General features: G+C 39.6%; 215 protein-coding genes, 8 tRNA genes and 3 riboswitches (2 of these 226 cut by a window edge). Of the genes, 189 read left to right on the top strand and 34 right to left on the bottom strand.

Annotated features, from left to right (window positions below; all coding sequences use genetic code 11):
• From AC0VYH_RS10725 to AC0VYH_RS10765, 9 genes are all read left to right on the top strand, one after another.
• Positions 1 to 94 carry the 3' portion of a 3-oxoacid CoA-transferase subunit B gene (locus AC0VYH_RS10725; protein ID WP_475367330.1) on the top strand. The gene continues 569 nt to the left of window position 1, outside the view, so only the last 94 of its 663 coding nucleotides appear in the window; its start codon lies off the left edge, out of view; it ends in the stop codon at positions 92 to 94.
• Positions 91 to 1,341, top strand: coding sequence for a peptidase (locus AC0VYH_RS10730; protein WP_430246239.1), 1,251 nt, complete (start codon positions 91 to 93; stop codon positions 1,339 to 1,341). Before AC0VYH_RS10725 ends, AC0VYH_RS10730 begins: the two co-directional genes overlap by 4 nt.
• Before the next feature lie 127 nt (positions 1,342 to 1,468).
• Complete coding sequence (gene ablB / locus AC0VYH_RS10735; protein ID WP_430246242.1) at positions 1,469 to 2,353, top strand: putative beta-lysine N-acetyltransferase; 885 nt, start codon at positions 1,469 to 1,471, stop codon at positions 2,351 to 2,353.
• Positions 2,354 to 2,365: 12 nt separating this feature from the next.
• A complete protein-coding gene (locus tag AC0VYH_RS10740) occupies positions 2,366 to 3,751 on the top strand; it encodes a sigma-54 interaction domain-containing protein (RefSeq protein WP_475367331.1) in 1,386 nt (461 codons plus the stop codon).
• 196 nt (positions 3,752 to 3,947) lie between these two features.
• Positions 3,948 to 5,357, top strand: a complete 1,410-nt coding sequence (gene kamA, locus AC0VYH_RS10745; RefSeq protein ID WP_475367332.1) for a lysine 2,3-aminomutase — start codon at positions 3,948 to 3,950, stop codon at positions 5,355 to 5,357.
• Positions 5,354 to 5,641 carry a YokU family protein gene (locus tag AC0VYH_RS10750; RefSeq protein WP_404682137.1) on the top strand — a complete coding sequence of 96 codons (288 nt, stop codon included), beginning with the start codon at positions 5,354 to 5,356 and terminating at the stop codon, positions 5,639 to 5,641. Before kamA ends, AC0VYH_RS10750 begins: the two co-directional genes overlap by 4 nt.
• A gap of 136 nt (positions 5,642 to 5,777) precedes the next feature.
• The gene (locus tag AC0VYH_RS10755; RefSeq protein ID WP_194221541.1) at positions 5,778 to 6,035 is read left to right on the top strand and encodes an IDEAL domain-containing protein; all 258 of its coding nucleotides are present in this window, start codon (positions 5,778 to 5,780) and stop codon (positions 6,033 to 6,035) included.
• 59 nt (positions 6,036 to 6,094) lie between these two features.
• Complete coding sequence (locus AC0VYH_RS10760) at positions 6,095 to 6,220, top strand: hypothetical protein (RefSeq protein WP_255622402.1); 126 nt, start codon at positions 6,095 to 6,097, stop codon at positions 6,218 to 6,220.
• A 114-nt stretch (positions 6,221 to 6,334) separates the two neighbouring features.
• Positions 6,335 to 7,213: a 5'-3' exonuclease gene (locus AC0VYH_RS10765; protein WP_475367333.1), complete on the top strand. Its 879-nt coding sequence runs from the start codon at positions 6,335 to 6,337 to the stop codon at positions 7,211 to 7,213.
• 99 nt (positions 7,214 to 7,312) lie between these two features.
• Here AC0VYH_RS10765 and AC0VYH_RS10770 read toward each other — a convergent pair whose 3' ends face one another.
• Positions 7,313 to 7,702, bottom strand: coding sequence for a reverse transcriptase-like protein (locus AC0VYH_RS10770; protein ID WP_194221543.1), 390 nt, complete (start codon positions 7,700 to 7,702; stop codon positions 7,313 to 7,315).
• A gap of 127 nt (positions 7,703 to 7,829) precedes the next feature.
• Here AC0VYH_RS10770 and AC0VYH_RS10775 point away from each other — a divergent pair, with 127 nt between their 5' ends.
• Both AC0VYH_RS10775 and AC0VYH_RS10780 read left to right on the top strand, forming a co-directional pair.
• The gene (locus tag AC0VYH_RS10775) at positions 7,830 to 8,006 is read left to right on the top strand and encodes a zinc-finger domain-containing protein (protein WP_430246252.1); all 177 of its coding nucleotides are present in this window, start codon (positions 7,830 to 7,832) and stop codon (positions 8,004 to 8,006) included.
• A gap of 13 nt (positions 8,007 to 8,019) precedes the next feature.
• On the top strand, positions 8,020 to 8,682 hold the full coding sequence (locus AC0VYH_RS10780) for a DUF771 domain-containing protein (protein ID WP_194221545.1): 663 nt from the start codon (positions 8,020 to 8,022) through the stop codon (positions 8,680 to 8,682).
• 25 nt (positions 8,683 to 8,707) lie between these two features.
• On the opposite strand, the gene AC0VYH_RS10785 is transcribed toward AC0VYH_RS10780, so the two are convergent.
• Together AC0VYH_RS10785 and cspD are read right to left on the bottom strand one after the other, a co-directional pair.
• The gene (locus AC0VYH_RS10785; protein ID WP_194221546.1) at positions 8,708 to 8,956 is read right to left on the bottom strand and encodes a DUF2564 family protein; all 249 of its coding nucleotides are present in this window, start codon (positions 8,954 to 8,956) and stop codon (positions 8,708 to 8,710) included.
• Between the two features lie 153 nt (positions 8,957 to 9,109).
• Positions 9,110 to 9,310 carry a cold-shock protein CspD gene (gene cspD / locus AC0VYH_RS10790; RefSeq protein ID WP_194221547.1) on the bottom strand — a complete coding sequence of 67 codons (201 nt, stop codon included), beginning with the start codon at positions 9,308 to 9,310 and terminating at the stop codon, positions 9,110 to 9,112.
• Positions 9,311 to 9,596: 286 nt separating this feature from the next.
• On the opposite strand from cspD, the gene AC0VYH_RS10795 reads away from it, so the two are divergent.
• Both AC0VYH_RS10795 and AC0VYH_RS10800 read left to right on the top strand, forming a co-directional pair.
• The gene (locus AC0VYH_RS10795; protein ID WP_475367334.1) at positions 9,597 to 11,285 is read left to right on the top strand and encodes a formate--tetrahydrofolate ligase; all 1,689 of its coding nucleotides are present in this window, start codon (positions 9,597 to 9,599) and stop codon (positions 11,283 to 11,285) included.
• Positions 11,286 to 11,301: 16 nt separating this feature from the next.
• Positions 11,302 to 11,820, top strand: coding sequence for an acyl-CoA thioesterase (locus AC0VYH_RS10800; RefSeq protein WP_194221549.1), 519 nt, complete (start codon positions 11,302 to 11,304; stop codon positions 11,818 to 11,820).
• Between the two features lie 124 nt (positions 11,821 to 11,944).
• Here AC0VYH_RS10800 and AC0VYH_RS10805 read toward each other — a convergent pair whose 3' ends face one another.
• Positions 11,945 to 12,214 (bottom strand): DUF2524 family protein, encoded by a 270-nt coding sequence (locus AC0VYH_RS10805; RefSeq protein ID WP_404682131.1) that lies wholly within the window; start codon positions 12,212 to 12,214, stop codon positions 11,945 to 11,947.
• A 131-nt stretch (positions 12,215 to 12,345) separates the two neighbouring features.
• On the opposite strand from AC0VYH_RS10805, the gene AC0VYH_RS10810 reads away from it, so the two are divergent.
• The 14 genes from AC0VYH_RS10810 (at position 12,346) to trhO (AC0VYH_RS10875) (ending at position 26,901) form a co-directional block, all read left to right on the top strand.
• Positions 12,346 to 13,206 (top strand): CvfB family protein, encoded by an 861-nt coding sequence (locus tag AC0VYH_RS10810; protein WP_475367335.1) that lies wholly within the window; start codon positions 12,346 to 12,348, stop codon positions 13,204 to 13,206.
• Between the two features lie 77 nt (positions 13,207 to 13,283).
• On the top strand, positions 13,284 to 13,541 hold the full coding sequence (locus AC0VYH_RS10815; RefSeq protein WP_194221551.1) for a YhdB family protein: 258 nt from the start codon (positions 13,284 to 13,286) through the stop codon (positions 13,539 to 13,541).
• 100 nt (positions 13,542 to 13,641) lie between these two features.
• Positions 13,642 to 14,652 carry a glycoside hydrolase family 15 protein gene (locus AC0VYH_RS10820; protein ID WP_430246260.1) on the top strand — a complete coding sequence of 337 codons (1,011 nt, stop codon included), beginning with the start codon at positions 13,642 to 13,644 and terminating at the stop codon, positions 14,650 to 14,652.
• 297 nt (positions 14,653 to 14,949) lie between these two features.
• The gene (gene glgB, locus AC0VYH_RS10825; RefSeq protein ID WP_430246262.1) at positions 14,950 to 16,857 is read left to right on the top strand and encodes a 1,4-alpha-glucan branching protein GlgB; all 1,908 of its coding nucleotides are present in this window, start codon (positions 14,950 to 14,952) and stop codon (positions 16,855 to 16,857) included.
• Positions 16,850 to 17,989 carry a glucose-1-phosphate adenylyltransferase gene (locus tag AC0VYH_RS10830; protein WP_194221554.1) on the top strand — a complete coding sequence of 380 codons (1,140 nt, stop codon included), beginning with the start codon at positions 16,850 to 16,852 and terminating at the stop codon, positions 17,987 to 17,989. The genes glgB and AC0VYH_RS10830 overlap by 8 nt, the downstream gene beginning before the upstream one ends.
• Before the next feature lie 17 nt (positions 17,990 to 18,006).
• The gene (glgD, locus tag AC0VYH_RS10835; protein ID WP_475367336.1) at positions 18,007 to 19,113 is read left to right on the top strand and encodes a glucose-1-phosphate adenylyltransferase subunit GlgD; all 1,107 of its coding nucleotides are present in this window, start codon (positions 18,007 to 18,009) and stop codon (positions 19,111 to 19,113) included.
• A 15-nt stretch (positions 19,114 to 19,128) separates the two neighbouring features.
• Positions 19,129 to 20,559, top strand: coding sequence for a glycogen synthase GlgA (glgA, locus tag AC0VYH_RS10840; RefSeq protein WP_475367337.1), 1,431 nt, complete (start codon positions 19,129 to 19,131; stop codon positions 20,557 to 20,559).
• A gap of 177 nt (positions 20,560 to 20,736) precedes the next feature.
• Positions 20,737 to 21,771, top strand: a complete 1,035-nt coding sequence (locus AC0VYH_RS10845) for an EAL domain-containing protein (RefSeq protein WP_475367338.1) — start codon at positions 20,737 to 20,739, stop codon at positions 21,769 to 21,771.
• A gap of 92 nt (positions 21,772 to 21,863) precedes the next feature.
• The gene (gene ytvI / locus AC0VYH_RS10850; protein WP_194221558.1) at positions 21,864 to 22,967 is read left to right on the top strand and encodes a sporulation integral membrane protein YtvI; all 1,104 of its coding nucleotides are present in this window, start codon (positions 21,864 to 21,866) and stop codon (positions 22,965 to 22,967) included.
• 15 nt (positions 22,968 to 22,982) lie between these two features.
• Positions 22,983 to 23,576, top strand: a complete 594-nt coding sequence (locus AC0VYH_RS10855; protein WP_194221559.1) for a lytic transglycosylase domain-containing protein — start codon at positions 22,983 to 22,985, stop codon at positions 23,574 to 23,576.
• 62 nt (positions 23,577 to 23,638) lie between these two features.
• Entirely contained in the window at positions 23,639 to 24,763 is a 1,125-nt protein-coding gene (locus AC0VYH_RS10860; RefSeq protein WP_475367339.1) for a conserved virulence factor C family protein, read from the top strand.
• A gap of 14 nt (positions 24,764 to 24,777) precedes the next feature.
• Positions 24,778 to 25,206 (top strand): BrxA/BrxB family bacilliredoxin, encoded by a 429-nt coding sequence (locus tag AC0VYH_RS10865; protein WP_475367340.1) that lies wholly within the window; start codon positions 24,778 to 24,780, stop codon positions 25,204 to 25,206.
• A gap of 59 nt (positions 25,207 to 25,265) precedes the next feature.
• A complete protein-coding gene (locus AC0VYH_RS10870) occupies positions 25,266 to 25,706 on the top strand; it encodes an OsmC family protein (RefSeq protein ID WP_475367341.1) in 441 nt (146 codons plus the stop codon).
• A gap of 226 nt (positions 25,707 to 25,932) precedes the next feature.
• Positions 25,933 to 26,901 (top strand): oxygen-dependent tRNA uridine(34) hydroxylase TrhO, encoded by a 969-nt coding sequence (gene trhO, locus AC0VYH_RS10875; protein WP_194221563.1) that lies wholly within the window; start codon positions 25,933 to 25,935, stop codon positions 26,899 to 26,901.
• Between the two features lie 35 nt (positions 26,902 to 26,936).
• Here trhO (AC0VYH_RS10875) and AC0VYH_RS10880 read toward each other — a convergent pair whose 3' ends face one another.
• Both AC0VYH_RS10880 and AC0VYH_RS10885 read right to left on the bottom strand, forming a co-directional pair.
• Entirely contained in the window at positions 26,937 to 27,800 is an 864-nt protein-coding gene (locus tag AC0VYH_RS10880; RefSeq protein ID WP_475367342.1) for a hypothetical protein, read from the bottom strand.
• 17 nt (positions 27,801 to 27,817) lie between these two features.
• Entirely contained in the window at positions 27,818 to 28,888 is a 1,071-nt protein-coding gene (locus AC0VYH_RS10885) for a toxic anion resistance protein (RefSeq protein WP_430246280.1), read from the bottom strand.
• Positions 28,889 to 29,103: 215 nt separating this feature from the next.
• Between AC0VYH_RS10885 and AC0VYH_RS10890 the strand changes: the two genes are divergently transcribed.
• From AC0VYH_RS10890 to AC0VYH_RS10975, 18 genes are all read left to right on the top strand, one after another.
• Positions 29,104 to 29,346, top strand: coding sequence for a glutaredoxin domain-containing protein (locus AC0VYH_RS10890; RefSeq protein ID WP_430246283.1), 243 nt, complete (start codon positions 29,104 to 29,106; stop codon positions 29,344 to 29,346).
• Positions 29,347 to 29,385: 39 nt separating this feature from the next.
• Complete coding sequence (locus tag AC0VYH_RS10895; RefSeq protein ID WP_430246285.1) at positions 29,386 to 30,537, top strand: acyl-CoA dehydrogenase family protein; 1,152 nt, start codon at positions 29,386 to 29,388, stop codon at positions 30,535 to 30,537.
• Positions 30,538 to 30,678: 141 nt separating this feature from the next.
• Positions 30,679 to 31,293: a cell wall hydrolase gene (locus AC0VYH_RS10900; protein ID WP_430246288.1), complete on the top strand. Its 615-nt coding sequence runs from the start codon at positions 30,679 to 30,681 to the stop codon at positions 31,291 to 31,293.
• A 74-nt stretch (positions 31,294 to 31,367) separates the two neighbouring features.
• The gene (gene kapB, locus AC0VYH_RS10905; protein WP_430246290.1) at positions 31,368 to 31,763 is read left to right on the top strand and encodes a kinase-associated lipoprotein KapB; all 396 of its coding nucleotides are present in this window, start codon (positions 31,368 to 31,370) and stop codon (positions 31,761 to 31,763) included.
• Positions 31,764 to 31,862: 99 nt separating this feature from the next.
• A complete protein-coding gene (gene trhO / locus AC0VYH_RS10910) occupies positions 31,863 to 32,765 on the top strand; it encodes an oxygen-dependent tRNA uridine(34) hydroxylase TrhO (RefSeq protein ID WP_475367344.1) in 903 nt (300 codons plus the stop codon).
• Between the two features lie 58 nt (positions 32,766 to 32,823).
• Positions 32,824 to 33,579 (top strand): NRDE family protein, encoded by a 756-nt coding sequence (locus tag AC0VYH_RS10915; protein ID WP_475368969.1) that lies wholly within the window; start codon positions 32,824 to 32,826, stop codon positions 33,577 to 33,579.
• A 128-nt stretch (positions 33,580 to 33,707) separates the two neighbouring features.
• Positions 33,708 to 33,863, top strand: coding sequence for a hypothetical protein (locus AC0VYH_RS10920; RefSeq protein ID WP_194221572.1), 156 nt, complete (start codon positions 33,708 to 33,710; stop codon positions 33,861 to 33,863).
• A gap of 197 nt (positions 33,864 to 34,060) precedes the next feature.
• Positions 34,061 to 34,136 (top strand) — tRNA-Val (locus tag AC0VYH_RS10925).
• A gap of 29 nt (positions 34,137 to 34,165) precedes the next feature.
• A tRNA-Thr gene (locus AC0VYH_RS10930) sits at positions 34,166 to 34,241 on the top strand.
• A 5-nt stretch (positions 34,242 to 34,246) separates the two neighbouring features.
• Positions 34,247 to 34,331, top strand: a tRNA-Leu gene (locus AC0VYH_RS10935).
• Positions 34,332 to 34,339: 8 nt separating this feature from the next.
• Positions 34,340 to 34,416 (top strand) — tRNA-Arg (locus AC0VYH_RS10940).
• A 4-nt stretch (positions 34,417 to 34,420) separates the two neighbouring features.
• A tRNA-Ala gene (locus tag AC0VYH_RS10945) sits at positions 34,421 to 34,496 on the top strand.
• Positions 34,497 to 34,515: 19 nt separating this feature from the next.
• A tRNA-Ser gene (locus AC0VYH_RS10950) sits at positions 34,516 to 34,608 on the top strand.
• A gap of 5 nt (positions 34,609 to 34,613) precedes the next feature.
• A tRNA-Gly gene (locus AC0VYH_RS10955) sits at positions 34,614 to 34,687 on the top strand.
• Positions 34,688 to 34,694: 7 nt separating this feature from the next.
• Positions 34,695 to 34,769 (top strand) — tRNA-Glu (locus AC0VYH_RS10960).
• A 125-nt stretch (positions 34,770 to 34,894) separates the two neighbouring features.
• Entirely contained in the window at positions 34,895 to 35,221 is a 327-nt protein-coding gene (locus AC0VYH_RS10965) for a transporter (RefSeq protein ID WP_194221573.1), read from the top strand.
• Positions 35,222 to 35,547: 326 nt separating this feature from the next.
• Positions 35,548 to 36,189 carry a YpjP family protein gene (locus AC0VYH_RS10970; protein ID WP_475373745.1) on the top strand — a complete coding sequence of 214 codons (642 nt, stop codon included), beginning with the start codon at positions 35,548 to 35,550 and terminating at the stop codon, positions 36,187 to 36,189.
• Between the two features lie 53 nt (positions 36,190 to 36,242).
• Positions 36,243 to 36,470 (top strand): hypothetical protein, encoded by a 228-nt coding sequence (locus tag AC0VYH_RS10975; RefSeq protein WP_430246299.1) that lies wholly within the window; start codon positions 36,243 to 36,245, stop codon positions 36,468 to 36,470.
• A gap of 192 nt (positions 36,471 to 36,662) precedes the next feature.
• On the opposite strand, the gene AC0VYH_RS10980 is transcribed toward AC0VYH_RS10975, so the two are convergent.
• Entirely contained in the window at positions 36,663 to 36,899 is a 237-nt protein-coding gene (locus tag AC0VYH_RS10980; protein WP_226613011.1) for a YuzB family protein, read from the bottom strand.
• A gap of 192 nt (positions 36,900 to 37,091) precedes the next feature.
• Here AC0VYH_RS10980 and trxB point away from each other — a divergent pair, with 192 nt between their 5' ends.
• Positions 37,092 to 38,033 carry a thioredoxin-disulfide reductase gene (gene trxB / locus AC0VYH_RS10985; RefSeq protein WP_430246303.1) on the top strand — a complete coding sequence of 314 codons (942 nt, stop codon included), beginning with the start codon at positions 37,092 to 37,094 and terminating at the stop codon, positions 38,031 to 38,033.
• 34 nt (positions 38,034 to 38,067) lie between these two features.
• Here trxB and AC0VYH_RS10990 read toward each other — a convergent pair whose 3' ends face one another.
• The gene (locus AC0VYH_RS10990) at positions 38,068 to 38,511 is read right to left on the bottom strand and encodes an Hsp20/alpha crystallin family protein (RefSeq protein ID WP_194221578.1); all 444 of its coding nucleotides are present in this window, start codon (positions 38,509 to 38,511) and stop codon (positions 38,068 to 38,070) included.
• A 150-nt stretch (positions 38,512 to 38,661) separates the two neighbouring features.
• Between AC0VYH_RS10990 and AC0VYH_RS10995 the strand changes: the two genes are divergently transcribed.
• Both AC0VYH_RS10995 and AC0VYH_RS11000 read left to right on the top strand, forming a co-directional pair.
• Positions 38,662 to 39,456: a thymidylate synthase gene (locus tag AC0VYH_RS10995; RefSeq protein WP_475367346.1), complete on the top strand. Its 795-nt coding sequence runs from the start codon at positions 38,662 to 38,664 to the stop codon at positions 39,454 to 39,456.
• Positions 39,453 to 39,935, top strand: a complete 483-nt coding sequence (locus AC0VYH_RS11000) for a dihydrofolate reductase (protein WP_475367347.1) — start codon at positions 39,453 to 39,455, stop codon at positions 39,933 to 39,935. Before AC0VYH_RS10995 ends, AC0VYH_RS11000 begins: the two co-directional genes overlap by 4 nt.
• A 45-nt stretch (positions 39,936 to 39,980) precedes the next feature.
• On the opposite strand, the gene AC0VYH_RS11005 is transcribed toward AC0VYH_RS11000, so the two are convergent.
• On the bottom strand, positions 39,981 to 40,814 hold the full coding sequence (locus tag AC0VYH_RS11005; protein WP_194221581.1) for a YitT family protein: 834 nt from the start codon (positions 40,812 to 40,814) through the stop codon (positions 39,981 to 39,983).
• Between the two features lie 154 nt (positions 40,815 to 40,968).
• On the opposite strand from AC0VYH_RS11005, the gene AC0VYH_RS11010 reads away from it, so the two are divergent.
• The gene (locus AC0VYH_RS11010) at positions 40,969 to 41,634 is read left to right on the top strand and encodes a GntR family transcriptional regulator (RefSeq protein WP_475368973.1); all 666 of its coding nucleotides are present in this window, start codon (positions 40,969 to 40,971) and stop codon (positions 41,632 to 41,634) included.
• A gap of 36 nt (positions 41,635 to 41,670) precedes the next feature.
• Here the strand turns inward: AC0VYH_RS11010 and AC0VYH_RS11015 are convergent, their stop codons facing one another.
• A complete protein-coding gene (locus AC0VYH_RS11015) occupies positions 41,671 to 41,991 on the bottom strand; it encodes a 2Fe-2S iron-sulfur cluster-binding protein (RefSeq protein ID WP_475367349.1) in 321 nt (106 codons plus the stop codon).
• A gap of 166 nt (positions 41,992 to 42,157) precedes the next feature.
• Between AC0VYH_RS11015 and AC0VYH_RS11020 the strand changes: the two genes are divergently transcribed.
• The 4 genes from AC0VYH_RS11020 (at position 42,158) to AC0VYH_RS11035 (ending at position 45,944) form a co-directional block, all read left to right on the top strand.
• A complete protein-coding gene (locus AC0VYH_RS11020) occupies positions 42,158 to 42,589 on the top strand; it encodes a DUF2203 family protein (RefSeq protein ID WP_475367350.1) in 432 nt (143 codons plus the stop codon).
• Positions 42,590 to 42,923: 334 nt separating this feature from the next.
• Positions 42,924 to 44,810, top strand: a complete 1,887-nt coding sequence (locus tag AC0VYH_RS11025; RefSeq protein ID WP_475373746.1) for an ABC-F family ATP-binding cassette domain-containing protein — start codon at positions 42,924 to 42,926, stop codon at positions 44,808 to 44,810.
• 436 nt (positions 44,811 to 45,246) lie between these two features.
• Entirely contained in the window at positions 45,247 to 45,456 is a 210-nt protein-coding gene (locus tag AC0VYH_RS11030; RefSeq protein WP_475368974.1) for a hypothetical protein, read from the top strand.
• 170 nt (positions 45,457 to 45,626) lie between these two features.
• Complete coding sequence (locus AC0VYH_RS11035; protein ID WP_475373747.1) at positions 45,627 to 45,944, top strand: hypothetical protein; 318 nt, start codon at positions 45,627 to 45,629, stop codon at positions 45,942 to 45,944.
• A gap of 153 nt (positions 45,945 to 46,097) precedes the next feature.
• Here AC0VYH_RS11035 and arr read toward each other — a convergent pair whose 3' ends face one another.
• The gene (gene arr, locus AC0VYH_RS11040; RefSeq protein WP_475367356.1) at positions 46,098 to 46,514 is read right to left on the bottom strand and encodes an NAD(+)--rifampin ADP-ribosyltransferase; all 417 of its coding nucleotides are present in this window, start codon (positions 46,512 to 46,514) and stop codon (positions 46,098 to 46,100) included.
• A 512-nt stretch (positions 46,515 to 47,026) separates the two neighbouring features.
• On the opposite strand from arr, the gene AC0VYH_RS11045 reads away from it, so the two are divergent.
• The 7 genes from AC0VYH_RS11045 (at position 47,027) to AC0VYH_RS11075 (ending at position 54,400) form a co-directional block, all read left to right on the top strand.
• A complete protein-coding gene (locus tag AC0VYH_RS11045) occupies positions 47,027 to 47,848 on the top strand; it encodes a M55 family metallopeptidase (RefSeq protein ID WP_430246335.1) in 822 nt (273 codons plus the stop codon).
• A gap of 15 nt (positions 47,849 to 47,863) precedes the next feature.
• Positions 47,864 to 48,793 carry an ABC transporter permease gene (locus AC0VYH_RS11050; protein ID WP_430246338.1) on the top strand — a complete coding sequence of 310 codons (930 nt, stop codon included), beginning with the start codon at positions 47,864 to 47,866 and terminating at the stop codon, positions 48,791 to 48,793.
• Between the two features lies 1 nt (position 48,794).
• Positions 48,795 to 49,739 carry an ABC transporter permease gene (locus AC0VYH_RS11055; protein WP_430246340.1) on the top strand — a complete coding sequence of 315 codons (945 nt, stop codon included), beginning with the start codon at positions 48,795 to 48,797 and terminating at the stop codon, positions 49,737 to 49,739.
• Between the two features lie 51 nt (positions 49,740 to 49,790).
• On the top strand, positions 49,791 to 51,422 hold the full coding sequence (locus AC0VYH_RS11060; RefSeq protein WP_475367357.1) for a peptide ABC transporter substrate-binding protein: 1,632 nt from the start codon (positions 49,791 to 49,793) through the stop codon (positions 51,420 to 51,422).
• Positions 51,423 to 51,616: 194 nt separating this feature from the next.
• Positions 51,617 to 52,717: a dipeptide epimerase gene (locus tag AC0VYH_RS11065; protein ID WP_404682100.1), complete on the top strand. Its 1,101-nt coding sequence runs from the start codon at positions 51,617 to 51,619 to the stop codon at positions 52,715 to 52,717.
• Complete coding sequence (locus AC0VYH_RS11070) at positions 52,704 to 53,612, top strand: C40 family peptidase (RefSeq protein WP_475368976.1); 909 nt, start codon at positions 52,704 to 52,706, stop codon at positions 53,610 to 53,612. The genes AC0VYH_RS11065 and AC0VYH_RS11070 overlap by 14 nt, the downstream gene beginning before the upstream one ends.
• The gene (locus tag AC0VYH_RS11075) at positions 53,612 to 54,400 is read left to right on the top strand and encodes a serine hydrolase (RefSeq protein WP_475368977.1); all 789 of its coding nucleotides are present in this window, start codon (positions 53,612 to 53,614) and stop codon (positions 54,398 to 54,400) included. The genes AC0VYH_RS11070 and AC0VYH_RS11075 overlap by 1 nt, the downstream gene beginning before the upstream one ends.
• A 65-nt stretch (positions 54,401 to 54,465) precedes the next feature.
• Here the strand turns inward: AC0VYH_RS11075 and AC0VYH_RS11080 are convergent, their stop codons facing one another.
• Positions 54,466 to 54,960 (bottom strand): L,D-transpeptidase family protein, encoded by a 495-nt coding sequence (locus AC0VYH_RS11080; protein ID WP_475373748.1) that lies wholly within the window; start codon positions 54,958 to 54,960, stop codon positions 54,466 to 54,468.
• A gap of 43 nt (positions 54,961 to 55,003) precedes the next feature.
• Here AC0VYH_RS11080 and AC0VYH_RS11085 point away from each other — a divergent pair, with 43 nt between their 5' ends.
• From AC0VYH_RS11085 to AC0VYH_RS11115, 7 genes are all read left to right on the top strand, one after another.
• Complete coding sequence (locus tag AC0VYH_RS11085; protein ID WP_430246350.1) at positions 55,004 to 55,504, top strand: metallophosphoesterase family protein; 501 nt, start codon at positions 55,004 to 55,006, stop codon at positions 55,502 to 55,504.
• A gap of 118 nt (positions 55,505 to 55,622) precedes the next feature.
• Positions 55,623 to 57,125 (top strand): phytoene desaturase family protein, encoded by a 1,503-nt coding sequence (locus AC0VYH_RS11090; RefSeq protein ID WP_475373749.1) that lies wholly within the window; start codon positions 55,623 to 55,625, stop codon positions 57,123 to 57,125.
• Positions 57,122 to 58,558: a phytoene desaturase family protein gene (locus AC0VYH_RS11095; RefSeq protein ID WP_430246354.1), complete on the top strand. Its 1,437-nt coding sequence runs from the start codon at positions 57,122 to 57,124 to the stop codon at positions 58,556 to 58,558. The genes AC0VYH_RS11090 and AC0VYH_RS11095 overlap by 4 nt, the downstream gene beginning before the upstream one ends.
• 7 nt (positions 58,559 to 58,565) lie before the next feature.
• Positions 58,566 to 59,402: a phytoene/squalene synthase family protein gene (locus tag AC0VYH_RS11100; protein WP_430246356.1), complete on the top strand. Its 837-nt coding sequence runs from the start codon at positions 58,566 to 58,568 to the stop codon at positions 59,400 to 59,402.
• A 247-nt stretch (positions 59,403 to 59,649) separates the two neighbouring features.
• A complete protein-coding gene (locus AC0VYH_RS11105; RefSeq protein ID WP_475368979.1) occupies positions 59,650 to 60,228 on the top strand; it encodes a GNAT family N-acetyltransferase in 579 nt (192 codons plus the stop codon).
• 52 nt (positions 60,229 to 60,280) lie between these two features.
• Positions 60,281 to 61,213 (top strand): alpha/beta hydrolase, encoded by a 933-nt coding sequence (locus AC0VYH_RS11110; RefSeq protein ID WP_430246360.1) that lies wholly within the window; start codon positions 60,281 to 60,283, stop codon positions 61,211 to 61,213.
• A 340-nt stretch (positions 61,214 to 61,553) separates the two neighbouring features.
• On the top strand, positions 61,554 to 62,303 hold the full coding sequence (locus tag AC0VYH_RS11115; protein ID WP_475367364.1) for an AAA family ATPase: 750 nt from the start codon (positions 61,554 to 61,556) through the stop codon (positions 62,301 to 62,303).
• Between the two features lie 145 nt (positions 62,304 to 62,448).
• On the opposite strand, the gene AC0VYH_RS11120 is transcribed toward AC0VYH_RS11115, so the two are convergent.
• The 4 genes from AC0VYH_RS11120 to AC0VYH_RS11135 are packed head-to-tail and all read right to left on the bottom strand — an operon-like array spanning position 62,449 to position 67,365.
• A complete protein-coding gene (locus AC0VYH_RS11120; protein ID WP_475367365.1) occupies positions 62,449 to 63,912 on the bottom strand; it encodes a phytoene desaturase family protein in 1,464 nt (487 codons plus the stop codon).
• Positions 63,909 to 65,030, bottom strand: a complete 1,122-nt coding sequence (locus tag AC0VYH_RS11125; RefSeq protein ID WP_475367366.1) for a glycosyltransferase family 2 protein — start codon at positions 65,028 to 65,030, stop codon at positions 63,909 to 63,911. Before AC0VYH_RS11125 ends, AC0VYH_RS11120 begins: the two co-directional genes overlap by 4 nt.
• Complete coding sequence (locus AC0VYH_RS11130; RefSeq protein WP_430246368.1) at positions 65,030 to 65,842, bottom strand: carotenoid biosynthesis protein; 813 nt, start codon at positions 65,840 to 65,842, stop codon at positions 65,030 to 65,032. The genes AC0VYH_RS11125 and AC0VYH_RS11130 overlap by 1 nt, the downstream gene beginning before the upstream one ends.
• A gap of 17 nt (positions 65,843 to 65,859) precedes the next feature.
• Positions 65,860 to 67,365 (bottom strand): phytoene desaturase family protein, encoded by a 1,506-nt coding sequence (locus AC0VYH_RS11135; protein WP_475367368.1) that lies wholly within the window; start codon positions 67,363 to 67,365, stop codon positions 65,860 to 65,862.
• 179 nt (positions 67,366 to 67,544) lie between these two features.
• Here AC0VYH_RS11135 and AC0VYH_RS11140 point away from each other — a divergent pair, with 179 nt between their 5' ends.
• From AC0VYH_RS11140 to msrA, 4 genes are all read left to right on the top strand, one after another.
• The gene (locus tag AC0VYH_RS11140) at positions 67,545 to 68,063 is read left to right on the top strand and encodes a glycosyl-4,4'-diaponeurosporenoate acyltransferase CrtO family protein (protein ID WP_194221611.1); all 519 of its coding nucleotides are present in this window, start codon (positions 67,545 to 67,547) and stop codon (positions 68,061 to 68,063) included.
• Positions 68,044 to 69,087 carry a type 2 isopentenyl-diphosphate Delta-isomerase gene (gene fni, locus AC0VYH_RS11145; RefSeq protein WP_226613046.1) on the top strand — a complete coding sequence of 348 codons (1,044 nt, stop codon included), beginning with the start codon at positions 68,044 to 68,046 and terminating at the stop codon, positions 69,085 to 69,087. The genes AC0VYH_RS11140 and fni overlap by 20 nt, the downstream gene beginning before the upstream one ends.
• 195 nt (positions 69,088 to 69,282) lie before the next feature.
• Positions 69,283 to 70,686 carry a Na+/H+ antiporter NhaC family protein gene (locus AC0VYH_RS11150; RefSeq protein ID WP_194221612.1) on the top strand — a complete coding sequence of 468 codons (1,404 nt, stop codon included), beginning with the start codon at positions 69,283 to 69,285 and terminating at the stop codon, positions 70,684 to 70,686.
• A gap of 87 nt (positions 70,687 to 70,773) precedes the next feature.
• Positions 70,774 to 70,887, top strand: a riboswitch (SAM riboswitch).
• Between the two features lie 99 nt (positions 70,888 to 70,986).
• Entirely contained in the window at positions 70,987 to 71,637 is a 651-nt protein-coding gene (msrA, locus tag AC0VYH_RS11155; RefSeq protein WP_475367370.1) for a peptide-methionine (S)-S-oxide reductase MsrA, read from the top strand.
• A gap of 47 nt (positions 71,638 to 71,684) precedes the next feature.
• Here msrA and AC0VYH_RS11160 read toward each other — a convergent pair whose 3' ends face one another.
• Positions 71,685 to 73,928, bottom strand: coding sequence for an alpha/beta hydrolase family protein (locus AC0VYH_RS11160; RefSeq protein ID WP_475373750.1), 2,244 nt, complete (start codon positions 73,926 to 73,928; stop codon positions 71,685 to 71,687).
• A 257-nt stretch (positions 73,929 to 74,185) separates the two neighbouring features.
• Between AC0VYH_RS11160 and cydD the strand changes: the two genes are divergently transcribed.
• From cydD to AC0VYH_RS11250, 18 genes are all read left to right on the top strand, one after another.
• The gene (gene cydD, locus AC0VYH_RS11165) at positions 74,186 to 75,919 is read left to right on the top strand and encodes a thiol reductant ABC exporter subunit CydD (protein ID WP_475367372.1); all 1,734 of its coding nucleotides are present in this window, start codon (positions 74,186 to 74,188) and stop codon (positions 75,917 to 75,919) included.
• On the top strand, positions 75,916 to 77,625 hold the full coding sequence (cydC, locus tag AC0VYH_RS11170; protein WP_475373751.1) for a thiol reductant ABC exporter subunit CydC: 1,710 nt from the start codon (positions 75,916 to 75,918) through the stop codon (positions 77,623 to 77,625). The genes cydD and cydC overlap by 4 nt, the downstream gene beginning before the upstream one ends.
• Before the next feature lie 158 nt (positions 77,626 to 77,783).
• Positions 77,784 to 78,086, top strand: a complete 303-nt coding sequence (locus tag AC0VYH_RS11175) for a hypothetical protein (RefSeq protein ID WP_475373752.1) — start codon at positions 77,784 to 77,786, stop codon at positions 78,084 to 78,086.
• An 86-nt stretch (positions 78,087 to 78,172) separates the two neighbouring features.
• Entirely contained in the window at positions 78,173 to 80,317 is a 2,145-nt protein-coding gene (locus AC0VYH_RS11180; RefSeq protein ID WP_475367375.1) for a DNA topoisomerase III, read from the top strand.
• Between the two features lie 187 nt (positions 80,318 to 80,504).
• Positions 80,505 to 81,563, top strand: coding sequence for an N-acetyl-gamma-glutamyl-phosphate reductase (gene argC, locus AC0VYH_RS11185; RefSeq protein ID WP_475367376.1), 1,059 nt, complete (start codon positions 80,505 to 80,507; stop codon positions 81,561 to 81,563).
• Positions 81,564 to 81,590: 27 nt separating this feature from the next.
• On the top strand, positions 81,591 to 82,823 hold the full coding sequence (gene argJ, locus AC0VYH_RS11190; RefSeq protein WP_475367377.1) for a bifunctional glutamate N-acetyltransferase/amino-acid acetyltransferase ArgJ: 1,233 nt from the start codon (positions 81,591 to 81,593) through the stop codon (positions 82,821 to 82,823).
• Positions 82,786 to 83,619 carry an acetylglutamate kinase gene (gene argB / locus AC0VYH_RS11195; RefSeq protein WP_475367378.1) on the top strand — a complete coding sequence of 278 codons (834 nt, stop codon included), beginning with the start codon at positions 82,786 to 82,788 and terminating at the stop codon, positions 83,617 to 83,619. Before argJ ends, argB begins: the two co-directional genes overlap by 38 nt.
• The gene (locus AC0VYH_RS11200; protein ID WP_475373753.1) at positions 83,610 to 84,782 is read left to right on the top strand and encodes an acetylornithine transaminase; all 1,173 of its coding nucleotides are present in this window, start codon (positions 83,610 to 83,612) and stop codon (positions 84,780 to 84,782) included. The genes argB and AC0VYH_RS11200 overlap by 10 nt, the downstream gene beginning before the upstream one ends.
• Complete coding sequence (locus AC0VYH_RS11205) at positions 84,779 to 85,852, top strand: carbamoyl phosphate synthase small subunit (protein WP_475367380.1); 1,074 nt, start codon at positions 84,779 to 84,781, stop codon at positions 85,850 to 85,852. The genes AC0VYH_RS11200 and AC0VYH_RS11205 overlap by 4 nt, the downstream gene beginning before the upstream one ends.
• Positions 85,839 to 89,039: a carbamoyl-phosphate synthase (glutamine-hydrolyzing) large subunit gene (gene carB, locus AC0VYH_RS11210; protein ID WP_475373754.1), complete on the top strand. Its 3,201-nt coding sequence runs from the start codon at positions 85,839 to 85,841 to the stop codon at positions 89,037 to 89,039. Before AC0VYH_RS11205 ends, carB begins: the two co-directional genes overlap by 14 nt.
• A 4-nt stretch (positions 89,040 to 89,043) precedes the next feature.
• On the top strand, positions 89,044 to 90,012 hold the full coding sequence (gene argF / locus AC0VYH_RS11215; RefSeq protein ID WP_475367382.1) for an ornithine carbamoyltransferase: 969 nt from the start codon (positions 89,044 to 89,046) through the stop codon (positions 90,010 to 90,012).
• 70 nt (positions 90,013 to 90,082) lie between these two features.
• Complete coding sequence (locus AC0VYH_RS11220) at positions 90,083 to 91,294, top strand: argininosuccinate synthase (protein WP_475373755.1); 1,212 nt, start codon at positions 90,083 to 90,085, stop codon at positions 91,292 to 91,294.
• 12 nt (positions 91,295 to 91,306) lie between these two features.
• Positions 91,307 to 92,689: an argininosuccinate lyase gene (gene argH / locus AC0VYH_RS11225; protein ID WP_475367384.1), complete on the top strand. Its 1,383-nt coding sequence runs from the start codon at positions 91,307 to 91,309 to the stop codon at positions 92,687 to 92,689.
• Positions 92,690 to 93,010: 321 nt separating this feature from the next.
• Entirely contained in the window at positions 93,011 to 93,148 is a 138-nt protein-coding gene (locus AC0VYH_RS11230; RefSeq protein ID WP_475367385.1) for a hypothetical protein, read from the top strand.
• Positions 93,149 to 93,270: 122 nt separating this feature from the next.
• Positions 93,271 to 94,140 carry a patatin-like phospholipase family protein gene (locus AC0VYH_RS11235; RefSeq protein ID WP_475368990.1) on the top strand — a complete coding sequence of 290 codons (870 nt, stop codon included), beginning with the start codon at positions 93,271 to 93,273 and terminating at the stop codon, positions 94,138 to 94,140.
• A gap of 73 nt (positions 94,141 to 94,213) precedes the next feature.
• Positions 94,214 to 95,662 (top strand): aldehyde dehydrogenase, encoded by a 1,449-nt coding sequence (aldA, locus tag AC0VYH_RS11240; RefSeq protein ID WP_475367387.1) that lies wholly within the window; start codon positions 94,214 to 94,216, stop codon positions 95,660 to 95,662.
• Between the two features lie 104 nt (positions 95,663 to 95,766).
• A complete protein-coding gene (locus AC0VYH_RS11245; protein WP_475367388.1) occupies positions 95,767 to 96,882 on the top strand; it encodes an aminopeptidase in 1,116 nt (371 codons plus the stop codon).
• Positions 96,883 to 96,992: 110 nt separating this feature from the next.
• Positions 96,993 to 97,199 carry a hypothetical protein gene (locus AC0VYH_RS11250; RefSeq protein WP_098443633.1) on the top strand — a complete coding sequence of 69 codons (207 nt, stop codon included), beginning with the start codon at positions 96,993 to 96,995 and terminating at the stop codon, positions 97,197 to 97,199.
• A gap of 75 nt (positions 97,200 to 97,274) precedes the next feature.
• Here AC0VYH_RS11250 and AC0VYH_RS11255 read toward each other — a convergent pair whose 3' ends face one another.
• Positions 97,275 to 97,970 carry a Crp/Fnr family transcriptional regulator gene (locus tag AC0VYH_RS11255; RefSeq protein WP_475367389.1) on the bottom strand — a complete coding sequence of 232 codons (696 nt, stop codon included), beginning with the start codon at positions 97,968 to 97,970 and terminating at the stop codon, positions 97,275 to 97,277.
• A gap of 104 nt (positions 97,971 to 98,074) precedes the next feature.
• Here AC0VYH_RS11255 and AC0VYH_RS11260 point away from each other — a divergent pair, with 104 nt between their 5' ends.
• From AC0VYH_RS11260 to AC0VYH_RS11275, 4 genes are all read left to right on the top strand, one after another.
• Positions 98,075 to 98,281 carry a glutaredoxin family protein gene (locus AC0VYH_RS11260; RefSeq protein WP_475373756.1) on the top strand — a complete coding sequence of 69 codons (207 nt, stop codon included), beginning with the start codon at positions 98,075 to 98,077 and terminating at the stop codon, positions 98,279 to 98,281.
• 270 nt (positions 98,282 to 98,551) lie between these two features.
• On the top strand, positions 98,552 to 99,838 hold the full coding sequence (gene egtB, locus AC0VYH_RS11265; protein WP_475373757.1) for an ergothioneine biosynthesis protein EgtB: 1,287 nt from the start codon (positions 98,552 to 98,554) through the stop codon (positions 99,836 to 99,838).
• The gene (gene egtD, locus AC0VYH_RS11270; protein WP_475373758.1) at positions 99,835 to 100,806 is read left to right on the top strand and encodes an L-histidine N(alpha)-methyltransferase; all 972 of its coding nucleotides are present in this window, start codon (positions 99,835 to 99,837) and stop codon (positions 100,804 to 100,806) included. Before egtB ends, egtD begins: the two co-directional genes overlap by 4 nt.
• Positions 100,807 to 100,883: 77 nt before the next feature.
• Complete coding sequence (locus AC0VYH_RS11275; RefSeq protein ID WP_194221634.1) at positions 100,884 to 101,198, top strand: thioredoxin family protein; 315 nt, start codon at positions 100,884 to 100,886, stop codon at positions 101,196 to 101,198.
• Between the two features lie 32 nt (positions 101,199 to 101,230).
• Here the strand turns inward: AC0VYH_RS11275 and AC0VYH_RS11280 are convergent, their stop codons facing one another.
• Positions 101,231 to 101,461 (bottom strand): hypothetical protein, encoded by a 231-nt coding sequence (locus AC0VYH_RS11280; RefSeq protein WP_475367393.1) that lies wholly within the window; start codon positions 101,459 to 101,461, stop codon positions 101,231 to 101,233.
• A gap of 225 nt (positions 101,462 to 101,686) precedes the next feature.
• Positions 101,687 to 101,775, top strand: a riboswitch (cyclic di-GMP riboswitch).
• 25 nt (positions 101,776 to 101,800) lie between these two features.
• Here AC0VYH_RS11280 and AC0VYH_RS11285 point away from each other — a divergent pair.
• The 4 genes from AC0VYH_RS11285 (at position 101,801) to AC0VYH_RS11300 (ending at position 105,891) form a co-directional block, all read left to right on the top strand.
• Positions 101,801 to 101,938: an anti-repressor SinI family protein gene (locus tag AC0VYH_RS11285; protein WP_475367394.1), complete on the top strand. Its 138-nt coding sequence runs from the start codon at positions 101,801 to 101,803 to the stop codon at positions 101,936 to 101,938.
• A 381-nt stretch (positions 101,939 to 102,319) separates the two neighbouring features.
• A complete protein-coding gene (locus tag AC0VYH_RS11290) occupies positions 102,320 to 103,702 on the top strand; it encodes a glycine--tRNA ligase (RefSeq protein WP_194221635.1) in 1,383 nt (460 codons plus the stop codon).
• A 125-nt stretch (positions 103,703 to 103,827) separates the two neighbouring features.
• Positions 103,828 to 104,397 (top strand): HAD-IA family hydrolase, encoded by a 570-nt coding sequence (locus AC0VYH_RS11295; RefSeq protein WP_226613073.1) that lies wholly within the window; start codon positions 103,828 to 103,830, stop codon positions 104,395 to 104,397.
• A gap of 87 nt (positions 104,398 to 104,484) precedes the next feature.
• Positions 104,485 to 105,891, top strand: a complete 1,407-nt coding sequence (locus AC0VYH_RS11300; protein WP_475367396.1) for an MFS transporter — start codon at positions 104,485 to 104,487, stop codon at positions 105,889 to 105,891.
• A gap of 46 nt (positions 105,892 to 105,937) precedes the next feature.
• On the opposite strand, the gene gltC is transcribed toward AC0VYH_RS11300, so the two are convergent.
• Complete coding sequence (gene gltC, locus AC0VYH_RS11305; protein WP_194221638.1) at positions 105,938 to 106,843, bottom strand: glutamate biosynthesis transcriptional regulator GltC; 906 nt, start codon at positions 106,841 to 106,843, stop codon at positions 105,938 to 105,940.
• Between the two features lie 176 nt (positions 106,844 to 107,019).
• Between gltC and gltB the strand changes: the two genes are divergently transcribed.
• Positions 107,020 to 111,609 (top strand): glutamate synthase large subunit, encoded by a 4,590-nt coding sequence (gene gltB, locus AC0VYH_RS11310; RefSeq protein WP_475368995.1) that lies wholly within the window; start codon positions 107,020 to 107,022, stop codon positions 111,607 to 111,609.
• Between the two features lie 14 nt (positions 111,610 to 111,623).
• Positions 111,624 to 113,108 (top strand): glutamate synthase subunit beta, encoded by a 1,485-nt coding sequence (locus tag AC0VYH_RS11315; protein WP_475367398.1) that lies wholly within the window; start codon positions 111,624 to 111,626, stop codon positions 113,106 to 113,108.
• Positions 113,109 to 113,207: 99 nt separating this feature from the next.
• Here AC0VYH_RS11315 and AC0VYH_RS11320 read toward each other — a convergent pair whose 3' ends face one another.
• Positions 113,208 to 113,297 (bottom strand): putative holin-like toxin, encoded by a 90-nt coding sequence (locus AC0VYH_RS11320; RefSeq protein WP_224880206.1) that lies wholly within the window; start codon positions 113,295 to 113,297, stop codon positions 113,208 to 113,210.
• A 218-nt stretch (positions 113,298 to 113,515) separates the two neighbouring features.
• Here AC0VYH_RS11320 and AC0VYH_RS11325 point away from each other — a divergent pair, with 218 nt between their 5' ends.
• The 3 genes from AC0VYH_RS11325 (at position 113,516) to AC0VYH_RS11335 (ending at position 115,783) form a co-directional block, all read left to right on the top strand.
• Positions 113,516 to 114,460: a ring-cleaving dioxygenase gene (locus AC0VYH_RS11325; protein ID WP_475367399.1), complete on the top strand. Its 945-nt coding sequence runs from the start codon at positions 113,516 to 113,518 to the stop codon at positions 114,458 to 114,460.
• Entirely contained in the window at positions 114,457 to 115,062 is a 606-nt protein-coding gene (locus AC0VYH_RS11330; protein ID WP_475367400.1) for an alpha/beta hydrolase, read from the top strand. Before AC0VYH_RS11325 ends, AC0VYH_RS11330 begins: the two co-directional genes overlap by 4 nt.
• Before the next feature lie 262 nt (positions 115,063 to 115,324).
• Positions 115,325 to 115,783 (top strand): DUF4306 domain-containing protein, encoded by a 459-nt coding sequence (locus AC0VYH_RS11335; protein ID WP_475367401.1) that lies wholly within the window; start codon positions 115,325 to 115,327, stop codon positions 115,781 to 115,783.
• A gap of 72 nt (positions 115,784 to 115,855) precedes the next feature.
• Here the strand turns inward: AC0VYH_RS11335 and AC0VYH_RS11340 are convergent, their stop codons facing one another.
• The gene (locus AC0VYH_RS11340) at positions 115,856 to 117,091 is read right to left on the bottom strand and encodes a dicarboxylate/amino acid:cation symporter (protein WP_475373759.1); all 1,236 of its coding nucleotides are present in this window, start codon (positions 117,089 to 117,091) and stop codon (positions 115,856 to 115,858) included.
• Positions 117,092 to 117,366: 275 nt separating this feature from the next.
• Here AC0VYH_RS11340 and AC0VYH_RS11345 point away from each other — a divergent pair, with 275 nt between their 5' ends.
• The 3 genes from AC0VYH_RS11345 (at position 117,367) to AC0VYH_RS11355 (ending at position 119,793) form a co-directional block, all read left to right on the top strand.
• Positions 117,367 to 118,143, top strand: coding sequence for a class I SAM-dependent methyltransferase (locus AC0VYH_RS11345; protein ID WP_475373760.1), 777 nt, complete (start codon positions 117,367 to 117,369; stop codon positions 118,141 to 118,143).
• A gap of 6 nt (positions 118,144 to 118,149) precedes the next feature.
• Positions 118,150 to 118,650 (top strand): G/U mismatch-specific DNA glycosylase, encoded by a 501-nt coding sequence (gene mug / locus AC0VYH_RS11350; RefSeq protein WP_475368999.1) that lies wholly within the window; start codon positions 118,150 to 118,152, stop codon positions 118,648 to 118,650.
• A 246-nt stretch (positions 118,651 to 118,896) separates the two neighbouring features.
• On the top strand, positions 118,897 to 119,793 hold the full coding sequence (locus AC0VYH_RS11355) for a branched-chain amino acid transaminase (RefSeq protein WP_475367482.1): 897 nt from the start codon (positions 118,897 to 118,899) through the stop codon (positions 119,791 to 119,793).
• A 343-nt stretch (positions 119,794 to 120,136) separates the two neighbouring features.
• On the opposite strand, the gene AC0VYH_RS11360 is transcribed toward AC0VYH_RS11355, so the two are convergent.
• Both AC0VYH_RS11360 and AC0VYH_RS11365 read right to left on the bottom strand, forming a co-directional pair.
• Positions 120,137 to 122,020, bottom strand: a complete 1,884-nt coding sequence (locus AC0VYH_RS11360; protein WP_475373761.1) for a vWA domain-containing protein — start codon at positions 122,018 to 122,020, stop codon at positions 120,137 to 120,139.
• The gene (locus AC0VYH_RS11365; RefSeq protein ID WP_430246428.1) at positions 122,021 to 122,926 is read right to left on the bottom strand and encodes an ATP-binding protein; all 906 of its coding nucleotides are present in this window, start codon (positions 122,924 to 122,926) and stop codon (positions 122,021 to 122,023) included.
• A gap of 175 nt (positions 122,927 to 123,101) precedes the next feature.
• On the opposite strand from AC0VYH_RS11365, the gene AC0VYH_RS11370 reads away from it, so the two are divergent.
• The 3 genes from AC0VYH_RS11370 (at position 123,102) to AC0VYH_RS11380 (ending at position 125,824) form a co-directional block, all read left to right on the top strand.
• On the top strand, positions 123,102 to 123,443 hold the full coding sequence (locus AC0VYH_RS11370; RefSeq protein ID WP_160919492.1) for a YojF family protein: 342 nt from the start codon (positions 123,102 to 123,104) through the stop codon (positions 123,441 to 123,443).
• A gap of 13 nt (positions 123,444 to 123,456) precedes the next feature.
• Entirely contained in the window at positions 123,457 to 124,122 is a 666-nt protein-coding gene (gene bshB2, locus AC0VYH_RS11375; RefSeq protein WP_194221648.1) for a bacillithiol biosynthesis deacetylase BshB2, read from the top strand.
• A gap of 82 nt (positions 124,123 to 124,204) precedes the next feature.
• Positions 124,205 to 125,824, top strand: coding sequence for an ABC-F family ATP-binding cassette domain-containing protein (locus tag AC0VYH_RS11380; RefSeq protein WP_226613088.1), 1,620 nt, complete (start codon positions 124,205 to 124,207; stop codon positions 125,822 to 125,824).
• A gap of 37 nt (positions 125,825 to 125,861) precedes the next feature.
• Here the strand turns inward: AC0VYH_RS11380 and AC0VYH_RS11385 are convergent, their stop codons facing one another.
• Positions 125,862 to 127,211 (bottom strand): MATE family efflux transporter, encoded by a 1,350-nt coding sequence (locus AC0VYH_RS11385; protein ID WP_430246431.1) that lies wholly within the window; start codon positions 127,209 to 127,211, stop codon positions 125,862 to 125,864.
• Between the two features lie 131 nt (positions 127,212 to 127,342).
• Here AC0VYH_RS11385 and AC0VYH_RS11390 point away from each other — a divergent pair, with 131 nt between their 5' ends.
• The 16 genes from AC0VYH_RS11390 (at position 127,343) to AC0VYH_RS11465 (ending at position 147,437) form a co-directional block, all read left to right on the top strand.
• Entirely contained in the window at positions 127,343 to 127,753 is a 411-nt protein-coding gene (locus AC0VYH_RS11390; protein ID WP_475367406.1) for a thiol-disulfide oxidoreductase DCC family protein, read from the top strand.
• A 167-nt stretch (positions 127,754 to 127,920) separates the two neighbouring features.
• Positions 127,921 to 128,023: riboswitch (purine riboswitch) on the top strand.
• 246 nt (positions 128,024 to 128,269) lie between these two features.
• Positions 128,270 to 129,151 (top strand): 5'-methylthioadenosine/S-adenosylhomocysteine nucleosidase, encoded by an 882-nt coding sequence (locus tag AC0VYH_RS11395; RefSeq protein WP_475367407.1) that lies wholly within the window; start codon positions 128,270 to 128,272, stop codon positions 129,149 to 129,151.
• A gap of 261 nt (positions 129,152 to 129,412) precedes the next feature.
• Positions 129,413 to 130,303, top strand: coding sequence for a nitrilase-related carbon-nitrogen hydrolase (locus AC0VYH_RS11400; RefSeq protein ID WP_475367408.1), 891 nt, complete (start codon positions 129,413 to 129,415; stop codon positions 130,301 to 130,303).
• A gap of 99 nt (positions 130,304 to 130,402) precedes the next feature.
• Positions 130,403 to 131,764: an NAD(P)-dependent oxidoreductase gene (locus AC0VYH_RS11405; protein ID WP_475367409.1), complete on the top strand. Its 1,362-nt coding sequence runs from the start codon at positions 130,403 to 130,405 to the stop codon at positions 131,762 to 131,764.
• Between the two features lie 20 nt (positions 131,765 to 131,784).
• Entirely contained in the window at positions 131,785 to 133,065 is a 1,281-nt protein-coding gene (gene preA / locus AC0VYH_RS11410) for an NAD-dependent dihydropyrimidine dehydrogenase subunit PreA (protein ID WP_194221655.1), read from the top strand.
• Between the two features lie 15 nt (positions 133,066 to 133,080).
• Complete coding sequence (hydA, locus tag AC0VYH_RS11415) at positions 133,081 to 134,499, top strand: dihydropyrimidinase (RefSeq protein WP_475373762.1); 1,419 nt, start codon at positions 133,081 to 133,083, stop codon at positions 134,497 to 134,499.
• A gap of 24 nt (positions 134,500 to 134,523) precedes the next feature.
• Positions 134,524 to 136,005, top strand: a complete 1,482-nt coding sequence (locus tag AC0VYH_RS11420) for an NCS1 family transporter (RefSeq protein WP_475373763.1) — start codon at positions 134,524 to 134,526, stop codon at positions 136,003 to 136,005.
• A gap of 4 nt (positions 136,006 to 136,009) precedes the next feature.
• The gene (locus AC0VYH_RS11425; RefSeq protein ID WP_475373764.1) at positions 136,010 to 136,240 is read left to right on the top strand and encodes a hypothetical protein; all 231 of its coding nucleotides are present in this window, start codon (positions 136,010 to 136,012) and stop codon (positions 136,238 to 136,240) included.
• 14 nt (positions 136,241 to 136,254) lie between these two features.
• Positions 136,255 to 136,497: a hypothetical protein gene (locus AC0VYH_RS11430; RefSeq protein WP_194221659.1), complete on the top strand. Its 243-nt coding sequence runs from the start codon at positions 136,255 to 136,257 to the stop codon at positions 136,495 to 136,497.
• A gap of 290 nt (positions 136,498 to 136,787) precedes the next feature.
• Positions 136,788 to 138,377 (top strand): PucR family transcriptional regulator, encoded by a 1,590-nt coding sequence (locus tag AC0VYH_RS11435; RefSeq protein WP_475373765.1) that lies wholly within the window; start codon positions 136,788 to 136,790, stop codon positions 138,375 to 138,377.
• Positions 138,378 to 138,488: 111 nt separating this feature from the next.
• Positions 138,489 to 139,955 carry a CoA-acylating methylmalonate-semialdehyde dehydrogenase gene (locus AC0VYH_RS11440; protein ID WP_475373766.1) on the top strand — a complete coding sequence of 489 codons (1,467 nt, stop codon included), beginning with the start codon at positions 138,489 to 138,491 and terminating at the stop codon, positions 139,953 to 139,955.
• A 15-nt stretch (positions 139,956 to 139,970) separates the two neighbouring features.
• Complete coding sequence (locus AC0VYH_RS11445) at positions 139,971 to 141,308, top strand: aminotransferase (RefSeq protein ID WP_475373767.1); 1,338 nt, start codon at positions 139,971 to 139,973, stop codon at positions 141,306 to 141,308.
• 130 nt (positions 141,309 to 141,438) lie between these two features.
• Positions 141,439 to 142,422: a quinone oxidoreductase family protein gene (locus tag AC0VYH_RS11450; protein ID WP_194221662.1), complete on the top strand. Its 984-nt coding sequence runs from the start codon at positions 141,439 to 141,441 to the stop codon at positions 142,420 to 142,422.
• 498 nt (positions 142,423 to 142,920) lie between these two features.
• Positions 142,921 to 145,779: a 2-oxoglutarate dehydrogenase E1 component gene (locus AC0VYH_RS11455; protein ID WP_475367415.1), complete on the top strand. Its 2,859-nt coding sequence runs from the start codon at positions 142,921 to 142,923 to the stop codon at positions 145,777 to 145,779.
• The gene (odhB, locus tag AC0VYH_RS11460) at positions 145,772 to 147,073 is read left to right on the top strand and encodes a 2-oxoglutarate dehydrogenase complex dihydrolipoyllysine-residue succinyltransferase (protein WP_475369007.1); all 1,302 of its coding nucleotides are present in this window, start codon (positions 145,772 to 145,774) and stop codon (positions 147,071 to 147,073) included. The genes AC0VYH_RS11455 and odhB overlap by 8 nt, the downstream gene beginning before the upstream one ends.
• A gap of 160 nt (positions 147,074 to 147,233) precedes the next feature.
• Positions 147,234 to 147,437, top strand: coding sequence for a DUF6501 family protein (locus tag AC0VYH_RS11465; protein ID WP_194221665.1), 204 nt, complete (start codon positions 147,234 to 147,236; stop codon positions 147,435 to 147,437).
• Between the two features lie 108 nt (positions 147,438 to 147,545).
• Here the strand turns inward: AC0VYH_RS11465 and AC0VYH_RS11470 are convergent, their stop codons facing one another.
• Positions 147,546 to 148,784 carry a YeeE/YedE family protein gene (locus AC0VYH_RS11470; RefSeq protein ID WP_475369056.1) on the bottom strand — a complete coding sequence of 413 codons (1,239 nt, stop codon included), beginning with the start codon at positions 148,782 to 148,784 and terminating at the stop codon, positions 147,546 to 147,548.
• Positions 148,785 to 149,119: 335 nt separating this feature from the next.
• Here AC0VYH_RS11470 and AC0VYH_RS11475 point away from each other — a divergent pair, with 335 nt between their 5' ends.
• From AC0VYH_RS11475 to AC0VYH_RS11530, 12 genes are all read left to right on the top strand, one after another.
• A complete protein-coding gene (locus AC0VYH_RS11475; RefSeq protein ID WP_475367417.1) occupies positions 149,120 to 150,187 on the top strand; it encodes a nitric oxide synthase oxygenase in 1,068 nt (355 codons plus the stop codon).
• Between the two features lie 158 nt (positions 150,188 to 150,345).
• The gene (locus AC0VYH_RS11480; RefSeq protein ID WP_430246458.1) at positions 150,346 to 150,768 is read left to right on the top strand and encodes a DUF4395 domain-containing protein; all 423 of its coding nucleotides are present in this window, start codon (positions 150,346 to 150,348) and stop codon (positions 150,766 to 150,768) included.
• A gap of 147 nt (positions 150,769 to 150,915) precedes the next feature.
• Positions 150,916 to 152,220, top strand: coding sequence for a lysine N(6)-hydroxylase/L-ornithine N(5)-oxygenase family protein (locus AC0VYH_RS11485; RefSeq protein ID WP_475373768.1), 1,305 nt, complete (start codon positions 150,916 to 150,918; stop codon positions 152,218 to 152,220).
• A gap of 80 nt (positions 152,221 to 152,300) precedes the next feature.
• Positions 152,301 to 152,492, top strand: a complete 192-nt coding sequence (locus AC0VYH_RS11490; protein ID WP_430246461.1) for a hypothetical protein — start codon at positions 152,301 to 152,303, stop codon at positions 152,490 to 152,492.
• A 91-nt stretch (positions 152,493 to 152,583) separates the two neighbouring features.
• A complete protein-coding gene (locus AC0VYH_RS11495) occupies positions 152,584 to 152,718 on the top strand; it encodes a hypothetical protein (protein WP_255622435.1) in 135 nt (44 codons plus the stop codon).
• 136 nt (positions 152,719 to 152,854) lie between these two features.
• Positions 152,855 to 153,682: an aldo/keto reductase gene (locus tag AC0VYH_RS11500; protein ID WP_475367421.1), complete on the top strand. Its 828-nt coding sequence runs from the start codon at positions 152,855 to 152,857 to the stop codon at positions 153,680 to 153,682.
• Positions 153,683 to 153,764: 82 nt separating this feature from the next.
• A complete protein-coding gene (locus AC0VYH_RS11505) occupies positions 153,765 to 154,325 on the top strand; it encodes a hypothetical protein (protein ID WP_475367422.1) in 561 nt (186 codons plus the stop codon).
• A 63-nt stretch (positions 154,326 to 154,388) separates the two neighbouring features.
• Entirely contained in the window at positions 154,389 to 155,135 is a 747-nt protein-coding gene (locus AC0VYH_RS11510; protein WP_475367423.1) for a pirin family protein, read from the top strand.
• 95 nt (positions 155,136 to 155,230) lie between these two features.
• Entirely contained in the window at positions 155,231 to 156,409 is a 1,179-nt protein-coding gene (locus AC0VYH_RS11515; protein ID WP_475367424.1) for an acyl-CoA dehydrogenase family protein, read from the top strand.
• A gap of 234 nt (positions 156,410 to 156,643) precedes the next feature.
• Positions 156,644 to 156,793: a hypothetical protein gene (locus AC0VYH_RS11520; protein ID WP_475367425.1), complete on the top strand. Its 150-nt coding sequence runs from the start codon at positions 156,644 to 156,646 to the stop codon at positions 156,791 to 156,793.
• Positions 156,794 to 156,939: 146 nt separating this feature from the next.
• A complete protein-coding gene (dacB, locus tag AC0VYH_RS11525; RefSeq protein ID WP_475367426.1) occupies positions 156,940 to 158,364 on the top strand; it encodes a D-alanyl-D-alanine carboxypeptidase/D-alanyl-D-alanine endopeptidase in 1,425 nt (474 codons plus the stop codon).
• A gap of 252 nt (positions 158,365 to 158,616) precedes the next feature.
• A complete protein-coding gene (locus AC0VYH_RS11530; protein WP_430246475.1) occupies positions 158,617 to 159,237 on the top strand; it encodes a hypothetical protein in 621 nt (206 codons plus the stop codon).
• On the opposite strand, the gene AC0VYH_RS11535 is transcribed toward AC0VYH_RS11530, so the two are convergent.
• Positions 159,234 to 160,262: a YeiH family protein gene (locus AC0VYH_RS11535; RefSeq protein ID WP_475367427.1), complete on the bottom strand. Its 1,029-nt coding sequence runs from the start codon at positions 160,260 to 160,262 to the stop codon at positions 159,234 to 159,236. The genes AC0VYH_RS11530 and AC0VYH_RS11535 overlap by 4 nt on opposite strands.
• A gap of 106 nt (positions 160,263 to 160,368) precedes the next feature.
• On the opposite strand from AC0VYH_RS11535, the gene AC0VYH_RS11540 reads away from it, so the two are divergent.
• From AC0VYH_RS11540 to AC0VYH_RS11555, 4 genes are all read left to right on the top strand, one after another.
• Positions 160,369 to 161,238: a LysR substrate-binding domain-containing protein gene (locus tag AC0VYH_RS11540; RefSeq protein WP_475367428.1), complete on the top strand. Its 870-nt coding sequence runs from the start codon at positions 160,369 to 160,371 to the stop codon at positions 161,236 to 161,238.
• Between the two features lie 79 nt (positions 161,239 to 161,317).
• Positions 161,318 to 163,540, top strand: coding sequence for a DEAD/DEAH box helicase (locus tag AC0VYH_RS11545; RefSeq protein WP_475367429.1), 2,223 nt, complete (start codon positions 161,318 to 161,320; stop codon positions 163,538 to 163,540).
• Between the two features lie 88 nt (positions 163,541 to 163,628).
• Positions 163,629 to 164,015: a VOC family protein gene (locus AC0VYH_RS11550; RefSeq protein WP_475367430.1), complete on the top strand. Its 387-nt coding sequence runs from the start codon at positions 163,629 to 163,631 to the stop codon at positions 164,013 to 164,015.
• Between the two features lie 189 nt (positions 164,016 to 164,204).
• On the top strand, positions 164,205 to 165,401 hold the full coding sequence (locus AC0VYH_RS11555) for an MFS transporter (RefSeq protein ID WP_430246484.1): 1,197 nt from the start codon (positions 164,205 to 164,207) through the stop codon (positions 165,399 to 165,401).
• A gap of 36 nt (positions 165,402 to 165,437) precedes the next feature.
• Here the strand turns inward: AC0VYH_RS11555 and AC0VYH_RS11560 are convergent, their stop codons facing one another.
• Positions 165,438 to 166,607 (bottom strand): lactate 2-monooxygenase, encoded by a 1,170-nt coding sequence (locus AC0VYH_RS11560; RefSeq protein WP_475372548.1) that lies wholly within the window; start codon positions 166,605 to 166,607, stop codon positions 165,438 to 165,440.
• A 177-nt stretch (positions 166,608 to 166,784) separates the two neighbouring features.
• On the opposite strand from AC0VYH_RS11560, the gene AC0VYH_RS11565 reads away from it, so the two are divergent.
• The 6 genes from AC0VYH_RS11565 (at position 166,785) to AC0VYH_RS11590 (ending at position 173,827) form a co-directional block, all read left to right on the top strand.
• Complete coding sequence (locus tag AC0VYH_RS11565) at positions 166,785 to 168,182, top strand: bifunctional metallophosphatase/5'-nucleotidase (protein ID WP_475365205.1); 1,398 nt, start codon at positions 166,785 to 166,787, stop codon at positions 168,180 to 168,182.
• Positions 168,183 to 168,800: 618 nt separating this feature from the next.
• On the top strand, positions 168,801 to 169,937 hold the full coding sequence (locus AC0VYH_RS11570; RefSeq protein ID WP_475372549.1) for an FAD-dependent monooxygenase: 1,137 nt from the start codon (positions 168,801 to 168,803) through the stop codon (positions 169,935 to 169,937).
• Between the two features lie 377 nt (positions 169,938 to 170,314).
• Positions 170,315 to 171,277, top strand: a complete 963-nt coding sequence (locus AC0VYH_RS11575; protein ID WP_475365207.1) for a sugar-binding transcriptional regulator — start codon at positions 170,315 to 170,317, stop codon at positions 171,275 to 171,277.
• A gap of 298 nt (positions 171,278 to 171,575) precedes the next feature.
• Complete coding sequence (locus tag AC0VYH_RS11580; protein ID WP_475365208.1) at positions 171,576 to 172,547, top strand: Gfo/Idh/MocA family protein; 972 nt, start codon at positions 171,576 to 171,578, stop codon at positions 172,545 to 172,547.
• A 90-nt stretch (positions 172,548 to 172,637) separates the two neighbouring features.
• Positions 172,638 to 173,156: a VOC family protein gene (locus AC0VYH_RS11585; RefSeq protein WP_475365209.1), complete on the top strand. Its 519-nt coding sequence runs from the start codon at positions 172,638 to 172,640 to the stop codon at positions 173,154 to 173,156.
• Between the two features lie 281 nt (positions 173,157 to 173,437).
• Positions 173,438 to 173,827, top strand: a complete 390-nt coding sequence (locus AC0VYH_RS11590; protein ID WP_475365210.1) for a VOC family protein — start codon at positions 173,438 to 173,440, stop codon at positions 173,825 to 173,827.
• Between the two features lie 113 nt (positions 173,828 to 173,940).
• Here AC0VYH_RS11590 and AC0VYH_RS11595 read toward each other — a convergent pair whose 3' ends face one another.
• Positions 173,941 to 174,447 carry a peroxiredoxin family protein gene (locus tag AC0VYH_RS11595; protein WP_430246499.1) on the bottom strand — a complete coding sequence of 169 codons (507 nt, stop codon included), beginning with the start codon at positions 174,445 to 174,447 and terminating at the stop codon, positions 173,941 to 173,943.
• Between the two features lie 376 nt (positions 174,448 to 174,823).
• Between AC0VYH_RS11595 and AC0VYH_RS11600 the strand changes: the two genes are divergently transcribed.
• Both AC0VYH_RS11600 and kynA read left to right on the top strand, forming a co-directional pair.
• A complete protein-coding gene (locus AC0VYH_RS11600) occupies positions 174,824 to 175,366 on the top strand; it encodes a site-specific integrase (RefSeq protein ID WP_475365211.1) in 543 nt (180 codons plus the stop codon).
• Positions 175,367 to 175,539: 173 nt separating this feature from the next.
• On the top strand, positions 175,540 to 176,382 hold the full coding sequence (kynA, locus tag AC0VYH_RS11605; RefSeq protein WP_430246501.1) for a tryptophan 2,3-dioxygenase: 843 nt from the start codon (positions 175,540 to 175,542) through the stop codon (positions 176,380 to 176,382).
• A 60-nt stretch (positions 176,383 to 176,442) separates the two neighbouring features.
• Here kynA and AC0VYH_RS11610 read toward each other — a convergent pair whose 3' ends face one another.
• Entirely contained in the window at positions 176,443 to 177,492 is a 1,050-nt protein-coding gene (locus AC0VYH_RS11610; RefSeq protein WP_475365212.1) for an iron-containing alcohol dehydrogenase family protein, read from the bottom strand.
• Positions 177,493 to 177,494: 2 nt separating this feature from the next.
• The gene (locus tag AC0VYH_RS11615; protein ID WP_430246505.1) at positions 177,495 to 178,142 is read right to left on the bottom strand and encodes an MtnX-like HAD-IB family phosphatase; all 648 of its coding nucleotides are present in this window, start codon (positions 178,140 to 178,142) and stop codon (positions 177,495 to 177,497) included.
• Positions 178,143 to 178,309: 167 nt separating this feature from the next.
• On the opposite strand from AC0VYH_RS11615, the gene ilvA reads away from it, so the two are divergent.
• From ilvA to AC0VYH_RS11715, 20 genes are all read left to right on the top strand, one after another.
• Positions 178,310 to 179,566, top strand: a complete 1,257-nt coding sequence (gene ilvA, locus AC0VYH_RS11620; protein ID WP_430246507.1) for a threonine ammonia-lyase IlvA — start codon at positions 178,310 to 178,312, stop codon at positions 179,564 to 179,566.
• A 99-nt stretch (positions 179,567 to 179,665) separates the two neighbouring features.
• Entirely contained in the window at positions 179,666 to 180,628 is a 963-nt protein-coding gene (locus AC0VYH_RS11625; RefSeq protein ID WP_475372550.1) for an LLM class flavin-dependent oxidoreductase, read from the top strand.
• A 149-nt stretch (positions 180,629 to 180,777) separates the two neighbouring features.
• Positions 180,778 to 182,703 (top strand): ATP-dependent DNA helicase, encoded by a 1,926-nt coding sequence (locus AC0VYH_RS11630; RefSeq protein WP_475372551.1) that lies wholly within the window; start codon positions 180,778 to 180,780, stop codon positions 182,701 to 182,703.
• 74 nt (positions 182,704 to 182,777) lie between these two features.
• A complete protein-coding gene (locus AC0VYH_RS11635) occupies positions 182,778 to 183,725 on the top strand; it encodes a phosphotransferase family protein (protein WP_430246513.1) in 948 nt (315 codons plus the stop codon).
• Positions 183,726 to 183,752: 27 nt separating this feature from the next.
• Complete coding sequence (locus AC0VYH_RS11640; RefSeq protein WP_430246515.1) at positions 183,753 to 184,322, top strand: histidine phosphatase family protein; 570 nt, start codon at positions 183,753 to 183,755, stop codon at positions 184,320 to 184,322.
• 108 nt (positions 184,323 to 184,430) lie between these two features.
• Positions 184,431 to 185,381: an MBL fold metallo-hydrolase gene (locus AC0VYH_RS11645; protein ID WP_475372552.1), complete on the top strand. Its 951-nt coding sequence runs from the start codon at positions 184,431 to 184,433 to the stop codon at positions 185,379 to 185,381.
• Between the two features lie 96 nt (positions 185,382 to 185,477).
• Complete coding sequence (locus AC0VYH_RS11650; protein ID WP_430246519.1) at positions 185,478 to 186,791, top strand: TrkH family potassium uptake protein; 1,314 nt, start codon at positions 185,478 to 185,480, stop codon at positions 186,789 to 186,791.
• 13 nt (positions 186,792 to 186,804) lie between these two features.
• Complete coding sequence (locus AC0VYH_RS11655; RefSeq protein WP_165995817.1) at positions 186,805 to 187,464, top strand: potassium channel family protein; 660 nt, start codon at positions 186,805 to 186,807, stop codon at positions 187,462 to 187,464.
• Between the two features lie 260 nt (positions 187,465 to 187,724).
• Positions 187,725 to 190,475, top strand: coding sequence for a phosphoenolpyruvate carboxylase (ppc, locus tag AC0VYH_RS11660; protein ID WP_475372553.1), 2,751 nt, complete (start codon positions 187,725 to 187,727; stop codon positions 190,473 to 190,475).
• Positions 190,476 to 190,614: 139 nt separating this feature from the next.
• The gene (locus tag AC0VYH_RS11665; RefSeq protein WP_303533264.1) at positions 190,615 to 191,418 is read left to right on the top strand and encodes a CAP domain-containing protein; all 804 of its coding nucleotides are present in this window, start codon (positions 190,615 to 190,617) and stop codon (positions 191,416 to 191,418) included.
• A 167-nt stretch (positions 191,419 to 191,585) separates the two neighbouring features.
• Positions 191,586 to 192,761 carry an acyl-CoA dehydrogenase family protein gene (locus AC0VYH_RS11670; RefSeq protein ID WP_283154230.1) on the top strand — a complete coding sequence of 392 codons (1,176 nt, stop codon included), beginning with the start codon at positions 191,586 to 191,588 and terminating at the stop codon, positions 192,759 to 192,761.
• Between the two features lie 10 nt (positions 192,762 to 192,771).
• Positions 192,772 to 193,221 carry a MaoC family dehydratase N-terminal domain-containing protein gene (locus AC0VYH_RS11675; protein WP_194221699.1) on the top strand — a complete coding sequence of 150 codons (450 nt, stop codon included), beginning with the start codon at positions 192,772 to 192,774 and terminating at the stop codon, positions 193,219 to 193,221.
• The gene (locus AC0VYH_RS11680) at positions 193,218 to 193,619 is read left to right on the top strand and encodes a MaoC/PaaZ C-terminal domain-containing protein (RefSeq protein WP_475365220.1); all 402 of its coding nucleotides are present in this window, start codon (positions 193,218 to 193,220) and stop codon (positions 193,617 to 193,619) included. The genes AC0VYH_RS11675 and AC0VYH_RS11680 overlap by 4 nt, the downstream gene beginning before the upstream one ends.
• Before the next feature lie 171 nt (positions 193,620 to 193,790).
• Positions 193,791 to 195,362, top strand: coding sequence for a flotillin family protein (locus AC0VYH_RS11685; RefSeq protein WP_475365221.1), 1,572 nt, complete (start codon positions 193,791 to 193,793; stop codon positions 195,360 to 195,362).
• Between the two features lie 141 nt (positions 195,363 to 195,503).
• Positions 195,504 to 196,883, top strand: a complete 1,380-nt coding sequence (locus AC0VYH_RS11690; RefSeq protein WP_283154228.1) for an FAD-binding oxidoreductase — start codon at positions 195,504 to 195,506, stop codon at positions 196,881 to 196,883.
• A 141-nt stretch (positions 196,884 to 197,024) separates the two neighbouring features.
• Positions 197,025 to 197,867: a 3-hydroxyacyl-CoA dehydrogenase family protein gene (locus AC0VYH_RS11695; RefSeq protein WP_475373788.1), complete on the top strand. Its 843-nt coding sequence runs from the start codon at positions 197,025 to 197,027 to the stop codon at positions 197,865 to 197,867.
• An 18-nt stretch (positions 197,868 to 197,885) separates the two neighbouring features.
• Positions 197,886 to 199,034, top strand: coding sequence for an acyl-CoA dehydrogenase family protein (locus AC0VYH_RS11700; RefSeq protein WP_475367551.1), 1,149 nt, complete (start codon positions 197,886 to 197,888; stop codon positions 199,032 to 199,034).
• A gap of 14 nt (positions 199,035 to 199,048) precedes the next feature.
• A complete protein-coding gene (locus AC0VYH_RS11705) occupies positions 199,049 to 200,236 on the top strand; it encodes a thiolase family protein (RefSeq protein ID WP_475367552.1) in 1,188 nt (395 codons plus the stop codon).
• A 96-nt stretch (positions 200,237 to 200,332) separates the two neighbouring features.
• Positions 200,333 to 200,803 carry a GNAT family N-acetyltransferase gene (locus AC0VYH_RS11710; RefSeq protein WP_194221706.1) on the top strand — a complete coding sequence of 157 codons (471 nt, stop codon included), beginning with the start codon at positions 200,333 to 200,335 and terminating at the stop codon, positions 200,801 to 200,803.
• A 76-nt stretch (positions 200,804 to 200,879) separates the two neighbouring features.
• Entirely contained in the window at positions 200,880 to 202,355 is a 1,476-nt protein-coding gene (locus AC0VYH_RS11715) for a flavin monoamine oxidase family protein (RefSeq protein WP_430246543.1), read from the top strand.
• 28 nt (positions 202,356 to 202,383) lie between these two features.
• Here the strand turns inward: AC0VYH_RS11715 and AC0VYH_RS11720 are convergent, their stop codons facing one another.
• Positions 202,384 to 202,971: a DUF6944 family repetitive protein gene (locus AC0VYH_RS11720; protein WP_430246583.1), complete on the bottom strand. Its 588-nt coding sequence runs from the start codon at positions 202,969 to 202,971 to the stop codon at positions 202,384 to 202,386.
• Positions 202,972 to 203,252: 281 nt separating this feature from the next.
• On the opposite strand from AC0VYH_RS11720, the gene AC0VYH_RS11725 reads away from it, so the two are divergent.
• The 9 genes from AC0VYH_RS11725 (at position 203,253) to AC0VYH_RS11765 (ending at position 213,293) form a co-directional block, all read left to right on the top strand.
• Positions 203,253 to 204,605 carry a diaminobutyrate--2-oxoglutarate transaminase gene (locus tag AC0VYH_RS11725; protein WP_475367553.1) on the top strand — a complete coding sequence of 451 codons (1,353 nt, stop codon included), beginning with the start codon at positions 203,253 to 203,255 and terminating at the stop codon, positions 204,603 to 204,605.
• A complete protein-coding gene (locus tag AC0VYH_RS11730) occupies positions 204,602 to 206,125 on the top strand; it encodes a pyridoxal phosphate-dependent decarboxylase family protein (RefSeq protein ID WP_475367554.1) in 1,524 nt (507 codons plus the stop codon). The genes AC0VYH_RS11725 and AC0VYH_RS11730 overlap by 4 nt, the downstream gene beginning before the upstream one ends.
• Positions 206,122 to 207,900, top strand: a complete 1,779-nt coding sequence (locus AC0VYH_RS11735) for an IucA/IucC family protein (protein WP_475367555.1) — start codon at positions 206,122 to 206,124, stop codon at positions 207,898 to 207,900. Before AC0VYH_RS11730 ends, AC0VYH_RS11735 begins: the two co-directional genes overlap by 4 nt.
• A complete protein-coding gene (locus AC0VYH_RS11740; RefSeq protein ID WP_475367556.1) occupies positions 207,884 to 208,450 on the top strand; it encodes a GNAT family N-acetyltransferase in 567 nt (188 codons plus the stop codon). The genes AC0VYH_RS11735 and AC0VYH_RS11740 overlap by 17 nt, the downstream gene beginning before the upstream one ends.
• Complete coding sequence (locus tag AC0VYH_RS11745) at positions 208,443 to 209,768, top strand: lysine N(6)-hydroxylase/L-ornithine N(5)-oxygenase family protein (protein ID WP_475372554.1); 1,326 nt, start codon at positions 208,443 to 208,445, stop codon at positions 209,766 to 209,768. Before AC0VYH_RS11740 ends, AC0VYH_RS11745 begins: the two co-directional genes overlap by 8 nt.
• Before the next feature lie 18 nt (positions 209,769 to 209,786).
• Positions 209,787 to 211,589, top strand: coding sequence for an IucA/IucC family protein (locus AC0VYH_RS11750; protein WP_475372555.1), 1,803 nt, complete (start codon positions 209,787 to 209,789; stop codon positions 211,587 to 211,589).
• A 234-nt stretch (positions 211,590 to 211,823) separates the two neighbouring features.
• The gene (locus tag AC0VYH_RS11755; protein ID WP_475372556.1) at positions 211,824 to 212,807 is read left to right on the top strand and encodes an aldo/keto reductase; all 984 of its coding nucleotides are present in this window, start codon (positions 211,824 to 211,826) and stop codon (positions 212,805 to 212,807) included.
• Between the two features lie 21 nt (positions 212,808 to 212,828).
• Entirely contained in the window at positions 212,829 to 213,023 is a 195-nt protein-coding gene (locus tag AC0VYH_RS11760) for a hypothetical protein (RefSeq protein WP_303533281.1), read from the top strand.
• 12 nt (positions 213,024 to 213,035) lie between these two features.
• Positions 213,036 to 213,293 (top strand): OsmC family protein, encoded by a 258-nt coding sequence (locus AC0VYH_RS11765; RefSeq protein ID WP_430246555.1) that lies wholly within the window; start codon positions 213,036 to 213,038, stop codon positions 213,291 to 213,293.
• A gap of 93 nt (positions 213,294 to 213,386) precedes the next feature.
• Here the strand turns inward: AC0VYH_RS11765 and AC0VYH_RS11770 are convergent, their stop codons facing one another.
• Complete coding sequence (locus AC0VYH_RS11770) at positions 213,387 to 214,271, bottom strand: LysR family transcriptional regulator (protein WP_475365233.1); 885 nt, start codon at positions 214,269 to 214,271, stop codon at positions 213,387 to 213,389.
• Between the two features lie 279 nt (positions 214,272 to 214,550).
• Between AC0VYH_RS11770 and AC0VYH_RS11775 the strand changes: the two genes are divergently transcribed.
• The 11 genes from AC0VYH_RS11775 to AC0VYH_RS11825 all read left to right on the top strand — a co-directional run bounded on the left by AC0VYH_RS11775 (position 214,551) and on the right by AC0VYH_RS11825 (position 227,702).
• Positions 214,551 to 216,728: a malate synthase G gene (locus AC0VYH_RS11775; protein WP_430246559.1), complete on the top strand. Its 2,178-nt coding sequence runs from the start codon at positions 214,551 to 214,553 to the stop codon at positions 216,726 to 216,728.
• Between the two features lie 112 nt (positions 216,729 to 216,840).
• A complete protein-coding gene (locus AC0VYH_RS11780) occupies positions 216,841 to 217,563 on the top strand; it encodes a FadR/GntR family transcriptional regulator (RefSeq protein WP_430246561.1) in 723 nt (240 codons plus the stop codon).
• Positions 217,564 to 217,737: 174 nt separating this feature from the next.
• Complete coding sequence (locus AC0VYH_RS11785; RefSeq protein WP_430246563.1) at positions 217,738 to 218,469, top strand: GntR family transcriptional regulator; 732 nt, start codon at positions 217,738 to 217,740, stop codon at positions 218,467 to 218,469.
• Positions 218,470 to 218,606: 137 nt separating this feature from the next.
• On the top strand, positions 218,607 to 219,464 hold the full coding sequence (gene fba / locus AC0VYH_RS11790) for a class II fructose-1,6-bisphosphate aldolase (RefSeq protein ID WP_475365237.1): 858 nt from the start codon (positions 218,607 to 218,609) through the stop codon (positions 219,462 to 219,464).
• Positions 219,465 to 219,468: 4 nt separating this feature from the next.
• Positions 219,469 to 220,407, top strand: a complete 939-nt coding sequence (gene pfkB, locus AC0VYH_RS11795; protein ID WP_475365238.1) for a 1-phosphofructokinase — start codon at positions 219,469 to 219,471, stop codon at positions 220,405 to 220,407.
• Positions 220,408 to 220,422: 15 nt separating this feature from the next.
• Positions 220,423 to 221,454, top strand: coding sequence for an SIS domain-containing protein (locus AC0VYH_RS11800; RefSeq protein WP_475365239.1), 1,032 nt, complete (start codon positions 220,423 to 220,425; stop codon positions 221,452 to 221,454).
• A gap of 15 nt (positions 221,455 to 221,469) precedes the next feature.
• Positions 221,470 to 222,411 carry an ROK family protein gene (locus tag AC0VYH_RS11805; protein WP_475365240.1) on the top strand — a complete coding sequence of 314 codons (942 nt, stop codon included), beginning with the start codon at positions 221,470 to 221,472 and terminating at the stop codon, positions 222,409 to 222,411.
• Positions 222,401 to 223,606 carry a glycoside hydrolase family 88 protein gene (locus AC0VYH_RS11810; protein ID WP_430246570.1) on the top strand — a complete coding sequence of 402 codons (1,206 nt, stop codon included), beginning with the start codon at positions 222,401 to 222,403 and terminating at the stop codon, positions 223,604 to 223,606. The genes AC0VYH_RS11805 and AC0VYH_RS11810 overlap by 11 nt, the downstream gene beginning before the upstream one ends.
• Before the next feature lie 19 nt (positions 223,607 to 223,625).
• Positions 223,626 to 223,952 carry a cupin domain-containing protein gene (locus AC0VYH_RS11815; protein WP_048309430.1) on the top strand — a complete coding sequence of 109 codons (327 nt, stop codon included), beginning with the start codon at positions 223,626 to 223,628 and terminating at the stop codon, positions 223,950 to 223,952.
• Positions 223,949 to 226,030, top strand: a complete 2,082-nt coding sequence (locus AC0VYH_RS11820; RefSeq protein WP_475365241.1) for a heparinase II/III domain-containing protein — start codon at positions 223,949 to 223,951, stop codon at positions 226,028 to 226,030. The genes AC0VYH_RS11815 and AC0VYH_RS11820 overlap by 4 nt, the downstream gene beginning before the upstream one ends.
• A 172-nt stretch (positions 226,031 to 226,202) precedes the next feature.
• Positions 226,203 to 227,702 carry a DUF4091 domain-containing protein gene (locus tag AC0VYH_RS11825; RefSeq protein ID WP_475365242.1) on the top strand — a complete coding sequence of 500 codons (1,500 nt, stop codon included), beginning with the start codon at positions 226,203 to 226,205 and terminating at the stop codon, positions 227,700 to 227,702.
• A gap of 26 nt (positions 227,703 to 227,728) precedes the next feature.
• On the opposite strand, the gene AC0VYH_RS11830 is transcribed toward AC0VYH_RS11825, so the two are convergent.
• Positions 227,729 to 228,547 carry a helix-turn-helix domain-containing protein gene (locus AC0VYH_RS11830; protein ID WP_475365243.1) on the bottom strand — a complete coding sequence of 273 codons (819 nt, stop codon included), beginning with the start codon at positions 228,545 to 228,547 and terminating at the stop codon, positions 227,729 to 227,731.
• 155 nt (positions 228,548 to 228,702) lie between these two features.
• On the opposite strand from AC0VYH_RS11830, the gene AC0VYH_RS11835 reads away from it, so the two are divergent.
• Positions 228,703 to 230,686, top strand: partial view of an FAD-dependent oxidoreductase gene (locus tag AC0VYH_RS11835; RefSeq protein ID WP_475365244.1) — the 5' portion only. 251 nt of this gene lie beyond the right edge of the window; the window shows 1,984 of its 2,235 coding nt (coding positions 1–1,984); it begins with the start codon at positions 228,703 to 228,705; its stop codon lies beyond the right edge, outside the window.

Here is a 230,686-nt window from a genome sequence, read left to right on the forward strand (position 1 = left end):
TCTCGAAGTGATGCCTGGTTATTCTGTTGAAGATGTGTTAGGCGCTACTGAAGCGGTTGTAAATGTTGATCATGTGGGGAGGCGGACCTCATGAAAGAAGAAATAAACAAATGGATGATGCTTCATCGGGACTATGGGATAGAAATGCTTCAACGCTTTGTTCGTTGTGATAGCGTGCAAGGAAACGAGGCAAATGTGCAAGACCTTGTTCAGTCAGAACTTCATCAACTCGGAATGAAAATAGATCGGTTTACTCCTGGAGACGAAACCCTTAATCATCGTGCATTTTGTGCGAATCGAACAGATTTTACACAAAGCCCTAATGTTGTAGGTGTGTGGAAAGGTAAGGGAGGTGGTCGTTCACTTATTTTGAACGGTCATATTGACGTTGTCCCCCCTGGAAATAGAAGTGACTGGGAGTTAGAACCTTATAGCGGGGAAGTAAAGAACGGCAGGCTGTACGGTAGAGGGGCAACCGATATGAAAGGCGGAAATACGGCGATGCTTCTTGCCTTAAAATGCCTTAAAGATTTGGAGCTTCCTCTAAATGGCGATCTGATCTTTGAAAGCGTAGTGGAAGAAGAAAGTGGGGGAACAGGTACACTTGCGGCAATTGAACGAGGTTACCGTGCTGATGCCGCTCTTATTCCAGAGCCGACGAAGATGAAAGTGTTCCCTAAGCAGCAGGGATCAATGTGGTTTCGTATCACCGTATCAGGGCGCGGTGCACACGGTGGTACGCGTTATGAAGGAGTATCTGCTCTCGAGAAAAGCCTTTCGGTGATTAAAGCCATCCAATTATTAGAGGAACAGCGCAATAATCGAATTACAGACTCTTTATATGAAAACATTCCGATCCCTGTTCCGATTAATATAGGAAAAATTTCAGGTGGAGATTGGCCATCCTCTGTTCCAGATCAAGTAGTTTTAGAAGGAAGAATGGGGGTGATTCCTGGAGAAGAGCTTGATGACGCAAAGCTTGACATGCGCCGTGCCCTAGAAGCTATTGAAGATGATTGGCTAAAGGATCATCCAGTAGAGATCGAGTGGTTTGGAGCAAGATGGCTGCCTGGAGAAGTTGATGAAGATCATCCGCTAGTGGGCGTAATTCGCCGTCATTACGAAGAAGTCACAGGGAAAGATCTCGTTATCGAAGCTTCTCCTTGGGGGACAGATGGGGGATTGCTACAAGAAGAAGGGAATACGCCATCGATTATTTTCGGTCCAGGAGAGACAGCGGTAGCACATTTTGCAAATGAATACATTGAAATTGATCAAATGATGCTTGCAGCAGAACTTTTTGTGCACATCATTCTAGAATGGTGTGGCCAGCATAAGTAGGAGCGGCTATGCCGTTCTTTTTCATGTGGTTCTTTCACTTTGTTTTTCTAATATAGCTTACCTTTAGGAAGGAGTTTACAAAAGAAAGAAGAACTACTGATTTAAGACATGAATGAGGGGGAGGTTAATGGGAAATAAGCGAATTGAAGCGGTTGAGCATTTTTATAAAGGGAGCGATTATGTCTTTACCTGTACGTTTGATACATTTAATGAACGCATTCGTATTGATGTTTATGATGGAAGCGTCCAAGCAGTTATCGCTCATATTCAAGAAGTGTTTACGAGCGAATATTCAAAGTGCATTGTAAAAGTAAAAAGTGAAGATGTTTCCTCCTTTCTTTCAATTGGCTATACCTACGAAGGGAAGATTCGTTTCTATTTTTCTGGTAGTGATGCTCATCTCATGACGAAGTATCGAGCGAATTGGCGTCGAAATAGTGAGTCTTGGGTAGATGAAGACAAGTTATTAAAGGCTGTACAAAACAAACCTCTTACTTCTCTCAAAGGAAACCCTCCTATGCGGATTGGAATTGAAAGTGATGCTGAAGCGCTAGCCAAATTATATCAAACTGTGTTTTCGGTCTACCCAACCCCAATGGATGATCCTAGTTACATTAAGAAAGCTATGAAGAGTGACACGATTTTTTATGTAATGGAAGATCAGGGAATAATCAAAAGTGCCGCCTCAGCTGAAGTGAATCGTACGTATAGAAATGCCGAGATGACGGATTGCGCAACCCTTCCTGAGTATAGGAAAGGTGGAACGATGCGTCACTTAATTCTTGCTTTAGAAACGGAGTTGTTAAAGCAAGAGGTGTACTACGCTTACTCGATCGCGAGGAGTCTTTCTTTTGGAATGAATGCTGTATTTCATCAGCTTCACTATGAATATGGTGGGCGTCTTGTAAACAATGTAAAGATCTATAAAGATTGGGAAAATATGAATCTATGGAGTAAAAAGCTTCTAGGTAGTGCCGGAAAATCAGCACAGATAGATGAAAATTCGGCATAAAGGAGGACGTCTATGAGAGAAACGATTCCACTTACGGATGGAATGTTTGAAGCGATCCTAGAAAGTATTGATGAAGGGATTCATGTCGTTGATAACAGAGGGATGACGATCTATTATAATGAAATTGCTGCTAAGCACGACGGATTGCAAGTAGGCGATGTGTTAGGAACGCACTATTTAGAAGCTTTTCCATCACTCTCCAAAGAAACGAGCACACTATCTCATGTGTTAACGACAAGAAAGCCAATTTTTAATAAAGATCAAACTTACAGAAATATGAAGGGACACTTGATCTCGACGATTAATACGACACTGCCTATCGTTGTGAATGGGCACTTAGAAGGAGCTGTGGAAATTGCTCGAGATCTTTCGCGTATCAAAATATTGTCTGATAAGGTAATGGAATTACAATCTAAAATAAATCGAAAGACGGTCAAGGAGTTCGACAACGGCACTATCTATACATTTGAGCACATTCTAACGAACGATCCCGTTTTTATAAAGGTAAAGGACCGAGCCCAAAAAGCTGCCGTTCTTCATTCTCCAGTTCTTGTCTATGGTGAGACTGGCACTGGAAAAGAACTCCTTGTTCAAGCAATTCATAATGCTTCTAAGCGGGTGGGGCCATTTATTGCACAAAATTGCGCCGCCTTACCTGCATCGATTCTTGAGTCGATTCTTTTTGGTACGTCAAAAGGAAGCTTTACAGGTGCTGAGGAGCGTGAAGGATTATTCGAACTAGCTAATGGCGGTACTCTTTTTCTTGATGAGATTAATTCGATGCCCATTGATGTACAAGCAAAATTGCTTCGGGTTTTAGAGGATGGTGTCATCCGGCGAGTTGGAGCAGGAAAGACGAGAAAAGTGGATGTCCGAATCATAGCTGCAATGAATGAAGAACCGGAATCTGCTCTTGAGGCAAAGAGGCTTCGTGTTGATTTGTTTTACCGTTTGAATGTTATTTATCTTAGATTACCACCTCTTCGAGAACGAAAAGAGGATATTTCTAATCTCATTGCTCATTTTATTAAGAAATACAACGATAAATTTCATAAAAACATAAGAGGAGTCGATCAGAAGTCGGCAACGCTGCTCTCTTCGCGTCACTGGCATGGAAATGTTCGGGAGCTTGAGCATGTGATTCAATCGGCCATGAATTTCGCAGAAGGACATACATTAACCTTCGACGATTTTGAGGTGCTTCTTCCAGAAAATCAATCTCGTGTAACGGCACCACTCCGCGACGTTTTGTTAAAAACAGAATATGATTTAATAAAACAAGCCATGAATGTCAGCCAGGGTAATGTGAAAAAAGCTGCAGAGCAGTTAGGCATCCCCAGACAAACATTACAATATAAACTTTCTAAACACCCACTAAGCCAGAGTGCCGAATATTGAGCACAGCTGGCTTTTTATTGTGGAAATAAATGAAGGGAGTGGATAAGTAGGGATCTTAGTTGTAACCGTAATAGACTTATCTTATAAGCGTCTTGATCCCACGATAAACCAAAAAGTAGGCTTTTTTGAAGAATTAATGGAGCTGGCACGCTACTTGCATAGTATAGGAGTAGATTATCTGAAGGGGGAATGTATTGTGCTGATGCAACTGTATAAGCCAACTCGGAATTGGAAGGATATTGAACTTTGGAAGGATGTCACGGAAGACCAATGGAATGATTGGATTTGGCAGCTTACTAATACGATTCGAACGCTTGATGACTTGAAGAAAGTAGTGAACTTAACACCTGACGAGGAAGAAGGTGTGAAGATCGCAACGAAAACCATTCCACTTAACATCACGCCATACTATGCTTCCTTAATGAATCCGGATGATCCGCGCTGTCCGGTTCGCATGCAATCAGTCCCTATTTCGCAAGAGATGTATAAAACGAAATATGATCTCGAAGATCCTCTTCATGAAGATGAGGATTCCCCAGTGCCTGGATTAACGCATAGATATCCTGATCGCGTTCTTTTCCTAGTTACAAATCAGTGTTCGATGTACTGCAGGTATTGTACTAGGAGACGCTTTTCAGGGCAAATCGGAATGGGGGTTCCAAAAAAACAGCTTGATGAAGCCATAAGCTATATTTCAAGAACCCCTGAAGTGAGAGATGTCCTTATTTCTGGAGGAGATGGGCTACTTATCAATGATAAGATTCTTGAATATGTGCTCAAGAACTTACGAGCGATTCCACATGTTGAAATTATTCGAATCGGAACGAGAGCCCCGGTTGTGTTTCCTCAGCGAATTACAGAGGATTTATGTAACATTTTAAAGAAATACCATCCTGTCTGGCTGAACACGCACTTTAATACAAGTATTGAAATTACAGAAGAATCGAAGAAGGCATGTGAAATGCTGGCAGATGCCGGCGTTCCTGTTGGAAATCAAGCGGTTATTCTTGCAGGGATCAATGATAGCGTACCGATTATGAAGAAGCTGATGCATGACCTTGTGAAAATTAGGGTGAGGCCATATTACATTTATCAGTGTGATTTATCTGAGGGGATTGGGCATTTTCGTGCACCGGTTTCTAAAGGATTGGAAATCATTGAAGGATTAAGGGGACATACGTCAGGATATGCCGTACCGACTTTTGTAGTTGATGCCCCTGGAGGCGGTGGAAAAATAGCCCTTCAGCCAAATTACATGATTTCCCAAAGTGCAGATAAAGTTATTTTACGAAACTTTGAAGGGGTTATTACTTCTTACCCTGAGCCGGAAAATTATACTCCTGGTACGGCTGATACGTACTTTAACCAGGTTTATGAAATGGAGAAAAAACCTGCTATCGGCATTCATTCCTTAATGACAGATGAGCGGTTTAATCTTGTTCCAGAAGGCATTCAGCGGTTTAGTCGAAGATCTCAATACGAAAAGGACGCAACACATAGCTCGCTAAAAGATAAGCGCGATAAAAGAGATGTTATGAAGGAAAAGAAATTTAACGCAGAGCAGGAGAAATACAAAGGTAATGATAAAGGAGAGGAAACCGTATGATCTGTAAATGGTGTGAACAGGAGGGAGCTTTTGAGACGCTTGATAAAGGTTACTGGGAATTACCTGATGGATCGAGAGCGGTCGAAATTAGTGATTTGCCCTCGGTTCAATGCGGTTATTGCGGGATGTGCTATCAGACAGATGAATTAGTTGGAGACGTGGAGGAGCAATTGATGCTAATCGATACGGCAAAACTACCCTCCTCCTTTTCGTATAAAGAATTAATGAGTCAAGAAAGACTCTTAAAGAAAAATTATTTTGATCTTGATCGTTACCCGCTCTAATCCTTGAGTTAATAGCATTTTCTCTTGAAAAGAAAACAAGTAAAAAAAGTTATATCGGAATATTCTGAAAAATATTGATATTTTGACGATTCCCTCGTATAATAGAAAAAAGAGCTTCAGAGGGGGGAGAGCTAGCATGAACAATCATCATAAGTCGTATAAAGACAATATGAAACAACGTGCTATGAAAAAGAAACAGGAACAGGAAACGTTTGAGTTGGAATTGTACGCCCAATTGATCCTTGATGAAGCCGTGTTTACTTTCCAGGAAAAACGTTACCAACAATCCATTGATCAAGCTCTCGACAGAGGAGACAAAAAAGCATTTCAAGAAGCATCCAAGCAGTATGTAGCGTTTCTTCGTTCTTACAAACAGGAGCTTCATTTCGACTGAATAGAATGAGGCCAATCTGGCACAAACTAGAGAGGAAGTACTTCTAAAGGAGTGTCACGATGGGCAGACAGAAAAAAGGAAACCCCAATGCACAGCGTAATAATAATGCAAAACAACAAAAAGCAAAAGCGATGCCATCCTATGCAGAGATGGAAGCAGAAAAGCTGAAAAATCCGCAAGAATAAAAGAAGGAGCCTTCATTAAAAAGGCTCCTTCTTTTATTGTGATCATTTTGTTATTTCGTTTATGTTACCATAAGAAAAGAAAATGGTTTATAGGGTGAAAGGAAGATCAAATATATGGGCCGATTAGTATTAATTGATGGATTTAATTTATTAAGTAGAGGTTATTTTGCGACAGCCTATGGAAAGTCTGAAGACCAGCTTTCGCAAACGCCTGAAGGGTTATATACGAATGCTTTAAGGGTGAAGCTGCAAAAAATCATTTCTCTTGTAAAGGAGTATGAACCGACGCATTTTGTTGTTACATGGGATGTGAAACGGAATGAAGTAAAGCGTAAAGCGCTCTATGAAGAATATAAAGGAACGAGGGAAGATTTACCAGGTCCTCTTATTCAGCAATATGAAACGGCTGTGAATTTGTTTAAGGCAACAGGAATCCCGCAGATAAGTGTAGAAGGATTTGAAGCAGATGATGTAATGGGAACACTCTCCGACCGGTGGACAAAAGAAGGTCTGGGTGATTGTTACATTTATAGTAATGATCGGGATCTTCTTCAGCTTCTGAATCCTTCTGTTTCACAAATTATTGCGATTCGCAAAGAAGGCGATAGGGTATACACAGAAGAGCATTTCAAAACAGAGTATGGAATTACACCCGATCAGTGGATTGATGTGAAAGCATTACTTGGAGATAAGAGTGATAACATTCCAGGTGTTGCCGGAGTAGGGGACAAGGCTGCTTTACCGCTAATTCAGCAATATGGTTCCGTTCAAGGGGTATATGAGAACATTAGCGAACTAGACAGTAAATTTAATCGGTATCGTAAAAAGCTTATAGATGGCGAGGAGTTCGCGAAATTAAGTCTTGAACTTGTGACAATTGAGCGCGCGATTCCTGATCTTGATGATTATTCGTTTGCTAATTGCAGGTTAGATATGGATTTAGATCGGTTTAAAGATGAGCTGGATCATCTCGGATTGAGAATCCGCATGTAGAAATAATGGTTGGTTAACAAATCCTAAATAAAAAAAGCGCCTTGGATTGAAAAGGCGCTCATTTTAATTAGGATTTGATAGAAGATAAGGACGTTTTTATCATTTGTTTTGCTGAATCGCTTTTCGCGCTAGCTCGTCAGCCATTTTATTTTTTGAGCTTGGGATCCATTTAATGAAACAAAGGTCGAATTGATCAACTAACGCCAAGCATCGAATTAAGTAGGGTTGATAACCTTTGTTTTTGACATATCTGCCGTCGACTGCGCTACTGACTAGCTGTGAATCTGTCCGAACGGAGATTGTGCGGAACTGTTTATCTATACAAAGCGTAAGAGCGTGAATTAACGCTTCAAATTCTGCTTCATGGTTTGTGAGCGTGCCAAGCGGGAGAGAAGATCGAATGACACTTCCTTCTGCTTTAACGAAAACACCTGCTCCAGAGGGACCAGGGTTACCTGCGCTTGCTCCATCTACATACACTTCAATCATGTGCCTTTCCTCCCCTGTGGGCTGGTCTTGTTGTATTTTATCATAATCATGTTCGTAGAGAGAAGACATACATTTAAGGTAAAAGGAGAAAACTGTTAAGAAGGGACTGTGTGTAGGAGTGAAAAGTATGAAAAAGAAAGAAGTTATGATGGAAGTAGGGTTAATCCTAGATACATATTGTCAGGATTGCTTGCTCAAAAGAGTCAATCAACATGATTACGGTAAATGTCATGCCCAAAAGTTTTGTATTACCGAATGTACAGTTGGAGAAGAATTGAAGCAATTAGGTAAACATTTGACATAGGGAGGGCATAGTCATGGATGTTATAGTGAAATGGAAATACAAAACGCCAAGAGGCCTTTCCTCCTGGATGACGTCAGACGAAGTGCCATTTAATGAAGCGCTTCTTTTGGCACGTGATATTGCTAAAACTGGTCGATCCATCGACCTTTACTTTCTTGATAATAGGGGAACGAAATGGTCTGTTAAGGAATTGGAAACATACATGACCAAAAAACAAGAGCGACCAGCTTCAATTGAGGTTATTTTCGACGGTAGTTTTGATAAAGAAACAAAGAAGGCTGGATGCGGAGCGGTTATTTATTATTATGAGGGTAGGCAGAGAAAACGCATACGAATAAATAAAGCGATGGATTATCTTGAAAATAATAATGAGGCCGAATATGCATCGTTATGGTTAGGTCTTCAAGAAATAAAATCAATCGATGTTGAGGATACAGAGATCCTCATCAAAGGTGATTCCCAGGTGGTGATTAACCAGCTTGGAGGAGAATGGGCCGTGTATGAACCACTCTTAACGAGGTGGATGGATCGCATTGAAGATACGCTACGTGATCTTAGACTTCAACCTGTGTACAAGCATATTTCTCGCGAAGAGAATAAAGAGGCGCATCGTTTAGCCAAACAAGCGCTTAAGGGTACAGAAATTAGTAGTTCCATTGAAGTTGATAACGAATAAGAGAAGCAGCGCAATGCTGCTTCTCTTATTCGTTTGCTTCTCTTAACTGCGTTTCACATTTTTCGATTAATTCACTAGAAAATTCATAGAACTGTTCATTCGTTCCCGATTTATGTGAGAGCGCTTGTTGGAACTGTTCTTTCGCTTGATTTATCGCATCCTGTGCCGCTTGTAACTGGTTACCATTCATGCTTTTCGTTGCCTGGCCGACGAGGTGCTGAGCTGATTTAATGGACATTTCAATTTGTTGCAAATCAGAATATGGTTCTGACATACTATCCCACCTTTACGATTCATTCAAGAATAGTATGACCATGAGTCTGCTTTTTAAACCAAAGGGTTTATCGTGATTTAGCGTCTATCTCATCGGAAAATGACATGAAAAAAGGAACTGATGATTTCATCAGTTCCTTTTGAAAATTATATTTTAGAGTTTGTTTACGTTAGCAGCTTGAGGTCCGCGATTTCCTTCAACGATTTCGAAAGAAACGTCTTGGCCTTCTTCAAGTGTTTTGAAACCTTCATCATTGATTGCTGAGAAGTGTACGAATACATCGTCAGCTCCGTCGATTTCGATGAAACCGAATCCTTTTTCTGCATTAAACCATTTTACTTTACCGTTTTGCATGTTTGTTCCTCCTAAAAGCTTAGCACAATCTTTGTGCACTTTAAAATTCAACCATTCACTGGAACATTGAATAAGAGATATTCGATGTGTACGAGATTAGTGCACGAAAAATCGAAATCAAAGTCTCAATCAAATATCCTATGTGATAAATGGTTAACTACAATATAACGTCTCATTAGAAAAATGTCAAGACTATCAACTGATTAAAACATAATCCTTAACGGGAAGAATAAAGTTGGGTAAGATGGAAATTGGAAAGATGCATTCTTACATATGGAGGGGTTCTATGAAGCCGGAAGTAAAATTCAAAAGTGATATTGATATTGCACAGGAATCTAAGATGACTCGCATCTCTACAATTGCCGAGCAGCTAGGATTATATGAGAATGAATGGGAACCTTATGGTCATTATAAAGCAAAGATTTCATTAAATGCGATGAAACGTTTGAATGAAAAGCCCTCTGGAAAAGTCGTCCTTGTAACAGCGATCAATCCTACTCCTGCAGGGGAAGGGAAAAGCACTGTAACAGTTGGTTTAGCGCAGGCATTAAATCGAATCGGTGAAAAAGCCATCGTTGCCATGAGAGAACCTTCACTTGGTCCGAGTATGGGGATTAAAGGAGGTGCAGCTGGAGGTGGTTATTCGCAAGTAATGCCGATGGAAGATATTAACCTCCATTTTACTGGAGATTTACATGCGATAACGTCTGCACATAATGCTTTATCTGCCCTTATCGATAACCATATTCATCAAGGAAATGAAATTGGTTTTGATACGAGGCGTGTCACTTGGAAGCGCGTTGTGGATTTAAATGACCGAGCATTACGTAATGTCATTGTTGGTCTAGGCGGCCCTACACAAGGTGTACCTCGTGAAGATGGGTTTGATATTACAGTAGCCTCTGAAATCATGGCGATTCTATGTCTAGCTTCAGACATAACTGATTTAAAGAAACGTCTTTCATCAATTGTAGTAGGATATAGCATGTCAAAAGAGCCGATTACTGTTGGGGATTTAGGTGTAGAGGGAGCGATTACACTTCTTTTAAAAGATGCGATGAATCCGAATCTTGTTCAAACGTTGGAGAATACTCCAGCCCTAATCCACGGTGGCCCTTTTGCTAATATTGCTCATGGATGTAACAGCGTGGCAGCAACCAAAATGGCGCAAAAGCTTTCTGACTATGTGATTACTGAAGCAGGATTTGGGGCTGATCTCGGAGCTGAAAAGTTTTTCGATATTAAAACTAGAGCTGGCGATATTGATCCTGCAGCAACCGTAATTGTAGCAACCATTCGAGCCCTTAAAATGCATGGCGGAGTACCAAAAGATAACCTAAAAAAAGAAGATGTTGGTGCGCTAAAAGCTGGACTATCAAATCTGGAACAGCATGTCTCTTCAATAAAAAAATTTGGTGTACCATATGTTGTTGCCATTAATCGGTTTCTAACAGACACGGATCTAGAAATGAATACTCTCTTAGAATGGTGTAAAGAAAATGATATCCCTGTAGCGCTAACAGATGTATGGGCACGAGGAGGAGAAGGCGGCGTAGAGCTCGCAGAAACGTTATTAAACGAAATGGAACGAACTGAAAATCAGTTTAAGCCTCTTTATGATCTTGATTGTTCAATGACTGAGAAAATCGAAACGATCGCTAAAGAAATTTACGGTGCTTCGGGGATAGAATTGTCCTCTAAAGCTAAGAAACAAATGAAAGAATTCGAAGAAAATGGTTGGGGGAAACTTCCTGTTTGTATGGCAAAAACACAATATTCTCTTTCGGATGACCCTTCGTTACTCGGAAGACCTTCTGGCTTTACGATAACCATTCGCGAATTCCGTCCTTCCATTGGAGCCGGATTTATCGTAGCATTAACCGGGAACGTAATGACGATGCCTGGATTACCTAAAAAACCAGCGGCCCTTAACATGGATGTTTCTGAAGACGGAACAGCAATTGGGCTTTTCTAGAAAGAGTGGATATACGATGTCGAATACAGCTTTAACAAAAAAATTAATACGTGATTCAAGAACGACCAAATCAAGCTTCGTACTACCTTCTGACACAAATACACATGGAACCTTGTTTGGTGGAAAGCTAATGTCTTACATAGATGACATTGCTGCCATAGCTGCATCTAAGCACGCTAGATCAGCAGTAGTTACTGCATCAGCTGACTCAATTGATTTCCTTAGTCCTATTCGTGAAGGTGAAGTAGTCAGCTTAGAGGCCTATGTAAGTTGGACACACAATACTTCAATGGAAGTGTTTGTGAAAATATTTGCCGAAAATGTGTTAACAGGAAGAAAGAAAGTGTGCGCAACGTCCTTCTTAACTTTCGTTGCTCTAGATGAAGAGAGTATACCTGCAAGAGTGCCTGAAGCAATGCCTGAGACAGAAGAAGAAAGATTTGTGAATGATGGTGGACTAGAGCGTATGAAGGCAAGAAAAGCGAGAAGAAAACACTCGCAAACATTAGCCAGTGAATTTGGTTCATTTTCTTAAGAAATAAGCTGCTTTTACTTAAATTATCGATTGTGTCTCATTCGACTGGTTATCAAAGAGCATGAATGAGCTAAAAATCAACTGCGTTAAACATAGCTAAAAAAGATCTGCAAATATGCAGATCTCATGTTTCAAACCCGAGAATAAAATTGTTTTGCCGATCCTGAATTTGCTGTTGCGCTCGATTAAGGGCGTCACGCTGTTCAGGATTTGCACTGTGAATCATTTTATCTAATTCTCCGGACATTCGCTCAAGTAATTGCTGTGTTTCAGTATAGCTATTATCAGTAATGGCTGATTGCTGTTTGGTAGCAAGCTGAAGCTGTTCATCGGCATATTCAACTAGCTCATGAGCGTTTTTTAACATTTCCTCTAGTTTTCGGTATGTGGACAATGTGCACATCTCCTTTTCGTAATTGGTCACGATTAGTATTGACAGGAAAGACACTTTTATGAGAAACAAGGGGAAATTCCGGCTGTGGAAGTGATATACTAAGACAAGCAAAAAGAAAGGCGTGAATCAAGTTGGCAAGTGAATTATATGCAGGAGAAATGGCGACGCTACGTGTCGCACGTATACAAGAATACGGATATTTTCTAACAAATGGATTCGAAGACGTTATGCTTCATAAAAAAGAAGCTAAAAATAACTATGAAGAAAATGATGAAGTTGAGGTGTTTTTGTACCATGATCATCAGGGGAGACTTTCAGCAACTGAAACAATACCAACTGTTACAGTTGATTCTTTTTCGATTCTAAAGGTCGTAGAAGTGAAAAGAAGCCTTGGGGTTTTTGTTGATATTGGTATTCAAAAGGACATGTTGTTATCAAAAGATGATTTACCTTATGATTGGGCAACTTGGCCAGCAATTGGTGATGAATTGTATTGCGGACTAAAGCTCGATAAAAAGCAGCGTCTATTTGCAGATTTAAGTAAATTTGAAGAAATACAGGAGCTTTCTAAATCAGCACCGGCAGAATGTAAAAATGATGAAGTAGAAGGCCTGGTTTTTCGCTTTCTAGAAGACGGTGTTTCAATTTTAACCAATGAAGGATATCTTGCTTATCTTCATAAGGATGAGATGAAGGATCAAGTGAGACTTGGCCAGCGTCTTACAGTGAGGATCACGTTTGTTAGAGAAGATGGACGTATAAATGTATCCACAAGACCACTTGTTAAAGAAGCAAGACTTGAGGACTCTGAACGTTTAGTTGCTTATATGCAAGAGCGTGACAATCGGATGCCATATACAGACAAAAGTGATCCAGAAGCCATAAAGAGTGAGTTTAACATCAGTAAAGCTGCTTTTAAGCGAGCTATGGGGAAACTTATTAAAGAAAAGAAAATTGAACAAAAAGACGGTGTAACGTTCCTTAGAACGTAATATGACATCTTTTTCTTCGTGTAATGGGTGCTTACGAGCGGATACTATATGTAAGCTCCTAGAAAGGGGGCATGTCATTGGACATTACTGACTATGACAAAGCTCTATATTACACACATCATTGTGCTTGCATTGAATTAAGTATCCTGATGATGAAGACAGAAGACGATATTCTTTCGAAGCGAATTGAGCATTTTGTTCATGCGTTTATACGTGAAACTGAATTTTTGAAGGTGAAAGAAGCGCGAGACACACTTCTTACCTATATAGACTATGTGTATCGAATGGAACCTGAAATGAGCGATATGACAGCAATAAATCAGACTTTTGACTGACCCTAAACTACCCGGGTCAGTTTTTTTTTGTGGCATAAAAAGGTTTAAAATTGTCGAATAGGGTATAATTGTAGTAAAAAATAAGGAGCAGGTGAGAAATATGAATCAACAGCAGCTGCACAGTGTACTTGAAAGCATGCGATTACCCAATGGAGCTTATGTTGCAAGTACATCCGATGATTACGACTACGTTTGGATCAGAGATGTATGCTATGCGGTTATGCCATATTTAAATTCAAAGTGTTCACGATATGAAAAAGCTTATCATGCGCTGCTCACATTATTGAGAAAGTATGAATGGAAAATCGATATTCATACGGAGCAGAAACCACATTACTTACATGAATACATTCATGCCAGATACACAAGAGATCTTGAAGAAATTCCTGTTGAATGGGGTCATGCACAAAATGATGCAATAGGAATATTGCTGTTTGGTATAGGACAAGGAATTCAAAATGGAAAGCCTATGCTAAGGGACAAAGTCGATCATCGCATCGTTCAGAAGCTTGTCGACTACTTAGAATGTCTAGAATACTGGAAAAGCCCAGACAACGGCATGTGGGAAGAAAATGTAGAAGTTCATGCATCAAGTGTCGGAGCATGTGTTGCAGGATTAAAAGCAGTAAATACGCTCGTTAATGTTCCCTCTTATATGATTGAAAAGGGTCAGGAAGTCCTAAATGAACTTCTGCCTTGTGAGAGCGAAACGAAAGAAGCCGATTTAGCGCTATTATCCTTAATTTATCCTTTAAATGTTGTAACAAGAGAACAAGCCATTCAAATTGTAGATCGTATCACGGGACAACTCGAGCGAAAACGCGGAGTTATTCGTTATGAAAACGATGTTTATTATAATGAAGGTAGTGAAGCAGAGTGGTGCTTCGGATTTCCTTGGCTCGGTTTATGTTATGAGCAGCTGGGTGAACTAGATAAAATGAATGAATATTGGACGAAAACCATGAGTATTACACCTGAAAGTGGTAAAATCCCAGAACTTTATATTGGTGGTACTGATATTCCAAATAAAAACACTCCCCTTGCATGGTCTATTTCGATGGCATACCAGCTACAGGTTCGAATGAACGAAATGCAAGAGAATGTATCATAACTTAAAAAAGTTTTTTTCAAAAATGATATGTTCGCTTATATTGTTGCTCATTCGATTGAAACGTTCATTAATATAGCCATTCTAAAGGTTGCGGTTTATCCGCAACCTTTTTTCTATGAGATATGAATCAAAAAGCATTTTTTATGAAATATTATTCCGTTATTTGTCGAAAAAAGCATGTATTTTTCGACAAATATTTTTTTTGAAGGAATGACCATATTACATGTCGAATCTTTAGGATGTAGAGGATAACTATGGTGGAATCCCTATATTTATCAATGAGAGCGAGGTGCCGCAATGACTGTATCGATGCCGACAGATTACGATCGGTATTTATTTCATCAGGGAAATTTATTTCAGGCTTATCGTTCAATGGGCGCCCATTTAAGGGAAGAAGACGGACGATTTGGAGTCAGGTTTACAGTCTGGGCTCCTCACGCTGCAGCCGTATCTGTAACAGGGAATTTTAATCAATGGGATCCCACATCGCATCGAATGGAGAAAATCGAAGAGTCCGGTCTCTGGTCGTTATTTGTAGAAGATCTATCAGAAGACGAACTCTACAAGTATGCTGTCGAAACAGGTGCAGGCGAGATTCTAATGAAATCTGATCCGTATGCATTTTATTCAGAGTTAAAACCGAAGACAGCATCTATTGTTAAAAAAGTCGATGAGTATGATTGGCAAGATGCAAAATGGATGAACAAAAGAAAGAAAACGGCTCCTTATGATAGCCCGCTGTCGATTTATGAAGTTCATCCAGGGTCCTGGCGTAGAAAAGAGGACGGCTCTTATTATTCTTATCGGGATCTTATGGACGAGCTCATTCCTTACGTAAAGGAACTCGGTTACACGCACATTGAACTAATGCCCGTTATGGAGCATCCTTTTGATCGATCTTGGGGATATCAGATTACCGGCTATTTTTCTGTAACAAGTCGGTTTGGACAACCGGATGATTTAAAAGCATTTATTGATCGATGTCACCAAGAAGACATTGGTGTACTGCTTGATTGGGTACCTGCTCATTTTTGCAAAGATGCGCATGGACTAGGTCAATTTGATGGAGGTCCTGTTTTTGAGCCATCTGATCCCGCTCGTGCTGAGCGACATAATTGGGGAACGTACAATTTTGATTATAGTAAACCAGAAGTTGTCAGTTTTCTTATTTCAAATGCGTTGTTCTGGTTTGACTACTACCATATAGATGGTTTAAGAGTGGATGCTGTATCACAGATGTTACTTTATCATCATGACCATGAAAGTGGTGGCGTTGAAGGCGAGAACTCTGCAGCCAAGGAATTCATTCAGAAACTAAATCGGACGGTATTTGAACAATACCCGAATGTGCTGATGATGGCAGAAGAATCAACCGACTACCCGCTTGTAAGTGCTCCGATCCATGAAGGTGGGCTCGGCTTCAATTATAAATGGAACATGGGATGGATGAATGACGTACTGAAGTATATGGAGCTCCATATGGATGATCGAAAGCATCATCACAATTTATTAACTTTTTCGTTTTTTTACGCTTTTTCTGAGAATTATCTTCTTCCTCTTTCTCATGATGAGGTCGTACATGGGAAGAAGTCATTGTTGAATAAAATGCCAGGTGATTATTGGCAGAAGTTTGCCAATCTTCGAACGCTTTACGGGTACATGATGGCTCATCCAGGAAAGAAACTGCTTTTTATGGGTGGAGAATTTGGTCAGTACGATGAATGGAAAGATTTATCTGAACTAGACTGGATGGTTTTGGACTATGACATGCATAGTAAGGTGAATGCCTATGTAAAAGATTTGAACCACTTTTACCTTGATTCAAGGGCCATGTGGCGAATTGATCATGAATCAGAAGGATTTGAATGGATTGATGCGAACGATAACTCACAGTCCGTTCTAACGTTTATGAGAAAAGGAAAAGCGAAGGGCGATTGTGATATCGCCATCATTAATTTTTCTCCTAATGTCTACTATGATTATCGCATTGGTGTTCCATCTTCCGGTACTTATATCGAAATGTTTAATAGCGATCAAGAAAAGTATGGTGGTTCAGGTCAACTTAACGCAGAAATCTTACAAAGCGATAGAAAACCGTATCACAATCAGCCTTGTAGTCTAATGCTTAAAGTACCACCACTTGGAATTGTTATTCTCGGCAAAAAAAATAAAAGCAACCTTGAAAGGAGAAATCGCTATGTCTAAAAAGCGTTGTGTCGCTATGCTACTTGCAGGAGGTCAAGGGACAAGACTTGGAAAGTTAACAACACGTCTTGCTAAGCCAGCAGTCCCGTTCGGAGGGAAATACCGTATTATTGATTTCACCCTCAGTAACTGTAGTAATTCAGGAATTGATACGGTAGGGGTTCTGACGCAATATCAGCCTTACATATTGAATTCGTATATTGGAATCGGGAGTTCTTGGGACCTTGACCGAAAAAATGGAGGTGTATCTGTTCTACCACCATATATGGGACAAAAAGGTGGCGAATGGTATCGCGGCACAGCGAATGCGATTTACCAGAACATGTACTACATTAAACAATATGATCCTGAGTATGTTCTAGTTATTTCAGGTGACCACATCTATAAAATGGATTACTCTGAAATGTTGGATTACCATGAACAGCGCAATGCAGATGCCACAATTGCTGTGCTTGAAGTGCCATGGCATGAAGCAAGTCGCTTCGGAATCATGAACACGGATGATGAAGATCGTATTGTCGAGTTTCAAGAAAAGCCTGCTGAACCGAAAACTAACCTTGCCTCTATGGGGATTTACATTTTTAACTGGAAAGCGCTTGAGAAATATTTAACCGAAGATGAGCAAAAGTCAGATTCATCAAATGACTTTGGTAAAGATATCATTCCGGCTATGATTGAAGATGAAAAGAACGTTTTCGCATATTCGTTCAACGGTTATTGGAAAGACGTTGGTACGTTACAAAGTTTATGGGAAGCCAATATGGATTTACTTGATGATGATCCAAGCTTAATTCTAAATGATCCTGCCTGGAAAATTTATTCAGTTAACCCGAACCAACCACCTCAATATATCGCACCTCAAGCAAAGGTAACGCGTTCTCTTGTTAATGAAGGATGTGTTGTATATGGAGAAGTGTATCGTTCCGTATTGTTCTATGGTGTGCATGTTGGCCTTGGAAGCACAATTAAAAATTCGATCATAATGCCAAATGTGAAAATTGGCGCGAATGTAACGATTGAGAACGCTATCGTAGAAAGTGGAACGGTAGTAGAAGATGGCATGACACTAGGATCAAGCGATGGTTCGATCTCGTTAATTGCAGATGGCGAAATTGTATCGGTACCAAAATAGAGTAGGGGGATGAAACGATGAAAAAAGTAGTAGGAGTTATTAACCTCGTAGATGAAAAGAACACGCTGAGTGAGTTAACCAATCATCGGAGCTTTGCCTCTGTTCCATTTGCAGGGCGGTATCGACTCATTGATTTCTCATTATCGAATTTAACAAACGCAGGAGTGAATACAGTTGCCGTATTCACTCGTGAAAAATACCGTTCTTTATTTGACCATTTAGGATCCGGACGCGAGTGGGATCTAGATCGTCATCAAGGAGGTCTTTTCTTTCAGCCTCCAGCAGATGAAGAGCGCAGAAGCACTGGAGATATTCACTCTTTTCATGAAAACCTTTCCTTTTTCAAAAGAAGCCTTTCCCATTACGTTCTCGTAACAAATGGTCAGCTCGTTTGGAATATTGATTTCGATCAGATTATTGAAGAACATGAATCTCAGAACGCCGATATCACTGTTGTCTACAAGCCGTGTGATGATCCTTATACGAGCGGAAGTCATTACAATGTGCTTTATACAAACGATGATGAGCGCGTTGATCGCTTAAACCTTGGGGTTGAGCCTCTTCCAGGAGATAACGTTTATTTAAACACTTTTCTGATGAAATCTTCTCTTCTCATTTCCCTCGTGGAAGATAGTATTGAATCAGGTAAGCATCAATCAATTAATGAAGCAATTGCCGCAAGTCTGGATCGCTATCATGTGCATGCGCACCATTTCGGTGGATATGTAACATTTATTGATAGTGTTGAAAGCTACTATCGCTATAGCATGGAGATGCTTGATCCAAACGTGACGCAGGAACTATTTTACAATACTGGCCCGATTTATACGAAGGTAAAACACGAATCACCGGCTAAATACCTTGAAAGCTCCACCGTATCGAACTCATTAATCGCAAACGGTTGTACGATATCAGGGACAGTCGAAAATAGTATTTTATTTAGAGGTATCCGCGTTGGAAAAGGGGCTGTGATTCGAAATAGCATTATCATGCAAAAGTGCGAAATTGGTGAAGGAGCCGTTATCGAGAATGTGATTCTTGATAAAGACGTATCCGTTTCGCCTAATGAGACAGTGACTTCTGAAGATCAGCCGAGAGTTATTGCTAAATCCACCGTCATCTAGTAGGAGGAAGTTGAAATGAATGTATTATTTGCCGCTTCTGAAGGTCATCCCTTTATCAAAACAGGGGGATTGGGCGATGTAATAGGCGCCCTTCCAAAGGCCCTTCAAAAGCAGGGAGCGAATGTATCCGTAATTTTACCTAAATATCAAGATATGAATGAAACGTACAAAAGTCAGCTTGAACTGAAAGAAACGATCACAGTTTCTGTAGGTTGGCGCGATAAGTATTGCGGAATTGAAATGCTCAAGCTTGATGGAATTACCTATTATTTCATTGACAATGAGTATTATTTTAAGCGTAGCGGTAGCTATGGTTATTTTGATGATGGAGAACGCTTTTCATTCTTCTGTAAAGCTGTATTAGAAGCGATTCCGTATTTAGAAGAGCAACCGGACATTCTTCATTGTCATGATTGGCAAACAGGGATGATTCCTGTTTTGAAAAAAGCTCATTACCGAAATCATCCTTATTATGAAGGGATGAAAGTGGTATATACCATCCATAACCTTCGTTACCAGGGAGTGTTTCCAAAAACAATCCTTCATGATTTGCTCGACTTAAGTGAACTCCACTTCAATAATGAAGGTGTGGAATTTCATGGGAACGTTAGCTTTATGAAAGGCGGACTGCTTTATGCAGATTATATTACAACGGTAAGTCCTGCCTACGCAGAAGAAATTAAGCAACCATACTTTGGTGAATACTTGGATGGTGTTATGAGAAAAAGAGAAGATGAATTTGTTGGGATTATTAATGGAATTGATACAGAACTTTATGATCCTGCTACAGATACAGCACTTTCTTATTCCTATCACGCAACACATTTACTTAAAGAAAAAAACAAAACAGATCTTCAGAAAAAGCTGGGCTTACAAGTAGGAGAGGGAATACCTGTCCTGGCTCTTATCACAAGACTCGTAGAACAAAAAGGAATCGATCTTTTCTTTAGAGTTCTTCCTCAAATCATGGAGGAAAAGGTTCAGGTTGTCGTTCTTGGAACGGGTGATGAGCACTACGAGCATATGCTGCGAGAGGCTGAAGCTCGTTACCCAGGCAGGTTTAGCGCGAATATTTACTTCGATGACGGGGTTGCTAGACAGCTTTATGCTGCCTCCGATTTATTCCTAATGCCTTCTCAATTTGAGCCATGTGGAATCAGTCAGCTGATTGCTTTAAGATACGGGAGTCTACCGATCGTTCGAGAAACAGGCGGGTTAAAAGACACCGTACTACCTTATAACCAATTTACCGGTGAAGGCCACGGTTTTAGCTTTGCGAACTACAATGCTCACGAAATGCTAGATACAATTAATCTTGCTCTAGATCTTTATCATCATAATGAAATCACATGGAGAAAATTAGTCGTGCGAGCGATGCGTCTTAATTACTCATGGGAAGCTTCATCAGCGAAATACATGAATTTGTACAATAATCTATTAAAGTAACGCTTATATATTCCGATAAGAGAAGCAGGGGAATTATTCCTCTGCTTCATTTTTGATTCGGAAAGTGACCAGGCTTAATTGATGAGTCATTTGAACGAGTCAAAACGTGTGAATTAACGATGATTCTTACCAACTATTACATAGACAGATTATGACTTAGATAGGAGAAAGACCCTTATGTATACATGCTCAAAATGCACCGCGATACCAGATATTCCTTCTTCTGGTTACTTAGAAATCGTTACAGCTGTGCCGCAACTTCAACGAAGTTTAAATGAATTGATGTTCCAAAGTGAATCTTTGAATTCTCTTACAGTCTCCTATCAAAATTCGGAATCCCTGCTTGAAATTTGTCATCGCATCAGTTCTCATTTTAATGATGCGGCAAAACAAATGTTTTTTTGTGGAACGGGAACAGTGGATGAAATAAAGAGCAGCTCAGTTCTTTCATTTCCTCAATTTTATTCAAGGCTCAAACATCCAAATTTCATAGAGGTTATAAGGAATTCTCTCTTTACTAGCCACATGCAGCCCATCATTACGCTTGATAATAATGATATTAAAGGGTATGAACTCTTGATGCGGCCGACTAATGAGCGCTATCCTTTTTATCCAAATGAATTATTCGATATGGCTAGACAATCTGGTCTTCAAGCCTTTCTTGACAGCGCTGCAAGAATTGCTTCTATTAAAATTAGTGCGTCGCATCTTTCAAAAGGCATTAAACGCTTCATTAATTTTCTCCCTTCTTCGATTTATGATCCAGCTCATTGCTTACGAACAACTTTCCAAACTGTTGAAGCGTACAATCTCGATCCAAGAGATTTAGTATTTGAAGTAGTAGAAACTGAAAAGATTGACGAAGTAGATCATTTAAAACAAATCTTTCGCTCATATCAGCAAGAAGGAATGAAAATGGCGCTAGATGATGTAGGCACTGGATACGCTACGAAAGAAATGCTCCTTCAGTTGAAGCCCGACTATGCGAAGATTGATCGCAGTGTTATTTCTCATTGCGATCAAGATTCTGAAAAACAAGAGAAACTGATCGAAATGATTTATCTATCAAAGGAAGAGGGGATTACGTTACTCGCGGAAGGAATTGAACGTAAAGAAGAAGCTGATTTTTGTAGGCAAATGGGAATACCGCTTGGACAAGGCTATTATTTTGGGCGTCCGGCTGAACGACCAATAGATTCAATACAAGTTTAATATTAAAAGAAGGGGTTTCCCTTCTTTTTCTTATGGAAATTTCTTCTCAAAACCGATATGCTTACGAAAGATTACTAAATTGAGGTGACAGGATGCTAACTTTTTATCGGCGTTATGCGCGAACAGCTTTTGATATTGGACTTATCGTGTTAACGGTTTTTTTAATTATGCTTGTCTCGAGTTTCTTATTTGAAATTGCAGCACCGATTATCGTAGGGTACATTATTTTTCTAGTTATCGAACCTTTCGCTCGGTTTCTAAATCGGAAGGGAATAGGCAAAACAGCTGCAACTACTATATCCACGCTTGTTTTCGTATTAATCGTGGTGAGCGTAGTCTTTCTAGCAGGCGCGATTTTTGTTCTTCAATTGCAAAACTTAATCAGCCTTATTCCTGGATACGTTGCGAAATTCCAGGATCAAATTATGAACTATGTGCATTGGGGGCAGCTCCAGTTAAACGCCTTACCTCCAGATGTACTAGAGAAGGCGCAAGATTTTTCACTAACGCTTGTTGAGAAAGCATCCATTATGTTGACGACTTTATTAAATAGCGTGTTTGCTTTTGTGACGTCCATTCCAACGCTTGTGATTAATTTCATTATTGGAATTGTTCTCGCGTATTTTTTAAGTATTGAGATTGAAATGTGGAAGCGAATTGCGGCGAAGCGAACACCAAATACATTTAAGACGGCTTATTTCTTCCTGAAGGAAAATGTATTAAGCGGAATCGGAGCGTATTTAAAAGCGCAGCTAAAGCTTATTACGATCACATTTGTACTCGTTCTATGCGGGCTATGGATATTAAGAGTGGATAATGCATTCACACTCGCGCTTTTATCTGCTTTTTTCGATCTTCTTCCGCTTCTTGGCGTTTCGGCGATCTTCATACCATGGGCAATCTATCTTCTTGCGGTAGGACAAACCTCTCTCGCAGTATCCCTATTGATTCTACTTGGGGTGGTTATGCTAGTGAGACAAATCATGGAGCCGAAAATTACGGGAGATTCACTAGGTGTATCTGCGTTTACAATTCTTTCATTTATGATTATTTCTCTTTCACTATTTGGAATTGCAGGAGTCGTATTATCACCGATTTTGCTCATTCTCATTAAAGCGTTATATGATCACGGATATTTAAGTAAATGGATCCATCTTCCTAGTGAGGAATTCATAGATCCAGAGGAAAGACGGTAGGAAGGAAGAACGGAAGTGAAGCGATTAGGAAGCTTAATTATCATAACAATCTTTATTAGTGTGTTAATAGGTGTATTTCTTCAGAAAACACCAGATTCTTTTTCCCAACCGCTGAAAAAATCTGAAGTTCCAGAGGAATATATCGACCTTTACAGAGAAGCTGGTGAAGAATACGACGTTCAATGGGAGCTTTTAGCAGCGGTACATCGCGTTGAAACAAAATTCTCGACGATGTCAACATTAGAAAGCCCTAAGGGTGCCATCGGCCATTACCAGTTTATGCCGTTAACCTGGATTGGTTGGAGCTATGGGGGTAGTCGTCTTGGAGAACTGGATAAGGATGATCTAGTTGATATTACAAATTTAGATCTTATTCAAAAGTACGGTGGGTATGGGAAAGACGGAAATGGAGACGGTAAGGCAGATCCATATAATCTGACGGATGCTGCTTATACTGCCGCTAGCTACTTATCTGCTAATGGTGCAAGTGAGGGGAGACTGAAGAGTGCCTTATTCGCTTATAATCAGAGTGATGAGTATGTGGATGAGGTGCTTTCATTTTATAAAGAATACAGAGAAAATGTTTCTGTAGTGAAGTTAGATCCTTAATTCAATGTAATGGTACAGCGCTGTTACATATGATAAAATCACGATTAGAAGGGGGCGATTGCATGAAGATTGTTTCAATCGAACCGACACCAAGTCCAAATTCGATGAAAATTAACTTAAGTGAAGAGCTAGAAGCTGGAGACACAAGGCAGTATAAGCTTGATACTGACATATCTAATGCTCCAGATTATATTCAAAAATTAATGGCCGTTCCCGGTGTGAAAGGTCTTTATCATGTGATGGATTTTATCGCGCTAGAACGGAATGCCAAATATTCATGGGAAGAGATCCTTCCAAAAGCTCGTGAGGCATTCGGAGAGATTAATGAAGAATCCGTCGCGACAAATCAGTCGTCGATAGAAGACTTTGGAGAAGTGAATGTGTTTATTCAAATGTTTCGCGGTATTCCAATGCAGGTGAAGCTTGTAGAAGGTGAGACTGAGCATCGTTTTGGTTTGCCTGACCGATTTATGGAAGCTGCTATGAAAGCCTCTTCAGCTTCTGAAAACATGGTGATGGAACGTGAATGGAAAGAACAAAGTCCACGGTACGGATCACCTGAAGAAGTTGGACAAGAAGTTACCGAAGAAATAGCGGCGACGTATAGTGAAGAGCGTCTTTCGGATCTTGTTACTGCAGCATTCTCAGATCAAAATGCTTCTCCAAAGCAAGAGAAAAAGGTCGTTACACTAGAAATGCTAGATGACTCAGATTGGAAAGTAAGATACGCAGCACTTGATCGCATGGATCCAGAAATGAATGATTTGCCGGTACTGGAGAAGGCGCTACACGATGAAAAAGCTTCTGTACGCCGCCTGGCGGTTGTTTACCTTGGTATGATTGAATCAAAGGATGTTCTTCCGCTTCTTTATAAAGCTTTGCGTGATAAATCTGTTACGGTTAGGCGGACAGCCGGCGACTGCATGTCAGATTTAGGTCATGTTGAAGCCATTCCTGAAATGATAGAATCGTTGCAAGATCGAAATAAGCTTGTTCGTTGGAGGGCCGCTATGTTTCTATATGAAGTTGGCGATGAAACGGCGATTCCAGCACTTGAGCAAGCAATGGACGATCCAGAATTTGAAGTGAAGATGCAGGCGGGTATGGCATTAGAACGGATAAAAGGCGGAGAAGAAGCTAAAGGCTCTGTCTGGCATCAAATGACTCAAGCAAGAAAATCGAATTAACGGAGGTATAGGATATGAATCCATACGAAGAATATATGCGCCAGATGGCACAGCCGATGCGAGATGAGTTAACATCAGCTGGTTTTGAAGAGTTAACGACTGAGGAAGAAGTATTCGGCTTTATTACAGAAAAAAAGGGAACATCACTTGTTTTCATTAATTCTGTTTGCGGATGTGCAGCAGGTCTTGCTCGACCAGCTGCTCGCGAAGCGATTGAACATGACAAAAAACCTGAGCATCTTGTGACGGTTTTTGCAGGACAAGATCGTGAAGCAACAGGTAAAATGCGTGAATATTTGGAAGGATATGAGCCGTCATCACCTTCTATCGCTCTCTTAAAAGACGGCCAGGTGCTTCATTTCATTCCTAGAGAAGAAATCGAAGATCATGAAGTGGAAGAAATCGTTGCGAATTTGACAGGAGCTTTTGAACAATATTGTTAAAGACAAACTCCACTCACTCGAGTGGAGTTTTGTCTCTACTTAATGGGAGGGAATTGAGAATGGATCACATATTTGAACTACAAGGAAGCTGGAAGGGTGGACTTTCTGGCGAAGGTAAGATTCAGACTGAAAACCTAACAACAGAAGTATCGATCCCTACGTCGATGGGCGGCGGAGAGAAAGGAACAAATCCTGATGAGTTACTGTTAAGTTCATCAGCCGCTTGTTATTTCATGACCATTGGACTTTATTTGGAGCGTAATCACATTCCTTTCGAAGATGTTAAAATTTCCTCTAAGCTTAAAGTAAGTGGTAACGGAAAGCTGCACGTAGAGTCAATTCACCATTACCCAGTCATCTATCTTGCAGAAGAGCCGGATGAAGAATTGACAGAGCGTATTCATTCCATTGCTCATCGTGCAGAAGAGGGATGTATGATTACAAGAGCGATTAAAGGAAATGTTAATGTAGTTGTAGAACCAGCTATTAAAAAAGTGTGAGGTTTTTCACTGTCATAAACTTTTTACTGTAGTATGCTAACAACGTCGTGTTTTTTGGGCATGCTCATCTTAGGAGAAAATGGTCAATCTATCGAATGAGCTAACGGAACTTATGTGAAAATGGAAAGCACACTCTTTGCATTTCTTGAGAATTTTATTATAATAATATTTTGGAACGGAAGAGTGACTGGCCACACGGTAACAGTGAAATAAAGGAGATAGAAGTATGAATAAAGACTATCGCGTATTATTGTTTTATAAATATGTACAAATTGATCAACCGGAAGAATATGTAGAAGAGCATCTTGCCTTCTGTAAGGAGCACAACCTGAAGGGAAGAATTCTAATCGCGGAAGAGGGCATTAATGGCACTCTTTCTGGAACAGTAGAAGAAACGCAGCAATATATGGATATGATGCATGCGGATGAGCGCTTTGCTGATTTGTTCTTTAAAATTGATGAAGCGACTGAACATCCATTTAAAAAAATGCATGTTCGCTTTAGATCAGAGCTAGTGACACTTAGACTTGATGATGATCATAATCCGAATGAAGTTGGCGGAAAGCACTTGAAGCCAGCAGAGTGGCGCGAAGCGATGCAGCAGGATGATGTGATTATTCTTGATACCCGAAATGATTACGAGTATGATGTCGGTCATTTCCGTGGTGCCATTCGACCAGATATTAAGAATTTCCGAGATCTTCCTGAGTGGGTTCAAGAAAACCTTGCAGACCAAAAAGATAAGAAAATCCTAACCTACTGCACAGGCGGGATTCGCTGTGAAAAGTTCACTGGCTGGATGGTTAAACAAGGTTTTGAAGATGTTAACCAGCTTGATGGTGGAATTGTTACTTATGGTCAGGATGAAGAGACGAAAGGTGAACTATGGGATGGACAGTGCTATGTGTTTGATGGCCGAATAACTGTTCCGATTAATCAAAAAGACCACACTGTGGTCGGTAAAGATTACTTTACGGGTGAACCTTGTGAACGCTATGTTAATTGTGCAAGGCCTGAATGTAATAAGCAAATTATTACATCTGAGGAGAACGAGCATAAATATTTACGAGGCTGTTCACATGAGTGTCGCACATCGCCACGTAATCGTTACGTAGCAGAGCACGGATTAACTCAAGAAGAAGTCGATGAGCGTTTGCAAAAACTCATGCAGGAGCATATCGGGCAAGAAGTATAATCGAAAAAGCTAGCTGTCCATTTGACAGCTAGCTTTTATTTGTCATATCTTATTTTGTTTACTTTAAGAAGGTGATCTACCTTGGAGAGACGGTGCTTTTCAATTTTCTCCATGTATTCATGAAGCGCTAACTCCATCTGACAAAGAGCTTGAAACAAATCGCGATGGCGTAATTCTTTGTTTTCTTGTGAAAGTGCGATATATCCTGTAAGTAAATCTGGCAGTTCAGTTGAAAGCATTCTTTTCACAATATGACGTTCTTCAAGGTCAAGCGGTTCAAGTTCGGGTGAGATTTGCTTGAATAATTGAATGAGTCTAACTGTTCTAGAATAAATAACCCCGTTGATTAACGGATGTGTCGAAATTCGTTCAAGCTGATTAATCTGTTCCTTCAAGAGGGGATCAATTGACCCTGTTTCTGATTGGGAAGCAATGGATCCTAGTAACGCTAAATCTAAAAGCTTCATTCGTTGAAAAATTCCTGTGAAAAATGGTGATCGTTTTATACTGCGTTTGATGATTCGACCACGATCATTAATGAGAATGGTACCTTGTTTACATTTACCTGCGTCTTTTTTCTCAATGATTTGTCGTTCCCATTGGATAAAAAACTTCTTAGGAGTTGACGTTCTGTTTTTTTGACTATCATATCCAGAGAAAAGGATGAGATTTCGCCTGATTTTTAAATAAATCGTAAAACCTCTCTCAGTACGCTTCCATTTTTGTGGCTTATTCTCCGAAGGATCGAGTTTATCTATAAATTCATCTAACAATTGTTCAGCATATGAAAGGAAGCTTGTGGTGCTCGCATCCTGAAGAAGTGATGCTTCCACCGTTTTAAATTGCGGTGGTAAAAGCTTTTCAAGCCACTGGGGTTCAGAAGAATCGAAAAGCCCCATGCCATTACCTCCTATCGTCAAAGTCGATCGGCTGCCTCAGAGAGCTGTTTCTGCCTCTCTGTTGAGCTATCTAATTTGGATTTCATTTCTTTATTTAATTGATCCATTTCTGTTATAAACTTCTTCCCACTATCGATAATACGTACGTTTGATTTTTCTGTTAAATCAATGGCTTCAAACACATCTTGATAAGCTTTGCGGAAGGATTCAATCGCAATCGCTGGCTTTTCAAGTGTTTTAACCGTTTCTTCTGTATTTTGTTTCAGCATCTCAGCGTTTTTCAGAAGCATCGATTCGGTTGCCTGGTTCACATTTTGTACAGCTGAAATCACTTTTTGTTGGTTTCCGAGAGCCAGCTGAATGGAAGCTGTTACGGTAATGATGTTTTTGGTCATCGTCACTGCATTAAAAATAGCTTCTTCTAGCTTTTCGTTGTTTTCCATGATCAAATCAACCGATGCCATGGATTGTCTTAAGACCATGACAGCCTGTGACATATTTTTCACTCGGCTAACGACTTTTTGTTGAGCCTTTTGTAGGGGAAGAGGGTTCTCTTTCCATTCGTCTTTAGCGGCTTCCTCCTCAAGCATCGTCATAAGCGTCTGACCTAGCTCCATCTGATCTTCCAGTCCGACAATGCGGTCTTTTGCTACATCCTTTAGTTCTTTTAACATAACATTATCTTCTTGTAGCTTATCTTTACCAGTTAAAAGTGATTCAACAATAACTTCTACTTGGGATTCGACCGTTTTGTATTTCTTCGCATATTGCTCGACTTCGTTTCGCCCCATTACTCGATTTAGCAGTTTATTGAATTTACTCTTTTGCAAATAAGAGGGCTCTAAGTCTGAGACATGCTCTCTGAGTTTGTGTAAGTTATCAGGTAAGTCGTTATTCGGTTGGTCAATCATGCCCTTTACAGGACGCTTCAATGCTTCAAGGGATTCCCCAGCGTTGCGCTGGGCATCTTCACCAAGCCCTGATAATGACTGGAGAATCTTATCTGTATCGTCTTCATGATAAAAGCTTTGAATGATCTCTTCAGCCTTTTCACGTTGTGAGTTGATTTTCTCAGGTTGATTACTCATATATGTCACTCCTTCAATTGAATGAATTCGTTAAATTATTCTTCTATCATTCTATACGAATAGATTTCGTGAAAAGTTTCAAAACACCTTCAGCAAAACAATTCCCTTTGAGTGAATCGAGCAAACTCACCTAACTGAAATAGTTGAAAGATGCAAAGTAGGGTGGTATGTTTTAAACGGAATTACTTGTAAATTAGTGATAGGAAGTGAACAAAATGAAAAAAGTCAAATTGTATACACAACCGGCATGTCCACCATGTGAGTTTGTGAAAAATTATTTTCAAATGCATGAAGTGAAATATGAGCTACTAAACATAAAAGAAAACGTTGCTGCGCGCAATGAATTGATTCATGATCACGGTTCTATGTCTACCCCAACGATTGTCATCGACGGCGAAGTCATTATTGGATTTGAACAGGAGCGTATTGATGAACTTCTGAATATTCCATCATCTTGATGATAGATTAATGACTTTGGTGAAAGAGGGTGTCTTAGAATGATTGATAAATTTGTTCGAAATGAGCGTGATCATAAGCTGCTCGAATTAGCTAATAAACATCGAGCAGAACTTAAGGAGAGTGCCACACATATTGATCAGGAAGCGTATATTCCTGATTCCATTATAGCAAGTATGAAAGAATCAGGCTTTACTTCACTTACGATCCCTGAAGAATTTGGAGGTGGTGGTCTTTCTCTTTATGAGCTTGTCCTTGTTCAGGAAGAGCTTGGTAAAGGAGAAGGGTCTGGTGCGCTATCACTCGGCTGGCATCTGGGAGTACTAAAAGATTTAAGCGATCGTAGGCCATGGAATGCTTCAACTTATGAAAGGCTTTGTCGTCATGTTGTGGATGGTACGCTCATAAATCGAGCTCAAACAGAAGAGGAGACAGGTGACCCAACTCGAGGTGGTATGCCTGCTACGATCGCGACTGCGGTCGAAGGAGGATATAAAATAACTGGTCGAAAAACATTTACAACATTAAGTCCTCACCTTAATCAAGTGATTGTCAAAGCAACGTGCGAAGGTGTCCCTACAGATTTCTTAGTGTCCATGAGTCAAGAAGGTGTAGAACTTGAAGGGACTTGGGATGTGCTAGGCATGAGAGGTACCCGTAGTGATGACCTTGTATTGACTGACGTATTTGTTCCTTCTAATGCGCTCCTTGAAACTTATGATAAAAATCGGAAAACAGCTTCATTACCTCCGGCCTGGTTGCTCCATATTCCCGCTGTATACATGGGAATAGCAGAGGCAGCACGGGAAGAGGCAGTTCAATTTGTGTCTTCTTACCAACCGAACACACTTGATGTGCCACTAAAAGATGTACCGCACATTCAAGATAAATTTGGACGAATCGGACTTTCATTAATGGCAGCACGTCATTTTCTATATTCGGTTGCAGAGCAGTGGGATCGTTACCCAGAAGAGCGGATGAACATGCAGGGACAGCTTTTCGCTGCCAAAACGCAAGCAATGAATGCTGCACTGGAAGTTGTTGATCTTTCAATGCGTATTGTAGGAGCACGAAGCTTAATGAAGAAGAATCATCTGGAACGACTTTATCGAGACGTTAGAGCGGGGCTTCACAATCCTCCGAGTGATGAATTATCGTTACAAGTTCTTGCAATGAAGCAATTTCAAGACTAATTATCTTACTCCTTCCCTTTTGGAAGGAGTTTCTTTTTGTTCTCATATGTGGAAGACATCCCTGTGACTCCCTATTGAAAGGGACCTGTCCTTCCTCTATCCTTTATGGCGTGGCAAAAAGCTACTGAAAGGATGAGATATATGAACAAAACGATCATTGCTATGATGATGATGAGCCTCTTTTTTGCTCTGTTTTCTGCACAAACTCATCAGGTAGCGGCCGTATCATTGATGAAAGTAAAGCCTAAGATTGAGAATGAGGTTAATGAAGAAGTTGTATTAAACGAAACTTTATCTGAACCAGAAACGAAACAGGAGGTTGCCTTATTGCTTAACCTTCCTGTTAAAAATATGAATGATGTTAAGAAAGTAACAAAGGATCAATTTACTGTATCGAACTATTCTGTAGAAGAAATTGAAATGTTGGCCAAATTGGTTAATGGAGAAGCAAGAGGTGAATCGTTTGAAGGGAAAGTAGCGGTAGCTGCTGTAACAGTCAATCGAACACTTTCTGCAAGATTTCCAAATAGCATTAAAGAAGTGATTTTTGAAAGTGGTGCTTATACTGCAGTATCTGACGGTCAATATGATCAAAAGCCAGGAGCAGAATCATATAAGGCTGTCTATGCGGCCCTTAGTGGTAGAGACCCAAGCTCAGGAGCTTTGTTTTATTACAATCCTGATATTGCAACAGACGATTGGATTCGTACAAGGCATATCATCAAAGAGATTGGGAAACATGTCTTCACAAGATAAAATCCTCCTGATAAAGGAGGATTTTATGATATCATCGACGTGTACACACAGTTAGATGAAGGAGTGAAGCGACTATGTCAGAGAAAAAAACGTTTCAGCCAGGAGAAATAGTAACGGCAGGTTATAAAACGGGGAGATATATTGGAGAAGTCGTCGATATGAAGTCCCCCAAAGCTGTGATTAAAGTTCTTGCTGTCATCAAGCATCCAACTCAGGGAGACCTTCATAATCCCAAACAGCTCGATGTTCCTCTTTTTCACCAGCGAAAAGCGTTAGCCCAATTCGAGAAAGCGCTCGTTCCAATGTCAGCCATTAATCATTACGAAGGAAATATTCCTGATTATCATGATTCACTCAAGGAAGCGCTTGAAACACAATCCGCAGAGCTCAAGCACGAAGGCGGAAGATGGGCCGAAGCATCTCTTATCGAAATCGAAAAGCTTAAAGACGACTACTTCCCATCAAGGTAATCTTCTTTACATCAGACTTCGAATCCGGTAAGATATAGTATTGATTTAGGCTCTTGGATTAGAGCTTGATTGAAGAAGACGTAAAGGGTGGTTTTTGATTTGCAATCAGAAGCTTCAGCATATCAAGTGCTGTTATATTATCAATATGTAGAAATAGAAGATCCGGATTATTTTGCTCGAAAGCATCTTAAGTATTGTCAATCACTCAATTTAAAAGGTCGAGTCCTTGTAGGCAAAGAGGGCATTAATGGAACGGTTTCAGGAACCGTTGAGGATACTGAGCGCTACATGGACGAACTAAAAGCAGATGAACGCTTTCGTGATATGGCTTTCAAAATTGATGAAGCAGAAGGTCATGCCTTTAAAAAGATGCACGTACGTCCGCGCGAAGAAATTGTTTCACTAAAGCTTGAGGAAGATGTAAACCCGAAAGAAATAACCGGGAATTATCTTGAGCCAAAGGAATTTATGGAAGCATTAGAAGATGATGATGTAATAGTTATCGATGCAAGAAATGATTATGAGTACGATATTGGTCATTTTCGCAATGCAATTCGTCCTGATATAAAGGCTTTTCGTGATCTTCCAGACTGGATTGAACAAAATCTTTCGGACCAAAAAGATAAGAAAGTACTAACTTATTGTACAGGTGGAATTCGCTGTGAGAAATTTTCTGGTTACTTAATGAAAAAAGGTTTTTCCGACGTTTCACAGCTTCATGGAGGAATTGTAACGTATGGTAAAGACCCGGAGGTACAGGGGAAATATTTTGATGGCAAGTGCTTTGTATTTGATGATCGTCTTGCTGTTAATGTAAACCGTACCGATGAAGATACAGTTGTAGGGAAATGCTATCATTGTGAGGAGCCAGCAGATACTTATATCAATTGTGCTAATGTACAGTGTGACAAGCTTCACATCGTCTGTGATTCTTGCAAAGAGGAGTATAACCATTATTGTTCTTCTGCATGTGAAGAAGAAGTTCGTATGATCCAATCGTAACGCAGCGGCTAACGCTGCGTTTTTTCTTACAGTGAAACGAGAGAGGAGGCGCGTTAAGATGTGCTTAATTGCTGTAGCTCAAAATGTTCATCCTACATACCCATTTATACTCGTAGCCAACCGAGATGAATTCTACGAGCGTCCAACAAAACCTGCGAACTATTGGGAAGATGTACCAGAACTACTTGCGGGGCGTGATTTAAAGGCTATGGGAACATGGCTAGGGGTTACAACAAACGGAAGAATTGCAGCCCTTACGAATTATCGAGAAGCGAATGAGCAGCCTAAAAGTCTATCAAGGGGTGATCTAACGGCCGATTACTTACGTGATCATCAATCCCCATTATCATACCTAGAAATGGTTCGACAAAAGAAAGATCAGTACAATGGATTTAATTTAATCATAGGAGATTTTAAGAGCCTTTATTATTATTCAAACCGGCAGGATCAAATTTCAAAACTAGAGAACGGTGTTCACGCTGTAAGTAATCACTTACTGAATACGAGCTGGCCAAAGGTTGAGCAGCTTAAAGAAGAATTGAAACACTATTTAAGTGCAGAAAAGAACCTCGATCAAAATCGTCTTTTTGAAATGCTTTCTCATGCTGAGCCTGCACCTGATTATTTATTACCACAGACAGGCGTGCCGATTGAATGGGAAAGGATGCTTTCACCCGTTTTTATTAAGTCGGATCATTACGGAACGAGGGCGCAAACTGTTATTATGGTTTCACAAAATGGAGAAGTTACTTTTGTTGAGAGGTCAGGAGAAGATCAGGAAAATTATTACCAATTTAATCTGGATGAAGCATAATTGCGCTCTAAGTGAATAAATTATGTGTTACCTGTAACTTTTGCCGATAGATCGATGGTGAAAAAGATTCGGGTTTAACAACAGAAAAATAGGGTATTGAGAATTATTACTTATGAGGAGGGGTTTTTTTGAAAAGAAAGCGTCACTATGTTGAAGATCAGCTTTTGCGGGAATCAACCGACATGAAAGAGTACCGAAAATATGATTCTGAAATGGTGACTAAAAAAAGACCAATACTCCGCCAAAATAAAAAGAAAAAACCACTTATTCAAACGCCAGTATAAGCAGGGGAGAGCGCTCCCTGCTTTTTTTCTATGTCAAAAATGGAGTGCTTAACTATGGGGAATAATTTTTTTGTGAAAAAGGGTTGTGTTTTTTTGGGGTCGGTGATAAGATAGGTCTTGTCCTTGAAAAAACACATTAAAAAAAGTGTTGACGAGGCAAAAGAAGTTATTGTATAATAATGAAGTCGCTGTTTAATGGAGGATTAGCTCAGCTGGGAGAGCATCTGCCTTACAAGCAGAGGGTCGGCGGTTCGAGCCCGTCATCCTCCACCATTTATTTTTGATGACTTTCATTAAATTATGCCGGCCTAGCTCAATTGGTAGAGCAACTGACTTGTAATCAGTAGGTTGGGGGTTCAAGTCCTCTGGCCGGCACCACACATGCGGGTGTGGCGGAATTGGCAGACGCGCTAGACTTAGGATCTAGTGTCTTACGACGTGGGGGTTCAAGTCCCTTCACCCGCACCATAGAATATGCGCCCGTAGCTCAATTGGATAGAGCGTCTGACTACGGATCAGAAGGTTAGGGATTCGACTTCTCTCGGGCGCACCATATTGGGGCCTTAGCTCAGCTGGGAGAGCGCCTGCCTTGCACGCAGGAGGTCAGCGGTTCGATCCCGCTAGGCTCCACCATATATATTTTCATGTTTTTGGAGGAATACCCAAGTCTGGCTGAAGGGATCGGTCTTGAAAACCGACAGGGGCTTAGTCGCCCGCGGGGGTTCGAATCCCTCTTCCTCCTCCATCTTTGCGGGTGTAGTTTAGTGGTAAAACCTCAGCCTTCCAAGCTGATGTCGTGGGTTCGATCCCCATCACCCGCTCCATTTTTTTGGCCCGTTGGTCAAGCGGTTAAGACACCGCCCTTTCACGGCGGTATCACGGGTTCGATTCCCGTACGGGTCACCAACTAAATTTCCATAGACTTTTTGACTCAAGCATACTCAAAGAGATGCTTTTTTTGTTGTTTTCAATTCGGTACGTCTCATCAGAATACAGCATACAGTGACTGTATAAGAGAGGGGATGGACCGAATGTATTATGAAGAACATGAGCACATTGCTTATCATTATGACAACACAGATGCCTACCGTCAGCAACCCGTAGCTCCAACATCGAGCCCACCAGCATCACCGCCTCCTAGACCACAGTCAGCACAAGCTGGAACATTTGCTGTAGATCCGGGATCCATTAGAAGGTGTATGTATCGGTTTACTTATATTTGGATGAGAGGCGGCAATTCATTTTGGTTTTGGCCAGTTTATGTAGGGCGTACTTCTGTTTCAGGGTTTCGCTGGACCGGTAGAAGGTGGGTGTATACAGGCATAAGTTTGAGAAGAATTGATATGTTTACTTGTTAATAGATGGAGCGCTTACATGAAGCGCTCTTTTTTAAAGGCTCTTTCGTAGACATTGTTGCTATAGTGGGTGAATTTTCGCTCAGGGATGCTCGTTTTTCGCGGGGCAGGCGGTTAGCATCCTTCCGCTCCAATCAGCTAAGTTTAGTGTTTAATTCAACAATTGTTTCGAAAGCAACAATCTTTTAAAAAAGAGCCTTTTTGAATGAAAAGCTTCGTTACCATAGCCAAATGAAAATTAATGAAAAATCGTCTAAACTTCTGGCTTTTTTGAGAAGATCATGCGAGAATAATACTAACTATTGATCTTCGAAAGTCAGGTGCACATAATGAAATTCCCTCTTTGGATGAGAAAGTTATTTGTAGCATTTGTTGCTGTTATTACACTTGGAACTGTGGTTCCTACTGGATATCTAGCAGATGACAAAACAGAGTCATCAGAAAATTATCAAGAAGAAAACCATCTTCTTATTGAGCCGAGGGACGAGCCTGATAAGGCGATAGAGCCTCTTGTTGATCAGTATGATTGGCCCATCATAGCTCAGGACGCTTCTTCTTCTGAACTCCTGACGCATTTTGTAAGCTATGCAAGCAATCAATCCGAGCAACTCGGGCTAACAAAATTCGGTGAAACGATCTCAACTCGAGTCGGTAACGAGTATCGAGATGCAATTGTACCTAAAATGACAGAAGCGATCGCTACCTCAGTGCAAAATCTGGATGAGGATACATTAAGGTCACTTCGTTTGACGGACAACCCTTCTGGTGGATACGGAGAACGTATTCTTCATGTATATAATGAACAGAGTGGGGAAGACTTATTGCGTTTTCATGTGAGAAGAGATCATCCCCCACAAGATGGCTATTGGTTTAATTTTCATTACCATGCAGCGAATGATGATTTTGAAGAACATTATGAAGTAGGTAAGATTTATTGGGATAAAAACACTCCGCCTAAGTGGCTCTCGTAAGAGAGGTGCGCGGGGTGTTTTTGGTTGGAGATTAAGGGAGGATCACAACATAGATGGAACTTGTACAATGTATTAGAGATGTTTTCGAAGAAGAGCCTTTAACCGGCTCAGAAAGTGTATTGAATCGTAAATTATTTAAGGAAGGTCATTTCTATCCAGTTTATAAAGATGAGCATCATAGCTGGATTACGCTTGATGATGAAGGAGAGCAGCATATTATTGCTACCGGCACCTCACTCAATGAAGACTTCTGGTTTACTTTTCGGTTTCGCATAGCATAATAAAAAGCCGCATAAAGCGGCTTTTACTTTTTTTTAGGGCGCGCATTTTGCGGGCCTCTTTTTTTATTCATAAGAAGAGCGTCTTCGCCTTCTTTTTCACCTTGCACACCGGCTTTCGGATCATACGCGTTTCGATTTTTCATGTAAGCTCCTCCTCTAATTGGATTCACTTATTAGTATGTCCAAATTCGGTTAAAACATCGGATTTTCTTCGATGAACTGGTAGACGTTATCAACTAGCTCATCGGGCGTTTCGGCAGTAACGCGCTCGCCGTTAACGAGACAGTAAATATCCTGGCTACAAAGTGTGCAGTGACCAAGACAAGAATATTCGAGCACATCAAGATCTGTATCTTTTTCTAGTTTTTCCATTGCTTTATGTGAACCGCTCGAAAGATTGCTCATGCAGAATTCAACTATTGGATTCATCTTTTATTCACCTCGGGTTTTCCTTACTATTACAAGACTGTTTCTATTCTATCAAGAAGGTGTGAAAATGAACAACCATTTGCATAAGATCAAGAAACAAATTGATGGATACCCATATAATTTGTAAGAGAAGGGTTTATTTCTATATAATTAGGAAAAATAACATAATGAAGTCGATAGAGGAGGGTCATTATGCATAAAGCAGTTATTGTAGGAACAGGACCAGCGGGTTTAACAGCAGCCATTTATCTTGCGAGGGCTAATATGGAGCCGCTCGTCATTGAGGGACCGGAACCTGGTGGTCAGCTTACGTTAACAACAGATGTTGAGAACTTTCCCGGTTTTCCAGATGGCGTTCTCGGTCCAGAATTGATGGAAAATATGAAGAAGCAGGCGCTTAGGTTCGGCGCTACAATTGAGCGAGGATGGGTGAAGGATATTGATTTTAATGAGCGTCCCTTTAAATTAAAAACAGATACTCTCGGGGATATTATGGCGGAGTCTGTTTTGATTTCGACTGGTGCTTCAGCAAAGCTTCTAGGTATACCAGGAGAATCAGAGAATATGGGTCGAGGTGTGAGTACATGTGCAACGTGTGACGGCTTTTTCTTCCGTGGTAAAAAAATCGTTGTGATTGGTGGAGGAGACTCAGCTATGGAAGAAGCGACTTTCTTAACGAAATTCGCTTCAGAAGTTACTGTTCTTCACAGGAGGAAAGAACTTCGCGCATCAAAAATTATGCAGGAGCGTGCTCGCTCTAATGATAAAATTAGCTGGAAGCTGAATGCTTCCCCGCTAGAGGTTGTAGCAGAAAACAATAAAGTGAGCGGTATTAAAGTAAAGAATAGTGATACGGGAGAAGAGGAGTTCGTTAAGACAGATGGCATATTTGTTGCGATTGGCCATCGTCCAAACACTGATTTTCTCGCGGGTAAAATTAATATGGATGATAAAGGTTACGTTCAAGTAGAACCAGGAACGACAAAAACGAATGTCCCTGGTGTATTTGCATGTGGAGATGTACAGGATTTCACTTACCGTCAAGCGATCACAGCAGCAGGCACAGGGTGTATGGCGGCTATGGATTGTGAGCGGTTCCTTGAAGGAAACGCCTTTATAGACTGGAGTATGTAAGAAGAAAAAGCGCAGGCCTTGGCCCTGCGCTTTTTTAGTCGATGTTAATATAATTCGAATCGGTACGTATGCGATCAGATTTGGGTATTTTAATTTCTAGAACACCATTTTCGTATTTTCCTTTCACATTTTTCATGGAAAAGTGAAAGGGAAGCTTAATGGTGCGACTAGTACTTGAATAGGACCGTTCTTGTTTGTAATATTTTTGTTTATCGTTTCGTGACTCATGAAATTCTTTAGATTCAATGGAAATCCGAAGACCATCTCCAAGTGGTTCCACTTTAATTTGCTCCTTTGTGATACCAGGTAACTCTGCTTCAACAATAAATGCATCCTCCGTTTCATAAAGATCAACCCGAAACGACTGAGCTGGTAGAAGATTCGCAAATGGCTCTTTAAAGAAATCATCAAAGGTGTTCATCCAATTTTGAATAGCAGGGTCTTGAAACAGTTTGGGCAATTTATCGCCTTTCGCCATGGTTATTTCATCCTTTCCAACATTTCTGTTATACAGTATGTTTGCCCAAGGAAAATGTGCTTTTTGGCTGTTTTTTACATACAATTCGCAAGTTACTTCTCATCTTTCTTCATGTTACAATGGTCATTAGAGAATTGAAGGAGGAGTACGATGAAGACTTATTTGCAGCTATGCGAAGAAATTTTACATAACGGAACTAAGAAATCTGATCGGACAGGCACGGGGACGGTCAGTGTATTTGGACATCAAATGAGGTTTGATTTACAAGAAGGTTTTCCAGCTTTAACTACCAAAAAACTTCACTTAAGATCAATTATTCATGAGCTTCTTTGGTTTTTAAATGGAGACACCAATGTAAAGTATCTTCAGGATAATGGTGTGCGCATCTGGAATGAATGGGCTGATGAAGATGGTGAGCTTGGTCCAGTTTATGGTCATCAATGGCGCTCGTGGACGGGCGCGGACGGATCAACCGTTGATCAAATTGCAAAAGTAGTTGAGCAAATTAAAACTAACCCGAATTCAAGAAGAATGATTGTAACAGCATGGAACCCTTCAGAAGTCGATAATATGGCTTTACCTCCATGTCACTGTCTTTTCCAGTTTTACGTTGCTGATGGTAAGCTTTCTTGTCAGCTTTATCAACGTTCTGCTGATGTGTTCCTTGGGGTGCCTTTCAATATCGCATCCTACGCGCTTCTCACGATGATGATGGCGCAGGTGTGTGATTTAGAGCCAGGTGAATTTATTCATACGCTAGGTGATGCGCATATTTATAACAATCATATTGAGCAGGTCAACCTTCAGCTCACTCGTGAACCTAGAGACCTTCCAAAAATGAAAATTAATCCAGACGTGAAATCAATTTTTGATTTCTCATTTGATGATTTTGAGTTAACGGATTACAATCCTCATCCACATATTAAAGGAGAGGTGTCGGTATGATATCATTTCTTCTAGCAATGGATGAAAAGCAGTTAATTGGGAAAGACAATGATCTGCCTTGGCATTTGCCAGCTGATCTCGCTTATTTTAAACGCATGACGACTGGAAAATCGATCGTTATGGGAAGAAAAACATTCGAATCAATTGGCAAAGCGTTACCCGGCCGTGATAATTATCTAATTACTAGAAAAGACCTGGAATATGAAAAGGTTACTGTACTGCATTCTGTAGAGGAGTTTCTGGAACTTTCAAAGCGTGAGGAAAAAGATTGGTTCGTTATAGGTGGCGCTGAAATCTATCGTCAGCTGCTTCCGCATGCTGATCGCCTGTACATTACTGAGATTCATGAATCGTTTGATGGAGATACTTATTTTCCCGATTTCTCTCAAGATGATTGGAAAGAAACTTCGCGCGAAAAACATTCACGTGATGAGAGAAATAAACACGCTTTCGATTTTGTCGTTTACGATCGCAACTAAAAAAATCCCCCGGTGAAATGCGTTTCACTAGGGGGATTTTTGCTTTTATGTTTTAGGAAATGTAAATCCTTCTCCAAAAACATCTCTCACGTCATGCACAACGACAAAAGCTTTATCATCGACTTTTTGAATCATCTTTTTAAGAAGGAAAAGCTCCTGTTTATTAATGACAACGTATAAGATGTCTTTTGATTCATTTGAATAATGTCCGCGAGCATTAATAACCGTTACGCCTCGGTCCATTTCTTCACTTACTTTCTCTGCAATGGCAACAGTACTTTGAGAAATAATCGTTACGGCTTTACGCGTATCAAATCCGTCAATTAAATAGTCCAATATTTTTGTGCTAATATAGATGGAAATTCCGGTATACATCGTATTTTCGATCCCGATGACGACGGAAGAGCCGAGTACAACGAGAATATCAAAAACAAACATCGATGTACTTACGCTCCACCCAAAGCTTTGGTTAAGCATACGGGCAACAATTGTAGATCCACCAGTAGTACCACCTGAGCGGAGAACGAGACCGAGACCAATCCCGATGAAAACACCTGCAAAGACGGTTCCGAGCATAATATCAAGCGGCTGACCCATTCCTTCAGTTAATTGTATAAATAATGAGCTAAAGAAGATCGCAAGCATCGTATACCAGGTTACTCGTTTATTCAGTACCTTATATCCAATGGCTAAAAGCACAGCGTTCATAACAAAGTTTGTAATCCCTGGTGACCAATCAAGAATATAATAAAGCGTCATCGATATGCCAGTTACGCCGCCTTCACCTAGTTCGTTTGGAATTGCAAACCAGTTCACACCAAGCGCAAAGAATAACGATCCGATAATAATTAACGTTATTTCTTTTCCAGTATTGTTCATGTCATCACTCCGTTCTGTTCCTCAATACGTAGGATAATATATCATAGTGGTTGAAACTGGACAAGATTGTTCAACAATATTGTTCGAAAGAAATGTGACTTCCTTTTTTTTATGTTAAAATAATGGAAAATAGAGTATGGGCGGGTCTTAAGACATGCGTAAAGAAACAGTTGAACAAAAAGTGTATCAACTAATAAAAAATGCGATATTAACGAGACAAATCGCTCCTGGGAATCAGCTGTTTGAAAGTGCTATTGCTGCTAAAGTCAATGCTAGTAGGACGCCGATTCGAAGTGCTATTACGAAACTGGAAGCAGAGGGTCTTGTGACTGTCGTTCCGAATAAAGGAGCATTTATCGTTCAACCGACGATTGATGAAATGATTCAGGCTTTTGAATTGAGAAAAGTTTTAGAGGACATGGCGATCCGTGAAGGGTACGCAAAAATGGAAGCTTCTGATATCGAGCGGTTAAAATATCAGACTGAGGAGATGGGAAAGGCGTTTAAAGAAGGGAACATTCTCTTATATCATGAACAAAATAAGGCGTTTCACCTTGTGATGGCTAAAGCGAGTGGAAATCGTTATTTGATTGATTTTATGGAGCAAATTTTAAATCAAATCACCATTTATATGGTGCTGTATGATGTTTTTAGTGGTAATGATGAGAATGATACTGTCGAACATAATAAAGTGATTCAACTACTAGAGGCGAACGATGAGGAAAGTCTTCATAACGTTATTACAAACCATCTTGAGAATAGTTTAGCAAAGCTTCAGGAAGATAAGCTAAATTATCAGTCACTGACAACACTATTTTAATAAAGACGAGCTAGGTAAGCTCGTCTTTGTTTTTGCTTATTCAGCAGGTCTAGGTCCAGCATCAAGGCCAGAGCTTTCAACAGTCATCGCAGGCTTCACTTCGCAGTTGCCGTTAACACGAACCTGACAGGAGAGGCGGAGTTTTTCTTCCACGCCTTTTTTCTTAAACGCTTCCTCTTCAATTTCAGTTAGTTCTCCAAATTCTCCATCCACCACTTCTACACGGCAGGTGGTGCATTTTGCGTTCCCTCCGCAGCGATGAAGAACATGTACCCCGTTATCTTCAAGAGCAAGTGCTAACTTAGTTCCTTCTTCTACTTCAAACGTTCCGTAATCTGGTACAGTAACTTTAGCCAAAGAAATTCCTCCTTTATGAAATGGTTCCCCTTACATCCTCTATCATATCCGAATTTCAACCCTCTTTGAAGAGGATTGTTCCGATTGTAAAAATTCGTCGAATAATGGTTAAAGAAAGTGGGTAAGGGTAAAGAAGTAGTAGTAAAGACGAACCAGGAGGAGAAACATGGAAAAAAAGTATTTTACTTTAGAAGAAGCGAATCGTTTGTTGCCAGTGTTAAGGAGAGAGCTTGCCGGACTTAAGCGCCTGAAAATTCAATTTAGCGAACATTACGATCAGATTGAACAGCATAAGAAAACGCTTCTTTATCGTCACAAAACAAAAGTTGACGAAGATATCCTTTTTAAAAAAGAGGCACGGATGGAATTTATGGAGTTAGAAGCACAAACGTTTATTAACAATATCATGACTCTTGGAGTAGAAATCAAGAATGTAGATGAAGGATTAATTGATTTTCCTGCAATAATCAATGGAAAAGAAGTGTTACTGTGCTGGAAAGACGGAGAAGAGGAAGTATCCTTTTATCATTCAGATCTAGGTGGATTTAATAAACGAGAACCGATTGAAAACATTATGAAAGAGGAGGAGCAGGGCTGATGTAGATCAGCTCTTTTCAAAAAAACATAATTAAATTTCAATTACCGTATTAGTATAGAATTTTAAAAATAGCTCACCTTAAAGAGTAGGGAGGTGAGTGCATGAAAAACCCAAAACAAACTCATAAGCATGATACCGAATTCGCAAGCGAGCTAGCAGCTGAACAAAATAACAATAAAAAGCATAAGAAAAATAAGCAACAAAAAAAGAATGCTTAATAAAAAGGAGCTCTTAGCGGAGCTTCTTTTCTTTATCTTATTAGTAGATCAGTTCCCTTCTTTCTCTAAAACAGTTAAAATAGGAAGCAGACTAAAGAGAGAAAAGGATGAGTATCATGAGCTTATTACAGGCTGAATTAATCACCAAATCATATGGAGAGAAAACACTATTTGATGGGATATCTTTTTCACTCGAAGAAAAGCAGAGAATCGGTTTAATTGGAGTAAACGGCACAGGGAAATCCTCTTTGCTTAAAATTCTTGCGGGCATCGAGTCGATGGATAGCGGTACACTGCACCATGCGAATCAGTTCCATGTAGAGTACTTGCCTCAGGACCCGGTATTTGTTGAGAAAAAAACAATCCTTGAGACGGTTTTTGATAGTGATGTACCATTATTTAATACGGTAAGAAAATATGAAGAAGCGCTGCAGAACGTAATGAACTTTCCTGAGAAAGAAGCGACACAAGAGAAGCTCATTCAGGCACAGGAAGAAATGGATCATCTTCAAGCGTGGGATTTTAGTACCCAAGCTAAAACGATTCTAACAAAGCTCGGGCTTACTCAGTTTGACGCAATGGTGAATGAATTATCAGGTGGTCAACAAAAACGTGTTGCGCTAGCGAAAGCATTTATAAATCCAGCAGACTTATTGATTCTCGATGAGCCTACTAACCATATCGATAATGCAACTGTTGAATGGTTAGAACAATACCTGGCCAATTACTCTGGAACTCTATTGCTTGTTACGCATGACCGGTATTTTCTTAATCGTGTAACAAACCGCATTTTTGAACTGGATAAAGGACGATTGTTTGAATATGAAGGGAATTACGCTACATTTTTTGAACAGAAAGCGCTGCGTGAAGAACGTGAGGCGAAAGAAGAAGATAAACATAATAAATTACTAAAAAGTGAGCTAGAGTGGTTAAAAAAGGGAGCGAAAGCTAGAACCACAAAACAAAAAGCACGTAAGCAAAGAATCGAGAAAATGAAGGAAGAACCAGGACGAACGACAGAAGGAAATGTCGATATGGCATTAGGTGCGAGTCGTCTAGGTAAGAAAGTAATTGAAGCTACGGATATATCAAAAGTGATCAATGGTCGAACGTTAGCAGACCAATTTAACTATCTTGTTCTCCCACAAGACCGAATTGGCATCATTGGACCGAATGGTTCTGGCAAAACGACGCTACTTAATATGCTTGCTGGTCGAATCGCTCCTGATTCAGGTCATGTTGATATTGGTGTAACGGTTAAACCAGGTTTCTACACTCAACAAAATGAGGGGTTAGATGAATCGCTTAGAGTAATTGAATACATTCGTGAAGGTGGAGAGGAGGTTCGCCTCCGTAAGGGCGGAACCGTATCAGCTTCTCAAATGCTTGAGCGATTTCTATTTTCACCTGATATGCAATGGACATACATATCCCGATTATCTGGTGGAGAGAAAAGAAGGTTATATTTGCTTCGTATCTTAATGGAAGAGCCTAACGTTCTTTTCCTAGATGAGCCTACGAATGATTTAGACGTTCAGACACTTGCTGTGTTAGAAGATTATCTTGCCGAATTCCCTGGAGCTGTTATTACCGTTTCCCACGATCGTTATTTCCTTGATAAGATGGCAGAGCAGCTTTTCGTTTTCGATGGTGATGGAAAGATTGACCACTATTATGGCTCCTACTCCGATTATCTTGATGTATTGAAAAAAGAAAAAGAGCTTGAAGCTATGGAGAAAAAGCAATCAACTCCAAAAACAGATGATGCAATCGAGAAACCAAAGCAAGTGAAACTCTCTTACAAAGAAAAGAAAGAATGGGAAACGATTCAGGACACTATTGAGAAAATTGAACAGCGCATTGAAGACGTTAAAGTTGAAATAGCAGAATCAGGAAGTGATTTTGCAAAAGTAGATGAGCTTTATAAAGAAGAACAGGCTCTTACGTTGGAATTAGAAGAAAAAATTGAACGTTGGTCTGAGCTCTCAGAGAAAATGGAATAGTAGGAAACCCTGCTATGTATTAATGAGTTTTGAGAGATTCACTCACCAAAAAATTTATGTAATCAAACCTAAAGCCACTCCTGCACTTCAGGTGTGGCTTTTTTGGTCTGCTAACGTTTTTTTAGGGTCTCGAAGTCTAATTCACTTTTCAATTCACAGGTTGAAAAACCTCCAAGCAAAAGTGCATACCTGATACGAGTGCGGATTTGGGAGTGAATTGAAAGAAGTTTTTAATTGGTTATTTATGTTAATATTGAAGTTGGATTAAAGAAGGTATTCAAGTTAAGATCAGTGATTCTTGAAGACTTGAATTCAAGATAACAGCTGAAGTTGAAACATTTTTTGGGAATGTATGTATCGAGGATAATATGATAAAAACAGCAAGGAAGTTATTGGGGATTTTTCTTCTGATCGATAATTGGAAAGGAGGAGAAGTATGGAAGTTTTTTTGATGAGTTTCTTTTCGGCAGTGATCATATACATAACTGTTCAATCGATAATTAAGGCTTTAAATATAGCCTTAAATAGAAATGAGATATCAAAACGAAAATATAGTCTTATTATGGCGATATCAATTTCTATAGGTACTTTCGTAGCAGTAGTTTTACCTTTTGGATATCAAAGACTTTTTGCTGCTATTCTTTAAAGTCTTCTTTAGCTTATCTTTAACAAGGTGAGCTTCTATCTTTTTGAAGAAAAGACTGAGTTATGCAGATTTATTTGAAATAATTAGCAATAGAATTTGGACAGTTTAACCGAATAAATTATGTTGAAAATTAATCTACATAATAAGCGAAGGAAAGTAGGGTTTATAATATGGATTTATCTTTGGAAATTGCGCGTATTATACTGCCAGTTGCCATAGTGGGTGGGATTGGAGTATTTGTAATTCTAAGAATGAAACATAAGTCTAAGCAAGGAACTCTAGGTAAGAAAAAAACAAGAAGTGCTCAAACTATATTAGATAGCTTAATACCATTCGGAATGATGTTTGGTTTGGCTGTTGCTATACTTCTCAGCATGTTTAGCACCTTTTCCTTTCTTTCTGCAATTACTTGGGGACCTGGTATAGGTATGTTATTAGGATATTTTGCTTATGAAATTTACAGCAAGAAGGAAGATAGTTATTCATAATAACTGCCTTCCAGAAACTCGGAGCTTATCTGCATGCAATAAGAGAGGCTGCAAGTTTAGATACACAATAGAACTTTTTGTTCAAAACCAGGCATCGCTAGTATTGAGATACCTAGTTTTTCTTTCAATTTATGATTTGAGAGATTTAGAAGATTAATCATATATGACAAATTTCCCTTGTTCATGTAATCTTTTTATAGATGCAAGCATATGATTTATTTCTTCATCGGAATGTCTTTCCCATGAACTTAATTCAGCTACTATTTTTAAGGGCGATTTCGATCTATAAGAACGTGTAGGGTTTCCGGGAAACTTTTTGTCAGTTACGTTTGGATCATTTTCAAATTCACCTAATGGCTCTACAATATATATTCTTTCTTTTGATGTAGATATTGCTAATTCAGCCCCCCATTTAGCGGCATTTAATGTAGCAGTGAAATAAATATAGTTCGCTTTTTTGTTTTGGTAATTTGATAAGTGTTGCGGTACTAATAGATCTCCAATTTTTAGTTCTGCTTTCGTACCATGAAAGAAAGGTCCATGATCTAAGACATCTTTTTTGTCATTCATTTTAATACACCTCTCTTTTTTGATTTGTATAAAATAGTATAGAGCAGCAAGTATAAAAATAGTAGTCTATAATTACCTGGAAATTAGCGGTATAATATAAGTAGAGAAAATGTAGTTGAACGACAAGTAACTATAATTTGCGTTTTCATTAGCAATCACCGTCAATGGTTGTTGGAGCTTTAATAAAATAACAAAATTTACAGAGCTTGAAATGGCATTTTGCCTCTAAGCTCTCTTTTTTTATGATTTAATATATGTTTTGGCCTTTGAAGCGTTATGTGATTTCACGATTTGTCCATCTGAAGTAACTCGGTTATCAATATACTGGTGTGGTTTTTATATATTGTAAATATATTTTTAGGATCCCCCTTTTTGTGAACTCTACGAACATTGAGGAGCATTTGCAGAATGAAATAAAACTTCGCGATCTCCTTAGAATATTTTGAGAAATGAAGTAAATAGTGGTATAATTATTCAGAAAGTTACGAATCTAGAGAGAAAGGAGAACATTTGTGAAGTTTTATTTATCGGTAGATATGGAAGGCGTAACCGGTCTTGTAGATGAGACGTTTGTGGATTCGAATAAACAGAATTATATGCGTGGTCAGGAAATGATGACGCAGGAAGCCAATCACGTAATCGAAGCCGCCTTTGGAAGTGGATGCTCAGCTGTGACGGTAAATGATAGTCACTCAAAAATGAACAACTTACTTATTGAGAAGCTTCATCCCGAAGCAAGGCTCATTTCAGGAGATGTGAAGCCTTTTTCTATGGTTCAGGGGTTAGACAGTACATATGAAGGTATGGGGATGATCGGTTATCATGCACGCGCCGGTATGCCGGGCGTAATGTCTCATTCCATGTTCCACAATGTGAGAAATTTCTACATAAATGATCAAGTTGTAGGAGAGCTAGGGATGAATGCATACGTTGCCGGATACTTTGGTGTTCCGATTTTGTTCGTTGCAGGCGATGACAGAGCTGCACTAGAAGCCGAAGAGCTTATCCCAAACATAACAACAGCTGTTGTAAAAGAAACGATTTCTCGATCTTCCGCTCTTTTGTTATCACCACAAAAAACAGGGCAAGTGTTACGTCAACAAACAGAAAAGGCAATGCTTAATAGACACAATGTCGAACCTTTAGTTCCTCCTCGCGAGCCTGTATTTCGCATTGAATTTGCGAATCATGGACATGCCGAGTGGGCGAGCCTTATGCCTGGTGTTGAGATTGAAAAAGAAACGACAGTTAAATATCAAGCGAAAAATATGCTTGAAGTCTATCAAGCTATGCTTGTGATGACTGAATTAGCATCAAGAACAACATTTAGCTAGAAAGTAGGGATGCCTGTGGCGAAATATATTATCAATCGTCTCTTCGCCATGGTGATTACATTGTGGATTATCGTAACCATTACGTTCTTCTTAATGCATGCGGTACCAGGGTCACCATTTAACCAGGAAAGAAACACCAGTGAAGCGGTGCAGCAAAACCTTGAAGCGCACTATCATTTGGATGAACCAGTTTTTATTCAATATGCCATTTACATTAAATCACTTGCAACACTTGATTTTGGGCCTTCTATTAAACAATCATCTACGTCGGTTAATGAAATGATTGGTAGAGGATTTCCAGTCTCGGCAGAACTTGGGGTTACGTCGCTTTTGATTGCGATTATTTCAGGTATTATTCTAGGCATTATGGCTGCCCTTCGTCACAATGGTGCAATTGATTACATAGCGATGACTTTTGCGGTCTTTGGCATTTCAGTACCGAACTTTATTATGGCGACTTTACTTATTCAACAGCTAGCTGTGAACTGGGAAGTTTTCCCGGTGGCTACTTGGGCCTCGCCAATGCATATGATCCTACCTTCTATTGCGCTTGCAACTGGGCCAATGGCCATCATAGCGCGCCTTACTAGATCAAGTATGATCGAAGTTCTCAATCAAGATTACATCATGACTGCTCGGGCAAAAGGGATGACAACATTCCAAATTGTTATGAAGCATGCTATGAGAAATGCTTTACTGCCGGTTATTACTATTCTTGGAACACTTGTTGCTGGAGTATTAACTGGGAGTTTTGTTATCGAAAAAATCTTTGCCATTCCTGGCATGGGTAAATATTTTATCAACGGTATAAATGATCGTGATTATCCTGTCATTATGGGAACAACAGTCTTTTATAGTGCCTTCCTCATTATGATGCTCTTTATTGTAGATATTGCTTACGGGATACTAGATCCGAGAATTAAGCTGCATAAGAGGGGGGAATAGCATGATACCGGAGCGAAAAGATACGAAACAAGAGCTATCAGAAGACCTCTTTCTTCCGTTAAAAGATTCCTCTAATAATGCAGAGATGATTGCAAAGCCAAGTATTTCTTATTGGAAAGATGCATGGATGAGGTTGTCTGGGAACAAGTTGTCTATGGCTGGTCTTATCATGTTAGTATTGCTTGTCTTAATGGCCATATTTGGTCCGTTGCTAACACCATATTCTTACGATCATCAGGTTTTGACCGAAGGGAACTTACCTCCATCTTCTGAGCACTGGTTTGGAACAGATAACCTTGGTCGAGATATGTTCACACGAACGTGGAATGGAGCTAGAATTTCATTGTTTGTTGGATTTATGGCAGCGATTATCGATTTTGTTATTGGAGTAGCTTATGGAGGGTTTTCAGGATATAAAGGTGGAAGAACGGATAATTTCATGATGAGAATCATTGAAATTTTGTACGGTCTTCCATATCTCCTAATGGTTATTCTTTTGATGGTCGTCATGGGTCCTGGGCTCTTTACGATTATTATTGCGTTAACTGTAACAGGGTGGGTCGGAATGGCACGAATTGTTCGAGGACAGGTTCTTCAGTTAAAGAACGCAGAGCATGTTCTCGCATCTCGTACGTTTGGAGCAAGCGCAAGTCGCGTTATTCGAAAGAATCTCCTTCCTAATACGATGGGGCCGATCATCGTTCAAATGACTTTAACCGTTCCTACAGCTATCTTTGCCGAAGCCTTCTTAAGTTTCTTAGGACTAGGTGTACAAGCACCCGTAGCGAGTTGGGGCGTAATGGCAAATGATGGATTATCGGTTATTTTATCAGGGCACTGGTGGAGGCTGTTTTTTCCAGCATTCTTTATTTCATTAACGATGTTTGCTTTTAATGTTCTCGGTGACGGTTTGCAAGATGCACTTGATCCTAAACTACGTAAGTAAATCCTCATCTCGATGAGTTTTCACTGATACAAATACTAAGGGGGAATTTTTTTGAAGAAGATTATTACAATGCTACTTTCTCTAGTGCTACTTATTAGCATCGTTGGTTGTACAACTACGGAAAATAGTTCATCAGAATCAAATTCAGGAAATGATGATGCAAAGCAAGAGGATGGAGCGAAAGTACTGAAGTTAAACAATGGAAGTGAACCAACATCATTTGATCCACCAATTGGTTTTGATAGCGTTTCGTGGAACGCTTTAAACAATTTAATGGAAGGTATGACGCGTCTAGATAAGGAAGATCAGCCACAGCCTGCCGCTGCTAAAGAGTGGGATCTTTCAGAAGATGGCAAAACATATACTTTCCACCTTCGTGAAGATGCCAAGTGGTCTAACGGAGAGCCTGTTACAGCGGAAGATTTTGAATATGCTTGGAAGCGTCTAGCGAATCCTGATACGGCTTCACCTGCAGCTTTTCTTGCTTATTTTATTGAAGGCGCAGAGGCATTTAACACTGGAGATGGATCAGAAGAAGATATGTTGGTAAAAGCTGTGGACGAAACAACACTTGAGGTAACTCTTGAAAGTCCAGTAGCCTATTTCCCTAGTGTTATTTCAAACCCAGCTTTCTTCCCTGTTCATAAAGCAACAGTAGAAGAAAATCCGGAATGGCATACAGAAGCTGATTCGTATGTAAGTAATGGTCCTTTTAAACTAACGAAATGGGAACATGATTCAAAATTCGAATTTAGTAAGAATGAAAATTATTGGGATGCTGCAAATGTAAAGCTCGATAAAGTAGATTGGGCTATGGTTGATGACACGAATACAGAATATCAAATGTACAAAACTGGTGAACTTCATACTTCTGATGTACCAGCTGACTTAAGTGAAGAGCTTTTCAGTGATGGACAAGCTCAGGTTGAAGATCAGTCAGGAACATACTTCTATCGCTTTAATCTTGAAATGGAGCCATTCCAAAATGAAAATATTAGAAAAGCATTTGCTATGGCAGTCGATCAGCAGAAAATCGTGGAATTTGTTACAAAAAATGAAGAGAAGCCAGCAAATGGCTTTGTGGCGTATGGGTTTGAAGATGCAGCAGGCGGCGACTTCAGAGAGGTTGGCGGTGATCTTGTAACCAATGATGCTGATCAAGCAAAAGAACTACTAGAAAAAGGCATGGAAGAAGAAGGTTATGATGAGCTTCCTGCCGTAACATTAACGTATAACACGAGTGATGATCACAAAAAGATTGCTGAAACTCTTCAACAAATGTACAAAGAAGTTCTTGGTGTTGATGTAGAGCTTGCCAATCAGGAATGGAACGTATTCTCTGATGAACAAAAGCAATTAAACTTACAGTTCTCAAGGAGTTCTTTCCTTGCAGATTATGCTGATCCAATCAACTTCCTTGAAAGTTTCCAATCTGGGCACTCTATGAATCGTACTGGCTGGAGTAATGAAGAATACGATTCCTTAATTGCACAGGCGAAAGAAGAAACAGATGAAGCTAAACGATTTGAATACATGCATGATGCTGAAGCACTCTTGTTCGAAGAGATGCCAATCTTCCCGATTCATTTCTACAATCAGGTTTATCTTCAGAATGAAGATGTGACGGGAATTGTACGTCATCCTGTTGGCTATATGGAATTGAAATGGGCAGATATGAAGTAATACAGTTGAGCCTGGTGATACGAAAACCAGGCTCTTTTTTTCTGTCATTATACGATATTGGCAAAAGGGCTATAGTTTTACACGCATCATTGATAGAATTAGCTTGAGCTATGCATCACACACTTGAGACTATCTATCTCGTAACACTAGGCATTACATATGATGAAACTATGAATATTTTAAAGGAGATATCTATGAAGATTACTAATATTGAAACGTTTTCTGTATCCGTTCCGTTAAAGAAACCTTTTAAAACGGCGCTTCGTACAGTGACAAATGCCGAAGCGATCATTGTAAAAATAACAGCTGGGGAATACGTCGGTTATGGAGAAGCACCTCCAACAGTCGTCATTACTGGTGAAAGTCTTGCTAGTATTGATTCGGCCATTCAACATGTCGTGAAGCCGAAATTGGTTGGAATGGATTTAACGGAATATGAATCCGTCATGTACACTCTACAGAAATCAATGATTGGAAATACGAGCGCAAAGGCAGCAGTTGATATGGCTATTTATGATCTATTGGCTAAGCGAAGTCAACTCCCTCTTTATCAATTTCTTGGAGGATATCGGAATGCCCTGGAAACAGACTACACCGTTAGTGTAAACGAACCTGTAGAGATGGCAACTGACGCTGTTCAATACATAAAAGATGGGTTTTCAATTTTGAAAGTAAAGGTAGGCAAAGACACCATTCAAAACGACTTAAGTCGAATCAAAGAAATTAGAAAGCGCGTTCAAAACGATGCCGTTATTCGTCTTGACGCCAATCAGGGGTGGACAGCTAAGGAAGCAATTTATGCCATTCGAAAAATGGAGGATGAAGGTCTTAACATCGAATTAGTTGAACAGCCCGTTCATGCGAAAGATATTGAAGGTCTAAGAAAAGTGACTGATGCTGTCTACACCCCAATTATGGCAGATGAAAGCGTGTTTTCACCTGAGGACGCACTTAAAGTAATCATCACCCGAGCAAGTGACCTTATTAATATTAAATTAATGAAGTCTGGCGGTATCCATCAAGCATTAAAGATTAACGCGTTAGCGGAGAGTGCTGGAATGGAGTGTATGGTAGGAAGTATGATTGAATCACGAGTCGGTATAACTGCCGCCGCACACCTTGCTGCTAGCCAACGAAATATAACGAGGTTTGATTTCGATGCGCCACTGATGCTTGATTACGATCTTGTGAATGGCGGGGTTCAATATACTAAAAATATGATGACGTTTACTGAAGATTATGGTTTAGGAATTCACTATGTAGAAAAGGGTGGGATTACAGTTGGAATGGACTAAAAAAACAATTGCCGTAGCCGTAGCAACGTTATGGACAACTCCGGAGAAGGCAAGGACAATTGATCATAATGCTCTAACCAATCCAGTGAAATTAACAGAATGGTTGGAACCATTGTCTTATTCGAATAGATTGGAACTGTGCGATAATAACCACGTTCAATCCCAAGTTTTGTACGGGGAAGAGGTCTTAGTTTTAGATCAGCGAGGAAATTGGTCTTATGTACTCGTCCCTTCACAACCCTCTTCAAAAGATGAAAGAGGCTATCCTGGATGGATTCCAACGATCCAACTTTCTGAAAATGTACCAGGAGTATTTACTGAAGTTGTAGCTACAAATAAGCATGGTGTTCAATTTACAACTCAAAATGGAAAAAGTGAAATGCGATTAAGTTATCAAACGATCCTTCCTGTTTTAGAAGAGCGTGAACGAACTTACCTTGTCTGGACTCCACATGGAGAGGTGATTTTGAACAAAGAAGACGTTACGACTCGTCCAACAAATGGCCCATTTGGAACAGGCTTAGACCTTGTTCGCGAAGCTGAACAATTTATTGGTCTCCTCTATTTATGGGGAGGTATGTCATCTTATGGATATGACTGCTCTGGATTTAGTTACAATATGGCTAGAACTATTGGCTGTACGATTCCGCGAGATGCCCATGATCAGTTAAAGAGTGGAACGCTAGTAGAAGAAGGTGACTGGCAAAGAGGTGATCTTCTCTTTTTTGCTTATGAGCACGGAAAGGGATCTGTGCATCATGTAGGCATATATTACGGTGGAGGAAAAATGATTCATTCTCCTAGCACTGGACGCTTTATAGAAATTACCCCTCTTAAAGGTACGCTCTATGAGGAAGAACTTTGTGGCGTTTGCCGCTACTGGGAGACGAATTAATGCAGTTTGAACAAGTAAAAGAGAAAATTATAGCATGTTTCCAGGGTCTTGAAGGAAACCAATCCGTGTATGTATCAACGCCTGATGGAGAATTAACTCATCATGAGGATCAGCCTGTATCATCAGCTAGTATTATTAAAATTGCTATTATGCTGGAAGCTTTAAGACAAGTGGATAGAAGTGCACTCACATTAGATCAAGTAGTAGAGATTGAAGATGTCAATCGAGTCGAAGGCGCTGGTGTGATCTACCATCTAGGTAAAGAACTCGAATGGAGACTGACTGATCTGATTCATCTGATGATTATTTCTTCTGATAATACAGCTACAAATCAGTTAATTGATTTAGTCGGCATAGCGAATATTAATCATACTATGAAAGGAGCGGGGGCCTTTCATTCAAAGCTAATGAGGAAAATGATGGACCGAGAAGCCGTCAAAGCTGGAAAAGATAATATGATGAGTGGAAAAGATACTTATTTACTATTAAATCAACTAGTTGAACAACACCTTCTATCAAACTCATCTATGAAATGGGCGATAGACGTTTTGCTTCAGCAGCAATTTAAGGATAAGTTTACAAGTAAGATTTCTACCCTAAAGAAAAACACGCTTGCTCATAAAACTGGTGAACTTGCAGGAGTGGAGCATGACGCGGGTATTTTATTTACATCAAGAGGTCCGGTTATCTATGCTTTTTTAACAGCTGGATTGCTAGAAAACCGGTACGGAAGAGATGCTATTGCGAATGCGGGTCGGTTACTTTATGACTTTTATAAAGAAGACTGAAACGATGAATGAAATGAACAAAAGCGCCGTTTGTAGACGGCGTTTTTGTTTTGCAATAATCCAAATTAAGGACCAATTGAAACGGCCGTTCCAATTGGAATCGTATTTGCAAGTTCTTCGACATCTCGGTTATACATTCGTATGCATCCTTTCGATACATATTTCCCAATAGAGGAAGGATCATTTGTCCCGTGTATACCATAATGTATTTTAGAAATACTCATCCACATCGTACCGAATGGTCCGCCGGGGTTTGGAGCTTTGTTAATGATAATAAATTTTCCAGTTGGCGTATCGTGAAGCATACGCCCCACACCAACAGGGTATACCTTTACAGTAGATCCATTTTTTTGAAGTGTAAGCGTTCGCTGTGTAAGAGATACATAAATGGTATATGGAAGTGTTGCAGGGTCAGGGTATCCAGGGATTTGGATAAGCTGGCCTGGATAGATAAGATTAGGGTTTTGTATGGAATTTGCCCTTATGATTTCAGTGACTGGAACTCGGTAATCCCCACTAATAGAAGATAATGTTTCACCTGACTTCACCGTATGCTGCAAAAGTAGCCCCCCTAGCGCTATTAAATGAAAGGAATGAATACTAATGAACGTCGTTATCGTTTCAGATACACATATGCCACGGATGGCGAAAGAGCTTCCCAAAGCACTAAAAAATGAGCTGTACCATGCAGAACTCATTATTCATGTAGGTGATTGGCAAACACAGGCAGTTTACGAAGAATTAAAGTCATTTGCGCCTATTAAAGGAGTTTATGGAAACGTCGACGAAGCTTTTTTTAATAATAAGTTTAATGAAAAACTCATATTGAATTTAGAATCTCATCGAATCGGCATTACGCATGGTCACGGTAAAGGTAAAACAACAGAACAAAGAGCCGTTTCTCAATTTCAAGATGATGATGTCGAATTAATTCTCTTTGGTCACTCCCATATACCTCTTCATAAAGAATATGATGGGAAGGTCATTTTTAACCCTGGATCACCTACTGATAAGCGGAGACAAGCTCGATATTCATTCGGAAAACTTACTATTGAACGAAATAAACCTCTCCACATTGAACATGTTTTCTTTAATGAAAAATAGGGCAATACGTTAATTAGATGGTTTTGTGCATAAATTGTTGAACAAAATAGCGTTAATATGTATAATGTTTGTATAATATATGTGCGAAGTTTCATATGCGGATGGAAGGGGAAAAATGATGCCAACAACAAAACGAGTCATCGTAATCGGTGCAGGTCCGGGAGGGCTTACAGCTGCTATGCTTCTAGCGAGCAAAGGACATTCGGTTACAGTTTATGAGAAACAATCCTATGTGGGGGGGCGAACTTCTGGATTTGAGCGAAGTGGCTACCGCTTTGACAGAGGACCAACCTTCCTTAATATGCCGCATATTCTCGAAAAAATGTTCGAGGAATCTGGACGTAATGTCCATGACTATATCGACTTAATTGAAATCGATCCAATGTACGAATTGAAATTCGATGATGTTTCCTTTTATCCAACGCGTGACCAGGATGAAATGGTTAGAAGAATCGAAGAGACATTTCCTGGAGACGGTGAAGGGTATAGACGTTTTATGAAAGAAGAGAAAGAAAAATTCGAAGCGCTCATGCCTATTCTTCAAAATAAGCATGATTCACTTCTTGATTATGGTAGATGGCGGTTTGTGAAGGCTTTACCTAAATTGACGGTGACAGATAGTGTTTACAAGCGACTTTCCCATTATTTCGATGATGAGCGTTTAAGGCTATCCTTTACTTTCCAGGCAAAATACCTTGGAATGTCACCGTGGGAGTGTCCAGGTGCTTTTACGATTCTTTCTTATATGGAACATGCTTACGGCATTTTTCATCCGATTGGCGGATTGAGTCAAATTCCAGAAGCTATGGCCAGGGTTATTAAGGAAGAGGGCGGCGAAGTTCATACGAATAAAGGTGTGAAGCAGCTCTTACTTGATGGGAAGACAGTGAAAGGTGTGGAACTTGAAGATGGTACGACGGATTATGCCGATGAAGTCATTATAAATGCTGACTTCGCACATGCTGTAAATCATCTCATTCCATCTGGTTCTGTAAAAAAATATACACCTAAAAAAATGGAACAGAAAAAATATTCTTGCTCAGCCTTTATGCTATACCTTGGTGTAGATAAAAAGTACGACTTACCGCATCACTCTATTATCTTCTCCTCTGATTATAAAAAGAACGTAGAAGAGCTTACTAAGAAGAAAATTCTATCAGAAGATCCTTCCATTTATGTACAAAATGCTTCCGTTACTGACGATACTCTTGCTCCAGAAGGTAAATCTTCCATTTATATCCTTGCTCCAGTACCGAATAACTTTAGTTTAGTTGATTGGGAAGAACGTAAGGATGAATTTAGAAGATTAGTTCTTGATCAGCTTGAACAAAGAACGGAATTTAAGGATATTGAAAAGCATATCGAAGTTGAGGAAATGTACACGCCAACGGATTGGGAGATGGATTTAAATGTTTATAAAGGAGCCACATTTAATTTAGCTCATAATCTTCCTCAAATGATGTACTTCCGTCCACCTAACCAATTTAAAGAATTAAATCATTGCTGGCTTGTTGGTGGAGGAACTCACCCGGGGAGTGGACTTCCAACAATTATGGAATCTGCACGCATCACGAGCAGAATGCTTCATGAACAAGCAGCGCTTTTGGAGAGTGCGAAATGACGATTGGTATAGTAGGTGGAGGCATAGGTGGCATGCTTTCCGCGCTACTCCTTTCACAAAAAGGCTACAACGTTGAGCTGCATGAAAAAGCGCCTACGCTTGGAGGTAGACTTTCATTTGTTGAACGAGATGGGTTCAAGATCGACAAAGGCCCTACGATCGTGCTTCTTCCAGAGATGATCTATGAGTTTTTGGATAAAGCGGGAGTTCCTCGTGAGGAAGTTGAGATGGTAAGGTGTGATCCACTATATCGCATGATTTATCCAGACGGTTCTACTTTTACGAAAACAAGTGATATCGAGAAGCAGCTGGAAGAGATCACTCGAATGTTTCCTGGAGAAGAGCAACATTTTCTTTCTTATCTTGAAGATATGCGCGTTCGATTTAAGAAAGGAAAGGCGGCTTTTCTCGAACAGTCTTTTATTAATAGAAAAGATTTCTTTACTCCAAGTAATATGAAGCTTTTACTCGAGCTTAAAGCTTACCAGTCTGTTCAATCTCAAGTATCTAATTATTTTAATGATGAACGGTTGCAAGACGCCTTTGCCCTACAAACGCTTTATATTGGTGGAAATCCATCTGCTTCACCAGCACTTTATTCTTTAGTTCCTTTTAGCGAATATGAACATGGCATCTGGTATTTAAAAGGTGGCTATGCAAGCTTGATTACTGTATTAGAAAAACATCTTCGTCTTCAAAACGTAACGGTTCATTTAGAATCTAACGTGGAAGAATTACTCATTGATGGGAAGACATGTAGAGGAATTCGTACTACAAGTGGAGAACATTATTATGATAAAGTAGTGTACAATGGAGATTTCCCTATGATCAAGAATCTGATAAAAAAAGAGAAAGTTCCTCGGAAGAAATACAAAGCCTCCTCAGGTTGTCTACTCCTCTATATGGGGCTTGATCGTGTATATGATAATGCTGATGTTCATCAATTTTTTATGACAAATGACTTTACATCCCATATGAAGGACGTTTTTCAAGGTGGTAAATTGACAGACCAACCGGCTATTTACACGTTCCATCCTTCTCTCATTGATGAAACGCTAGCACCTCCTGGTAAAGGCGTGCTATACGTGCTGATCCCCGTACCATCAGGTGAAGCAGTCGAATGGGATGAAAAGGAAAACGTTGCATCAAAAATGATTGAACTTCTTGAAACAAGAGGTTTTCCAGGTTTAAAAGAATCTATAGAGTGGTTAGAAATTCGCACACCTGCTGATGCAGAAGTGGAAGGCTTATATAAAGGGGGGAGCTTCGGTATCGCCCCAACGCTTACACAATCAGGCGCTTTTAGACCACAAGTGAAACCTTTTAAATTTGAAAACCTTTATGCGGTGGGAGCATCGATCCATCCTGGAGGTGGCATCCCAATCGTTATGCAGGGGGCGGATCTTCTTGTAAAAGAAATTGAAAGGGTGTGAACGAGAGATGCTCGAACAAGCCTATGCTCACTGTGAAGCCATTATTAAACATCATTCCAAAACGTTTTACAAAGCGTTTTCTTTATTGCCTTCTTCAAAGAAGAAAGCAGTCTGGGCTGTTTATGGTTTTTGCAGGCAGGTTGATGACATCATTGATGAAGGCACAGATCCTGAAGCAGAATTAAAGGTCTTTCGTTCTGAATTTGCCTCTTTTCTAAAAGGTGAAATACCAAAAACTGATCCTATGTGGCTAGCTCTTGAAGATGTTTTTCGTAATTTCTCCATGGATACGAAAGCTTTTCACGATATGATTGCTGGGCAAGAAATGGACTTATATAAAACGAAGTATTATACGCTTGAGGAACTTGAACATTATTCTTATCATGTGGCAAGCACCGTTGGCCTTATGCTTCTTCCAATTCTTGCTCCAAAAAAGGTAGACGAACTTCGAGAGAGTGCCATAGCGTTAGGTCTTGGCATGCAAATCACGAACATTTTAAGAGATATCTCTGAAGATCTAGACCGAGACCGAATTTATTTGCCAATTGCAGAGATGGAAGCATTAGGTTATGGTGTTGAAGATTTAAGAAGTCGAAGAATGAATGAGGCATTTATCAAAGTTTGGGAAAAGCTTGCTGTTCGAGCTGAAATGCATTACGAAACAGCTTTCTCAGCTATGCATCATTATCCTCTAGATGCTCGCCTTCCAGTGAAAAGCTCAGCGGTTTTTTACAAAGCCATTTTGCAGTCCATTCGTAAAAAAGAGTATAATGTCTTTCACCAGCGAGCATTTGTATCGGAAAAAGAAAAAGAAGCGCTTTTATCGGCGATTGCCGGAAATTAACAAAAAAGCTCTCTTCCAATTGGAGGAGAGCTTTTTGTTATATCCTTAATGTCTTTAAGATTAAGGAATCTAAGCGAAAAGGAGTTGTAACATTTGAGAGAATTTGAAATGATTAGGAGGTAATGAATGTTCTATGCATCATTAGGGGTAATGATCTCTAATTTTTTTCAAAAAGGGTGACGCAAGTAATCAAGAAAGCTATTCTAGAAAGAGCTATGTTATCGACAAAGAAAGGTAGGAAAGCCTGTTGATTTATATTGAGAAGAAGAAAGTAACATTAAGAGAGGCAACATTGGAGGATATTAGTACTTTATACTATTGGAAATATGAAGAGGAGAAGCAAGAAGCAAAAAAATGGAACGGCCCATACATCATTGAGAAGAAGATATCCAAAGTAGAGTACAAGAAAGAGTGGGAGCAACAGCGTGAAATTAGTCTCGGAGTTCCAGATACGTTAGTTATTGAAGCAGACAATAAAGTGATAGGTACAGTGGGATCATACTGGGTTGATAAGTTCACTAACTGGCTTGAAACCGGAATTGTTATTTATGATCCATCTTACTGGAATGGAGGATACGGTTCTGAAGCTTATAGAGAATGGATCCATTTTCTATTTCGATCAACAAAGCTTCATCGACTTGGCATGTCTACCTGGTCTGGGAATGAACGGATGATCAAGGTGGCAGGGAAGGTTGGAATGAAAGAAGAAGCTAGAATAAGAGATGCAAGAATAGTAGAAGGTGTTTACTACGATGCCATCAAAATGGGGATGCTTCGAAGTGAATGGGAGCAACTTCGGTTTAATTGTAAGGCGTTTTGTTTTTGAAGGACTTATGGCATGATAGAGGTAGCTTGCTATTAATCATTTGGGGGAAATTATGAAAAAACGATCTTATACACGTTTATTGAATGAAACGATCACAATTTATGAAGAAAGTGGTAGTTTAAAAGCTTATCAATTTATGAAAGAGCATGCGAAGAATGTGGAAGGCAATCAAGCTCAGCTCTACAATTTTCAATATGCTCTTGCAGCTGCATCTGACCTAAAAAAAGAAGCCCTTGGGATCATGGAGGAAGCCATTATTGATAAGGGATACTGGTATGCGTATGAGTATTTACAAGCGGATGAAGACTTGGATTCCCTCCGTGAGTTTGAAAAGTTTCAAGAATTGGTTCAGCTTTGTAAACAAAGAGAAGAAAAGGCGATGGAACAAGCAAAGCCAGCGTTAACGGTTTTAAATAACGAGGGTGAACAAGAACGTCCCGTTCTTATGGCTGTTCATGGAGATCAAGAGAATGCTGAAATGACCGCTGTAGCTTGGAACCGAACAGCAACGAAAAAGTATAAACTCGCCTTTCCTCAATCATCTCAAATCCAGTTTTCAGATGCTTATGAATGGGAAGACGCTGCTTTAGGGGTACAAGAAATACAGGACCATGTGAATTCCCTTTCCTCTAGAGAAAACTTGATTATTGGAGGTTTTTCAGCAGGATGTCACGTAGCACTTAGAGCGATTCTCGAGCAGCGTATACGTGTGGATGGTTTTATTTTCGTAGCACCATGGATTCCTAATATTGATGAATGGCGAGATACTATCGATTCTTTAAAGAATTCAAATATAAAGGCTTATATCATATGTGGTGAGGAAGATGATGACTGTCTTGAGGGGTCTAAAGCCTTATCCGAGTTGTTGGAAGCTCAAGAGGTTGCACATGAACTGAAAATTATTCAAGGTCTGGATCATGAATACCCGGAGGAGTTCAATGAATGGCTTCACCGAGCTCTGCAATTTATTAATAAAAGGGATTAGGGAAAGACCTTAGATAGAGCCCAGTTTCATTTATTCTAAGTCCGAATTCTTTTTGATCACAAAAGTTCAATCCTCTGGAAGGATGATCGCATGAGAGAACAAATTGGTGAGTGTACAAACTGTCAGAAATTAGTTTATTGCTTGAATGGTTTTCTCGATGGAGTTAGTTGGAATGGTCAGCTATACTGCTTTACTTGCTTTGAAAAACATGAAGGTCAGCCGCCGTCATAGTCTTGATCGATGTAGTGGGATCATACTTTATTCAATAGAAGATTCCTCAAACCTTTTCCAGAATGTGCATAAAGGGTTTCTTAAGTGTTATGACATAAGGGGGAGTCAAGTGAAACTAACGAAAGAGACACAATATATCAGAAGTGTCCGTTTAGAAAAAACTGAAGCCAATGAATTTCCGTTCTCACTACCTGCTGTACAAAGTCTACAGGATGAACTTATCTTTCACCCAAATGTTACGTATATTGTTGGTGAGAATGGAATGGGGAAATCAACGCTGCTAGAAGGGATAGCTGGGACACTAGGTATGAATCCTGAAGGTGGCACGAAGAATTTCAATTTTTCTAGCTATGATTCTCACTCAAATTTGCATCAGTATTTGAAATTAACAAGAGGAGTTCATAGACCAGATGATTCTTTTTTCTTTCGAGCCGAGACGTATTACAATTTAGCTACGAATATTGAAGCATTAGATCAAGAGGGATTTGGTCCGAAAATTATTGATTCTTTTGGAGGGAAATCACTTCATCAACAATCGCACGGAGAGTCTTTTTTTGCTACATTTATGTACCGATTTCAAGGAAGAGGGTTGTACATTTTAGATGAACCCGAAGCGGCGCTCTCACCGATTAGGCAGCTATCGATGTTAACGAGAATACATGAGCTTGTTCAAGAAGGTTCTCAACTAATTATATCGACACACTCACCAATTTTAATGGCATACCCTGAGGCAAGAATCCTACAGCTAAACGCCGATAGCATGAGTGACGTAACGTTAGAAGGAACTGATCATTTTGTGACGATGAAACAATTTTTTGAAGATAAAGATCGCCTGTTGCATCATTTGTTGAAGAATTAAGGGTAAAAGGTGTTCAAACGAAATAATTGATAAATTAAATCGAAAAGTGCCCTCCAAACGCAAGCTTCATTTGGAAGGCACTTTAAATTTGTTTAGATAGTCTACCATAAATGGCGTTCTTTACTGAACAATTTGTACTTGTGCACTAGTGATCTTCGCGTATGATTCGATTCGCCACATTTTTCCCGCTAATGACGACCATTGGAGAACCACCACCAGGATGGGTGCTTCCGCCAGCAAAGTAGATATTCGAGATATCCTTTGATTGATTGGAAGGTCTAAGAAAACTATTTTTTAAAGAATTCGAAGAAATGCCGTAGAGTGCCCCTCTGAAAGCGTGGAAACGTTCTTTAATTTCTTCAGGTCCGATGACCTTCTCCGTGACAAGGTGCTTTCTTATAGGTAATTCATGCTTCTCCAACTTATCATATATTTTCTCTTTATATTCCTCTAAGGAAACTTGGTTATTTTCGGACAGAGGAGGCGCATTTACTAGAATAAAGAGATTATCTCCATCTGGAGAAACAGAAGGGTCTGTTGCTGAAGAATTTGAAATATAGATCGTCGGATCGTCAGGCCATTCTCCTTTAAATAGCGTTTTAAACTCATGACTGTAATTTTGAGCAAAGTATACTTGATGATGTACGAGATTAGGAAGTCTTGTTGATAATCCAGCCATGATGACAAAAGCGGAAATGGAAGGAGATGATCTCTCAATTTTTATATTAGGCATGGATGGTCGCTCTTTCTCATCAACTAATGCTGGATAGGCTTTTAATAAATCGCCATTAATAATAACCTTGTCTACGTTTAATCGATCAGAAGCCGTTTCAATTTGCTTCGCTTTTTTATTTTCAACATGTATTTGATTCACTTCAGTATTTAAGTGAAAAGTAACACCTAGCTGTTTTGCCGCGGTTTCTAGACTTTCAGCAAGTTTGGTGTTTCCCCCTTTAACATAATAAACTCCCTGCACCATCTCAAGGTATCCGATCATCGCAAAAGTAGCTGGCGAGAGAAAGGGGGAGGAACCAATATATGTAGAATAGCGATTAAAAGCTTTTAATAAAAGAGGATGCTGAAAATAGCGTTCATGAAAGTGATTCATTTTCTCAAGCGGTCTCACTTTCATAACCGCACGAAACAATGTAGGAGACAAGTAATCATTCCACTTTGTAAACATCCTCGGAAAGAATGATGATTTGGATAAATGATAGAGTCGTTCAATTTCTTTGAGATATGCGAGATAATGATTCGCTGCAAATGAATCAAGCTTCTGTAGTTGTTCTATCATGAAAGATTCGTCTGTGCTCATCATAAAAGATTGACCATCATAGTCTACATTTCTTGTATGATGGTCGAGCTTCATCCACGTGAAATAATCCCTGGGGTTAAGGTTTGCTTCTTCAAATAAAGAATCAAAAATTTCAGGCATTGTCATTGTGTTTGGCCCGAAATCAAAGTGATGTGTCCCCAGGTTAACAGGCATCATTTTCCCACCTGCGTATTCATTTTTGTCATAAACGTGTACGTTGTATCCTTTGCTAGCTAGCTTAATTGAAGCAGAGAGCCCACCGAGTCCTGCCCCAATAACGGCAATTGTTTTCATGAGTATGTTCTTCCTTTCCAAACATAACCTTTCTGCCTTAAACCTGTGCGCATAGAATGAATCAACAGAGTCATAAACGCGACAGCACTAAGTGGCATGAGGAGCGATAACGTGACTCTTTGATTCGTTCTTAAATCAATCCATGCTTTTTGAAGCACGATTAGGACATAGGGGTAAAAGAGTGCGACTATTAGTGAACCTGTTAATGCTGTATAAAGCCCTGCAAGTAATAAAATAAAAGGGCCGACATAGAAAATACCATAAAAAATAAAGAGGATCCATATTAGGAAACGAGAGCGGCCGAGACCTGGGAAAAGGTTTTTAGTAAAACCATTCCAGACTTCGCGATTTGTTTGATACATATAACAAGTGACCACATTTGTTATATTGGCAAGAATAACTCTTTGTCCTTTTTTCTTAAATGCTTTTGCTAAATCAATATCATCTAGGAGGGTCTCGCGAATCCCTTCATGACCACCAACGTGTTTGTATGATTCCGTATGAACCATTATAAAAGCCCCATGAGCAGCGGTGAAGGAGGGAAGGTTCGTCCAATTAGCTGGTGCTAATGGAAGATGGAAATGAACGACAAAATGCTGAAGTGGTACAAGAAGCTTTTCAAGAAACAAGCTTACAGGAAAAGCAGGAAACCCTGTTATCATGGAAGCCTTCCGCTTTTTCATTAATAAGAGGGCAGCTTGAACCGCATTTGGCGACAGTCTTAAATCTGCATCATTAAACAGTAGGTATTGTCCTTTAGCATGTTCACTTAGCTGGTGACAAGCATATACTTTCCCAGTCCAACCTTCAGGTAGGTCTTTACCACGAATTATCATAAATCGCGGATCATTTTTTGTTCCTTCATACAGTAAATTCAATGTTTGATCACTAGAGTGGTCGTCAAGTAGAAGAAATTCGATATTTTGATATGTGAGCTTTTTTAAGCTTTGAAGGAGTTCCCCTACGTTTCGTTCTTCATCACGAAGAGGGATAAGAATGGATACTCGTCCATTCTCATCCCCCTGAATACTTCGATTTGATAGACGTGGCATGAAGAGTGAATTGATGATCGTCCACAAGACAAACGCTGTAAGAATGCTAATATAGATGAGCAACATTAGACGGTCACCTCTTCCACTTTAGCGTGTCCATTTTGCTTCGCTTTTTTCTTATAGGTAATTAGCAGAAGCAGTGTAGGAATCGATGTTACAAAGACCGCAAGCCAAAGTCCATCAAGTAGTGCAAGGAAAATAAACATACCCATGACCATACCAAATAACATAGCCATTCGATGCTTCCATATAATGAAAGAAGTCCTATTTGGAACCTTATTCCTCATATAGAGAGGATAGAGTAAGGCATGGAAGAAAAGGGATACCCAGAACCAGCCCGTGAAATTTTGGAAAGGAACGTTATAATAAACGCCGTTTCCGTCCCATCCCCAATAACCCTTCACTAAATAGGCGACGGGATCAATGATTAAGTCAATTAAAACGGCAATAAGGGAGCCTACAAGGGAGTAGACGATCCATCTTATGATTCCAGGATTTAGTATTTCGGTCATTTGAAGCGAAAGCACATGGGTAACGGCGATCACCATAATCCAAGCAAAACCAATCCCTATTGGAACGTCAGCTAATTTAAACCCAAAATCACCGGAATAATCATATTTACCAAAGATTAAACCATAATGAACGCCTAAGCCCTCTGCGATCATACTGAAAGCAAAGATAAAGGAGGCTGTTGAAAGCCCCCGCAAAGCCCCAAACGTACGTACAAAATAAAAGCTGCCTAATATTCCACAGAGTATAAGGAAGAAGGCATTTGCCCAGTTAAGAAACGATGGAAGTAGGTCGAAGCCAACAAGGATCAACCCACAGCAGTACCAAAAAATAAATAGTCGAAAGATTACGTTATCCCATTTCATCATGTTGCGAAGTCCCTTTCTTAGCCAGTTTGTTCATCTTTCAATTTCTGATCTTCAGCAATTAAATCTGCAGTTAACTGACCTGAAAGTGTAACCATTGGTACACCACCACCTGGATGTGTTGAACCGCCTACAAAGTACAGATTATCAATTAGTGAACTTCTAGATGGTATTTTAAAACCACCGTTTACTTTACGATCCGTTGCTACACCATAGATAGAGCCGCCGTTAGAACCATATAAATTCTTAATATCATCTGGAATGAACTGATATTCGAATTCAATTGATTCGCGAAGACCTGTCATACCCATTCGTTCTAATTTATCTAGGACGATTTCACGGTATCTACCGCGATGTTTCTCAAAGCTCTCACCAGGCTCTAATGGTGGAACATGTGTTAAGACAAAGAGATTTTCTTTTCCTGCCGGTGCCTGAGTAGGGTCAGATTTTGATGAGACACCAATATAGACCGTTGGATCGTCAGCAGGGACCCCTTCATCAAATATTTGTTTGAATTCTAACTCGGGATCTTTCGAGAAGAAAAAGTTGTGGTGTTGAAGGTGATCAAACGTCTTATTTACACCAAGTAACAACACAAGGCCTGAAACGGTAGGAGTATATTTTTTCAATTCATCTTTCACTTTTTCAGCACCAGGCTCTCCTTTAAGAAGCGTCTCGTGGGCAGGGATGCCTTCAAGATTACTAACGATTAAGTCTGCCTCCATCATCGTCCCATTCGCAAGTTTTACACCAGCTGCTTTTTTGTTTACGGTGAGAATCTCAGCGACCTCTGTATTGACTTGTACGTCCACACCTAGCTCATCAAGTAGCTTAAGCATTCCTTCTGCTATGTTATACATACCGCCTTCAACATAATAAATACCAAGGCCAAGCTGCACATAAACAAGTTGTGAAAGAATGGCAGGGGAATGATAAGGTGATGAGCCAATATACATAATAAAGAAGTTAAAGAGCTGCTGAAGATGTTTATCATCCAGATATTTTTCCGTTGCCTGATTCATTGATTTCATAGGGTTCATTGTGAGAAGATCTTTAAATGAATGCAGTTTTTGCAAATCTTGAATGCCTGACAAGCTTTTTTTGTAAAAGCTTTTTAAGCTTAAATCGAACATCGTTTTGCAATAATCTAAATAGGAGAGGAAGTTGGAATAATCTTTCTCTGAGCGCTTATGTACTTCAGATAACATAACAGCAATATCACTTGTTACATCAATCTGGGCGCCATCTTCGAAGAAAGTTCTCCATTGAGGTTCAATACGTTTAATGGTCATATAATCGTTTACATTTCGGTTTGCGCTTTTGAATAGTTTCTCAAGGACCCAAGGCATTGTTAGAATGGAAGGACCCGTATCGAATTTAAACCCTTGGCCAGAACGTTTGTTTAATTTGCCGCCAGCGCGCTCATTTTTTTCCAGTACGGTAACTTGATGTCCATCGGCTGCCAGACGAATAGCTGCCGAAAGACCTCCTAGTCCAGCACCAATAACGATTGTTTTTTTGCTCATTCCATCTCCTCCTTCATCGAATTAACTTCAAGCGTCGACATTTATACACTGTAATTGTATAGTGTGGGTATAACCTTTGTAAAGGAATCATAACGCTGTTACAGTGTATAATAGGTTTTCCTGACATAATAATTACCTAATCTTGGATATGTTAAACAATTTTGAAACGAGGAATGTGTATGCAGGTCATCCACTTATCGATCGTAGGGTTAATCTTAGTGAATATTTTTGCCTGGCTGATCATTCATGTTTCTATCTCTTATATTTGCCTTCGGTTGCCAGATTCCTTTTATGAATCTAAAAAATCAATGTTACAAAATAAGAAATGGGAACTGAAAGTGTATGATCGTATCCAGATAAGGAAGTGGAAAACAATACTACCTGATGGGGGAGATGTGTTTAAAGGAGGATTTCGGAAGAAAGAACTCAAAACGCTCACTTCTTCTTATATAAGGAAATTTATCTTAGAGACAAGACGTGCAGAGGTGACCCATTGGCTTCTCATACCACCTTCATTCTTGTTTTTCTTATGGAATCCTTTGAGTATTGGTTTAGTAATGGTTGGGTATTCTTTAATAGTTAATCTTCCATTTATTCTTATACAAAGGTACAATCGACTCAGGTTAAAACCATTATTACATCGACAGTTGAAAAAAGAGCAGCGCAGGGGGAATTCCATTGGAACACTTGGGGTTTGATCAAACCGAAAAAAGAAAGAACGAACATATTGATATTTGTCTAACGGAAGACGTGGAAGGACAGGGACTTACGACGGGGTTAGAAAAATATCGTTTTAAGCATAATCCACTACCAGAAATTGATTATAATGAAGTCGATATTTCCACTCAATTTCTTAATAAGAAATTGAAGACGCCATTTCTGATCAGCTCAATGACCGGCGGTACAGAGCGATCTTGGGAGATTAATAAACGTCTTGCCAAAGCTGCTGAAGCACATGGTTGGGCGCTTGGTGTAGGCTCAATGCGTGCCGCTATTCAAGAATCGAAATCCGCTTATTCATTTGACGTAAGAAAACATGCACCAACCATTCCTATACTAGCCAATATTGGAGCTGTTCAACTCAATTATGGTTTTACAGTAGAAGAGTGTAAGAGAGCGATTGACTTCATTCAAGCTGATGCGCTTCTGCTTCATTTAAATCCATTACAAGAAGTATTCCAACCTGAGGGTGATACAAATTTCCAAGATTTAATCGATAAAATTCGAGAAGTAGCAAAAGCGATCCCTGTTCCACTCGGTATTAAAGAGGTTGGCATGGGAATCGATGCGAAGAGTGCTCAGCGTCTTATAAGTGCAGGTGCCAGTTTTATTGATGTTGCTGGAGCGGGTGGAACATCCTGGATTCAAGTTGAAAGTTTTCGTTCCCATCAAACATTAAGACAACAAGCTGCCGAAGCTTTTCAAGATTGGGGTAACCCGACAGCTGATTGTATTATTGATGTAAGGAAACAGCATCCCGATGTCCCGATGGTTGCAAGTGGCGGACTAAAAAATGGTGTGGATGCAGCTAAAGCTATTGCTCTCGGGGCGGATGTGTCCGGATTTGGTAGGGCATTACTTGAAAATGCAGTAGATGATAGTGAAGAAGCGCTATCAGATCAATTAAAGCGAATTGAGTTCGAATTACGAACAGCTATGTTTGGAATTGGAGCTGCATCGATCAATAGATTAAAATACAATAGCGCATTAAAAAAGAAATAGCCAGAGCACTGAGCTCTGGCTTTTTTGTATGAATAAGTTAAGGAACGATGTTCAATTTGTCTTATTTAAACCATATGGCACCAATGACTTCGAGCAACTCCACTTGCTCAGACGAATGAGGAATCAACATTATCGGTTCCCGTAGTATAGGTCGTTCTCTAGAGAGCAAACTAGAGCTTAAGGAGGGCGACGCTAATGGCCTGGTTATCCATTTTTCCGTTTATCGTTGTCATTATCATTGCGATGAAAACAAAACTAGTGATCCCCGGATTAACGGCGGGTTTGCTAACAGCATCATTTATATACAAACCTGGATTGATCATTGGTTTACAACAGTTCTATGAATTTATTATGACTGGTTTGAAAGATGAAAATAATGTTAAAATCGTCCTTTTTCTATATATGTTTACGGGCTTAATCGGATTGATGAAATATACTGGTGGGATAAAAGGATTTGTTCAAGTTGCCTCATCCAAAATCAACTCAAAAAAAGGAGCGTTATTTCTGACGTGGGTGTCAACGCTAGGAACATTTAGTGCTCCTAGTTTCCGCATTGTAACGGTAGCCCCAATCATGAAAGCTCTTTTAAATAAAGTGAAAATCACTCCTCAGGAGCTTGGATTTGTGATAGAAACGACAGCAACTCCAGTTATTGTCTTAATGCCAATTGCTACCGCTTTTGTCGGCTATATGTCATCTGTTGTGCAGCTTTCACTAAAAGCAGAAGGCATTGAAGGAGATGGCTATCGTTACTTTCTTCAAAGTATCCCTTACAACTTTTTTTCGATTAGTATTTTATTGATTGGCTTTTATTTGAGTTTTTTCCATCATCGAAAAACGCCAGCTACAGACGCAGGTAATGTGGAAAAAAAGCTTGATGATCAATGGGAAGATTGTCATCCAGCTGTGGCGAAGGATCTTCCTACGAAACCGATGAATTTATTAATACCTCTTGGAGGAGTTATTCTCCTAACACTTCTTCTTACATATTGGAGTGGTTATAAGAAGGGGTTTACTTCTTTAATCAAGGCGTTTATTGAGGCAGATGTCCTGGACGCGATGGTCTTTGCACTTCTCACTACAGTACTTTTAACGTTCATTTTCTATTTATTTCAGCGTTTTTCTTTAAAGGACCTTGTTACTTATTTTATCGAAGGTGGTAACGAGATGATGCCGGTCATCGTCTTGCTTACTGTCGTTTGGGGCTTAGCAGCTTCAACAGAAGCTCTTGGCTTCTCGTCTTTTGTTACCTCAAACCTTGATTGGATTCCTACTTTATTTGTACCACCAGTCTTATTTCTCGTTGGGGCGTTTATTTCATACTTTATTGGCTCATCATGGGGCACATGGGGAATTTTAATGCCGCTGGGTATTTCATTAGGGTATTCTACAGGAGCAGATCTACCTGTTGTCATTGGAGCCGTGTTTGCGAGTGGGACATTTGGTGCTTTTGCTTCTCCGCTAAGTGACAATACGAATACAGTTGCGAGGATCTTGCAGTTGAATCCTATGACATATGCGAAATTTAAGCTTGGCCCAGCTTTATTAGCGGCGGGATTAGCAGCAGCTGGCTACTTTGTTATCTCTTTTGTAATATAATTATTTTTATGAGTACTTTTGTATTGACATCCGTTTTAAAACCATTTATTATTGGGACTAACTTAATAATCCTTTGTTTAAAGGATCTTCTTATTCAGAGAGGTGGAGGGACTGGCCCTTAGATACCTCGGCAACGGACCTATGAACTTATGTTCAATTGGAACCGTGCTAATTCCTGCGACGAAAGTCGAAAAATGAGAAGAGGCTCGGTCTATCCAAACCCTCTTCTGTTCGAGCAGATGAGGGTTTTTTTATGCACCCTCATTTGGAAATATGTTTTAGTAGAGGGAGAGACTGATATTGCATACACTAATGGATAACGAAGCAAGAAAACAACAGCTTATTAAGACCCTTCTCTCACAAGGGATATATAAGAAGGGTGAAAAGCAACTTTATATGTTATCACTAAATGAATTAGAAAACATATATGCTCGATCAAATAAAACCATACAGAGAAAAGGAAACGGAGTGGTCATAGTGGAACAAGCAACATTTGCAGCAGGGTGCTTTTGGGGAGTAGAAGCGCTATTTCAACAATTGAACGGTGTTATTTCAACTTCAGCAGGGTTTACAGGAGGAGAGACGATTAATCCAACTTATGAAGATGTTTATTCTGAATTAACAGGCCATGCCGAATCCGTACAAGTTGAATATGATCCTTCTCTCATTTCTTATGAAGAACTTGTAGAAGTTTTCTTTGAAAATCATAATCCAACCTCCTTAAACAAACAGGGAGAAGATGTCGGAACACGCTATCGCTCAGCGATCTTTTACCACTCAAATGAGCAGGCAGAAATAGCATTGATTGCAAAAGAAAAACTCGAGCGATCTGGACGCTTCAAAAAACCAGTTGTGACGCAAATTGTACCAATCACTTCATTCTATCGTGCAGATGAGTATCATCAAAGCTATCTTGCTAAGCGTGGACAGTCTTCTTGCAAAATTTCATAATAGAAAAAAGGCTTTCTCTCATTGTCATGAGGGAAGGCCTTTTTTAGTTAATCACCTTGATTGACACCTATTTGATCAATAAAGACTTTTCCTTTCTCTGATGCATTAAATTCGAATGTAAGAGCATTCATCTTCTTCGGATTAAAGGCATTGTTTGCTTCTAAGAATCGCTGCATCGGAATATTAAAGGTTTGGAGAACCGGTTCAGTAGGTTCACCATAACGTCCTTCTTCAAAGTATTTTGTTTTTGTGTGTTGAATAGGAAGAACACCTTGCAACTGCATGACGTCACTCAGCTTAACACTAGCGGATGCTCCGTTATCTGAACTAGCCGTGATTGTGAAATCAACAGGTTGCTGGTCAGATGGATCTGAAAGGTTTGCTGCTGTGAATGTTAATGAACTGTTCATTGTATAAGCAAATGGATCCTGAAGGGCTTTCTTGAAATTTAATTTGTATGTGCCGTTCTTTGAATAGGAATGATCCCATTTCAAAAAGACCCCATGAGTACCTCTTTCTTTATCGCGTCGAAATTCAAGCTCTCCTTCATACCATTGCAGCAAGCTATTAGTCTCTATGGTGATATAGGGAGATGTCGCTGTTGTGACATCAACGTCCTCTTCAAAGGTGCTATAGATATGATACGAAGGATCTTCATATTTACTAATGTATGTTGTATCAGGTAGCCATTCGAGAGCATAGCGATAATCCTCAAACATCGGTTGATAGGACTCATTTTGATGAAGCGTCGCCTCAAGAAAGCCAGCGACATATGTGCGGGCTATTTGTCGTTGTTCAGTGCCTTTAAGAAGAGGCTCTTTATTTAATAAAAGCGTGAAAGGGAAATACGTATCGTTTTCTCCCCACGTTGTGTTAAATTGTCCGTGATTGGCGCGATCAATATAAAGGGCTGCTTTCATAGCTTCTTTACTGCCAGTTAAATCAATCCCATTATACTGTCGGTCGCCTTCGAATTCCGATAAATCACTATCATAAGAACCTTGAAGTAATAAATAATTGACATCATCCACTTCGATTTTTCGATCTGAAAGTGTTTGATAATCCGTCGGTGCAAGTGCGATAACAGATTCAATATTATAATGGAAATCAAAAGTCATGTTCCCGTTATTTGGGTAACGATCAAGGTCATTGAATTTTGCTGCTAAAATCGCAGCTTGACCACCGCGAGAATGACCTATTAAAGCAATTTGATCCATCTTCACTTTGTTGAATAATGGATTATCTTTTTGAGAAGATAATTTCTCCATTTCTTCAATATGTTTAAGCAGCAACCAAGCGCGTCCATTAATGTCTCCTGCGAGGCCACCAGACCATGATGAATTGAAGAAGTTCTCATCTACTGATACTGTTAAAAAGCCACGACTAGCGAGTAACTCACCTAAATAATTGTAGCCTTCATCTGAGAAGTCCTCCATCTTATGGTTTCCATGGACAATAAGGACAAGAGGAAAAGAACCATTTCCTTTAGGCACCCATACACGTCCATTAAGTGGCACATTGGTGTCTTTAAAGCCCCAGAACCACTCGCGTTCTTTGGACCATTCTCCAACCATACTTGAAGCGTTAACTGACATCGTTTGAATATCTACTTGCTCCCCAAATTCAGGACGTTGCTTATCCTTTCCACTTCCATATGTATAAGTAGTTACATCAAATGAGCCGTATTCTGAAGGGTTATCACTAACAGGTGAGAGCGGCTCTACATTAATAGAGAGACGATCATTCATTAAACCAGGTGTGAATAACCAGTATGAAAAAGCTGACGTTGCTAAAACACCAAACAGTAGCATGATCATAGACATTGGCTTTTTGATGCCTTTAGAAAGAGGGTATCCGAACATAGCGCCAAGGATGATACCGACTGCAATTAAGAGATAGGAGAGCGGAAGGATGTTCTCTAATTGACGAAATTGATCTAATGTATAAATGGTTATAGCAAGCGAGACTCCAATACTTGCAATGAGAAGAGAGGGTAATCTTTTGAAATGCTCTATGAACCATGTACCAATCTTAACGGTGAGCAGTGTACTGACAACTGCAATTAATAGGAAAAGAATAACGTCCATTATTTGACCCAGTCCAGTATGAAAATCAAACCCAATCGAAAAGATTAGCAGCATTGTCATATGAAGAGCGCCGTAAGAAGCTCCTTTCCATATGGTTTTAAAGAAGGATTGTAATGGTTGAGTAAAAGAAATCAATAAATGCTTTAATTTATTTCGTTTGTGTGTATTTTTACGCGTTTTTTCAAATTCAGGTTCGTGTTCCACGCTAATCCTCCATTTCTTATCCTGCTGCTTTCATTATAGCAAATAGGAAATAAGGAAGAATGCTAAATCTAAGAATGCCTCAATTGAATAAGTAGTGGCTCGATGACTCTAGCACAGATTTCGTTCATTTAATTGTAAAAATAATCGCTGCGTAGTATTTGCTTCTCCTTTGTATAAGTCGTACAATAGGAATTAAGAATTAATGTGAAATATTTCACAAACGTATGTTTGTTGTGAAACTAAAGGTGGGGGATCAGGTGAAGAACGAACTTAAAGCGTATGCTTCAGGTTTTAAAATCACACACTTGTTTATGATTTTAGGTGCTCTTATGATTGGCGCATCCATTATTGTACAGGCTTTTCTTACAGTAGAAATAGTGAATCGGGTATTTATTGAAAAACTAGCATATTCAGACATTTCATCGTATCTCATTGGCTTACTGATTGTCATGGCGCTACGCCCTTGCGTATCTTATTTAATGGGAAAAGCAGGCGTTAACATGGCCGCTATTGTAAAACAAAGAATAAGAGAAGCGCTTTTGAATAAATTTTCTCGAGACGCACTTCTAACGTCTTACCAGGGTCAATCTGGACAGAAAGTGAGCGTTTTACTAGATGCGGTGGATGAGATTGATTCCTATTATAGTCAATACATTCCACAAGTGTTTAAAACGGCGGTTATTCCTTTTTTTATTCTAATCGCAGTTTCAACTCAGCATATTGAAACAGGGCTAATAATGATCGTGACGGCTCCATTCATTCCACTCTTTTATATTATTATCGGCATTCGTACTCAGAAAAAATCCGAGGAGAAGCTAGAGCAGATGACCGTTTTTTCTGGTCGCTTTCTTGATACAATTCAGGGTTTGACTACGTTGAACTTGTTTCGTCAATCGAAGAAATATCGCTCGATTATGGAAGAAAGCAGCTTGAATTATCGAGATGCAACGCTCGAAGTTCTTAAGGTTGCGTTTGTTTCATCCCTTATGCTTGAGCTTATTTCAATGTTAAGCATTGGGATTATCGCTCTTGAGATTGGTCTTCGTCTCATTGTGTTTAATAGCATGTCTTTTGCTACAGCCTTTTTCCTTCTTATGCTTGCTCCTGAGTTCTATCTTTCCCTAAAGGAACTAGGCAGTGCTTTTCATACTGGTAGAGGTAGCATGAGTGCAATGAAAAAGGTAAGTGAAGAACTTCATCGTGAAAGTGACGAAATGAAATGGGGAGATCGATTACTTGAAACGAAGGAGAGGCCACCACTGTTGGCGTTTAAGAACGTTTCATATCGCTATCAGGAGAGTGGATTTGGGTTATCCTCTATTGATCTAACTATTAAACCTTATAGCAATACGGCCGTGATTGGTCGGAGTGGATCTGGAAAATCGACGCTTTTGAATTTGCTTGGTGGATTGCTTCCACCTCAAGAAGGTGCCATTACCGCCGACGAAATTCCCCTAACAAGTTTAGAAGAAGAAAGCTGGTTTTCAAAGATAAGCTTTATATCACAAAACCCGTATTTGTTTACTGGAACGATCGCTGAAAATATCGCGATTGGATCAAAAAGTAGGGATAAAATACAAATCGAAGCGGCGGCTGAGAAAGCTGGTATTTCCTCGTTTATTGCTTCTCTTGAAAATGGTTATGAGACGGTTATTGGTGAATCCGGAAGAGGGATATCTGGAGGAGAGAAGCAGAGAATTGCGCTTGCTCGAGCATTTATAAAACAACCAGAGATTATTTTATTTGATGAACCAACAACGGGACTTGATTTATATACAGAGAAAGTTCTTCATACTTCGATCAAAGAACTATCAAAAAACGCAACAATGATTACTGTAGCACACCGTATCCATACAATACGAAATGCCGATCATATTATACTCCTTGATAAGGGAAACTTGATCGCGGAAGGAACCGATGAATCGCTTTACGCTTCAAGTGAGTTGTATCGTGATATGGTTGATACGCAGAAGGCGGAGGTCACTTTATGAGAGAGCTAGCATTTGTATGGCGTGAGATGCTGACAGAAAAACGGGATATCCTCCTCTCAATATTATTTGGTTTTATTGCGGGAATAACAGCTGTTGCCTTGTTTGCTTCTAGCGGCTATTTAATTTCGAAGGCAGCCTTATCGTTACCTGTGTTTGCATTAGCGATTTTAACAGCTGTTGTGAAATTTTTTGGACTTGCCCGCGCAGCTGGACGCTACTTTGAAAGGATATATTCTCATCGCGCGACGTTTTCCATTTTAAGCAACATGCGCGTCTCCTTTTATAAAAAGCTTGAGCCAATAGCGGCAGGGTTGTCACAGAGATATCGCAGTGGAGATCTGCTAGGTAGAATTGTAGGAGATATTGATCGACTGCAGCATTTTTACCTTCGCGTTTTTTATCCACCTATAGTTTTTATTCTCATATTCCTTGTTACGATTTGGTTTACGCTATTCTATTCTTTCGAAATTGCACTTCTAATGTTACTTGGAGTAATTTTTACAGGGATTGTGATTCCGGGTTACTTTGCGTGGAGTATTCGAAAAAAGGATCGAAAGGTTCGTTCAAGTAGAGGAGAATTTGCTGCTGATTCAGCTGAGTTTTTCGCTGGTTATCGTGATTTGAAAATCATGAGTGAGGTTGAAGGAAAGAAAAGCGATCTTAAAACAAAATCCAACGACTATGGGATTGCTCAAAGCAAAGAAGGAAAAGCAGAAGTGCTTCATCAAGCCGTTAATTCATTTGTGTCTTTATTTGTAACCTGGAGTGTTATTGGGATCGGTTCATATCTTGTCATAACGGGAGAACTAGATGGCGTGTTTCTCGCCATGCTTGTCCTGATCTCTTTAACGTCCTTTGAGAACGCAGTGCCATTGGCTATCATGCCTGCTTATTTGCAAGATAGCATAGTAGCTTCGAAAAGACTGTCATCTGTAGAAGGGAAGTCAAGGGTGGAAGAGAAAGAAAAGGTGGATCTTCCGAATGAGAAAGCTTTTTCTCTGTCGGCAAGAAATGTCACTTTTTCTTATCCAAATGAAATACGAAAGTCATTAACTAATGTAACGGTTCATATTCCAGCAGGAGGAAAAACGGCTATTGTTGGACCAAGTGGTTCTGGAAAATCGACTCTATTACAACTTTTCTTAAAGTTCTTTGAGGGAAGTGGCGCATTAGAGATGAATGATCGTTCCATTCAATCGCTTTCCGAAGAGAATATCTGGAGCAAGACGAATGTCGTCCTGCAACAAAATCATTTCTTTTCAGGTACGATTCGTGATAATTTGCTTCTAGCCGGAGAGTCATTATCCGATGAAAAGTTAATGGAAAGTCTTCAAGCTGTCCAGCTAGAACACTTTTCTCTCGATTATAGCGTGCACGAAAAAGGATCGAACCTTTCTGGTGGTGAGCAACAGCGCCTCGCTATCGCCCGTTCCTTCTTAAAGGGTAAACGAGTCTGGTTATTAGATGAACCGACTTCCTCAGTCGACCTTCTTACTGAAAGGTCAATTCTCAAGCATCTTTTTGAACAAGCGAAAGAGGATACGCTTCTACTGGTCAGTCATCGTTTAAACAATCTTGAACAAATGGATCAAATTATCGTAATGGATTCAGGGCAAATCGTAGAAAGTGGTACGTATAAAGAATTGATGAAAATAAAGGGCTATTTCTATCAAATGAGAGAAATAGAGAAAAGTGTCCTTCTTTAATATTGATGGAGTCTCATCTTCCAATCGCTTACTGAAAGAAAATAGCGATTGGAAGTTTTTTTGTTGACTTTTTTAGTGGACATGTTGATTTGTGAATCAATAGAGAATCGACCTTAGAACTAATGCTATGACAAAAAGAAGGGGGAAGTCTTCTTTATATGGAATTTTATAGGGATGATCTAAAAAGGAGGGGGTTTATTGTTAAACAACGTGAGTGTGTAACCGTGAAAGTACCTAATATGAAACAAGCGCTAGCCTTTTGTACGAAAGTTTTGAATTTCGAGGTATCAAAAGAGGATGGCCCTAAAATTGTGAGCCTTGTTCATGAAAACATATCAATTGTCATAGAAGAGGAAGCGGTTCAATCTGATAATAAAAACGTGCTGCTCGGAATTCCATCTACTAGCATTCGTCAGGATCCTTTTGATCCAAGCGCCTTAGCGATAGTTGAATATAGTTAGGAACGTTAAAACACCTACTACCATATACGATCACATGTACGATATACTAATAGCTAGCGTATTTTTTTGAGAGAGGAATGTTACCTTTGGCAGCTGTTTGTATTATCGCCGAAAAGCCAGATCAGGGAACGCGTCTTGCCGCCCCTTATCCAACCGAAAAAAAACAAGGATATCTCTATATTAAACCTAATCCTGATTTTCCTGATGGAGCCTATATGACTTGGGCTGTAGGACACTTGTGTGAACTCGTTCCACCTGAAACATACGAATCTTCATGGAAGAAGTGGTCTCTTCAAACCCTTCCGATGATTCCGACACAATTTCAATATCAGGTAACGAAAGGAAAATGGAAACAATTTAATGTCATTAAAGAACTCGTTAACAAAAAAGAAGTAGGATCTATTATTCACGCGGGTGATGCTGGGAGAGAGGGTGAACTCATCGTCCGTACGATTTTGAATCAGGCTCGTTGCAAGAAACCAATGAAGCGACTTTGGATTTCTTCACTAACAGAACGTGCAGTAAAAGAAGGATTTCAATCACTGTTAGAAGAAACAGAAACGCGTAATCTTTATTACGAGGCTTATGCAAGATCTTGTGCAGATTGGGTCGTAGGAATTAACGCCTCACGCGTGTATACACTTCTTTTTAAACAAAAAGGGTTACAGGATGTTTTTTCTGCAGGAAGGGTTCAAACGCCTACACTAGCATTAGTCGTTCAACGAGAGAAAGAGATTGCGAACTTTAATTCAGAGCCGTTTTGGGAAGTGAAGGGCACATTTGATTACAATGGAAAAATGATTGTTGGAAAATGGACCAATGAAGATCAAACGAGACTTGAGTCGCCCGAAATGGCCCAAGCCATTGCTCAATTTTGTGAAAATAAGGACTGTTTAGCGAGTGAGGTTAAGAAAGAACGGAAGCAGTACAAAGCTCCCTTCTTGTATCAACTATCATCTCTTCAGTCTACTGCCAACAAGCGCTATAAATTTTCACCGAAAAAAACGTTGGATATTGCTCAGAAGCTTTACACAAAGGGGAACATTTCGTATCCAAGAAGTGATTCTAGTTTTGTCACCAAGGATGAAGCGGCAGAATTCCCTTCGATTTTATCAAAGCTTCAGAAGCAGCGAGCTTATCAAGAGTATTTTCCACTAAAACGTGACTCGCTCTTAAAGGACAAGCGATTTGTGAATGCTGCGAAAGTAAGTGATCACTATGCGATCATTCCAACAGAACAGGTGCCAAACCTGGATAAATTATCAGGTGATGAAGCTAAAATATATGATTTAATCGCACGAAGTTTACTAGCGGCGCACGAAGAGGCATCGATTGTCGATTATACAACTGTGCTCACCCTCGTTGATAATAGAGCCCTATTCCAATCAAAAGGACAGGTGCGAATTCAGGAAGGATGGCAACGAATTATCCCATCGAGTCAGAAGGATGAAGAGTTACCACCTATTGAAAAGAACGAACAAGGTAAAGTTGTATCTGTAGAAGTAACAGAAGGCAAAACACAGCCGCCAAAACGATTTACTGAAGGACAGCTTATTACAATGATGAAGACGGCCGGTAAGCATCTAGATGATGAATCTCTTGAGAAGATCTTGAAAGACACAGAAGGACTTGGGACTGAAGCGACTAGAGCGGGAATCATCACAATGCTCAAAGATCGCAAATACATCGATGTTGTAAAAAACCAGGTATATGCAACGGAAAAAGGCATGTTATTGATCGATTCGATCGGAAATGCCGTTCTTTCAAGTCCTGAAATGACAGCGAAATGGGAGCAGCGGCTAAAACAAATTGGAAGTGGCGAGGCTTCTCCACAAGCGTTCATGGAATCTGTGAAGAAACTTGCAGCGAAGCTAACCTCCGATGCAGTTGAATCTTCTGCATCATGGGATTTAAAAGATATTAAGATAGAAGCACAGCCATCCAAAAAATCACTAGGAAAAAAGGTTGGCACATGCCCACTTTGCGGTTCTGACGTACTGGATAAGGGGAAATTATTTGGGTGTAGTAGTTATGCTAAAACAAGTTGCCCGTTTACAATCTCCAAACGAATTCTTGGTAAACCTATTTCGCAAACGAACGCTAAAAAAATTCTAACTGAAGGAAAATCCAATGTAATCAAAGGGCTGAAAAGTAAAAAAGGGACGTTTAATGCCGCGCTTGTATGGAGCCCGGATGAGAAAAAACTAACATTTGAATTTGAAATGAAGTAATTTTAAGCATGCCTTTCATAGGGGCATGCTTTTTTTGAACTAATTTTCTCACCTAACACACTCTTTATCAGGATGATAAACAAGTTGCGCTTGTTAATACGTTGTGACAAATTCATAAATTTGAAAAAATAATAAAAAACCTGTTGTATATATATATACTTATATATGTATAATCATTCAATAAGCAATGAAAGAGGGAGTGGAAATAGTGAAAGCAAGTATAGTCGGTGCTAGCGGATATAGCGGCCTTGAATTAATTCGCTTATTGCTTAGTCACCCTGAAGTAGAAATTAATACAATTGTATCTCCATCTAACGCAGGAACAAATGTCCATGATGTTTTCCCACATCTCACGAATATACAAGTAAGTCAGTTTGAAGCACTTGATGCAGAGAAGCTTGCTTCCGAGTCAGATGTTATCTTCTTCGCAACACCAGCTGGCGTGAGCAGTCAATCTGTTCCTTCACTACTAAATACGGGTGTTCCAATGATCGATTTATCCGGAGACTTCCGATTAAAGAGTGGAGATTTATATGAAAAGTGGTATAACCATTCATCTCCACCAGAAGGAGCTTTGGAAGAAGCGGTATATGGATTATCAGAATACTATTCAGAAGACATTAAATCCGCAAATTTAATTGCCAATCCAGGATGCTATCCGACGGCAACGCTACTAGGTATTCTTCCAATTATTCAAAAAGGATGGGCTGATCCATCGTCTTTAATCATAGATGGAAAGTCGGGACTTTCAGGCGCAGGACGTAAAACGAGTCTGACAGCCCATTACTCTGAAGTTAATGAAAATGTATCAGCTTATAAACTTGGCAAACATCAGCATATCCCTGAAATAGAACAAGTCATTTCGAATCAAATCGGTGAAAATGTAAATGTATCATTCTCTACTCACCTCGTCCCGCTTACAAGAGGGATGATGTGCAGCATGTATGTCAATCTATCTCATGATCGATCCGAAGCAGAAGTGATTGATCTTTACCAATCAATCTATGAAGATCATCCTTTTATTCGCGTGATGCCTGAAGGGAAATGGCCCTCCACAAAAGGTGTTTCCGGTTCTAACTACTGTGATATTGGTCTTTCTGTAGATCCGAGAACAAATCGCTTAACGATCATCTCGGTGATTGACAATTTGATGAAAGGTGCTGCTGGTCAAGCGGTACAAAATATGAATCTACGATTTGGCTATTCTGAGACAGCAGGTCTTAGTTTATCTCCAGTATTTCCATAAATCTACTAAACGAAAGGGTTGAATGCTTTGGCAACATCGACTGTAAGTGAGGAACTTTTTTCAATCGTAAAAGAGGGCACAGTTACTTCTCCTAAAGGATTTCAAGCTGGTGGGTTTCATGCAGGTTTAAAACGAAAGCGTAAAGATCTTGGCTGGATTAAATCGGTTGTACCAGCGAATGCTGCAGGAGTGTTTACAATGAATACTTTCCAGGCACCGCCATTAAAAGTGACAAAAGAAAGTTTAGTAGATGGAAAACTTCAAGGCCTAGTTGTTAATTCGGGAAACGCCAATGCGTTTACAGGAAAGAAAGGCCTTGAGGACGCATATGAAATGCGAAAACAATTCGCAACTGTGATGGGTCTAAAAGAAACGGAAACGGCTGTTACTTCGACGGGGGTCATTGGGGAGTATTTGCCCATGGAAGCCATTATCAAAGGGATTCATCACATTCCAAGCTATGCAGAAAAAACGAGTGGCACCGATTTTGCTGAAGCGATCGTTACGACAGATACAATGACAAAACAGGTAGCCGTAACGTGTCAGATTGATGGAAAAGACATCACCATTGGTGGTGCTGCAAAGGGATCAGGAATGATCAAGCCAAACATGGCCACGATGCTGGCTTTTGTAACGACCGATGCAGAAGTAGAAAATAACGCTCTTCAGTCCGCATTAAGCTCTGTGACTGACACGACTTATAACATGATCACAGTTGACGGTGAAACGAGTACAAATGATATGGTCCTTCTTCTAGCAAATGGTCAGGCGGAGAATGAAGCGTTATCAGAAAGTCATCCTGAGTGGCAAACGTTCTTAAGTTCACTAGAGTATGTTTGTCAACAGTTAGCGAAATTGATCGCTAAAGATGGCGAAGGGGCTACAAAACTCGTTGAAGTTCACGTAAAAGGTGCTCAAACAGAAACCGGTGCGAAAGCCATTGCCAAATCTGTTGTAGGTTCTAGTTTAGTAAAAACAGCCATATATGGAACCGATGCAAACTGGGGACGTATTGTATGTGCTATTGGGTACAGTGGTGAATCTGTTCAAGAAGATTCTCTTTCCATATCACTTGGACCCATTAAAGTAGTGGATTATGGTATAACAACGGAATTTAGTGAGGAAGAGGCAAAAACCTATTTAGAAAACGAGAACATTCATATCTATATTGATTTGCATAACGGTAATGAAGAAGCAACGGCATGGGGGTGTGACCTTTCTTATGATTATGTCAGAATCAATGCCTCCTACAGAACATAATCAAAAGTATTTTGTTATTAAATGTGGTGGAAGTATATTAAATCAGCTTCCAGAATCATTTTACCTTGACCTAGTAGCTATGAAAAAACAAGGATATCATCCGGTACTCGTTCATGGTGGAGGCCCTGAAATCTCAAGGATGCTTGATAAACTATCAATTCAGACAACATTTGTCGATGGACTACGTGTCACAACAGAGGAGATGGTCGATACAGTTGAAATGGTACTGAGCGGTAAGGTGAATAAACAGCTCGTGCGGAAGATCCACCATGCAGGAGCGAAAGCCATTGGCATTAGTGGCGTAGACGGCAAGCTGTTTACATGCAAACAGTCTAATGAATCACTCGGCCGTGTTGGGGAAGTCATCCATGTAGATAAATCACTAATTGAACAACTCTCTCAAGCTGGGTACATACCTATTATCTCACCAATCAGTACGGATGAATCTTTCGAACCTCTTAATATTAATGGGGATGAAGCCGCATCAGCTGTCGCTCAGGCGCTGCGTGCAGATATTTGTCTCGTTAGCGATACACCGGGTGTGTATGAAGAAATTGATGGGCAAAAAGTTATTTTCAGAACGCTAGATGAGCCAAAAATAACAAGTTTAATAGAAAAAGGCACGATTATTGGTGGAATGATCCCTAAAGTGAAAGGAGCGATTGCCGCTCTTTCGGATAAAGTCTCCTCGGTAATTATTGTTGATGGTCGAGAAGAGAATGCCCTGCTAAAAGCAGTCGTACATGAACCTGTTGGAACGCGAATTGTTCGAAAGGAGTCTTTAGAATGTCACTAACTGAAACGTCACAAACAAGCATCATGCAAACATATAATCGACTTCCGATTACTGCCGTTAAAGGTGAAGGAAGCTTCCTATATAGTGAAGACGGAACAAAATATCTAGATTTTACTTCCGGAATTGCCACATGTAATCTTGGTCATCAACCAGAAGCGATCAAAAAAGCTGTATCAGATCAGTTAAATCTCCTCTGGCATTGCTCGAATTTATACCATATCCCAAAACAGCAGGAACTCGCTGACGTGTTAACGGCGGAAAGCTGTTTTGACCAGGTGTTCTTCTGTAATAGTGGTACGGAAGCGAATGAAGCAGCGATTAAGCTCGTTCGAAAATGGAGCGGTAAAGAAACAATTGCAACGTTCACAAAGTCCTTCCATGGAAGAACGCTAGGTTCCCTTTCCGCTACAGCTCAACCAAACCTTCAAGATGGATTTGGCTCTATGCTTCCTGGTTTTGAATATTTTCCTTACAACGATTCTGATCGTTTATCAGAAATCGAGGAACTAAAACCAGCAGCCGTCATGTTAGAGCTCGTCCAGGGAGAAGGAGGCGTTCGTCCAGCAGATCAGGAGTGGATTTCGGAGCTTGTGTCGATTTGTAAATCGAACAATATTCTTATCGTCGTTGATGAAGTGCAAACCGGGATGGGCCGAACCGGAACGCTATTTGCTCATGAGCAATATGGGTTTGAACCAGATATTATGACGCTTGCAAAAGGGTTAGGTTCAGGATTCCCGATTGGTGCGATGCTTGCGAAGGAAAGCGTAGCGTCAACATTTGGTCCAGGAACTCACGGAAGTACATTTGGGGGAAATCCACTTGCTTCTGCCGCTGCAACTTCGACGGTAAAAGAGATTGTTTCTTTACTTAACAACGCAAAAGAAATGGGAGACATGCTTATAAATGAATTAAAAAGTTTGTCGGAGCAGTACAATTCCATTAATGAAGTGAGGGGACTAGGTTTACTTCTAGGAATTGAAGTGGCGGATGCCGCGCCTTTTGTTAGTAAGCTTAGAGAAAAAGACGTTCTGGTTTTAAGTGCAGGACCTAACGTCATTCGCATTCTTCCACCTCTTAATGTGAGTAAGAAGGAAGTAGAGCAATTTTTGGAGAAGCTAACCGACGTTTTTAAGTCAACTGAAGGGGAGGATAAGGCATGAAAAAGGGCTATCTTGTATTAGAAAACGGAGCAGTATTTGAAGGCGATCTAATAGGGGCTTTAGAAGCTTCTGGTGAAGTTGTTTTCAATACAAGCATGACTGGATATCAAGAGATTGTATCTGATCCTTCTTACGCCGGGCAAATCATCGTCTTCTGTTACCCACAAATCGGTAACTATGGAATAAATAAACTTGATAGTGAAAGTGAACACCTTCATCTTCACGGTGTTGTTACAGGAGAGCAGTGTGAGGAACCTAGTCATTATTTAGCAACAGGTTCCTTCTCAAATGGTTTATTACAGAATGAAATTCCTTCTTTAACAGGTGTAGACACACGAGCCCTCGTTAAAATGCTACGGGATTATGGAACAATGAAAGGACAGATAACGGCTGAATTTCCTAGTAACAACGTTGAATGGAAATCAGAGAAATCTTTTGTTCCAAATGTATCAGTAAAAGAAAAATCACATTATCCAGGTGAGGGACCACATATCGTGCTAATGGACTACGGGTATAAGAAATCAATTCTTACGTCCCTTCAATCTCTTGGTTGTGCTGTAACAATCATGCCATTTAATACAACTTTTGAGGAAGTTGTTAACCTACAACCAGACGGAGTGGTGTTAAGTAATGGTCCTGGAGATCCTGAAGCATTATCTGCAACTTTTAAAACGATCCGGCTTATTAGTGAAAAATATCCAACATTCGGGATTTGTCTTGGTCATCAGCTTCTCGCTCTTGCACACGGGGCGTCCACTCGAAAGCTAACATTTGGACATCGGGGGTCGAATCACACGGTGAAGCATTTGGAGACGGGGAAAGTGTTTATCACCTCCCAAAACCATGGTTATGAAGTCGTACAGGAGACCTTAGAAGATACAGGGTTTGCGCTTACTTTTGTTAATTTAAATGATGGAACCGTTGAAGGATTAAAACATCAACATTACAACATTCAATCGGTGCAATTCCATCCTGAAGCACATGCGGGACCATCTGATACAGCTTTTTTATTCGATGAATTTATGCACCAGATTACGAGAACAGGAGACCAGCATTATGCCTTTACGTAAAGAGTTAAAAAAAGTTGTCATTTTAGGATCTGGCCCTATTGTCATTGGTCAGGCAGCGGAATTTGATTATGCAGGTACACAGGCGTGCCTGGCGCTAAAAGAAGAGGGGATTGAGGTAGTTTTAATAAATAGCAATCCAGCCACCATTATGACGGATTCATCAATCGCGGATCATGTTTATATGGAACCAATGACGCTTCCTTATGTAGAGGAAATCCTCAAAAAAGAAAAGCCTGATGGCATCATTGGCACACTGGGTGGTCAAACAGGTTTAAATCTTGTCGTACAGCTTTATGAAAAAGGAATTCTAGAAAAGTTGAATGTGGAACTTCTTGGCACCTCTGTTGAATCTATTCAAAATGGGGAAGACCGTGAGAAGTTTAGACAGCTCATGCTTGATATTGGCGAACCAGTACCTGAGTCGAAAATTGCCGTGACAAGGGAAGAGGCATTAACATTCGCTCGAGAAATTGGCTATCCGATTATGGTTCGCCCAGCCTATACAATGGGTGGTGAAGGCGGTGGATTTGCAGCTGATGACAACGCCTTGCTTGAAATTGTTGATCGTGGCCTTTCCTTAAGTCCTATTCACCAGGTACTCATTGAAAAAAGCATGCTTGGTTGGAAAGAAATCGAATATGAAGTGATGCGTGACGAAAACGATACGTGCATGATCGTCTGTAACATGGAAAATATGGATCCTGTTGGAATTCATACAGGGGATTCGATTGTTGTTGCACCATCTCAGACGCTGAATGATTACCAATACCAGATGCTACGAAACGTTTCGTTGAAAGTGATTCGTGCCATTGACGTTATTGGTGGTTGTAATATTCAAATTGGATTAAACCCTGAATCAAACGATTATTACATCATTGAGGTGAATCCGCGGGTAAGTCGTTCGTCTGCATTAGCTTCTAAAGCTACTGGCTATCCGATTGCACGTATGGCTGCAAAATGTGCCATTGGCTTTACATTAGATGAGCTTCCAAATCCAATTACAGGTAATACGTATGCAGCATTCGAACCTGCCCTTGATTATTTAGTTGTCAAAATACCGAGGTTCCCATTTGATAAGTTTCCTGAAGGTGATCGCGTACTCGGAACGCAGATGAAAGCAACTGGAGAAGTGATGGCAATTGATCGAAGTTTTGAAGGTGCTTTAAACAAAGCTGTTCGATCTCTAGAGAGTGGTCATCAATCATTAACAGGCTTATATGAAGAGGTAAGTCAAGAGTATTTAAATGAACAGCTAATAACGCCAACAGATGAAAGACTTTTTTTAATTAGTGAAGCTTTTCGAAGAGGTTATTCTGTAGAGGACATCAAATCACTTACAGCCATTGATAGCTGGTTTCTTCATAAGGTGAAGCGAATTGTGGAAGCGGAAGTAAAGATAATGAATCAAACCGATCTTTCTGAAGAATTATTGATTCATGTTAAGCAATTAAACGTTAGTGATGCTTACATTTCGAAAGTAACTGGAAAAACGATCGATTCGATCATGAGTATGAGTAAAGAAGCTGGCATTCAGAGGGGAATGAAGCAAGTTGATACGTGTGCAGGGGAGTTTGAAGCCATCACGCCTTATTTCTACTCTACGTATTTAGGGAGCGATGAGATGGAGCAGATCAGTGAGCCAGGCATCCTCGTTCTTGGTTCAGGGCCCATTCGAATCGGGCAAGGTGTGGAGTTTGACTATTGCTCCGTTCACGCGACACAAGCAGTGAAGAAGTTAGGCTATCGTGCGATTGTTATGAATAATAACCCAGAAACGGTTAGTACAGATTATAGCGTTGCCGATCGTCTTTACTTTGAACCGCTCTCACTTGAAGATGTTCTTGCGGTTATCGAAAAGGAACATATTATAGGAGTGGCCGTACAATTTGGTGGTCAAACAGCTGTTAATTTAGCGGAAGAGTTGCACGAGCGCGGAGTTCCAATCCTCGGAACACCTGTTGAGAACATTAATAAAGTTGAGGACCGAGATCAATTTTATCAATTGTTGGATTCTCTTTCGATTCCTTATATTGAAGGGAAAATGGCTTACAAGCCAGATGAAATGGAGGAGCTTGCCGCAGAGTTAGGATTCCCGATCATTGTAAGACCTTCCTATGTGATAGGCGGACAAAACATGTTTATCTTCCGTCATATGGATGAATTGAAACGGTATACGCAAAAATTAGAGAGCAGTTCAAAGAAAATGTGGCCATTCCTTCTCGACCGCTTTGTGGAAGGAATTGAATGTGAGGTCGATGTGATTTGCGACGGAGAATCAATCGCCATTCCTGGCATTATGGAGCACCTTGAACGAGCGGGCGTTCATTCTGGAGATAGCACAGCGATTTATCCACCTGTATCCATTACAGAGAAGCAGAAAGAAACGATTACGATGTATTCTGAAAAGCTCTCTCAAGCGCTCGAATGTCGAGGGTTAATGAATATTCAATTTGTCATCGATCAAGGCATCATTTATGTTCTTGAAATTAATCCAAGATCTTCGAGAACGGTACCCGTTATCAGTAAAGTAACGAACATTCCAATGGTTGAATGGGCGATTAAAGCGCAATTGCAAAGTAACTCATTAGAAGCAACGGGATTATTAGAAGAGAAGCCTTATTACACTGTGAAGTTTCCTATCTTCTCAAATGGAAAGTTAAAAAACGTTGACCATGTGCTTGGACCAGAGATGAAGTCTACAGGAGAAGTTCTTGCTATGGCAAAAACATCGGAAGAAGCATTAAGAAAAGCGATTGTACCAACATGGGATCCGAATAAGCTACCTTCTTCCATCCTATGTTCAATTAGTGAAGAGCATAAAGAAGCTGCATGTGATGTACTAATGAAGCTTAAAGAAAAAGGTGTAAAAATATACGCAACATCTGGAACAGCCAAATTGTTAAATGACAAAGGCATCCAATCAACCGTGATAAAAAAAGATTTAGATGAAATTGAGACGCTAATGAAAGAAGAGCTAAGCGCAGTTGTATCGATTCCGACAATCGGCAGAGAAAAAGAACGCTCTGGATTTCAAATGCGCGCACTCGCCACACGATATAAAATTCCATGTTTTACGCATCTTGACACGCTTCAGTTATTGGTCTTAGAAGGATCGAAGACACTTGAAGTCAACAGTCTAGCGCATTGGCACCAAATGAAAGAAACTCCAATCGGGCAGGAAGGATGATTGAATGATGCAGTCGGTAAAAACGCAAAATGAAATCGCAGAAGGAATGAAGGGGAAAGATTTTCTATCGATCGCTGAACTTAGCAGTGAGGAGATTCATTATCTTTTGCAAGAAGCTGAACAGTTGAAAAAACTTCAAAAAGAAGGGATTCCTCATGGAGAATTAAAAGGAAAGGTGCTTGGGATGATCTTCGAAAAGTCATCAACAAGAACGCGTGTATCATTTGAAGTAGCGATGCTTCAGCTTGGCGGGCATGCTTTGTTTCTTAGTTCGAAAGACATTCAGCTTGGAAGAGGTGAGACGGTTGAAGACACCGCTAATGTGCTAGCAGGGTACCTTGACGGAGTAATGATTCGAACGTTTGGCCATGAGACGATTGAACGTTTTGCGAAAGCTTCTTCCGTTCCTGTTATTAACGGATTAACAGATACACATCATCCAGCACAAATTCTTGCTGATTTACTAACGATTATCGAGCATAAAGGTCATTTAAGTGGATTGAAAGCAGCTTATTTTGGAGATGGGAACAATGTGGCTCATTCACTTATTGAAGGGGCAGCGAAAGTGGGCATGAATTTCACGATCGCCTGTCCAGCAGGGTATGAACCAGATGAAGAGATCGTAGCGAAAGCGAACGAAGTAGCGAAAACAAATGGTTCGGTCATTGAAGTAACCGCTGATCCCCTTGCAGCTGCTAAGGATGCGGATGTTTTGATTACCGATGTGTGGGCGAGTATGGGGCAAGAAGACGAGCAAGCTGAACGCGAGGGCGTTTTCGAACCTTATCAGGTGAATGAGGAGTTATGCATAAATGCTGATGAAAATTACATCTTTATGCATTGCCTTCCAGCGCATAGAGGAGAAGAGGTTACAGCGGAAATTATCGATGGCTCTCATTCAGTTGTATACCAGGAAGCAGAGAATCGTCTTCACGCTCAAAAAGCACTTTTGAAACTTTTATTAAAAAGTTAAATTTTTTTCGTGCAATTTGAATAAATATACGTTATCATAGATATTAATACAAAGATAAGGAGTGGATGACATGGCAAAAGAGAAAATCATTCTTGCTTATTCCGGAGGACTTGATACCTCCATTTCGATAAAATGGTTAGAAGAAAAATATGGATACGAGGTTATTGCTCTTGGACTTGACGTAGGTGAAGGGAAAGATCTAGAGTCGATCAAGGAAAAGGCACTGAATGTGGGTGCCTCAAAAGCTTATATGATTGAAGCGAAAGAACTTCTTGCTGAGAATTATCTTTTACCCGCATTAAAAGCAAATGCATTATACGAAGGGAAATACCCGCTATCCTCAGCACTGTCACGTCCCCTCATTTCAAAGCTTCTCGTTGAAGCGGCTGAACGTGAAGGAGCTACGGCAGTGGCACATGGATGTACAGGAAAAGGAAATGATCAGGTTCGCTTTGAAGTATCGATTCAAGCGTTGAATCCGGACTTGAAAGTGATCGCTCCTGTTCGTGAATGGGGAATGACGCGTGATGAACAGATTGCTTACGCACAAGAAAAAGGGATCCCGGTTCCAGTTAAACTTGATAATCCATTTTCAATTGATGCCAACATTTGGGGACGTGCATGTGAGGCTGGTGTACTTGAAGATCCGTGGGCTGAGGCTCCAGAAGCCGCATTCGATTGGACAGCACCAATTCACCTAACACCTGATGAGCCGGAATACATTGAAATTGATTTTGTAGAAGGCTGCCCAACAGCACTTAATGGCCAAAAGATGGGGCTAGTTGATCTTATTGAGAAGTTAAATGAAATCGGCGGCGTCCACGGTATTGGACGTATTGATCATATTGAAAATCGCCTTGTTGGGATTAAATCCAGAGAAGTATATGAAAATCCAGGCGCGCTCATTTTGATTAACGCTCATAAAGAACTAGAATTTCTAACACATACTCGTGAAGTATCACAGTTCAAAACGACGATTGATCAGCAGCTTTCAAAACTGATCTATGATGGTCTATGGTATTCACCACTTCGTCAGGCGCTTGAAGGGTTCATTAACGAAACCCAGAAAGTAGTAAGTGGGAAGATTCGTCTTAAATTACACAAAGGGTCAAACACAGTAGTTGGACGTAAGTCAGAAAACTCTCTCTATAACGAACAACTTGCAACATATCTTAAAGGTGATCTCTTTGATCATGACGCTGCAGTTGGATTCATTAAACTATGGGGATTACCTACAAAAGTGAATGCGGAAGTGCATAAGAAACAAAAAGTAACTCAATAAGGAGATGTTAGTGTGTCTAAGCTATGGGGTGGACGCTTTACGAAAGAAACGAATAAGCTTGTAGAAGAATATACAGCTTCGATCCAGTATGATAAAGAACTAGCAGAAGAAGATATCGAAGGCAGTCTGGCCCATGTTCAGATGCTTAGTGAATGCGGAGTGATTAGTTCCTCGGACATGGAAGAAATCAAGCGAGGCTTACACGTTGTTCTTGAGAACATTCAGAATGGAACGTTTGAATACGATGTATCTCACGAAGACATTCATATGAACATTGAAAAAGCACTCATTGATGAAATAGGACCTGTTGGAGGAAAGCTGCATACCGGTAGAAGTCGTAATGACCAGGTTGCAACGGATATGCATATGTACCTTATAAAAAAGGTTAACCATTTTATTTCACATATCGAAGAGGTTCAGCAGGCGATTCTAAGCCAGGCTGAATCTCATGTTGAAACTGTTTTACCAGGTTATACACATTTGCAGCGTGCTCAACCTGTATCATTTGCCCATCATATGCTAGCGTATTTCTGGATGTTTGAACGTGACAAGGAAAGATTTCAAGACAGCTTAAAGAGAACGAGTATGTTACCGCTTGGTGCAGGCGCACTAGCTGGAACAACCTTTCCGATTGATCGTCATCGCACGGCAGAACTGCTAGGTTTTGACGCCGTTTATCCTAACAGCATGGACGCTGTTAGTGATCGTGATTTTATTGTCGAGTTTCTTTCAAATGCTTCCATGCTGATGATGCACATGTCCCGTTTGTCGGAAGAAATGGTGATCTGGAGCAGTCAGGAATTCCAATTTATCGAACTAGACGATTCTTTCTGTACGGGATCGAGTATTATGCCACAGAAAAAGAATCCGGATGTTCCTGAACTTCTTCGTGCGAAAACAGGTCGTGTTTATGGGAATTTGTTTAGCTTGTTAACGGTATTAAAGGGACTACCGCTTGCTTATAACAAAGACATGCAGGAAGACAAGGAAGGCATGTTTGATACAGCTAAGACGCTTGATGGCGCTCTTCAACTTTTGGCGCCTATGATTGAAACAATGACAGTACAGACAGAAAACATGAAGCAAGCAGTTAATGAAGATTACTCTAATGCAACCGATATTGCGGATTACCTTGTGAATAAAGGAATGACGTTCCGCGAGTCACATGAAGTCATTGGAAAGATTGTTCTTTACGGTATCGAGAGAAAGAAATTTTTACTTGATCTTACAATGGAAGAATTTAAATCATTTACGCCATTATTTGAAGAAGATGTTTTTGAAGTGCTTAAGCCTGCTAATGTGATGAATGCAAGAAAAAGCTATGGAGGTACGTCGCCAGAGCAAATCGCAATTCAGATTAGTTTAGCACATCAGCATGTGAAAGAAAATGCATAAAGGGCCCTATCCGATAGGATAAGACCCTCATGAAGAAGGAAGTTATTAGCGTTTGCTAAACAAGCGATGGGGTAGAACGGTAGTTGTCTTTTGGAGACACCTCTTTCTAATGAAAGTTGTTAGAGCCTTGTTTTACCAACAGAGTAGTTCAACGCGACCATCTCCTTAAAAGCTTCCGTTTTCCTTATGCACTTTTGTTCTTCCCTCTTCACTAATTATCATAGCCACTTTCATCTGGTTCTATACATGTTCATTTCACTTTCTTTCGGATACTTTTTTTCCGTAAGTGGGAGAATATGAAGAGATGAAAGGAGGGGTAAGATGGGCCGAGGAAAGGCATTTGATCATAAGAAAAAAGGTATGGAACGTGAACGACCTAAAACAGCAGATCAAACAAAGTTCCCTCAAGAAGCATCAACAGGGCATAAAACAATTCAGAATGAAGAACGCGAAGAATAAAGGAAGCTTCCTGCACTGGCAGGGAGCTTTTTACTTTTGACGAGTAACTAAGCTTGCTTTCTTGAGGTTCATTTACAACTCCAGTAAAATTAACTATAGATGATTGAAAAGGGGACTTTTAAATGAATTCAGTAGGTCTTGTACTAGAAGGCGGAGGGATGAGAGGCGTTTACACGGCAGGCGTTTTAGAGTATATGATGGAGCACGATTTGTATTTTCCTTACGTGATTGGCGTATCTGCTGGTGCTTGTAATGCAGCTTCATACCTCTCTAGGCAAAATGGAAGGAACCGCACAGTACTTATTGATTACGTGAACCATCCAGAATACATTTCATACAAAAATTTATTTCGTAAAAAACAGCTGTTTGGTATGGACTTGATCTTTAATGAAATTCCTTCTACTCATGTGCCCTTCGATTTTGAGGCATTTCAGAATGCTACTGAGCAATTTGTTATTGGCACAACAGACATCTCTACTGGAAAACCTTATTACTTTAATAAGAAAGATGATGGTGAACAGATTCTTTCGATTCTAAGAGCATCGAGCTCATTACCATTTATGGCGCCGCCCGTCCAAATTAATAATCGTTTTCATCTCGATGGGGGTATTACAGATCCGATTCCTGTTCAAAAATCGGAAGCCGATGGCAATAAAAGTCATGTCGTCGTTTTGACCCGTAATGAAGGATATCGAAAGCAGAAATCAAAGTTATCATGGATGATCCAACGTCTTTATCGGAAAAATCCTGCGCTCGCACAAGCCATTACAAAGCGATATATTCATTACAATCAAACACTTGATCATATAGAAGCAAATCGGGAAAATTATTTTATCATTCAACCTTCCACACCTCTTGAAGTAGCACGGATAGAAAAGTCACAGCTTCGTCTCACGACTTTATACAATCAAGGATATGAAGAGATGAAAAGGCATCATAAAGAACTAGAAGCTTGGCTTGAGAAGAGGGAGTTAGCGAAAGAACCTGTTTGAATGTGTGATCATATGTTTAAGAATATAACTAACTTGGGAACAGTTCTCCAACACTATGTAGGAGGTCTTTCAAGTGAAAAGCTATCAACTATACATTAACGGTGAATTTACAAACAGTCATTCAGAAGAAATGCTCGAAGTGATCAATCCAGCTACAGAAGAAGTGATTTCACGAATTCCGAAAAGTGATGAGAATGACGTGCAGCGTGCAATTGAAGCCGCTAAAGCTTCCCAAAGAGATTGGGAAAAGAAACCTTCAATTGAACGAGCTGATTACTTATATAAGATTGCAAATAAAATTGAAGAGAAAAAAGAAGCTTTTATTAACATGTTGACTGAAGAAAATGGTAAAACAGTAGATGCTTCAAAGGCAGAAGTAGACCTAACGATTGATTACTTCCGCTATATGGCAGGTTGGGCAAGACGATATGAAGGAGAAGTACTCCCAAGTGATCGCCCGAATGAGAATATTCTTGTATTCAAAAAGCCGATCGGAATCGTTGGGGGTATTGTGCCATGGAACTTCCCAATGTTTATCTTTGCTCGGAAGGTAGCACCAGCGTTTGTCACAGGCTGTCCGATTATTATTAAGCCAAGTCAATATACGCCAAATACAGCATGTGAGCTAGCAAGTATTATCCATGAAATCGGCGTTCCTAAAGGAGTATTTAGCTTAGTTACCGGTAAAGGTTCAGACATTGGTACGCCACTTGCTTCTTCACCAGACGTGCAAATGATTAGTTTAACAGGAAGTTATCCGGCAGGTTCAAAAGTGATGGAAGCGGCTGCTAAAAACATTACAAAAGTGAATCTTGAGCTTGGTGGCAAAGCGCCAGCGATCGTAACGAAACATGCGAACGTTGACTTAGCCGTTGAGAAGATTACGACATCTCGTATAACAAACAATGGTCAGGCTTGTACAAATGCAGAACGTGTATATGTGCATGAAGATGTAGCCGAAGAATTCATCTCGAAAATTACTAATACTTTTAAGAATACAAAAGTAGGGGACTCTTTAAACGAAGATGGATGTGACATAGGTCCACTTGCGAACAAACAGCAAATCGATTCTGTCGAAGAAATGGTGAATAATGCAGTGAAAGCTGGTGCTGTTGTGAAAACAGGTGGGAAGCGTGTAGATCGGGACAAAGGCTTTTTCTTTGAACCTACTGTTCTGACTGATGTATCCCAGGATATGAATGTTATCCAAGAAGAGATTTTCGGACCAGTCTTACCGATTGTTGTATATAGCGATTTTGACAAAGTTCTAGAAATGGCTAACGATACTCATTATGGACTATCTTCATCGATCTTTAGTGATAACATGCACGAAGTGATGAAAGCATCGAATGTCCTTCGTTATGGTGAAACTTATGTGAATCGTGAGAACTTTGAAGCGGTGCAAGGGTTCCATGCAGGTATGGGACAATCAGGTATCGGTGGTGCAGATGGCAAACATGGTCTTAATGAATATCTTAAGACACACGTAATCTATATGGAGTACGATCAAGATATCAAATAAGAAAACCGGGCGTATGCCCGGTTTTCTAATGTTTGAAGAAACTCCGGTATAGAGCGTATAATAGAAAAGGTTAAGAATATTAATTTGATGAAAAGAGGGAGAATATGTTTGATTCTCGTATTATAGAGTTTGCAGAGAAACTTGTGCAGTATTCTACAAAAATTCAACAAGGTGAACATGTCTTGATTGAAGCCTTTGATGTGAATAATTCATTAGTGCGGAGTATTGTAAAAGAAGTACATAAAGCAGGTGGCTTTCCTCATGTGAATTTAAGAGATAATCAAGTTCTTCGTGAGCTATTGATGAATGCCACAGAAGAACAAATTACAGAATGGGCTGAAATCGACTTAAATCAAATGGAGAAAATGGATGCGTATATTGGCATTCGCGGTTCTGAGAACATTAATGAACTTTCTGACGTTCCTGAAGCGAAAATGGCTCTCTATAATCAGATTTACAAAACAAAAGTTCACAGCAACCAACGTGTAAAACAAACGAAATGGGTTGTGATGAGATATCCTAATGAATCAATGGCACAGCTATCAGGTATGAGTACAGAAGCATTTGAAGATTTCTATTTCAATGTTTGTACAATGGATTACGCAAAAATGAGTGAGGCGATGGATGCCCTTGTTGAGCGTATGAACAAAGCTGACGAAGTCCGAATCGTCTCCCCGGATACAAATTTAAGTTTTTCTATTAAAGATATTCCAGCTGTAAAATGTGCGGGTGAACTTAACATACCTGATGGAGAAGTATTTACGGCACCTGTAAAAGATAGCGTCAATGGCGTCATTACGTATAATACACCTTCTCCTTATAACGGTTTTGTGTTTGAAAACGTCCAGCTTACTTTTGAAAACGGAAAAGTGATTGATGCAGTTGCAAACGATACAGAAAGACTTAATCAAATTCTCGACACGGACGAAGGTGCACGATATATCGGAGAATTCGCTATCGGCGTCAATCCTTTCATTCGTGAGCCAATGAAAGATATTCTCTTTGATGAGAAAATCGATGGATCTTTCCATTTCACCCCAGGACAAGCCTATGATGAGGCACCAAACGGCAACGATTCTTCCGTTCATTGGGATCTTGTTTTAATCCAACGTCCGGAATATGGTGGCGGGCAAATCTGGTTTGATGATGAGTTAATTCGCAAAGATGGCAAGTTTGTCCCTGAAGCACTTCAAGTGTTAAATCCAGAGAATCTAAAATAAAGAAGAGAAACGCATCCATTGGATGCGTTTTTTCGTACAGATGACCAATCACATTTTCAGTTCTTTGAATATAAATAAAGAAAACTACTTAAGACAGGAAGTGCCTTCCAATGGAAATACATTGTGATGGATGTACGAAGGAGATGAGAGACTGGGAAACCATTCATATGGTGAAGTTCGATAAATGGTATGTTGGTCATTTCAACTGTTTATTGAACTTGAAAAAAAAATTAAATCTCAATAGACCGATTAAGTGGGATAAACTAGAAGGAAAAAAGGATAACCAGAAAGACTCAGATGGAAAAACTGCAAATTAGATCGAGGGGCAAGAAAAGACGCTAATGAAACTTAGCGTCTTTTCTTGTGAAGAGGATATCTGATGTCTCTGCTTCTTATTCTCCGTTTTCTTCCATGTAGGATATTGCCTGTTCTGCATGGATCGCAAATGTTAGCGGCGTTTTTTTTATGTAGCCAGCTTTTTTAAGTTCGCTAATCGTGGCGCTCACTGTTTCTCTTGTGGAACCGATCATCGTAGCGATATCATAATGCGTTAACTTAATATCAATGGTTTGCCATTCATTTTTTCTTTTACCAAATTTTTCGCTGAGTTTCATTAAAAGCGATAGGATTCGGTATTTTACACTTCTAAGCGCCAGGTTTTCACTCATTTCATAGATTTCTTTTAAACGAGATGAAAGAATTTCAATGAATTTTATGGCGAGCTTGGGGTTTTCAGAAATAAGTTCTTCAAATTGATCTTTACCGATGACGCAGACATATACGTCAGACATGGCTTCCGCATATACGGAATCATCATTGAGAGAGAAACTAGATGTTTCACCGAATATGTTGCCGTCTCCTAGAAGGTCAACAGTTAATTGTTTACCTGCAGCGTTAGAGCGAAAGAGACGTACTGTTCCTTTTTTTAAAAGGAAGAGGGCTTTCATCGGTTTTTCGGGCCCCAGTATGACCGTTCCTTTTTTTAAAGGTTGCATGTCACTTACACGATCAATTTGTATTAAGTCATTCATTTCGAGTTCTTCAAATAAGTTGATCTGAGATAACATTGTTAATTTATCTATTTTCATCACCTTCATTCATGTCAAAGTAGTTGTACTCCGTAAGTTAGCTTACATCATTTTATCTATTTTATCACTTATACTAGACTATGTTAGGAGGTTAGATGTCTAACATGGAACAGATTACATTATTTACGATTACAAGTTGTATCGATTGTTATAAAATGAAACAGCATCTAAAGGTAAAAAGCATCCCGTTTGAAGAAGTCAATTTAATGGAACAGCCGGATCGACAGGATGAACTCATTAAAGTTGCTGGGGAATTTGTTGTACCTTTTCTTGTAGGAGGAAAGGAAGCTCTTTCTTTGGAAGACCTTTAATAGCCAAGCAATAATGAGAGGAATAATATAGAGCACGCATTAAATAAGGTGTTACGAATGCTAGATTCACATCTCCAATACTTTTCCTGTTATTAGAGGAAGAGAAAAGCAATTGTTGGATACAGAGGACATTCTCCTAACGACACAGGACTTTAAAGATATATTAAATGTTCTCTTCGAAACAGGAATATGTCTTTAAATGTTTAATTTAGTTAAAACTAGGGTAAAACTTTATGTTCATAAATTATTAAGATTTTGGGGGAGGAACTTATGGTACAACAATCCATTCAATTAAACGAATTACGAAAACAATTGCTTCATGCTTATGAAGCAACACGCACAATGACGAACACCTTAGTGGAACCACTTGAAACGGAGGATTTCACTATTCAATCGATTCCAGATGTAAGTCCTCCCAAATGGCACATGGCCCACACGACGTGGTTTTTTGAAACGTTTATTCTGAAAGAATACTGTGAAAATTACAAGTCGTTTCACGAAGAATTCGAATACTTATTTAACTCTTACTATGAAAGTGTAGGAAGTTATTTCCCTCGCCATGCAAGAGGCTTGCTGAGCAGGCCAAGTATAGATAAAGTTAGAAGCTATCGATCTGATATTGATGAAGAAATGGTTACTCTTATTCAAGAAATTGACGATAGTAAACTTCACCAAGTTGCTGATTTAGTAGAAATCGGATTGAATCACGAGCAACAGCATCAAGAGCTTTTAATGACAGACATTAAATATAATTTTTCCATTAATCCATTGAAACCCGTCTACCGTTCACTTGAGGTTAATTCTAAAGAAAAAGCTACACCATTAGAATGGATCTCATTTGAGGGAGGGCTGATTGAAACGGGTATAAATGAAGATGATGGTTTTTCCTTTGATAATGAACGTCCAATACATAAATCTTGGCTTGAGCCATTTAAGTTAGCGACTAGAACAGTAACGAACGGGGAATATCTTGCGTTTATTAAAGCTGGTGGTTATAAAGAAGCGACCTACTGGTTATCAGATGGTTGGGCAACAGTAAAGAAAGAAAATTGGCAAGCACCGTTGCATTGGGTTGAAAAGGATGGGGAGTGGTATACCTTTACGCTTCATGGGTTAGTTCCACTAAATTTAGAAGAACCTGTTACACATATTAGCTACTACGAAGCTGAAGCATATGCAAGCTTTGTAGGTAAAAGACTTCCTTCTGAGTCCGAATGGGAACTTGCAGTTCGCGATCAGCCGATTGCGGGTAATTTTGTTGAAGATGGCATCTATCATCCCGTCGCATCGGTCAAGAAAAATGAAGGTATAATTAAAAAAGCCTATGGAGATGTGTGGGAATGGACGAAAAGTCCTTATATGCCTTACCCAGGTAATAAACCGCTTGACGGGGCGTTGGGTGAGTATAATGCAAAATTCATGAGCAGTCAGATGATTCTAAGAGGCGGATCATGTGTTACCTCCGTAACTCATATTCGCCCGACCTATCGAAATTTCTTTGGTCCAGATAAACGCTGGCAATTTACCGGCATTCGTCTTGCAGATGATGAGCTATGATAAAAACTTCGCCAAGTATTCAGCTAGTTGATCTTTTACCAGAACAATCTGATCGACTTCAAGAAGTTTTAAAGGGATTGACAGCTCCTAATAAGAAGCTTGAGCCTAAATTTCTTTATGATCAATATGGATCTGAGCTATTTGAAGAAATCACACAGCTAGAAGAATATTATCCGACTCGAACGGAACTTGGAATAATGGAAGAGTCTCTTGATGATATTCTTGCTTACATTGGCGAAGAATCTAGGGTTATTGAATTTGGAAGTGGGGCAAGTCGCAAAATCAGACTTCTTCTTGAATCTGGATTGATTCAAGAATATAGTCCTATTGATATATCGAAAACATTTTTGAAAGAGTCTGCAGCACAATTGGCATTTGATTATCCTAACATTAAAATTACTGGTATTGTTGCGGATTATACAAATGCCTTTCATCTGCCGGAACATCTGCTTGATCCTTCTAAAAAAAAGACGGTCTTTTTTCCCGGTTCTACAATCGGTAATTTTGAGAAGCAAGAAGCAGAAAGGTTTTTATCAAGAATTTCGAGTACACTATCAAGTAATGATGGATTATTAATTGGAGTTGATCTAAAGAAATCACCATCTCTTCTGCATCGTGCTTATAATGATAGCAAGGGAGTAACTGCAAAGTTTAATTTAAACATGCTTCGTCATTTGAATCTTTCGTTAGGGGCGAATTTCTCCCTAGATCAGTTTGAGCATTACGCCTATTATAATGCTAATCTGGGAAGGGTTGAGATGCATCTTGTCAGTATGCTAGAGCAAATGGTGACCGTTGGTGATCAACATATCCATTTTGAGAACCATGAAACGATTCATACGGAGAATTCCTATAAATATAGTCTAGAGGAATTTAAACTGTTAGCAGAGAATTCAGGTTTCACATCAATGAAAACATGGACTGATCAAGAACAGCTTTTCAGTTTGCACTATCTTAGTGTGAAATAACGTAAGCTTTCTTACAGACATTCAATGATTATTTCGATATAATTGTTAATGAAGATATAGGTGAAGGAGAGATAATCATGAAGAAGATTGAAACAGCTGATTCTTATCAGTCATTCATTAACAATAATGACGTATCCATTCTAAAATATGAAGCTAACTGGTGCCCGGATTGCAAGCGCCTTGACTTTTTTATTGATGATATAATGAATGCTCATCATGAAAAACAATGGGCTCAAATCGATATTGAACAATTCCCTGAAATTACAGAGGAAAATGATGTTATGGGTATCCCGAGCCTTCTTGTCTATAAAGACGGCAAAAAGATTGGTCACTTGCATAGTGCGAATACCAAAAATCCAGATCAGGTGAAAGAATATTTAAGTCAATTCTAAACAAAAGAGAAGGTTGCGAAGGCAACCTTCTTTTATTTTGTTAGAACATATTCAATGGAGCCGTCGATTAATGAATGAACAAATGCAACTGTATATCCAATGCTAAGGTAAGTAGAAAGTGTCTCACTACAATGGGGATGTAATGGTTCTGTTGGGGCATGAAGACTTTTATACATGGTTTTTACGGTACTAGAGGTGGGTTCACAACGAAGTAGTACAACATGTTTGCCGCTCCAGGCGGTACTAATATGATTTCTCTGCATATCACTCTTCCTTTGTGAAAAATATATTCAGGGAATACAGTTAGGATATGAGTGAAATCCTAGGATGTTAGAAATAGAAATGAAAATTTAAAAATATTTTGAATTTTCATCAGATAACTGGTATATTAGTAGCATATAACGTCAAACTTCTCGATAATCGCATTTATTCACTAAAAAGCTGTGTGTTTTGTAAGTTTAAGGTCGGAATGTGTCATTTCTGAATTCTCCAGACAAGGGCAAACCATCCTAAAGGGTGGGACGCAAAGACACAGGTCTAATGTTGGTTCTCCAACGATGACGGCTGGTCCTCCTGGAAAACCCAAGAAGGAGGAGAAAAGAATGACCATGGCGAAACCTAAGCCTAAGAAGGTACTTGATCAAGAATGGGTTATTCTCATGAGGGCTGCCAGGGAACTTGGATTGAAGAAAGAAGAGGTACAGGCATTCTTAAGACAAGACAAAAACCGACATCTATGAATATACATAAATGAATGACGACCTTTAAGGTCGTTTTTTTGTGATAAGCTTTGATGAAAGCAAATACGGTGTGAAATGAATAATCCTTGACTTTAGGGCAATATTTTTTGTATCATATGTCATATCAATTGCATACATAAACCATACTAACTATGAAGGATAAATAGTAGTCAGAATAACCTTGACTTTAGCGATTCGGGGACGGTGGAAGCCCGAACGAGGTCTGATGAAACGGCAGTCTGGAGTTACGTTTCTCAAAGTGGATGCCTTATTTGCATCAACTAGGGTGGAACCGCGGGTGCATAAGCTCTCGTCCCTGGACATTTTTTGTCCATGGATTGGGAGCTTTTTATATTGATTGAGAAAAAAGGAGAGAATGACATGACAATTTCAATGGATCAGATCGTTTCAGTATCAAAGCACAGAGGATTTATTTTCCCTGGTTCTGATATTTACGGTGGACTAGCAAATACGTGGGATTATGGACCACTTGGTGTAGAACTTAAGAAAAATATTAAAGATGCATGGTGGAAGAAGTTTGTTCAAGAATCACCTTATAACAGTGGTCTAGATGCCGCCATTCTAATGAATCCAAAAACGTGGGAAGCTTCAGGTCATTTAGGTAATTTCAATGATCCTTTAATTGATTGCAAAAGCTGTAAAACACGTCATCGTGCAGATAAATTAATTGAGGACGCTCTTTCTACTGATGAAGAGGACATGATTGCAGACGGCCTTTCATTTGAAGAAATGGAGCGTTTGATGAAAGAAAATCATATTACTTGCCCTGAGTGTGGCAGTGAAGATTTCACAGAAATTCGTCAATTTGATCTTATGTTTAAAACCCATCAAGGTGTAACTAAATCGAGCACGAGTGAAATTTACCTTCGCCCAGAAACGGCGCAGGGAATCTTTGTAAACTTTAAAAATGTTCAACGCTCTATGCGTAAGAAAGTGCCTTTTGGTATTGCGCAAGTTGGAAAAAGCTTCCGAAATGAAATTACACCAGGTAACTTTACATTCCGTACTCGTGAATTTGAACAAATGGAGCTTGAATTCTTCTGTAAGCCAGGTAACGAATTAGAGTGGCATGAGTATTGGAAAGAGTACTGCAAAAACTGGCTTCTAAATCTTGGTGTAAAAGAAGATAGCATCCGACTGCGTGAGCATGCAGAAGATGAGCTGTCGCATTATAGTAATGCAACAACTGATATCGAGTACAAGTTCCCATTTGGCTGGGGCGAACTTTGGGGTGTTGCTTCACGAACAGATTACGACTTAAAGCAGCATATGGAACATTCCAATGAAGATTTCACTTATCACGATCAACAAACAGGGGAGAAGTATGTGCCTTATTGCATTGAGCCTTCACTTGGTGCTGACCGCGTCACTCTTGCTTTCTTGATTGAAGCATATGAGGAACAGGAGCTTGAAGATGGCACAACTAGAAGTGTGATGCACTTCCATCCAGCGATCGCTCCGTTTAAAGCTGCTGTATTCCCTCTATCTAAGAAGCTTTCTGAAGAAGCGCGTGCTGTTCATGCGGAACTTTCGAAATACTTTATGGTTGATTATGATGAGGCTGGCTCAATTGGTAAACGTTACCGTCGTCATGATGAAGTTGGTACACCGTACGCTATTACATTTGATTTTGATTCTGTTGAAGACCAACAAGTGACGATTCGTGACCGTGACACAATGGAACAAAAGAGAATGCCGATTTCTGAACTGAAAAGCTTTCTTGAAGAAAAAACACAATTTTAATGTAGGAAGCCGCTCAAAATACGAGCGGCTTTTCTTTATAATGAAGAATAACAATGATTCTTATTGATCGTTTACCCACGAGATTAAGCTAACTTGTTGTATAACTAATAAGGAGTGAATAGTAAGTGAAGATTCTATGGGATTTTGATGGCACATTATTTGATACATACCCTGCTTTTACAAAAGTAATGAAAGAATTAGTTTCTAAAGATGTAAAGGAAGAAGATATTTTAAAAGAGCTAAAAGTGTCTTTTCGTCATGCAACGGAAGTGTTTCATTTAACTGAAGAACAAATTAAAACGTTTCGTGAAATGGATAATGCCTTGTCACCAGAAGATAAACCACCATTTCCAGGTTTGAAAACAATTCTTCAAAAAGCTGAATTAAATGTCATTATGACTCATAAACCGCGTGAAGAGGTGATCACGATTTTAAAGTATTTTAATATGGAGCATTATTTCGCTGATCTTGTTGCCGGAGATGATGGATTTCCACGTAAGCCTGATCCTGCTTCCTATCACCATTTGAATAACAAGCATCAGCTTGATCTTGCCGTTGGTGACAGAGTACTCGATATTCTTCCTGCTAAAGAAGTGGGAATGAAAACGTGTTTATTTCAGAATGATTCTTCAGGCGCTGATCTATATGTTACTAATTATGAGGACTTGAAAAACCTGTTATGGCCATCTTCGTAAATAGCTTTTTATGGCCATTTAAAAGTTGAAGTCCTTCATATTCATATGTGATAATACACATATGAATATGAAGGGGATGGTTTTGCCGTGGATAAAAAACTTCGGTTTATTTTAATTACATTCTTATTAGGTGTTTTTCTAGGCGCGCTTGATTCAGGGATCGTTTCTCCTGCCTTAACAACGCTTATAGAAGATCTTGGCATTGATTTGAAATGGACAGTTTGGGTCGTTACAATCTATACACTTGTTTATGCGGTTAGCATGCCGATTGTAGGAAAACTTGCTGACTTATTTGGAAGAAAGCGTATTTTTCTTGCTGGGATTACATTATTTGCACTAGGTTCCCTTCTTGCGGGATTTAGTCAATCACTGCCTGTTCTATTAGCAGGGAGAGCGATTCAAGCCCTCGGTGGAGGGGGAATCATACCAATAGCGAATGCTGTAATTGGAAGTAGTTTCCCGAAAGAAAAGCGAGGTATGGCCCTTGGTTTAGTTGGTGCTATGTTTGGCGTAGCAACTATACTAGGACCGAACGTAGGGGGGTTCTTCGTTGCACAGCTTAGCTGGCGCTGGATTTTCTTTATCAACCTTCCAATTGCCGTTGTAATTATCATAATGGGACTTAAACTTCCGGATGACCGAACAGAGAGTAAGAAACCTTCACTTGATTGGGGTGGGGCGCTTGTTCTATCATTTCTAATTGTGTCCCTTTTACTAGGTCTAACCAACCTTGAAACGAGTGAATTTCTTCAATCCATCCAATCATTGCTTGTATGGCCATTGTTACTTATCAGTCTTGTGCTTATTTACCCTTTGATCAAGGTCGAAAAAGCGGCCGCAGACCCTATACTGAAATTAAGCTACTTTACTGATCGGAATATTGTTCTCGCATTACTTATTTCAACGATTACCGGCATTGGGATAATTAGTATGATTTTCGTACCGTCATTCTCTGAAATTATCTTGTCATTATCAAGGGGCCAGGGTGGTTATGTGATGACAATTTTAGCCGTTGCTTCTGGATTTGCAGCACCTATAGGTGGTGTTCTTCTTGATAAGTGGGGCGCCAAACAAGTCGTGTTATTAGGATTTTCATTAAGTCTTCTTGGCTCACTCGTCTTTACTTATCTAGCAGATGGATGGCTAACCCTTTCGCTTGGTATGGTGCTGTCTGGTGTTGGGATTGGATTTACAATGGGCACACCGCTTAATTACATTATCCTTGAGTTAACTCCTGATCGAGAAGCTGGCGCAGCGCTTTCTTTAGTAAGTTTATTTAGATCTGTTGGCACGTCGCTTGGTCCTGTTATCCTTGCAGGATTCATTGCGACTTCAGGTTCAAGTACATTTAGCGGTAGCAAAATAACGGATGGAGTAAGGGATATGATTCTATCAGGATATGAGCATATGTATCTAGCTGCTTCGGTTATATTTCTAACTGGACTTATTCTCGGCGTCTTTCTAAAAATGCCGGCAAAAGCCTCACAAAGTTAATTGATTTAAAAAACCATGTCGAGCGTATACGCTCGACATGGTTTTTTTATTGTCCAAATCGGTTAAGAACTTCATAAAAATGGGTAAGAAATTCAAAAAACTTTCTTTCAGAAGGAGCTAACTCTCTTCCTTGCGGGATAATGACGCCGACTGTTCTCGTGACGTTTGGCTCTGATAACTCAATTTTGACTGTCTCACCTGGGAGCTGCTCAGATAGGGTAATCTCTGGTAGTAGACTTACGCCAAGTCCAGCTGCAACTAGTCCTTTAATCGTATCGATATCTTCACCTTCAAATGCAATACGTGGTTTGAATCCAACTTGCTGGCAGGCTGAAGTAACGAGATGATGCAGGGCATAACCAGAGCGAAACAGCACAAATGGTTCATTTTTTAATTGTCCGAGCCGTAGCATTGGATAATCGGCCAGGGGATGAGATATAGGGAGGAGGGCTAAAAGTTTTTCTGTGAAGAAAATATGTCCATCAACATCAGTTCGATCTTTCGGCACTGGGGACACGAAAGCAATATCTATCTCCCCTTTACTTACTGCATCGGTAAGATCTTGTACAGATCCCTGTCTTAATTGAAATCCAACGCTTGGATGCTCCTTTCGAAATGCAGAAATAACGGTAGGTAATGTTTTAGCGGCAAGGCTGTTTGGAAATCCAATTCGAATCGTCCCTGTATCAGGATTTAAAAATTCATATACAGCTTGTCTCGCGCGTTCGATTTCTGAAATGGCCGTTTCAGCATGATCCATAAAAATATGTCCTACTTGTGTTAGCTTTACATTCCGTCCTTCTCGAATAAATAACTGCACTCCAAGCTCAGATTCAAGGTTGGCAATTTGTCTACTTACAGCTGATTGTGCGACGTGAAGGGAATTAGCTGCGTCTGTCACATGCTCCCGTTTCGCGACTTCCATAAAATAATACAGTTGCCTGAGTTCCATTTAAAGCAATCTCTCCTTTGATTCATATCAATATTAGATTAATTATATCTAAATTATATATTGGAAGCATTGGTTAAAGCAATGTACAATAAGTGTAGAATATTTAAACAATTTCGACGTTATGGCGTTAAAGCGAGAAACCATAATGAATTGGGATAAGAGCGAGGAGTGGGATTATGGATAGAAGTAACTTTCCAGAGAAACAAGGATTATATGATCCAATTCATGAGCATGACGCTTGTGGCATCGGACTGATCGCCAATATAAATAATGTGCCTGCACACGACATTATTGAAAAAGGAGTCTATATGTTACGCCAGCTAGATCACCGAGGAGGGCAGGGAAGCGATCCTGACACGGGTGACGGTGCGGGTATTATGTTACAGATTCCACACGAGTTTTTCAAAAAGAATTCAGGGTTCAACCTACCAGATAAAGGTGAGTACGGAGTAGGAATGATGTTCCTTCCGGTAGATAATCAGCTGAGACAGCGTGCAAAACAAATTGTTGAGAAAGCAATCAAGGAAGCAGGTCAAGAGTTTATTGGCTGGAGAACGGTTCCTGTAGATGAAACGACAATTGGAGAAGCAGCATGTATTGCTCAGCCTGTCATTCGACAGGTCTTTATTAAGAAAAGCGATATTTCAGCTGAAGAATTTGAACGTAAATTATACGTTATTCGTAAAAAAGCAGAGAAGCAAGTCGCTCAAGATTCACAGTTATCAAAAACAAAGTATTATGCAGCGAGCTTCTCCAAAGATACGATTGTTTATAAAGGGATGTTAACACCAGAACAGCTGGATCAATTTTATCTTGATTTGAAAGATCCTAGTTTTAAATCAGCTTTTTCAATGGTGCACTCACGCTTTAGTACAAATACTTTCCCAAGCTGGGATCGTGCTCATCCAAACCGTTATCTTATTCATAATGGGGAGATCAATACTCTTCGTGGAAATGTGAACTGGATGAGAGCAAGGGAAGGAGCTCTTCAATCGGAAGTATTTGGAGATGACATGAAAGACATTGCTCCAATTGTTCGTCCAAATGGAAGTGACTCCTCTTCATTAGATAACTGTCTTGAATTCTTGAATCTCTCAGGCCGTTCATTACCACATGCGGCTATGATGATGATTCCAGAGCCATGGGACCGTGATACTACGATGCTGGATCCAAAGAAAGCCTTTTATGAGTATCATAGTACATTGATGGAGCCATGGGATGGTCCAACAGCTATTGCGTTTACTAACGGTCGTCAAATAGGAGCGATGCTTGATCGTAATGGTTTGCGTCCTGCACGATACGTGATCACAAACGACGACACGTTTATTCTTTCTTCTGAAGTTGGCGTTATCGAAATAGAAGAAGAGAAAATTTCAGAAAAAGGCCGTTTAAGTCCTGGGAAAATGCTACTACTCGATCTAGAGGAAAAGCGCCTTGTTGAAGATGAGGAGATTAAAGCGCAAATTGCGACTGATCAACCTTATCGTAAATGGCTTGATGAAAACCTTATGAGTCTTTCACCAGAAAAAGTGAAGACAAGACAGATAGATGAGAAAGAACTCGTCCAAACACAGCGTGCTTTTGGATACACATATGAAGAACTTACAAAAAATATCGCGCCGATGGTTACTGAGAAAAAGGATCCGATTGGCTCAATGGGAAATGATGTTCCATTAGCTGTTCTTTCTGAGCGACCACAGTTACTGTTTAACTACTTTAAACAGTTGTTTGCTCAAGTAACGAATCCACCAATTGATTCGATTCGAGAAGAATCCGTTACTTCAACAATGACGCTGCTTGGCCCTGAAGGAAATTTACTTGAAACAAAACCGGGAAGCGCTAGAAGAATTCGTCTTGAAACACCTATTTTAACAGATAGTCGATTTGAAGCGATTAAGGCATTAGACGAAGAGGACTTTCATCCTGAAACACTTAGTTTATTGTTTAATGCAGCACGTGGTGAAACGGAAATGGAGCATGCACTTCTGGCGTTATTCCGTAAAGCTGATCGCGCAATTAAAAACGGGAAAAGCATACTTGTTCTCTCCGATTTTGGAGTGAATCATGAGAAAGCGGCGATTCCGTCTTTACTTGCTCTAAGTGGCCTACATCACCACTTGATTAAACGCGAGACGCGTACGAAAGTAAGTTTGATCGTAGAAACAGGTGAAGCTAGGGACGTTCATCAGTTTGCTATGTTAGTTGGTTACGGAGCAGACGCCATTTATCCATATGCTGCTTATGACTCGATTGACCATATGATTAACGACGGGACGATTGAGGGCTTTTCTTTCGAAGATGCCATTGATAATTATATTGATGCTGCGACAACTGGAATTGTAAAAGTGATGTCCAAAATGGGCATTTCAACAATTCAAAGCTATCGAGGAGCGCAAATTTTCGAGGCAATTGGAGTTAGTAACGAAGTAATTGATCGTTATTTTGCTGGTACAGCTTCGCAAATTGATGGTATTCCAATCGATGTTATTGCAACAGAAACGTTAATGAGGCATCACTTTGCTTATCATGATTCTGAATATAGTGATCTTACACTTGAAACAGGTAGTGAACTGCAGTGGAGAAATGGGGGAGAGCACCATTCATTCAATCCGAAAACCATTCATACACTCCAACACGCTGCAAGAAGTAATAACTATGAATTATATAAGAAATTCTCTGGCATGGCGTTAGAAGAGAATCTCACTTATTTAAGACAGGCGATTGATTTTGGTTCGAAAGATGCGATCTCGATTGATGAGGTTGAAAGTGTTGAATCGATTACTCGTAGGTTTAAAACGGGTGCAATGAGCTATGGTGCCTTAAGTGGTGAAGCTCACGAAGCTCTTGCGATTGCAATGAACCGTATAGGTGGACGTAGCAATAGCGGTGAAGGTGGAGAGGACCCTTCTCGTTTCACTCCTGATGAAAATGGTGATCTTCGTCGAAGCTCTATTAAACAGGTAGCATCAGGTCGATTTGGTGTATCAAGCTACTACTTAAGCAATGCAGATGAAATTCAAATTAAAATGGCACAAGGTGCGAAGCCTGGTGAAGGTGGTCAGCTACCAGGGAAGAAAGTATACCCTTGGATTGCTGAAGTTCGTGGCTCGACTCCAGGTGTTGGACTGATTTCACCACCTCCACACCATGATATTTATTCGATTGAGGATCTTGCCCAGCTAATTCATGATTTAAAGAATGCAAATCCATCTGCACGAATTAACGTAAAGCTAGTTTCAAAAGCAGGCGTTGGTACGATTGCTGCAGGTGTAGCTAAAGGGCTTGCAGATGTTATTCTCATTAGCGGATATGAGGGTGGAACAGGAGCATCTCCAAGAACGAGTATCAAACACGCTGGTCTTCCATGGGAACTTGGTCTAGCGGAGACGCATCAAACACTCGTATTAAATGATTTACGTGATCGTGTTGTTCTAGAAGCTGATGGAAAAATGATGACTGGTCGCGACGTCGTGATGGCAGCTATTCTAGGCGCTGAAGAATTTGGATTCTCGACAGCACCGCTAGTCGTTCTTGGTTGTATTCTTATGAGAGCGTGCCATCTTGATACGTGCCCGGTTGGTGTAGCTACTCAAAACCCTGAACTACGTAAGAAATTTATGGGGAATCCGGATCACGTCGTGAACTACATGCAGTTTATTGCACAAGAAGTTCGCGAAATCATGGCTGAGCTAGGCTTTAGAACAATCGAGGAAATGATTGGACGTACGGATGTACTGAAAGTAAGTCGTCGCACGAAAGATCACTGGAAAGCAAGATACCTTGATCTAAAACCGCTTCTCTATCAGCCGCATGTGTCAGAAGAGGTTGGACGCTTCAAACAGCGTGATCAGGATCACAAGTTAGAAGCTGCACTTGACAATACGTCAATTATTCCTGCAGCACTCGGTGCGCTCGAAGAACAGAAGCCATTTGAGGGATCTTATGTTATTAGAAATACAAACCGCGTTGCAGGTGCTCTACTAGGACATGAAATTACGAAGCGCTATGGCGCAGAAGGACTTCCAGAAGATATGATTCGCTTACACTTCACAGGTTCAGCAGGTCAAAGTTTTGGAGCCTTCGTACCAAATGGCGTCACAATGCAACTAGAAGGCGATGCAAATGATTATGTAGGTAAAGGGTTATCAGGTGGGAAACTGATCATCCATCCGTCAGCTAAAGCTGAATTTGCTCGTGATGAAAATACAATTGTAGGTAACGTTGCTTTCTACGGAGCAACTTCAGGTGAAGCTTATATTAGTGGTCTCGCAGGAGAGCGATTCTGTGTGAGAAATAGTGGTGCAAGTGCGGTTGTTGAAGGTATTGGAGACAACGGATGTGAATATATGACAGGTGGCCGTGTTGTTGTTCTTGGCGAGACCGGGAAGAACTTTGCAGCAGGTATGTCAGGTGGAATTGCCTATGTTCTTTCAGATGACCAGGAGGCGTTTAAGCGCAATGTAAATGCTGAAATGGTTCACATTGAATCACTACGTAACTATGACGAGATTCTTGAAGTGAAGCATATGATTCAGCAGCATGCATACTTTACTGATAGTCCAAAAGCGATCCGTTTCATTCAAAACTGGAATGAAGTTGTCGGGAAGATCGTGAAAGTAATTCCGAAAGAATTTAAAAGAGTCACAGAATCATTAGAAGAATTGAAAGAAAAAGGCTATGAAGATGACGACGCAGCATATGAGGTGTTCCAACAGGCTAAGAACGGTCAAATGAAGCCACGTCAAAGCGACTTGGAACCGGTATAAGGGGAGGTATTCGATTGGGTAAGCCAACAGGTTTTTTAGACTATCCTAGAGAAAAAGCACGTGAAAGAGATCATTCAACACGTTTAAAAGATTGGGAAGAATACCAGCTTCCTCAATCTGAAGAAAATCTGAAAACGCAAGGGGCACGCTGCATGGATTGTGGCACGCCCTTCTGCCACTCAGGTATAGAACTAAATGGGAGTGCATCGGGTTGTCCACTTTATAATTTGATTCCTGAATGGAATCACCTTGTATATCAAGGGAAATGGAAAGATGCGCTAGATCGACTTCTTAAAACGAATAACTTTCCGGAATTCACCGGTAGAGTTTGCCCGGCACCGTGTGAGGGAGCCTGCGTAGCAGCTATTCCTGACGACGCTGTTGCAATAAAAAGCATCGAGAAGGAAATTATTGATCGCGGGTTTGCAGAAGGTTGGATGACACCCCAGCCTCCCAAAAATCGTACAGGTAAGAAGATTGCCATTGTAGGGTCAGGTCCTGCTGGTTTAGCAGCGGCCGATCAGCTAAATAAAGCTGGTCATACTGTCACTGTATTTGAGCGTGACGATCGTATTGGTGGTTTACTAATGTACGGTATTCCTAATATGAAGCTTGATAAAGAATTAGTTGAACGACGTGTGAAGCTTCTTGAAGATGAGGGAGTAACCTTTATTGCGAATACCGAAATTGGAAAAGATGTCACACAAGATGAGCTTCGTGATCAGCATGATGCTGTAATTCTTTGTACAGGTGCTCAAAAGCACCGTGATCTTCCGATTGAAGGTCGTAAGCTCGGTGGCATTCATTATGCCATGGATTATTTAAGACAGAATACGAAAAGTTTGCTTGATTCTAAGCTTCAAGATAACAAGTATGTTTCTGCAGAAGGTAAAAATGTTATTGTTATCGGTGGCGGAGATACTGGAGCGGACTGCGTGGCAACTGCGCTCAGACACGGTTGCAAAAGTGTACACCAATTTGGTAAACACCCGCAGCTAACTGCCGACCGTATGATCGATAATCCTTGGCCAGAATTCCCTAAGGTTTTTACTCTTGACTATGCTTATGAAGAAGCGCAAGCAGAGCACGGGGAAGATCCTCGTCAATATTCCATCATGACGAAAAAATTCGTTGGTGACGAAGATGGCAATGTGAAGGAACTTCATACGGTTACAATCGAAAAGCATGTTGATAAGATGGGCAATGTGTTCATGAAAGAACTCCCTGGTACAGAGCAAGTTTGGCCAGTTGAGCTTGTCTTCATTGCTATTGGATTTACTGGACCTGAAGAAGGGGTTCTCGAACATTTTGAAGTAGAGCAGGACAATCGGAAACGAGCGAAGGCTGAATTCGAAGACTATCGCACAAACGTTGATGGTGTTTTTGCAGCAGGTGATGTTCGCAGAGGACAGAGTCTCATTGTATGGGCGATAAATGAAGGTCGCGGCGTTGCACGCGAGACCGATCGTTATCTTATGAATAAAACTGTCATGCCTTAATTGAAATAAAAAAGCACTCCTATGAAGGTAGTGACCCCGAAAGTTAGAGTTAAAACTAACTTCCGGGGGTCATCACCGAAGGGGTGCTTTTTCACTTTGTTAGGATGAACGATCTTTCGTGTGGATGATGGCGAGCACAAGAGCGGAAAAGCTGACCATTAACGACAGGGCCTCAAATACGCTTAGCATCACATCACTCCTTTACATATAGAATGTCACCAGCAGGGGTTGTCCTATACGCATAAGAGGAAAAGATTTGACATAAGAATACAAATTATATACACTTAAATCAAATATCTCAAATTCGAGATAAAAGACATCTAAAAGAACAAATTAGACGATTAAAAACCGTACTATACGGGAACCTTCTAAAGTGGATGTAATATTGAAAAGGAGACTTGTCATTTATGAAGCATACAACAGGAATACATCATATTACCGCAATTGTAGGAAATCCTCAGGAAAATATTGATTTTTATAGTGGGGTTCTTGGTCTTCGTCTCGTTAAAAAAACAGTGAACTTCGATGATCCAGGAACATACCATCTTTATTTCGGAAATGAAGAAGGGGCACCGGGTACAATCATGACCTTTTTCCCATGGTCGAAAGCACATGATGGAAAGATTGGCTCTGGTCAAGTTGGCGTAACTAGCTTCGTTGTGCCTGAAGGCAGTTTAACGTTCTGGAAAAAGCGTCTTGATAAATTAAATGTAGAAAACGGTGAGATGACTCGGTTTGGTGAAAAGGTTCTCGCTTTTGATGATCCACATGGACTACACCTTGAACTCGTTGAAAGAGAAGAAGGGGAGCGAAACACGTGGAGCTTTGGCGGTGTTAGCACAAAACATGCAATCAAAGGATTTGCAGGTGCTACATTATTGACCGGCAAGTCGGAAGCAACTATGAATGTGTTAGAAGAAGTTCTTGGTTTTATTCGTGTAGCTGAAGAAGAAGATTTTGTTCGATTTAAATCCAGTGATTCGATAGGCAACACGGTCGACGTGAAGAAAACACCGCTAGATTCTGGAAACATGGGCTCAGGTACTGTCCATCATATTGCGTTTCGGGCTAATGACTTCAATGATCATGAAGAATGGAGAAACTTACTCGAAGAAAAAGGGTATAAACCAACTCCGGTCGTTGATCGACAGTATTTCAATGCCATTTACTTCAGAGAAGAAGGTGGAATACTGTTTGAAATAGCGACGGATCCTCCAGGGTTTGCAAAAGATGAAGACCCTGATGAAATGGGGAAAAACCTACTTCTACCACCATGGCTAGAAGAGAAGCGATCTCAAATTGAAAATCATCTTGAACCAGCGGAAGCAAGAGTCCTAAATGGTGACAAATGATGAACCATCTTTTTAAACAAGGAAAAAAAGAGCTTCCGACTCTACTACTACTTCATGGTACTGGCGGAACAGAAGAAGATTTGGTTCCTTTAGCTGAACTTATTGCTCCTGGGCATTCCATTCTGAGTGTGAGAGGTAATGTATCAGAAAACGGGATGGCGCGCTTTTTCAAGCGATTAGCGGAAGGCGTTTTTGATGAAGCGGATTTAATAGAGAGAACACATGAATTAAATGCTTTCATCGATGAATCAGCACAAAAATACGATTTTGAGCGCAACAACGTTATTGCAATAGGGTACTCGAATGGCGCTAACATCGCAGCTAGCCTTCTATTCCACGATGCAAATTCGCTTAAAGGCGCTGTCCTACATCATCCTATGGTGCCACTGCGTCATCTTGAGCTACCGAACCTTAAGCAAAAACCAATTTTCATAGGCGCTGGTGAAAATGATCCCATTTGCTCTCCAAAAGAGACAAAGGAACTTCAGGAAATGTTTTCTCATGCTGGGGCAGAGGTAACGGTTCATTGGGAAAGTGCAGGTCATCAATTAACGAGATCAGAAGTAGAAAAAGCGGCAGAATGGTTTAAAGAAAACTATTAGAACAGCTGGTTGATTTTAATTAGTTATACAATAAAAAAGCGGAAACGAGCATTAAAATCGAATGATTTTGATGCTCGTTTTATTATAAAGGATAAGTTCATACGATATTTAATGACTAGATTTTGAATCATTCATAAGCAATAAATCTACTTAATCTATTAAGTTTGAGGACATGGTTTTAACGGGTTTAGATCCAAAAATCATTATGATAAAATAAGGGTGATGATTTGAAGTGGTTTTCAGGTAAGGAGTCGAATGTTGGATGATGAATATTGTGAAAGGTAGTACCGCACTTGTTATGCTTGTTTTATCTACATTAGGAAGCTGGTATGAAGGTAGTGAACTACGAAATAAACCGTGGGAATGGGAATATAGCACATTTTTTTCAAGGGTGATAAACGGCCAAGTTACAGGGCAAGCAGATATATCAAGTCTAGATCACTTTATATATGCGGCTAAATTCAAACCGCTCTTCCCAATTCTTATGGTGGTAAGCGGTATTTATTTGCTGACGTTTTTATTTTCATTCGCCGTTAAGCATGATCGGAAGAAGTTAAAAGTCTATTATGGAAGTCTAGGAATGGGGTTACTTCTCGCAAGTTGTTTTAGCAATAATTCTCCCACAATTGGATTAGAAATAATTTCATGGTTGCTCATCACTGTTGGTTTACTCAATATTGGAGGATTCTTATGGATCGGTAGAAGGACAAGAGAAATTTAGTGTTAATAGAGCTTAATCGTTTAATTAGAGAAAGGCGGCCCTGTTATCGAGATAACAGGGCCGCCTTTTCATTTAAGCAACTGATTTGGATGTTTTCTTTTTATCACGATCGATGACAGCTGCCCCAATAATATCACCAAGTACGTTCGAAGCTGTACCAGCCATGCCAATCATGACGTCAACTCCAGCGATTAAAGCAACAATTTCTAAGGGAAGGTTAAACATGGTTAACACTGCTGATAATGTCACTAAGCCGGCAGCGGGAATCCCTGCCGTTCCTATGGAGAGAAGTGTACCTATGGCAACAATGGTCACATAATCCATAACGGAAAAGTTTAACCCGGTGACGTTTGCAGCAAAAACGATTGACACACCCATTCTTAAGGCCCCTCCATCTGAATTGAAGACGGCCCCGATTGGTAAAGAAAAGTTCACAATTCGTTCTGAGATGCCGGCTTTTTTAGCAGAGTCAATCGCGATTGGAAGCGAAGCGATACTACTTGATGTAAAAAATGCTGTTAAATAAGCATCTTTCGTTTGAAAAAAGAAGTTTTTAATACTTAATTTCGCGTACTTTAGAAAAGAAGTATAAATCAATGCCCAAAGTAATAGAACGCCTAAATAAAAAACACCTGTGAAAGCAAGTAAAGATTGGAACGTTTGCCAGCCTTGATTGCCGAAGGATGTGGCACTAATGGCGAAGATGCCAAGCGGTGCATAAAGTAAAATACCTTGCAGTAACAAAAAGAATAAGTCATTTGCAGCGGAGAATAGCTTATGAAGTCTCTCGCCAGATTCACGCATGTCATTTTTCTCAGAATAGCGCATTTTTCCTATAGTTAATCCAATGATCACAGCTAGAAAGAGTATACCCATGAGTTGTCCCGAAGAAAAGGTTTCAAAAAGGTTATTCGGAACGATATTTAAGAGAACATCAGAAAAACCAGGAGTGTCAGGCTTTTCAACTTTCGTATCCGGAAGTGTTAGACCAGACCCAGGGCTAATCCATAAAGCGATTGTAACACCTATTAAAACAGCGGCTGCTGTTGTTAATCCGTAATATACTAACAGTTTTCCACCTAATTTCCCAACGTATTTAGGGTTCATTTGATTGATTGCAAGCACAACTGTTAGAAAAATAACTGGAATGGCTACCAGGTTAAGCAAGTTGATTAGAATGGTGCCAAGCGGTTTAATGAATTCTATACTTGAGCCAAAAAGAATTCCCGCTGTAATACCAAGTATAAAGCCAAGCGTCATTTTTAGTATGAATGAAGAATTTTTATACATTATCCACATTTTTTGCATTGTTCCACCTCTTATTAAATAGTGTTATTAGTATAACAGCTACATAATAATTTGTTTAGAATTTGAATTTTCATTTATCGTATTTGTTAAAATTATATGGTTTATATAACAATGAGCCAATGGTGTTTATGTTAGTTGATAGCACGTGTCCACCGAATACAGCTTCACTTCATTTTTTATTTCAATATAGTTTCTAAGGTGGAGTAGTTCTCTCCGGAAATCTTCTTAAACGACATGGTATACTAGCTTTGAAGGAAATTAAAGGAGATAATCGGATGATTTTTACAACTGCAGGGAGACCGACTGAAGCACTCATTAAAGAGGCTATAAAACTGAGTCATTATTATGAAGGTACTTACATATCAAGAGAAAAACGATCGATTCAACAAATCATTCATCTTTATCAGGAAATAGTTGTGGTTGTCGGTTTTGATCGATTATGTTTGTATAAAAAAAGCGCTGAAACACCGGTTTTCTTTCATCCAAACTCAGCCATGTTTCGTTGCAGGGCGGTTCTAAATGGACGCGATGATGCGTTTATTAAGGCGAGTGGTCTTAGTGAGGGAATGAGCTTGTTAGATTGTACAGCAGGTCTTGCTTCTGACAGCATCGTTGCGAGTTTAGTAGTAGGCGAATTCGGTAGTGTACAAGCAATTGAGGGTTCAGAGCACGCGCTATTACTTCAAGAAGGATTAAAAAAATGGGAAAGTAATAATAACTACGTAGATAAGGCGATGAGGCGAATAACAGTTCGAAGTAATAAATATGAAGACGTATTACCTCATTTAATGGAGAACTCGGTTGATGTTGTATATTTTGACCCAATGTTTGAAGATTCTATCTTAGCATCTGACGGCGTATCTGGTATCAAACAGGTTGCGCTTTATGATGCACTCACAGAAAATATGGTGATGGAAGCTAGAAGAGTTGCTCGCATAAGAGTGATTTTAAAAGATTCTTGGAACAGCTCGCGGTTTGAACAGTTAGGTTTTCAACAACAAATTCGAAAAACATCGAAATTTCATTATGGAATACTTGAATGCAAGGAGTGAGGAGCTTTGTTACCAGACCATCTTGATCATCAGTTGAAAATTTTGTTTATCGGTTTTAACCCTGGACTCCAGTCCGAGAATGAGGGGCATCATTATGCAAACCCAACAAATCGTTTTTATTCCGTATTAAAAGAAGCGGGTCTTACAGATCGTAAGCTCTTACCAGAGGAAGATCATAGGCTTTTAGAATATGGGTATGGACTCACGAATATCGTAGATCGTCCTACGCGAGGAGCGGCTGACTTAACGTCTGATGATTACACAAAAGGACGAGAGCAGCTTAGCAAGAAAATTAGATTGTACAAGCCCGAAGTCAATTGTTTTGTAGGAAAAGGAGTTTACCAGAAATTCTCGGGTGTTAGAAAGGCTGAGTGGGGATATCAACCCGTTAATCAAATAGATGGTGTGCAAGATTTTGTGGCACCATCAACTAGCGGATTAGTTAGGATGACGCTTGAGGAATTAGTAGAAATCTATCGGCATTTAAGTACAATGCTAAGAAAATGAACGACATAGATTTTGTTCTCATTCGAGAATCAACAGTATCTAGCTAAGTACAGAGAAATAGTCCCTTCGTAAGAACATGTCGTACATTACTGGTGCAACATTAATCGAAAATTCTCTAATGATTAGCCATTACGAGCATATATTATTTAAAAAGCTATGTTAGTTAATAGTGATGATATATCGGCTTTCGGTAAAAAACAACAACGTTCAATCTAGCCATTAAAGAGGGTGAATGGTGTGGCTTTTATGTTTGATAAAGATCGATTTGTAGATGATCGTTCCTTAAGTCTGAGCGTGAAAAACAAAGGGCTAAACTATGGTTTAGGCTGCATAGAAGGTATACGCGCCTTTTGGAATAAAGAACAAAAGCAGCTTTTTGTTTTTCGATTAGATGATCATTTTAAAAGGTTCCACGGCTCTGGAAAAAGCTTGTATATTCCCATTCCCTATTCTATAGATCAGTTGTCTGAGATTACCAGACAGTTACTATTAATCAACCAAGTGACTCAAGACGTTTATATACGGCCGCTTTGTTTCAAAGGAGCTAATACGTTACGTCCAGATTTAAATGATCCATTAAATCATCTAGCAATCTATCTGGATCTTACCGAGTATGAGCCAAAAGCTTCTATAAATGTATGTGTTTCCTCTTGGACAAGAGTAGGAAGTAATATGATTCCTCCACAAACAAAATCAACAGCTGGTTACTTGAATTCAGGGTTGGCAATTAATGAAGCGATGTTAAACGGTTATGATGGGGCTCTTTTTTTAACTAGAGAAGGGAATGTTAGTGAAGGAGCTACTAATAACCTCTTTATCGTACGAGGGAATGAAGTTGTGACTCCTCCAGTATCAGATGATATTCTTCCTGGAATCACTCGGAATACCGTTGCTCAAATTGTATACAGAGAGTTAGGATTATCAATGCGAGAACAGAGTATTACGAGAGTTGAGTTATACGAGGCAGATGAAGTGTTTCTTACGGGAACGGCTATTGGAATTAAGCCAGTAGTGGAGATAGATCGGAGAATAACAGGAAATGGTAAAATCGGTCTGATTACACAGAAAATCCAAAAAACGTATGACCAGATCGTTCGTGGGGAAATGTCATCCTATATTAGCTACTGTACTTCTGTGTATTAAAATGCAAAGATCTTCGAGCTAAATCGCTTAAGGTACTATATCCTTTACGATGTAATTTTTTATTAAACGAGTAAATAGAAGAGAAAATCAATTTGCCAAACCGTTAATCTTAGCACCAGCATAAACTGCTTTTATTTCTATTTATGTAGTATTTAATTTTATTTCGATATACTTTACTGACGATTTCTACCATTATTTCTTAGCGGTTTAGCGAATTGGTTTATTAGTTGGATGAGACAGGATATAGAAATGGGGTCCATCAATAAAAGGGATGTCAAGTATATTTATTATAGATAAAACGGTTATCACCATTTAGGGACAAAGTGATAACCGTTCATATTTTCTATACAAATCGTAGCAACAATCGCTTCAACAGAGGCGTTAAATAAGCGGGAATCTCATTAGCAGAAGGAATCACAAGGCTTTGTGTGCCGTAGATATTTCGCATCGTATTTTTTTCCTTTTCCTGTGGTTCCCCGTTAGATAAGAAAACACCGATTACTTCAAAGCCTTTTTTCCTTGTTTGCATCACGGCTTCATGAGTATCAATGATACCATTTTCGCTGTAATCGTATGCGGAAGGCTCGCCGTCTGTAAACACAAGTAAAATTTTATGTTTTTCATTTCGTTCAGCTAATTCTTGAGCAACTTTTCGAATCGCATACCCATCCCGATTGTCTTCTTCAGGTTCCAATTGCATAATTTTAGCCCCTTCATGAGCTTGAGTCGATCGGTTGTAATCAACAATTTGAAACAGGGTATTCGGTTGTTCCTGATCATCAGCATCGAATGCATCTTCATAGAATCCAGTGATCGAGTGTTTAATATTTAGTCCTTTTAGCGTCTCATGGAAAAGCGTAATACCTAGTCGTGTTTCTTCCATCTTGTCGTACATCGATGCCGAGCAATCGACGAGTAACGAGAACGTTACATCAAGCTCTGTACTAGGCGCATTCTTTTTATAAAAGAGACGAGGGTTTTCGTCTGTTAATAGCCTTAGTAGCTTGCGGTTCAATCGTCCAAAATGAAGATCACTTCTAGGAGCAATTTGTTTTTGCTCGATCGTTTTCTGGATCGCAGCACGAAGTGATTTTTCAGCGTATTGGATGTCAGCCTTCGCAGTTCGATAATTCGAAAGCTCTTCAGAAGTTGGTTTTTCGGCATGACGAATCACTTCTTTTACGTTTCGATTCGCTTCACCTAGAGGATCCTGTGAAGAAGCAACTGCTTTTGTATCACGACTTTCAAGAATTGCCTCTTCATCAAACTGACTGCCCTCTGACTGCTTAGAAGCACCTTGGACACTGACAAAGGCCTGATCACCAGATTCTTCTTTTCGCTCGCCTTCTCCGATCAGATCTGATTTAGCGCCTTCTTCTAAGTCAAATTGAAGGAAGTTGGATCCTTCTTGCTCCTGCTCTTCATGCCACGTATTCATTTCCTCATCATACGTTTCTTTATCTTCTTTATCAGTCGTTTCCATCGTATCGTCACTTTTTAACTGACGAGCTTCTTCATCTTCAACAACAGTGGAAGCGTTGACCGAGGTTCCATACATCGTTAAATATTCTGTTGTCATATCGAAATGATCAACATTCAGCTCCTGACAAAATGCGCTTGTGAGAGTGGCAACGTCTTTTGTTGAACTAGCTTTAGAAATCTCTATAATTAAATGGCGCAGATAGGGCTTATATTCTGCTAGTTCATTTCCTAGAGCAACTGGTTTACCGATCGCTTGTAGATAGATTGCGCAGAATAATGCATCAAGCAGCTGATTCTGGCGATTATGAACTTCAAGACGACCACGAAAACGCTTTTGAAATAATGTTCGTCTTGTATCAAAAGCAGCGCTCATTCCTGGTCGGATAGACATACAAATCTGCTCGAGTCTTATATCCTCTAATAATGCAAACAGTTGTTTACGGAAAAGAGGATGTGATTGTTGTTTGATAGTGGAGAGGTAGTGATCTACTTCATTGAAATTCGTATAATGAACATTACCAAGTGCACGAAGGTAGATGTCACTTTTCATACCATCATATTGCGTTCCATCAAAAATATCATTCCAATAATGACTGACCGTAATCAACTGTTCAGCTGGTCTGTAGTAAGAATGGAAAGCGAACTGAACTTCACTCTCTAGATGACTCAGTGTTTCCGCGAGATCAGATAAACTTAGATGAAGAAACGGATCAGTCTGATTCTCAGCAAAGTTTAGAAACTTCATTTATGATTTCTCCTGATAACGTCCGAAAATTGTTTCTGCGATGTTTTCCACTGCAGCTTTTTCACGCTCATCTTCAAGCTTATCTGTAATCGCTCGTTTAATCGCGCGTCTCGCTTCCATAAATGTTGTTAAGTCACAAGCGTCTAGAAGTGAACGAGGAGAGGCGGCTTCCTCTGAAATTTGACCATCTCTTACTTTTGATTGAAGGTCAGCAGATAACGTAACAAACTGATCCAGCTGTTTTGAATCATCTAAAAGCGATTGTTCACTTAACATTTCTTTTAAAGCTTCTCCCTGTAGGTAAGGTACTTCTATCACGATAAAACGATTTTTTAATGCTTCATTTAATGGTGCTGTTCCAATATATCCTTCATTAATTGCAGCAATGACGCCAAAGTTCTCTTTTGCCCGAACCGTTTCTCCTGTGAAAGGGTTTAGAACCATACGACGATAGTCAAGTACACCATTTAGAATGGGAAGTGTTTCTGCTTTAGCTGTATTAATTTCATCAATATAGAGAAGTTCGCCGTTTTTCATCGCGTTTTCTACTGGTCCAGGAATGAATGTAATATGAGCATTGTTTTGTTCGTCATATGTTAACGTTTTATACCCTAGAAGCGCTTCCGCATCAAGGTCAACAGAACAGTTAATCGAGTACATTGGCTGGTTAAAGAAGTAGCTAATTAGTTCGGCAAGTTTTGTCTTACCAGCACCTGTTGGACCTTTAAGAAGCACATTTTTACCTAGAATCAAAGCTGTGACGGCATCTTTTACGATCGACATATCTGGTGCTGTATAGCCTTCAGATCCGATGAGATAGTGCTCTGGATTGGAGTTTGCCTCGCGTCTTGCTTCAATACGGTCTTGTATTTTATCTGGAATATCAAACGTTTCATATAATTGCATCTTTCATACCTCCGAGTTTCGAATTCATGTCTATTCAAAAGTTAACTATAACGGAAAAAAACGGTCTCTGTCTAATGAAAGTCGTTCTAATGCCAACGTCAATCATTTTACCAGGCGGAATAGATGAGCTATACTAGTTCTAGCAAGTAGGCCTAAGAAAGAAGGGGGCATAAGAATGAAGCCTATTCAAATAGAAAAAGTACAAGAAATCCTTGAAACATTTGAGAACAAAGAACTGTATTTTCACTTAGAAACAACGAGTGGAGCCTATGCTGCTCAAGATAAAGAAAAGCTTGCGGTTGGAGCTTACATAAGAAATGGCTCAATCAAATTCACCAATGTCAAAATGGCAGGTAGCGGTCCATTCCGCGTTGGGTTTAAATTAAATGACGGTTGGATGTATGCTGAAGGCTTAACGGATTATCAATTGGATGATGGTCGTTTATTAATGGCAGGTCATGATTCGAGCGGCCGTTTAGCAGTAGCTGTTCAATTAAGCTATACACCATTCGACTAAGGAGGAAACGATTATGGAGAAACAAGTCCTCGTTGTTTTCCCGCATCCGGATGATGAAGCTTTCGGAACTGCAGGGTTGATAACGAAATTTGTAAATGAAGGCGTGCCCGTCACTTATGCATGTGCAACGCTCGGAGAAATGGGACGCAATATGGGGAATCCATTTTTTGCGACAAGAGAAACACTTCCAGAAGTACGAAAGAAAGAATTACAAGATGCCTGCAACGCTATGGGCGTAAAAGATCTTCGCATGCTCGGGTTTAGAGACAAGACGCTTGAGTTTGAAGACCCTGAACTGCTTGTTTCTACAATTGGAGAGCTAGTTGATGAATTAAACCCATCATTAATTATTACATTTTATCCAGAATACGGTATCCATCCGGATCATGATGCTTGCTCTGCAGCTGTCATAGAAACGTTAAAACGGATCCCGAAGGAAAAACGTCCAACGGTTTATGCTTTACCAATTACTCCGGACCGTGAAGTGGTACTTGGTAAACCTGATAAAGTTTTTGACGTAACGGATGTGTTAGAAACGAAGATCAAAACCATTGAAGCTCACCGCTCCCAAACAGAGGCGATGGTGGCAAGACTTGAAGATGGTTCAATGGATCCGAATTCTGAAATGATGTCGTTTATTAAACAAGAATCCTTCTGGATCTATCCATTTGATGAATAAGATCTGTTGGGTTCATATCTATTCCGTGTAGAACATGTTATAATTTGCACTATATTACGATAGATGGAGGAATACGACCTAAATGATTACAGTTACAGATGTCGGCTTACGATATGGTGATCGTAAGCTTTTTGAAGATGTTAATATTAAATTTACTCCAGGAAACTGTTATGGACTAATCGGTGCTAATGGTGCTGGTAAGTCAACGTTTCTTAAGATTTTATCAGGTGAAATCGAACCACAAACTGGCGATGTTCATATGGGACCGGGAGAACGACTTGCCGTCCTGAAACAGAACCATTTCGAATACGAAGAGTATGAGGTTCTTAACACCGTAATTATGGGACATGCACGTCTTCATGAAGTGATGCAGGAAAAGAATGCGATCTACATGAAAGAGGATTTCTCTGATGAAGATGGTATGAAAGCTGCAGAGCTTGAAGGTGAATTTGCTGACCTTAACGGGTGGGAAGCTGAATCAGATGCAGCTGTATTGCTTAGAGGACTTGGTATTTCTGAAGATCTTCATGATAAGAAGCTTGCAGACCTTACTGGTTCTGAAAAAGTGAAAGTACTTCTTGCACAGGCTCTTTTTGGTTCTCCTGATATTCTTCTACTGGATGAGCCTACGAACAACCTTGATCTTGGCGCAATTCAATGGTTAGAAGAGTTCCTTATTAACTTTGAGAATACCGTTATTGTTGTGTCCCATGACCGTCACTTCCTAAACAAAGTATGTACGCACATGGCTGACCTTGATTACGGTAAAATCCAAGTGTATGTGGGTAACTACGATTTCTGGTATGAATCAAGCCAGCTTGCTCGTACGATGAAAGAGGATGCGAACAAGAAAAAAGAAGAGAAAGTAAAGGAACTTCAAGCGTTTATCCAGCGCTTTAGCGCGAACGCGTCGAAGTCTAAACAGGCTACGTCACGTAAGAAGCTTCTTGATAAGATTACGCTTGATGATATTAAGCCTTCTTCAAGAAAATATCCTTACGTAGCCTTTACACCAAATCGTGAAATCGGAAACGACGTGCTTCACGTTGAAGGTTTAACAAAAACGATTGATGGTGTAAAAGTACTTGATAACGTAAGCTTTATGCTAAATAAAGACGATAAAGTGGCACTCGTAGGTCGTAATGAAATTGCGAATACGGCGCTCATTAAAATCTTGATGGGTGAAATGGAAGCAGATAGCGGAACGTTCAAGTGGGGTGTTACCACTTCTCAAGCTTACTTCCCTAAAGATAACTCTGATTACTTTGAGGGTGTGGATACGAACCTTGTTAACTGGCTTCGTCAATATTCCCCAGAAGATCAAAGCGAAAGCTTCCTACGCGGCTTCCTTGGAAGAATGCTTTTCTCTGGTGAAGAAGTATTGAAGAAAGCGAGCGTTCTTTCCGGTGGCGAAAAAGTTCGCTGCATGCTTTCAAAAATGATGCTTAGCGGTGCGAATGTTCTTGTACTTGACGATCCGACAAACCACCTGGATCTTGAATCAATTACTGCACTCAACAATGGTCTTATGAATTTCAAAGGTGCAATGATCTTTACATCTCATGACCACCAGTTCATTCAAACGATCGCAAATAGAGTAATTGAAGTAACACCTAAAGGGATCATTGATAAAGAAGCAACTTATGATGAGTACCTTGAAAACACTGAATTACAAGCAAAAGCACAAGAAATGTACAAGTAATACAAAAAGCGGCACCCTTCTGGGAGCCGCTTTTTGTTTATATAATTCTTCCGACTCTTTGTACGTGACGGAGACGTAGGAAGAGCGTAATAGCAGCAACGAAAAGTCCCGCACTAAGCCCAACCCAGTAGCCGTATGGACCGAACGCTGTGTATTTCGCTAGTAAGTAGCCTGAAGGAAGGCCAATCACCCAGTAAGAAATGAGACTCATAACAAGCGTTACGTTAACATCTTTATATCCTCTGAGCGCTCCTTGTATGGGAGCAGCAACGGCATCGGAAAGCTGAAAGAAGATGGCGTAAATAAGGAATACTTTAATTAAATCAAACACTTCCATGTTGCTTGTATACCAACTCGCGACGGTGTCATTGAAGAGAAATAAACAAAGAGCTGATAGTAAGGCCATTAGAACAGCAAAGACAATGCCCATATAGCTGTATTGCTTTGCATCCTGTAATCTTCTTGCCCCAACCTCAAATCCAATAGCAATTGTTAACGCCATTGATATACTAAGGGGGATCATATATAGAAGAGAAGCAAAATTAATGGCTGCCTGGTGAGCAGCGATCGTTTCGGTTGTATACGTGCTCATTAAAAGTGTAACGGCCGCAAAAATACTGACTTCAAAAAAGATAGAAAAACCTATCGGAACACCGATTTTTAGCTGTTCTTTCCAGGTAGAAAAGGATATTGGATAAAAACGTTTGAAAATCCTATACGCTCGGAATGGCCTTACTCTAATGACAACAAGTAAGGCGATTAAAAGAATAAACCAATAAGTGATCGCTGATGCATATCCAGCACCAACACCTCCTAATTGGGGGAATCCCCATTTACCGAAAATCAAAACATAATTGAAGAATACATTGATTGGAAGAGACGTGAGCGTGACTAGCATCGTCGTCCTTGTTTCTCCAAGTGCATCAAAGAAACTCCTTAGAACGGAATAAATAAACAGTGGAATAATCCCGAAGGAAAGTCCGATGAGGTAATCTTTTGCAATTTGAGCAACTTTGTTATTAAGATCCATGGTGTTTAAAATAGGGTCTAATATAAAATAACCAACAACTAATATACTAACGGAGAGAGCAACCGAAAGATAAATGCCCTGAAGTACTGAAAATGAAACCCGATCTTCCTGCTTTGCACCGATATAATGCGAAACAATCGGAGTGATGGCAAGCAATATGCCACTTAATCCTGTAAATACAGGAACCCAGAGACTTGAACCAATGGCAACTCCTGCAAGATCATTTGCTCCAGCTCTTCCACTCATAATCGTATCTACGAAATTCATTGAGTAGAGACCAACTTGAGTGATTAAAATGGGATAAAGAATGATGACTAATAATTTGATCTTTTCCTTGATCGTTTTAGTTGGATACATGGTGCAACATCCTTGCTATGTAGAATACTGAACATGGAAATTATAGCATATTCCCCATCTTAGATTATGTAGTTATGATATACTTAGTATGTGAAGTAATGAGCATGTTTTAAAACGAGGTGAATGGAACAGTGGATACAACCAGAGAATCGAAAACAAACGTTATTCTTTTTGATGGGGTTTGTAATTTATGCAATGGATTAGTGAAGTTTATGTTTAAGTATGACAAAAAAGCTGTATTTTCTTTTGCCTCCCTCCAATCGGAGACGGCTAAACATCTCCTTCATGACGCTGAACTAACAGACGTTCCGGATAGTGTGATTGTCATTAAGGATGGAAAGGCACTCGTTAAATCAGATGCAGCTCTTTATATTGTAAAGCAGCTAGGAGGCTTTTTTAGTCTTTTTCTTGTACTCCGACTTTTACCATTAAGGCTAAGAGACAAAATTTATGACGGCATTTCGAAGCGCCGTTACAAATGGTTTGGGGAAAATGAAAGTTGTATGATTCCATCAAAAAAACAAAAAGAAAGGTTTCTATAATTTTAGGTCTAACTTTTTAATAGTTATTGTTAATTATCGTTAATTCCCATTAAATCTTTCTATATACTTCTCGAAAGCAATGAATGGCGAACGATTTTATTAAAAATATATTTAATGTTCATGTTTTAGTTGTGATGATCAAGAATGTCTGTTATGGTATTAAAGTACTAACTTAATCATTTCTTACTCGTATATTCTCAGAAATATGGTCTGAGTGTTTCTACCCGGTTCCCGTTAAAGTACTGGACTACGAGTTGAAATATGCATGTAGCTGACTTAACATTTAGTTTTACTAATAACTTTGGCAGGGATATTTGACGCATATTTTAACTTTCGTAGGTCTGGACGGTAGAACATCTTCTACAAAATCCTGGCCTATTTCTTTTGATTTTAATACGAGAATCACATTCTAGAAAGGGAGAATGACGACGGAAGAAAAGTTTACTATTGTCAGTCACAAATCACGTATTTGATGAAGAAGAGTGTCCGAACTTACATACTAGGGAGAGAAAATCGATGAGGAAACCATTTTTTAAAAAATACGCTACATCAGCTATGATAACTTTACTTTTGTTAGTTGTTTTGTCAGCCTGTAACTCTGCACCAGAATCTTCAGCTGAACAAGAGAAAACAGAAAGACCAATCATTGTACAGGGACCAATGCCAATTGAAGCAGAAGAGTTCGCACAAAAATTAGAGAATGTAACAGAAGAAAATTCAGGTTCGTTCGTTTTTTACAAAGGAACGGTGGATGATTATCCTGTTATCGTTACGAAAACAGGTAAGGGAATGGAGAATACGGCAGCTGCAACTGCACTAGCAATAGAGAAGTATAACCCGATCGCGATTATCAATCAAGGAACATCAGGAGGACATGATCCTGAATTGGACGTATTTGATATCGTATTAGGGCAAAGAACCACAAACACGGGTTCATTAAAAACAACTAATCTCGAGGAGAATGAGGGTATTAAGCCAACGGAATGGAAACCAATGGACTTAATGGCGTCTGAAGGTAGCGCAGGAGAAGATCCAGATGCAGAAAATATCCGATACTTTGATGGAGATAAGGACTTACTTGCTGCCGCGAACGCCGTGAAGGATGAATATACAAAAGGAAAAGTTGTGGAAGGAACAATTGGTTCAGCGGATGTATGGAATAATGAAATTGATCGTATCAAGTGGTTTCATGAAAATTATGGTACATCCGTTGAAGAAATGGAAGGTGCTGCAGGAGCACAAATCGCTCAAGCTTTCGATGTGCCTTTCCTAGGGATTCGTATTCTTTCAAATAATAAAGTAAATGGAGGAGAATACAACCCAAATACTGCTGAAGCAAATCAGGAGTATGTTTATAAGGTCGTTCAACAATATATTAAGGATCAAAAAGATAACTAGCATCCATGAAGTGTCTAGTAATCGTAGACCATAAATACAACCATGGGATTTAACAAAAACAGCTTAAGTAGTAAGTGCGGAGAGAGCCGTACTTCACTTAGGCTGTTTTTTTGATCCATCTTCTTTTAAAGACTCGCGACAGAATGCTAGTTTTTTGTACATTTTATTTTACATTTTGTATAGTGCATGGAGGAAATGAATCTTCTACACTTTTATTAGAAAGAAAATTCAGTTAACTAATGTGAATAGGAGGGCATACATATGGCAGATTCAGTGAAAATTGGCCTAATTCAGGCAAAAAATGATGTGGAAGGTAGTGAATCAGTTGACCTTCACAAAGAAAAAGCCATTGAAAAACATATTCACCTTGTAAGAGAAGCAAGTGAAAAAGGAGCTCAAATTGTTTGTCTTCAGGAGATCTTCTATGGACCGTATTTTTGTGCAGAGCAGAACACAAAGTGGTATGACGCTGCAGAAGAGATCCCCGAGGGTCCAACGACAGTGAGATTTCAGGCGCTTGCTCGAGAACTTGGTATTGTCATTGTTCTACCTATTTATGAGCGAGAAGGCATCTCAACCTATTATAATACTGCTGCTGTTATTGATGCTGATGGTTCTTATCTTGGTAAGTACCGGAAACAACACATTCCACATGTAGCAGTTGGAGACAAAGGCCACGGATTCTGGGAAAAATACTACTTTAAGCCTGGTAATCTTGGTTATCCGGTATTCGACACGGCTTTCGCAAAGATAGGCGTGTATATTTGTTATGATCGTCATTTTCCAGAAGGAGCAAGACTGCTTGGTTTAAACGGCGCAGAGATCGTTTTTAATCCTTCTGCAACGGTAGCTGGACTTTCTGAGTACTTATGGAAGCTAGAGCAGCCAGCTCATGCTGTTGCGAACGGTTACTATCTTGGAGCCATTAATCGAGTTGGAACAGAGGGACCTTGGAACATGGGTGAATTCTATGGACAATCTTATCTTGTTGATCCACGAGGCAATTTTGTAGCGATGGGTTCAAGGGATGAAGATGAAGTGATTATCGGTGATGTAAATAAAAAGATGATTCGTGAAGTTCGAGATACGTGGCAATTTTATCGCGATCGCCGTCCTGAGACTTATGGGGAAATGACTTCACTATTGCCTTGATGGGAGTGAAAGCAGGTGTGGCTTCGCCGCCTGCTTTTTCATTTAAGGATCTATTAGTTTATCAAGCGGTAATGCGTAATTTAAACAGGGGGGACGAATATGAATACAAGCGAACCAGCGATCCAAAAGGAACTGCAGAAAAGGTTTACTGAAGTTGTTCCACCTCTCACGAATCAGGAAGCGTTTCAAGAATCTCAAAGATGTCTTTATTGCTATGATGCTCCTTGTATCAAGGCGTGTCCAACCGGCATAGATATACCAACTTTCATTAAAAAAATCGCTTCAGGAAACATGAAAGGGTCAGCAAAAACAATTATGACTGCAAACCCAGTAGGAGCGAGCTGTGCGAGAGTATGTCCGACAGAAGAACTATGTGAAGGTGCATGTGTGTTAAATCATTCGACAAAACCAATTTTAATTGGTAATCTGCAGCGCTACGCTACAGATTGGGCAATTAAAAATGATCAAGTACTATTTAAACAAGGACAACCAAACGGGAAGAAAGTCGCAATTGTAGGTGGCGGCCCAGCCGGTCTATCAGCTGCTCGCGAACTTGCGCTACTTGGCTATAGTGTCACAATCTATGAAGCCGAGAAACAGGCAGGTGGACTTGATACGTATGGCATCGTGTCTTTTCGGTTACCAAAAGCCATTTCACTCTGGGAAGTGGAGCAAATTGAAAGGTTAGGCGTCACCATTAAAACGGGTGTGAAAATAGGCGTTGATCTTCCATTTGAAGAGTTAGTTTCAACAAATGACCGTGTTATTTTAGCAATTGGCATGGCAAATGTTCCAGATCTTCAAATTTCAGGGGAAGAAGCTGATGGTGTTTACGATGCCATTGAACTCGTCAAAATGACAAAGAATGCGCCATTTCCAACTCACTTAAAAGGAAAGAAAGTTGTTGTGGTAGGAGCAGGGAATACAGCGATTGATGGGGCAACCTGCTCTGTTCGACTCGGTGCAGAAAACGTCAAAATACTTTATCGTCGATCTGAACAAGAAATGACTGCTTATGACTTTGAATATGAATTTGCCAAGCAGGATGGCGTTGAGTTTCGCTGGTTAACACAGCCGGTTGAAATAATGACAAATGAAACTGGCGATGTAGAAGGAATGAAATGCGTCAAGATGAAGCTTGGAGAAGCGGCTAAAGATGGGCGAAGGAGGACAGAACCTATTCCTGATTCTGAATTCCTTATTGAATGTGATGCTGTGGTGAAAGCGATTGGCCAAAAGCGGCATCTTCCATTTATAGAAGAGCTTGGTCTTGCTCATAAAGACGGTGTCATTTTAATTAACCAAGAAACGATGGAAACATCGAATCCCAAAATCTATGCGTGTGGAGATGTTATTTTCGGAAAAGGACAGGGAGAAGCCATGGTTGTTTCAGCGGCTCAACAGGGGAAAACGGCTGCTTATCATATGCATGAAAGCTTAAAAGCAACGTACTCAGCGTAAGAGGAGAAAGGGGAATATCGATGGCAGATCTTAGAACGAATCTTGCGGGTATCACTTCACCGAACCCATTTTGGTTAGCATCCGCTCCGCCTACCAATTCCGGGTACCAAGTACAACGTGCATTCGAAGCGGGATGGGGAGGAGCTGTTTGGAAAACGCTTGGAGACCCGATCCTGAATGTTTCTTCGAGATACGCAGCCGTTCATTTCAATGGCCAAAGAGTAGCGGGTTTTAATAATATCGAGCTAATTACAGATCGGCCACTTGAAGTGAATTTGAAAGAAATCTATGAAACGAAGAAAAAATTTCCTAACCACGCCGTTGTCGCTTCATTAATGGTTGAGCCTAATCAGGAAGCATGGCATGAAATCGTTAAAAAGACGGAAGCAGCTGGCGTTGATGGCCTTGAGCTTAATTTTGGCTGTCCACATGGAATGGCTGAACGGGGAATGGGCTCTGCTTCAGGGCAGGTCCCTGAGCTTGTGGAGAAACAAACTTTTTGGGCAAAAGAAGCTGCAGAAACTCCAGTCATCGTTAAGTTAACGCCTAATATTACAGATATCACAGCGACGGCTGAGGCAGCTGTTAGAGGCGGAGCTGATGCGGTGAGTATGATTAATACAATTAATAGTCTTGCTGGGGTTGATATTGATACATGGCTACCGATTCCGCATGTTGGCGGAAAAGGAGCGCATGGCGGCTACTGTGGTCCAGCGGTTAAGCCGATTGCGCTAAATATGGTAAGTGAATGTGCGAGAAACAGCCGTATTAACGTGCCGATTTCTGGAATGGGCGGTGTATCTAACTGGCAAAATGCAATTGAATTTATGTTGATGGGGGCAAGCAATGTTCAAATTTGTACAGCCGCCATGCATCACGGCTTTCGAATTGTGGAGGATCTTATCGACGGATTGTCCTCTTACCTTGACGAACGAGGCATTCTTTCGGTCCAAGACATCATTGGGAAATCTGTTCCAACCTTCTCTGACTGGGGTAATCTTGATCTTAACCATAAAGTGGTGGCGCGTATTAACAATGACGTTTGCATCAATTGCAATAAATGCCACATTGCATGTGAGGACACCTCGCATCAATGTATCGATATGCTAAATGACCCAAATGGGCATGCGATTCTTCAAGTAAGAGAAGAGGATTGCGTAGGCTGCAATTTATGTTCCATTGTTTGTCCAGTTGATGGAGCAATCGATATGATTGAAGTACAAAATGATTTGCCACAAATGACCTGGAACGAACGTCAATCTCTTATCGGTTCGCTTAAAGATATCAAAATATCCAAATAAGTAGGGGGATTTTAAATGAAAAAAATCATTCGAAATGGGACCATTGTAACGGCCAGTGAAACGTACCAGGCAGATATTCTAATATCTGATGGTATTATTTCTTCAATTGGTAAGAACATCGAAGAAGAAGGAGCTGAAATCATTGATGCGAGTGATCGTTACGTATTTCCTGGAGGAATCGATCCACATACACATCTAGAAATGCCTTTTGGTGGTACGGTCTCAAAAGATGATTTTGAAACAGGGACTATTGCTGCAGCTTTTGGAGGCACCACATCTGTCATCGATTTTTGCCTTACTGAGAAAGGAAAGCCTCTATCAACAGCGATTAAGACATGGCACGACAAATCAAAGGATAAATCGGTCATTGATTATAGTTTTCATTTAATGATTAGCGAAATAAACGACAGTGTTTTAGAGCAGCTTCCTGATGTGATCAATCAGGAGGGAATCACATCTTTCAAAGTTTTCATGGCTTACAAAAACGTTTTTCAATCAGATGATGAAACCCTTTATCGAACTCTTTTAGCAGCTAAAGAACTCGGAGCATTGGTCATGGTTCATGCTGAGAATGGTGATGTGATTGAATATTTAACGAAGGAAGCGCTATCGAAAGGTCAGACTGAACCTATTTATCACGCATTAACGAGACCACCAGAAGTGGAAGGAGAAGCAACAGGTCGTGCGGCCCAATTAACTGGTCTTGCTTCTTCTCAACTATATGTTGTTCATGTTAGCTGTCAGGAAGCAGCTGATAAAATTGCTGAAGCAAGAAAGAAAGGCTATGACATCCATGGCGAGACTTGTCCGCAATATCTTGTTTTAGATCAAACCTACTTAGAGAAACCGAATTTCGAAGGTGCAAAGTATGTATGGAGTCCGCCACTTCGTGAAAAGTGGAACCAGGAAGCTCTTTGGACGGCTCTTCGAACTGGACAGCTTGAGACGATTGGTTCTGATCAGTGTTCATTTGATTTTAATGGTCAAAAAGACCTCGGTCGAGATGATTTTACAAAAATCCCTAATGGCGGTCCAATGATTGAAGATCGGTTTAGTATTCTTTTCTCGGAAGGAGTACTGAAAAGAAGAATTTCATTAAACCAGTTTGTTGATATTACTTCAACAAAATCAGCAAAGCTATTTGGATTATTTCCTAAGAAGGGGACAGTTTCTATTGGAGCAGACGCAGATCTAGTTATATTTAACCCTGAAACAAAACGCAAAATCTCTGCTGAAACACACCATATGGCTGTAGATTACAATGCTTTTGAAGGAATGGAGATTACAGGTGAGCCAGAGACAGTTCTTGTAAGAGGTGAGTTTGTGATTAAAAACAAACAGTTTGTAGGTACACCGGGGTCAGGGAAGTATATGAAGCGAGCAAAATATGGAAAGCTTATGACCGTTACTGATAAGCCGATGATGATTCAGTAACTGACCGAAAAAGGAGATAGCTGAATGAAAAAAGATGAAAGCTATTTAAAGTCACCGGACCTTTTGCCGATTGCCCATAAAGATAGAAAAATAGGGACAGGCGGATTTGCCATGATGTGGGTTGGGATGGCTGTCGTTCTTGCTGCGTTTGCAATTGGTGGGGCCGGTGTTCAATCACTGTCACTTACGTGGGTTGTAGCGGCAACTATTATCGGTACGCTTGGAATTGGTTTGTTTATTACAGTGATTGGTGATATCGGTATTGAACATGGTCTATCTTTTCCAGTTTATATGAGGGCACCATTTGGTACGATCGGTACTCACATTCCATCCATTGTGAGAGGACTCGCTGCTTCATTCTGGTTTGGAATCAATACGTATTTTGGTGCAACGGCAATGAACGCTATTCTAAATGTACTTTTTGGGTTTGATAACTGGTTTGTGTGTTTTCTTATTTTCGCAACGCTTCAGCTCGTAAATACTGCACTAGGTATTAAAGCGGTTGAACGATTCGCAGATCTTGCTGCACCAGTGATCATTATCATCTCTGTTTGGATGTACGCTTCTTTATCCGATCAGGCAGTTTCGCAGGGAAGGGAAGTATGGGCGTGGATTGAAAGTCCTGTGACCGGTGGAGCGGCAGTTACTGCTTTTCTTGTGGTCATCTTTAGTAATATGGGATTTTGGGCAACCATTTCAGCGGACATCCCTTCTATATCAAGATTCATTAAGGCTCCTAAACTCGAGCGGAATTGGGTGAAGCGTAATAAAGGGACGTTAGTAGGTAGTATGATTGCGCTACCGATCACGCAAACCTTTATGGTCATTATTGGCGGTGTATCTTACATTGCCGTTTCGAATTATGATCCAGTTGTCGCACTACAGGAAGCCGCTACCGGTTTAGTGCTCGGCATTTTATTATTAATGATCGTTCTCGCTCAATGGTCAACTAACGTATCTGCTAACTTAGTACCAGCCGCCACGATTTTCTCCAATGTAGGTGGACCTAAAGTTCCGTTCTGGGCAGGTGTATTTATTGCAGGTATTATAGGATCAGTTGTTCAGCCGTGGAGTTTATTCAATATTCTCATCCCGATTTTGCTCATAGTTGGTGGGATCTTATCTGCAATTGTTGGAATTCTTTTTGCTGACTATTATCTTCTAAGAAAGCGTCGCGTCAACGTTCCAGATTTGTATGAGCAAAACGGTCAGTATCGTTATATGAATGGTGTAAATGCCGCTGGATTTATTGCCTGGGTTCTCGGAGGATTAGCTGCTTATTTTCTCTCAAACTATTCATTTCTAGTAGGCTTTATTGTAGGTGCTGGGACTTACTTTGTCTTAGCAAAATACTGGTGGTTTAAGAAATATGAACAAGCTGAAATGATAGACCCAAGTGATGAGAAATACCTTGGGATAACAGTTGGTCGTGATTGGACTATCATGAGTGACAGTGAATCTCATGCTGTTCAAGAAGTGGGGAGTGCACTTGACGAAAGGAGCTAAAGAAATGAGAGAATATCAGCATTATTTAATCGAACGCGAGAAGGTCGACTATTTTATTGACCGTGGCTATCGAATCAATGGTATTACCGAGAATTTAAGTGGGGCATTTATAGAGTTTATTCATAAAGACATGAAATCTGATGAAATTACAAAGGAAATTCTTCATATTCAAACCGCTGATGGGAGAAAATACTTCTCAGCTCTTCTTTTAAAACAGATGCAATCCGTTACTTAGAGAGGAGGAAGCTCATGGAGTACACTTTATATTCGAAGGATAGCGCTTATCCATGCGAAGTAACGATTGATGAAGAAAATGGTCGTTATATGATAAGAAAGGCGGATACGAGCGGAGAGATTTTCAATTCAGCAGCTGAGTTAACGCTCTGGATTCGATCAAATTGGAAAGAGACGGACTTCCGGAGTAAGAAACAATATTATTATTTAATGGAGTTATTAGACGAATACGAATGGGAAGTAGACACTGGGCAGTAGTTGCCCGGTGTTTTTTTACTTTTCGTGTACTGATGCAAATGATACTATACGCAAAATTTCATATACCGTAATGTAATGTAAAAAATTTAAGTAATTATGACTAATAATGTCATTATTTAGAGAATACCTAGAAATGATTTTCACGATGTAGTAAAGTTATCCTCACAAGATGTAAGCGTTATCATAAATGATGATTGAAAGATTATGTGCCGTAAAACCCCTGAATAGCAAAACTTCATGATTAGATTAACCATATAATCTTCAGAAGAGGAAGTGGTAGGATGCTGCGAATGACTAGTTTAACGGTCCATGAAGTGTTAGAGAGAGAACATTTTCATCATGCTACTGTCTTAGCTGGAAAAAACGGATTAGATCGAAGAATTAAATGGGTTCACGTTATGGAAGTAACCAGTGTAAAGCAGCTATTACACGGTGAAGAATTGATTTTATCCACAGGATTTGTTTGGAAAGATAACATAAGTGTTTTTCGCTCTATTGTGCAGCAATTGATACAAAGTAAAGCTGCTGGTCTTTGCATTGAAATAGGTACATACATGGATCATATCCCTTCAGAAATAATCGAACTTGCCGATCAGTATCATTTCCCCATTATTGCATTTACAAGAGAAGTTCGATTCGTTGATATCACACAGGACCTTCACTCCCTCTTAATTGCCCATCACTATCAAATGATTTCAGATCTGGAGCAGTTTTCACAGGAACTCAATAACCTTCTTCTTGTACCAGGATGTTTAACAAAGATTTTAACGCTACTTTCCATAAAAACAGGTATGCAGGTGATTTATAACCCTAAAGAAGCTGAGCCTATTTTTGCACCTGAAGCAACGGAAGAAAAAAAGGATACGTTTTTGCATTTTCTTACGATCCAACCAGAGGGTAAAGGCCTCGTGCTCCAACATGTTCGTGCAATGGATTATCACTTTGCGAATCTCATACTTGTCCCTGCGCAACATGCTTCGATTTCTGATTACGATATGCTACTACTTGATCGAAGTGCTACGGCAATCGCTCAATATCTTTTACGAGAATTATATATTGAAGAGAAGAAGCGAGCTCTTGAAACTGAATGGTTATACGATTGGATTGAAGGAAAGCATTCTGAAGAAAGAGTTTTATCCTATCTTGTAGATGTGGATGAAACACTTATTCCACGAGGTCTTCATGTATGCACGTGTAAATTCAAAAAACATCATGATACCTACACTTCTTCTCAGATGACATACTTTATGCTTCTCATGCGGTCTGTTTTTGAACAGGAAGGTTTCTTTGTATTATCGTTAACATCAAGGAATAAACTGATAATCATCATTCTAAATCGTCGATCTGAAGCAGATGTTGATCACCGTTTACGAGAGGCCTTTGAACGTTTTCTTCAAAGCGACATCTTACAAAAAGAGTCTGTACCAGAAGTGGAGAAAATAGGAGTAGGTAAACATGTCCACCTCTTAAAAGACATGCATAAAAGCTATGATTCATCTCTTGAGACACTTGTCATGAATGAGAAACTATTCTCACAATCATCTATAGTGACCTACTACAATGACTTCCATATTTACCGTATGATCTTCCAACTAGCTAAGGGGAGAGAACTTAATGAATTTATGTTTGATTATTTAGACCCCGTTATTCAATATGATTCGAAGAATAACAGCAACTTACTAAATACGTTGAAAGTCTACATGTGTTGCAATGGATCAAAAAAGGAAACGGCTGAACAGCTTTACGTTGTACGACAGACCCTTTATCATCGGTTAGAAAAATTGGAAGAGTTACTTGGGAGTGATTTTATGTGCTCTCCTAAGCGGCAAGCTATTGAATTCTCGTTACATGCATACGATTATTTGAAACAAAATGGATAAAATGTGCAACGTGTACAATAGGCTCCTCATCCATGTTACGTTTTGTCTAATGTATGAGTGCCATTACATCCCCTACAATAAAGATATGAACGAATCAAAGGAGGGCATGTAATGACAGTTGTAAAGAAGGAAACGGCCGTATTAAAAAACTTTGTTAATGGGGAATGGGTAAACGCCAAAAGTAAAGATACGCTTGACGTCCCAAATCCTGCAACAGAAGAGAACCTCGCATATGTGCCACTATCGTCAAAAGAAGACGTTGATCTTGCTGTTCATGCTGCGACCACTGCATTTGAAACATGGAGCAAAGTTCCTGTTCCAAAAAGGGCACGAGTATTGTTTAAGTATCATTCCCTTCTAGTGAAAAACCACGAGGAACTAGCTGAGCTCGTTGTTAAAGAAAATGGAAAGAGTTATAAAGAAGCATATGGAGAAGTGCTTCGTGGTATTGAATGTGTGGAGTTTGCGACTGGAGCACCTTCTTTAATGATGGGAGACAATCTGTCTACGATCGCTGAAAGTATAGATTCAGAGATGTTCCGCTATCCTGTGGGTGTTGTTGGGGGAATTACTCCATTTAACTTTCCAATGATGGTACCTCATTGGATGTTTCCTCTTGCCATTGCCTGTGGGAATACGTTTGTTTTGAAGCCTTCTGAACGTACGCCCATTCTTGCTAACCGTATAGCGGAACTGTTAACAGAAGCTGGTTTACCAAAAGGTGTATTTAATATTGTGCACGGTGCTCATGACGTTGTAAATGGATTGATAGAACATGAAGAAGTAAAAGCAGTGTCATTCGTAGGCTCTCAGCCCGTTGCTAAATATGTTTATGAACAAGCGGCATCACGAGGTAAAAGAGTGCAGGCGCTATCTGGTGCCAAAAATCATCATATTGTGATGCCTGATGCAGATATCGAAAAGGCTGTTCAACAAGTCATTAGTTCGACATTTGGTAGTGCAGGTCAGCGTTGTATGGCTTGTAGTGCCGTGGTTATTGTTGGAGACGGTGAAGCGTTTATTTCTGCTTTAAAAGACAAAGCAAATGAATTGAAGATGGGGAATGGATTAGATGAAGAGGTGTTGCTAACGCCAGTCATTCGAGCATCACATCGTGAAAAAGTTCTTGGATACATCGATAAAGGTTTAGAAGAAGGAGCAGCGTTAATTCGTGATGGACGCAGTGACATGAAAGAGCATGAGCAGGGGAATTTTATTGGACCTACTATCTTTGATGAAGTGACACCAGAGATGACGATTGCAAAAGAAGAGATTTTTGCACCTGTTCTTAGTTTATTACATGCTGATGGGATTGATGGAGCGCTTGGTATTCTCCGCAAATCTCGGTATGGTAACGGCGCAACAATTTATACGAAGGATGCAGGGGCGATTAGGAAATTCCGTGAAGAAGCCGATGCTGGCATGCTTGGCGTAAATGTTGGTGTTCCAGCACCTATGGCATTTTTCCCTTTTTCGGGATGGAAGGATTCTTTCTATGGAGATCTTCATGCAAATGGAAAAGACGGTGTGAATTTCTATACAAAAAGAAAAATGATTACAACTCGCTTTGACTACTAGAGGGGAGTGAAGAGTATGCATACTGCTCACGAGAATCTTGCAGGAAAAGATGAGAAATACGTCTGGCATGCGATGCGTCCATATGATCCAAAGTCTACTATGGTGATTGAGAAAGCAAATGGCGCCTGGTTAACTGATTACGAAGGAAATCAATTTCTCGATGCTATGGCTGGACTCTGGTGTGTCAATGTTGGGTACGGTCGAGAGGAACTGGCTCAGGCAGCTTTTGATCAGCTTAAAGAGTTATCTTATTATCCGTTAACGCATACACACGCCCCGGCTATTAAGTTAGCAGAAAAGCTAAATGAGATGCTTGGTGGAGGGTACGTTATCTTTTTCTCTAATAGCGGGTCTGAAGCAAACGAAACAGCTTTCAAAATTGCGAGGCAATATCATGAGCAAAAGGGAGAAGGAAGTAGACATAAAATTGTTTCCCGCTATAGAGCGTATCATGGTAATACAATGGGTTCATTAGCTGCAACAGGTCAGGCGCAACGGAAATACAAATATGAACCACTTGGTCAGGGTTTTTTACATGTACAGCCACCAGATACGTATAGAGAGAATCAAGATCATCAAGGACAACTACCTTCGGTCAAAGCCGTTGATGACATTATGACATGGGAGCTTAGCCAAACAGTCGCCGCTATGATTATGGAACCGATCATCACAGGTGGAGGTATTATTATGCCTCAACAAGAGTACATGAAATCCGTGAAAGAAATATGTGAAAAGCACGGCGCTCTGTTAATTTGTGATGAAGTGATTTGTGGCTTCGGAAGAACAGGAAAAGCATTCGGCTTTATGAATTATGACGTAAAGCCAGATATAGTGACAATGGCAAAAGGTTTAACAAGTGGTTATCTCCCATTATCTGCAACAGCTGTTAAAGAAGAGGTCTACGAAGCATTTAAGGGGAAAGATTCTTATGATCATTTCAGACATATCAATACATTCGGCGGCAATCCAGCTTCATGTGCACTTGCCCTAAAGAATTTAGAAATAATGGAGCAGGAGCAGCTTTTTGATCGGTCACATACATTAGGTGATAAGCTAAAGAAGCAGTTAACAGAGCGGTTAGCCACTCACCCGAATGTTGGTGATGTTCGAGGGAAAGGATTATTGGTTGGCATCGAGCTCGTCGAAGACAAGAGCACTAAGAAGCCGTTAGAGGTCAGTGAGCTAAATAAAGTAATCGCCTATTGCAAATCGCAAGGTGTAATTATAGGGAAGAATGGTGACACGGTAGCAGGTTATAACAATGTTTTAACGATGGCTCCTCCACTAACGATCAAAGAAAAGGATGTCGATTTACTTGCTCAAACCGTAATTGAAGGTCTACTACATTTATAAAAGTGCGCCGATGGCGCACTTTTTATTGCGGGGGAAGTGGTATCAATTAAAAAAGATTGAATATTTGAATATCTTGTATTATAGTGAAAGTGTTACATACTGACTGGTTAGTTAAAAAGGAGGAATTGCAATGAAAGCGATCCAACTGAAGGAATTTGGTGGACCCGAAGTTTTACAACTCATTGACATGGATGTTCCGGAACCAAAAGGTCATGAAGTATTAATTGAAATTCAAGCTATTGGAGTTAATTACGCTGATACAGCAAGAAGAGAAGGGCAATATGTTGTTGAAACTCCGCTTCCTTACGTTCCAGGCTCCGAAGTAGCAGGTATAGTGAAAGCTGTTGGAGAGAAGGTGACTTCCGTAAAACCAGGATCATCTGTTGTGACGTTACTAGGCACGAAAAATGCGACGGGTTATGCAGAATTTACGCTAGCTGATGAAAGAGGGTTGATTGCCATTCCTGAAGGTGTTGAACCTCAATATGCTGTTGCGTTACCGCTACAGGGCTTGAGTGCTTACCATACACTCAAAACAATGGGACGATTTGAAAATGGGGAAACTGTCTTAATTCATGCGGCTGCAGGTGGCGTTGGAACGATAGCCGTTCAACTCGCAAGACTATGGGGAGCTAAAACGGTTATTGGAACAGCGAGTAGTGAAGAAAAAAGAAACCTTGCTGCTGATATGGGTGCAGATCTCACTGTGGATTATACGAAAGAAGGATGGGAGCAAGAAGTTTTAGATGCAACAGATGGAAATGGAGTGGACGTTATTCTGGAAATGGCAGGCGGAGACGTTTTTAGAAAATCGTTGAAGTGTCTTGCTCCATTTGGACGACTCGTTATTTATGGCGTGGCGAGCGGAGAACAAAGCCGCTTCTATCCATCCTCTCTAATGGAGAAAAATCAATCAGTGGTTGGTTTTTTCCTGCCACAAATGATGCGCAAACCAGTCCTTTATCAAAAGAGTCTCGAAGAATTGCTACATTATATGCAAAGTGGAGAATTGAAATTAACAATTGGTGGTGTATTTAATTTAGAAGAAGCAGCTGACGTTCATCGTATGCTTCAAGGGCGTCAAACGAAAGGAAAACTAATCTTAACACCTTAATTCAACATAAACAAAGCCGACCTATAAAGGTCGGCTTTGTTTAGTTATAGCTGATATTCGTTTAGGTAAGTAGTACTTCGCTTTTCCACATACAACTAATTTTTAACGAATCCTATAGGATGAATGAAATAAAATGGACCGCATTTCGCTCGTATGACACTAAAGAAATAAACCGCTGTAAATATTCATTGGTAGAAAATCGATATTAGCTATTCACTATGGTAACACTTTGTGGTAATTTAGTATTGCACTGTGTTAATATTCGAAAAATTTTTCGACTTTTATCATTGTTCGTTGAAATTTTTTTTCGAGAATTTGCTTGAAAGTTTTGTGAGCAGTCTAAAATTATGCTAAAATATCAATGTAAGCGTTTTTTTAAATTGAATGTTTCAAATCGCGAAATGAGTGTAAAGAACAAGTAAGAAACCATGCTTAAAGTGGTGTGCAATTAGACCATTGCACTAATCGAGTTTAAACCCAGCAGGGAGGTAGCATGCTTTGAATACCAAACAGTCCAGAGTGGAACACCCATGGCAAGAATTTTATGGACCAAACCTTGGCTATGCCATTGAATTATATGAAAAATATCAAGAGGATCCTGAATCTGTTGATCCAGACATGCGTCAAAAATTTGACCAGTGGGGACCCCCACCTTCTTCACAAGAAGTAGTTGAAACTTCAGGTCAGCCAGCTAATCTCAAAAAGGTTATTTCTGCTGTTAAATTAGCCGACAATATTCGTACATACGGTCATTTAGCTGCGGCGATCAACCCGCTTTCTAATGAAAAATCTGATCAGGATTTCATGACACCACAGAAATACGGTCTCTCTGATGAAGACCTGAAAGCGATTCCTGCACAAGTGATTTGGGAAAATGCTCCTGATGAAGTAAACAATGGATTGCAAGCGATTCAAAAATTGCAAGATCTTTATACAAAATCTATGTCTTATGAGTTCACTCATGTTCATTCAGACGATGAGCGTAAATGGCTAGATGAAATGGTAGAAAACGACTCTGTAAGTCGTACACTTACGAATGATGATCGTAAGGAGCTTCTACGCAGATTAACGGAAGTAGAAGGATTCGAGAAATTCCTTCATAAAACATTTGTTGGTCAAAAGCGCTTTTCAATCGAAGGCGTTGATGCCATGGTGCCGATGCTTGACGATGTTATTAAGTGCGGGACAAGTGATGGTGCAAAGAACGTTATGATTGGTATGGCGCACCGAGGTCGTTTGAACGTTCTAACACACGTATTAAACAAGCCTTACGAGAAAATATTCTCTGAATTTCACCATGCACCAAATAAGGAACTCGTTCCTTCAGAAGGTTCAATGGGAATTAACTACGGTTGGACTGGTGACGTTAAATATCACATGGGGGCAGACCGGAAATTTGAAGAGTCTGATACTGCTAAAGCAACGGTAACACTAGCAAACAACCCGAGTCATCTTGAATTCGTCGATCCTGTTGTAGAAGGTTATGCTCGAGCTGCTCAAGAAACACGTGAAGAAAAAGGTGAGCCAAAGCAGGACTTCCGTAAATCGTTTGCTATCTTAATTCATGGCGATGCGGCCTTCCCAGGTGAGGGAGTGGTTGCTGAGACGCTTAACTTAAGTCAGCTGAAAGGCTATCATACTGGTGGAACGATTCATATCATAGCTAACAATCAGCTTGGATTTACGACTGAAAGCACGGACTCTCGCTCTACAAAGTACGCAAGTGATCTTGCTAAAGGCTACGAAATTCCAATTGTTCACGTTAATGCGGATGATCCAGAGGCGTGTCTCGCTGCTATGCACCTAGCATACGAATACCGCATGAAGTTTAATAAAGACTTTCTAATTGATCTCATCGGCTATCGTCGATTTGGCCATAATGAAATGGATGATCCGGCTGTAACGCAGCCGCATTTATATGAAAAGATTAAAAACCACCCTACTGTTCGAGCGAGCTATGCGAAGTATCTTACTGAGCAGAAAGTCATCGAGAGTGGTGATGGCGAGAAATATGATGAGGAAATTCTTGCACAGCTACAAGAGCAATACGATAAGGTGGCTAAGGGTGGCGAAGCTGATACAGATGTAAAAGAACTGCAGCCGCCTAAAGAAATCGTTAAAGGAATACCAACTATTGATACATCTGTTCAACTTGAAACATTGAAAGATATTAATGAGAAGCTTCTAATTCGTCCTGATGGCTTTAATGTATATCCAAAGCTTGAGCGGATTTTAAAAAGAAGACTTGATATGTTGGAAGAGGGCGGAAAAGTGGATTGGGCCCTTGGTGAAACGCTAGCATTTGCTTCTATTCTAGGTGATGGAACTCCAATTCGTATTACAGGTCAGGACTCACAGCGTGGTACATTCGCGCAACGTCATCTCGTTCTTCATGATAAAGAAACTGGAGAGACGTTCTGTCCGCTACACGAAATACCGCAGGCAGAGTCTTCCTTTGCGATTCATAATAGTCCGCTATCTGAAGCGTCAGTTGTTGGATTCGAATATGGATATAATGTTTTTGCTCCAGAAACACTCGTTATTTGGGAAGCACAATATGGTGACTTTGCTAATGCTGCTCAAGTTATATTTGACCAATTTGTTTCTGCTGGAAGAGCTAAGTGGGGACAAAAATCAGGAATGGTTCTTCTACTTCCTCATGGTTATGAAGGTCAAGGTCCTGAGCATTCAAGTGGTAGAGTTGAACGCTTCCTTACTTTAGCTGCAGAAAACAACTGGACAGTTGCGAACCTTACTAGTGCGGCACAATACTTCCACATATTGCGAAGACAAGCTGCGATACTAGAGAAACAAGAAGTTCGTCCGCTCGTTATTATGACTCCTAAGAGCCTACTTCGTAATCAACGTACATCATCACCTGGTTTCGAATTTAGTCAAGGTCAGTTCCTAAGCGTTGTTGAACAAGCGGGTCTTGGTGAGAAGAAAACGAAAGTCGAACGTATTGTTTTATGTACTGGGAAAGTAGCTGTTGATCTTGCAGCTGAAATTGAGTCATCTGATGAAAAGTATGACTGGCTACATGTTTTAAGAGTGGAGCAATTATATCCATTCCCTGAGGATGAAGTGAAGAAGATTTTTGAACGGTATTCAAATGTGAAAGAAATCATTTGGTTACAAGAAGAACCAAAGAATATGGGAGCATGGAATTATATCGCATCTCGAATTCACGATTCAGCACCTGATGGAGTTTCCGTTACCTATGTAGGACGTCCTGATCGTTCAAGTCCTGCAGGTGGAGAGCCTAACGTGCATAAGAAAGACCAGGAAAGAATTATTCAAGAAGTATTAGAACCATCCAAAACTGTTTCCCATCAAGGAGGTAATCGTCGTGATTGAAGTTAAAGTACCAGAACTAGCAGAATCCATTACAGAAGGTACCATTTCTCAATGGTTAATAAAAGTAGGCGACAAAGTTGAAAAAGGTGACAACCTTGTTGAGCTTGAAACAGATAAAGTAAACATTGAAGTGAGCGCAGAAAATGATGGCGTGATTGAAGAACTTCTTAAAGAGCCAGGAGATAATGTTGAAGTAGGCGAAATTATTGCTTATCTTGGCAGCGGAAGTGGAGAAAATAGTTCTTCTGAAACAAAAGAAGAGAAATCCACTGAAAATGCGGAAGCAAAACAGGAAGAAAAAGAAACACCTGAGGATGCGAAGTCAGAGCAAGAATCTAAAGCACATACAACTGAATCAAGTGAAGAAAAATCCGAGAATGGTCGCACTGTTGCTTCACCTTCTGCGCGTAAGCTTGCCCGTGAACTAGGTGTTGATTTAAACAATGTTGAAACACGCGATCCATTAGGTCGTGTTCGTCCAGACGATGTGAAGGCACATGCAGATAAAGCGAACCAGAAAGAAGCACCTAAGCAAGAAAAGAAACAGGAGACTCCGAAACAAGAAAAGAAATCTCCTGATGCAAATGAAGGCAAGCCAGTAGAGCGTGTGAAGATGTCACGTCGTCGTCAAACGATTGCTAAGCGTCTTGTGGAAGTACAGCACACGGCTGCTATGTTAACAACGTTTAATGAAGTTGACATGACAGCAATTATGGAACTTCGTAAGCGTCGCAAAGACAAGTTTCTAGAAGATAATGATGTAAAGCTCGGATTTATGTCATTTTTCACGAAAGCGGTTGTTGGCGCACTGAAGAAATATCCACGTCTAAATGCAGAAATTCAAGATACTGATATTGTCTTGAAGAAGTTTTATGATATCGGTATTGCAGTTGGAGCAGAAGAAGGACTTGTCGTTCCTGTCGTTCGTGATGCAGATAAGCTATCTTTTGCTGGAATCGAACAGGAAATTGGTAACCTTGCAAAAAAAGCTCGTGATAATAAATTAAAGCTTGATGAACTTCAGGGTGGTTCATTCACTATTACTAATGGTGGGATTTTCGGATCAATGCTTTCGACACCGATTTTGAACGCTCCTCAAGTTGGTATTCTAGGAATGCACAAAATTCAATGGCGTCCTATGGCAATTGATCAGGAAAGAATGGAAAACCGTCCGATGATGTACATCGCCCTCTCATACGATCACCGTATTGTTGATGGAGGAGAAGCGGTTAGCTTCCTTGCTAAAATTAAAGACCTTCTTGAAGATCCAGAACAGCTACTTCTAGAAGGGTAATTTAACGAAGAACCTGAATCTCACCGATTCAGGTTCTTTTTACATCAAGACAGTTGGTGATTCCACGATTAACTTGTTTGAAAAGGAATAGATGATCTTCCTTTAACTTATTGGTTCTGTCATGTAAAATAAAAAGAAAGTTGAAAGGAAGTGAAACAAGATGATTCATCATTCATGGAAAGAAGCACCTACTATTAAAAATGTGAAGTGTGTACATACAGATGCAAAGAAGTATATGGTCAATCGCGTATTAACAGAAGGTAAAACATATGAAGTTAAGAATGAAACAGAAGAGTTTTTATTTGTAGTTGATAATAGTGGAAAAGTTGGCGGATTTTATAAAGAGTATTTTGAGGAAATCTAGTATTCCATATCGTTTAGACCAGATCATTAATGATCTGGTCTTTTTATTATACGCAATGATTTTTCACCATTATGAAGGGCACTGGATATTATCCAGTGCCCAGTTACGTTAGCAAAATTGATCATCTTTTTTAGGATTTTTCAAACCGAATAGTGGTCTTAAATAAAGCGCAACATATGAACCTGCGAGAGCTACAATCATCCATACCCAGCCGTGAAGGCTAAAGGATGCAATCCCGCCAAAGTATGCCCCTATGTTACAGCCGTAGGCGAGACGAGCACCGTAGCCCATTAATAAACCGCCTATAATAGAAGCAGCAGCTAACTTCAATGGAACTCTTCTCATAACGAATGCGCCCCCAGCACCTGCTGCAACAAAAGCACCTAAAATGACACCGAAGTTCATAACGCTAGTTGAATCTGTAAGGATTGATTGTTCAAGAGCAGCAGCTTTTCCTCCAGACCAATAACCCCATTGCGTAACATCTATGCCAAGAAACAGCGCAATCTTAGATCCCCATAGAGCAAAAGCTGACGTAATACCCCAAGGATTTCCACGCGAGATAAGTGTTAATGCATTTAGGATACCGAGCGCAATGGCAGCTGTCCAAATCGGCCATGAGCCGCGGAAGATCCGTTTCCATCCAGTTGATGTCGGCAAAGGTTTCATCTTAGGGGGCTTTCGTTTCTTTGCAATGCTTCTTACAACAATGAATATGATAGCAAATAAGAATAGTTGGGCAATCCAAGCACCAAAATATCCTAAGCCTGTGTCTTCTGCTAACGAGATTGCCTCAAAGGATGGCATCTGATTTACCCAGAAATCAAAGTGCCAGGCACCAATGACAGATCCAACAATGAAACCAAATAACGTTAGCAGCATTTCAGACTTTCCCCATCCAACTGTATAGAGTGTCCCAGAAGCACATCCTCCACCGAGTTGCATGCCTATACCAAATAGAAAAGATCCTACTACAACACTAGTTCCCACTGGAAAAACATATCCTGTTGGATTTGTATCAAATAAACCAAAACCATTTGCGAGTATTGGCGCAAACAACGTACTAGCCACAGCTAACATAAGCATATGTGATTGAATAGCTGTCCCGTTGCCTACACTAAGAAGTTGTCTAAAGGCGGAAGTGAATCCAAATCTTGCATGTAAGAGGCAGTACCCAAGTAATAGGCCTAAACCAAATAGCACAAATTGTTGAATGCCTTGATCCAGCCACAGAATTAGTGCTAGTAAACCAATAACGATAAAGCCACCTGTTAACACAGGTTTTTGTGGCGCTTTTAAAAACGGTAATTGTAAATTTGTTTTTGAACGATGAATCGGCTGTTCCATAGCCATATATAATGCACCTCATTCCGATGTATTTAGTATGAATTGATTCGTACATCCTACATGATATTTCCCTTTCTGTAAACAAGTACGTGTTCTTTCCTAAAAGCTATCATAATGAACGGCTTCACTTGGATGAACAAAACAATGAGGTATTAACAATATAAAGAAACATCGCTTCTTAAAACCGATCGTTTGATATGTACCATTCGTCCTATATAGAAGGGGTGTGATATAATATTTCTGTGCAAAATGACGTCTTTTCATAGGATTAATAGAACGATATTCAGCTTAAGATCAGGTGTTACAACCGTCTCAGGCTATTGGAGGTTGAGACAATGGAAAAAGAACAATTATTAGATAGTGCTTATGACTTTGTCGATCAAGCTTATTATGAATTAAACAAAGATCCAGCCGAATTAATAAAACGAAAAACTGAAATAAAAAGAGAAATTACCGATACAGGATCCTATACTCATACATATGAAGAGTTAGTTCAAGGTGCAAAAATGGCTTGGAGAAATAGCAATAAGTGTATCGGTCGCCTTTTCTGGAATACGATGACTGTTTTAGATGCTCGATCGGCTTGTACTGTAGAAGAAGTATCTGAAGCATTAATAAATCATATTCGAATGGCGTCTAATGGAGGTAAAATTAAACCTTCCATCACCATTTTCGCACCTGGTAAAGTGCAAATTTGGAATCACCAACTCATACGTTACGCAGGCTATGAAACCGAGAATGGCATCATTGGTGATCCTGATTCAATATCATTTACTAAGAAAGTAATGGAACTGGGTTGGAGAGGTGAAGGGACGCAACACGACGTTTTACCGCTTGTTTTTTGTATAGATGCTGGAAGTCCAAACGTCGTCGAGATCCCTGCTAATGAAGTTATCCAGGTACAAATTAAGCATCCGGAATATGATTTTTCTCCTTTAAATGTTAAGTGGTATGGTGTGCCTATCATATCAGATATGCGATTAGAAATCGGAGGGATCCATTACAATGCAGCCCCATTTAATGGCTGGTATATGGGCACAGAAATCGGTGCTAGGAACCTTGCAGATAAGAATCGATATAACCTTCTACCAGAAGTCGCTAAAATCTTAAATCTCGATACTCTTTCGAATGCGACGCTTTGGAAAGATCGCGCTTTAGTTGAGTTAAATCGTGCTGTTTTGTATTCCTATCAAAAGAATGGCATTAGTATCGTTGATCATCATACTGCTGCAAAACAATTTCACAAATTTGAACAAAATGAAGCGAAAGCAGAACGAGAAGTAACGGGTAATTGGACTTGGCTCATTCCACCTGTATCACCTGCTACAACGCATATTTTTCACAAACCATATAAAAATAAAATTGTAACTCCTAACTATTTTTATCAAGACAAACCATACTAAAAGAGTCTTGAACGTAAATATGGGGCATTGATATTTGATGCTAACTTTAAAAACCACTTGTCGGTGGTTTTTTCTTATGAGCATTAGACTATACAAAAGTCTTAAAAAGCAGTATCCTTTAATATAAATATATTCCTATAAGAAAGGTTGGTATTAAATTGCCTTCATCTATACCTAGACCTCTAGTGAGACTAAATCAATCGTTTATTTTTATATTTGCTACGTCATTTGTCTTTTTTAATCACTGGTTATTTCTTATTATTCCTCTCATTGTTGGAATAATGGGGCTACTTATGAACTTTAATCCAGTTATGAAGGCGGGTAAACTTTTCTTAAAGAAGCCTGTTAATCAATATATTCCTGAAGATAAAGATCAACAGCAATTCAATCAAAAAATAGCTGTGACGTTGTTGTCTGTTTCATTAATCGCCTATTACCTTAACGTGAACTGGTTAGCGATCACGTCTGCCACTATGGTGGCACTTGCTTCACTAATTGCTATTCTTGGTTTTTGTATCGGTTGCTTTGTTCGCTTTCAATGGAAGCAGTATCAATATCGTCGTTCTCAACATTCTTCTTAAAAACAGCCTAATTAGGCTGTTTTTTTAGTTTTGAATGGTATGTTCAAATTGCTCATTAATCTCTCGCTTTTTAGAAAAAACAGATAATAGCATTTCTGGTATAATAAAAGGAGATAATAGATGCAAGAAGAGAAAGGATAGGATTGGATGAAACAGAAAGTATACGATTTAATTGGTGTTGGGATTGGACCATTTAATTTAGGGTTAGCTGCTTTGATGGATCCAATTAAAGAAATGGATACACTTTTCTTTGAGCAGAAAGAACAATTTAATTGGCATCCGGGAATGTTGATTGAAGGGACGCGGCTCCAAGTACCTTTTATGGCGGATCTTGTCACAATGGCTGATCCAACTAATCCGTATAGTTATTTAAATTATTTAAAACATCATAATCGTTTGTATCATTTTTATTTTCTACAGCGTCTTGAAATGCCACGTAATGAGTACAATCATTATTGTCAGTGGGCAGCCAATCAATTGGAAAGCTGTCAATTCGGCTCTAAAGTATTAGCTGTAGTTCCAATAGGTAAACCAGTCGAGCGTTATGAAATTACGGTTGAAAAGCTTACCACTGGTGAAACAGAAACATATGTAGCTAAAAATATTATCCTTGGAGTAGGGACTATTCCGTCATTACCTAAGGCGTTGCAGGATTTACCTGAAGAAGACGTTTTTCATTCTTCCACATTTCTAGATCACACAGAGCGGTGTAAACAGGCTAAGAAAATCACGGTTATTGGGTCCGGGCAAAGCTCTGCAGAGATTTTCCGTGAGTTGTTAAAAGAAAGACAAGAGTACGGGTATTCCCTTAATTGGGTAACAAGGTCTCAAGGATTTTTCCCAATGGAAGAAACGAGATTAAGTTTAGAGCACTTTTCTCCTGAATATGTTGATTATTTCTATGATCTACCTCAGGAGCAAAAAGATGATATCTTTAAAGGACAGCAGTTATTGTATAAAGGCATTAGTCCTCATACCATTACCGATATTTATAACCTTCTATATGAACAGTCCGTGGGAGGTAAAGATATGGATGTGATGCTAATGCCATTAACTGAAATCAATGGAGTTAGAGAAAAAGAAGATGGAACAGGGTATGAAGTAGAGTGTCGACAATGGCAAAAAGGAGAAAATTTCCTTTTGGATAGTGAAGTTATTATTGCTGGTACAGGTTATCGCCCGTTGATTCCTAAGTGCCTTCAAGATTTAGAAGAGATTATTGATTGGGATGAGAACGGGCGATACCATGTCTCAAAAGATTATCGCCTTAACTTAACATGTGAAGCTTCTTCTCACATTTATGTTCATAGTGGCATGCAGCATACTCATGGCGTGGGCTCAACGAATCTCGGACTTGCTGTAAATCGAAATAAAATCATTATTAATCAACTAGCTGAGAAAGAAATATATCCAGTTTTGGAAGGTAATATTTTCCAACAATTTGAACTATAAGATGAAAACCAGCCAAATTGGCTGGTTTTTTGTATGAAAATAACCTTTTGATAGAAACTAATGGAAAGGAGGAGTGCCATATGGAGAAAAATGCACGAGGTTATGTTCAAGATAGCTGTAGGGCTCTAAAAGAAGCGAGTAAATATTTAGAGGATGCTCTTTCGACAGTTGAAAAAGGGCAAAATCGTGATCGTATTCAGCAGTCTCTAGATGAGTTGATGACTGTTCAGACTCATTGTAACGAGACTGCAAACGTTCTAGAGCAGCGATAAAAAATTTTATTGAGTAAATTTGTAAATTATAGTTTTAGCTCAATTAAAATCGGAAATGGTGAACTAACGCTTTACACAAGGAGGGAAAACAATGAGTCTTTTATTTGGAAAAGGCATGCAGGCGTTCGAACAGGACGCTAAAGCAGAGAAGGAAAAAGTTCAAACGTCTCCTACTGCTCAATTTAACAAGAAGTCTAGATTGAAGCAAAAACCTACGAAAATATAGCCATCCTTTTGGATGGTTTTTTTTATTTCGCTTATTTCGTTTAAGCACGCATATCCATTTACATAAAAATGTGTAAGATTGAAAAAAATGGGGAACAGTTCGATTGTGATACAAAGTAAATTGGAGGAGATTTTAAATGGCTAAACAATGGACAACAACTACATTACACAACGGTATTAAAATGCCAACACTTGGCTTAGGTGTATGGAAAATGGAAAACAATGAAGAAGTGAAAAACGCGGTTAATGCTGCTATTGACGCTGGGTATAAAGCGATCGACACAGCAGCAGCTTATAAAAATGAGGAAGGCGTTGGTGCTGCGATTAAACAGAACGGCATCCCGCGTGAAGAACTCTTTATTACTTCAAAAGTATGGAATGATGATCAGGGTTATGAATCGACAATAAAAGCCTTTGAAGAAACTATTTCAAAACTTGGTATTGAGACGCTAGATCTTTACTTAATTCATTGGCCGGTAGAAGGAAAGTATAAAGAAACGTGGAGAGCTATGGAGAAGCTTTATAAAGACGGTCGTATTCGCGCTATTGGCGTTAGTAATTTCCATCCGAATCACCTTGAAAATCTAATGAAGGATGCAGAAATTAAGCCAATGGTTAACCAAGTTGAATTTCACCCACTATTAAATCAACAAGAGCTTCGAGACTATTGTAAGCAACATGCCATTCAAATGGAAGCATGGTCACCACTTGCTCAAGGGAAATTGTTGGATCATGAGGTGGTTAAAGATATTGCTGAGCAGCATGGCAAATCAACTGCTCAGGTGATTATTCGTTGGGATCTTGAACATGAGGTCGTAACGATTCCTAAATCTTCGAATCCAGAACGCATTAAACAAAATTTTGATGTTTTCGACTTCGAATTAACAACAGATAATATTAGAGCTCTTGATGAGCTAAATCAAAATGAACGAATGGGACCTGATCCTGATAACTTTGATTTCTAAAATAAAGCCGGCCAAAGTGCCGGCTTTTTGTATGCAACCATTTCTTTTTGGCCTCGTCTACAATTAAAAGGGGGAGTAAAGAGTGGGGAAATGGATTATCGGAGCAACGATTATCTTATTAATTGTAGGTTTTTTTACAGGGGTTTGGTTTACAATGATTCGTAACTATTACCCAGAGGCAGAAACAACAGAGTCTGCTTTAATTCAGAAGATAGAAAAACCCTCGAATGGAAACGGATACAAAATAGGTGAGCCTTATGTTGAAAAAGATATGGATGGGAAGGAAATGTTTAGACTAGAAGTAAATGAAGTTGATCAAATTCCAGGACAAGAAGATTTACCTGAATTAGAAAAAGAAAAAGAATATATTGGATTTGAAATTTACGCAAAAAACTTCGATGATGCTGCAATTGATTTTAAGCCATATTACTCGAAACTAAAAGTAGACAGTTCTTACATAAAACCAGAGGAATTTGTCATTATTGATCAAGATGGCTGGAACAAATATTGGATAAAGGGAGGAGGTTCTTTTCGAATCGTCTTAATTTATGCAATCGACCGAAATGCTAAAGAAATGACATTAATCATTACACCAGAGTTTTCTTACAAAGACATCTTGTTTAAAGTAGACAATACGAGTTGACAATAATTTGGATTCAAGATAAAATTATCTCGAATTCGAGATAAATACAGGGTGGTGATCTATATGTTGATTCAGCGGTATAACGAAGAGCAACAAGGTGTAGGCCAATTTGACGGTGGAAAAATCACAGAACAGAAACCAATTGGTTTTCCAGGTGAAGGCTCTGAAGTGAAACGAGTAGGTCCTTTATTTTATTGGGCATGGGCGAAGTCTGAGCATGAAGGATACATCCCGCTTCATCCTCATCAAGGTTTTGAAATTATTACTTATGTGATCAGTGGGAAGGCGGAGCATGGAGATTCACTAGGTACGAGAAGTATCGTAGGTCCTGGTGGTTTACAAGTGATGCAGACAGGTTCTGGTGTATCCCATGAGGAGGGGTTTGTTGGACCCGATATGCAAGGGTTCCAAATTTGGTTTGAACCTCATTTGAGAGAAGCTCTTCGCCGGAAACCTACCTACCAACAATTTGAGCATGAAGAGTTCCAGATAGACGTTCACGATGGAGTACGTGTTAAGGAAATACTTGGTGACGACTCTCCTGTTGCTCTCGAAACAGACGTTCATATGTGGGATCTCCATATAAGCCATCCATTCATTTATAAACAACACATTGGAAAAGGACGTTCAGTAAGCATCTTAGTTTTAGAAGGAAGAGGACGGATAAACGAGACTTCTTATGAAGGAAAGGAATTTTTTGTTATTGAAGCAAGCGAGTTAGAAGAAATGAACATTCAAGCAGAAGCAAAAACAAGGCTTATCGTGATCGAAGTACCGACTACTGTCACCTATCCTTTGTATCGAAAATAGAAAAATGCGCTTTTCCGATCGATTTACTGGAGATTAATTCCTCTTCTAGTGTACGATAGTAAGTACAGATTAATCGGAAAGGCTGGCGTTTGTTTATGAATCATCTTTATAACTCTTTTATTAAAAACGATCGACAAAAGCAGTTGTTTGAATTGGGAAGTAATCTTGCGAATTCATTTGCAACAAGGGCAGACCAAATTGATCAAGAGGGGCGCTTTCCTTTTGAGAATTTTGAGGAGCTGAAAGAATCTGGATATCTTTCGTTAACTGTACAAGAAAAATTTGGAGGTAAGGGCATCAATTTGTATGAGTACGTGATGCTTCAAGAACGACTTGCAACAGGTGATGCTGCTACAGCACTTTCAATCGGATGGCATCTTGGAATCATCCTTGAAATGAGAGAAGAACAAATTTGGACAGATCAAGTATTTGAAAGACTTTCGCATCTCATCGTTGAAGAAAATGCTTTGTTTAACCGGGCGGCTTCTGAACCTGCAACTGGTAGTCCGACCCGTGGTGGGATGCCTCAAACGAAAGCTGTACTTAAAGAGAATAAATGGATTATAAGCGGTCGTAAATCATTTACTTCAATGGCGCCAGGTCTTCAATATGCACTTGTCTCATCCCAAATTGGAGAGACAGGAGAAAAAGGCTTCTTCCTTGTAGATATGACAGCTTCTGGTGTTACGATTGAAGAAAAATGGGACACGATGTCGATGAGAGGTACGAGAAGTGATGATCTTGTCCTAGAAAATGTTGAATTACCGCAAGATGCCCTTATTGAGGGACCTAATACTGCCAAAAGTGAACTGCCAAAAGCCTGGCTCTTACACATACCAGCCTGCTATCTTGGTGTCGCGATTGCTGCTCGTAATGAAGCAGTTGCTTTCGCATCACATTATTCACCAAATAGTCTGCCGGGTCCTATTAAAGAAGTCCCTGAAGTTCAACGGAAAATAGGGGAAATGGAATTGGAGTTAATGAGAGCTAGAGAAATGATGTACTCTGTTGCGTTACGGTGGGTTTCAGAACCCGATAAGAGAAATGAAATGGGCCCTGAGTTAGCGGCTGTAAAACACGTCGCAACCAATAGTGCAGCAAATGTAGTCGATATGGCCATGAGAGTTGTAGGTGCAAGAGCATTATTTAAAGATAATCCTATGCAGCGCTATTATCGGGATGTAAGAGCAGGATTGCATAATCCTCCTATGGATGATGCAGTGATTTCGATGCTTGCTAGCAATGCCTTTTCAAAATTCGAAGAATCTTCCTAATGGAGGGTTCTTTTTTAAACTCACTGAATTGTTCAGGTGGCGCGAGCTCAAATTCAAATCGTTCTAACTTTCGATAAAAAGCAGTAAAATAGACCCTTTATAGCCCTATTTCTTCCTCAATGCCTTCAAATAATACAGCATTCTAGGTCATTAGTTTTAAATTAGACAGAAAAGAAGGAAAAAGTCATTCGAATAGCGAAATAGATCATTAATAAGCGAAAGGAGGGGAGTATGGTGAGGGAACGTCAAACCGTTTCGTTAAGTGGAAGCTTGCTGTTAACGCATCCATGGGGTATTGATCTTAAAGATGAACAAAATCCTAAAGAAGACGGATCTTACGTAATCAATAATCACAAACAGCAGGAGTTGAAAGAAAACAAATGATGCTTATCCATTATATTCTTACAAAAGAAGTCTCATAGATCAGAGCCGTGCGAAATGTTCATCGCTTCGGCTCTATTTTAATTGGAAAGGTTGTGTAGAAGATCGGTATAAAGAAAAAACTAGCTTGTGGAGCCTTAATTTCTAGTTTGTTTTTAGGACGTCGATATCGCAAAAAAAGAAGTGGTAAAATAAATAACGGAAAGACATTGTCTCAATCTCTACATAGCATAGTAAATGATGAGCGTCTTTATGGCGCGATTGCTGGGATAAGCATCCGTAGTAATCATAGTGGAGAGCTTCTCTACGACCATTTTGGAGATTTAAGAATGACGCCCGCTTCAAATATGAAGCTCATTACAGCGGCGGCAGCTCTAGAGAAACTTGGTGCTGACTATCGATTCAGCACTGAGGTACAAACAGATGGAGAAATACAGGATGGTCGTTTAATGGGGAACCTTTATCTAAAGGGGAAAGGAGACCCAACGGTTTTACAGGAAGATTTAGATCAAATTGCTTTAGAATTGAAAGCTCTTGGGATTGAACGTATTCAAGGTGATGTTATAGGTGATTATTCCTGGTATGACGAGCAGTACCTATCAGAAGATATGGTTTGGAGTGATGAACATGAGTATTACGGTGCTCAAATCTCTGCCCTCACTATCTCTCCGAATATTGATTATGACGCAGGAACCATTATTGTTGAGGTTTCACCAGGAGAAGAAGGCGATTCACCTAAAGTAGTTATTTCTCCCACGGCGAACGATATACAATTAGTGAATAACGCTCTTACGACTTCACCCTCTCACGGGGAAGGGGAATTACATATCATTCGTCAGCATGGTACCAATACGCTTACAATCAGCGGTACCATTTCGAAGGATGCTCCACCAGAAAAAAAGTGGATTGCGTTATGGAGCCCAGATAGTTACGCCCTACATCTGTTTAAAGATTCCTTAAAAGGACTTGGTATTTACATAAGTGAGGAAGCCTTAAAAAATAAGTCAACTGAAATCAAAACGCTTTTAACTAAACAATCCATGCCTCTTTCTGAATTGCTACTGCCATTTATGAAACTAAGTAATAATGGGCATGCAGAAGTTCTTATAAAAGAAATGGGCAGGAAAGTTAGGGGAGAAGGAAGTTTTTCAGCTGGTCTCGAAGTTGTGAGAACATTTTTAAGAGAAGAAGGATTAGATCCTGATAACATGTGTTTAAGAGATGGTTCTGGTATTTCACAAATGAACTTGATACAGCCGAATCAGCTATCTTTGCTTTTATTCAAACTTCAAAGCAAACCCTGGTTCTCATCATTTATGAACTCACTTCCTGTAGCGGGAATCCCTGATCGGCTAGTGGGAGGGACTTTGCGAGAGCGTCTAAGGGCTACATCAGCAGAAGGCGTTGTTTTTGCTAAAACTGGCTCTCTAATTGGTGTTACTTCTTTATCTGGATATGTTAAAACGAATAATTCGCTCATTTTTTCAATTATTATTAATAAGTTTCTAGATGAAGAAGAAATGGAAAAGATAGAGGATGAACTGATGATCGTATTATCTTCTACCTTTATGTAATGGGGCATTAGTGGTTGGTAGAGTTGAAGGGTTGAAAATCGAAAAAAGAAATTTAACAGATTGAATTGTCGAATCGTGAAGCCGGTCATCTACATGACTGGTATAATAGTAGTAGACATTACTAATACGGAGGCAATTTAAAATAGCCATTCAGTCATAACTTCAAGCCAATCTATCAGCGGTCAAAGCTGTTTATGACGACTTCAAAGTTAGATATTCATAAAGAAAGAGTAGCAAGGGAAGGGGGATTAAATGTTGAAGCGTTTGTATCAATATCTTTTATTTGTATGTGTGATTTTATCCGTTTCAACGATTTGGTATGAATCTCCCTTTCAACAGGCGATCCTCATCGGCACTTGGATCGTCTTTTTTATTGATTATACGGTCTTTCTTTATTTATCTGAAGATCGATGGGAATATATAAAAAAGCATCCATTTGATTTAATAGCTCTAATTCCGCTAGATTCAATCTTTCAAGGAGCTAAGCTTGCGAGACTTTATAGACTATGGCGAATTAAAACAATCGCCAAGCGATTTAGTAATCCCATTCTAGGTAAAGCGATGGGTATGTCTCCTCAAACGTGGTTTTTAACTAGTTTTGTATTTGTTATCGTCTCAACATTTCCATTCTATTTCTATGAACCTGTCGTGGATTCTTTTCAAGATGCAGCGGTTTGGTCATTAGGTTCGATCATTTTTGTTGGACGATTTTCAGTAGAACCAACTTCTTTTGTAGGTAAATTTGTGATTATTTTACTTACAATTGTAGGAATACTTCTTCATGCGCTTATTGTGAGAACTGTATTTCGTTACGTGGATTACCTTCGTAAAAAATGGTCATCCACAGAGGATGACCATTCAAATGAAGCCTAGTAAAACCATTTTACGATGAAGAATGTAAAAATGGAAAGAGCAACTGATACAATTGTAATAATGGCCATTGGCTTTAGTGCTTTATCTTTCAAATCCTTCAGACTAACACTCAATCCTAGGCCTACCATAGCAGCCGTCAAACACCACGTTGTTATTTCGGTTACTACATTTGTTGCAGATTCAGAAAAGGGAATAATGGGTCCTAGGAGATAAGTTCCTGCGAGACTCATTAAGATAAACCCGATTAAAAACCATGGAAAAGCAACTTTTTGTTTTGTGCCCGCGTTTTTGCGTTTCATTAGGTACATGAAAAGAAAACAAACTGGCACGAGGAGAAAGACTCTTCCTAGCTTTGCAAGGAGCCCCATTGCAAGAGCTGTTTCTCCTCCTGGCGCTGCTGCTAATGCAACGTGAGCAACTTCATGTAGTGAAATACCTGACCATACTCCATATTGACTTTCAGTTAATGGAAGGAATGGGCGAAGAATCGTATATCCGATTGAAAATACCGTTCCAAATAGAGCGATAATCCCCACTCCAATTGCCGTATCCTCTTCTTTAGATTCCACGATCGGCGCAATTGCTGCAATGGCTGCAGCTCCACAAATCCCTGTACCAGCACCAAGTAAAAAGGTTATGGATGTATTAGCTTTCATCACTTTAGAAAGCCAAACAGACGATAAGATAGAAAATACGATGATAAGCGCGCCTAATAATAATATGGGTAATCCATCTTGAAGAATCAGGCTTACATTTAGTTTAATTCCATATAAAATGATGGCGAACCTAAGTATTTTTTTAGATGAAAAAGTGATTCCTCTTCTTAACCATTCGGGATACCCGGCTACTTGCCGATAAACGATTGCGATCAGAATGGCTGATGCGAGTTGTCCTGTAAGACTAAAGCCTGGCACCATAGCAAGGAAATAACCTAATAGTGCAATAAAAAAGGTAAATGCTATGCCGAGGAAAAATCGCATCTTCTCAGGTATAGTTTGTTGTTGTCTTAAAGTATTAATCATCATGTCCCCCCCGTTTCTCTTTCTTTAGTCTACTTCAGCTATTGCTATAAGTGAAATAATTAAATAGAATATGTACTATAAGTATTAACTTATAGTAAGGGGTGATGACGTGGATCAGCAGTTACACGTTTTCGTTACAGTCGTAGAAAAACGCAATTTCTCTCGAGCGGCAGAGGAGTTACACATGACTCAACCTGCGGTTAGTCAATATATCAAAAGCCTGGAAGAGGCGCTTGGTACTAAACTGTTAGAAAGAAACAACCGATCTGTGGAAATGAACAAGGCAGGAGAAATTGTCTACCACCATGCGAAAGAATTCTTAAATCTTTATTCAAAGATGACGTATCTTTTGGATGACCTAACAAACCGAGCGAGTGGGAAAATTACAATTGGTGCAAGTTATACATACGGTGAATATGTCCTTCCACATGTGATTGCAGCTATTAGAGAAAAATACCCATTAATTACACCATCTATAACGATTGGGAATTCAAGAGAAATTGGTGATCTTGTCTACTCACACCAACTTGATGTTGGCATCATAGAAGGTGACTATCCTGCTAGGGACATGCAAGTGGATAGCTTCACTGAGGATGAAATGGTTATCGTAGCATCACCAACACATCATCAAGTGAACAGTGGAAAGACACTTGAACAAGAGATGTGGGTTGTGAGGGAGGAAGGGTCTGGGACGAGAGAAGCTACAGAGAAGATGTGGAAGCAGCTCAATATAGAGCCTACTCAAAAACTAGCCTTTGGGAGTACGCAGTTAATTAAAGAATCTGTCGAAGCTGGAATTGGTATAAGTATCTTATCGAAGTGGACAATACGGAAAGAGTTAGAACTTGGTACATTACAAATTCTGGAAATACCGAATTTCACCTATTCAAGGACGTTTTCAATTTTGATGCGCTCTCCCTTTCAAACAAAAGTACTTGAAGTTTTTCTAGACTATGTTCATTCTCATCATAGAACGTAGCACATATATAGAGAGTTTTTCGTTAGCGTGATATAGTTAGGGAATTGAAAAAGGAACGGATAAAAGGAAGCGATGTAAGATGAAAGAATTAATTGATGAATGGCAATTAGCGCTTCGCGCTGAAATTGCACACCTTAAAAAATTTGGTAGCAGACCAATTAGAGTTGTCAATGGAAGGCTGCTGTCTTCAGGTGACGATTTTAGGTATTACTTTGATGCACGTACCCCAATTCAAATCCCAACTGGATCAAAGGTTCGGCTTGAGATGAAACATATTAAGCGCGAAGGCAGGGTACTGTCTTCAGAAGGAAAGAATGTCATTCTAGCTCTTGAAGCTGGTTTAGGAGAGCGAATTGGAGAGGCAGATCTCTATCATGACCCATGGGAACTGCTAGATGAACTGCATGAGCGTCTTGAAGAAATAAAAAAAAGCAAAAGAAGGTTAGCTAGGGTTAATCGAGTAATGAATCCTCCCAATTCTGTGAAGCATCCTGATGATAAGATCAAAAGCCGGCTTCATGAGCTGATTCTACGAACCAAATATAACCCAGTGACGTACGTGTGGGGACCTCCAGGGACTGGGAAAACCCATAATCTAGCAAGAGCCGCTGCAAATCACTTTTTCAAAGGAAATAGCGTCCTGATCTTATCTCATAGTAATCAAGCTGTTGATGTATTAATGCGGGAAACAGCCTCATTTGCTGAAAATAGAGAGAAATTTGAAGAAGGAAAAATTGTGCGGTATGGACAACAGCGCGATGTTTCATCAAATCTGCCGCTTTTTACAGATCAATTGCTTATGACGAAGCATCCAGACCTTGCCAACGAGAAAGAGAGTATTCTTGATGAACGAAAAAAACTGAAGGAGGACTTATCTAATTCCTTTAGTAAACGCGATTCTGATCAGTTATTAAAGCTTGAATCAAAATTAGGAAATGTTTTAGAGCAGATTCGTCGGAAAGAAACTCAGTTTGTAAAAGAAGCAACGATTATAGGCACAACACTAACAAAAGCCGCTATTGATGAGAATATCTATCGGAAGAGGGTAGATGTAGTGATCATCGATGAAGCGAGTATGGCCTATGTGCCCCAGGCAGCATTTGCTGCTTCACTTGGAAAACGCGTTGTTATATGTGGCGATTTTAAACAGCTACCTCCTATAGCGTCTGCACGGCACCCGCTTGTTTCAAAATGGTTAAGAGAAGACGTATTTCACTGTTCGGGAATTGTTGAAACTGTCGAAACCGGTAAACTTCATCCTCAACTCTTTCTGTTAAATGAACAAAGACGAATGCACCCGGTTATTTCAGACTTTACAAACAATAAAATTTATCATTCACTTGTAACAGATCATCCGAAAACTGCCGTACTTAGAGCACCGATATCAGACCAAGCTCCTTTTAAAGGTATGGCATCTGCTCTAATTGACACAAGTCATACTGGCTATTTTTGTATGACGGGACATTCATCGAAGTCACGAATGAATTTATGGCAGCTTTTTCTAGCTTTTCAGGCAATTTACGAAGCGTTACAAGCGGGGATGTCATCAATTGGTTATGTTACCCCTTATCGCGCTCAAGCGAAGATGATGAATTTATTAATAGACGATCTTTTAAAACATTCTTTTGTTGAGGCTGACATTCTCTCAGCCACGGTTCATCGTTTTCAAGGAAGTGAGCGAGATATGATGGTGTTTGATACAGTAGATGGAGAACCAGAATCACGTCCTGGCATGTTATTGAGTGGTCACAATAGTGAAAGACTGATCAATGTTGCGATGACGAGAACGAAGGGGAAATTTATACAAATTAGCAATGTTGATTATATACAAAAACGGATGTCTCCATCAAAAACACTACGACAATTAGTTGATCATCAGCTATTAAAAAAAGAGAGAATTTCTCCTACGCATATAGGAAAGTGGGTAAAGAATCAGCATCCCAAATTGAAGTGGCACCACGCACTGAATACTGACATGATTTTTCAAGATATTCAAACTGCTGAAGAAATCGTTATTTCAATTCCTAAGGGAACAAGGTTAACAGCCGAGTGGGTGAACGTATTAAAAAAAGCAAAAGGTAAGCTGTCCATTATTTCACCAGAGATCGTTCAGTCAGTCCCGATTGCTCACCATGTCGACCATAGTCTGGCATTCCCATTTATAGCGCTTGATCAAAATGTGCTTTGGCTTGGTGTTCCATTTGAAGGGATGAAAGATGTCCTTCCACCCGCAGTTGCCTTGAGACTTGAGTCTACACTTTTTACTGGAGAAATATTGAATCAAATTGTTCCCCGAGATTAATAGAATAATGTTCCTTCTACTTTTCTTCGTTTACGTTACTGTGATAAAGTTACAGGGAATAACGATATGAAAAGAAAGCTGGTGACTTATGGGGATTCAAAAACTGGAACATGTCGGGGTACAAGTAAGAAATATTGAAGCTTCGAAAGGTTTCTATCAAGGGATTATTGGATTAGAGTTACTTGATGAATTCGATCATCCTGATGGTGATAAAAAGCTAGCCTTTCTTGGTTTAAACGGGCAAATTTTAGTAGAGCTAATAGAAGGTTATAATCCTGATTTACCCGCAGAAGGAAAAGTTCATCACATTGCCTTTACTGTTGAAAATATCGAACAAGAACGCACTCGTCTTCATGACCTTGGTGTAACGTTTATCGATGAAGAAATCAATACATTACCAAACGGTGCAAAATATTTGTTCTTCGCAGGACCTGATGGAGAATGGCTTGAATTCTTTGAATCTGCTACTTATTAACTACGAGTGAAATGACTAAAAACCAGCGTCCCATTCAGAAGGATGCTGGTTTTTTCTGTTCAAGAGCTCCAATCCATTCGTTTCTGACCGCTCGTCTTCGCTTTTTGTTGTCTGAGCAGAAAACTCTTAATCAAAACAGTGATGTTGTAAGATGGTAGAGAACTTATGTGAGAGAAAGAAGGAATATGTATGGCGAAACAGCAGGGTCTTCAAAAAGAGAAGATCTGGACGCGGGACTTTATTTTTATATGTATGGCAAACTTTTTTATTTTTGCAGGATTCCAAATGACCCTCCCAACGCTGCCTTTATTTGTGAATGAACTTGGTGGGAGCGACCAGCTTATCGGTTTTGTTGTTGGTATTTTCACATTATCTGCTTTGCTTATACGACCGTGGAGCGGTCATGTATTAGAGTCACTCGGAAGAAGAATTATCTTTTTAATTGGCTTAATCGTTTTTGTCATTTCCGTTGGCTCTTATGCGTTTACAGGAAGTTTGATTCTTTTGTTTCTTATGAGAGTAGTACAAGGCCTTGGCTGGGGAATGTCTACAACCGCGGTTGGTACAATTGCAACTGACTTGATTCCTCAAAAGCGAAGGGGAGAAGGCATGGGTTATTTTGGCCTTGCTGGGAATTTAGCGATGGCATTTGGACCAGCTCTCGGTTTATTCTTAATCGCTCTTTCTGGATTTCAAACGATGTTTTTGATTGCCGCTTCTGCCGGTTTACTTTCATTCATCATCGCTGCCTTTATTCGCTATAAACCTGCAAATAAAACACCGATTGAAAAAAAGAAATGGGATATATTTGAGAAGACAGCTTTAATGCCTTCTATTCTTCTTTTCTTTATTACAATGGTCTTTGGAGGAATCGCTACTTTTCTTCCGTTGTATGCAGAACAGCTAGGAATTGATGGAATTGAATGGTACTTTGTCGTATTTGCTGTTTCGCTTATGCTCGTACGTGCTTTCGCTGGACAAATCTATGATCGAAAAGGTCATAAAGCTATATTTCTTCCAGGTGCATTTTTGATTTTACTGGCTATGGTAGATCTAACTTTATTAGCCAATCAATTTATGCTCATTCTTGCGGCTGTGTTATTTGGCATAGGATTTGGCTCCGTTCAACCTGCTCTTCAAGCATGGGCTGTTAATGAAGCACCGCTTCACAGAAAAGGTATGGCTAACGCAACCTTTTTCTCCTTCTTCGATTTAGGTGTAGGACTTGGTGCGATGTTTTTCGGTCTAATTGCTTCTACTTTTGGATATGCTGATATTTATTTAACAGCTGGAATATCTGTCATCATTTCTATGGTGATCTACGTCATTTACTTAAAAAGAAGTGCAGCTGTTCATAAACATAGTGAAGCTGTTCAATGGAAGTAAGATTAAATAAGGAACACGTCTGTGTTCCTTATTTTGCTATCGACTAGCCGGAATGATCAAGTCTTTGTTTACTTCAGTTAGGTCTCGACAACCTGATAAGGCCATCGTTAGATCAAAATCTGCAACAAGGTTGGAAAGCACTTGTTTCACACCATTTTCACCACCAACCGCAAGGGCGTACATACATGGTCTGCCGACAAGCACCGCTTCGGCACCAAGCGCGATGGCTTTAAATACATCTGCTCCTCTTCTAATCCCGCTATCCATTAATACCGGAATGTGATTCTCAACAGCTTCAACAATAGCCGGAAGTGCATCCAGTGCTGCGATCGCACCATCCACTTGTCGTCCACCGTGATTCGAAACGATAATTCCATCTGCTCCATATTTAATCGCAAGCTTAGCATCATCTGGATGAAGAATTCCTTTTAAAATGATAGGAAGAGATGTGTATTTTTTGAGTTCTGCTAAATCCTCCCATGTTAATCCTGCATTCCCAAAAACGTTTGTCCAGTGCATAATCGCACCCATAGCGTCTTTTTCAGGCGGAACGTGAAGTCCTGCTCGAAAGGCAGGGTCAGTTAAATAGTTGCCAATACCTTCTCCAATAAGAAAAGGCAAGTAGACATTTTGAAGATCTAATTCTCGCCAGGCCATCATTGGTGTATCAAGCGTTACAACAATCGCAGAATATCCAGCATGCTCTGCTCGCTGAACAAAGCTTTTGGCAATCTCAGGATCGCGACTCCAGTAGAGCTGAAACCATTTTGGCGCATCGCCCATCGCGTCAGCAATCTCTTCCATAGAATGACTTGATGCTGAGCTTGCAATGTAAGGTATTCCCATTGAAGCTGCAGCTCTAGCAGAAGCAAGCTCACCTTCTTGGTGGATAATCGATTGAACTCCTACTGGAGCAACCATTATTGGAGAAGGGAGCATCTGACCGAATAAACCTACCTTTAAATTTCGTTCTTCAACGTGACGGAAAACGCGAGGAACTATGTTCCAACGTTTAAAGGCGTCTCGATTCGAATTTTTCGTATCTTCAGCACCAGACCCTCCAGCCACATAATCATAAGGACCATCCTCTAGTACTTCTCTCGCTCTTTTTTCCCAATCTTCATATCTTGTTGGAAGGCGATCAGGATCAGGCGCATGCATCTGCTTATATATGCCAAACTGTATCTTATTACCAATATTACCCATGATAACGACTCCTTTAACAATATGATTAAGTGAATCTTCTTTTCTTTCAAGCCAATTCCTTCTTAAAAAGGAAAAGTTTATTAAAGTTAAAGGCTTAATAGGAGGATTTCGCTCATTAGTTTCGAAATAGTAGATTGGCACTAAATTCGTTCATTACGAACATAATGGGGGACAATCATGAAGCTTTCGATCATACATACGAACGATATTCATAGTCATTTTGAGAATTTCGCAAAAGCGACATCACTTATTAGGGATTACGCAGATGACCACACACTAATTTTGGATGGTGGTGACTTTGCTGATTTTAAAAGTATAGAGCTTCAAGGAACGCAGGGGATCGCGGCCGTGAAGATGCTTCAATCTGCCGGTTATGATGCGATTACGATTGGAAATAATGAACTGTTTAATGGAAATGAAACGCTAGAGCATATGGCGGTACATAGCCCTGTTCCTTTCATTAGTTGTAATCTTCTTAAAGCAAACGGTGCGTCATTCAAAGGGGTATTTAGTAGTACGATCATACAAAAGCAAGGGATACGTATTTTGATTACAGGTGCTTCACCGGATTTGCAGGAATTTAATGATTTGATGGGTTTTCAAATTTTAGATTACATAGAAGCGATTCAGAAAGAGATAGAAAGCCAAAAAGGAAACTATGATATTTGTATTGTGCTAAACCATGTTGGCACTGAAGGTGATATTGAACTTGCCGATGCAATTGATGAGATTGATTTGATTCTTTCCGCACATGACCACGTTCTCTACGATGAAGCTAAAGTAGTGAATGGCACCATTCTGAACTCAGCTGGTATGTACGGGGAACATATTGGTATTGTAGAAATAGAGGTTACAGAGGATGGTTTAACCTTATTAGCCTCCAGAGCGATCTCAACAGCAAAAGCGGTAGAGGATGAAGAGATTAAAGATATTTTACTTTCAAGTAAGAAAGAAGCGATCGACAATTTGAGTAAACCACTTTTCACAGTTAGTAAAACGCTCTGGCATGATGTACTTGAAGAAAACCCTATGGCGAATTTAATTGCGGACGGTTTAAAAGATCGCTTTGAATGTGACCTCGGACTAATTAACAGCGGCATCACTAATGGGGGAATCGTTGATTTTGTGTCTAATAAAAAGCTCATTGAAATATGTCCTTCACCATTAAATCCGACTTATTTTGAAATTCAGGGAAAGCACTTATATGCTGCTCTTGAAAGCTCGTTAGATAGTTCGGTTTGTATGTCAGATGGCAGGGGGCCAGGCTTCCGAGGTAAATATGTTGGGCGACTTCATGTATCAGGTGCAGTGATCCAACATGATCAAAAGAAAATACATTCTATTACGATTAATAATGAGGTGTTAGATCCAGAAAAGTGGTATCGAATTGCCTCTTCTGATTATTTGTTAAGGGGCTCTGGGTATCCGGACTTAGCATTTAACCGGAACTTCTCCTATCAATCTGATGAAATAAAAGATGTGATAAGAGAATATGCCGAAGATCAAACCTTCGTAGAAAATGCATTTAAAAAGCGCTGGGTGGTTCCAAATGGAGTAACGTTAGACGTTCATTAATGAACTCACTTATAATAGAACATAAATCTTTTCCTAATAAAGAGATTACTAAATGGTCAACTTAAATGGTTTTTTTGATAAATAACAGAATATGTTTTGAACAAATGGGGAGCGCTTGCTTAATAAAAAGTAAGCGCTCTAAGTCGTTTTAGGGCAGTAGATGGGAAGAGTGAGCATATGTTCATCATCGTATTCAATACGAATCGCTCACCATGATCAAGAGATTTTTCACAAAATGTTCACTTACGTAAAAAAATTGAAATGACTATACTATTCACTATGCTTGAAAGAAGGGAGGAGTATTTTTCAAAAACGAAGTAGAAGAGTGAAATTCTGGCCTAATGATGTACTTTGGGATCGTAGATCGTATGCAGGGAAACATTTTATAATTTATCTATGAACAAGCTAATTTGAGAAAGGGCTCTTATGGTAGGGCTCCTGAATCTAATGATTTACCTTATTCTAGAAAATTTTAGTGGTAGCTCCAATTGCGATGAAGACCACGTACGGTAATACATACATATGTTCATAATTAGGAATCAGAGGAATAATGTGGACTACCCTAATATCTTTGGGGGCGCAATGTAAAGATGCACACGTTTAAAGGAGGTATTTGATATGTCAAATGCTAAGGTGAAGAAAATAGTGATCGTTGGCGGAGGAATTGGTGGACTATCAGCTGCTATTGCTCTAGGTGAGATAGGAATTGAAACAGAGATTATTGAACTAAAACAAAAATGGGAAGTATATGGCGTTGGAATATTTCAACCACCGAATGCACTTAGAGCTTTAAATGAACTAGGAGTAGCAAATACATGTATGGAATGGGGCTATAGCTTTGATGGAATGGAATATTGTGATGCGGAAGGGAACCGATTTGCAGAACCTCAATCTCCAAAAATTGATGGGTATCCTGGGCTAAATATTATTTCTCGAAGGACGTTGCACTCCATTTTATATGAGAAAGCAAAGTCTGTAGGAACAAAATTTAGGATGGGAACAACTATAGTAGATATTCATCAAGGTGATGACCAAGCTCAAGTAAAATTAACCGATGGATCTATGCTCACAGCGGATTTAGTTATTGGTTCAGATGGTCAGAATTCTAAAGTGAGAAATTTGATGTTTGGAAAGGTTGAACAAGAATATCTCGGGCAAGCGGTATGGCGTTATACGTTACCTCGGATGGAAGACATAACAAGAAGTACTTTGTATTACGGTCCGAATGCAAAGGCAGGTTTGGTTCCAATGTCTGAAGATGAAATGTATCTGCTGTTAACAACTTCTGAACCCGGAAATCCAAGAATGCCAGAAGATCAGTTAGATCAAATTTTACGTAACAGATTGGGGGATTTTGGTGGAAAAATAGCTGAAGTTAGAGAGCAAATTGTAGATCCTAAAGAAGTCGTTTACCGTCCGGTTTTTAGTTATTTATTACCGTCTCCTTGGTATCAAGGTCGAGTATTGTTAATAGGAGATGCTGCCCACTCCACCGCCCCACATCTTGGACAAGGTGCGTCTCTTGCAATTGAGGATGCTGTTGTTCTAACTGAACTTATTCAACAAGGACTAAATGTGACTCAATTGTTAAAAGCATTTAATGACAGACGTTATGAAAGGTGTCGTATGCTTGTTGAAAGCTCGAATCAACTTGTTAAGTGGGAGTTTTTAGAGTGGGAAGGAAAAATGCCTGATGATGTTAGTGTTCCTAAATTTGCTTATGAAACGTTAGCAAATATGAATGAAGCTATATGATCCGGGCAACTCTATGAAAAAAGCGGAAAGACTTATGCATCTATAAGGAGAACTACTTTTATATGAAAAATAGATTGGAATATTTCAACCGATCATAAGAGAAAAATTTTATTATTTCATAACATCATAAATGTTGAAGTTCGAGCTTTATTAATCAGGCGTAATTTCGTACTAAGAAATTACGCCTTTTCTATGTAGAAATGGTTAAGTAAGTGGGGGAATTTCAATAGAAACTAAATAGCGGGGTTTATTTATACTTTTTGAAGATTAAATGGTTTGCGATTGTTACCAATAACTCTCTGGGTAAATAGGAGTGAGTGCTTTCGGATTGCACAATTGTCCTAATTGTTGTACATTTGTGCAAAGGGGAGAATGCGATGGAGGAAAGAAAGGAAATTAATACGCTATATCAAGTTGCAGAAATGTACTACGAGCAAGATATGACGCAAAGTGAAATAGCGAAAGAACTCGGGATCTATCGAACAACCATTAGTAGAATGTTGAAGAAGATAAGAGAAAAAGAAATCGTACAAATCCGTATCAATTATGATGTCTTCAAAGATGTTACCATCGGGAGAAAACTAAAAGAACAGTATCAACTGAAAGAAGTCATTCTCATCCCCGAGAAAAAAGGTGCCTCTAGTGACCAAAATTTGAAGGCTATGGGGCAAGCATGTGCAAAGTTCTTAGATGGAGTAGTCAAAACTGATGATGTTATAGGATTTTCATGGGGAACATCTCTTGCCGCCGTTGCAGAGGAATTGAATCCTCAAAGAACTCAAGAAGGAATCATGTGTGTCCCGCTTATAGGTGGACCGGACGGTAAACTAGAAAGTCGTTATCATGCTAACACCATCGTTTATGAAATAGCTAAAAAGTGGAAAGGAAATTCTAAATTAGTTGATGTTCCCGCAATCGTTCAATCAGAAGCGTTAAAAGAAGCGTTGATGGATTCTGAACACTTTCGTGAGGTTGAGGATTTATGGGGAAAGTTGACAATTGCCATTGTAGGTATTGGGTCCCCACTAATCAGCGACGGTCCAAACTGGCTCGCTTTTTATGGAGAAAGATTCCAGGGTGAAATGGAAAAGAGTAAAGTAGCAGGGGACATTTGCTCAAATTTCTTTGACAAATCCGGAAAGACTCTAGATACGAGACTCTCAAATCGCACAATTTCAGTTGATATGAATGATCTTCATAAGGCAAGGTACACCATTGGAGTAGCTGAATCTAAGGAAAAGGTTGAAGCAATCCGCGCCGCGCTAGTATCTGGTCACCTTAATGTTCTTGTCACAACGGAAGAGACGGCAAGTGAGTTATTGAATGATGAGCTAGGTTAAACATGAACATTAAGCTGAACTCGAATTTAAGCTTTATGACATGATTTTACGACGGGATCACTTAGAAAAATCGCCTCATCTAAAAGTATATTTGTATGAGCAAAACGAGGTGTACCTTCATAACAGTTAACTTCAGCTATTGGACAAGCCTATTTATTCTTAAAAAATTATCAGTTTGAAGAAAGGTTAATAAGATTGGAAGCGGCTAGATGTATCTTTATTTACCCCTATTGTAACTAACGTGTTCATACTGTCGAAACAAGAGTTAGAAAAATCACGTTAAAAGGAGAGGTTTGAAATGAAGCAAGTGAATTGGGGAATTGTTGGACCAGGAGGGATTGCTACAGATTTTGCACAGGCGATTAATGAGGTTAATGGGCAAATCTTTGGGGTCTGGGGAAGAAATGTAGAAAAAGCTAGGGAATTCGCTGATCGTTATGGAGTAGAGCACGTATATGAGAAAACGGAAGATATGTTTAAGGATGATCGCATTGATATCGTATATGTAGCAACTCCACACAGTATTCACTATTCTTTCATCATTGATGCTTTGGATTCTGGAAAGCATGTTCTATGTGAGAAGGCAATCACAATGAACGGTGAACAGCTGCAAGAAATTATTAATTTAGCAGAGTCCAAGAAACTAATCGTAGCGGAAGCGATGACGATTTATCATATGCCTCTATACAAGAAGTTAAAAGACATTATCCAAGAAGGTAAAATTGGAAAAGTCAATATGGTCAATGTGACCTTCGGTAGTTGCAAGGAAGATGATCCAACCAATCGTTTTTTCAATCCAGACCTTGCTGGTGGTGGGATGTTGGACATTGGTACTTATGCTCTTTCATTCACAAGGTTTTTCCTATCCAGTCAGCCAACGGAACTTCATACAACTGTTAAGAAATATGAGACAGGGGTAGACGAACAATCCGGAATTGTGTTGAAAAATGATCAGGATGAAATGGCAGTTGTCTCATTGGCGATGAGGGCTAAGATGCCTAAGCGAGGAATCGTAGCTGGAGATGAAGGGTTCATCACAGTAGATAATTTTCCAAGAGCTGATAAAGCAACAATTACATATACATCTGATGGTTCTGTAGAAACAATTGAAGCTGGAGAAGAAAGAAGAGCCCTTATGTATGAAGTGCAGGCAATGAATGACCTGATTTTGAATAACAAAGAGAATTGGACCTTACCACTTTCACGTCAGGTAATGTATTTAATGGATGAGGCCCGTCAGAAGTGGGATCTTACGTATCATTTCGAATAAAAAATACTTTTACAGTTCTAATGTGTGACATGATTCAATTCTATTCTTAGGTTTCTTAAATCTGCTCAATTCAAGGAAGGAGAGAATAAGATGTATAGAGGTATTGACCATATAGGGATGACCGTACCAAATATAGAAGTAGCAACTAATTTTTTCCGGGAAGCTTTTGACGCTAAAGTTTGTTATGATGTGCAGCGACCCGAACATGATCCGATGAAAGGAGAAGAAGTAGAGAAACAATTGGGGTTACCATCTGGAAAAATAATTATTCATATGCGTCTATTGAGAATCGGTGAGGGACCAACTATTGAACTTTTTCAGCTAGGAACAAAAGCAGACAAGGATCCAGCGAAAATATCTGATTTGGGTCTACATCATTTTGCTTTATATGTTGACGATATTAAAGAATCTTCTAAACGTTTCGAAGCTGCAGGTGGCTCTCTTTTGTCGGAACCCCACCCACTGGCTGGAGTGGAAGATGGACCACGTAATAGTGGAGTATATGGGACAACCCCTTGGGGAAGTTTGATAGAATTAATAAAGTATCCTGATGGTATTGATTACCCGAGTGAAAGTGAAGCAAAGAGATGGAGCCCTCCAAAGCACTAGAAATTGATCCTGTTCTTTATTGAACTTTTGAATGGAACAAGTTATGTTTCCTATGTAAACAACACTTCAGATTTAAGTCAGCATTTATGCTGACTTTTTTTATAGTTTAAGCATGGAAAAGGGTTTTGCAAAAAAAGCGACTCACACCAACAAGAAAGCGAAAAATCTCCTCTGCAATCTGATGTGCAATTGTAATGAACAATTTAGTAGAAGGACTATGTTTTCAATCTACATAATATCAATATTTTAAACTATTATATTATTAAAAGGAGAGGGTAAATTTGATACACCACATCGAGCTGTATGTATCAGATCTGAAAGAAAGCACAGAATTTTGGGGATGGTTATTAAAAGAACTTGGTTATACACCATTTCAAAATTGGAAAAAAGGGAGAAGCTGGAGAGATAAAGAAAGCTATATCGTATTTGTGCAAGTTGAGGAGAAATACAAAGAAGTGGGATATCATCGTAAACGGATTGGTATAAATCATCTCGCATTTCGTGCTCATTCAAAAGAGCAGGTAGAAAATATTCGATTAATGCTCGTACAAAAACAAACTTCTATTTTATATAACGAGCTATATCCTCATGCGGGAGGCATTAATCATTATGCGCTTTATTTTGAAGATCCAGATCGAATAAAGGTAGAAATTGTATCACCTAACATATAATAAATTTCAATTACCGTACTGTATACACAAAATTTAAAAATAATAGTCTTTAAAATTATTGCAAATCACGAGCGACGTCAATACAAAAAACAGGCCAATTTGGCCTGTTTTCTTTATCCCTTATAAGTCTTTCCAATATACTGAACGATCTTACGTAACTCTGTAACAGTAGGACGACCAAATGGACTTGTTTGTCTTTGTTGATAAAGCAATTCGCCCTTATCATCAATAAGGAAGTAGGCTGGCTCACCATGAGCGCCATGATCTTCATATGGATCATCTTCTCTATGATAGTGAACATCATATGCTTCAAGTGCTTTTAAATCCTCATCAGCTAATACTGGAAAAGAAAGATTCTTTTCTTCAGCCATTGCTTTTAAATCATCAAATTTATCAGTTGATATAGTTGTAATATGAACATTTTTCCCTTCAAAGAAACCAGTACTTTCTTCTAGACTTTCAAGATCACTCACACAAACGGGGCACCAGGAACCTCTAAAGAAAATGACGAGGTGCCATCCACCTTTTTCTTTACGGTATGATTCAAAAGAATATTCTTCGCCGTTTACTGCAGGAAGTGAAAAATTAGGGACTGCGTCTTTCAATGCAAATTTAGACAAAACTATTTCCTCCTTTGAATAATAACAATCTCCTTATAATGTAAGGCAGTTGTTATGATACTCTAATTCAGAAATAAATGATGTAAGATACCTTACTCTATTTTGAGACTGAATAATTGACAAAGATAATTGTCGTTATAGCCTTTTTATTGGGAATAAAAACGAATTGGCTATCATACGTTCAGAACAAACTAATTGCACGTATTCCAACACAATGATACAAAACATATATTGTGTATCATTGTGAAAATGAATGAAAGCTTATTTTTAGGGGTTTTTCTCTTTTCGAACGGAACGAAGAAAGGTATAATGATACATATTAACCAAATGTTTATCATTAACGATACATATTGAATAGAGAAAGAAGGATGCCCTCATGAACACGGTTCAGCCGATTCGTGATCCTCAGAAGATCAAATTAGTAAAAAAACATCTACGAAAGCGAAATTCTAGAGACTGGTTTTTATTTAATATGGGAATTAATACCGGTCTGCGGATTAGTGATTTACTTCCATTACGTGTGGGGGACGTTCGAAATCAAACACACATTATTATTAAGGAGAAAAAAACAGGGAAAGCCAAACGATTTCCGATCAACTATTCTCTTAAGGAACTCATTGAGTCGTATACGTTTGATATGGAAGAACGTGATTTTTTATTTCCATCGAATAAAACCGATTTACCGATTCAAAGAGGACAAGCGTACAAAATATTAAATCAGGCTGCAGCGGAAGTAGGACTTTCCGAAATTGGAACACATACTATGCGTAAGACGTTTGGTTATTTTTACTATAAACAAACAAAGGATGTTGCAATGCTTCAGAAGATCTTTGGACATTCTGCACCATCGATTACATTAAGGTATATTGGAATTGAGCAGGAGCAAATGGATGAATCATTGTTCAACTTTAGTTTATAAGTGAAGCAATGATAGACATGTTATAATTTATAAAAGAGGGGGGAGGAGTTGAAGGTATAAATATAGTTTTGCTTTAAGAAAAACTTCTTGATGCTGCAAAAGCATATTAATGAAGAAACTCATTTGAATTACTGTTTTTGTAACCGATTACAAACAAGAAGGAGGTTATCCCTTTGGATAAAAAAGATCACGTTGATCCTACCGAATCATCTATACATACGGATTTTAAAAACAATATGACTTACGGAGAATACTTAAGTCTCGATCAAATACTCTCTGGGCAAAATAGACTTTCAGACCATCATGACGAAATGCTCTTTATCATCATTCATCAGGTTAGTGAATTGTGGATGAAGTTAATTTTGCATGAACTTAAAGGAGCCATTGAAGCAATTGAAAATAATGAACTTTCGTCTGCCTTTAAAATGCTTGCACGTGTTTCAAAGACCCAAACCCAAATTATTCAGGCTTGGGATGTTCTTTCAACATTAACCCCTTCAGAATATATGGAGTTTCGGGATTCGCTCGGACAAGCATCTGGTTTTCAATCTTATCAATACCGCATGATCGAATTTTCATTAGGATACAAAACATCACACGTGCTTAAAATCTATGAAAAGGATGAAGAACTTCACGCACAACTGAAGAATGCTTATCAAAAACCCGGCATTTATGATGTCGCCATTAAAGCTCTATCCAGGGCAGGTTTACCGATAGATCAGGAAGTTCTTCAGCGCGATGTAACCAAAACTTATGAGAAGAATGATTCTGTGCTGCAGGCATGGCTGACGGTATACCGGAATGTCGATACATACTGGGATCTTTATGAGCTTGCCGAAAAGCTCGTCGATATTGAAGATTGGCTGCAGCAATGGAGATTCCGTCATATGAAAACCGTTGAAAGGATTATTGGCTTTAAGCAGGGTACAGGAGGCTCATCAGGGGTCGGTTATTTAAAGAAAGTACTTGATCACCGTTTCTTCCCAGAGCTCTGGGATATTCGAACTGCTCTATAGGTGATTATAATATCATTATGTAAACTTATGTGAAAAACGCTCTCATTTGGGAGCGTTTTTTTATATGAGTAGTTCATTTAGTTTTGCATCACTTTCTAGGAAAGAGAGCGCCTTCCTTTGAAAATCTTCATCATGAAGGTACGTATATCGATGGGGCTTAACAGAAGGAGCCTTTAAAATAGCTTCAGCCAGGTCAGATTTCTGCATACGTTCTTTCTTAAGGTAATCAAAGAAACCAGTACGTTCAAATACTTTTCTCATCCGTATCGCTCTGTGGTTCTGCACATTAGCCATAATATAAGTTGCGATTCCGACCTGTATGCCGTGCATGTGCGGATTTGATAATTGTTTATCGAGCGCATGGGAAATTAAATGCTCTGAACCACTAATTGGTGCGCTATTGCCGCTAATAACCGTTGCCACACCGCCCATTGTTAACGAGCTTACAAGTTCTTTAATAAAGATCGGATTTTGAATATCTGACATCGGCGTTCGAATGAAACTGTTAACAGCCTTCTTACTTAGCATCGCTGCAAAGGCATTTACGTGCCCTTTCCCATTCTTTTCTTCAAATTCCCAATCATAAAGAGCCGTTATATTACTCATTAGATCACCAACTCCTGCAAGCAAGAAGTGAGAAGGGGCTTGTTTAATCACTTCGAGGTCAGCAATGATCCCATAAGGTACCTGTGCAGGAACAGTAGTTTTTTTGTGATTCACAATAAGAGAGCAGTTGCTACTAGCAAAACCATCATTTGAGGCAGAAGTCGGCATGCTTATAAACGGTAGTTTTCTAGAGAACGAAATATATTTCCCATAATCTATAACCATACCACCGCCCATAGCAATCACAACATCATAAGAATCAAGGGAAAATGCATACCCGATCAGATCATGAATGGTTTTCCCAGGTTCCATCTTTTGAAGATCGATGGAGACATATTTCATATTCTCCTGAAAGGACTCGCCATAAGTCTCATATGTAAATTCATCGAATAAAAATAGGGCATGATGAAAGCCGTGCTTTTGGAGAATCATATCAAGCTGATGGCGGATACCAGAACGAATCTCCAAAATGGCAGGGATCGGAATATTCGTTAATGGATGCATGGTCAAATCCTTCCTTTCTCATGCAGGAAATCTTCAATCTGTTGAAACGATTCAATAGCTACGAATGGCACGTTATTTTCTTTTAGTAGTTCTTGCAGTGCGTCTTTAGCAAAAGTAAGATCAGCAACTTTGGCTGGATGAGAATCTGGTTCGCTATCACCAGCAAAATAAACCACTTCATACTTTTCTTTCAGATCAGAAATCACTTTTGATTTATCAATACCATATCTTCTCGAATAATGTTTATGATTCTCATCAATCGACAAATGGACATTTTTATTCTCGTAATAGCCTTTGTTCGAGAAAACAGGAACATTCTGAATCCCATAATGATTCAAAATGTGGTGAATGTAATAATCTGTCCCAGCACTTAAAATGTAGAAATCCCCGCCGTTTTCTTGTACTTTCTTAATAAAGGAAGGAACATGCTCATCAATCGGTAAGGAGAGGATATCTTGAATAATTTGCTCCTCGTGCTGATCAATGGATTGAAATACCTGCCTTAGAAAATCAATATCTTGCATTTCCCCAGCTTTCCACTTCTTATACAACCCTTTACCTTCAGGATAATAAGTTTCTATTACAAGCCAGTAGAAATCTTTTTTTGAAATGGTTCCGTCAAAATCAGATACAAATGCCCACTTTTTCATTGATATTTCCTCCTTCATTTAGTCGTTGACCTATTAAAATTGTAGCATGCTTTCATATTCAAAAGAAATCTGATTCTTTTAGAACAATAACGTACAGCCGCACTAAATTGTGTTAAAATGAATTTTAAAAAGTTAAACAATTCAATTTAATCTGAAGGAGTGCGAGAATGAGTAAAACAATCAGTAAAGTCCAGGTGGAAGATATCATTATCGCAAACCAGGTTTTAAAAGAAGTCGTTGTTCATACACCGCTACAGCGGAATGATATTCTTTCTGATCGATATAATTGCAATGTGTATTTGAAAAGAGAAGATTTACAAAGTGTTCGTTCTTTTAAAATTAGAGGCGCTTATAATTTGATTCAAGGTTTAACGATGGAAGAGAAAGCAAATGGAATCGTATGCGCAAGTGCAGGGAACCATGCCCAGGGCGTAGCATTTTCTTGTAAAACCCTTGGCATTCAAGGACATATCTTTATGCCTGCTACGACGCCCCGTCAAAAAATCTCGCAAGTTGAATTGTTTGGTGGATCGTTTGTGGAAGTCATTCTAACAGGCGATACGTTTGATGATTCCTTTCTAACCGCTAAAGAATTTTGTAACAAACACGACAAAGCATTCATTCATCCTTTTGATGACTATCGTACGATTGCAGGACAGGGAACAGTAGGACTTGAAATTATGAATGATATTGATGAAGTCGACTTTGTGATGCTCAGCATTGGAGGGGGAGGTCTTGCATCAGGCGTAGGGTCTTATATCAAAAGCATTAGCCCACACACGAAAATCATCGGCATAGAGCCTGAAGGTGCCCCAGGAATGAAAAGTTCCATTGAGAAGGACGAGGTCGTACCGCTTGATTATATCGATAAATTTGTAGATGGAGCTGCTGTGAAACAAGTTGGAAAGCTAACACTCGATATTTGCAAACATATCCTTGATGATGTCGTACTTGTGCCAGAAGGGAAGATTTGTACAACCATCTTAGAGCTATACAACCAGAACGCCATTGTGGCTGAGCCAGCCGGCGCTTTGTCCATCGCCGCTCTCGATTTTTATCGTGATCAAATTAAAGGAAAAAATGTGGTGTGCGTTATTAGTGGGGGAAATAACGATATTAATCGCATGCAGGAAATCCAGGAACGTTCTTTAATTTATGAAGGGCTAAAACATTATTTCATTGTACATTTCCCTCAACGAGCTGGTGCGTTAAAAGAATTTATGGCTGATGTTTTAGGTCCAACAGATGATATTACCCGTTTTGAATACACGAAAAAGAACAATCGTGATCGAGGACCTGTTCTAGCAGGAATTGAGCTCAAACACAAAGAAGATTATGAACCTTTGATTGAGCGTTTAAATCGAAAAGGATTTTCCTACATTGAAATTAACAAGGACCAAGATCTCTTTAACCTACTCATTTAAAACGCCTATAGCGGGCGTTTTTCTTTTGAAGTCGTTCGAGTATAAATGGGGCACTTTTTTCTATATGATAAGGAGAGAATGTATTAAAAGAGGTGCGGAATGAAATTAAGTATACTTGATCAAACACCAGTCTTCCTTGGAGAAACGACAGCTGAGGCACTACAAGCTTCAAAAGAGTTAGCTATTCTCGGAGATCAGCTTGGCTATGTTCGTTACTGGGTTACGGAACACCACGACCTAGATCACTTAGCGTGTCCCACCCCTGAGGTACTCTTAAGCTATATCGGAGCACATACTAGACGAATTCGACTTGGAGCTGGAGCAATACTACTTCCTCACTATCAACCATATAAGATAGCAGAAATATTTCATACACTAGCAACCCTTTTTCCAGGTCGCATCGACCTTGGATTAGGCAGAGCACCAGGGGGATCCGCCGAAGCGACTTCTGCTCTATCTCCGCGATTTTTAGAAGAAGTTCGGAAGATGCCAGAGAAAGTAGATGAACTACTTCGCTTTATCAATAATGGCTTTGCAAAGGACCATTTGTATCATAATCTTCAAGCAAAGCCTGTTCCTAACCACGTTCCCGAGCCATGGCTCCTTGGAACAGGAAAGAAAAGTGCGCTGTTAGCAGCAGAAAACAGTATGTCCTATGCATTTGGCTATTTTATGAGCGAACAAAATGGGAAAGAACTTCTCGACACATATCGAACAAACTTTGCGGGAGAATCTCCTTATAGCATTCTAGCGGTGTCCATTATTTGCAGTGAGACACAGGAACGTGCAGATGAGCTTGCGCACTGGACTCACGTAGTCAATGAATTTCGAGCTAAAGGGAAAACAACACTCCCAAGTGTTGAAGAGGCACTTACCGTATCACTTCCTAATGATCACACCTCAAAGCTTATTAGTGGAACACCTAAAATCGTCCAAGAAAAGCTACAGGATCTCCAAGAAGAGTATCAACCAGATGAATTCTTAATCACAACGATTACGCCACATCGAAAGGAAAGACTGACTTCTTTTCAACTTCTTGGTGAGGTGCTTATTCAAGGATAGATCTTTTTTCACTAATAGAAGGAAATCTGTTATGATAGAGTTTGGTTTCTTTTGTTTTTTATAGGATTAAATTTTTAACTGTATCCATTTTACAGTGCCAATAGATATGAAAATAAAAGGACGGATCAAGCTAGAAGAGGAGACCGTACATGACCCAACCATTACCTTTTGAAATCACAAAGGAAGATTCCTTTTTCGAGAAACTCGGCGACTATGTTGGCGACGTATTCTACGACATTTTACCGGAGCATGGATATGAGCTTCGAGATGAACAAATCTTTATGGCTTTTCAAATTGAACAGGCCTTTAAAAATAAGAGCGTTGTGTTTGCTGAAGCAGGCGTTGGAACAGGGAAAACGTTTGTATATTTGTTGTATGCCATTTGCTATGCGAGGTATACAAGAAAACCTGCGATTATTTCATGTGCGGATGAAACACTTATTGAGCAGCTAGTGAAAGAAGGCGGAGATATTGAGAAGCTTGAGAAAGCACTTGGTTTAACTGTTGATGTTCGTCTAGCGAAGGCTAGAGAGCAATATGTTTGTGTGAAAAAGCTAGACTATCTTTCTCATCGTACTGACGATGAAGACATCTTAAGTGTGCACGATGAAATACCAGAGTTTGTTTATGAACCAGCTGCATCAATGAAGTCTTTTCATCGCTATGGCGATCGGAAAGAATACCCTTGGGTACCAAATGATAAATGGGAAAAAATTGCGTGGGATCCACTGCAACAATGTTCAACATGTGACTGGCGTCATCGCTGTGGCCAAACGTTAAATCGTGAATATTATCGTCATTCAAGCGATTTGATTATTTGTTCTCATGATTTCTATATGGAACATATCTGGACGAAAGACTCACGTAAACGTGAAGGACAACTTCCTTTACTCCCAGAAGCTAGCACAGTTGTATTTGATGAAGGCCATTTATTGGAATTCTCAGCACAAAAAGGCTTGACGTATCGTTTTCATTCGGAAACTCTATCCAGTATTCTTACAGGCTACATGGACCAGGATGTAAGAGAAGAATCGCTTACATTAGTTGAAGAGATCCTGGAGCTTCACGATAACTGGTTCGCTCATCTTAGTCAGTCCGCGATCGCTGTAGAAGGTTCGATTCGAAAAGATGTCCCACGAACTGAAACGATGATAGAAATTGCAAAAGCGATTGCTGAGAAAGTTGATGCTTTGTTAGAGCAGCTTGTTTTCGATTCAGAGCTTTATGTAATGGAAGACTACCATGTCAAGATTATGGAAGAATACCTCGAGTTCTTCTCATATGGCTTAAGAACGCTACTCCAGGATGGAGAGGGCATTCATTGGCTTGAAGAAACTGAAACCCAGACTTCTCTTGTCATTATGCCAAGACTTGTAGAAGACATTTTGCGAAAAGAAGTATTTTCACAAAAGATCCCATTTGTTTTCTCATCAGCAACGCTTTCACAAGCTGGAGATTTCTCTTATATAGCAAGCAGCTTAGGCATTCAGAAACATGCTTCCTTCTCTGTAAATTCGCCGTTTGATTATGAAGCACAGATGAAAATGAATGGTTCTGTAGCTGGAAATGAATATCAAAAATGGGAAGAGATGGGCCATTCCCTTCACCTGAATAAAGGTCATTCATTGCTGCTATTCTCTTCGCTAGAAGAAATGAATAGGTTTAGAGAGTGGGCAGACCAACAAAGCTGGACGTTTAACCTAATTTATGAAGGAGACCGTGAAATAAGCGAAACGGTCAAGGCATTTCAACGAGATCATTCTGCTGTTCTTTGCTCGTATCATCTATGGGAGGGACTTGATGTACCGGGTGAATCACTTACTCAGGTTCTAATCTCGTCATTACCATTCCCTCCAAATGACCCTGTTTTCCAGGCGAAACGAAGTCATTCAGAAGATCCAGTAAGCGACGTGGATCTTCCCTACATGTTACTTCGCTTACGACAGGGAATTGGTCGTTTAATTCGAAGTAGTGCAGATCATGGTGTCGTCTGTATTTGGATGACAGAAGATCAAGTGATAAAGTATGAACAACAAGTCCAAGATGTTTCACCTTTACCAATCAACTGGAAATAATAAAAAGCTCTTTCTCAAACGAGAAAGAGCTTTTTTATATTGAAGTTGTTATGATAGATAAAGGGAGGTGTGGCATGAAAACAAATTGGGAAAGACATCATTCGATCATTCATTTACCTGATGAAGCGATAACATCAATCGTAAAAAGCTATCAGCCACATCTAAAGGTAAATACCACGACCCAGCTTTCTGGAGGTTTAAGTCATACGAATTATAAAATCGATATTGCTCATCATAGCTCTGTTGTTATCAGAGTGGCTAGAAACCAGGAAAGCTTGAAACGGGAATATGAAGTTCACAGATCCTTGCCAAAAGATGTGCGAGCACCAGCTTTTCTTCATATCACAAAGTGGAATGGATATCATATTGGTATTCTTGAATGGAAAGAAGGCTCCTTGCTGCGAGACCATCTATCTACTTCGTCTCAACAACATATGAAAGCAATGGGGCAATCCATTGGAGAACAGCTTGCCTCAATGAGAGAACTGCGTTTTAATACATATGGTTTTCTTGATTCAACGCTTGAAGTAAGAGATGAATTTCAATTAACACCAACCTCATTCATCTCAACCATTGAATCCTTTTTTAATCATCATGCTTCCAAATGGTTATCTCTTACTCTAACTGATAGAGTGATGTCATTTGTAAGGAACAATGCCTATTTGCTTGAGCAAGATCAAAGCGAATCCTGCCTTGTTCACGGGGATTATAATGGACTTAATGTACTAATGGACGGAACAGAAGTAAGCGCCGTTCTAGATTGGGAATTTGCCTTATCAGGTAGCATTTATTTTGATTTAGGTAACATGATTCGATACGAATTTGATCACATGACATCATTTAAAGAAGGAATTCAGCAAGGATTATTAAACAGAGGAATCACCCTGCCAAAACAATGGCAAAAGCTTGCCAAACTGGCAGACCTCGTTGCGCTTTGTAGCTTGCTTGATCGACCAGTATGTGGGGAAAACAGGGTAAGGGATATCACTCACCTTATTACTAAAACGATAGAATCTTATTAAGTAGGAACAAGCGAGAGGGGAATATACATGAGGATTGGATTTATACGCCACGGGAGTACAGCATGGAATAAAGAGAAAAGAGCTCAAGGTAGCTCAGACATTCATCTTGACGATCAAGGTCGCAGTGACGCAGCGAAGCTTGGGGACTGGTTAAAGAACGACAAGTGGGATGTGATCTTCTCAAGTGATCTTTCACGAGCTAAAGAAACAGCAGAGATCATCGCCAAAAAGCTCAACCTGAAAGTGATAACCGATCATCGCTTACGAGAGGCCGGCGGTGGGCAGATTGAAGGAACTACAGAGCAAGAACGTATTAAGAAATGGGGAGAAAACTGGCGCGAATTAGATCTCGGTATTGAAAAAGCTCATCTTGTTGTTGAACGCGCACATGCGGCAGTAAATGATTTTCATGATAAATACTCCGGTTTAAATGTGCTAGTAGTTAGCCACGGTTCTTTTCTTAGACATTTCTTTAAAAGCACCCTACCTGAACTAAATCATGAAAATCATATTGTAAATACTTCTTTAACGATTCTTAAAAGAGATGGAGACAAATGGTTAAATGAAAAGTTCCATTCCACACGCCATCTTAATTAATAAACGAATCAATCCATATCCTGAGTCTTTATTTAGAGAGGATTTTTGATAATGATCGAGAAGACCTTCAATATAGAACGTTACCATTCATTATTGGAGGGAAAAGCCATGAACGCAAAACCCGAAATGATAGGGGAAGATTTATCTCTTATTGATCTCTATGACCTCTCCCTTGAACTAAGGACGGGTTCTTATGTCCTGCATGAGGAAGAACTTACAATCATTGAAACTAGCGCGAGTCCATCGATTCCTTACTTAATTAGCGGGTTAGAAAAACTCCAAATCGATTTAGAAGAGGTTCGCAACATCATTGTCACTCATATCCATCTCGATCACGCTGGAGGGACAGGGCTATTTCTTGAAAAATGTCCCAATGCTCGTGTTTTTGTTCATCCAAAAGGGATTCGCCATTTAGAAAACCCATCTCGCTTAATTGAGGGAGCAAAAGCTGTTTATGGGGATAACTTCCAGAAGTTATTCGAACCAATAATTCCGATTAAAGAAGACCGGCTAATCGCTATGAATGACATGGACACGATGCGAATTGGGCCGAATCGAATGTTAACTTTCATGGATACTCCGGGACATGCCAAACACCATTTCTCGATCTATGACTCAAAAACGAACGGGGTGTTTGTAGGTGATACGATGGGAGTTTATTATCCGCATCTCGATGTTGAACTTTATCTTCCATCAACATCACCAAATCAATTCGATCCAGACGCAATGCTAGCATCTGCTGAAAAAATCGTGTCCTATGAGCCAGACGCCATTTATTTCGGTCATTATGGAAGAACATCTAACCGAGATGAGGTAATGGCTCAATTAAAAGGCTGGTTATCCGATTTTCTGAGAATAACAAATGACCTCATGCAAAAGAAAGAGGCGCCAATTACTGAGCATCTTTCAAAAGCGCTATTAGCACATGTGGCAAGTAAGCTTTCAATAAAAGGAGTACCTTCCGATCATCCTGTATATGATTACATAAAAGTAGACTTACAAGTATGTGCTCTTGGCCTAATCGATTATTTGAAACGAAAATCAGTTCGAACCACTTAGATTCTGCTTAAGTGGTTTTCTTGTGAATAATACGCAAAGGCTTTTTTTCATGTTATATTGAATGAATCATTTAGATCAACAGTACGGAGAGATGCTATGCTAAAAAATAAATCAACGATTCAATCCTTCCGCTATATTTTCTTAATGTATGTCGGTACTATTATTTTATTTGCGACCTTTTATATGCTGCCGTTTTCCCACTATGGCTCATTACAGGTCGTTGACTCTCTCTTTATATCAACTAGTGCGCTCAGCGTTACAGGATTATCTTCCGTTGACATCTCGTCTGACTTTACACGAGTTGGACAGGTCTTATTGATTATTGAAATGCAACTAGGAGGCATTGGAATCCTCGTACTCGTCAGCTACCTATTTTTAATGATGGGTAAGAAACTAACAATGTCAAGTATGGTCCTTCTATCGAAAGACCAAAACCAGTCGCAGTTAAGAACCATTCGTTCATTAAGTATTTCCGTTTTAATGATCGCGTTAACGGTAGAAGCCATTGGTTTTAGTCTCATGTTCAATGGGATAAGTGAGCAATATAGCTCAGTTAAAGAAGCTGTTTTTGTTACTGTATTTCACAGTGTAGCGAGCTTTACGAATGCTGGGTTTGATTTATTTGGAGATAGTTTGATTTCTTATCAACACAATTGGCTCTTGCTGTTGACTTCAGCAACGATGATCTTTCTAGGAAGCCTTGGTTTTCCTACTATTGTAGAATACATACTCGGCTTTCGAAAAAAGAAAAGCTTGTTTACAAAAGTGAATATCCGTCTTCATAGTTCGCTGTTTCTTGTGGGCGTTGTCATATATTTCACTTTAGAACAAAATGGCGTTTTTGGTCATTTGTCAATATGGGATAAGTTTGTAAACGTGATTTTTCTATCAGCTACATCACGGAATGGCGGATTAACAACGGTAGACATTTCAACGCTTAGTATCACTACGGTTCTCATACTAATGACATTAATGTTTATTGGTGGGGCATCTTCAAGTACCGGAGGGGGGCTTCGCTTAACAACCTTTGCGGTTCTTGTAGCAAAAATGGTGTCAGTAGCAAAATCTGAAGAATATACCACGCTATTTAAGAAGACCATTTCGCAGGACTCGATTAATAAATCTTTTTTGATCTTTTTAAGCTTTATCTTTTTATTTGGATTTTCAACCATAATTCTGTCCATATTTGAGTCTCAAGAAATCATTTTAGTTGCATTTGAGGTTATATCTGCTTTAACAAACACTGGTTTATCGATGGGAATTACGAGTGAACTTGCAGGAGTTTCAAAGTTGCTATTATGTATGCTAATGATTATTGGGCGCATTGGTGTATTTAGCTTCATATACGCTGTATTTAAAATAGAAAAATCAAAAACGCGCTATATTAAAGAGGATTTGGCCGTAGGTTAAGGAGTGAGAAGTCATGCGAAAACAATTTCTAGTGATCGGTGCTGGTCGATTTGCGAAAGGTATTATTCGTGAACTATATGAGCAAAAATGTGATGTTGTCGTTTGTGATAAAGATGAGGGACCGCTAGAAGATATAGATGACTACACAACACATTCAATCGTTGGTGATTTAAGAGAAAATCGAGTGATGGATGATTTAAACGTAGAACAGTACGATGCTGTTTTCGTAGCTATAGGAACTGATGCCTATTCAGCTATTTTAATTACAAATCGTCTTCGTGACCGAAAAGCAAAGAAAATTATTACTAAAGCAGTGAGTCGAGAAATAGGAGAAATCCTGTCTAACTTAGGGGCTGATCAGGTCATATATCCTGAGGAAGAAGCAGGGATGAAAGTGGCCAAACAAATCATGATGCCTAACGTCCTTGAATACATTGAAATTACGAAGAATGTATCAGCTATTGAAGTAGAGGTACCAGAAGAACTGATTGGAAAAACATTACTTGAACTTGATTTCTCTAGAAAATACGAGTTAAACGTTTCTCTCATCTTGCGAAAAGAAGCCCCCATCTTAAGTCGCTATGCCGAAGTGGCTTTCCAAAAAGGGGATGTGATTTTGATGGTAGGAGAGAATAAAAAAATAGAACGTTTTAAACATAAGTTTTCTATTTAGTAACAGGGGTAACCATAAGCATATAAACACCAAAAAATCCGCATACTATTGCGGATTTTTTTATGAAAATGCAAAAAAATAAAAAAATATTTGAATCCGTTTTCATTCCTTTGTTACCAGTACTAAGGCCTTATATTCATTCCAAAAAACGGTGTCATAAAAGATGACAAGAATAAAATTTCTTGTTTATAATAAGTTTATTGAAATATTTTTAATATTTGGTATTAAGTTATTAGAAGAAAAAGAAAGGTTGATCGGACATGACAATTGATACGGCACATTCAACTCAACAAAGTCACCACGTTGCCCTAAGGCGTGACATTAACATGCTGGGAAGCCTACTCGGTGACGTTTTAGTGCAGCATGGCGGCAAAGAACTTCTAGATATGGTGGAATCCATTCGCGAGAAAACAAAATCTCTTCGGAATGTTGCTGATTTGGAAACTTCTCAACAATTAAAAGAAACGATCCAAACGCTCCAACCTCCTATGAGAAAACAGGTTATTCGAGCATTTGCCCTTTATTTTCATCTTGTCAATATTGCGGAACAAAATCACAGAATTCGCAGACGTCGAGATTATCAAATGTTAGAAGAAGAGCAGTCGCAACCTGGTTCAATTCCTCATGCTATTGCCTTACTTAAAAAGAATAATGTTCCTGGGGAATTGATTGAAGATACGCTATCTTCCATTTCATTGGAATTAATCCTTACAGCACATCCAACTGAAGCGACAAGACGATCTGTGCTAGAAATTCATAAAAGAATTGCAACATCACTTAAACAGCTAGACAATCCTTTACTTACAAAACGAGAGCAAAAGGCATTAAAGGCTGAATTATTGAATGAAATCACAACACTATGGCAAACTGACGAGTTACGTCATAAGAAGCCTTCTGTTATGGATGAAGTGAATATGGGGCTGTTTTATTTTGAGGAAACGTTATTTGAAGTGCTTCCTCAAATTCATCAGGAGCTTGAAGAGTGTTTGCGTGACCATTACCCTGATGCTAAATGGGAAGTACCTAACATTTTGAAATTTGGTTCATGGATAGGTGGGGATCGAGACGGAAATCCATTCGTTACCCCTGAGATGACATGGAATACGCTCGAAAGACAACGGGATGTAGTCATTTCAAAATACAAAGACTCAGTGAAAAATTTAATGCGGCAGCTAAGCCAGTCGACGAACCGCATCGCCATTTGTCCAGAATTGACAAAATCAATTGAAGAAGATCAAAATCGCCTTCCTGATACGAAAGAGTGGGGCGTTCCACATGAAGCTTATCGCGTAAAGCTTGCTTATGTATTAGAAAAACTTCAGCGCGTTAATCGTGAGAACGGATACAAAAACTCAGAAGAATTTATAACAGATCTGAAGTTAATAGGAAATAGCTTGAAACAGCACTTTCCTGAAGGGTCCCACTTCACAGAGTTGAATAAGCTTATTCGTCAGGCATCTCTTTTTGGTTTTCATCTCGCTACTTTAGATGTTCGAAACCATAGCGGTGAACATGAGGGGGCTATCGCAGAAATTTTAAGTCGTGTAAATCTGGCTGACAACTACGCCGAATTAGATGAAGAAGAAAAGGTTCAGTTACTCAATCGTCTTCTTGAAGACCCACGACCAGTTCTTTCTACCTATGAGGATTATTCTGAGAAAACACAAAAAATACTCGATATCTTTACGATGATTAAAAAAGCTCACAAAGAGTTTGGCCCTCAATCAATTTCTGTATACTTAATTAGTATGACCGAATCAGCTAGTGACCTTCTTGAGGTACTCGTTCTTGCTAAGGAAGCGAATATTTATCGTCTACACGCAGACGGTAGCGTTGAAAGTGATTTAAATATTGCTCCTTTACTTGAAACGATCGATGATCTTAAAGCTGGTCCTGCCATTATGGAGAAGCTATTTGATCTTCCAGTCTACAAACATCATCTAGAAAAGCATGATCAACGTCAGGAAATTATGCTGGGGTATTCCGATGGAAGCAAGGATGGTGGAACACTAACAGCTAACTGGAAGCTTTATCAAGCTCAACAAGAAATTAGTCGGATCGCTTCTGAACGCAACCTTCGACTTAAATTCTTTCATGGTCGCGGTGGAGCGCTTGGGCGTGGTGGCGGTCCACTACGAAGAAGTCTACTGTCGCAACCTCCTGAAACATATACGGCTGGTGTAAAGATTACAGAGCAAGGAGAGGTGTTATCTTCTCGTTACTTGCTTTACGATATTGCTTATCGAAGTCTAGAACAAGCGACGACAACCTTGCTATCATCTGCCGTATCAGGGATCGAAAAAGATGTTAGACAAGAGAAGTGGCATGAAATTATGGAAGAAATTTCGGCTGTATCCCTTAAATCTTATCAATCCCTCGTATTTGAGGATGATGGGTTCCTGGCTTACTTTAAACAAGGAACGCCATTACCAGAACTTGGCGCATTAAACATTGGTTCCCGTCCAATGAGCAGAAAAGGTACAGACCACTTCGATGACTTACGTGCAATCCCATGGGTATTCGCTTGGACTCAAAGTCGCCAGTTAATGCCAGCATGGTATGCGTCAGGTACCGGTCTTACCGAGTTCGCTGCAACAGAAGAAGGATTAAGCAGTCTAAAAGAAATGTATGCGAATTGGCCGTTCTTTGCATCTCTTATCGATAACTTGCAAATGGGATTAATGAAAGCAGATCTCGCTACAGCAGAAAAATATATGTTCTTAATTGATGATGATCAGCTAGCGAACCGCATCTTCGGAAAAATCGTCGATGAATACCATCGTACAAAAGATGTCATTTTAACGATTACCGGACAGGAAGAATTACTTGATGGTACGCCAAACATTAAAGATTCGATCCGTTTACGTAATCCGTATGTTGATCCACTAAGTTCTCTCCAAGTGGAACTTATCTCAACGTATCGATCCAACGGTAGTGAGGACGACGAGCTTCTGAAAGAAATTCTCCTCACGATCAATGGAATTGCGGCTGGCCTACGAAATACAGGCTGATCGTACAATCCTCCTCTTTCTTTTGAGGGGGATTTTTTACATGTTAAATGATCTCGGTATTCTCGATTTTTACCACAAATACTTTGCCCTCTAATAGAAAAACTAAGACGGTAACAAAAGAATCAAAGGAGGGCAACGTATGTACAAAAAGTTAATGCCGTTATTATTGCCGGGTTTATTGCTTCTTGGAGCATGTAATGCGAATAATAACGATGAAGCGTTAAATATCAATAAAACTAGTTCACCTACAGAGGGTATTCAGCGTATAAACAGTGGTCAGCTAACGATCGATCCTAATTCATATAGCACTGAAACACCAAGTGTTAAATTCCCTCATGGTGAAATGGTTCAGGATGGTCAGTTTGAATTCAATGAAGCACTTCCTAATGTTGATCCAAGAGAATATTTACCTGAGGGATTCCCAGAGCAATACGGAATCGGTGGCAAGGAAGAACAACAGCGTCAACAAAAAATGAGACCTGATCAAAATACCGGTCAATCAGAGTCAAATCAAAAAGCCGCACCGAATCAAGAGAAGTCTCCAACCTCCGAACCTTCAGGGGAAATCACGAAAGAAGTCCAGCAAGTGATCGATTTAACAAACAAAGAACGAAAAAAGCAAGGGCTTTCTGCACTAAAAGCAATGCCATCATTAAGCGATGTTGCACAGGAAAAATCACGCGACATGCAACAAAAAAATTACTTTTCTCACACAAGCCCTACGTACGGATCTCCATTTGATATGATGAGGGACTTCGGCGTAGATTTTAATACGGCTGGAGAAAACATCGCACAAGGTCAGCAATCACCAGAAGCCGTGGTTGATGCCTGGATGAAAAGTGAAGGTCACCGTAAAAACATCATGAACAGCAGTTTTACTCACATTGGGGTGGGACTTGCTCAGGATGGTCATTATTGGACACAGATGTTTATTGGAAAATAGTACAGCAGGTGAAAGGGTCATGTACGTGACTCTTTCGCTTTTTTATTGAAAAAATTTCAAGAATCTACATAATGAAGAAGGAGGTCTCTTTACTTTGTCGAATCAAGATACTAACCGGTTAGTAAGTAATCGTCTAAATATGATAAACTCACAAGGAGAGATGACCGATGGATTTACGATTAACTGACGAACAAGTGATGGTTCAAAAAACGATTCGGAAATTTGTAGAAAATGAGTTAATCCCTTTAGAAAATGATGTACTTCGAAATGAACGTGCAGGAAAGCCAGGCGTATCTGCCGAAAAGATGGAGGAGCTTCAGCAAAAAGCGAAAAAAGCAGGATTCTGGGGAATTAATACACCAGAGGAATATGGTGGCGCTGACCTTGGTCAAATGATGCTTGCTATTGTGATGATGGAAGTTTCTAAAACATTTGTCCCGTTTCGTTTTGGTGGATCAGCAGACAATATCTTGTATTACGCCAATGAAGAGCAGAAGGAAAAGTACCTCCTGCCAACCATTAATGGTGAAAAAAAATCATGCTTCGCTATGACAGAACCCGGCGCGGGATCAGACACGCGCAACATTAAAATGACTGCAGTACGGGATGGGGATGATTGGGTTCTTAACGGAGAGAAAACGTTTATCACTGGTGGAAATGAAGCAGATTTTGTGATGGTTATTGCCATTACAGATAAAGAAAAACACGCAGCTACAGGTAGAGATGGTGTCACGTGTTTTATTGCGGACCGAGAGATGGGATGGAAATCTGAATACATCCACACAATGGGAGAATGGGGACCTGCTGGCCTAGTCTTTGACAATGTACGTGTGCCACACGAAAATATCCTTGGTGAAGTAGATGGAGGATACAATCTCGGACTTGAGTGGATCGGATTTGCTCGCTGGATTGTTGGTGCGACAGCGGTAGGAGCAGGCGAAAGATTGTTGAAAATGGCGATTGACTATGCAAATGAGAGAGAAACATTTGGAAAGCCCATCGCAGAACGTCAAGCGATTCAATGGCAAATTGCCGATTCAGCTGTTGAAATAGAGGCCGCTAAATGGCTGGTGCTTAACGCAGCGTATACACTTGATGAAGGGAAAGATAATCGTCAACTTGCATCGATGGCTAAATTATATGGATCTAACATGGGGAATCGCGTTGTAGACCGCGTTTTACAAATTCATGGTGGTATGGGCTATACGAAAGAGCTACCAATTGAACGCTGGTACCGAGAAGCTCGCCTTTGGAGGATCTACGACGGAACGGATGAAATTCAACGATTAATCATTGCTAGAAACCTGCTGAAAGGGCATGTGAAAGTAGGACAATACGCTTAGGAGGGTATTTATGTTTGAATCGCTCATTGGGACCCGGTCCAATCCTGTAAAAAACATTGTTGAGCGCGGTTCTTTGAAAGCGTTCTCAAAAGCAATTGGAGATGAATCGTCTATTTATATCGATGAAGCAGTAGGAAAGCGCTCGAGATACGGAGCAAACATTGCGCCGCCTACATATCCACGAGTATTTGACTATGGAGAAATAAACGGATTTGATTTACCAAATGTCGGATTGATTCACGGAAAACAATCATTTCACTATGAGCGTCCACTTCTAGTTGGAGAAACGGTGATGTGCTCGACATCACTTGAAAACTATTATGAGCGAAAAGGAAAGAGCGGCTTGCTTGGTTTTCTCATACTAAAACGATACGGAGAAGAGCCAAATGGAAAACTCATTTTTACAGAAGAGCAAGTGGTTATTATTACTGAAGCAGTGAGAAAGGGGATGAAATCATGAAGATGGCTAATGACTTTGAAGTGGGGACACAGCTAGAAATCACTCTCCCTCCTGTTTCAAGGTTAGATCTTATTAAATATGCCGGGGCATCCGGAGATTTCAACCCAATTCATACGATTGACGAAGAGGCTGCAAAAGCAGGGCTCCCGGGTATCATTGCTCACGGAATGTGGACGATGGGAAACTTATCAAAGCTATTTACTCCCTATTTTGAAGAAGGTTTCCTAGAAGATTATACTGTTGCTTTTAAAGGAATGGTTTTCTTAAACGATGAAATTACTCTTCAATCATCACTCGTTTCCATCCAAAATGATCGGTATTATTTTGATGTACTCGCTATTAATCAAAATGAAGAAACAGTTGTGAAAGGATCAGCAACACTTAAAAGATACCAATAAAACTAAATAAACAACTCTCCATTTGAAACGAACCATTCACGGGTTCGTTTTCTTTTCGCAATAAAATCGTTAATTCGATTAATTCTGAAACTTTATTTGTTCCAAATCGTAGAAATTAAGGAAGGCAGTTACATAGCAACCTTTACAATTTTTCGAAAGGATGATGCAAGCATGATGGAATTTATCGGATTAATCATCTCCGGTATCATTTTGTTTATATTATTAGTGGCTGGTGGGATTGGCTTTTTTATTTTCAAAAGAAGATACAAAACCGCTAGCTCAAACCAAGCGCTGATTATTACAGGACCAAAACTAGGCGATGCTGAAAAAGACAATCGAATCTTCGTAGATGACAACGGCCGCAGTATGAAAATTGTACGCGGTGGCGGGATACGATTAAAGCTATTCCAAACAAGTACACCGATTGATCTAACATCATTTCAATTAGAAATTGCTTCACCAAAAGCCTATACTTCAGAAGGTGTTCCTATTAGAGCGACAAGTGTCGCAGAGATTAGTATTGGAAGTAAACTTGAAATTGTCGCGAACTATGCAGAAAAATTTCTAGGTAAGCCTCAAAAAGAAAAAGAGCGTGAATTAAAAGAAGTTCTTGAAGGACACCTTCGGGCCATCATTTCTTCTCTTACAGTCGACGAAATTTACAAAGACTTCAATTCAGTGAACAAAAAAGTGAAAAACATTGCTGAAGAAGATCTTAAAAATCTTGGTTTTGAAATTACGTCGTTTGCTTTAAAAGAATTAAAAGATGACGATGAAGAGAATGGATATCTAGAAGCGCTTGGGCGTCCAAGAATTGCGGAAGCACGAAAAGACGCTGATATTGCGGAAGCAAATGCAAGACGTGAAACCCGTATGCATAAAGCCAAAACAGATCAAGAAGCAGAAGAAGATGAGATTAGACGACAAATTGAGATTGCACGCTCTCAAAAAGACAAAGATGTGAAAGAAGCCGAGTACAAAGCTGAAATTGAACAGGGGCGCGCACGTTCTGAACAGTCTTACAACCTAGAACAGGCGAGATTAAATCAGAAAGTAAAAGAAGAAGAGATGCAAGTTCAGTACATTGAACGTCAACGTCAAGTGGAATTGGAACAAGAGGAACAGAAGCGTCGAAAAACTCAGGCTGATTCAAATGCATACGATATTCGCGCAAATGCCGAAGCAGAAGCAGAGCGCGATCGTATTGATGGACAAACAAAAGCTGATATTGAAAAGCAAAAAGGACTAGCTGAAGCGGAAGTTATTAGAGAACGTGGCCGAGCGGAAGCAGAAGCAAAAGAATTAATGGCTCAAGCAATGGAAAATTACGGTGATGCTGCGATTATTGAAATGCTTGTTGAGATGTTGCCGAAATATGCACACGAAATTGCTCAGCCGCTATCTCAGATTTCAGAAATGAAAGTGATTGATCTAGGAGGTAGTAATAGTAGTGGTTCAACCAAAATAACTGATAACGTCACGAAAACAATGACAGGTCTTCAAGCAAGTCTGAAGGAATCAACGGGAATGGATTTGAAAGCTATGTTAGAAAGCTTTGTTTCTAGAGGGCAATATGACTCTTTCTCCGCTAATGATCAAGTTAATGATCAAGACTCTAAAGATGAGAAAGATGAGGAACACAGCACATATGATAGCCAATATGAAGTCGCCACCGCTTATGAAGAAGAGAATGAAAAAGAAGCACAAGAAAATATTGAACAAGTGGAAGAAGAAAACAAGTAACACTGTTAAAGTCTGACAAAAGTCAGGCTTTTCTTTTTGACTTATTGCTATAAGAATTGACGTTATGAAAACAGTAGTGATAAAGTAATGAGAGTATTATCAGAAAAGTGTTAATTTTACATAAGAGTGGAGGAAAGCTATATGAAAATCGTATCTTTGCTTTCAACATTTCTAGACGATGATCAAATTAGTGTTAATGCAACGATTCTCGAACAACATAGCAAAGATGAATCTTATCATACGCCACACGATCCGGACGTTGTTGTTTTCCCAAGAACAACCGAGCAAGTAAGTAAAATTATGAAAGCGGCAAATGAGCATAGGATTCCCATCGTGCCATTTGGCTTGGGATCTAGTCTTGAAGGGCATGTGATTCCATATCATGGCGGTATTTCAATTGATTTTCAATTAATGAACCAAGTTCTCGAAGTTCGACCAGAAGATTTTCTAGTACGCGTCCAACCAGGTGTCACACGTTCACAATTAAATAAAGAATTGAAAAAACACGGTCTCTTTTTCACAGTAGATCCAGGTGCGGATGCAACGTTAGGTGGCATGGCCTCAACAAATGCAAGCGGAACCACTTCAGTACGGTATGGAGTAATGCGTGATCAGGTTAGAGACATGGAAGTTGTTCTTGCCGATGGACGTGTCATCCATACCGGTAGCATGACTGCAAAGTCTTCATCAGGTTACCATTTAAATGGCCTTTTTGTAGGCTCAGAAGGGACACTTGGGACTTTTACAGAATTAACACTCAACGTAAACGGCATACCAGAAGCTACGCTTGCAGGGCGAATCGTTTTTCCAACTGTAGAGCGAGCTGTAGCCACCGTTACTAATATTCTTCACGCAGCCATTCCGGTCGCTAGAATCGAACTAGTAGACGCACGCTCAGTACAACAGGTGAACAAAACAAATGAAACCAACTATATCGAAAAACCAACGTTATTTGTTGAATTTCATGGTAATGAAGCGGGGTTAAATCAAGATGTTACCTTTGCCAAAAGCATCGCAGAAGACAATGATTGCGAAGAATTTATATTTGAGCACGATACGAAGAAAAGAGCGCTTCTTTGGGAAGCGCGACATAATCTTGCTTACTCCTTTAGTCATGGTTCTCCAGGGAAAAAGATGATGGTAACAGATGTATGTGTTCCCATTTCAGAGTTAACTGGCGCCATTCTCGATGCACGAAAAGCCATCGAGAAATTTGATTTAGACGGAGCTCTATTGGGGCATGTAGGGGACGGGAATTATCATGCTATTGTGATGATTAATCCCGATGACCCCATTGAACTTGAAAAGGCAAACAAGCTAAACCAACACCTAGTGCACTATGCTCTAGATCGTGGCGGAACTTGCACTGGTGAGCATGGGGTAGGTACTGGCAAAGCTCAGTATCAGCAAAAAGAACATGGAGGTTCTCTCGAAGTCATGCTGGCATTGAAGAAAACGCTTGACCCTAATGGGATCCTAAATCCGGGGAAAATTTTCGTGACTGATCAAGTTTCATTCTAGATATAAAAGACCGTTCAAACAACTGAACGGTCTTTTTAATTTGAATCCTAAAAGGAACTAGTTGTCTTCTTCGAGAAGTAAGTGTAGTACAAACTGTAAGCGATTTCATTTATATGTTTTTTAGGAGGACGAGAAATGACGATGACGAAAATTGCTGTTGTTGGGGCAGGTACAATGGGAAAAGGGATTGCTTTCTCAACTGCAGCTGCAGGGCTTTCAGTGAAAATGCACGATGTTAGTGACGAGGCTTTGAAGCAAGCACAGATCTATGTAAAAGACCAATTTGAACGTTTGGTCAAGAAAGAGAAAATAACAAGAGAGCAAGCAACAAAAAGATTCGAAGGAATACAATTCACAAACGAATTGAAAGAAGCCGTCTACGATTGTGATCTTGTGATCGAAGCAGTCCTTGAGGTAATGGAATTAAAAACAAGCATTTTTAAACAACTTGATGAGTTTGCTCCAGCTCACGCTATTCTTGCAACAAACACTTCGACAATGAGTCCAACCGAAATTGCCGCACAAACCATGCGCCCTGATCAATGTCTTGCTCTTCATTTTTTTAATCCGGTACCAAAGATGAAGCTCATTGAAGTCATTTGTGGCCTGGAAACATCTGAAGATACCATTGATAAAGCGATGCGGTTTGGAGAAACCATTGGAAAAGAATGCGTAAGAATCAATGAGTTTCCAGGCTTTGCAGTTAGTCGTATGAATTGTCTAATTGGCAACGAAGCGATGAATATGGTGATGGAAGGTGTAGCTACACCCGAAGACATTGATAAAGCCATGAAACTTGGTCTAAATCATCCAATGGGGCCTCTTGAACTAGCTGATCTTGTTGGTCTTGATACTCGACTACGCAATATGGAGTACTTATACAAAACACTAGGTGAAAAATATCGCCCCTGTCCCATTTTAACAAAGTACGTGAAGGCAGGAAGACTTGGGCGAAAAAGCGGAAGAGGCTTTTATACATATTAATAGAAAGAAGGGTTAAGATTGGACTTTCAGCTCGATCAAGACATCGAATATTTAAAAACGACTGTCCGAAACTTTGTAGAAAACGAAGTAGAAAAAGTAGCCATGACCATTGAGCGTGAAAATCAAATACCAGAACACATTATCGAAATGTCAAAAGAATTAGGTCTATTTGGTCTTAGTATTCCAGAAGAATATGGCGGACTTGGAATTGGAATGGTTGGAAAATGCGCTCTATATGAAGAATTAGGTAAAACGCATAACGGGTTTACTACTTTAATTGGAGCACATACGGGAATTGGTTCGGTTGGAATTGTTGAACTCGGTAATACCAAACAAAAGGAATATTATTTACCCGAAATGGCACGAGGAAACATGATAGGAGCCTTTGCTCTTACTGAGCCATCTGCAGGATCAAATGCTTCTAACTTGAAAACGACAGCCGTCAAACAAGGTAATAAATATATTCTAAACGGTACGAAGCATTACATTACTAACGCGACAGAAGCGAGCGTTTTTACCGTTATGGCTGTAACAGATCCTTCACAAGGTGCGAAGGGGATTACATCCTTTATCGTTGAAAAAGATTTCCCTGGCTTTCAAGTTGGTGCAGTGGAAGAAAAAATGGGGTTAAAAGGGTCACATTCAGCTGAGCTTATCTTTGATCATTGTGAAGTGCCAGAGGAAAATGTTCTTGGAAAAGTAGGAGAAGGGTATGTTAATGCATTAAAAATTTTGGCAAATGGTCGTGCAGGCCTTGCTGCTCGTAATCTTGGATCTTCCCAAAAGCTATTGGACTTATGCATGTCTTACGTGGAGGAGCGCATCCAATTTGACGTGCCGATCATTGAACACCAAGCTGTTGCCCATATGGTAGCTGAAATGGGAGTTGAAATTGAAGCACTTCGATCTTTTACTTATCGTGTCGCATGGATGGTTGAAGAAGGAAAAAAGGTCATTAAGGAAGCGGCAATGTTAAAGCTGTATGGATCTGAAGTATACAATAGAATCGCCGACAAGGCTCTACAAATTCACGGAGGGCTCGGTTACATTTCAGATTATCCGATTGAGCGATTTTTCCGTGACGCTCGGATCACCCGTATTTATGAAGGTACATCAGAAATTCAGAAAAACATCATTGCAGGTCAACTTCGTAAAGAATACAAATGAGGAGGTAAAAAGGAGTGGAAAACATCGTTATCGTAGAACCAGTTCGAACACCAGTAGGACGCTACGGTGGTGTCTTTAAAAATCTAAACTCTGGAAAGTTAGCTACCTATGCCATACAAGAAACACTAGCTCGATCAGGTCTTTCCCCTCACTTAGTAGAAGAAGTCATTTTAGGAGAAGTAAGACAAACAACCGAATCATCTAATGTAGCGAGAGTCGCTTCATTACGTGCTGGCATTCCTGAAACCTCTCCTGCATTTACAATCAATCGACTTTGCGCATCAGGTATGCAGTCTGTCGCCTCAGCAGTCCAACAAATTCAATCAAAGCAGGCATCTATTCTGATCGCAGGCGGAACAGAGAGTTTAAGTCAGGCTCCCATTTATTTAAGAAATAGCCGTTTCGGAGGAGACAAAACGCAATTAGTTGATTCTAATTCAGAAGCTGGACAACAGCCTGTTGAACAATATGGTTCTCATCTTGGCATGGGTATTACAGCAGAAAACGTAGCCGAACGTTACAAGATATCGCGGGATGAACAAGATGCTTTTGCAGCAGAAAGTCAGCGACGAGCAGCAGAAGCGATTGAAAAGGGTAAATTTAGAGATGAAATTGTTCCGGTCGAAATTCAAAATCGTCGTCAAACGAATCTTGTCGATCAAGATGAACATCCTCGTCCAGGCACAACAATTGAGAAACTTGGCAAATTAAAACCAGTATTTAAAGAGAACGGAACGGTGACAGCTGGCAATTCTTGCGGGAGGAATGATGGAGCTGTTGCCATGCTTGTGATGACTGAAATAAAAGCAAAAGAATTAGAGCTTCAACCCATTGCTAGAATCGTTGATTGGGCAACTTCTGGGGTTTCTCCTGAGATAATGGGAATCGGACCAATTCCAGCCTTTCGGAAACTTTTAGAACGCACAGGGAAAACGCTCGAGGAGATCGGTTTAATAGAGCTCAATGAAGCCTTTGCTGCTCAGGCACTCGCTGTTATTCGAGAACTTGAATTAGACATGAGCAAGGTAAACGTAAATGGAGGAGCTATAGCATTAGGTCATCCGCTCGGTGCTACAGGTGCTCGCATTCTAACCTCTTTGGTATATGAAATGAAGAAGAGAAACGAACGCTTTGGAATCGCAACATTATGCGTTGGCGGTGGACAGGGCATGGCCATGATGGTAGAAAGTATGAACGGATAGACTCTTATCGGAGGCGGCATCTGCCGTCTTTTTTGATGCGTTGTTTGCACTTGGGTTCTATAATAAAAAGAAAGAGAATCACGGAAGGGGAATGGCATGCATATCAGGCCTTTTAAAGAAAACGATTTAATAGAAATGATTGATCTTTTTTATGACACTGTTCATTCTATTAACCGGAGAGACTATACAAACATACAGGTAAATGCCTGGGCTAATAAAACTGAACTTAATAGGCGTCATGCATCATGGGGAGAGGAATTCGAACGAAACTTCACTTATGTTGCTACCTTAGACAAACAGATCGTAGGATTTTGCGATTTAACCTCTTCAGGACTGCTTGACCGTTTATATGTTCATAAAGACTACCAAAGAAAAGGAATCGCTTCCGAGCTCTTAGAAAAAGTGCAACAGACCGCACGTTTGAACAATATGGAACAGCTTCATACGGAAGCAAGCATAACGGCAGTTCCGTTTTTTAGAGAGCAAGGATTTTCACTAGTAAAAAGTCAGCTAGTTGAAAAAAACGGTATCCAACTTAAAAATTTTCTCATGGCGAAGGAGTTATAGGCAATAGTGATGTTAAAAACTAGTTCGTATAGTTTTTAAATGTAACTAATATGTTAGTGAAAAAAGGATGATGGTGATGTCTCGAGAATTCACTACGCCTCAATACCCTAACGAGATGCTTAATATCATTAAGAATGGATTGAAAAAATCGTCTTCACCAACGAACGTTATTGTTGTGGGAGCTGGCGTTGCAGGACTAGTATCAGCATCCTTGTTAAAGAAGGCCGGTCATCGAGTTACCATTCTAGAAGGAAACGATCGTGTTGGCGGGAGGGTTTACACTCTTAGAAAACCATTTACAGATGATAATTATCTTGATGTTGGCGCTATGCGTATTCCTACAACTCACAAATTAACGTATGAATATATCAGAAGATTTCAACTTAAAATGAATCGCTTCGTGAATTCCTCTCCAAGAGATATCATTTATGCTAATGGAGTTAGAACTACAAGAGAAAAATACGAAGCAGACCCTGATATCCTTCAATTTCCCGTTGAACCTCACGAAAAAGGAAAAACCGCTACGGAATTATTTTTATCAGCAGTTAATCCATTTTTACTGCTTTATAAAGAAGGTGACGCTCAACAAAAGAAATTCATTCGTAAAAAATTTGATCAGTATTCAATGGAGAATTTTCTTCGCTTCAATCCCATTGGTCCTTCGCTATCTCCAAATGCTGTTCGAATGGTTAAAGTACTTTTAGGCATTGAAGGATTTTCGGAACTATCCTTTATCGACATTCTAACCGATATCGTAAATACTGTTTTTAATACTGACATGGAATTTAACGAAATTACTGGTGGAAATGATCAATTGCCTCGGTCTTTTCTACCTGAGCTAGAAGAGAATCTCTTGTTAAATCAAAAAGTACACCGCCTCATTCAAAGACCACAAAGTGTTCAAATTCAGACGAGGAATCAACAAACAGGAATTATTGAAAAGTTTAACAGCGATTATGTTCTTATGACTGTGCCTTTTTCAGTGTTTCAATTTATAGAAGTTTATCCGTACCGTTCTTTTTCATTTGATAAATGGAAAGCGATCCGTGAGTTGCATTATGTAGCTTCTATTAAAATTGGGATTGAATTTAAAGACCGATTTTGGGAAAAAGAAGGGTTGAATGGTGCAAATACCATTTCGGATTTTCCTAATCGCTATACGTATACACCTAGTCGCACAGGTAATGAGCCAGGAGCTGGAGTCTTACTAGCAAGTTATAGCTGGGAAGATAACGCGATGTTATGGAATAGCTTAAATGATGATCAAAAAATCACACAATCCCTTGAAGATCTTGCAAAAATACATGGACCTAAAGTATTTGATGAGTACTTGACGAGCGCATCATTTAGCTGGAGTCAAAATCAATTCTCAGGAGGTTGCTTTACACTCTTTAAACCGAATCAAATTACCGAATTTGAAAGCATCGTAAAAAAACCTGAAGGAAGAGTTCACTTTGCAGGTGAGCACACATCAGATTTCCACGGGTGGATTGAAGGAGCAGTTGAATCTGGTGTTAGAGCGGCATTTGAAATCAATGAGCGCACGTTATAAATCCTTTTAATCTCATTTAACAGATCGCTCAATGTTCATAATACTCTTTTGTGAAACCAATGGCTGCAATGGCTGCCCCTGCAGTTTGACCATAACTTCCAATGGCAAGAATCTGTTGTCCCATCTTCTTATTTCCATTCTTCACATACAGAAGCCCAATAGCTTCAATAGCAATGGCAAACGATTGAATCGTTTGCCCGGTTGTGATGAGCTCTGCATAGAAGGCTTCACTTATACTCGAGCTTTTTGCTTCGAAAGCAGCTCCAGCTGATTGAATAATATCTCCCATAATGTCAATATTCAGCGCTTCTTCATCAGTCCCCGTTACAATTCCTGATCCACCAAGAACATTTGCAATATTACCAGCAGACTGTAACCATGCTCCGAGCGTTCCAAACGTTTCATTCTCATTAGAAGTCAAGCTGCTTCTTCCGATAGCTTGAAGAGAGTTCCCCGTTGCTTCGACGCCATTCCCAATTACATAAAGGTCTCCTCCGATATCCTCCATAAGTGAGTCAGCTTCATTTGCTGCAACAATTGTATTCCCAATAGAGGCAATAGCTGCACCTATCGTCTGGATCCACGCTCCCGAAAGAATGAGGAATTCTCCGTACACCTCCAATACTAAACACGCTCCTTTTCATACTTTTATCCTATTCGTTTGATTTGCATTGTGACCAAAGTCGATCGTCTAATTTAGACCACCAAAGAAGGAGGGACTCCCACAATCCGCTTTCCATTATTAGGGATTAAAACCAATCGATCTACCTAGAAAACCGACTTTATTTTTAAGTGAGAATGGTTCTCAAGTATCATTGACTATGATAATCATTCTCACTTATCATGAATAGTGTAAGATAATGAAAATCATTATCAATTAGTAAAGGAGTTCTCAACATGATGATTCAAGAATTAAATACAAATCAAACACTACTCGACCAACAAATGAAAAGAGAGTCCAATGCAAGATCTTATCCAAGAAGAATACCAATTGCCATTAATGAGGCAGAAGGGATTTTTGTTACTGACATGGAAGGAAAGCGATATTATGATTGCTTAGCTGGTGCTGGTACTTTAGCTCTTGGTCATAACCATCCCGTTACTATAGAAGCCATGCAGAAAGTCCTTCATGATAAAAGGCCTTTACATACGTTAGATATTACAACACCAATAAAAGAAGAGTTCGTGAATGAAATATTTTCAAATTTACCCGGAGATTTCGCAGAGCGTGCCAAAATACAATTTTGTGGACCAACAGGAGGCGATGCGATAGAAGCCGCCTTAAAATTAGTGAAAACTGCGACAGGGAGAAGTAGTATCCTTACGTTTCAAGGAGGATACCACGGTTCAACACATGGAACAATGGCGATTAGTGGTAATCTCGGTCCCAAAAAAAACGTCCAAGGTTTAATGCCAGATACTCATTTCATGCCATACCCGTATTCGTATCGTTGTCCATTTGGTATGAAGGAAAGCAAAGGACACAAAATTTCTAGTACTTATATTGAAAATCTATTAGATGATCCGGAGAGCGGCATTTTACCCCCGGCCGCTATGATTCTAGAAGTTGTTCAAGGCGAAGGTGGTTCCGTACCTGCACCAATCGAATGGCTACAGGAAATGAGAAGAATAACAAGCGAGCGAGGTATTCCTCTTATTATTGATGAAATCCAAACGGGAATAGGACGAACAGGAAAAATGTTCGCATTCGAACATGCAGGGATCGTACCAGATGTCATTGTCCTTTCTAAAGCAATTGGCGGCAGTCTCCCACTTTCGGTTGTTATTTACGATCGTGAACTCGATAAGTGGGAGCCTGGTGCTCACATTGGTACATTCAGAGGAAATCAAATGGCAATGGCAGCCGGAACAGCCTTATTGAAATTTATTAAAGAACAGAGACTTGATATTCATGCAGCAACGATGGGAGAAAAAATGCTTTCTGCCTTACAAAAGCTCCAGGTGAATTTCCGTGAAATTGGAGACGTAAGGGGAAGAGGGCTAATGATCGGTGTTGAAATAGTAGATCCTACACAGCCCCAGTCTTCATCAGGAAGCTATCCTTCTCAACCTGCGTTAGCTAGCAGGATTCAGAAAGAATGCTTTGACAGAGGATTGATTTTAGAAGTTGGAGGTCGTAACGGAAGTGTAGTAAGGTTCCTCCCGCCACTGATAATAACGAATGAACAAGTTTTAGAAGTACTCAGCATTTTTGAGGAAGCAGTTAACGCTGCTGTTAAAAGTTTATGATAAATGCAGTTGAAAAGAATCCTCCTGATATTTCAAAAGAGAAAATGTATGATTCCCTTTTCCTTCACAACAGTGAGAAAGGGCAAGAAGCTTTCCGGGCACAAATGCACGAAATGACGAACATAATTTGCGAGACTTTTCGTAAAGAAAATGAGCCGTTCACCAGAAAGGAGCCACAAACGATTGAAAAGGAAGTTGAAGAACTTTTCGATTTTCATAGCTCAAATCAAGATTTTACTGCATTACTAAACGAGCTTAAGGCTCCTCTATTCAAAAATAACCTGCAAATTTCTCATGAAAAAAGCCTAGCTCATTTGCAATGCCCACCGCTTATACCTGCCATAGCTGCTGAACTCGCAATAAGTGTGTTCAATCAATCACTTGATTCATGGGATCAAAGTCCTTCTGCTACGTACCTTGAAGAGGGAATGATTAAGTGGCTCGCAGGTCAATTTGGTTATTCATCAAATGCTGACGGCACATTTACAAGTGGAGGGACACAATCGAACTACACTGGTCTTCTTCTAGCTAGAGATGCATGTTGTTTAAGCTTATGGGGGCAAAATGTTCAGAAAGATGGATTACCAGAAGAGTTTCATAAATTAAGGATTATTTGCTCAGAGGAGGCTCATTTTACTGTACAGAAATCAGCTGTACAGCTTGGATTGGGAGAAAAAGCAGTAATAAAAGTTAAAACAGACAAACATCACAGAATGTCGGTATCGCATTTACAGTACCAATTAGCTGAATTAAAAGCTCAACACCTTGTTCCTTTTGCACTCGTTGGGACTTGTGGCACCACTGATTTCGGAAGCATAGATCCGATAGATGAATTAGCCGCAATCGCTCATGAGGAAGATTTATGGTTCCATGTGGATGCAGCTTTTGGAGGTGCACTTATTCTTTCCGAATCTCATAAGTCAAAGTTAAATGGGATTTGTTATGCCGATTCGCTCACAGTCGATTTTCATAAGCTTTTTTATCAGCCCATTTCATGTGCGGCTTTCCTAGTGAAGAACAAAGAATCGTTCCGGTTTTTAAATCACCATGCTGATTATTTAAATCCACTAGAAGATGTTGAAGCGGGGATTCCTAACCTGGTGAACAAATCGATTTTAACTTCCAGAAGATTTGACGCCTTTAAGCTCTTTCTTTCATTAAAAACGATAGGTACAAACCTGTTCGGAGAAATGATTGATTATACTTTTATCCTTGCTCAAGCAACTGCGGAATACCTTTCATGTCAGGATGATATAAAAGTTGAAAACCTTTCTCCAGAACTCAACACTGTTATCTTTCGTTATGAACCTCAAGATTTCAGTACTGATCGATGCAAATTAAATCGTAAAATACAGCAAGAATTGTTGTATGAGGGCAGAGCGGCCATAGCCAAGACTTCTGTTAATGGCCAAACCTTTTTGAAGTTCACCATACTAAACCCTAGAACCAAAATGAAGCACATCCAAGAGATCGTGGATGACATTCGTACACTCGGAAGGAAGTGGAGGGAACACACGTGATCAGCGCTAAAAAGATCGCAGAACAGGCGACTATGCAAAGCTTTCTGAATTGTTATTTACGTGAAACAGGAAACTACTCAGAAATACCAAAACCTGAAGATTTATCTACAACCTTATCTCAGAAATTCATTTCCTGCCTACTAGAAAATCAGGGCATAGAGATGATCTTCCCCGTTTCTTATTGGTCCTTAACAGAGCGGCATATTTTTCAGTTCCCATTATATTACCGGTCATTAAATGGTACTTTTCATACTCTTGACTATGTGACATTAACAACACTGATTGTAAAGGAACTACTAATTGACCAAAACCGAACGGATGCAGAAGATGAATTGGTTCTGCGAGTGATGTTGAGCTGTCAAAGCATGACAACTTACATTGGAAAGCGATTCGAAGACAGAGGAAAATTAAAGGATGAAGATTTTGATTACATTGAAGCAGAACAGTCTTTACTTTTTGGTCACTTAATGCACCCGACGCCGAAAAGCAAACAAGGTTTAACACACGAGGAGGATGAATTGTTTTCTCCAGAACTGAAAGGTGAATTTCAGCTTCACTATTTTAGTGTTCACCCTTCATTGATCAATGAAGATTCCAGTTTGCAGCTACAAGCAAGCGAGCTTATTAAAGAAGAGTTAAAAAGTGGAGAAGTAGATCCAGAATGGCTCCATCAATTTAAGGAGCGTGTTCTAGTGCCAATGCACCCTCTTCAAGTAAACTCTCTTCTAAAAAAAGAAGAAGTGCTTGAACACATTCAAAAAGGATCGCTTGATTATCTAGGACCAGTAGGGCGCATGTATACAGCAACATCTTCCTTTAGAACTGTGTACAGCTCTTTATCTAGATTCATGTTTAAATTTTCAGTTCCGGTAAAAATCACAAATTCACTACGACTAAATCAACAGAAAGAGCTAGATCGTGGCGTAGAGGTTTCTAGACTCTTACAAACACAATTAGGTGAAAAATTAGCAAATAATTATCCTGACTTTAAAATTATCCAGGATCCAGCTTATCTCAATATCAACATACCTAATCTTGAATCTGAATTCGCCGTGATGATTAGAGAGAATCCTTTCTACGAAAAGAGCGAAAATACAAGCCTCGTAGCAGCACTATGTCAGGATCATGCTTATGGTGGCAAGTCACGTATTTATTCCATCATTACTGCTATTGCTAGAAGAGAGGGACGTGCCATAGAAGAAGTCAGTGTAGAATGGTTTGATCGTTATCTGGACATATCACTTGATCCGATGCTATGGCTTCATCAACATTATGGCATTGCACTTGAAGCACACCAGCAGAATGCTGTTGTTAAGCTTAAGGAAGGGTATCCATCTACATTCTATTATCGAGACAATCAAGGATATTATTTCAGTGAGTCCAAGTCTGAAGAACTAGCAATGCTCATGCCTAATTTGAATAAGAAGAGCGATACAATCTGTTCCGATGACGTAGCAAATGAACGTTTTCGCTATTATTTCTTTTTTAACAACTTATTCGGATTAATCAACGCATTTGGTGTAAACGGATTAATTGAAGAAAAACACCTTGTGACCATACTGAGAGAACGCCTCTCTCAGTATTTAGCCATACAGCTATCACCTCTCATTAAAAGTTTACTTGAGGATCCTGTTCTTCCTTGTAAAGCGAATCTCTTAACTCGCCTCTATGATATGGATGAGCTTATTGGATCAATGGCTACACAATCAGTGTATACGATGGTCCGAAATCCGATCGCTCAGGAGGTTACAGTTAGACATGGCAATGGACTTTAATGTATTCGATCAAGAATTACAGAAAACGATCTCTTTTACTAAGGTGAGCTTCGAACGCGATATCGAAATGATTCACTCTTGGATGAACAAAGAGCATGTGCATCCATTCTGGCAATTAAATATACCGATTAACTCATTTCGAAATCATTTACAAAAGGCACTAAAAGAGAAACATCAGACGCTGTACCTAGGTTTTATCAATGAAGTGCCCATTAGCTACTGGGAAGCTTATTGGGTAAAGGAAGATATAATAGAAGGATTTTATGAAAACAAACCTTACGATCAAGGCATTCACCTTTTGATTGGTAATACTGACTACCTTGGTCGGGGGTTTTCCCTTCCCCTTCTACGTGCAATGGTTTCTTTGCAATTAAGAGAAACAAGAACAGAAAGAATCATTGCAGAACCAGATATACAAAACAAAAAAATGATTCATGTGTTTGAAAAATGTGGTTTCACTCCACAAAAACCGATTATTCTACCGGATAAAACAGGCTTATTAATGATTTGTGAGCGGAAGCAGTTTGAAAGGAAGTGGGGAAATGCCTGAATACGTCTACGATGCAATTGGTATCGGTATTGGACCATTTAATTTAGGTCTAGCTGCTTTAACAGATGAAATGGACGATTTGGATATTCTTCTATTTGACCGTAAAAAAGAATTTGATTGGCATCCAGGTATGCTCATCGAAGGAACCACATTGCAGGTGCCATTTTTCGCGGATCTTGTAAGCATGGCTGACGTTAAAAACAAATATAGTTTTCTTAACTACCTGCAGGTTCATGGTCGTATGTATCACTTTTATTTTTTAGAAAAGTTTCATATTCCGAGAAAGGAATACAATCACTACTGTAAATGGGTGAGTGATCAGCTAAATTCATGCCGATTTGGATATGAAGTCACTGAAGTTTCATCATATGAAGCATCCGAGGAAGAATTTATTTATGCTGTTCACGTCCAGGATGTGAAAACGCTAGAAACCGACACGTTCTTGGCCAGGCATCTGGTCATGGGAATAGGCTCAGTACCTGCAGTACCAGAACATTTTAAACCTGCGCTTGGAGAAACCGTCTTTCATTCATCAGAGTTCATGGAGAAGAAACCAAAGGCTTTACAAGGAAAATCCATTTCAGTCATTGGATCAGGCCAAAGTGCAGCTGAGATTTTTTTAGATCTAGCAAAAGAACAGGAGCATCATGACTACCATCTTAGCTGGTACACAAGATCAAACGGTTTTTTCCCAATGGAGTACTCCAAACTAGGACTTGAATATTTTTCACCAGATTACACCGAATTCTTTTACGATCTTCCGCAAGAAAAAAAAGACAAAGTGATTGAAAAACAAGACTTACTTTACAAAGGGATTAGTGCAGAAACGATTTCAGAAATCTATGACGTATTATATGAACGATCTATTGGTAATCAACGCTCCCCCTTACACTTACAGGCTATGAGTGAGGTAAATCAACTAGAGATGAAAGGGGAGGTGTGTTTTGGCAAGGGACGCCACACGATTACAAATGAACCATTTGATTTCGAATCTGAAATCATTGTGCTTGGTACTGGATATAAACAGACCGTTCCAACTTTCTTACCCGAATCTTTTTTACTTAGGGACGAGAATGGCCGCCCGACGATTACGAAAGATTACCGCTTAATGACGAAAGATTCCAATCAGAACAATATATTCATTCAAAACGGAGAGCTACACACTCACGGAGTTGGTGCGCCCGACCTTGGTCTCGGAGCACACCGAAATGCTGTCATCATCAATCAAATCTCCAATAGAGAAGAATACCCCGTGCAGTCACATAACGTTTTTCAATCTTTTGGAATCGCCAAACAACCTGCTCTTACAACAAACTAGAAGGAAAGTGGTGAACGTATGTATTCTCAAAACGAACTAGATACTGTTCTTACTAAACAAAACTGGACACTTGTTAATACAAAACTCTTAGCAAAAATGATTTCAGAATTTATGTACGAAGATATGATCTCACCTCAACTCGTTCAAGAGAAAGATAGCTATACCATCTATGAACTTCGAGTTTCAGACAAGAAATCATACTCATTCCATGCGATTCCCCGCCAATTTGATAGCTATGATGTTGACTGCAAATCCATTCGCATACTAGATAATGGGAATGAGGTAGAAGGGAGTGCCGTTGGCTTCCTCCTTGATATCAAACCCTTAATAGGCATGTCATCGGAAACAACAGCTCATTTAATAAAGGAAATTAGTCAAACTCTCATTGCAGATGCTCATCTGTTAAATAAGCGAGTTTCATCAGACAAATTGATTACTGAAGACTACGCTAATCTTGAAGGCTACATGACTGGACATCCCTGGATCACGTATAACAAAGGGAGAATTGGGTTCGGGTATGATGATTATTTAGCATATGCTCCTGAACACCAAAACGAAGTAACACTTTCATGGATTGGCGTTAGTCGACACATTAGCTCATTTCAATCTATTGAGAAATTTACCTTCGAAAAACTAGTAAACTATGAATTAAGTGATCAGGATCGTTCTACATTCCACAATATATTAGAAAAAAAGATTGATGATCCTAATCAATACTTCATGATGCCTGTCCATGAGTGGCAGTGGAAAAACATTTTGGTTCAGAATTTTGCAGAGGAGATTGCAAACCAAACGATCATACCGCTTGGTCAATCCAGTGATCGTTATCTCCCACAACAGTCCATTCGGACATTTGTTAACAAATCCAATCCAAACAAGCACCATGTAAAATTACCGATGAGCATACTAAATACACTTGTATATAGAGGATTACCCGCAGAACGTACTCTTATTGCTCCGAAAATAACTGAATTCATTAAAGGCATCTATGATAAAGACTCCTTTTTAAAAGATGAATGTAGAGTGATTTTACCAGGTGAAATTGCGAGTATTAATGTGAATCATTCCTATTATAATCAATTGGAGAATGCCCCATATCAGTACAAAGAAATGCTTGGCGTTATTTTTAGAGAAAGTATCTATACTTATCTCGAGGACGGTGAACAGGCGATTACTTTAGCAGCACTTCTATACGAAGACCATGATGGGAAGCCCTATGTAAAGAGCTTGATTGAGAAATCTGGAATGTCTACAGAAGAATGGATGACGCAATTTTTTGATGTCACTATGAAGCCATTGCTCCATTATTTGTACCAATATGGAACAGTCTTTTCTCCTCACGGCCAAAACACTATTCTTGTTCTAAAAGATTACAAACCATCACGCCTTGCAATTAAAGATTTCGTAGATGATGTCAATATTAGTGATCAACCATTCGAGGAGCTTAATTATCTTACAGAGGAATTAAAAGATGTGCTTCGGAGTGAACCACCTGAGGGACTGACCCAATTTATATTTACAGGCTTATTCATCTGTCACCTCCGTTATTTATCGAACATTTTAGTAAACGGTGAGTTAATGGAAGAACAGAATTTCTGGGAAAAACTAGCGGAATCAATTCTTTCGTATCAATCAAGGTTCCCACAACTAGAGAAGCGTTTTGAGTTATTTGATTTCTTTAAACCTACATTCACTAAGCTTTGCCTTAATCGAAATCGCATGGTAGATGAGGGCTATTCAGTAGGAGAAGATCGACCTCATGCATCTGAATTTGGTGAAGTTAGAAATGCACTAAGTCACTATAAAAAAATCACAAAATAACTGAGAGACGGGGCCCGCCCCCGTCTTTTTTTGGAAGTGAGAAGAGTGACATACGTATGGTGTAGAGATGATTTGAAAGGTTGAACAATTTCGTTCCAATCATTGAATGATCAAGCTATAGAGCAACTTCATTTAGAGAACGTTACATTCAAAAACTAATATGAAAGCGGTTTAAACAACGATTTAAAGGGAAATTACCATGTAATGTCAACTCGAGTTAATGGAGGCGAAAGAATGAAATATCGACAGTTAGGTCATACAGACTTGCAAGTAAGTGAAGTTAGTTTCGGAACGTGGGCAATTGGCGGAGCATGGGGGAAAACAAATGACAAAGAAGCGCTCGATTCTCTACAACATGCTATACATGCTGGCGTGAATTTTTTTGATACAGCAGATGTATATGGAGATGGACATAGTGAAGAACTCCTTGCTAAAGCAACAAAAGGGATGGAAGATAAAATTCACATCGCAACGAAATTTTGTCGTGCAGGAGACATATACGATTCTGTCAACTATTCAGAACAAAGTGTTCGTGCTTATTGTGAAGCGAGCTTAAGGCGCTTGGAACGAGATCAAATTGATCTTTTTCAAATTCATTGTCCACCAATCGACATTCTTAAGGAAGGTCAGGTGTTTGAGGTATTGGACAAATTGAAAGCCGAAGGTAAAATACGCTATTATGGTGTAAGTGTTGAAACAGTTGAGGAAGGACTATTATGTCTCAAGTATCCTGGCGTAAGTACTCTGCAGGTTATTTTTAATATATTTAGGCAAAAGCCGTTAGAGGAACTTTTTCCAAAAGCTTATGAACAAGGCGTTGGCATTCTTACGCGGGTGCCGCTGGCCAGTGGTTTATTAACTGGGAAATTCAAGAAAAACACTTCCTTTGAAGATGATGATCACCGAAACTTTAATCGGAATGGAGAAGCCTTTAATGTAGGTGAAACGTTTGCGGGACTTGAATTTGAAAAAGGTGTAGAGCTAAGCGATGAAATCAATTGGATTGCTCGCGACCGAGAGAGTATGACGACTGCTGCGCTAAAATGGATTCTTGAACATAAAGAAGTCTCTTGTGTTATCCCTGGTTTTAAAAACATTCAACAAGTAGAACAAAACCTCAAAGCTACAGAGGTTCCTAACTTTTCCAGGGAAGAAATGGAGAAGCTTGCTAGCTTCTACCATCAAGAAGTGCATGAAATGATTAGAGGGGCTTATTAATAACCGAAAGGAGTTCAAACGATGGATAAACCAATCGAAATATCAAACATTCGTATTGAGCAAGATAAAGATAAAAGCCGTCGCGCATATATTGCGGATTTCAAAGAACCGATTCACTACGGCGTGCATGGTGGGGTGAAAGATTTTTATCAAGCGTCACCTGAGGTGGAACAACCGTCAACCCTTGATCACATCGTTGCTGCTGCAGGCGGCTGACTAACAGGGACATTGTCCGGTGCGCTGGAGGCGCGCCAAATACCTAGTTTTCCAAACAAACTATCTGGTCAATTCGAAGGATTGATCGAAGCGCCTGAGGGTGTCCTCAAAATCACTAAAATAAAATGTCATTATAAATTAATCATACCAGAAGGGAAAAGAGAAGCTGCAGAAAGGGCACTTCATGTATTTGAGCGTGGTTGTCCTGTTGCACAAACGCTCAAGGGCTGTGTTGCTTTCGAGCATGATTGGGAGATTATAGAAGAATAAGAAAAGAGCTGATGAAGAAGTCCTTCATCAGCTCTTTTCAATTTGTAGAATCATAGAAGCATTTCCTAAATTAAAACACCTGCTCTGAAGGATTCAACTCACTTCAATTGAATCTGCGAGGTTAATAAACTCTTTGACCGCATAAGGCAAGTATTTATTCTTTTTCCAAATCAGCCCAAGTTCGAGGCGAAGATTTGAGTGACGAAGCCTAATTGACGTAATGGAATCGTTTGGAATTGAAAGAGCGATTTTACTAGGTAGAAGGGCAAGGCCAAGCTTTGCTTCTACCATCTCGATCATAAAATCTTTCTGCGAACTGTGGCAAACGACATTCGGATGAAACCCCTGTTTCGAGCATTCTTCTACAATTCGATCATGTAACGAAAAATCATCACGAAATAAAATAAATGGCTCTGATGCAAGATCCGTTATATCGATTTCAGTCGATTCCGTTAAATGATGTTCATTGTGAACAACTACCATCAATGGATCAGAAATAACTTGAACCGTTTCCAAAGAACTGTTTTTTAAAGGGGTATTGCAAATTAGGCCAATATCGAGTGAGCCATCCTCAATCCCTTGCTTTATCGATTTTGATCCTACTTCCGTTAATAGAATTTCAACAAAAGGATATTTCGCCTTAAACTGACTAATTAACTTTGAAAAAAACGCAGCCCCGATAATAGGAGGAATACCTATTTTAATTTCACCCTTTTTAAGCTCTGTGAGGTCGGTTAATTCTGTTGTTAGATTACGAAAAGCACTTAGTACGTGATGCGCATTAATAAGGACAGCGTGACCCGCATCGGTTAATTCCAATTGCTTTGATCGATAGAAGAGCGGCACTCCAAGTTCTGCTTCCATATTTTTAATGGCTTTACTAATAGAAGGTTGGGACACGTGAAGACTAGTAGCAGCTTTTGTGAAACTTAATTGTCTAGCGACTTCAGAAAAATATTCCAAGTGACGAATTTCCATCAAAATACCTCCACACAGAGATTTTTTCAAAGGCTATGTTAGTGAACGCTGTTTTATTGGCTTATTTCTGATCGATCAAAACGATGCTATTTGAAAGAGCCAAAGTAGAGAATCATATATATAGCCAATGCACATTTCGAAAATTCTGAATTATAACCTGAAAGCATACCTAATATGCGATATATGTATTATATAAATAGCTTACTTTATTATAAGATAAGATATAACGAATGAACAGCACCATATAAGGTTCTGTCAAGCTTATGAGGGGGACAGGTAATGGAAAATTATAAGTCAATTGGTACTTTGCATGTTGCAACGGAACTCTATGAATTTATTAATGAAGATGTTATTCCTGGAACTGGCACTTCTTCTAGACAGTTTTGGAGTGGCCTTGGTGACATGATCACTGAACTGTCACCTATCAATAAACAGCTTCTACAAGTTCGAGAAGACCTACAACAAAAAATCAATGCTTATCACCTGAACAAACGAGCTAGTGACCTAGAAAGCTATAAAACGTTTCTTAAGGATATCGAATATCTTGAAGAAGAAATAAAGGATGTTAAAATTAGCACTCAATCAGTAGATGAGGAAATTGCCATTCAAGCTGGTCCTCAGCTAGTTGTCCCAGTCAATAACGCTCGGTATGCGATTAATGCAGCGAATGCAAGGTGGGGGAGTCTCTATGATGCATTGTATGGAACTGACGTTATTTCAGAAGACAAAGGAGCATCTAAAAGTACGGAATATAACCCAATCCGTGGTGAAAAAGTGATAACTTATGCAAAGCATTTCCTAGATTCGGTCGTGCCATTAAAGGAAAGAAGTTACTCAGACATTAAACGATTTACTATACAGCAAGGGATGCTTAAGGTACACTTTACTGACAACTATGAAAGCGCTTTAATAAATAGAGAACAATTTGTAGGATATCTAGGTAGTGAAGAAAACCCTGAAGTCATTTTATTGAAAAACAATCAAATCCACCTTGAAATTCAAATTGATCGTTCTCATCCGATCGGTAAAACAGATGAAGCAGGAATTAAAGATGTGTTTGTTGAATCTGCTATTACAACGATAATGGACTTTGAAGACTCTGTTGCAGCTGTTGATGCAGAAGACAAAGTCCTCGTCTATCGGAATTTTCTTGGCTTAATGAAAGGTGATTTACAATCATCTTTTTCTAAAGGTTCTAAGAAGATCGTTCGATCGTTGAATCCTGATCGCGAGTATACATCACCTGATGGAAAGATACTTTCTCTTCCTGGTCGATCCTTGATGTTTGCTCGAAATGTTGGACATTTAATGACAACGGATGCGGTTCTTGATCAATCAGGAAATGAAGTACCTGAAGGAATTATCGATGCCGTGATTACAGGATTAATCGCAAAGCACGATCTGAATAGAAATGGTCGATACCAAAACTCTTCCAAAGGATCCATCTATATTGTAAAGCCTAAAATGCACGGATCAAAGGAAGTTGCATTTGCTAATGAACTATTCAATCGAACAGAAGATTTACTTGAATTAGAGCGTTATACAATCAAAATTGGCGTGATGGATGAAGAACGACGTACTACCCTTAACCTCAAAAACTGTATAAACGAAGTAAAGGAACGCGTCGTATTTATTAACACCGGCTTCCTTGATCGAACGGGTGATGAGATCCATACGTCGATGGAAGCTGGAGCTGTTATACCGAAAGGCCAAATGAAAAACGCGACCTGGCTTCAAAGTTATGAAAAAGCAAATGTGGCTCATGGTTTAAACACAGGTTTCAGAGGAGTCGCACAGATTGGAAAAGGCATGTGGGCTATGCCAGATCTTATGGGTGAAATGATTGCACAAAAAGGTGCACAGCTTCAAGCTGGTGCGAGTACAGCTTGGGTACCCTCTCCAACAGCTGCAACCCTTCACGCCTTACATTACCATCAAACAAATGTGAGGGAAATTCAATATGAACTAGAGAAAAGGACAGCAAATTATTTAAATGATCTTTTAGAAATTCCAGTTAATAGAGAGAAGAAGTGGAGCGACAAAGAAATTGGGAAAGAACTCGATAATAATGCTCAAGGTATCCTAGGATACGTGGTTCGATGGATCGAATATGGTGTAGGCTGTTCTAAAGTGCCAGATATCCATAACATTGAACTTATGGAAGACCGAGCAACGCTTCGAATTTCTAGTCAGCATATGGCCAACTGGCTTCATCACGGAATTTGTTCCAAGGAACAGGTTCTAGAAACAATGAAACGAATGGCAAAAGTAGTTGATAAGCAGAACGCAGGTGACCCGACTTATCATGCAATGGCTGATAACTTTGAAAAGTCGATTGCGTTTCAGGCTGCATGTGACCTTGTCTTTAAAGGCTTTAATCAACCTTCTGGTTATACTGAACCAATACTTCATAGTCGACGAAAAGAAGCGAAAGCAAAAGTTTATTCAAATAAGTAATTTATGTTGCAAAAGTAGCCAACAGGCTGCTTTTGCTTTGACTTACATAATAATACAGATATGCTTTCAACCCACCTCGTCTACTGTGCTATTACGTATAGGGGGTTTTACAATGAAACTTAGACGCATTTCTTCAGAAGAATTATCCCAAAAAGTTGAGAAACAACTATTAGGTTTATTGAAAGAAAGGAAATATGATAAAGGAGATACAATCCCCTCCGTTTTGGAACTCTCGCAGTTTTTTGGTGTTTCACGGTCCACTATATTAGCTGCATTAAAAACGCTGAGTGGAAGAGGGGTTATTGATTTATTGGCAGAAGAAGGAGCTATTGTCACAGGCTATACACCGAAACGGTATTTCCAATATATGCCGATGCCTCAACATGAGAATTTGGAATCATTATTCCAAACACTTGTAATGTTAGAAACAACGTTGGTCAAACTGGCAGCGGTTAATCGAACAGAGCAAGACCTCCTAACAATGAGTCATACGCTCGAACTTCTAGAACGAAGTGAGCGTTATAGGGATAAGAGCATTCAAGACTCTCAATTTCACTTGGCCGTTGCAAAAGCTTCGGGCAACCCTATTTTACTAGAGTTGTTCCAATCACTATCTGCAAAGATAAGCAAGTCAATGGATCATTACCATTGCTTAATCGCAACAGACCTAGAACGCATTCAAGACACAAATCAACAACATGAGTTAATTATGGAAATGATACTTTGTGAAGATCCAAGTGGGGCTTCAGAAGCAATGATGCTTCATTTAACTTATGCTAGAAAGCTAATGAGAAAAGGTTTCTCGATTCGTTCAGAGTTCATTGAAACTGACTGACGAACCTGTATATGAAAACAATTACTAAAGAGAGTAAAGTCGAAGCTCGACTTTACTCTCTTACTTGATTAATATGATAGAATAAAGAAAAATTCACTTTGAAACCACAATGAATATTAAGGTACAAAATGAATGAGGTAGATACAACTATACACAAAAGAAATGGGGGATATTATGAAAAGAGAATTAGATCAGCATAGTGTTATTCCTCTCTATCACCAATTAAAGGAGATATTAAAGGAGAATATTGAACGAGGTGACTGGGCTCCTGGCGATAAAATTCCATCTGAAAACGAGTTGAGAGCTGACTATAATATAAGCCGAAACACAGCTAAAAAAGCGATTGAAGACCTCGTCCAAATTGGCGTCTTGAATCGAATTCAAGGAAAGGGGACTTTTGTTTCGCAGCCGAAGCTCGAGCAACCACTAATGGGCTTTTATAGCTTTAGTAAAGTGATGAAAGAAATGGGCATGGCACCAACAGATATTATTTTGCATATGATTGAAACAACTGCTTCACCACGAGTCGCAAGTAAGTTAATGGTTGATGAAGGAGATACTCTAATCGAATTAAAGAGGTTACGCTGCGCAAATGACGAGCCTGTTATTCTTGAAACATCATATATACCACAATACCTCATACCCGGTATTAAGCAGGAGCATGTGATGAATACCTCCTTATATGATGTAATGGAAAGTGATTTTGGTATTATCGTTACAAAAGCAAAAGAGGTGTTTGAACCTGTCCTCATAAGAGATTATGAAAGTGAATATCTCCAGGTAAAAGAAGGTTACCCCGCATTGTTGTTAGAAAGAACAGCCTATGATCGATCAGGAAAACCCGTGGAATTCTGTCATTCTATCGTAAGAGGAGATCGCTGTCGTTTCTACACAGAATTAATTTAATTAAAGAACAGGTTGACCCAACAACCTATTAACAGTACAATACCATTAAAGACCTGGTGACGTTATGTTGCCAAGGTACAACCCAACTTGACCCAACAACCCGTTGACTGGTTGAATCACTTTAAGGAGATGATTGAATGCCATTAGTTTCTAGTAAGCCGTTACTCGATGATGCGTACAAAAATCATTATGCGATTGGGGCCTTTGCTGTTCATAATCTTGAAATTATGAAAGCGGTTATTTCAGGTGCTGAGAAGATCGATACACCGGTTATCTTTCAAACGACTCCAGGAACAATTAAATATGTGGGAATCGAAAACATCAAAAATATGGTGAATTCGGTAGCTGAGAAAACCTCGATTCCAATTGCATTGCATTTAGACCACGGAGATAGTTTCAAAACGGTTCTACAATGTTTGCGGGCAGGTTATACATCAGTCATGATTGACGGATCAAAATTACAATATGAAGAGAACGTAGCGCTCGTCCAAAAGGTTGTGGAAGCTGCTCACTATGTTAATGTCCCCGTAGAAGCTGAACTCGGAACCATTGGAGGCGTTGAAGACGATCTTAGTGTAGACGAACAGGACGCTCAATTGACAGATCCAGACCTCGCAAAAGATTTTGTCGCACGAACGGATATCGATTCGTTTGCCCCTGCTTTTGGAACAGCGCATGGCTTATATAAAAAGGAACCAAGGCTTAATTTTGAGCTTGTACAAAAAATTTCAGAATCGACAGGACGGCCAATTGTTATGCACGGTGCCTCTGGTGTACCAGAAGAAAAAGTTCGTGAATCGCTTCAATATGGCGTAAGTAAAGTGAATTTCTCGACTGAATTAAAGGTTGAATTCGTGGCTAGATTACGAGATTACTTGAATGAACATCCACATACAGATGATCCGAGAAAGTATTTCGTCCCTGCTCGAGAAGCTGTTGAGGAAATTGTTAAGAAAAAAATCTTAATGCTGCAAAGTCAGCAAACTTACGCTTAAGTCTATGATCACTACTGTTACGTTAAATGCAGCGATTGACCGTACGTACTATATGGATCGCTTTTCTATAAATGAAGTAAATCGGACGAAAAGAATCATAAGCGAACCTGGAGGTAAGGGCATTAACGTCTCAAAAATACTGAAAATTTTAAATATAAACACAGTATCGACAGGTTTTTTGGGGGGCTTAAATGGTCAATTCATTAAACGGTTAGCAGATGAAAAAGGAATTCATTCCGATTTTGTAATGATTGAAGGCGAATCACGTATTTGCCTTAATATCATTGATGAATTCACAAATCAAACTGAAATTCTTGAGTTAGGTCCAACCATTTTAGAAAGAGAATGGATTGAATTTAAACGAAAACTATTGGAATTGGCCAATAAAAGCACTTATGTCATTCTATCTGGGAGCTTACCTAAGGGCCTTTTAACGACGGCTTATCAAGAACTTGTTGAACTTGTTCAGCAGAATGGTACAAGAGCAATTGTTGATACGAGTGGACAACCGCTTAAGGAAGCTCTGAAAGCGAAACCCTTTATGATAAAACCAAATATTGATGAGCTAAGTGAAATCACCAATCGTCCGTTGCAAACCGATGATGAAATCATGAATGCTTTAATGGAATTAAGCCATACAGGAGTCTCCGTTGTGGCAGTCTCTAGAGGAAGCGATGGAGCGATGGCTGCTTATGACAATTGCATTTATACAATTTCTATTCCTAAGTTATCTGTTGTCAATCCTGTAGGAAGTGGCGATGCCTTTGTTGCTGGATTAGTATCTGGATTCTATGATAGAGAGCCTTTTGAGAAATCATTAATAAGAGCCTCAGCTGCTGGCACAGCCAATGCACTGCAAGAAAAAGCAGGAGACCTTTCCTTAGAAGATCTTAAATCGCTAGAAAAACAAATGAGTGTCAATCAATTTTCATTTACTAAATAAGGAGTGATGTAATTAGTGGATACGTATACATTGAAGGAAATCATGTCTCAAGGAAACGCTTCAGAAAAAACCTATCAGATCGTCAGCAATATGAATATTCCTAATGATAATGTCGAAGTCAATTATGTATTTACAGGGTGCGGCACATCCTACTACATTGCAATTTCAGCTGCCAGATACTTTCAAGAAATCACTGGAATTCAAGCCAACGCGGTGCCGGCTTCAGAAATTTTTCTTCATGAAAAGCAGGTATTCACCCCCCATAAACGATATAGAGTAGTAAGTATCTCTCGCTCTGGAACCACTTCAGAAATTATTACGGCTTTAAAAGCCATTAAGGCTAAAGAGAATATATCCACTCTAGCCGTAACATGCAACAGTGATGCTGAAATGGCACAACTAGCTGACGATCAAATTAGTCTTGATCATATAAGTGAAAAAAGCGTTGTCATGACTCAATCCTTCACTAACATGCTTTATGCAATTCAACTATATGCTGCAAGATTTACCGAGAATAATGAGGCATTAAAAGAACTGAAACAGGTGCCTGAATTGTTAAATGAGAATGTAAGTCATGCACATGTTATGAAGGATATAGTTCAAGGTGCAAAAGCGGAGCGGTTTATCTTCTTAGGCGCAGGTATTTATAATGGATTAGCCAAAGAAGGTACACTGAAACTCAAAGAAATGACGCAAACGGAATGCGAAAGTTATTCGAACCTTGAATTCCGTCATGGTCCGATTTCCATTGTGGATGAGGAAACCGTTGTGGTGCTGTTTTCTACAACGAAAATGAGCGAGATCGACCACACATTACTTCATGATATTAAAAATAACGGTGGAAAAACGATTGTGATTGGAGATCTTGGGACAGATTTAACGGCTGATCATGTGATTAATATAGGAAGCAATTTATCAGATGAAGCGAGAGCGGCACTCTATATTCCTTACTTTCAGCTTCTAGCTTATTATCAGTCAATCAAACTTGGCTTAAACCCAGATCAACCTCGTAACCTTAATCAAGTCGTGAAAATTTCTCTGCCTTAATAACAGGAGGTCAACATGAATCTTTCACTCGGTATTGATGTAGGGGGGACCAAAATTGCAGCTGCGCTCATTACAAAAGATGGGCGCGTGCTATTTCGAAAAGAAGTCCCAAGTATAACAACGGATAAAGACAAGATGTTTCAGCAATTAAAGAACTGTATTGATCAAGTATTAGAAGAGTCTAGTTACAAACCAGAACACCTACTTGGTATCGGAATTGGTGTCCCTGGAAAAGTCGATATTGAAAAAGGAATAGCCATCTATCAAAACAACCTACCTTGGTCTCATTTTCCAATTGGTCCAAAATTGGAAGAACTTTATCCTACAAAGTCTGTCATCCTTGATAATGATGTTCATATGGCAGCATTTGCGGAATGGTATCAAAGAGGATGTAAAAAAAATGAAACGTTTGCTTATTTAACTATTAGTACAGGGATTTCTTGTTGCATTCTTCATAATGGAGCCATTTTACGTGGTGCTGGTTTTGCAGGTGAAGTAGGCTTAATGTTGACAAGTGCCTCGAAAGAAAATCCAGTGGCTACTCTTGAAAATGTAGCATCCGGTCCAGCTATTCAATCAAAGGCAGCAACCAAAAGAGCAAGACTTCAAATGAAAGAGACTGAACAAATCACAACAGCTACAGTCTTAAGAGATTATTTTCATGGGGAGAAATACGCCTGTTATGTCATGACTGAAGTTTTAAATGATATTAGTAAAGGAATTCACGGCATGATTTGCATGCTCGACCCTCACCAAATTGTTCTTGGTGGCGGGGTCATTAATCATAATCCAGAGTTAATAGACCATATTAAAGCGACACTAAAACCTCTCTTGATTACTGAACAAAGCAGTGCCGTTCATCGAATATCTGTTAGTCAATTGAAAGGAGACTCAGGACTTGTTGGAGCCGGATTAAGACTTCACAACTCATCTGATGGAGGTGCAAATGAAGATTAAAACAAATACACAACGTGTACTAGATGAAGGCATTCGACTAAAAGATCGCTATCAAAAACAGCCTACGATAAACCGCACGTACGTCGATCAAGCGATTCACCATGTTCTTCAGAAAATTGATCAAAATCTTGAAACTTTTACTAACTCTTTTCCTGATTCAAGTAGCCAAGATGGAGTGTACCCGTCCATTGAGAACAATGAATGGACAACGAGTTTCTGGACCGGAATGTTATGGCTTGCTTATGAAGTAACAGGAGATCAGAAATACCGCAGTGTAGCTGAAGGACATCTAACTAGTTTCAAACAGCGTTTAAAGAATCGAATTGCTGTAAATCACCATGATCTCGGATTTCTTTATACGCTTTCCTGTGTTAGTGCTTATAAATTGACTGGTAATGAAGAAGCCAAAAATGTAGCTATTGAAGCAGCAGACTTGCTCATGACGCGTTTTCATGAAAAAGCAGGCATCATTCAAGCATGGGGAGACTTAACGGACCCGTCACAGCGGGGAAGGATGATTATTGACTGTAATATGAATCTACCTTTACTCTATTGGGCTACAGAAGAAACTGGAGATCAGAAGTATAAGAGCGTAGCCGAAAGCCATATCCAAAAGGCAGCACAATACCTTGTGAGAGAAGATGCATCTACGCACCATACTTATTACATGGATCCAGACTCAGGAAATCCACTGTATGGTGACACACACCAGGGATATGCGGATGACTCTTGTTGGGCTCGCGGGCAAGCATGGGGAATATACGGCTTCCCTCTAAGTTATGCTTATACGAAAGACTGGAATTTAATCACGTTAACTAAGAAACTTACAAATTACTATTTAAATCGTTTACCTAAAGACTATATTTGTTATTGGGATTTAATTTTCACAGATGGCAATGAAGAAAGAGATAGCTCATCAGCTGCTATCGCACTCTGTGGATTACTTGAATTAGTGAAACATTTACCACTTACAGATGAAGAGAGACCTTTCTATGAGAACGCTATCAATAATACAACCGAATCACTAGTTAAACATTACACGACAGATGTGCACTCAAATGAAAATGGATTGTTGCGCCATGCCGTTTACTATAAAGGTGGTAACCGCGGAGTAGATGAAAGTTGTATTTGGGGCGATTATTATTATTTCGAAGCGCTTGTTCGTCTCTCGAAAGACTGGAATTTATATTGGTAATCTGGAAAGGAGTTCGATTATGGGACAAATCGGTGTATGGGAGTCAGTAGAAGACGGTGTTAAACGAAATATCTTAACAAGTGGTGAAGATCTAATGATTATGGAAGTTCGCTTCAAAAATGGAGCGATCGGAAATAAACATCAGCATCCTCATGAACAGATTTCCTATTGTCTTGATGGGCAATTTGAATTCACGATTGGCACAGCTCATACGATCATTGAAAAAGGAGAGTCACTTTATATCCCACCAAATACACTTCATGGCGTTAAAGCACTTTCAGATGGTAGTCTTTTAGATTCCTTTAGTCCAGTAAGAGAGGACTTATTAGAAGGAAAGCATTCATGAGTTCTCGTTTGTCAGATACGATTTACTTAAACGCTCAACATAAAAAAACACTACATGCGAAAAAAAAGCTAATCGCCGAGGGTGATGAAGCGCTACAAATACCATTTAGACCTTCAAAGACAGATATCGCAGACTGGGGGCACTATTTTCACTGCCCATATGATGGAGCTGCACTCAATTTCAGCTGGACGAATAATAAGAAATTTGATTGTCCTTCATGCAGGAGAGTCTTTGAAGACTCTCCATTTCTAGGTGGCTGGATGGGAATGGCTCACGGAAAACTAGGAGAGGCAGTTAAACATCTTTCGTTTGCCTATGCAGCTACTAAAAGAGAGGATTATTTATTGAAAGCAAACAAGATCCTTTTGGATTATGCAGAGTGCTACCCTCATTACCGAACACATGGAAAGATCCCTTATAATGGGCCAGGTAAACTTTTCGCTCAAACGCTTGATGAAGCCAATTGGATGATTAATCTTTGTTATGCCTATCACATTGGTAAAGAACATTTTACCAAAGAAGAATTGGAAATTGTAAATAATCAGCTATTTCTTAATGCGGCTTCCTTTTTATCTACATGGAAAGAACAACAGATTCATAATCATGCTGTCCATATAACTGTTGCTATTTGTATGATCGGTTCAATATTGGGTAATGATCACTTAATTGAACAAGGGTTTAATGGAGATTATGGATTAAGAAATCAGATTCGTAAGGGCGTACTTGAGGATGGTTTATGGTATGAAGGGTCCTTCTCCTACCATTTTTATACACTTGAATCGATCGTTCAATTAGCACATATCACAGATGATACTCGTCTTTGGTCATTCCCAGAAATCAAAAAGATGTTCGATACGCCCTTATTATTTATTGATAATGAAGGGTTGCTCCCATCTTTGAATGACTCATCCTCATCTATTTCCTTATCTAAATATGCACATCTCTACGAGTTCGCTTTTTCTAGTTATGGGGAAGAGCAGTATCAAATGATATTAAGAAGCTTATACGGCATGCAACCATCAAAGTTTAAACGCGTTCCGCAAGATTCTTATTCATTGTTCTTCATTAACCAATTCGTTTTAAATGATACCAATTGTATAGTCCCATGCTGTAAGAACAATCAAAATAAGACGTTAACTTCAAGTTCTAGCTTAACAAAAATTTCCTGTGAAAATGGATGGCAGGTCTTTCAAAAGCATGCGCCATTTGGTGGTGAACACGATCATCTCGATCAACTAGGTTTATCGCTTAGCTTAAAAAACAAACCGTTTATACGAGATCCTGGCACAACACGCTATAGTGTTCCTGTACACTATGACTGGTTCAAGCATACGTATTCACATAACACCGTTAGTATAAATGGAAGTGATCAACCACCAGCAGATGGGAAGCGTATCAAAGCTGAACAATGCGAATGGGGAAGCTGGGTAGAAAGCGTCGTAGACTGGAAAAGTGATACCTATCTTTTTCAAAATTTAATTCAGTTACCTGAGTCAATGAGTTCCTGGGATGTTGAGAGTTACAAAGATTGTTCTATCCAACGTTTCAATGCTATTACTGATCGATTGTTTCTTGACATCGTTACGGTAAACGTACCAGAAAAAAGAGAAGTGGATCTCTTATATCACGTCGACGGCCAAATACTTCACACCCAAAACTGGGAAACATCACAAGCAAAATTAAGCAAATTAAATCAAGATTTATTCAACAATAAGAGAGAAATGATGACGAATGGTTCTACATTTTTACAGTGGAAGGCGAACGAAGAAATTGTAAATCAACATAGCTGGTGTTCATCAAAAACGATGCTTTATTTAGCAAACACTCCCGATAATCCTCCCGTTTCTGATCGAGCCACTCTTATACAAAGAAGTGAGCCACATCAATCCATCACGTTTATTAACGTCTTTCAAATAGCTACGGATTTACCAAATAGAGAAGTTGAAAATATAGAAGTATTACAAAGCGAATCCGAGATAAAAATATTTGTCTCGACTCATTCCTCTATATGTGGTGAATTCCGATTAACTAAGGGAAAAAACCACCATTCATCGACCCTTGCCTATTATTCAAGCTAAATAAACGATAAAGGAGTGGTTAATCATTATTGAGACGAAATTAGTAAGCTCGCTCACCAAAGTTTTTGCTGATGAAGATTTAACTGAGCCATATGTTTCATTTGCATCTGCTTTATTAGGTGAAACATATTCCTTTCAAGTAGCGTATCGGTCAGATAAATTAGTAAAACAAATGAAGGTCGAAATTCACTCTCAGTTAAATGTAACAGCACGAGTAGTTGGACTGGTGCCTTCTGAGTACCCATGTCACTTTGATTACGATGATCATACCCTGCGTCATACACCAGGATTATACCCTGATCCCTTATTTCCAATTATAGAAGAAGAAGGGCTTACTGCTTTTCCAAATCAGTGGCGATCCATTTGGATAACAGTGGCCGTAGAACAAGACGCTACACCAGGCGACCACCAAATTGAAATCGCCCTCATTTGCACAGATGGTGATTACGTTAAAGATACTTTTCAATTAAACGTCATTGGTGCAAACCTTCCAGAGCAAGGAGTGATTCACACCGAGTGGCTACACACGGATTGTATCGCTTCAATTTATCAATTAAAGATCTTCAGTGATAAATACTGGGACACAGTAGAGAAGTATGTAAAGACTGCTGCTGATCATCACATTAATATGATTTTAACCCCTTTATTCACCCCTCCGCTAGATACTGAGATTGGTGGAGAGAGACCGACTGTACAGCTTGTTGATGTAACAAAAGAAGGAGAGAAGTATACATTTCATTTCGAAAAGCTTCTCCGATGGTTTAAAATGTGTCAGAATAACGGCATTCGCTATTTCGAATTCTCTCACCTTTTTAGTCAGTGGGGTGCAAAGCATTCACCTAAAATTATAGGTGATGTAAATGGGAAAAAAGAAAAACTATTTGGCTGGGAAACAGAGGCTATGAGTCAAGCCTACCGTTCATTTCTAGCACAATTCTTACCTGCGCTTATTCAATTACTAGAAGAATCCAATCTAACAGATTATTGTTACTTTCATATTTCTGATGAACCGCGAATGGAGCATTTGGAATCTTATAAGAATGCAAGTCGTGTTATGAATGATTACCTTGGTGACCTACCAGTAATCGACGCACTTTCAGATTATACTTTTTACGAAAAAGGTCTTATTAAAAATCCAGTATCATCTAACGATCATATTACTCCATTTCTTGAAAACAACGTTCCCGATTTATGGACTTATTACTGTACTTCTCAATACAAAGAGGTTTCCAATCGTTTTTTTAACATGCCTTCCTCTAGAAATAGAATACTAGGAATGCAATTATATAAGTTTAATATACAGGGCTTCCTTCATTGGGGATTTAACTTCTGGTACTCTTCTTTTTCAAAAAAATTAATTGACCCGTTTCGGAACACGGATGCGAATTACTCTTTTCCATCAGGCGATGCTTTTCTCGTTTATCCCGGGGAGGAAGGGCCAATTGAGTCACTTCGTTTAGAAGTGTTAATGGAGGCTTTTCAGGATCATTCTGCATTACAACTTCTTGAAAGCTATATTGGGCGTGAACAAACGCTAGGTCTACTAGAAAACGATTTGAAACAAGAATTAACATTCACCCATTATCCAAAAGATGCTGCTTGGCTTCTGTCCAAAAGAGACGAAATAAATGAACGAATTAAGCTTGAAATAAATGTTCATACTCATAAATAAACCGCCTGAAAGGCGGTTTATTTGTATTACATTTGGTGAATTTTTTTAAATTCTGATGGGCTTTTCCCTTCTTTTGTTCGAAACGCACGGCTAAAGTAATACCGATTTTCATAGCCTGAATGTCGTGCGATTTCATCCATTGTCCAATCCGTGTTGGCGAGTAATTTTTTCGCTTCTTCTACTCTTAGTGAAATCAAATATTCCTTTGGCGTCATCCGAAAAGCTGCTTTAAACCTTCTAGTAAGTTGAACAGGACTAAGTCCTAATTGAATAGAAAGGTCATTCATGCTAAATAGAGACATTAAGCCTTTCTCTTGAATAGTATTTTTCGCATCAATCATCAGCTTATCTTTTTGGCCGATTTGTTTCACATGCTTTTCTTCAAGCTCCCAACAAAACACATTCCAAATATCTCTCAGTATGTAATTAATACGGGACATATTCTGAGAGTGAGTATGATTCGAATACAAAGCCAAATATTCGAAATTAGAAGAAAGTCTTTTAAAATCTCTTAACGTCCATTTTCCACTAATAATGGATTCATCTTCTTCCAATGGCTTTAGTAACGACGGATCTGATAAGTACTCTTTTTTTAATTCCCATTCGAAAATAAATGCAAAAAATGACAAAGGCTCAATTAACTTCCTTTTAAAAGGTGTGTTAGGTGGACAAAACACGAGGTCACCAACCTGTGCTACACCTTTCTTATCACCGATTGAAAATTCGAATTCACCTTTTTCGACCGCAAATAACACCCACTTAGGGTGGACATCTTCTTCAAATACAAATCGCTGCTTTTCTTTCCAATGAGCTAAATAAATGACCGATGGAACATAGTTTTGCAACGTTTTAGAGTCCAGGATTAATTTCACCACCTTATGAAATAAAGTATAAACAAATGACTCTATATTACATTTTAATAGAAGTTGGCAAGCGATACAATTATATTTAGAAAACTTAAAAAATTATCGAAGGTAACATCAAGGAGGATGTTCATCGCATGAAGTATGAAACAGTCGAATCTGATATTACGGTAATTGGGGGAGGTCTTGCTGGAGTTTGTGCAGCCGTATCGGCCGCTCGATTAGGTAAAACCGTTTTCCTTATCCAAAACAGGCCAGTACTTGGCGGTAATTCAAGTAGTGAAGTAAGAGTGTGGGTAAGCGGTGCTAACGCAGTAGGAACACAAAGATATGCCAGAGAAACGGGCATCATGGGAGAAATGCTTGTTGAAAATCAATATCGGAACCCTGAAGGAAACCCATACTACTGGGACCTGATCGTTTATGAAACCGTGTACAACGAACCAAATATTACACTTCATCTTAATACAGATGTTCATGAAGTAGAAGCCACTGGAGAAAATGACAATCGTGTTATCCAATCGGTTACAGGCTGGATGATGGGATCAGAGCGGAAAATTACCTACAAGAGTGAGGTATTCCTTGACTGTACAGGAGATGGATTAGTTGGTTTTCTCGCAGGGGCCGAATTTAAGTTAGGTAGAGAAGCAAGACATGAGTACGACGAAGAGTGGGCACCAGAAGAAGCTGACAACATCACACTTGGAAGTACCATCTTATTTTATACAAAGGATATTGGAACACCAGTGAAATATGTCGCACCAGCATTTGCAAGAGACATTACCCAAACTCTCATTCCAGAAAAAAGAATCATTCGAACTGGGGACTCTGGCTGCTATTATTGGTGGATTGAATGGGGCGGCGAAATGGATACCGTACATCAAAACGAAGCAATACGAGATGAATTATGGGCAGCCATTTACGGAATCTGGGACTACATTAAAAATTCAGGGAAGTTTGATGCTGACAACCTAGTTCTTGAGTGGGTAGGGTCTGTTCCAGGTAAAAGAGAGTACCGCCGATTTGTAGGCGATTATATGCTAAATCAAAATGATATTATTAGTCAGAGACCATTTGATGATCGAATTGCTTTTGGTGGATGGTCAATTGACCTTCATCCCCCAAAGGGCATGTATACTGGAGAAAATGCATCCAAGCACCTTTTCCCTGATGGTCTATATCACATTCCATTCCGCTCTTTATACTCACGCAACGTTTCGAACATGTTTATGGCGGGGCGGAATATCAGCGCAACCCATGTAGCATTCGGAACTACTCGAGTGATGGCAACTTGTGCGGTTATGGGGGAAGCTGCTGGAGTAGGCGCCGCTCTATGTGTGGACAAACAACTGACGCCACGTGAACTGTATGAAAATCATTTCAAAAGTGTGCAGCAAACTTTGCTCAAACAAGATGCTTCAATTATTGGAGCTAGAAACGAAGATGAAAGGGATCAAGCTAAACTTGCAACGATCAGCGCATCAAGCACATATCAAAAGATTGCCATTAACACACCAGCTGAACTGTACTCTTTAAAAAATGATGTGGGTATCTTGTTTCCAGTTGATCAGAAGCTCACTTCAATTGAACTTTTAGTCGATGCTACTATAGAAACAGAAGCGATTATAGAAGTATGGGATACAGGTAGAGGTGAAAATTACATTCCTCGTACATTGCATAATGAGAGGAAAGTAACCATTCCAAAAGGTGAGAAGCAGTGGATCACAGTTAGCATTCCCTGGACACCAAACGGTGAACAAAATGCTTTTATCGTGATTAAGGAAAATGAACAGCTAGCTTTATGGAAGTCAAAACAGCCACTATCCGGGGTGTTAACTTTTGAAAAAGGAGATATTCCGATCGTTGACCCTAACTTGTCCCAACAACCCGAGCAGTTAGTCGTTCAGTGGTCAATGAAAAATCTTACACGACAGCCGTTTTGTTTTAAAGTAAGTGATCCAATCGGAACTTACTTACCAGATAAAGTCATTAATGGTTACCACCGACCATTTGGATCTCCACATATGTGGATGTCTGAATCCACTGGAGGGGAAGAGTGGATCGAGTTAACCTGGGACAAGCCGGTTCAAATGAATGAAATCCACTTAACCTTTAATGATG

Source organism: Anaerobacillus sp. QJM3NY_32, from assembly GCF_056173645.1.

Bases quoted from the DNA above. Each gene is read 5' to 3' on its own strand.
- AC0VYH_RS11030 (WP_475368974.1), top strand. From the start codon at position 45,247: ATGGAAGTTTTTTTGATGAGTTTCTTTTCGGCAGTGATCATATACATA.
- AC0VYH_RS11785 (WP_430246563.1), top strand. From the start codon at position 217,738: ATGAAAAGAGAATTAGATCAGCATAGTGTTATTCCTCTCTATCACCAA.
- gltB (WP_475368995.1), top strand. From the start codon at position 107,020: ATGGATAGAAGTAACTTTCCAGAGAAACAAGGATTATATGATCCAATT.
- AC0VYH_RS10890 (WP_430246283.1), top strand. From the start codon at position 29,104: ATGAAAAAAGTCAAATTGTATACACAACCGGCATGTCCACCATGTGAG.
- glgA (WP_475367337.1), top strand. From the start codon at position 19,129: ATGAATGTATTATTTGCCGCTTCTGAAGGTCATCCCTTTATCAAAACA.
- AC0VYH_RS11730 (WP_475367554.1), top strand. From the start codon at position 204,602: ATGATAAATGCAGTTGAAAAGAATCCTCCTGATATTTCAAAAGAGAAA.
- AC0VYH_RS11000 (WP_475367347.1), top strand. From the start codon at position 39,453: ATGATATCATTTCTTCTAGCAATGGATGAAAAGCAGTTAATTGGGAAA.
- AC0VYH_RS11450 (WP_194221662.1), top strand. From the start codon at position 141,439: ATGAAAGCGATCCAACTGAAGGAATTTGGTGGACCCGAAGTTTTACAA.
- AC0VYH_RS11635 (WP_430246513.1), top strand. From the start codon at position 182,778: ATGAAAACAAATTGGGAAAGACATCATTCGATCATTCATTTACCTGAT.
- AC0VYH_RS11120 (WP_475367365.1), bottom strand. From the start codon at position 63,912: ATGAAAACAATTGCCGTTATTGGGGCAGGACTCGGTGGGCTCTCTGCT.
- AC0VYH_RS10820 (WP_430246260.1), top strand. From the start codon at position 13,642: ATGAATCAACAGCAGCTGCACAGTGTACTTGAAAGCATGCGATTACCC.
- AC0VYH_RS11245 (WP_475367388.1), top strand. From the start codon at position 95,767: ATGTTTGATTCTCGTATTATAGAGTTTGCAGAGAAACTTGTGCAGTAT.
- AC0VYH_RS11805 (WP_475365240.1), top strand. From the start codon at position 221,470: ATGAATCTTTCACTCGGTATTGATGTAGGGGGGACCAAAATTGCAGCT.
- AC0VYH_RS11205 (WP_475367380.1), top strand. From the start codon at position 84,779: ATGAAAAAGGGCTATCTTGTATTAGAAAACGGAGCAGTATTTGAAGGC.
- cydC (WP_475373751.1), top strand. From the start codon at position 75,916: ATGAGAGAGCTAGCATTTGTATGGCGTGAGATGCTGACAGAAAAACGG.
- AC0VYH_RS11020 (WP_475367350.1), top strand. From the start codon at position 42,158: ATGGAAAAAAAGTATTTTACTTTAGAAGAAGCGAATCGTTTGTTGCCA.
- AC0VYH_RS11100 (WP_430246356.1), top strand. From the start codon at position 58,566: ATGCTCGAACAAGCCTATGCTCACTGTGAAGCCATTATTAAACATCAT.
- AC0VYH_RS11815 (WP_048309430.1), top strand. From the start codon at position 223,626: ATGGGACAAATCGGTGTATGGGAGTCAGTAGAAGACGGTGTTAAACGA.
- trhO (WP_194221563.1), top strand. From the start codon at position 25,933: ATGAATAAAGACTATCGCGTATTATTGTTTTATAAATATGTACAAATT.
- AC0VYH_RS11445 (WP_475373767.1), top strand. From the start codon at position 139,971: ATGCATACTGCTCACGAGAATCTTGCAGGAAAAGATGAGAAATACGTC.
- AC0VYH_RS10980 (WP_226613011.1), bottom strand. From the start codon at position 36,899: ATGAATCCAATAGTTGAATTCTGCATGAGCAATCTTTCGAGCGGTTCA.
- AC0VYH_RS10990 (WP_194221578.1), bottom strand. From the start codon at position 38,511: ATGGCGAAAGGCGATAAATTGCCCAAACTGTTTCAAGACCCTGCTATT.
- AC0VYH_RS11110 (WP_430246360.1), top strand. From the start codon at position 60,281: ATGAAAAAACGATCTTATACACGTTTATTGAATGAAACGATCACAATT.
- AC0VYH_RS11655 (WP_165995817.1), top strand. From the start codon at position 186,805: ATGCGAAAACAATTTCTAGTGATCGGTGCTGGTCGATTTGCGAAAGGT.
- AC0VYH_RS11515 (WP_475367424.1), top strand. From the start codon at position 155,231: ATGAATCATCTTTATAACTCTTTTATTAAAAACGATCGACAAAAGCAG.
- AC0VYH_RS10915 (WP_475368969.1), top strand. From the start codon at position 32,824: ATGTGCTTAATTGCTGTAGCTCAAAATGTTCATCCTACATACCCATTT.
- AC0VYH_RS11380 (WP_226613088.1), top strand. From the start codon at position 124,205: ATGATTACAGTTACAGATGTCGGCTTACGATATGGTGATCGTAAGCTT.
- AC0VYH_RS11125 (WP_475367366.1), bottom strand. From the start codon at position 65,030: ATGTTGCTCATCTATATTAGCATTCTTACAGCGTTTGTCTTGTGGACG.
- ytvI (WP_194221558.1), top strand. From the start codon at position 21,864: ATGCTAACTTTTTATCGGCGTTATGCGCGAACAGCTTTTGATATTGGA.
- AC0VYH_RS11385 (WP_430246431.1), bottom strand. From the start codon at position 127,211: ATGTATCCAACTAAAACGATCAAGGAAAAGATCAAATTATTAGTCATC.
- AC0VYH_RS11335 (WP_475367401.1), top strand. From the start codon at position 115,325: ATGATGAATATTGTGAAAGGTAGTACCGCACTTGTTATGCTTGTTTTA.
- AC0VYH_RS11175 (WP_475373752.1), top strand. From the start codon at position 77,784: ATGGAATTTTATAGGGATGATCTAAAAAGGAGGGGGTTTATTGTTAAA.
- AC0VYH_RS11670 (WP_283154230.1), top strand. From the start codon at position 191,586: ATGGATTTACGATTAACTGACGAACAAGTGATGGTTCAAAAAACGATT.
- AC0VYH_RS11085 (WP_430246350.1), top strand. From the start codon at position 55,004: ATGAACGTCGTTATCGTTTCAGATACACATATGCCACGGATGGCGAAA.
- AC0VYH_RS11510 (WP_475367423.1), top strand. From the start codon at position 154,389: ATGTTGATTCAGCGGTATAACGAAGAGCAACAAGGTGTAGGCCAATTT.
- AC0VYH_RS11395 (WP_475367407.1), top strand. From the start codon at position 128,270: ATGAGGAAACCATTTTTTAAAAAATACGCTACATCAGCTATGATAACT.
- AC0VYH_RS11825 (WP_475365242.1), top strand. From the start codon at position 226,203: ATGAAGGTCGAAATTCACTCTCAGTTAAATGTAACAGCACGAGTAGTT.
- AC0VYH_RS11585 (WP_475365209.1), top strand. From the start codon at position 172,638: ATGTATAGAGGTATTGACCATATAGGGATGACCGTACCAAATATAGAA.
- AC0VYH_RS10995 (WP_475367346.1), top strand. From the start codon at position 38,662: ATGAAGACTTATTTGCAGCTATGCGAAGAAATTTTACATAACGGAACT.
- AC0VYH_RS11430 (WP_194221659.1), top strand. From the start codon at position 136,255: ATGGAGTACACTTTATATTCGAAGGATAGCGCTTATCCATGCGAAGTA.
- argC (WP_475367376.1), top strand. From the start codon at position 80,505: ATGAAAGAGGGAGTGGAAATAGTGAAAGCAAGTATAGTCGGTGCTAGC.
- AC0VYH_RS11780 (WP_430246561.1), top strand. From the start codon at position 216,841: ATGAAACTTAGACGCATTTCTTCAGAAGAATTATCCCAAAAAGTTGAG.
- AC0VYH_RS11600 (WP_475365211.1), top strand. From the start codon at position 174,824: ATGAACACGGTTCAGCCGATTCGTGATCCTCAGAAGATCAAATTAGTA.
- AC0VYH_RS11340 (WP_475373759.1), bottom strand. From the start codon at position 117,091: ATGCAAAAAATGTGGATAATGTATAAAAATTCTTCATTCATACTAAAA.
- AC0VYH_RS10900 (WP_430246288.1), top strand. From the start codon at position 30,679: ATGAACAAAACGATCATTGCTATGATGATGATGAGCCTCTTTTTTGCT.
- AC0VYH_RS11365 (WP_430246428.1), bottom strand. From the start codon at position 122,926: ATGCAATTATATGAAACGTTTGATATTCCAGATAAAATACAAGACCGT.
- AC0VYH_RS11325 (WP_475367399.1), top strand. From the start codon at position 113,516: ATGAAGCATACAACAGGAATACATCATATTACCGCAATTGTAGGAAAT.
- trxB (WP_430246303.1), top strand. From the start codon at position 37,092: ATGCATAAAGCAGTTATTGTAGGAACAGGACCAGCGGGTTTAACAGCA.
- AC0VYH_RS11320 (WP_224880206.1), bottom strand. From the start codon at position 113,297: ATGCTAAGCGTATTTGAGGCCCTGTCGTTAATGGTCAGCTTTTCCGCT.
- AC0VYH_RS11740 (WP_475367556.1), top strand. From the start codon at position 207,884: ATGGCAATGGACTTTAATGTATTCGATCAAGAATTACAGAAAACGATC.
- AC0VYH_RS11330 (WP_475367400.1), top strand. From the start codon at position 114,457: ATGATGAACCATCTTTTTAAACAAGGAAAAAAAGAGCTTCCGACTCTA.
- AC0VYH_RS11575 (WP_475365207.1), top strand. From the start codon at position 170,315: ATGGAGGAAAGAAAGGAAATTAATACGCTATATCAAGTTGCAGAAATG.
- AC0VYH_RS10795 (WP_475367334.1), top strand. From the start codon at position 9,597: ATGAAGCCGGAAGTAAAATTCAAAAGTGATATTGATATTGCACAGGAA.
- AC0VYH_RS11645 (WP_475372552.1), top strand. From the start codon at position 184,431: ATGAACGCAAAACCCGAAATGATAGGGGAAGATTTATCTCTTATTGAT.
- AC0VYH_RS11420 (WP_475373763.1), top strand. From the start codon at position 134,524: ATGAAAAAAGATGAAAGCTATTTAAAGTCACCGGACCTTTTGCCGATT.
- AC0VYH_RS10750 (WP_404682137.1), top strand. From the start codon at position 5,354: ATGATCTGTAAATGGTGTGAACAGGAGGGAGCTTTTGAGACGCTTGAT.
- AC0VYH_RS11810 (WP_430246570.1), top strand. From the start codon at position 222,401: ATGAAGATTAAAACAAATACACAACGTGTACTAGATGAAGGCATTCGA.
- AC0VYH_RS10885 (WP_430246280.1), bottom strand. From the start codon at position 28,888: ATGAGTAATCAACCTGAGAAAATCAACTCACAACGTGAAAAGGCTGAA.
- AC0VYH_RS11715 (WP_430246543.1), top strand. From the start codon at position 200,880: ATGTCTCGAGAATTCACTACGCCTCAATACCCTAACGAGATGCTTAAT.
- AC0VYH_RS11650 (WP_430246519.1), top strand. From the start codon at position 185,478: ATGCTAAAAAATAAATCAACGATTCAATCCTTCCGCTATATTTTCTTA.
- AC0VYH_RS10830 (WP_194221554.1), top strand. From the start codon at position 16,850: ATGTCTAAAAAGCGTTGTGTCGCTATGCTACTTGCAGGAGGTCAAGGG.
- AC0VYH_RS11690 (WP_283154228.1), top strand. From the start codon at position 195,504: ATGAAAATCGTATCTTTGCTTTCAACATTTCTAGACGATGATCAAATT.
- AC0VYH_RS11640 (WP_430246515.1), top strand. From the start codon at position 183,753: ATGAGGATTGGATTTATACGCCACGGGAGTACAGCATGGAATAAAGAG.
- AC0VYH_RS11500 (WP_475367421.1), top strand. From the start codon at position 152,855: ATGGCTAAACAATGGACAACAACTACATTACACAACGGTATTAAAATG.
- AC0VYH_RS11630 (WP_475372551.1), top strand. From the start codon at position 180,778: ATGACCCAACCATTACCTTTTGAAATCACAAAGGAAGATTCCTTTTTC.
- AC0VYH_RS11405 (WP_475367409.1), top strand. From the start codon at position 130,403: ATGAATACAAGCGAACCAGCGATCCAAAAGGAACTGCAGAAAAGGTTT.
- fba (WP_475365237.1), top strand. From the start codon at position 218,607: ATGCCATTAGTTTCTAGTAAGCCGTTACTCGATGATGCGTACAAAAAT.
- AC0VYH_RS11370 (WP_160919492.1), top strand. From the start codon at position 123,102: ATGAAGCCTATTCAAATAGAAAAAGTACAAGAAATCCTTGAAACATTT.
- AC0VYH_RS11770 (WP_475365233.1), bottom strand. From the start codon at position 214,271: ATGGAAATTCGTCACTTGGAATATTTTTCTGAAGTCGCTAGACAATTA.
- AC0VYH_RS11140 (WP_194221611.1), top strand. From the start codon at position 67,545: ATGCAGGTCATCCACTTATCGATCGTAGGGTTAATCTTAGTGAATATT.
- AC0VYH_RS11090 (WP_475373749.1), top strand. From the start codon at position 55,623: ATGCCAACAACAAAACGAGTCATCGTAATCGGTGCAGGTCCGGGAGGG.
- AC0VYH_RS11695 (WP_475373788.1), top strand. From the start codon at position 197,025: ATGACGAAAATTGCTGTTGTTGGGGCAGGTACAATGGGAAAAGGGATT.
- AC0VYH_RS10770 (WP_194221543.1), bottom strand. From the start codon at position 7,702: ATGATTGAAGTGTATGTAGATGGAGCAAGCGCAGGTAACCCTGGTCCC.
- AC0VYH_RS11345 (WP_475373760.1), top strand. From the start codon at position 117,367: ATGATTTTTACAACTGCAGGGAGACCGACTGAAGCACTCATTAAAGAG.
- gltC (WP_194221638.1), bottom strand. From the start codon at position 106,843: ATGGAACTCAGGCAACTGTATTATTTTATGGAAGTCGCGAAACGGGAG.
- AC0VYH_RS11200 (WP_475373753.1), top strand. From the start codon at position 83,610: ATGTCACTAACTGAAACGTCACAAACAAGCATCATGCAAACATATAAT.
- AC0VYH_RS11440 (WP_475373766.1), top strand. From the start codon at position 138,489: ATGACAGTTGTAAAGAAGGAAACGGCCGTATTAAAAAACTTTGTTAAT.
- AC0VYH_RS11820 (WP_475365241.1), top strand. From the start codon at position 223,949: ATGAGTTCTCGTTTGTCAGATACGATTTACTTAAACGCTCAACATAAA.
- pfkB (WP_475365238.1), top strand. From the start codon at position 219,469: ATGATCACTACTGTTACGTTAAATGCAGCGATTGACCGTACGTACTAT.
- AC0VYH_RS11150 (WP_194221612.1), top strand. From the start codon at position 69,283: ATGGCCTGGTTATCCATTTTTCCGTTTATCGTTGTCATTATCATTGCG.
- AC0VYH_RS11530 (WP_430246475.1), top strand. From the start codon at position 158,617: ATGTTGAAGCGTTTGTATCAATATCTTTTATTTGTATGTGTGATTTTA.
- AC0VYH_RS10765 (WP_475367333.1), top strand. From the start codon at position 6,335: ATGGGCCGATTAGTATTAATTGATGGATTTAATTTATTAAGTAGAGGT.
- AC0VYH_RS10740 (WP_475367331.1), top strand. From the start codon at position 2,366: ATGAGAGAAACGATTCCACTTACGGATGGAATGTTTGAAGCGATCCTA.
- AC0VYH_RS11610 (WP_475365212.1), bottom strand. From the start codon at position 177,492: ATGCATCCATTAACGAATATTCCGATCCCTGCCATTTTGGAGATTCGT.
- AC0VYH_RS11055 (WP_430246340.1), top strand. From the start codon at position 48,795: ATGATACCGGAGCGAAAAGATACGAAACAAGAGCTATCAGAAGACCTC.
- AC0VYH_RS11095 (WP_430246354.1), top strand. From the start codon at position 57,122: ATGACGATTGGTATAGTAGGTGGAGGCATAGGTGGCATGCTTTCCGCG.
- glgB (WP_430246262.1), top strand. From the start codon at position 14,950: ATGACTGTATCGATGCCGACAGATTACGATCGGTATTTATTTCATCAG.
- AC0VYH_RS11425 (WP_475373764.1), top strand. From the start codon at position 136,010: ATGAGAGAATATCAGCATTATTTAATCGAACGCGAGAAGGTCGACTAT.
- AC0VYH_RS11570 (WP_475372549.1), top strand. From the start codon at position 168,801: ATGTCAAATGCTAAGGTGAAGAAAATAGTGATCGTTGGCGGAGGAATT.
- AC0VYH_RS10870 (WP_475367341.1), top strand. From the start codon at position 25,266: ATGGATCACATATTTGAACTACAAGGAAGCTGGAAGGGTGGACTTTCT.
- AC0VYH_RS10775 (WP_430246252.1), top strand. From the start codon at position 7,830: ATGAAAAAGAAAGAAGTTATGATGGAAGTAGGGTTAATCCTAGATACA.
- AC0VYH_RS11230 (WP_475367385.1), top strand. From the start codon at position 93,011: ATGGGCCGAGGAAAGGCATTTGATCATAAGAAAAAAGGTATGGAACGT.
- AC0VYH_RS10785 (WP_194221546.1), bottom strand. From the start codon at position 8,956: ATGTCAGAACCATATTCTGATTTGCAACAAATTGAAATGTCCATTAAA.
- AC0VYH_RS11360 (WP_475373761.1), bottom strand. From the start codon at position 122,020: ATGAAGTTTCTAAACTTTGCTGAGAATCAGACTGATCCGTTTCTTCAT.
- AC0VYH_RS11775 (WP_430246559.1), top strand. From the start codon at position 214,551: ATGGAAAATTATAAGTCAATTGGTACTTTGCATGTTGCAACGGAACTC.
- AC0VYH_RS11285 (WP_475367394.1), top strand. From the start codon at position 101,801: ATGACCATGGCGAAACCTAAGCCTAAGAAGGTACTTGATCAAGAATGG.
- AC0VYH_RS11580 (WP_475365208.1), top strand. From the start codon at position 171,576: ATGAAGCAAGTGAATTGGGGAATTGTTGGACCAGGAGGGATTGCTACA.
- AC0VYH_RS10800 (WP_194221549.1), top strand. From the start codon at position 11,302: ATGTCGAATACAGCTTTAACAAAAAAATTAATACGTGATTCAAGAACG.
- ablB (WP_430246242.1), top strand. From the start codon at position 1,469: ATGGGAAATAAGCGAATTGAAGCGGTTGAGCATTTTTATAAAGGGAGC.
- AC0VYH_RS11290 (WP_194221635.1), top strand. From the start codon at position 102,320: ATGACAATTTCAATGGATCAGATCGTTTCAGTATCAAAGCACAGAGGA.
- AC0VYH_RS11135 (WP_475367368.1), bottom strand. From the start codon at position 67,365: ATGAGCAAAAAAACAATCGTTATTGGTGCTGGACTAGGAGGTCTTTCG.
- AC0VYH_RS11220 (WP_475373755.1), top strand. From the start codon at position 90,083: ATGGCAAAAGAGAAAATCATTCTTGCTTATTCCGGAGGACTTGATACC.
- hydA (WP_475373762.1), top strand. From the start codon at position 133,081: ATGAAAAAAATCATTCGAAATGGGACCATTGTAACGGCCAGTGAAACG.
- AC0VYH_RS11235 (WP_475368990.1), top strand. From the start codon at position 93,271: ATGAATTCAGTAGGTCTTGTACTAGAAGGCGGAGGGATGAGAGGCGTT.
- argF (WP_475367382.1), top strand. From the start codon at position 89,044: ATGATGCAGTCGGTAAAAACGCAAAATGAAATCGCAGAAGGAATGAAG.
- AC0VYH_RS10860 (WP_475367339.1), top strand. From the start codon at position 23,639: ATGAAGATTGTTTCAATCGAACCGACACCAAGTCCAAATTCGATGAAA.
- AC0VYH_RS11550 (WP_475367430.1), top strand. From the start codon at position 163,629: ATGGGGATTCAAAAACTGGAACATGTCGGGGTACAAGTAAGAAATATT.
- AC0VYH_RS10760 (WP_255622402.1), top strand. From the start codon at position 6,095: ATGGGCAGACAGAAAAAAGGAAACCCCAATGCACAGCGTAATAATAAT.
- AC0VYH_RS11025 (WP_475373746.1), top strand. From the start codon at position 42,924: ATGAGCTTATTACAGGCTGAATTAATCACCAAATCATATGGAGAGAAA.
- AC0VYH_RS11755 (WP_475372556.1), top strand. From the start codon at position 211,824: ATGAAATATCGACAGTTAGGTCATACAGACTTGCAAGTAAGTGAAGTT.
- AC0VYH_RS11075 (WP_475368977.1), top strand. From the start codon at position 53,612: ATGCAGTTTGAACAAGTAAAAGAGAAAATTATAGCATGTTTCCAGGGT.
- AC0VYH_RS11435 (WP_475373765.1), top strand. From the start codon at position 136,788: ATGACTAGTTTAACGGTCCATGAAGTGTTAGAGAGAGAACATTTTCAT.
- AC0VYH_RS11760 (WP_303533281.1), top strand. From the start codon at position 212,829: ATGGATAAACCAATCGAAATATCAAACATTCGTATTGAGCAAGATAAA.
- arr (WP_475367356.1), bottom strand. From the start codon at position 46,514: ATGAATGACAAAAAAGATGTCTTAGATCATGGACCTTTCTTTCATGGT.
- AC0VYH_RS11255 (WP_475367389.1), bottom strand. From the start codon at position 97,970: ATGAAAATAGATAAATTAACAATGTTATCTCAGATCAACTTATTTGAA.
- AC0VYH_RS11275 (WP_194221634.1), top strand. From the start codon at position 100,884: ATGAAGAAGATTGAAACAGCTGATTCTTATCAGTCATTCATTAACAAT.
- AC0VYH_RS11035 (WP_475373747.1), top strand. From the start codon at position 45,627: ATGGATTTATCTTTGGAAATTGCGCGTATTATACTGCCAGTTGCCATA.
- AC0VYH_RS11545 (WP_475367429.1), top strand. From the start codon at position 161,318: ATGAAAGAATTAATTGATGAATGGCAATTAGCGCTTCGCGCTGAAATT.
- AC0VYH_RS11260 (WP_475373756.1), top strand. From the start codon at position 98,075: ATGGAACAGATTACATTATTTACGATTACAAGTTGTATCGATTGTTAT.
- AC0VYH_RS11745 (WP_475372554.1), top strand. From the start codon at position 208,443: ATGCCTGAATACGTCTACGATGCAATTGGTATCGGTATTGGACCATTT.
- AC0VYH_RS11065 (WP_404682100.1), top strand. From the start codon at position 51,617: ATGAAGATTACTAATATTGAAACGTTTTCTGTATCCGTTCCGTTAAAG.
- AC0VYH_RS11465 (WP_194221665.1), top strand. From the start codon at position 147,234: ATGATTCATCATTCATGGAAAGAAGCACCTACTATTAAAAATGTGAAG.
- AC0VYH_RS11005 (WP_194221581.1), bottom strand. From the start codon at position 40,814: ATGAACAATACTGGAAAAGAAATAACGTTAATTATTATCGGATCGTTA.
- carB (WP_475373754.1), top strand. From the start codon at position 85,839: ATGCCTTTACGTAAAGAGTTAAAAAAAGTTGTCATTTTAGGATCTGGC.
- AC0VYH_RS10845 (WP_475367338.1), top strand. From the start codon at position 20,737: ATGTATACATGCTCAAAATGCACCGCGATACCAGATATTCCTTCTTCT.
- AC0VYH_RS11710 (WP_194221706.1), top strand. From the start codon at position 200,333: ATGCATATCAGGCCTTTTAAAGAAAACGATTTAATAGAAATGATTGAT.
- AC0VYH_RS10965 (WP_194221573.1), top strand. From the start codon at position 34,895: ATGTATTATGAAGAACATGAGCACATTGCTTATCATTATGACAACACA.
- AC0VYH_RS11555 (WP_430246484.1), top strand. From the start codon at position 164,205: ATGGCGAAACAGCAGGGTCTTCAAAAAGAGAAGATCTGGACGCGGGAC.
- AC0VYH_RS11535 (WP_475367427.1), bottom strand. From the start codon at position 160,262: ATGATGATTAATACTTTAAGACAACAACAAACTATACCTGAGAAGATG.
- egtB (WP_475373757.1), top strand. From the start codon at position 98,552: ATGGTACAACAATCCATTCAATTAAACGAATTACGAAAACAATTGCTT.
- AC0VYH_RS11665 (WP_303533264.1), top strand. From the start codon at position 190,615: ATGTACAAAAAGTTAATGCCGTTATTATTGCCGGGTTTATTGCTTCTT.
- egtD (WP_475373758.1), top strand. From the start codon at position 99,835: ATGATAAAAACTTCGCCAAGTATTCAGCTAGTTGATCTTTTACCAGAA.
- AC0VYH_RS11355 (WP_475367482.1), top strand. From the start codon at position 118,897: ATGTTTGATAAAGATCGATTTGTAGATGATCGTTCCTTAAGTCTGAGC.
- AC0VYH_RS11495 (WP_255622435.1), top strand. From the start codon at position 152,584: ATGAGTCTTTTATTTGGAAAAGGCATGCAGGCGTTCGAACAGGACGCT.
- AC0VYH_RS11680 (WP_475365220.1), top strand. From the start codon at position 193,218: ATGAAGATGGCTAATGACTTTGAAGTGGGGACACAGCTAGAAATCACT.
- AC0VYH_RS10880 (WP_475367342.1), bottom strand. From the start codon at position 27,800: ATGGGGCTTTTCGATTCTTCTGAACCCCAGTGGCTTGAAAAGCTTTTA.
- glgD (WP_475367336.1), top strand. From the start codon at position 18,007: ATGAAAAAAGTAGTAGGAGTTATTAACCTCGTAGATGAAAAGAACACG.
- ppc (WP_475372553.1), top strand. From the start codon at position 187,725: ATGACAATTGATACGGCACATTCAACTCAACAAAGTCACCACGTTGCC.
- AC0VYH_RS10970 (WP_475373745.1), top strand. From the start codon at position 35,548: ATGAAATTCCCTCTTTGGATGAGAAAGTTATTTGTAGCATTTGTTGCT.
- AC0VYH_RS10755 (WP_194221541.1), top strand. From the start codon at position 5,778: ATGAACAATCATCATAAGTCGTATAAAGACAATATGAAACAACGTGCT.
- bshB2 (WP_194221648.1), top strand. From the start codon at position 123,457: ATGGAGAAACAAGTCCTCGTTGTTTTCCCGCATCCGGATGATGAAGCT.
- AC0VYH_RS11675 (WP_194221699.1), top strand. From the start codon at position 192,772: ATGTTTGAATCGCTCATTGGGACCCGGTCCAATCCTGTAAAAAACATT.
- AC0VYH_RS11625 (WP_475372550.1), top strand. From the start codon at position 179,666: ATGAAATTAAGTATACTTGATCAAACACCAGTCTTCCTTGGAGAAACG.
- AC0VYH_RS11565 (WP_475365205.1), top strand. From the start codon at position 166,785: ATGAAGCTTTCGATCATACATACGAACGATATTCATAGTCATTTTGAG.
- AC0VYH_RS11750 (WP_475372555.1), top strand. From the start codon at position 209,787: ATGTATTCTCAAAACGAACTAGATACTGTTCTTACTAAACAAAACTGG.
- AC0VYH_RS11475 (WP_475367417.1), top strand. From the start codon at position 149,120: ATGGAAAAAGAACAATTATTAGATAGTGCTTATGACTTTGTCGATCAA.
- AC0VYH_RS11685 (WP_475365221.1), top strand. From the start codon at position 193,791: ATGATGGAATTTATCGGATTAATCATCTCCGGTATCATTTTGTTTATA.
- AC0VYH_RS10895 (WP_430246285.1), top strand. From the start codon at position 29,386: ATGATTGATAAATTTGTTCGAAATGAGCGTGATCATAAGCTGCTCGAA.
- AC0VYH_RS11490 (WP_430246461.1), top strand. From the start codon at position 152,301: ATGGAGAAAAATGCACGAGGTTATGTTCAAGATAGCTGTAGGGCTCTA.
- AC0VYH_RS11615 (WP_430246505.1), bottom strand. From the start codon at position 178,142: ATGAAAAAGTGGGCATTTGTATCTGATTTTGACGGAACCATTTCAAAA.
- AC0VYH_RS10975 (WP_430246299.1), top strand. From the start codon at position 36,243: ATGGAACTTGTACAATGTATTAGAGATGTTTTCGAAGAAGAGCCTTTA.
- AC0VYH_RS10865 (WP_475367340.1), top strand. From the start codon at position 24,778: ATGAATCCATACGAAGAATATATGCGCCAGATGGCACAGCCGATGCGA.
- AC0VYH_RS11470 (WP_475369056.1), bottom strand. From the start codon at position 148,784: ATGGAACAGCCGATTCATCGTTCAAAAACAAATTTACAATTACCGTTT.
- preA (WP_194221655.1), top strand. From the start codon at position 131,785: ATGGCAGATCTTAGAACGAATCTTGCGGGTATCACTTCACCGAACCCA.
- AC0VYH_RS11485 (WP_475373768.1), top strand. From the start codon at position 150,916: ATGAAACAGAAAGTATACGATTTAATTGGTGTTGGGATTGGACCATTT.
- AC0VYH_RS10730 (WP_430246239.1), top strand. From the start codon at position 91: ATGAAAGAAGAAATAAACAAATGGATGATGCTTCATCGGGACTATGGG.
- cspD (WP_194221547.1), bottom strand. From the start codon at position 9,310: ATGCAAAACGGTAAAGTAAAATGGTTTAATGCAGAAAAAGGATTCGGT.
- AC0VYH_RS11400 (WP_475367408.1), top strand. From the start codon at position 129,413: ATGGCAGATTCAGTGAAAATTGGCCTAATTCAGGCAAAAAATGATGTG.
- AC0VYH_RS11725 (WP_475367553.1), top strand. From the start codon at position 203,253: ATGATGATTCAAGAATTAAATACAAATCAAACACTACTCGACCAACAA.
- AC0VYH_RS11130 (WP_430246368.1), bottom strand. From the start codon at position 65,842: ATGATGAAATGGGATAACGTAATCTTTCGACTATTTATTTTTTGGTAC.
- AC0VYH_RS11010 (WP_475368973.1), top strand. From the start codon at position 40,969: ATGCGTAAAGAAACAGTTGAACAAAAAGTGTATCAACTAATAAAAAAT.
- ilvA (WP_430246507.1), top strand. From the start codon at position 178,310: ATGAGTAAAACAATCAGTAAAGTCCAGGTGGAAGATATCATTATCGCA.
- AC0VYH_RS11250 (WP_098443633.1), top strand. From the start codon at position 96,993: ATGGAAATACATTGTGATGGATGTACGAAGGAGATGAGAGACTGGGAA.
- kapB (WP_430246290.1), top strand. From the start codon at position 31,368: ATGTCAGAGAAAAAAACGTTTCAGCCAGGAGAAATAGTAACGGCAGGT.
- argB (WP_475367378.1), top strand. From the start codon at position 82,786: ATGATTATGTCAGAATCAATGCCTCCTACAGAACATAATCAAAAGTAT.
- AC0VYH_RS11560 (WP_475372548.1), bottom strand. From the start codon at position 166,607: ATGGGTAATATTGGTAATAAGATACAGTTTGGCATATATAAGCAGATG.
- AC0VYH_RS10780 (WP_194221545.1), top strand. From the start codon at position 8,020: ATGGATGTTATAGTGAAATGGAAATACAAAACGCCAAGAGGCCTTTCC.
- AC0VYH_RS11280 (WP_475367393.1), bottom strand. From the start codon at position 101,461: ATGCAGAGAAATCATATTAGTACCGCCTGGAGCGGCAAACATGTTGTA.